The following is a 230686-nucleotide window of genomic DNA, read 5'->3' as shown; positions in this document are numbered from 1 at the left end:
CGCCGGGCCGTCCGGGTGGACCTCCTTGGCCGTGGACCGCTCGACCGCGTACTTGACGTCCTTCGACGTGATCGGGGTGCCGTCCTCGTACTTCAGGCCCGAGCGCAGCTTGTAGGTCCAGGTCTTGGCGTTGTCGCTGGCCTTGCCCAGGCCGTCGGCCAGGTCGCCGACCAGCTCGTTGCTGGCGTCACCCGGAGCGACCTTGAACATCGTCAGCGAACGGCCCCAGTTCCGGATCATGTCCCACTGACTGCCGTAATAGGTGTCCCCCGGGTCCACCGAGTCCGGGGCGCTCTCGTCGGCGTACTTGATCGTGCCGCCCTTTTTGTCCGACGCGTTGAACACCTTGTTCATGGCTGCGTTGAACTCAGCCTTGCTCGACGAGCCGCTGTTGCTCGTCGACCCGCCGCTCCCGCCACAGGCGGTCAGCGCGAGGGCGAGCGCCGACAACGCGGCGATCACCGTCTTCCTTCTGGCGTTCATCGTTCTCCGATCCACCCCTTCGTGTCAGGAGTCAGGTCCAGCCGGCGCATCCGTCGCGCGCTAGCGGGCTCGTGGGTCGAGGGCGTCACGCAGACCGTCCCCGAAAAGGTTGAAGGCCAGCACGGTGATGAAGATCGCCAGACCTGGCCAGAGCATGAAGTGCGGCAATGTGTAGAAGGCGACCGCGTCGGACAGCATGCCGCCCCAGGTCGCGGTCGGCGGCCGGACGCCGACGCCGAGGAACGACAGCGCAGCCTCGAACAAGATGTTCGTCGGGATCAGCAGCGTCGCGTAGACCAGGATCGGACCGAGCAGATTCGGCAGGATCTCGACGAACAGGACGTAGGGCCGCCGGGCACCGAGGCTGCGGGCGGCGTCGACGTACTCGCGTTCCCGCAGTGACAATGTCTGGCCACGGATGATCCGGCCGATATAGGGCCAGTTGAAGAAGCCGACGATGAAAATCAGCAGGCTCACCCGGAGCGTGTTGCCCTGCAGCCCGAACGCGTTGTCGGGCATCACACCGGCCAGTGCGATCGCGAAGACCAGCAGCGGGAAGGCCAGGAACATGTCCATCAACCGGCTGATGACCGCGTCGACCCAGCCGCCGAAGAAGCCGGCGACAATACCCATCGTGGTGCCGATCACGACCGACAGCAGCGTCGCGAGGAAGGCGATCAGCAGCGAGATCCGGGAGCCGTAGACGACCCGGCTGAAGATGTCCCGGCCGTTGACCGGCTCCACGCCCAGCAGGTGGTCCCAGCTCATGCCGCCGAACGTGCCGAGCGGGGCCAGCGTGCCGCCCTTGGTGTCGATCAGATCCTGGTGGAACTCGTTCGGCGGATCACCGAACCACTTCACGATCAGCGGCGCGAAGATCGCCATCAGGATCAGCAGGCAGACCACCACCAGGCCGGCCATCGCGACCTTGTCGCGCTTCAGGCGAATCCAGGAGATCTGCCACAGCGACCGGCCCTCGATCTTGCCGACACCTTCGAGTACGGCCTCCGGCTGCGTCGCCGACGACCCCGGCTCGACCTCGAGTGGCGTGCTCACGCGATGAGTTCCCCTGCCTGGTTCGGATGAACCGGAACGAAATCCGGAATGGCTGCCGCCTTAACCTGCCGCCATTACAGCCCGGAGTCAAACGCGGAAAGTGCTGCGTTGCCCGATCGTGATCGTCAGGAAATCGTCCCGTATCGTGGACTTTCCGCAGTAAACCACGGCGTCGCACCCAGGGTCGCCAGGACCTCGCGAACCGTTACTGCCATGGCATTTTTGTGTCACCGGGCGGCAGCCCGAAGGTCACCGTCGAAGGCCGGAAAGATAAAGGAACGACAACGGGTCGAGAGCCGTCGCGAGGTTCTCCACGCCCTTGCCGGCGACCACCGTGACGCGGCCCTGCCAGCTCGGGATCACCGGCGCGTCCTGCGCGATCACTCCTTGTAGTTGCCCGATCAGATCGTCGCGCTTCAGCCCGTTCTGCTCGGTGCGTTCCTGCTGCAGCAACTTCGTGGCCGCCGCCGACCGGTAGCCGTTCTGCAACGGAACGTCGGCGACGAACGGCGCCAGGTAGTCGTCCGCGTCCGGGTACTCCGGGGTCCACCCGGTCTGGTACAGGTCGTACGCCCCGGCCTTCGTCGCCTGCTGGTACTGCGGCCACTCCGCACCGCGCAACGTCACCCGGAACAACCCCGACGCCTCGAGCTGCCGCTTCAGCTCGAGCACCTCGGCCTTCGCGCCGACGCCGTACCGCGACGGCGTCCAGCCGACGGTCAGCGGCACCGGCGCCGCGATGTTCGCCTCTCTCAGGATCGTCGCGGCGGCCGCCTTGTTCGGCTGCTTGTACTGCGTCTTGAACGCGTCGGCCTGCCCGCCGTACCCGGGCGGCACCACCGAGTACAGCGGCGACACGCGGTCGCCGTACGCCTTCTTCGCGATCGCCTGGCGGTCGATCAGCTGCGCGACCGCCCGCCGGACCGCCGGCTTGCGGGCCAGCAGCGACTTCATCTGGAACGCGTACAGCCGGATCTCCGCCGAGCCCTTGTCGGCAATCTGCACCTGGTCGGACTTGCGCAGCTTGTCCAGCAGGCCGGGGCCGAAACCGTGGAACGCGAGGTCCGTTTTCCCGGTGGTCACCGCCTGGTACAGCGCGTTCGAGTCCTTCAGCAGGCTGATCGTGACGCCGTCGTTCTGCGCCGCCCGCGGTCCGCGATAGCCGGCGAACTTCGTCAGCGTGACCTCGGTGCCCGGCTCGTACTTCGACAGCTGGTACGGCCCGCTGCCCATCGCCTTGGTGTCGAGCAGCTTGTTCGCCGGGTAGGTCTCCTCGTCCACGATCGACGCGGCGGTGGTGGTCAGCAGGTACGGCAGGCGGGCGTCCGGAGTGGTCAGGTTGAAGACCGCGGTCAGCTCGTCCGGCGTACTCACCGATTTCACCGAGGAGAACAGCGCGGCCGCTCCCCCGGGCGTCTTCAGCCGGGCGAGCCGGTCGAAGCTGAACTTCACGTCCGACGCCGTCAGCTCGTGCCCGTTCGGGAAGGTCAGGTGCTCCTTCAGGCTGCACGTGTACGTCGTCGGCGAGTCGAACTGGCAGTCCGCGGCGTCCGGCACCGGGGTCGGCTTGTCCGGCAGGATCGTCAGCAGCGTCTGGTACAGGTTCGCCTGGACGGTCCGCGAGCCGACGTCGTACCGGCCCGCCGGGTCCAGGGACGCGATCGTGTCGGTGGTCGCGAGCCGGAGCAGCATCAGCTTCGGCGTCGGCTCCCCCGGGTGCGGGGCGTTGTCGTCCGGCTCACCGCAGGCAGCAAGGGACACCCCGAGGGCACCCACTGCCACGGCCGCCGACACCCGGCGCACCCACTCGCTCACCGTCTCACCTTTCCCCAGCCCGTTACCCGAAACAACGCCCCCGATGGGCTCAAGTGACGTTAGCTGGTCAACGGAGCAGCGCCCGCAAGGATTCCGGAGTCAGCGGCTCCAGCGATTTGACCACGAGCCGGCGCGGCGCGTCCGGGATCGTCACCCACTGCGGTACGGCGACCACGTACATGCCGGCCGCCGTCCCGGCCTGCGTGCCGGTCATCGAGTCCTCGATCACCACGCAGTTCGCCGGGTCCACGCCGAGCCTGGCGGCACCGGTCAGGTACGGCTCCGGGTGCGGCTTGCCCAGCGTCACCTCGTCACCGGCGACGATCACGTCGAACGGGTCCGGCGGCAGGTGGCCGAGGACCGCGTCGATCATGCTCCGGTACGACGCCGACACGAGCGCGCACGGCACCTCTTCCTTGCGCAGCGCCTGCAGCAGCTCCAGGGCGCCCGGCTGGAAGCTGACCTCCCGGCGGAGCGCCTCGACCACCTCCGAGAACATCCGGTCGGCCAGCTCGTCGGCGGTGATCACCCCCTCTGGGATCCGCGCCATCCACACCTGGACGGCGTCCCGCAGGTCGCTCCCGATCAAGGTCATGCAGTCCTCGATCGTCCAGGTCGCGCCGAGCCCGGCCAGCAGCTCGAGCTGCACCTCCGCCCAGACCTTCTCGGAGTCGACCAACGTCCCGTCCATGTCCCACAGCACCGCTTGCAGGGCCGGCAACTACCGCTCCTCTACGTCGTCTCCACGATCAGGTCGCCTCCATTCTCCCTGGTCGGGCACGACACGTTCCGCCTGGGGTGAAACCGGGCACACCGGAGCGGCCGAGCACGTAGGCTGGCAGTCCGATTGGCTACAGAGACGACAGGGGGCCTGCGAGTGGTTGACCTCGCGAACCTGAGGGACCCGGTCGTGATCGCCGCGTTCGAGGGCTGGAACGACGCGGCCGAGGCGGCCACCGGAGCGGTCGACCACCTGATCGACGAGTGGGACGCGGAGCTCGTCACGGCGATCGACCCCGAGGACTACTACGACTACCAGGTGAACCGGCCCCGGGTCAGCATCGACGAGGACGGCGGCCGGCAGCTCACCTGGCCGACCACGCGGATCTACCTGGCTCGTCCGGAGGACACCGGCCGCGACGTGCTGCTGATCCGCGGCGTCGAGCCGAACATGCGCTGGCGGGCGTTCTCCCGAGAGCTGCTGGAGATCGTCGACGAGTCGAATGCGCAGCTCGTCGTCGTGCTCGGCGCCCTGCTCGCGGACTCCCCGCACACCCGGCCGATCCCGGTCTCGGCGACCTCGTCCGACGAGGAGCTGACCGCGTCCTGGAGCCTGGAGCCGTCGACGTACGAGGGCCCGACCGGGATCACCGGCGTGTTCGCCGACCTGTGTACGACGCTCGGCGTCCCGGCGGTGTCGATCTGGTCCGCGATCCCGCACTACATCGCGGGGACGCCGTGCCCGAAGGCGTCACTGGCGCTGCTCAGCAAGATCGAGGAGCTCCTGGACCTGGCCATCCCCGAAGGTGAGCTGCCCGAGCTCGCGCGGGCCTGGCAGCGCGGCGCGGACGAGCTCAGCGAGGAGGACCCCGAGGTCGCGGAGTACGTCCACTCGCTCGAGGAGCAGCGCGACACCGCAGACCTGCCGGAGGCCACCGGCGAGGCGATCGCGGCCGAGTTCGAGCGCTACCTGAAGCGCCGCAACAAGAACCGGCCGGGCGAGTAGATCTACAGTTCCCGGGCCGCGGTGGCGATCACGTCGTCGAGCACGGCCCGGGACGTGGCCAGGTCGGCGATCATCCGGTCGATGCGATCCCGCTCGGCGGTCAGCTCGATGACCAGCTCCGGCGTGGCCCGCTCGTTCGGGCCGCCGTCGGGGTCGCGCATACACGGCAGCAGCTGAGCGATCTTCTTGCTGTGCAGCCCGGCCGCGAACAGCTCCTGGATCAGGATCACCCGGTCGACGGCGCGCTCGGCGTACTCACGCTGTCCGCCCGCCGTGCGCTCCGAGACGAGCAGCCCCTGCGCCTCGTAGTACCGCAGCGACCGCACGCTCACCCCGGTCCGGTCGGCCAGCTCCCCGATCCGCACGGTCACCTCCGGGACTTGAACCTGACACTGATGTCAGACTCTACCGTCCCGGTATGACGCTCTACGACTCCCTTTACGACTACAGCCCGCTCCCCTCCCGGCCCCGCCTGACCTGGCCCGACGGCAAGCGCGTCGCGTTCTACGTCGGCCTCAACATCGAGCACTTCCTCCCCGGCAAGCCGTCCACGAGCATCTGGCCGCTCGACCTCGATCCCGATCCGCTCAACCACGGCTGGCGGGAGTACGGCGCCCGGGTCGGGATCTGGCGCACCATCGACATCCTCGACCGGTACGGCGTCCGCGCGAGCGCCCTGCTCAACTCCGACGTCGCCGAGCACACCCCGCAGATCGTCAAGGCCGGCGTCGAGCGAGACTGGGCCTGGCTCGCCCACGGCCGGACGAACTCGGTCCTCCACACCGGATACGAGGCCGACGAGGAACGGCGCGTCCTCACCGACATCACCGACACCATCGAGACCGCGACCGGCAAGCGCCCCAAAGGCTGGATGGGCCCCGCCCTGACCGAGACGCACAACACGCCACAGCTGCTCTCCGAGCTCGGCTACCAGTACGTCCTCGACTGGACCAACGACGACCAGCCGTACCGCCTCAACGTCCCCGGCATGCTCAGCGTCCCGTACACCGTGGAGCTCAACGACCTCGGCCTGTTCCTCCGCGGCCTCAGCGGCCCGGACTTCCTGCAGATGGTGAAGGACCAGTACGACGTCCTGCGCGACGATTCCGCGGACACCGGGCGGGTGATGGCGCTCGCGCTGCACCCGTTCGTCATCGGGCAGCCGTTCCGGGCGAAGTACCTGGACCTCGCGCTCCGGTACATCGCCGCGCAGCCGGACGTCTGGATGACCACCAGCGACGAGATCGCCGCGCACTACGCGGCGGCGTAACCACCGCGGGGTGTGGACCGTTGTTACCAACGGGTTTATTCTCGACCGGACAACTGGGGGGTGACGGTCCGCCGTCACCGCAAGCACGGGGAGCAACGACATGCGCAGGCGCGACGAGCGGGGCGGTAGCTCGGTCCCGGCGCTGGCCGTGCTCCTGCTCCTCGGCGTGGTCGCCACGGTCGGCATCCTCGGCAACAAGAAGCACGAGACGGTCGACCTCACCACCCTGACCGCCTCGACGACCGCCACGACCATCACCACCGCACCCCTGGACGGCGAGCCGTACGCCGGCACCACCGGCCTGGTCGTGCACCCGCGGACCGAGGCCGCGCTCTACAGCGCCCCGGACCCCGACAACCCCGACGCCTTCGGCAAGATCGGCCCGACCCAGTTCGGGCCGACCTGGCTGCCGGTGGTGGAGCAGACCGATGGCTGGGTCCGCGTCCTGCTCCCCTCCAAGCCGAACCGGTCCACCGGCTGGCTCCGCGACGAGGACCTCGACCGGGCCACCTCGTCGTACCTGATCCGCGTGCACACCAGCTCGCGGACGCTGGAGCTGTTCCTGAACAACAAGAGCCTCGGCAGCTGGAAGGCCGGGGTCGGCGCGCAGCAGACGCCGACGCCGCCCGGCCGGACGTTCCTGCTCGGCTCGATCATCGACCACAAGCGCTCCGCCTCGCCGATCGTGCTGCCGCTGGGTGCGCACAGTCCCACCTTGGACACGTTCGGTGGCGGGCCTGGTACGGTCGCGATCCACGGCTGGCCGAATCCGCGCGTGTTCGGAGCGGCCATCAGCGCCGGCTGCGTCCGGGTGCCGCGGACCGCGCTCGCCCACCTGCAGAAGGTTCCGCTCGGGACGCTCGTCCTGATCGACAGCAAATAGAGGAGATCCGATGCGACGACCATTGAGGAGGCGTCTGACGCCGACCGTGCTGACGGCCGCGGCCGTGGCGGGCGTCGTGACGTTCAGCCTGGTCGCGAGCGCCCCCGTCGGCAACGCGGCAGCCCGCCCCTCCTCGGCGTACGCCGTGAGCGCCGAAGGCCAGGTGCCGATCCCGAAGACGCCGTACGCCGAGTCGCTCGACGGCAAGCGGCACACGACGTCGGCGCTTGAGCTCCCGCAGAACCCGCTGCTCTCGGTCCGGGCCGGTACGGCGACCGCGGGCAACGACTCGGCCTCGGTCGAGCTGTTCGACATCGTCGTCGGCCCGGACATCCTCAGCCAGGTGACGATCCCGGCGGAGCTGAAGAACCAGTGCACGTCGCTGCCGACGACCGGCGCCGACAACCTGCCGATCCCGGACATCGCGCTGCCCGACCTCGGCCTGCCGCTGCCGCAGCTGAGCACCAAGGACCTGCCGGTGAAGAACCTGCCGGACCTGTGCAACCTGCTGCTGAACCCGCCGAAGTCGCTGCTCGGCATCGACTCGCTGAACGTCTGGTGCTCCGGTGACACCGGCGGCGTCGACATCGGCTCGCTGACGCTGCTCGGCCGCACCATCAAGGCGCCGAGCACCAAGCAGGGCGCGTCGCTGCCGTCGAACTCGCTGGCGACCATCAAGGTCAACAGTCAGGGCAAGCACTCCGACGGCGCGTTCACGGTGACGGGCCTGAGCATTGATCTCGGCGGCGGGATCGAGGTCATCACGCTCGCCTCGGCCACCTGCGCCACGCCCGCCGCGAAGCCCAAGCCCACCCCGAAGCCGAGCCCGCCGGTCGAGGCCCCCGCCCAGGTCAACACCCCGCCGGCGGCCCCCGTCCCGACCCCGGTCAAGACCCACCACCCGGTCACCGGCTGACCGCAGCCCCTGGGCTAGAGCTTCACACCCAGCAAGGCATCACAAGCCTGAGCGATGAGGGCGGGGGCCCCATGGTCCTCGCCCTCGCTCTCTGCCCACGCGTCGACAGCTGCCAACGCACCGGCGGTGTCCAAGTCGTTGGTGAGCGCCGCCCGTACGGCGTCAACCGCAGCCGCCCCGTCCGGCCCGGAGCCGCGCCCAATGGCCCCCCGCCACACGTCCAGCCGCGCCTGCGCATCCGTCAGATCCGACGCGGTCCAGAACCAGTCGGTGCGGTAGTGATGCGTCAGCAGCGCCAACCGGATCGCCATCGGATCGGCGCCGGCGGTCCGCTCCTTCGACACCAGCACCAGATTGCCCTTGGACTTCGACATCTTCTCGCCGTCCAGCCCGACCATCGCCTGGTGCACGTACGCCCGCGCGAACGGGTACTCCCGGGTCGCGACCTGCGCCCCGCTCGCGGACATCTCGTGGTGCGGGAAGATCAGGTCCGACCCGCCGCCCTGGACGTCGAACGTCATGCCCAGGTACTTCAGCGCGATCGCCGAACACTCGACGTGCCATCCCGGCCGGCCGCGGCCGAGCGCGGAATCCCACGCCGGCTCCCCCGGCCGCTCGTGTCGCCACAGCAGGCTGTCGAGCGGGTCCCGCTTGCCCTCGCGGTCCGGGTCGCCGCCGCGCTCCGCGAACAGCTCGCGCATCGTCTCGCGGTCGTAGTTCGACACACTGCCGAACGCCGGGTCCGCCTTCACCGCGAAGTACAGGTCGCCGTCGACGGAGTAGACCGCGTCCGCGCGGCGCAGGTCCTCGACCGCGCTCGCGACCAGGTCGATCGACTCGACCACGCCGATGTAGTGCTGCGGCGGGATCACCCGCAGCGCGGTCATGTCGTCGCGGAACAGCTGGATCTCCTGCGCCGCGAGGTCGGTCCACTCGACGCCGGTCGCGGCCGCGCGCTCCAGCAGCGGGTCGTCGACGTCGGTGATGTTCTGCGTGTACGAGACGTCGTACCCGGCGTCGCGCCACAGGCGGTTGATCAGGTCGAACGTGACGTACGTCGCCGCGTGGCCCATGTGCGTCGCGTCGTACGGCGTGATGCCGCACACGTACATCCGGGCCGTCCCGCCGTCGCCCGGCGGGACCTCGACCAGGCCGCGCGACGCGGTGTCGTAGAGGCGTAGCCGCCGGGCCGGGCCCGGTACGACCGGGATGTCTGGTTTCGTCCACGCCTGCATGTGTCGGAGCTTATGCCAGTCCGATTTTCAATGACGCGACACGGTTCCATTCCGTGGTCCGGACGGCGACGTGCACCCCGGCGGCCGCTAATCTCGCCGAACGATGAGTGCAGACTTCAGTCCCGAACTCCAGGCGTACGGCGGCTGGATCGCCGCCGCCGCGATCCAGCAGCAGGACCTGTTCAACGACGTGGTCGGACCGGACTCGCTGGAGGCCGACCTGGACGCGCGCACGCTCAGCAGCGAGCGCGGCGTACTGGGCGGGATCTCCCTGCTCGGGAGCTTCTCCGAGCTCGACCGGACCTGGCTGTGGGGCTGGGCGAACCCGGGGTTCGGCCCGGACGCGCCCGCGGTCGCGCCGACGCTCGCGATCCGCGAGTTCGGCGAGCGGCACGGGATCGCCGAGTTCACCACCGACAGCCCGGACCTCGGCGGATTCGAGCAGCCCGCACAGGCGGCGATCACGCTGGCGATCGCCGCCGGGTCGGTGCTCGGCGGCCGCGGAGTCTGGTCGACGGCGATCAACGAGGGGCGCGGGCACGTGTACCTGCACGTCGCCGACGAGCAACTGCCGCGGGCAGACTTCGACGCGATCGCCACGCCGCGGCTGCTGATGACCGCGGTCAGCGTCTTCCCCGCCGACCACCGCCAGGTCGTCCGCGGCTACCTGCAGCACTTCGGCCTGCGGTACGACGAGAGCGCCGAGGCGATCCGCGGTACGGCGCCGGACGGCGGGCCGGTCGTGGTCGAGTTCGACGACCTCGGCCGGATCGGCAACATCAGCGTGCAGCCGCGGTCCTAGAAGGCCGGCCAGGGGATCGCGGGCCAGTCCTCGCTCGGGTACGGGAAGGTTCCGGTCTTGAGCAGGGTCGAGCAGCGTTCCCTGGTCGCGGTCAGCTCGACGGCGGTGACGAGCTCGCACAGTTGCTGGCCGAGACCGCCGGCCAGCTGATCCGCCAGCCGCCGGACGTCGTCCAGCAGGTCCGCCGGGATCGGCTCACCGGCCCAGCCCCAAAGGACCGTACGGAGCTTGTCGTCGGCGTTGAACGTGACGCCGTGGTCCACGCCGAACACGCGCCCGTCGCCCGGGTTCAGCACGTGGCCGCCCTTGCGGTCGGCATTGTTGACCAGGGCATCGAACACCGCCATCCGCCGCAACGCGTCGGTGTCGGCGTGCACGAGAGTGACCGGGTTGTGGCGGCCGTCGAGCGCGTCCAGGACACCCACCCAGCCGTCGGGGACGCGGCCCTGCGGCACGATGTCGACCAGCTCGGTCTCCCCCGCGCCGAGCTCGGCCTCGTCGATCCACAGCTGGACCATGCCTTCGCCGAGCGGCCCGTCGCGCAGCAGCGTCGGCGGCACGATCGACCAGCCGAGCGCCTCGGACACGACGTACGCCGCGAACTCGCGCTGGGCGAGCGTGCCGTCCGGGAAGTCCCACAGCGGCCGCTCCCCCTCGACCGGCTTGTAGACCACCGTTGCGGTGTCGCCGGCCAGGCTGACCGAGCCCTGGTAGGTGCCGTTCGAGGCCGCGACCAGGCGGCCGTGCAACGACAGCTCCCCGAGGGCGAGCAGCTCCGGGTCGGCGCTCATCGTGGCGTCATTCCGGCAGGTGCCTGCGGTAGCCGTTGGCCCGCGGGCAGATGTGACCGTCGGCGTCGATCGGCCGCCCGCAGAACGGGCAGCTCGGCCGCCCGGACGCGACCAGCGCGACCGCCCGGCGGGCGAACGCCCGGGCCTGCTCCTCGGTGATCCGGACGATGAACACCTCGGCGTCCTCGGACTCCATCGCCGCGGCCACCGGGTCCGTCTCCTCCAGGTCCGCCTGGTCGCCCGTGACGACCGCGAAGACCTCGATCACGACCCGCTCGGCGTCGGCCTCCCAGGCCAGCGTCATGGTGCCGGCCCGGAACTCCTCCTCGATCGGCTGCTCGAGCGGCGCGGTGTCGTCGACCGCGGTCTGCGTGACCGGGTCGCGGTCGAACCGCCGCGCGACCTCGTCCAGCATCACGTCCAGCCGCTCGGCGAGGGCCATCACCTGTTCCTTCTCGCACGCCACCGAGGTGAGCCGGTGCCCGGCCCGGGCCTGCAGGAAGAACGTCCTCGCACCGGGTTCGCCCACGGTGCCGGCGACGAACCGCTCGGGGTCGTCGTAGGAGTGCACAACTCGCGCCATACCCAGACCCTATTACCGTCCACCGACCACGGCGTCCGAGGACTGCTTCTTGGGCTTGCCTTTCGCTGACGGCTTAGGAACCAGCGAGGCCAGTTCGCTGCCGGAGTCGTTCAGCCGGACCAGGAACGGGCGGGTCTTGGTGTAGGTGATGATCGTCGTCGACGCGGTGTCCACGACGATCCGCTGGAACGTGTCCAGGTGCTGACCGAGCGCGTCCGCGACGATCGCCTTGATCACGTCGCCGTGCGAGACCGCGACCCAGATCGCGTTGTCACCGTGGCTTTTCGCCAGCTCCGCGTCGTGCCCGCGGACGGCGTCGACCGCACGCTGCTGCATCGCCCGCATCGACTCACCGCCCGGGAACGTGACCGCGGACGGGTGCTGCTGCACGACCGCCCACAGCGGGTCCTTCGCCAGCGTCGCGATCTGCTGTCCGGTCCAGTCGCCGTACCCGCACTCGGTCAGCCGGCGATCCGTTGCCGGACGCAACCCGTCGTGCTGCTTCGCGATCGCGGCCGCGGTCTGCTTGCAGCGCTCGAGCGGGGAGGTGACGATCGCGGCCAGAGGCAGCTCGGCGAGCCGCTGCGCGACCGCCGCGGCCTGCTGGACGCCGGTGTCGTCCAGCTTCACGCCGGGCGTCCGGCCCGCCAGCGTGCCGGACGTGTTCGCGGAGCTACGACCGTGGCGAACCAGGATCACGGTGGGCATGGAGTGCACGTTATCCCGTCCGCGCAAGTCCTGATGCGGTGCCCGATGCCATGATGGTGACGTGATCGTGGATTGCGGGGTGTACGCGGCGGGCGAGCGGCAGGCCCTGCCCAAGGACCCCGAGACCGTTGCTCACGCCATCGAAGACAGCGCCGGCAGCTTCGGGTGGATCGGGCTGCACGAGCCGTCGGACGCGGAGATGGCGCGGGTGCAGCGGCTGTTCGGTCTGCACGATCTCGCGGTCGAGGACGCGCTGCAGCTCCACCAGCGCCCGAAGGTCGAGCGGTTCGGTGACACGCTCCTCGTCGTCCTGCGGACGCTCTGGTACGTCGACGAGGGCGACGCCGTCGAGACCGGGCAGGTGACCGCCTTCGTCGGACCGCGGTACGTCGTGACCGTGCGGCACGGGAAAGGCGGCGAACTGGCCACCACCCGGCACGAGCTCGAGGAGCGGGCCTCGATGCTCGGGCACGGCCCGGCCGCGGTGCTCTGGGCGGTCTCGGACGCGATCGTCGACGACTACGAGCGGGTTGCCGAGCAGGTCGAGATCGACGTCGACGAGATCGAGAGCTCGGTGTTCTCCCCCGAGCGCACCAGCGACGCGGAGCGGATCTACCGGCTGAAGCGCGAGGTGCTCGAGATGCGCCGCGCGATCGACCCGCTGCGGGAGCCGATGGAGCAGTTCGCGCACGGCGGCGGCGGGCTCGGCCCGAAGGCCGGCCCGTTCTTCCGCGACGTCGCCGACCACCTCAGCCGGGTCTCCGACCAGGCCGAGGCGATCGACACCCTGCTCACGTCCGCCCTCAACGCGCATCTGGCGCGCGTCTCGGTCCAGCAGAACGACGACATGCGCAAGATCTCCGCCTGGGTCGCCATCGCCGCCGTACCGACGATGCTGGCCGGCATCTACGGCATGAACTTCGACAACATGCCCGAACTCCGCTGGCACTTCGGCTACTACGCCGTCCTCCTCCTGATGGCCCTCGTCTGCTTCACCATGTACCGCTTCTTCCGCAAGGTCGGCTGGCTCTAGGTCCTGTCTGGATTACCAGACAGGGCCTAGGTCGCGGTGATCGTGCTGGTGGCCAGGAGGATGATCAGGACGATGCCGAGGAGGACGCGGTAGAAGGCGAAGACCGAGATCGAGTGTTTCGCGACGAAGCGGAGCAGCCAGGCAACCGACGCGTAGGCGACGACGAAGCTGACGATCGTGCCGACGATCAGCGGGACGGCGCCGACGTCGCCGCTGAGGGCGTCCTTCAGCTCGTAGATGCCCGCGCCGACCAGGGCGGGAATGCCGAGCAGGAAGGAGACCCGCGTGGCAGCGACCCGGTCGAGGCCGCGGAACAGGCCGGCCGAGATCGTCGCCCCGGAGCGGGACACGCCGGGGACCAGCGCGAGGCACTGGACGACACCCATCACGATCGCGTCGACCATCGTGATCCGGGTGAGTGGTCTCGACTTGGAGCCGAGCCGCTCGGCCGCGACCATCACGACCGACCAGCCGATCAGTGCGCCGGCCACCCACCAGAGGCTGCGCAGCGGTCCCGAGATCACGTCCCGCGCCAGGAAGCCGACGATCACGATCGGCGTCGAACCGACGATCACGTACCAGCCCATCCGGTGGTCGAACTCGCCGCGGTGTTCGGGCTTGACCAGGCCGCGGACCCAGGCGACGGCGATCCGCCGGATGTCCTGCAGGAAGTAGAGCACCACGGCCGCGATCGCGCCGATCTGGATCACCGCGGTGAAGCCGGTGATCGACGGGTCGTCGATCTTCAGCCCGAGCATCTTCGCGACGATGGTCAGGTGCCCGGTGCTGGAGACCGGCAGAAATTCGGTCAGCCCCTCGACGATGCCGAGGATGATGGAGTCCCAGATCGTCATCAGTGGCCGGCTCCGGACAGTTCCAGCGCCTCCGCGGCGGTCCGCAGGTCGGCGATCCGCTGCTCGACGGTCGGCGCGAACGGCGTCAGCGACACGGTCGTCGCGCCCGCCTCGGCGTACGCCGTCAGCTTCTCGGCGATCCGCTCCTTGCCGCCGAGCAGCGAGATCGAGTCCAGGAAGCCGAACGGTACGGCGGCCATCGCCTCGCGGTGCTTCTTGGCCAGGTACAGGTCCTGGATCTCCTTCGCCTCGTCGGCGTACCCCATCCGCACCGCGAGCGCGTTGTAGAAGTTCTTCTCCCGGCTGCCCATGCCGCCGACGTACAGCGCGGCGTACCCGCGGACCGGGTCGGCCGCGGCCTGGATGTCGTCCCCGGTCATCAGCGGGGTGGTGACCACGACGTCGAACCCGTCGAGGTCCTCCTGACGATTCTGACGGGCGGCACGGCCCGTCCTGATGTGCGCCAACTGCTCTCCAAGGAAGCCTGGGTCGTTGAGGATCCCGAGCCAGCCGTCGGCGATCTCGCCGGCCAGCTCGAGGTTCTTCGGGCCGACCGCGGCCAGGTACACCGGCACGTGGTCGCGGATCGGCCGCACGGTCAGTTTCAGCGCCTTGCCCGGCCCGTCGGGCAGCGGCAGGGTGAAGTACTTCCCCCCGTACACCACCGTCTCGCGCCGCAGGGCCGCGTTCACGATGTCAACGTACTCACGGGTCCTGAGCAGAGGCTGAGAAAACCGGACGCCGTGCCAGCCCTCCGACACCTGCGGCCCGGACACGCCGAGGCCGAGCCGGAACCGGCCGTTCGACAGCCGGTCGAGGGTGGCCGCGGTCATCGCGGTCATCGCCGGCGTCCGGGCCGGGATCTGGAACACGGCCGCGCCGATGTCGATCGTGGTGGTCTGGGCGGCGATCCAGCTGAGCAGCGTGGCGGCGTCCGAGCCGTATGCCTCCGCGGCCCAGGTGACCGAGAATCCGAGTGCCTCGGCCTCCTTCACCAGCCTCAGGTGGTCCAGATGGTCGTCGCCGCCGTAGACGAAGCCGATGTTCAGTCCGAGTCGCATGACTGGCGAGCCTAGCGAGCCGTTGTCGGTGGCTCGCAATAGGCTCGGTGCATGCAGCAGCGCTATCTCGGTCACAGTGGCTTGGCGGTGAGCAGGCTCGGCCTGGGCACCATGTCGTGGGGCCGGGACACCGACGAGCACGAGGCGCGCGAGCAGCTCGCCGCGTTCGTGTCCGCGGGCGGCACGCTGATCGACACCGCGGCGGCCTACGGCGACGGCGACAGCGAGCTGCTGATCGGGTCGCTGCTCGGCGACGTGGTGGACCGCGACGACCTGGTGATCGCGACCAAGGCCGGGTTCAGCGTCCGCCGGGGCGAGCGGATCACCGACACCTCCCGGGGCGCGCTGCTGCGCGATCTCGAGGGCTCGCTGCGGCGGATGAAGGTCGACCACATCGACCTCTGGCAGCTGCACACCTGGTCCGACGACGTGCCGCTGGAGGAGACGCTGTCGGCGCTCGACCACGCCGTCAGCTCGGGCAAGGTGCGGTATGTCGGCGTGTCGAACTACGCCGGCTGGAAGTCGGCCCGCGCGGTCACCTGGCAGCAGGCCTGGCCGGGGCGCGCGGTTCCGGTCAGCAACCAGGTCGAGTACTCGCTGCTCGCCCGGGACGCCGAGGTGGACGCCCTGCGCGCCGCCGCCGGCCTCGGGATCGGGGTCCTCGCCTGGTCCCCGCTCGGCCGCGGTGTGCTGACCGGGAAGTACCGCACGGGCATCCCGGCGGACTCCCGCGCGGCCTCTCAACATCTGTCCAGATTCGTCGACCCCTATCTCGACGCCCGGGCTTCGGGCATCGTGGAAGCGGTCGCACGAGCCGCCGACGGGCTCGGCTGGACCCCGCTCGAGGTGGCGCTCACCTGGGTGCGGGACCGGCCGGGGGTGTCGGCGGCGATCGTCGGGGCCCGGACAGCGTTGCAACTGAAGTCGGTTCTGGGTGTGGAGGAGCTCACATTGCCGCCCGCCATCGTCGCGGCACTGGAGGATGTTTCCTGAGGGCGTAGTACTGGAGGTGCGGATGGCCGAATACGAACTGCAGCAGTTCGAGGTGTCCAGGACGGAGTCCCGCGGTGCGGTGCGCAAGCTGCTCACCGAGCACGCGGAGTACGGCGGGTGGGAGCTGGCCAGGCTCCGGCGCTACCCGGACGGATCGCGGCGCGTCTGGTTGCGCCGCCGCATCATCCGCGTGATGCGGACCCTCTGACCGGCCCGGAAAGTCCGGGCCGTTCTCGCGGCGCAATATCTCTGCCCCAGAGGTATTCTGGACGGCGTGAGCGAACTCCTGGCCGAGGAACTGATCGCCGCGATCGGGCTCGTCCGCCGGCGGCTGCGCCGTTCCGCGGGACGCCCGTTCCCGTTGTCCGCGCTCACCGATTCGCAGGCCGAGCTGGTCCGCACCGTGCGCCGCAATCCGGGCATCTCGGTCGCCGAGGCCGCCGCCGAGCTCGGCCTGGTCGCGAACACGGTGTCGACCCTCGTCGGGCGGCTCACCGAGCGCGGCCTGCTGCAGCGCACGCCCGACGCGTCCGATCGGCGCGTCGCCCGGTTGACGCTCACCGAGCCGGCCCGTGAACAGGTCGAGGCCTGGCGCGACCGCCGTACGGCGCTGGTGTCCGGTGTGCTCGACGACCTGACGCCGGACGAGCGCGACGCGCTGGTCGCCGCGCTGCCGGTGCTGACCGGGCTCGCGGAGCGCCTGCATCCCGAGGAGCAGCTCAGGAAGGAGCGCGTATGAGTGCGGAACCCGCGGTGTCGGTGGCGGGTCTGAGTCACCGGTTCGGTGACCAGCTCGCGGTCGACGGCCTCGACCTGACCGTCTCCCCCGGCGAATGCTTCGGCCTGCTCGGTCCCAACGGCGCCGGCAAGACGACGACGCTGCGGGTGCTGAACACGCTCTACCCGCCGCAGTCCGGCACGGTCCGGGTCTTCGGCCTCGACGTCCGCACCGACGCCATGCGGGTCCGGCGGATGCTTCGGGTACGTCCCGCAGCAGCTGTCCATCGAGGGTGCGCTCACCGGCCGCGAGAACGTCTCGTGGTTCGCGCGCCTGTTCGACGTACCGCGGCGGGAGCGGGCCGCGCGGGTGGCCGAGGTCCTGCAGATCGTCGACCTGACCGATGCCGCCGACCGGCTCGCGTCGACGTACTCCGGCGGGATGGTGCGCCGGCTCGAGCTCGCGCAGGCGCTGGTGAACCGGCCCGCGCTGCTCGTGCTGGACGAGCCGACGGTCGGGCTCGACCCGGTGGCCAGGGATTCGGTGTGGGCGCGGGTGCAGGAGATGCAGGAGCGGTACGGGATGACCGTGCTGCTGACCACGCACTACATGGAGGAGGCGGACATCCTCTGCGACCGGGTCGCCCTGCTGCACCTCGGCCGGCTCCGCGCGGTCGGTACGCCGGAAGAGCTGAAGGCCGCGCTCGGTCCCGGCGCGAGCTTGGAGGACGTGTTCCGGCACCACACCGGGGAAAGCCTGGAGGGTCAGGCGAAGGGAGGTCTGCGCGATGTCCGTGGCACCCGCCGCACCGCCCAGCGCCTGGGTTGATTCGCGCCCGCGCGCGGCGCTCCGGCTGTTCTCCCGGATCGGGACGTTCTGCCTGGTCGAGCTGCAGAAGCTGCGGCACGACCGGACCGAGCTGATCACCCGCGCGATCCAGCCGGTCCTGTGGCTGGTCATCTTCGGCCAGACCTTCAGCCGGATCCGGGCGATCCCGACCGGCGACGTCCCGTACCTCGACTACCTCGCGCCCGGCATCATCGCGCAGTCGGCGCTGTTCGTCGCGATCTTCTACGGGATCCAGATCATCTGGGAGCGCGACGCCGGGATCCTCACCAAGCTCCTGGTCACGCCGTCGCCGCGCTCGGCGCTGGTCGCCGGGAAGGCGTTCGCGGCCGGGGTCCGGACGATCTCCCAGGCGATCGTCGTCCTCGTCGTCGCCGCGCTGCTCGGCGTCAGCCTCACCTGGAACCCGTTGAAGCTGCTCGCGATGCTCGCGGTCGTCGTGCTCGGGGCGGCGTTCTTCTCCTGCCTGTCGATGACGATCGCCGGCCTGGTGCTGCGCCGCGACCGGCTGATGGGCATCGGCCAGGCGATCACGATGCCGCTGTTCTTCGCGTCCAACGCCCTCTATCCGGTCGCCATCATGCCCGGCTGGCTCCGCGCGCTCTCGCACGCCAATCCGCTCACGTACGAGGTCAGCGCCCTCCGCGGCCTGCTGATCGGCCAGCCCACCAACTACCTGCTCGACTTCACCGTCCTCATCGCCGCGGCCATCGCCGGCATCTGCGCGGCCTCGGCGCTGCTCGGACGGCTCGCGCGTTAGAGATCGAAGTCGTCCATCCGCTCCAGGTACTCAGGCCGCTCGGCCGGCGTGGTGATCTCGGGCAGGCGTCGCAGTCTGGCACCGAACCAGGACCAGCAGGGCGACGGCCGCGGTGACGAGCCCGGACCCGATCAGCGCGAGCTCGGCACCGACCGCGCCGATGATCGGCCCGCCGGCGAGCATCCCGGCCGCGCTGCCGGCGCTCACGACGACGCTCTGCCCGGACAGCAACGCGCGCCGCTCGGCACCGACGGACGTGCGCGTGATGAGGACGGAGATCGCGGCGATTCCGATCACCACGGTCACCCCCGACAACGCGCCCATCACGGCGACCACCGGCGGCGTCGTCCACACGCCCATCCCGACCCAGCACAGCCCGCTCCAGGCCCAGGCCAGCGACGCGGTCGCCGTCGGCCTGGTACGCCGGACCACCGCCAGCGACACCGCGGTGCCGACGAGCGACCCCACGCCGTACCCGGTCATGCCCGCGGCCAGGTAGACGCCGGGCTGCCCGCGTTCCTCACCGACGACCGACAGCCCGAGCGTGAACGCGAACCACGTGACGCATCCCGTGCCGCGGACGACCCATCCGTAGGCGACCTCGGTGCGCCCGCGCAGACTGCCGCGGATCGACGGCGTCACCAGACCTGCTGGAGCCCGCTCGGACCGGACGGCGCACGCCAGGAGTCCGGCGCCTGCGACGCTTGCGGCTTCGATCCACAGCAATCCGTTCGTCAAGCCGGTGGAGATCGCGAGCGCTCCGACGGTCGGGCCGATCAGCATCCCGAACCGCCGTAGCCCGTCCTGCCAGGTCAGCAACTGGACCGCCCGGCCATCGCCCCACCGGTCACCGGTGTCGGCGAGCAGCGCCGAGCGGCCCGGGTTCGACAAAGCGTCGCCGCACCCGAGCAGCAGCCCGCTCAGGATCAGCCACTCCGGCGACAAGATGCCCAATCCGGCGGCCGCGGGAACCGATGCCAGCGCAATCGCGGACACAAGCGCCACGACCGCGAGCCGCGGGCCGGAATCGACCCACTGCCGCGCCCTCCTTGCCCACCACGGCGACAGCACCACCGGTACGCCGGCCGCGCCCGCGACCAGTCCGGTCGCCGCGACGGACCCGGTCTCACGCAGGATCACCAACGGCAGCGCGACCTGGGCAATCCGGAACGCGAAGTCCGCAGTACCACTTCCGGCCAGCAGGACCAATGCCTCGGATCGCGCCTTCACGCCTTGCATTCTTGGCGTTCCGGCGGCACCCAGGTAGCCGGCGGATCTTGCCCGCTTGCCATAGGCTCAGCCTATGGCCTCATTACCTTCGGTTGAGGACCTCCGGCTGGTCCAGGCCGTCACCCGCACCGGCGCCGTGGGGACCGCCGCACGCGAGCTGCGCATCTCGCAGCCGTCCGCCTCCCAGCGGCTCGCCCGGCTCGAACGGCTCTGCGGCACCAAGCTCTTCGAGCGCGACACCCGCGGCGCCCGCCCCACGCGGGCCGGGGCCGAGCTCAGCCGCCGCGCCGACCACATCCTCGGCCACCTCGAGGAGGTGTACGACGCCACCCGCGCGGCCGCGGTCACCGAGCGGCTCGTGATCGGCACCTTCGCCAGCCTCGCGCCGATCCTGTTCCCGGTCCTCGACGCCGACCTCCCCGACCTGGAGATCCAGCAGCAGGTCGACCACGGTCACTTCCTGGTCGAGCGCGTCGCCGAGGGCACCATGGACGCCGCGTTCATCGCCATCGCCGACCAGATGACGCTGCCGCGCGGCACTGTGTCCCGCCGCGTCGGCCGCGACGAACTCGTCCTGTTCGTCCCGCCCGGCGCCCGCCCACCCGGCCGGGGCCGCCGACCGTTGAAGGACCGCCAGATCGCGTTCTCGACGTACGACCGGGGCGCCGAGGACATCCACTCCCGGCTTGCGGCGCTGGGCGCGATCCCGCGCCGCGGCGTCACCCTCAGCACCACGGTCGCCATGGCCCGTCGCAGCTCCCACCTGGCCCTGGTCCCCCGCAGCGCCCTCGCCACCGAACTCCGCGCCGGCGAGCACCTCACCCCCGCGCCGTTCCATTACCGCCTCACCCTCTCGGTCGTCACCACTCCCTCGCCTCCGCAACCTCTGATGAAGCACCCTCCCCCAGCTCCGCGCCACGCTGAACCTGTCGTGAACGCCCGGGTGTCATCACTGCGCAGGACGATCTGACCGGTACTGGTCAGCGGCGTTGACCGCGCGCCGCCCGCGGCGGTGGGGTGAAGAGCATGGCGACCGTCGACGACGTCCGACGACAGTTCCGGAACCCGCCGCCCGAGGCGCGGCCGATGATGCGCTGGTGGTGGTTCGGTCCGTCCGTCGAGCGAGACGAGATCGACCGCGAGCTGGAAGCCATGGCCGCGGCGGGGCTCGGCGGCGCCGAGGTCGCGTTCGTCTACCCGATGGGGCCGGTGACCGCGCCGTTCGGATCGCCGGAGTTCCTCGAGCTCGTCGGGCACGCGGCCCGGACGGCACGCCGCCTCGGCCTGCGGTTCGACGTGACGCTCGGGAGCGGATGGTCGTACGGGGGCCCGCACATCGGCCCCTCGTTGGCTGCGCGGCACCTGCACTGGGACCGCCGCGAGATCGGCGCCGCGGCGTACGACGTACCGATCGTGGATGCCTGGCCCGGTGACGAGTTCGTGGCCGCGTACGTCGGTGACGGGCCGGCGGGCGCGCCGTCGTCGTACGTCGAGGTTCCGGTGCGGGACGGGATCATCCGCGTACCGGCAGGCGGTCAGCCGCGCGAGGTGCTGATCGCGACATCCCGTGTGACCGGCCAGAACGTGAAGCGGGCCGCAGCGGGCGCCGAAGGGCTGACGCTCGACCACTACTCGGCGGCCGCGGCCGAGGAGCACATCCGGCGGGTGGCGGAGCCGCTGGTGCAGGCCGCGACGCCGGAGCTGCTCGGGTCCGTGTTCTGCGACAGCCTCGAGGTGTACGGCGGCGACTGGACGCCGGCGATGCTCGACGAGTTCGCGAAGCGGCGCGGGTACGACCTGCGGCCGCGGCTGTACGAACTGCTCGTCGGCACCGACGGCGCGCGGCAGCTACGGATCGACTTCGGGCGGACCCTGTCGGAGCTGTACGAGGACAACTTCCTGAAGGTCTTCCAGCGCTGGGCGGCCGGGCACGGCGTACCGTTCCGGATCCAGAGCTACGGCGAACCGCCGGCGACGATGAGCAGCTATCGCCACGCGGACCTGTTCGAGGGCGAAGGCTGGGGCTGGACCCGCCTTCCGGAGACCCGCTGGGCGTCGTCGGCCGCGAACATCCACGGCCGGCCGGTGGTGTCCGCCGAGGTCTGGACGTGGGTCCACTCGCCGTCGTTCCGCGCCACGCCGCTGGATCTGCAGGGCGAGGCCCACGAGCATTTCCTCTCCGGCGTCAACCAGCTGATCGGCCACGGATGGCCGTACTCGCCGTCCGGCGGACCGGGGCTCGGCTGGATCTTCTACGCCGCGGGCGCACTCGACGACCGGAACCCTTGGTGGCCGACGGCAACTGCCTTGTTCGGTTCCCTGCACCGCCTCTCCTGGGTGCTCCAGCAGGGCGTACCGGTCCGGCCGGTGAAGATCTACGTCCCGACGTACGACGCGTACGCCGCACGCGCCGGGCACGCCGAGCCGCTCAACCTGTACCGCGTCGTGCGGCAGCTGATCCCCGAGAGCGTTCCCCGGATCATCCGCGAGGCCGGGCTCGACTTCGACCTGATCGACGACGACGCGCTGGCCGTGCTGGATCCGTCCGACGCGCCGCTTGTCGTCGTACCCGAAGGAACCACGACCCCACCGGAGACCAGCCGGTGGCTCGCCGCCGTCGAGGCGTCCGGCGGACAGGTCGTCACCGACATCAGCACGCTCGCCGGTCACCTTCCCCCGCCCCCGATCCAGCCGCAGCAGGACATCGGCATCGTCCACCGCCGCCTGGCCGACGGCGACCTCTACTTCGTCGCCAACACCGGCACTCAGCCCCGCACCCTCACCTTCCCGCACCCGATGGAACGCTGGAGCCCGCTCTCCGGCAAGGTGACCGTCACCCGCACGACGACCCTCGCTCCGTACGAGGCGGCTGTCCTGACGCCGGCCGGGCTCGAGGACGACGTACCGGAGCAGCGTGAGCGCCTCGACGGCGCAGTGCAGGGCGACTGGTCGGTGGCCTTCGATGGTGAAAGACGTCCGGTTTCGCTCCCGCACCGGTGGGAGGACGACCCGGCGTTGGCGACGTACTCAGGCTCGGCCACCTATCGCACCGAGCTCGAACTCCCGGACACCACCGACCACCTCCTCCTCGACTTCGGCCCGGGCGAGCCGGTCGCACCGGGCAGCGAGCCCTACCTCCCGGCCAACTCCTATCGCGCCCTCGTCACCCCGCCCATCGGCGTCGCCGCCGACATCTGGCTCAACGACGTCCACTGCGGTTCGCTCTGGGCCCCGCCGTACGAGGTCGACCTCACCGACGCCGTGCGCCCCGGCACGAACGACCTGCGCATCGACGTACACAACACGGCAGCCAACGCACTCTCGGCGGACCGCCACCTTCTGCAGGCGGCCGCCGACGTGACAGCCGAGTTCGGCCGCCGCTTCGATCTGCAACACATCGAGCACGCAGCGGACTTCTTGGACTCAGGTCTTCTCAACCGGCCGGTGGTCGTACGACGCTCGAAGGAGGACCAGAGCGAACGAAGGTGAGTGAGATGTCAACGGTGCGGAACTGGGTCGTGGACATCGAGATCGACGAGCAGGGCGACGAACGGGTGACGCGGGCCGAGGCGCGGCTGCACACCCATCAGGAGGAGCAGTTCTCGGCACGCGGAACGGCGTACCGGCACCCGCACGACCGGGAGGTGCCGCGGATCGGCGACCAACTGGCGGCGGCGCGGGCGCTGTCCGAACTCTCGCACCAGCTCGTGCTGGCGGCAGCCGAGAACATCGAGCAGGTGACCCACCGGCCGAGTCACCTGCAGGGGTGATGCCTCAGGCCTGATCGAGGAAGCGGTCGAGGACCCGCGAGCCGAACTCCAGCGCGGACGTCGGCACCCGCTCGTCGATGCCGTGGAACATGCCCATGAAGTCCAGGTCCGGCGGCAGCTGCAGCGGCACGAACCCGAAGCAGCGCACGCCCAGCCGGCTCCACGACTTGGCGTCGGTGCCGCCCGACATCAGCAGCGGCGCGAACCGGCTCTGCGCGTCCTCGGCCTGGATGCACGCCTTCATCGCCTCGACCAGACCGCCGCTGAACTCGGTCTCCAGCGCGATGTCGGTGACGACGGTCTCGCGCTGCACCTTGTCGCCGAGCAGCTCGTCGATGGTGGCGTAGAACTCGTCCTCGTACCCGGGCAGGAACCGCCCGTCGATGTGCGCCTCGGCGTCGCCCGGGATCACGTTCACCTTGTAGCCGGCGTTCAGCATCGTCGGGTTCGCGGTGTTGCGGATCGTGGCGCCGAACATCCGGCTGAAGCTGCCCAGCTTGGCCAGCGTCGCGGTCATGTCGTCCGGGTCGAGCTCGACCTGGAGCACATCCTCCAGCGTCTTCAGGAACTCGCGGACGGTCGGCGTCACGCGCAGCGGCCACTCGTGGGAGCCGATCCGGGTGACCGCCTCGACCAGGTTGGTGACCGCGTTGTCGGTGTTCACCATCGACCCGTGGCCGGCCGTGCCGCGGGCCTTGAGCCGCATCCAGTTCATGCCCTTCTCGGCGGTCTCGATCAGGTACAGCCGCAGGTCGTCCTTGACCGTGATCGAGAAGCCGCCCACCTCGCCGATGCCCTCGGTGCAGTCCGCGACCGTGTCCGGGTGGTTGTTGATCAGCCACTGGGCGCCGTACACCCCGCCGGCCTCTTCGTCGGCCGTGAACACCAGCCGGACCGGCCGCCGCGGCTTCACGCCGGCCCGCTGCCGCGCCCGCACGACGGAGAGCACCATCGCGTCGAAGTCCTTCATGTCGACCGCGCCGCGGCCCCACACGCACCCGTCGAAGATCTCCCCGGCGAACGGGTCGACCTTCCAGTCCTTCGGGTCCGCCGGCACGACGTCGAGGTGCCCGTGCACGAGCAGCGGGTCCGCACTCTGGTCCTCGCCGTCCCAGTGCGCGACCAGCGTCGCGCGGCCCGGCTCCGACTCGTAGATCGTCGACTCGATCCCGACCTCGTCCAGCTTGGCCGCGACGTACTCCGCCGCCACGCGCTCGCCGTTGCTCTTGCCGTTGCCGTAGTTCGTGGTGTCGATCCGGATCAGCTCGCTGCAGAGCTCCACCACCTCGGCGTCGGCGGCGTACGACGTACGGTCACTGGAGGTCGTCATGGGGCCCATCCTCCCCCACGGCTGGTTCGTGAGCAGAGTCAGGTCAGAGTGATGGTGTCGCCGGTGATCGTGATCTGTTTCGGGGGCAGCGGGCGGGGCGCCGGCCCGGCGACGACGGCCCCGGTCGCGACGGCGTACTTGCTGCCGTGGCAGTCGCAGTTGATGGTGCCGCCGGAGACGCTCGCGACGGGACAGCTCTGATGGGTGCAGATCGAGCTGAACGCCTTGAACGTGCCCTTGACCGGCTGCGTCACCACGACCTGGTTCGGCGCGAAGATCTTGCCGCCGCCGACCGGGATGTCGGCGATCTTGCCGAGGACGGTATTGGCCGGCGCGGGCGCCGGGGTCGCCGTGGGTTCGCCGTACTTCTGGCACCCGGTGAGGCCCGCGAGCCCGGCGGCGGCTCCGGCCAGGATCGTACGGCGGCTTGGTGCGTCCACATCTGCTCCCTTCAGCGGATGATGCCGAACGTGGTGAAGAACCACAGCGAGGACGTCAGCCACAGGCCGACGAGTCCCGTGAAGACCGCGCCACCGGCGACGGGCAGCAGCCAGCGCGGTGCGTCGTTGCGGGTGAGCGACAGCATCTTCACGACGAAGGCGCCGTAGAAGAAGCAGCCGAGCAGCGAGTGGATCAGTACCCGTGGCGCGCCGTACTGGAAGCCCAACGCGTAAAGGCAATGGGCGACGACCGGCAGGGTGAAGGCGACGGCGGCCCGGCCGGACCAGCGGTGCAGCGGTGCGAGGCCGGGTCGGCCGCGGTACAGGGCGATCGCCGACAGGATCTGGACGAGGCCCAGCACCGCGGCGACTGTTGCCAGCCAGGTCTTCACCGACCGGAAGCTCGAGAAGCCGGCGATGTCGATCGCGACACCGGTCGGGTCGTGCAGGCGGCCGTAGACGCCCAGCGCGACGGCCACCGCGGCGCCGGCCGCGAACGGTACGACGACTGTGCTCGCCTTGGGGCCTGTGGTCGTGGTCATCTCAGAACGTCTCGTCGCCGGTGATCGTCAGGGCTGTGACGGACACGCCGTCGACCGTCGCTGTGCGGTTGGCCGGGTCGAGTGGCGGGGCGGCTGCCGGCGTACCGTCGTCGTCGACGCCGACCTGCTGGCCGTTGGGGAGGACGATCCAGCCGATCGTTCTTGTGCTGTTGCGGGCTCGGTACAGGCCCGCCGGCGGACCGGCCGTGGGGATCGTGAAGCGCAGCGTGCGGCCGTTCAGCGTGAACGTTCCGGTCGCGGCTGTTGGGCTCAGGGTGGCGGTCAGGTGGTCGCCGGTGCGCGACCGGAGGACGGCTCGGTCGTTCGCGACGGTTCCGGTCAGCCAGGCTTCCAGGGTGCGGCCGTCGCAGACGTAGCTGACGGCGTGGGTGCCTTTGACGGCTAGGGCTACGGCTTCGCGGGTCGGGGTGCGTCCGGCGTACACGACTGTGCGTGCGGCGGGTGGTTTCGTGGTTGCCGGTGCTTTGGTGGTTGCCGGTGCTTGTGTGGTCGGCGGGGCGGTCGTCTGCGGTGGGCTCGTGCTCGTCGGGCTGATGGTTTGGGTGCCGGTTTGAGCGCTCGTCGGGGTGCTCGTCTGGGTGCTGTTCACGACGAGCAGGACGACCAGCCCCGCGGCGGTCGCCGCCAGTGTCACCAGTGGACTTCGCTGCCCCATCTCACCCCCAACCCCGACACGAGGATCCCGCCGGCGCGGCGGCCCGGTCAACGGCTGGGACGAGTACGTTGGATCCATGAAGGGCGATCGGGTCGAGATCGTCGTCGACACGGGCAACGGCGTCTCGTCGTACGAGATCACGGCCACCAAGGCCGGCCGCCGCGTCGAGGTCACCACGAATCGCAGCGTCACCGAGGTCGTCGAGGTGACCCGCTCCGGCACGCCGATCCGCACCGCCCGCTTCCTGTCCGCCCGCGTGATCGCCCTGGTCGAGCACCCGGCCGGCGAGCCCTCCCCCGACGGTTCCCGCACCGCCGGCTGAGGCGCCCCGGCCAGGGCTCAGAGGACCTTGAGTCCGTACATCTCGCCGAGCGGGTCCGAGATCAGCTCGATCCGGGCGCCGTCGGGGTCGCGGAAGTAGATCGACGTACCGCTCTCCTCCAGGTACTCCACGCCCGCCTCGTCCAGGTTCTGCTTCAGCCGCTCCCACAGCGCCGGCTCGACCGAGATCGCCAGGTGGTGCAGTCCGCCGAGCACCTCGGCGTACGGCCCGAGGTCCAGCCCGGGGAAGTCGAAGAACGCCAGCAGGTTCCCGTTGCCGATGTCGAAGAAGAAGTGCGTCGACCCCTCGTAGTCCCGGTTGCCGACCATCTCGGTCAGCGGGAACCCGAGCACGTCCTGGTAGAACCGCACCGTCCGCTCGACGTCCGCACTCAGCAGTGCCGTGTGATGCAGGCCGCGCGCCGTCGACGTCCCACCGGGCTTCAGGTACGCCGACCTGATCCGGTCCCGCTCGGCCTCGATCGTGGACAGGTCGATCTCGGTCATCCACTCCCCCTCAGATCCGGAAGAACAAGTTCAGGTACCGATCGGCGACGGCCCGGTCGCCCCGGATCGTACCGGCGTTGCTGCGACCGAACGCGGTCAGGACGAAACTGCCCGGATCGAACTCGATCACCGCCGGCAGATCATCGATGTCGCCGGCCGCGTAGTCCATACCGTCCGGGCCGACCGTCACGCGCGTGTCGCCCGCGTTCGGGCCGCTGGTGATCCGGATGCCGAGCTCGCACGGATCCTTCGCCCCGGTGGTGTACTTCCACAGCACGAACATGAACGGGACCAGCAGGTCGGCGGCCTCGCCGGACAGCCCGTGCGCGCGGCCGGTGCCCTGCCGGATGTCCCAGGAGTGGACGCCGTAGTCCATCAACTGGAACGCCGGGTAGAAGAACGCCGGCAGCGGACCCATGTAGAAGTGCTGCACCGTGAACCCGCCCCAGTCGTCCGGCCCGAGCGCGTCGAACATCCCCATCATCTTGTCGAAGTCGGTCCGCAACCGCTCCACCAACTCGTCCTGTGGCACACTGCGCAGCGCGAGCGCCTGCTTGTCCACCCGCTCGGCCATCCCCGGCAGCCCGTACGCCGCAGGCACCTCGGCGTGCGACCGGGCCGCGTCGAACGCCACGAAGTACGACTCGGTCGTGTCCGCGAGATGCGCCACCACGTCCCGCACTTCCCAGTGCCCGGCCCCGGTCGGCGCCTCCCAGACCCCGTCCCGCTCGGCCATCCCGAAGAACAGCTCCGCCTCCTGCCGCACCACCCGGAGCATCGTCTCCTTACCCGCGTACGCCATGCCGTTCCACTCGTCCACGGCGTCCTCACCTCCACCCCAGAGGCCACTGTTTGAATTTCAAACTACGCCCCCGACACGCCACCGTCACCACCCCGGAGCCCCGATGTGAATTCCACCCCTGGAGTTTGCTACTGTTCTCCGGTCGGCACCGCCCAGGCGGTACGATCACTCGTCCGGGTGGCGGAATAGGCAGACGCGCTAGCTTGAGGTGCTAGTGCCCGTTTTAGGGCGTGGGGGTTCAAGTCCCCCCTCGGACACGCAACTTATCCACACGGTCCCCCAAGGGGTCGACCTCCACATCGACACTCTGTTCGACGTGGTGATACGTCAGCGTCAGCCGGAATGATGCGTAGAGCTCACTCAGCTCATCGGGATCAGCTCTGTCCAAGGCGGTCGCGATGTCTCCAAGCTGATCGACATACGCCTCGATGTCCCCACGGCTCAGCCCTCTCGCTTCGGGCGCGGCGGCAAGCGCGGCTTCGGCCGCTCGCTTCTCCGCGACCGCCGAGTTGTACTGCTCACGCAACTCGACGGGATCCCAGCCGGCATCCAACGCCTTATGCAACTTCTCCATAACGGTCTCAGCCGCCGCGACCCGATCCCGCAATCGTTCCGTTTGCTCGCGCGCCAGGTCAGCCGAGTCGTCGGCCTCCAGAAGTGTGGAGATCGTCGCGCTCCGATGGACCGGGTCGAACAAGCTGCCGATCCATCGATTGATGCGCGGAGTAAGCGCATCCTCTCGAAGGTAGATCTGCGGAGGATGCGCGATTGCCATCGCTGACCCTGGCACCAACGTGCGAGCGTTACACCGGTAGTAGATCGTGTCCTGCCGACGAGCCGCCCCCTCCATCCTCCTGGCGCACAGCCCGCACTTGATGCGCCCGCGGAACATGTACTGACGCTTCTTCGACACACGCCGCCGGTCGACCCCAGACCAACTCGCCTTACCGCCCGACTTTCGCCTACGTTGCGCGAGCTGCACGGCGGTAAACATCTCGACCGAGACGATCGCCGGATGAGCAGGCTGTCGCGAGCGAACGATCTTCGCCTGCGGCGACCGACGAAACTTCACGACATATCCAGCCGCGACATCCTCAGGATCGAGCAGCTCCTCGACCTTCTGCCACCGGCCGTAGACCGCGTAGCCGGTGTACCGCGGGTTGTCCAGGATCGCCACGATCGTCGAATGCTGCCAACCGTCCATCTTCCGATGACGGTTCTGCCTCGGCGAGTGCGCCGACGGACACGGCACACCCTCGCGGTTCAGGCACTCCGCGATCGCCTTCTTGCCCCATCCCTCCAAGTAGAGCTCGAATACCCGCCGAACTACGGCCGCGGCGAACTCATCGACTACCAGCACCTTCAGCCGGAGACCCTCCTGAGCTTTCCGCGGATGTGGATGCGGTCCGCCGTCCGCGACCACATACCCATACGGCGCACGCCCACCTTGGTACCGCCCGTCGATCAGCACTTGCGCAGCCATCGCGGCCCGAACCCGCCGCTGCACATGCTGCCGCTCCGACTTCGACAACCCACCCGTGATCGTCATCGCCATGTCGTGCACCGTGTTCTCCGGATCGAACCGCCCACCCAGACTCGGTATCCACAGGGACACGCCATACCGATCGAATTTCGGCCAAGCCAGACTGAACTGGTTGCTGAACCAGCACCGAGTCGCCTCCCCCACCACCAACCCATCCCAGCCGCGCCCCGGATCCTTCAAGGCCCGCAAAACCTCGCTCGCCTGCTCCCGCCGCTCCCAAGGCAACGACCGCGACTGACCGATGTCGAAGAACTCCTCGACAACCTCACCCCCAAGCGGTCCCACAAACCGCTCCGCCTCCCCAAGTTGCCAGGCCTTCGACGTCGCCGGATCCTGATTGTCCTCCGTCGAACACCGGCCATAGAACGCCAACCGCCCGATCCCGCCTCCACCCGCAGGCTGATCCGCCAACGCCTCCATCCCGAGCAGGTCATCCAAGGTCGCCCACTCATCAGCCCCACTCACGATGCATCCTCCTCCGCTCGGGACCCGTCACTCGACTCTCGCCGCGATCGTGCCAGCCGAACGATCATCCGCCGAAGCACACGAGCGGCCTGTGGATAAAGCACCGGCATCCGATCAGGCATACCCACGTTGATCGACGCATCTCGCGGCTCCTCCTGACCATCCACCGTGACCACTCAACGCCGGCAACAGCGAAGAACCCTGCAAGTGACAACTGTTGCGCAATGCTGCGAGTCCTCGCGCAGTCCCGCCGCTCTGGACGGTCACCGACATCGACCTTCCAACTGGACGACCACGATGAATCAGGCCGGTCCCACCAAGATGTCGATGATCTCGGTGGTGGCAACCCGGCCCACAGCAAGAAGGACTCGACATCGAAGGACTGCTCGACGGAACCACTGCCACGGTCGTCGCGATCGACGCCGCCGTCCCCGCCGCGTTCCTGCTCGGCCTGAATCGGCCCGAGCTCGTGGACCGGCTCGTCCTGATCGAGTCGACCCTCGGCCGGCTCCCCGGTGCCGAGGACTTCTTCGCGGCCGGACCGCCGTGGTGGTTCGGCTTCCACGCCGTCCCCAGCCTCGCCGAGACCGTCCTGGCCGGACATGAGGCCGAGTACGTCGACTGGTTCTACGACCAGGGCACGCGCAACAGCGGCGTACGCCCGGACATCCGGGCCGCGATCGCCGCGGCCTACTCGAGACCCGGCGCGCTGCGGTCCGCGCTCGGCTTCTACCGCGCGCTCCCCCGGACCGCCGAGCAGCTCCGCGACGCGGTCCGGCACCCGGCGCCTCGCCGTACCCACAACCGCCATCGGCGCCGCACCAGTAGGCCGCGCTCTCGAGCAGCAACTCCGCCCGATCGTCGACGACCTCACCGCACACCTCATCCCCGACTGCGGTCACATCGTCCCCCTGGACCGGCCGCACGAACTGCTCGCCGCAATCCCCTGGCCGGCCGCCGCGCCCATTTCCGAGGACGGCTGGTCACTCGCCTCAGCGGACGATGCCTGATTCCCAGGCCCAGACGGCGATCTCGGTTCGGTTGCGGGCCTGGATCTTGCGCTGGATCGAGGCCAGGTGTGACTTCACCGTCGACAGCGAGATCAGAAGTTCGTCGGTGATCTCGGCGTTCGTCCGGCCGCGGGCGACCGTCCGCGTCACTTGGAGCTCGCGTTCGGTCAGCGGTGGTGCGGCTCGGCGTGTCGTGCCGCTCGGCGAGCTGAAGTGCTGCAGGAGCCGGGCCGTGATCGACGGCGACACCAGGGAATCCCCGTTCGCAGCGGCATGCACGGCTTCGACCAGCAGCCGGGGACCGGCGTCCTTCAGCAGGAAGCCACAGGCGCCGGCCTGCAGGGCCTCGTGCACGAGTTCGTCGAGATCGAAGGTCGTGACCACCAGCACGCGCAGCGGGTCGGCCACCTCCGGTCCGGCGAGCAATCGGGTCGCGCTGAGGCCGTCCAGCTGCGGCATCCGGATGTCCATCAGCGTGACGTCAGGCCGCAGTTCCCGAGCCAGCGCGACCGCCTGCTTGCCGTCCTCAGCCTCGCCGACAACCTCCATGTCGGCCTCGCGCTCCAGGATGAGCCGGAAGCCGGTACGCACCAGTGCCTGGTCGTCCGCGAGCAAGATCCGCAAAGTCCGCGACGTCACGATGCCGTTCCCTTCTCCGGTCCCGCCGCCACCCCACCAGGTAGCGGGAGTTCGGCGAGGACGCGCCACCCGCGCTCGCCGTCGTCGTCTGCACCCGCTGTCAGCCTGCCGTCCAGCGCACCGATCCGTTCCTCCATGCCGATCAGTCCGTAACCGCCGGCGGCGCGCCGGGCACGTCCTGGCCGAAGACCGTCGTTCCTGACCTCGACGCGGAGCAGGGGCTTGCCCTGCCCGATCGTGGGCTCCACCGCGACCGTGACCGTTCTCGCGTCGGGCGCGTGCTTGCGGACGTTCGTCAACGACTCCAGGACGACGCGGTGCACGGTCGACACCGTCTCCGGCGCGACTGTGAGGTCCTCCAGGCTCGGCGCCAGCCGCAGGTCCACGTTCGCGTGACCTTCAACGGCCGACTCCACAGCCGCGACCAGATCACCGGAGGTGAGTGGCATGGCCGGCTCTGGGCTCCGAAGCATCGTCACCAGGCGCCGTACGGCGGCCAGTGCCTCGGCGCCGGCGCCCTCGATCTCACGCAGCAACTCCTGTTCGGGGCCCTCGGCAAGTACCACCTGGGCTGCCTGGGTCCGGACCACCACCCCCGTGATGTGGTGTGCGACCAGGTCGTGCAGCTCCCTCGCGAGCGCGAGCCGCTCCCGGTTCCGCGCCGCCGCCAGCGCGACCTCGCGCCGCGCGTCGGCGTCCCGCAGCATCAGCCCGATCGCGACGCTGCAACCCCAGACGATGGTCCAGAACACCGCAAGGGTGAGCGTGGTCGAATCCGTCCCGTAGCGGAGCATCGGCGCGGTCACGATCGCCAGTCCGCCGACGATCGCGACCGCGACCGCCGGCAACGGCCGCAGCCGATGGCAACCGGCTCCGATCAGCAGTGCCAGCGCGAGGGTCTCGGCGTCACCTCCGAACGGCGCGGCCGGCTTCGCGAAGAAGCCGACCGCGCTGCAGATCAGCGAAAGCGCGAACGCGGCCGCGACGAGCTCCACGATCGCTCCCGGATACCGGCGCCGCAGCAGCACCAGCGCGCTGATCACCACCCCGGACCCGAAGAACACGAGACCGCCCGGAGTGACCTGGTCGTGCAGGACCAGTCGGCGTACCGCTTCGTCACCGTTGAAGCCTGCCAGGGCCACCACCTCGAGGACGACCAGGATGCGGCCCAAGGTCCGGTTGGTACTTCGGATCACTGGGTACGTCGCCCTTCCTCGTCCTGCGGAACGACCATCATCGCGGCCCACGCCTCACGAACCGATCATCGGGGTGTTGCATCCGCGGAACAGTGGTAGTCGCGCTCCGGCAGCCGGCCGGTCAGGAGGAAGGCTGTCGCGGCCGTGTTCGCGCACTGGTTCTTGTTGAACAGGTAGGCGCCGTGGCCGCCCTGATCGGCCGTCACCATCCTGGCCCGGTCGCCGAACGCCCGCCGCAGCTGCTTGGCGCCGGCCAGCGGCGTCGCGGGGTCGCGGAGGTTCTGCACCATCAGCACGTTCGACGGGCCGTCGTCGCCGACCTTCACAGGCTCCTCGCTCGGCTTCGGCCAATAGGCGCACGGATTGATGTTCGCTCCGGCCGCACCGAACAGCGGATGCCGGATCCGGTCGATAACCACGTTCCGCTGGTACGACTTCAGCGATGTCGGCCAGTCCGAGTCGTTGCAGATCATGTAGTACCGCGCGGAAATGAGGTTGTCCGCACCGGCCGCGATCGCCTTGGCGGTCTCACTGGCGGGCAGCGGCGGGGGTGGCTGGTTCGCCTCGAGCGCCTTGACGACCCCGGCGAGGGTGGGCAGCTGCGTCGCGGCGTACGAGTAGCCGAACGTGATCAGCCGGAGCAGCGCCCCGTCCCACATGACATCCGGGCCCTTGACCGGCGTCCTGTCCAGGCGCGCGGCCAACTGCAGGTACCTCGCCTTCACCTGTGCGGCGGTCCGGCCGAGGCCGTACTCGCGATAGTTGGCGGCGACGTACTTCGCGAAGTCGGGGAAGCGGTCGTCCACGCCCTGCGACCACAGCCGCTGGCTCTCGTAGTCCCAGCCGGCCGGACCCAGGTTGCTGTCCAGGACCACCCGGTCGGTACGCTTCGGAAACATCGTGGCGTAGACGGCGCCGAGGTAGGTGCCCCAGGACGCCCCGAGGAACGACGCCTTCTCCTCGCCTAGCGCGGTCCGGATGCTGTCCAGGTCGCGCGCGGTGTTCTTGGCGCTGACGTACGGCAGCATCCAGGCGGTGTCCGAGGCCGCGCACTGCTCAGCGATCTGCTGGGACTGCTCGGCCCGCTTCGCGACGTCGGCCGCGTTCCGCGCGTACGGCGGGATGTTGCCGAAGAACTGCTGTTCCTCGGTCAGGTCACACCTCACCGGCGTACTCCGGCCCATCCCCCGCGGGTCGAAGCCGATGAGGTCGTAGCTGTCCAGCACAGCCTGCGGCATCTTCGCTGTCACCAGGAGCGCCAGGTAGCCGAGCCCCGGGCTCGGACCGCCCGGGTTGGTCAGCAAGATGCCCCGGCGCTTCTCCGGCTTCTTGCTGGGGAGCCGCGAGACCGCGATGTCGATCGTGCGGCCCTCGGGCTTCTGGTAGTCCAGCGGGACCTTCAACGTCCCGCACTGCATTCCCTCCGGCAACGGCAGTCCGTCGCCGACGTCCTTGTCGCACTCGCCCCACTCGATGTCCTGCTTGGGCGTGGCAGTGTCCGCAGCGGTCACCGTCCTCGCCTGCGAAACCCCCGAAACCGTCGCTGTTGCCACTAAGGCAACCGCGACGGCGATGGTCACGACCTTTCGCATCCTGACTTTCCCTCCAGCCGGCACACGTTTCTGACGGCAGTCACTCTGCCGATCAGCACCGTCCGTCCACATCAAGCGCGCGACTGGTTCGCACCCCGGCCGAAAGTACTAGGCCACTTTCCGTGCCTGGCTCCGGAACTGTGCCGGCGACGAGCCGACCACGCGGCGGAACGCGGTGCTGAACGCGCTCTCGGACAGGTAGCCCGTGGCCCGTCCGATCTCGGAGATCGACAAGGTGTCGCGGGCGAGAGCGTCGCGCGCGAGGCTCATGCGCCACTGGATCAGGTACTCCAAGGGCGGAACGCCGACGTGGCTCTTGAAGGCCTGGGCGAACGCCGAACGCGACATGCGGCTGATCTCGGCAAGCTCCTTGAGACTCCAGGAGTGGGCCATGTCCGCGTGCACGGCGCGCAGCGCCGCACCGATACCGTCCTCGTTCAAGGCGCCCAGCCAGCCGGTCGGCCGGTCCGTCTGCCCGGCGTGGGCACGCAGCATGTGGACGAGCAGGATTTGTGCGAGGTGGTTCTGCACCAGCGGGCCGCCGGCGGCGGTGATCCCGACCTCGGTGGCCAGGAGATCGATCAGCTGCCCGAGCCGCCTGCCGTGCGGGTCGGACTCGCGGACGAGCACGAGCGGCGGCAGGAGATCGGTCAGGAGGGCCGCGTTGCTGTCGTCGAACGCGATGTGCCCGACACACAGGTACAGGTCGTCCTCGGACTCCGGGCCGATCCGCACGAACCCGTCTTCGGCACCCGCCCACATCGTCGCCGCAGGACGCGGGCTCGCGTCGAGCGTGCTGGCGAGCACGTACGGCGGAGGGTTGCCCAGCATGAACGTGTCACCTTCCTGCAGGAGCACAGGTTCGTGTCCTTCGAGGATCAGCCAGCACGTGCCGCGCACGAGGCCGCCGATCCGCACGTGCAAGAACGGGTCGAAACGCAATGCCCACTCCCCCACGGCTCGGAGGTTGGGCCCGATCACTGTGCGGGGCCTGAGAAGACCGATCGCGTCAGCCACTGGATCCCGAAAGCCGAGCACCAGCCACCCCTCCTGGACGATACATAAAGAACTCCGGACTGTGCGTTATGGATCGTACTCGACTCGTCCAGCACTATCGATGTCGAACGATCTATCGATAGTGACGGAGAGACTCATATGGGACAGCTGGAAGGCAAGACGGCTGTGGTCACCGGAGGAAGCAGCGGCATCGGTCTGGCCACCGCCGTACGCCTCGCGGACGAGGGCGCGTACGTGTTCGTCACCGGACGGCGCGAGGCCGAACTGGAAGCCGCGGTCACAACCATCGGACCAGACAGGACCACCGCGGTCGCCGGCGACATCTCGAAACTGGAGGACCTGGACCGGCTCTATGCCGCGGTCCGGACGCGAGGCAACGGTTTGGACGTGCTCGTGGCGAACGCGGCAGTCGGCGCGTTCGTGACGCTGGAACAGACCACCGAGGAACACTTCGACCAGACCTTCGACATCAACGTCCGAGGCACACTGTTCACTGCGCAGAAGGCGTTGCCGCTGCTCAACGACGGAGCCTCGATCGTCCTGATCGGTTCGACCGCCGCCGATCGCGGAGTCGAAGCGTTCGGCGCGTACGCCGCGTCGAAGGCAGCCGTCCGGTCCTTCGCGCGGACCTGGTCGAGCGAACTCAAGGACCGCGGCATCCGAGTCAACGTCGTCTCGCCGGCCTGGATCGAGACTCCCGGGGGCACGGCCGCTTTCGGCGACGAAGAGACCGCCCGGGCCGTGAAGGACAATGTCGCCGCGACGGTAGCGAGAGGCCGCATGGGCCGACCTGAAGAGGCCGCCGCAGTCGTGGCCTTCCTGGCCTCGGAAGAGAGCAGCTACATCGTCGGCGCGAACCTCTACGTCGACGGAGGGGCGAACCAGATCTGAGCGGCAAGATCTGGCCGCGGTGGGGCCCAGTCGCGAACGATTGACTCAGTGAGCGAAATCCACTACGAGTCGAAGTGGCGGCTCCACGTGGAGCCCGCGCACGGGCGGCAGATGATCAAGAGCATTCTGCCGTCGGAGGTTCCGGTCCGACTGACCGATCTCAGAGGTGCTTTACGGGCCGTCGACCGCCAGGAGCGTTCCTCGTGCTCAACGGGTGTTTCGAACTCGCCGTCGCCGACGAGCTCATCGAGCGCAATCCGGACAATCGAAGAGACCGCGGCCCGGCAGGCGCGACGTGATGTATTTCCCTGCCCTCCTCACTGGTCCGAGTCATAGGAGCCGACCCGATACGTGGTCGGGCCGTGCAGCAGGGGGCAAGATGACTGACTCGCGGGCACAGGGGAATCCGGCGCCACACTCGGCTGGGCCGGCGCTGCGGCGCAAGCAGGTGTGGATCCCGCTGGCTGTCGGCGCGGTGATCGTGTTGGGATCGACGTTCTTGGGCGGCGACGTACCAACAGTCGTTTACGTCGCCGCCGGGGTCGGCCTGATCGTGTTGGGTCTGCTGCGACTGCTCGGCTCGATCGACGAGCGATCACGCCACAGCAGGGACCTGTGGCTGGCTACTGCGGTATGGCTCAGCGGATTTGTGTTGATCGGCATCTGGCTGGTGGCCAAGGTCGATGGTCTTGGGGTCATCGGATCGGTCGTCGGGTACGTCGCCTTCGGGCACCTGCTGCTCGCGGCCCGCGCCAGTACCCGCGGCGCACCCTGGCGAGGCGCCGTCATCCTTGCGATCTGTATGGGGGGATTCGTCGCCGGGCTCTTGTTGATATCTTCGACGGATCCCGGCGCGTGGTGGCCCTGGGTTCCGCTGGTCCTCCTGAGCGGCTCGGTCCTGGCCGCACCGGTAGGCGTGTCCCTGTTGTCCGCAGACTTCCTCCGCCGGCCAGGTGTCATGGCTCGCCGCACCCGAAACATCCGGACCTTCACCGTGCTCGGTGGTCTGATTGTCGTCATTCTGACAGCTGTCCTGCTGCGGCAGCTCGCACAGGTCTATTGGCCCGTGCTGGTAATCGGTGTTGCCGGGTTCTTCCTGCTCGGCCTGATCGCGGCAAGAACGCAGGCCGATACCGTGCTGATCGCCTTGATGTTGTTGGTCCTGGCGGCCATCGCAGCGCATCCGAGCCCCGTCGCGCCCGCGCCGGGCGCCGGCCGGATTATCGTCGCTCTGGGCGACTCATACATGTCCGGAGAGGGTGCTGGTTCGTTCTTCAGCGGCACGGATGGCGCCGGCGCAAACGAGTGTCGCCGGGCTCCTACCGCCTATCCCTTCGTCTTTGCCAAGGATCTCGGCGCCAAGGACTATCCGGGCGGCGTAGTCTCGTTCGCCTGCTCGGGTGCCCGGGCCGCGCATCTCAACCTCCCTGCGGCCAAGGGGGTTCCGCAGTATCCAGGCGAGCCGGTGGGCGGCTCCGCCGGCCAGACCCAATTCCAGCAACTCGAGGACTTGCTTGGCCGGCGCGGCGCGGATGTCGATCTCATCCTGCTCGACATCGGCGGCAACGACTCTGGCTTCGCCACCATCGGGACGACGTGCATGGCCCCCGGACACTGCGACGAGTTGGAGAAGCTCTGGACCGGAAACCTCGGCAACGTCCGCCGCGCGATCCGGACCACCTATGCCTCGCTCAAGTCGATCCTCGAACAGCGCGGCCTCCGGATCCCGGTCCTGGTCGTGCCCTACCCTGACCCGATCGCGCCGCGGAGGTGCCCGGATATCGCATTGGCTCAGACCGAGATCGATTTCCTGCACCGGTTCATCACCCAGCTCGACACTGTGATCAAGGGCGAGACCGATGCGGCCAAGTTCCTCTACATGGACTCGATGCAGACCGCGTTCGTCGCGAACAAGCTGCGGCTGTGCGACGGTGGACCGAAGACTGGAGTGAACTTCCTCAGCGCGCAGTCGATCAACGGCTCAGTCGAGGCACAGGTGTATCCCAAGAACTGGGTGCACAACAGTCTCCATCCGAATGAGGAGGGCACAATCAGATGGCGGCCACCCTCTCAGCATGGCTGACCGCGCATCCGCCGCACGACCAAACCTACGTCGACGCACCGACAGTCGGTCCGCCGGAGGCCACCCCACCCTGCGGTCTGGCTGAGCTCGACGTGCAGACAACCGGCAGGCGATGCGACAGCGAGGCACAGCGCTGGGCGCTCGGCAAGATCAAGAACGGATTGCTACCAAGCGTGCCCGTCATCACAATCCTCGCCGCCGGCGCGTGGCTCCTCTGGATCGCCGAACTCGGCAGGTACCGCAACGGCACCGGGATCCTGCGCCGCGTTCATGACCGCCTCCGTCGATTGCTAGGAAGCTCCGCGAAGCGGGAACCGGGCACTGCGCCGTCGGGCTGATCCGGCACTCACACAACCGGCGTTACACCGAGCCTACTCAGCTCCGCCGAGGTGTCAGTCGTGAAGCAGTGGACGTTCGGTGGGGATCGTCACAGGAGGCGTTTCAGACAGCTGGGCAGGGCGGATCTCGCTGAAACATCCCGAGGACAGGGCCACCTTGTCGCCGTCCGGGAAGATGACTTCGGCAGTGGAACCAGGTGGCACGTCGACGGTGATCTCGAAGGCGCCGTCCTCGATCTGCCACGCGACCTCGATGGTGCCTTGAGGACTTTCGTAGGTGCCTCGGGCCCACGGGATTTCCGGATGCGGGACCGGTTCAACCACGAACGACTCCCACGCGACAGAGCCCTCGGCCTGACGCAGGCCGAGGACGTGCGTGTGCAGGAAGTGCACGACGGCGCCCTTGCTGTAGTGATTCAGCGACGCGTGCGGGTATCCGTCGTCGTCGATCCCGTCCCATTCCTCCCAGATCGTGGTCGCGCCACGATCCAGCATCGCGAGCCACGACGGGGGCGTGCGCTGGAAGAGCAGGTCGTACGCGACATCGGCGTACCCGTTGTCCGCGAGCACCGGGAGCAGCTCCCCCGTCGACAAGAAGCCGGTCCCGAGATGATTGCCCGCGGCCCGGATCAGTTCGACGAGCCGGCGCAGCGCCGCCTCGCGCAGCTCCTCCGCCACCAGGCCGAACGACAATGCGCGTACGTAGCCTGCCTGGGTGTCGCCGGACGTCCGGCCTGACTCGTCGAGGAACTCCGTACGCCACGCCGCCCGTACCTGATCCGCAAGCTCGGCGTATCGGGCGGCATCGGCCGATCGGCCCAAGATCTCACCGATCCGCGCGAGCGCGGCGCTCGATCGGTAGAGGTAGGCCGTAGCGACCTCGCCCTTGTCGGACTCCTGCCACGCCGCCCACCCGGCCGGATCGCTCAACGGCGGATTGATCCACGGTTCGGCCCATTCGCCCCAGTGATAGGTACCGTCCCAGATGAACTGCTCGTGCGGCAACGGTACGGCGGAACGCTCGACGCGCGACGGGTGCCGGTGCGTGCGCGCGGCGTCGGCCGACCACTCCACCCAACGCACCATCGCGTCCCAGTTCTCGGCCAGTACCTGCTGGTCGCCGTACGTCGCGTACAGCTCTAGAGGGACGTAGACGATCGCATCTCCCCATCCGGCCGAGCCGGTGGACTTCGCCAGGCGCTCTTCGAGGTTGAGCTTGGTACGCCGGCCGTCCGGTGAGAAGTTCGCGATCCGTCCATCGGACAGCTGGTCGTCCCGGACCGATCGCAACCACTTCCGGCTGAACCCGTGAACGTCGTACAGCCGTGCCGCGGCCGGCGCGAAGACCTGGTAGTCGCCGGTCCACCCGAGCCGCTCCCGGGTCGGACAGTCCGTGGGTACATCGACCGCGTTCCCGCGGAAGCTCCACACCGCCACGTCGTGAAGACGGTTGAGGTCGGCGTTACCGCATTCGAAGGTCGCGGTCGGCGTGAGGTCGGAGTGCACCACGTGCATGGTCACGCTTGCGGGGTCGAGCGCCGCACCGTCGCGGCGGATGCGTGCGTACTGGAATCCATGGACAGTGTGGCGCGGCTCAAAAACCTCGCGTCGCCCGGCGGACACGACCTCATCGCGTTGCACGAACACGATCGGTGGGCTTCCGGTCAGGAACGAGTCGAGATGAGCGAGGTCCAAGTCGCCGTCGGCGTCGACGAACTCGCCGTGGTCGATGACCGTACGGCTGCCGGCCGGTCCGAGGTCGTCGAGCGAGATCCAGCCCGCCGCGTTCTGCCCGAAGTCCGCGACCCAGCTTCCAGGCTCGACCTGCCGCAACGAGACGGGCGGCCGGGACTCGATCCGGCGGACCGGGGGCGCGGGCGACCAGTCGATGTCGGGGGCAACTACCTGTTCGACCCACACCGGGTGCGGTACGTCGGGCAGCGCCCCGAAGTCGACCGCTTGCCCCTCCATGAGGTCGGCGCGCGTGATCTTCGATCGGGTGCTGGTCCAGGTGCCGTCCGTGTGAACCACCTGCCGCGTCCCGTCGGCGTAGCAAAGATGGAGCTCCGCGCGAGCAGCCGTCGTCGTGCCCCATCCGGACGGCAGGCGGAAGCCGCCGGTCTTGCCGCGGAACCAGCCGTCCGACAGCAGAATCTCGAGCTCGTTGGCGCCTCGGTGAAGCGAAGCCGTGACGTCGATCGCCTGCGCGTACACCGTGCGGTCATACGACGTGGATCCCGGCGTCAGCTCGGCGGTACCGGCCCGCCGGCCGTTCACGAACGCCTCGTAGACACCGAGCGCGGTGGCGTAGAGCCGCGCGGACTTCACGTCACTCGGGAGCTCGAAGCGCGTCGACATCAGGTAGGCGGGGCGGTTGCCGTAGCCCTCGTCAGCACCTTCGACCGGGGAGATCCATCGAGCGGTCCAGTCGTCGGTGAGAAGGCCGGCCTCGAACGCGCTCGGCTCGGACCAGTCCGAGTAGCCGTGATCGTCCTGCACCCGGACACGCCAGCTCACTCGCTGGCAGCTTCGGAGCGCTGCCCACGGCCACGGGATGAACAGGTGGTCCGCCGACTGCTGAGTGACCCGTGCGAGCGGCGTGTCGTCAACGGTCGCTTCAAGTTCGTACGCCGACTGTCCCGTGGCTGTCCGCGGGAGCCGCCACGAAAGCCTCGGAGACGGGCCTGACACGGCGAACTGGTCGCCACCGCTGTCGATCCGGAGCCGATCCGGAGCTCCACTCATGTGTTCCTCGCTCTGTTGGCAGGCATGCCGCAGAGACTCGGCCGGAGACGACCGAGTCGCGCGTTGGGCTGTATGGATGTCAGCGCGAACGCTGACGTGCAGACTCTCTCCGTGGCGTCCGCCGCGGAATACGCGCCGTACTGGCACGGATGATCAACTCGTGAGGCAGGATGGTCGACTGCGCTGCCGGCTCGCCGTTGACCTGCAGCATGAGTTGCGCGACAACCTGCCGACCGTACTCGGCGTCCTCGACCCTGACGGTTGTGAGGGGCGGCAGGAAGTGGTCCGACCCCGGCGCATCGTCGTAGCCCGCGACACTGACATCTTCCGGAACCCGGCGTCCGGACTCGGTGAGTGCGTGCACAACTCCGAGGGCCATCTCGTCGTTGGCCGCGAAAACCGCAGTCACCGAAGGATCCTCGGCGAGCTGCCGACCTGCCCCGTACCCGGAACCGGCGGTCCAGTCACCCGCCAACGGCTCAGGCACCTCCGCACCAGCCCGCCGTAACGCATCCTGCCAGCCGACGAGGCGGCGCTGGCTCGAGATCCAGTTGAGCGGACCTGCCACGTGGTGGACCGTCGCATGCCCGAGCGACAGCAGGTGGTCCACCACGTCTCCTGCCGCCTGCGCCGCGTCGGCGTGGACAGCAGGACCGTCGTACTCGGGAACCTCACTGGTGGCCACCAGGGGCAGGGTGGTGTCTAGTGCTCGCAAGGTCTTCGCAGCGGACAGCCACGGGGCCATGAAGATCACGCCGTCGCATCCGGCCCGGGCCAGGCGATCGATGCCGGCCTGAACAGTGGCTCTATCGAAGCTGGCGAACGTGGCGACGCTCACGCCGAGGCCAAGTTCCGCGGCGGCCTGTTCGACGCCGATCATGATCGAGATGGCGCCCAGCCCCATCTGCCGGTCGGTCAGCTGATGGGTCAGCAGGCCGACGCTGTGCCCGCGCCCGGTGGACAACGCTCGCGCGATCGGGTCCGGACGGTAGCCGAGGGCCTTGATCACACGCCGCACGCGGGCGGCCGTCCGCGCGTTCACGTTCTCGCCGCCGCGGGCGACCCGGGAGGCGGTCTGGCGCGAGACCCCTGCCGCGCGGGCCACATCGGTCAGTGTGGCCCGCACCACGGGACCCCGGTTTTCTGACGGCACCTCGTTCAACTCTTCCCCGCCTTTCTCCCGACCACAGCAGCCTACTTGACCGCGCCGCTGCTGATTCCTTGCACGACTTGCCGCTGGGCGAGTACGTAGAACACCACTACCGGCAGCACCGAGATCGCGGTCGTGGCCAACAGGATGTTCTGCACGGGCGTCTCGGCCGACACGAAATTCATCAAACCTCGTTGCACCGGCATCAACGTGTCGTCGTCGAACAACACCAGGGCCAGCAGGTACTCGTTCCATACCGACAGCCCTTGAATCACCGCGACGGCAACCAGGCCAGGGCGCGCCAGCGGCAGAATCACCCGCGCAAAGGTGTTGAAAGCCGAGCTGCCATCGATGGCAGCCGCTTCCTCGAGGTCCTTCGGCAGGTTCGCGAAGAATCCACGCATGATCAACGAAGAGATCGGAATCCCCGCGGAAATCAGAATCAGCACGTAGCCGAGCCGGCTGTTCGTCAGCCCGAGATTGACCATCAGCTTGTACTGCGCGATGAACGACGCCGGCGCGGGAATGATCATCACCGCCAGCAGCCCGAACGTGACCGCGGACTTGCCCCGGAACTCGATCCGGGCCAGTACATATCCCGCCATGCTGGACACGAGCAGGATGCCGGCCACCGCTGACACCGTGTAGATCACGCTGTTCGGCAAATAGGTGCCGAGATCGCCGTCCGTCCACGCCGTCACGTAGTTCGACCACTGCGGCTTCGCCGGCAACAGATCCTTACCGCGGTAGAGCTCGCTGCTCGTCTGCAACGAACCGACCAACAGCCAGACCATCGGGAACAGCGCCCCTATCGCGGCCACCACCAGCAGACCGTACAAGGCACCTCGACCAGCCAGAACTCTCATTTCCGCCTCCGGGACAGCCAGAGATGCAGCATCGCGAGGAGGACCAGCGCGCCACCGAAGATCACCGACATCGCCGCCGCCGACCCGAAGCGTTGATTGGTGAACGCTTCCTGATAGATGCGCAGCGTCGGCACCATTGTGTGATGGCCCGGTCCACCGTTGGTCAGCACCTGCACGGTGCCGAAACACCTGCAGGGCTCCAAGCAGCGTCAGCAGCGACACGATCGCCGTCACGGGTAACAGTTCAGGCCACGTGACATACCTGAACTTCGCCCATCCCCGGGCGCCGTCCAAGCTGGCCGCCTCGTACAACTCCACCGGCACGTCCTGAAGTCCGGCCAGGTACAGAATGAACCCGAACCCCCAGTGGTACCAGAGGAACACAGCCGCCACCGTAGGCAATGCGGTCCCGGGATCCTCCAGCCAGTTGTGCTGCAGCCCGGACAGACCCACCGCCCCGAGCAGGCGATTCAGGATCCCCGCGTTCGGGGCGAGCAACCACGAGAACATCATGCCGATGACCACGACGGAGAACACGCCGGGCAGGTAGAACGCCGTACGGAAGAACGCCTTGCCACGACGGACCCGATTCACTGCGATCGCCATCCCCAACGACAGTGCGTTGCCGACGACGAACCCGACCAGGCCGAAGATCAGCACATTGCGCATGGACGACCAGAAGATCATGTCGTGCAGGACGAACCGGTAGTTGGACAGCCCAACGAATGGCGCGGACGTGCTGACGCCGTCCCACTGCTGGAGGCTCATCACGAGCGCCTGCACGAACGGCACGAGTGTGAAGACCGCGAGTAGCAGCACCGCCGGTAGCAGGAACGCGTACGCCATCAGCTCCCGCCGGCGGGCGAGCGGACTGCGGCGGCCGGTTCTCGGGCGGGCTCGAGCGAGCTCGACTCCTTCGAGCGGACGGACGGTCACTTGACCCTCTTCTGCGCCGTCTCCATCTCGCCGAGCACCTGGTCGACCGTCTTCTCCTTCAGCACCAGGCCCTGCACGCCGCTGACCAACGCCGTGCGGACGTCAGCGACAAGCGGCGACGGGACGATCTCGATCGCGTCGACTAGCGATGCGAAGCCGGCGACCTGCGGCGGCAGATCCGTCGCCTTCACCTTTGGGTTCGCCGGGATCAAACCGACCTCGTCGGCGAACACCTTCGCCTGCTCGGGCTCGGTCAGCCACTGCACGAACTTCACCGCGGCGTCGACGTTCTTTCCCTTCGGGTTGATGCACGCGCCCTTGCCGACGCCGCCGTAGACCCGCGGCTTATGCGTCCCGTCGGTCGCCTTCGGAACACCCATCGAGACGTACTCCGTGAAGTCCGGAGCAGTCGCCCGCGCCACCCCGATCGCGACCGACGCGTCGAAGATGACCGGCGTGTCCTGGACGTTGAAGAACCCCTTCTCCACCGTCGGGTTGTCGCCGTCACCACCCGGCAGCGTCTTGTTCACGATGACCCCGGCGTCCCTCAACTCGGCAAGCAGTTGCAGCCCCTTGCGCCAGCCGTCTGCCGTCCAGCTCGCCTTCCCCGCGAGCGTCGCATCGATCTCGGCATCGCTCAGCCAATTGGACACGTGGCTGAACAGGAAGCGGTCCGCCAGGGACGACGCCATCAAGAACGCACCGTTGCCGGACTTGGCGGAGATCTTCTTCAACTGCTCGATCCACGCGTCCGTCGTGGCCGGCGGAGTCCTCGGATCGACCCCGGCCGACTCCAGCGTCTTGGTGTTCAGCAGCAGCCCCATGGTCTGGATCTCCCAATGCGCCGAATAGATCCCGGGCGCCAGTCCGCTTGCTGTTCCCGCCTTCACCGTGGTCAGGTCCAGCGCGATCGGAGCGAAGTTGTCCTTCCACTCCCCGGTCAGCTTGGGCTGCAGGTTCATCGCCCAGCCGGCCTTGTAGTACGGAACCATCTCGGACAACGTCAGCGTCGAGTAGATGTCCGGCATGTCGCCCGACTGCGATTTCGCCTGCAGCTTCGCCGGGAAATTCGACGGTCCGGGACTGTCGATCGTGACCTTCACACCGGTCTGCTTCTGATACGTCTCGACCAACTTGTCCAGCGCCTTCGCCTGGCCGCGAGACTGGTTCATGAACGTCAGCGAGGTCGAGCCACCACCTGCACTCTTGGTGGAGTCCTTCCCACACCCGGCCAACGCCGATCCGGAGAACGCAGCGCCGGCGGACACGGCAGCCAGCCCGAGCAATCGGCGGCGCGTCAGTCGATTTCCTACGCCTGGTTTGGGCATTGTCGTCCCTTTCTCGCCGTACGCCATGAACACAGTTCCCGGCCGCGGCCCCCGAACCCGCACGGAAACACGCTGCGCAAAACCACCTCCACGGACGCCTGATCGCCGTTGGCAGCCTTGCTGATACCGGTAACATCTTGTTACCGGTATCAATCCCTGTCAACACCGCACATTGACCGGATCCGGACGCTGGCGAGCCTCCCTTCAGTCGGCCGGCACGCGCCCGGGGCGGTGGCGGTCACACGAACACCCGGGGGTCCAACTCTTCGGCGAGGCCTTGGCGAGGGCGGTGAGTGCTGCCTTGGCCATGCTGTAGGTGGCGGGGGCGCCTGCGGGCATTCAGGCGACGGTGGAGGAGATGTTGACCTCGCTCCGCGGCGTTCGATGAGGCTGTGCAGTCGACATCGAGGAAGTCTTCCGTTCGAGCAGGCAGCCGAGGCCCACCGGCGGGGCGAGGAGGGGCCATACCCGCCGCAAGCTGGTCCTCCGCGTTGCCGCCTGGTTCGACAGGCGGGCCGGGTAGTTGGCCAGCTCTGTTCGGGACCGGACGGCGAGTTTGCGATAGACACGCGTCAGGTTGGCTTCGACGGTTTCACAGACAAGAAGAGCTGGTCCGCGGTCTCCTGGTTCGATGCGCCCGACGCCACCTCCATGCCATACCGGATATCAACCGGGTAGAGGTCTTCAATGAACTGCTCGGTGTTGATGAAAGAGTACGCCTCCGCAGCCGCCGCGATCGGCGCCGAGCTTGGAACCGGCTTCCAGAAGACGGCCTTGCATTTCTTGTTCGCGCTAGATTTCTCACCCGCGTCGATGGCGTCCAGACTGACCTCAGACGCTCTCTTGGTCTTGCGTCGGAACAGCTTCTTCACCCGCACTCGCTGGCGGCTCGCTACTGCGGCGTAGAACTCGCGGTTCTCCTCTTCGGAGAGGAACTTGAAGAAGTCGCGGGCCATCAGGCCGTAGCTCGACGTCGACGCCTCGTCGTAGTCGAGTTCGAGGGCAAAGAGGCCGGTGTAGCTGTTGCAACACTTCGTCAGCAGACCGGCGAGCCGATCAAGGCCTGAGGCCGATCAGTCAGTTCTCGCCACGCGCGCGAGCACCGCCGCGATTGTGGCGTCGAGGGTGAACTCGAACTCGGCGTGACTGTCGAAGCGGGCGAGATGCTGGGCCGATTCGGCGACCGCAGGGAAGGTCGAGCGTTCCAAAGCCCGACGTCGCTCGCTGATGCCTTCGGTGTCGCTGACGCCGAACGTCGCTCCGGCGTGCACCTCGCGGAGGACGGCGCCGACAACGGTGGCGACCAGCAGGCGAAGCAGGTGGACGGATTGCTCCGGTGACGCTCCGGCCCCGCGCAGGACGGACAGGACCGCTTCGATCGGGGCGAGGGCAGGCATCGACAGCAGTTGGCGGGTGAGCACAAGGGTTGCGGCCTGCGGATGGGCCAACGCACTGTCGCGGAACGCCTGTGCGATGGCGCGCAGGTCGGTCGCGGCCGAGCCGGTGAGCTCGGGGACCCGCATCTCGTCGAGGATGCGCTCGGCGACCGCGTCGAGCAACGCATCCTTGCCGTCGACGTGGTTGTAGAGACTCTTCGCGTCGACACCGAGCTTTCGGCCGACGGCCCGCATGGTCACCGACGCGACTCCGTCGACATCGATGACCGCGATCGCCGCGTCGACGATTGCGGCCCGCGACAACTGCTCCGCGCCTTTCGGCGGCCGGCCGCGACGGACCGGCCGGCTGGGCGTGCTGTCGCGGCTGATCGGGCTCATGCGGTTCATCATGCCGCACACTTGCCGAAACCCACAACGTGGATTAATGTCGGCAGTAGAAACCCACGCTGTGGATAAGGTTGCTGGAAGGAGGGTGTGGGCCATGTTGTTTCCATGGACTGCCACCGAGGTGGCCGACCTGCCGACCACCGGGACCCGGGTCGACACCCTGACCGACCTCTCCGCGGCGCCCGGTGGTCCGGGCGCCCGGCTCAGCAAGGGTCGTGAAGAGGCCGCCGCGTTCCGTCGTGAGTTCCCCGGCACCGGGACCCCCGACGACGTCGTGACCTGCGACCTGGTGACGTTGCCCTACCCGACCCGCTTCGGCCTGTTCCGCGCCTCCCGTGCCATCGCACCGTTCTTGTCGATCACGAACCGGATGCTCGTGATCCGCTGGCGCGACAGCGACGGGCGCCGGCGGGTGTTGCTGTTCGAGCCGAGCGACGTCGAGTTCGGCCGCTACACGCCGTACTTCGACGACTTGGTGCAGCGAACGCCGGGCTTCGTGACACGCGTCATGCTGACCGAGCACGGCACCGTTCTGGGGCACCTGGCCAGGCTGGGCATCACACCTGAGCAGGTCGATTACATCCTGTTCGACCACCTGCACACACAGGATCTGCGGCGCTGGATCGGTACGACGGCGTACCAGAACGACCTGCACGGGCAGCCGGCCGCGACGTTCCCCAACGCCAAGGTGATCGTCCAGCGTGACGAACTGGCCGGCATGGCCGACCTGCACCCGTTGCAGAAGCCGTGGTACCAGCCGGACACCTACCGAGATGTCCCCGCCGAGGCGTTCCTGCCGATCGAGGGTTCTGTCGTTCTGGGCCCGGGCGTCGCTGTGATCAAGACGCCCGGTCATGTGTTCGGCAACCAGAGCCTGGTGCTGAACACCTCGACAGGCATCTGGGTCAGCAGCGAGAACGTCATCGCCGCAGAGGCGCTGACCCCAGAACACTCACGCCTGCCAGGCCTCGCCAAGTGGGCGGGCGCGTGGCAGCAGGAGGTCGTACTGAACGCCAACACGATCGAGACCACCGCCGATCAGTACAACTCGGTGATCCTGGAGAAGACGCTGGCCGACCGCAGTCAGGCCGACTCCCGGTTCCTGCAGTTCTTCCCGTCCAGCGAGCTCACCGGAGCCTGGACGAACCCCGGTACCAGGCCGACGTTCTCGCACGGCCACATCACTCACCACTGCTGACGAGGTCATCATGAGCCGATTCACCCTGCCCGCCGAGGACATCCTCCGGGCCCGCGAGAAGCTGGTACTCGACCACTTCCGCGACGAGGTCGCCCAGAACTGGGACGCGACGCTGTCGACCTTCCCGCATCCGCACTACGAGCTGATCGCGCAGATGACCGTGCACGACGGTGACGGCGAGGTTCGCGAGTACTACCACGACACCCGGATCGCGTTCCCCGACCAGGACCACGAGGTCATCGCGCTGCGCCATACCGTCGACGCGGTGGTCGTCGAGTTCTGGCTGCTGGGCACCCACCTCGGCCCGCTGGTCAAGATCCCGCCGACCGGCTCCACGCACCGCACCCGGATGACGGCGTACTTCATCTTCGACGAGAACGAACGCCTCGTCACCGAACGGATCTACTTCGACCAGCTGACCATCCTCAAGCAACTGCTCAGCGGGATCGACAAGCTGTCACCCGGCGGCCTGCTCACGCTCGGCCGTGCCGTCGTCGGCCTGCTCGCCATGACCGGTGCCGAACCCGATCCACGACTGCTCGACACCACCCCACCAGATCTCGGCGAAGGAGAACGACCATGCGCGCACTGATCGGCGGCCTCGGCCCCGACTGGAAGCTGCAGGACAAGGAGCTCCCGGCAATGCAGCTCGGCGCCGTTCGTGTCCGGATCGCCGCGGCCGCACTCAACCGGGCCGATCTGTACATGCTGGAAGGCACCTACAGCCCAGCCTCGAAGACCACCGACGTCTACGGCGCCGGTATGGAATTCGCAGGGACGGTCGAGATATCCAGCCCGGAGGCGCCCCACCTGCCGGCCGGCACCCGCGTCATGGGCGTGACACTCGGCGCCTTCGCCGACTACACCCTCTGCCACCCTGGCACCCTCCTGCGCATCCCGGACGACGTCTCCTTCGAGGAAGCAGCCGGCCTGCCGGTCGGACTCGCCACCGAACACGACGCGCTGGTCACCCAGGCGGGGTTCACGGCGGGCCACAGCGTTCTCATCACCGGCGGTACGACGGGAGTCGGGTTGCTCGGCATCCAACTCGCCAAGGCCCTCGGAGCGAGTCTCGTCATCGCAACCACGACCAGCGAGGGCAAACGCGCCGTACTGAAGGACGCCGGCGCTGACGTCACCGCCAACACCGCCACCGAGGACCTCGCGAAGACAGTGCTCGAAGCAACCGCGGGACGAGGCGTCGACATCACCCTCGACCACGTCGGGGGCGACCTGTTCGCTTTGTTGCCAGCCGCAACGAGTGTCGGAGGCACCATCGTCAGCATCGGGCGGCTGGCCGGCGCCACCGCAGCGGTCGATCTCGACAAGGTGGCCTTCCGCCGGCAGCGACTGATCGGAACGACGTTCAGCGTTCGTACCGCCGACGAAATTGCGGCCGTGTGCCGCGCGCTCGTACCCGAGGTCCTGGGGGCAGTCGAGGACGGCCGCATCGAGGGGCGCGTCGATCGGGTGTATGCCGCCGAGGACTTCGTCGCCGCCGCCGACCGCCTCCGCGCGAACGAGGCGCTCGGCAAGATCGTTCTTCGCTTCGCAGACCCGGACGCCGCACCCGGGCCGGCACCGCGGATCGCCAACTTCTTCGGCAGCATCGCCCAGCTCGGGTACGTCGTACGCGATGTCGAGGCGGCCATGCGGCACTGGATCGGCCTCGGTGTCGGGCCGTGGTTCTTCACCAAGGGAGTCCGGCTCGAGGACTTCAGCTACCGCGGCCGGCCGGCCTCCCCGGTCATCGACGTCGCCGTGGCCAACAGCGGTGATATCCAGCTCGAACTCATCCAGCAGGTCAACGACGAACCGTCCATGTACGTGGACTTCCTCGAAGCCGGTCACGAGGGACTGCAACACGTCGCCTACTGGACCACGAAGTACGACGACCTGCACGCGCGTGCGCTCGACGCCGGATTCACCGTCGGCCAGGAAGGATCCCTCGGCGGCCCACAGGGGAGGTTCTGCTACCTCGACACCGGCGATCAGCCCGGCACTGTCGTCGAGATCTCCGACGTCAGCGGCCCCAAGGCCGCACTGTTCGGGTATGTGAAGAAGGCAGCCTCCACCTGGGACGGCTCGCAACCCATCGTCGTCGTCGACCCCGCGATGCTGGCCGCGGCGAAGGACAACTGACATGCGAGTCCACCACCTCAACTGCGGGACGATGCGGCCGCCTGGCACGCCGGACGGCCTGATCTGCCACGTCCTCCTCCTCGAGACCGCCACTGGACTTGCCCTCGTGGACTCCGGATTCGGGCTCGCGGACGCCTTCGCTCCGGCCCGCCGCTTCGGTCCCGCACGGCACTTCGTCCGGCCGGTCTTCGATCCGGGAGAAACTGCGGTCCGCCAACTCCAATGGCTGGGCTTCGACCCGTACGACGTACGTCATGTCGTGCTGACCCATTTCGACGCCGACCATGCCGGCGGTCTTTCCGACTTCCCGTGGGCGCAGGTTCACTTGACCGCCGCGGAAGCCTTCGCGACCGGACGTCCCCGGACTCCGACCGAGAGAGGGCGTTACCGGCCGGCGCAACGGGAGCATCGGCCCCACTTGGTCGAACACACACCGGATCAGGCCGAGTCCTGGCGAGGCTTCCCCGGGGCCAAGGAACTCACCGCCATCTCGCCCGGCGTCGTACTGATCAACCTGCCAGGCCACACCCGCGGTCACGCCGCGATTGCCGTCGACGCAGGCGATCGATGGATCCTGCACGCCGGCGTCGCCTTCTACCACCGCGGACAGATCGACGGCACGGGCACGGCACCGCGCGCACTGACCACCATGGAACGCCTCCTCGCCCACGACTGGCGCAAAGTCCAGGGCAATCACCGACGACTCACCGATCTCTGGACCGCCGACGATCCAGGTCTCCTGCTGGTAAACGCCCATGACCCAGCTCTACTACCCAAGGAAGTCTCATGAAACTCACCGTCCTCGGCGCCACCGGGCAAACCGGACTCCTACTCGTCGAGCAAGCTCTCAGCGAAGGCCATCAGGTCACCGCCCTCGTCCGGCGCAAAGGCAACCTGCCCGACCACCCCAACCTGACCATCCGCCTCGGCGAACTCAACGACAGCGAAACCATGACCGATGCGATCACCGGCTCCGAAGCGGTCATCTCCTGCCTCGGCCCGGCACCGGGACGGTCCTCATCCCTCAAGAAGCACAGCCTGATGCGGACCGCCGTACCAGCCATCCTCGCGAGCATGACCGCTGCCGGTGTCTCCCGCCTGATCCTGCTGTCGGCGCTCGGCGTCGGCAACTCCGCGCGGATAACCAGCCCGGTTGCTCGCTTCGCCTACAAGACCGTCGCCAAGACCGCGTACGACGACAAGCAGGTCTCCGAGCGGTCGCTCACCACGTCCAACCTCGACTGGACCCTCGTCTACCCAGGCGTCCTCACCAACGCCCGAACCAAGAAGTCGGCCGTCGTCCGCGACCTCAGCACCATCACCAAGATCCCCGGCCTCCCCAAGGTCACCCGCAGCGCAGTAGCCGCAACCCTCCTCGACGTCGCCGCCAGCCCCGCATGGATCCACAAGACCGCCGTGATCACCAGCTAGGAAGCGAGCCCCCGGCCCTCAGTCTGTTGCCGGTGCTGGTGCTGGAGCAACGGCGGGAGGCGTTGCGGGGTTCGGTTGCGTCATCGACGGCGGAACCCTTCATGGGCCGGTACGGCGCCATTCAGCACCTGGTGTATCCGCACCGTGTCGAGCTGGCCTTCGGCGCTCTTGATAGCCCCGTCAAGGGTTCGGCCCGATCCAGATTTGCTCGTAGCGGTGCCGGCACCGGTCGTGCGCGGGGTGGTCCGGTGCTGACGACTCCACGGCCATCAGGGCGAGCAGTTCTCAGCATCTCGGGCCGGCCGACGTTGCGGCGTACGTACTGCAGTACGGCGTACACCGCGCCCTATTCCTAACTATCGGCCTGGAACGAGTCCCGCGTGCGCAGAATCGGCATTTTCGAGGACCGCGGCCAGCAGTGCGCTCGTGCTGGGGAGGTGGTGGACGCTGGTCAGACTGAGGTCGAGCTGCTTCGCGATCTCTCGCAACTAGCCGGCGCGGTACCGAACTCGCCCTGTACGCCATCGTCGGGCTGGGTCGACTGCAGCCGCCACCGTCCCTCTCCTGGCCGAGCTGGTCAGCGGCCAATTCGTTCCTCGACGCAACATCCATCAACCGATCATCGCGGACGCTGGTAACGCGCTGGCCGGGCCGGCTGGCGGGTCAGTGCCTCAGATGGGCCTTTGATGCTCGAGCGAGGCGGGTGGCGATGGGGCCGATGATGTCGTGGAGCTCTGCCGGTTCTTCGATGTCGAAGTCGAAGCCGAGCAGTGCGACCCAGACCGCCAGCTGTTCGAGGGACGGCGAGCCGACGATCAACCGGCAGGTGCGGTCGTCGATCGGCTCCACCACAGCCGCGGTCGGCGGGACCACCTCCTGCACGTTCGCCGCCGGAGCGTGCAGGAGGAAGCGGCCGTGAACGCGGTAGACCGACGTCGAAATGCTGGTCGACGTCAGTCGCGCGACATCCTCGTCGGACAGTTCGCGGGGCGTGAAGCGCGGTCCGGTCGGGACACGCGGAGACATCCGGTCGACGCGGAAGGTGCGCCAGTCGTCGCGATCGACGTCCCACGCAACGAGATACCAGCGGCGGCCGGTGTGGACGAGCCGGTGCGGCTCGGTGGTGCGGATGGTTGACGTGGCCGCCTGGTCCCGATAGTCGAAGCGCAGCCGCTGATGGTCCCGGCAGACCGCAGCGATCGCGGTCAGTACCTCCGGGTCGACGGTGGGCGCGCCACCCGCCAGCGGAACGGTCATCTGCTGCAGGGCGCGCACCCGGTGCCGAAGTCGCGACGGCAGAACCTGCTCGAGCTTGGCCAGCGCCCGCAGCGACGTGTCCGCGATGCCCGCCACGGTGCCCCCGGCGGCAGTGCGCAGACCGACCGCGATCGCCACGGCCTCATCGTCGTCCAACAACAGCGGCGGCAGTTGCGCACCCGCACCCAGCCGGTAGCCGCCGGCAACACCGAGCGTCGCGTTCACCGGATAGCCGAGGCCGCGGAGCTTGTCGACGTCGCGGCGCACCGTCCGCACTGTCACGCCGAGCCGCTCCGCGAGCTGTTCGCCGGTCCAGTCTCGCTGCGACTGCAGCAGCGCCAGCAGCTTGAGCAGTCTTCCGGAGGTCTCCAGCATGACCTGAATTCTGTCACCGAAAGAGGACCGAAGCTGTCCTGTTTCGATTCTAGAGTCAAGACATGGACATCACCACGGACATCCGCCCCTTCCGCATCGACATCCCCCAGGCCGACATCGACGACCTGCGCGCCCGGCTCACCCGAGCCCGCTGGGCCGACGACCTGCCCGGCGCCGGCTGGGAGCGCGGCGTGCCGGCGTCGTACCTGAAGCAACTCGCGGACTACTGGGCGACGTCGTACGACTGGCGCAAGCACGAGGCCGAACTCAACAGCCACCCGCAGTTCACCACCACCATCGACGGCGAAGACATCCACTTCCTCCATGTCCGCTCGGCCGTCGAGAACGCGACTCCCCTGCTGCTCGTCCACGGCTGGCCGGGCTCGGTCGTCGAGTTCATCGACCTGATCGGCCCGCTGACCGACCCGGTTGCCCACGGCGGCAACGAGGCCGACGCCTTCCACCTGGTCATCCCCTCGCACCCCGGCCACGGCTTCTCCGGACCGATCTCCCACACCGGCTGGACCGACACACGCACCGCCGCCGCCTTCGCCGAACTGATGAAGCGCCTCGGCTACGACCGGTACGCCGCCCAGGGTGGCGACGTCGGCGCGTTCATCCTCCCCGCCCTCGGGCGACTCGCCGCGGACAGAATGATCGGCATCCACCTCAACGCCCATGTCACATTCCCCACCGGCGATCCCGCAGACATGGCCGCGCTCACCGAGTCCGAGCGCGTACGGCTCGCCGCGTTCAAGGACTTTCAGGACGACAAGTCCGGCTACATGCAGGTCCAGGGCACCCGGCCGCTCACGGTGTCGTACGGGTTGATGGACTCCCCGATCGCCCAACTGGCCTGGATCACGGAGAAGTTCAAGGACTGGACCGACCCAACGGCCGAACTCCCCGACGACGCGGTCGATCGCGACCGGCTGCTGACCAACATCAGCATCTACTGGTTCACCGGTACGGCGCTCTCCTCGGCCAACTCCTACTACGAACGGTTCCACGACGCGGCCGCCTGGGCCCCGAAGGAGCCCTCGACGGTACCGACGGCCGTCGCGGTCTTCACCACCGATGTGGCGATCCGCCGCTTCGCCGAGAAGACCGACACCATCGTGCGCTGGACCGAGTTCGACCGCGGCGGTCACTTCGCCGCCATGGAAGCCCCCGACCTGCTCCTCGGCGACCTCCGCGCCTTCATCCGCTCGCTGACGTAGTCGACGAGCAGCCGTCGCCGACGGCGTCAGCTGAGGGGTACGACCCGGCGCCAGCCGTCGAAGACAAGCGTGGGTGTCATGCCGACGGACAGGTAGAGGTCCAGGGCCGGGGTCGGGTTGTTGGTGTCTACATGGAGGATCGTGCCGGTCCGCCCGGCCGCCGTATCCCCTGCGAACGCGTCACGCAGCAGGAACTTCGCCAGTCCCCTCCCCCGGAACCCTTCGACGACGCCGAGCATGCCGACGCAGCCGCAGTTCTCGGCCTCGACGAACTCGTCACTGCAAACGCGCACAGCCACCGCCCGCCCGTCGACCTCGAGCACCGTCATCTGGGACCAGGCAAACGTTGAACTCGCCTCGAGTGCCTCGATCCACTCGCTGTGCGGGCGAGGCACGAAGCCGAACTGGCCGCGGAAGCTGTCGATGATGACCTCGTGAGCTGTCCAGCGTGCGGCGTCGTCGAACGCCCCGCGGCGTACCACGACGCCCGTGGGTCGGTTCGGGGTAGCGACCGGTCCGGTGTGGTCGAGCCTCATCCGGTGGTACGTCGTACCGGCGGTGAAGTCGTGGTCGACCAGCAGAGCGCCCAGCGAGGCATCGGCGCGGTAGGCCCACACATCGACAGTGATCTCGGTGTGGCCGCGCTCGCGTCCCATCTCCCGGGCGCGGCGCATCGTCTGTCCGAGTAGCCGGGCGGCGACCGTGGGCTCCTGCGATACCGTCTCGATCTCGACCGTCTGACGGTCGCCCTTGCCGAACGCTGTCCCGTACCCCACCGGCAGGCCGTCCGCAGCGAGCACGAGCCAGCCGTCGGTCACGCGGTCGAAGCCGGGCTCCACAAGGCCGTCGGCGACTTCGTCCAGCACGCAGTCGGCGAATCCGACGATCGCAGTGTTGTAGGCCGAGAGCAAGCCGAAGATCGACTCCGCATCACCAGGCTCAGGAGGACGAACGGTGTAACCGTCAGGCAGTACGACGGCGGTCTTCATGACTCACCCGCAGCCACACGGGGTCGATCGGTGAGTGCGGCTGGCGGTCGGTCGTTGCGGGTTGCTACGTTGCGGCCGTGACCATGTGGGCCGCGAGGCTGGCGTGAAGGCTGTTGTTTACGACCGGTACGGCATGCCTGGCGTGCTGCGGGTCGAGGACGTCCCGATGCCCTCGGCCGGCCCCGGTCAGGTGCGAGTCAGGATCGTCGCGACCTCCGTCAACCTGAGCGACTGGGAGTGCCTGCGCGGATCGCCTGCCTACGCGCGGGTGGGCGGGTTGCGGATCCCGGCTCGCCGTATTCTCGGATCGGACATCGCCGGCGTGGTGGACGACATAGGCGATGGAGTGACGCGCTTTCGGCCCGGCGACGAGGTGTACGGCGACAACCGCGGGCTCAAGGGCGGCTTCGCGGAGTACGGGATAGCACCCGAGTACGCGCTCTCCCACAAACCTGCTCAGCTCACCTTCGCGGAGGCCTCGACCATCCCGCAGGCGGGAGCGATCGCGCTGCAGGGCACCAAGGGGGCCGCAGCAGGTCGTCGGATACTGATCAACGGCGCCGGAGGCGGGTCGGGGGCATTCGCGATTCAGCTCGCCAAACGACTCGGCGCGCACGTCACCGGTGTCGACAACGGCGCCAAGCTCGACTTCATGCGGTCGGTCGGCGCCGACGACGTGATCGACTACCGCCACCACGACTTCACCAGGACGTCCGATCCGTACGACCTCATCCTGGACCTGGTCGCGCACCGGTCGGTGTTCGCTTACCGGCGTGCCCTGGCGCGTGGCGGGAAGTACCGGTGCGTTGGTGGGTCGGCGCCGACCCTGTTGCGCGTCCTCACCGCCGGATGGCTGGTCGGCCACCTCACCGGCCGCGCCATCGGCGTCCTCGCCGTCAAAGAGGGGCCGGCTCATTTCCAGCCACTCGCCGAACTCTGCGCGACGCGACAGGTGACCATCCACATCGACCGCACTTTCAGGCTCGACGAGGTCCCCACCGCGCTCGCCCGCGTGGGCCAGGGCCGCGCCCTCGGCAAAGTGGTCATCAGCCTCGCCTGACAACCACAACCTCACTTCGCCGTCCGGCCTACAGCCGACCAGACCAGTTCACTAGTCACCTCAGTGGATCAGCCACCGCGGGGTGCGAAGCCGCTGCACTGCCGTCGAGCTCGAAGCGTGTGGTTAAGGTCCGTGTTCGTCCTCGGACACCAACGCTAAAGCCACGCAGAGCGGGGCTCATGGCGACTTCAGCTGATCTCGTCTCGTGGTTGTAACTCACTTGCAGACCGAGCGCTTCGTACAACGCTCGCATGTCGCTAGCGTCGGTCTGATCGAGGGCCGCCGTCATGTCGCCCAGCTCCTCGACCATCTTGCGGATGTCCTCGGCCGATACCCGCTCCGGCACCTTCAACGCGCCGAGCTCGGCCTCCGCGGACCGCTTCTCGGCCGCCGGCGCGTTGTGGCGGGGCCGACAACACCGCCGCCAAGCGGGTCCTCCACTGGTACCCGTCGTTGCGTCGGTGTTTCGAGGCGGAGCTGGCTGCGGACGGATCTGTCGAGTAGCCGAGGATGCCACGCCGGGTCGGCACAACCTGTGGGTAGTCCGCCCCACGGTTGTGCCGACCCGGCGGTCTAGAGGGATGCCGCCGAAGGCTGCGTGGACGCGGTCAGGTCCGCGAGAACTCCGCGATAGGCCTTCTCGAAGCCGGCGATGCCGTTGTCCTCGAGCACGCGTCCCACGGCGGTCATGTCGATTCCGAGAGCCGCCAGTCGCTCCATGATCTCAGCGGCCTCCGGCACGCCGTTGTCGACGGTACGAGCGATCGTGCCGTGATCCTCGAAGGCCTCGATGGTTGCCTCGGGCAAAGTCGTGACGGTCTCCGGGCCGATGAGTTGCTCGACATAGCGGGTGTCGCGATCCGCCGGGTTCTTGGTGGACGTCGAGGCCCACAGCGGCCGCTGGACATCCGCGCCCAGGACGGCGAGCCGGTGCCAGCGTCTGGTGGAGAACCGCTCGGTGAACATCCGGTAGGCGAGCCTGGCCTGCGCGACCGCCGCCTGGCCGCGCAAGGCGAGCGCCTCGTCGGTACCTAGCGCCTCGAGTCGCTGGTCGACTTCGACGTCCACCCGGCTGACGAAAAACGAGGCGACGCTGCTGACAGTCGAGGGATCACCGCCGTTCGCGCTGAACTTCTCCAACCCGGACAGGTACGCCTCAATGATCTCGGCGTACCTGGACAGGGAGAACAGCAGCGTGACATTGATGCTGGCGCCCTCGGCAGTCAACGTTTCGACGGCGGACACGCCTTCCGCAGTTGCGGGAATCTTGACGAGCAGATTGGGCTGGGCCAGGCGATCGTGCAACCACCGCACGGCGGCGATCGTGCCGGGCGCATCGTGGGCCACCTCGGGAGACACCTCCACAGAGACGAACCCGTCAGCGCAGTCACCCGCGTCGAAGACCGGTCGCAGGATGGTGAGGGCCTGGTCGGTGTCGGAGATCACCAACTCCCAGTAGGCCTCCTCCACCGACTTGCCGGCCGCCGTCAGCGCGGCGAACTGTTCGTCGTAGTCGTGGGAGCCGGTGATACTCCGAGCGAAGATCGTCGGGTTCGCGGTGACACCCCGGATCCCGTTGTCGACCATTCGTGCCAGGGTTCCGTCACGCAGGGCGGCGCGGGTGAGGTTGTCCAGCCAGGGACTCTGCCCGCAGTAGCTGTAGAGATGTTCCAGCTTGGTCATGGCGTTCTCGATCTTCCCCGGCCAACGCCGGAGTCGTAGTCGTCTATTTTTCCATGTCGTGGAGCAGGTCGTCCCAGTCGATGCGGGCGCGGCCTGCCGCGCCGTCGCCCACGACGAACCGGCTGGGGTCTCCAGCTGCTCGAGGTCCAGAAGCGAGCCACGCCGCCATACCGTTGGTGGTACGGCGCTCGATCTCGTCGAGATACGCCCGGCGCTCGTCGACGATCCGCAGCCGCTGCGCCGGTGAGCCGGCCTTTTGCAGAGCGGAGAAGCTGGCCCGCCAGGCCAGGCAGAGCGCTTCGTCGCTGAGGGCGTCAGGCGCACTGTGAGGCCTCATGTCCGAGTCTGGTCCGGTCCTCGTCATCGGCAGTACCGCAGGCTCCGCGGCTCGGTCGGCGCGGTCCGGGTGGTGAGGTTTCGGTGACGCGGCGTCGAGATGGCCTTGTTCGGTGAGCCAGCGCACGCACTGGATCGCATACGGCGATCCGCCCACGACGATAACCGCCAGCAATACCGCGGTGGGGGCGCCCAGCAAGGTGCCCAGGCCAATGAACGAAAGCGTGCCCGCGGCGCTGAGGGCTGCGCTGCGGCCGATGATGCGTCGTCGCTCCAACGTAGGCCTGGGCGGTTCGTCCGGGTTCGCCAAGACGACCATGGCCACCACTCCACCCATGAGGGCAGCGAGGGCAACCAGCAGCGCGACGTTCGAGAGTGACCAAGTGAACGCCATGACGGCTCCCGCGACGCCCAGCACACTACTGAAAACCAGCCAGAGGACTCGATAGGCTTTCATGGCGCTTTCGCCTGCGTCGTAGCGCTGGTTCGGAGGACGACTGGTTGGTCCACGACAACCTCCTTGTTTCGTGCAGTCCCAACCTTGCATCCGACGACGAACAACTTGTACGGTGCCGACCGGCGAACTGCGGTCGTTCTCATCGCCGACGTCCGGCAACCAGGGGCTCCCGCACGAGGGCACGATGCCTCCTGTCAGGAACGCGCCTCGGCGCGGTGAGGGAACTCACTCCCGGGCCAGTCGAGCAGTCGTGCACCGAGCCCCGTTCCGCGGCGCGACGCCCGAGCTCCCGGACGATCGCCAGCTCGTGTTCACGAGGCTGTGGTACTCGACCAGCAGTTCCAGCGGTGCCTGGGAGTCTCCGGCGGCCGCCTGCACGATCGCCGTCAACCACGCTTCGTCCGCGCTGCTCGCGGCGGAACCCGGCCACGGCGGCCCACCGGATCCGCTCATTGCACTCCCCCGAGCCCGGCCGCACACAGGTACTGAGCCATGCGCATTCTTGCCGGACGTCGGCCATCAGGACGATCGCAGGTTCGCCGATCACCGCACTACCTGTCGCAGCGCTGGAACGGCACAGTCGAAATCGCAGGTACCGGACAGCTGAATCGGAGCGGCGACGATGACGAAGGCAATCGCAGTGAACAATCGGCGTCGTCGACCGGTTCTCGTCGGGATCGACGGGTCGGTGTCGGCGCAGGGCGCGCTGTCCTGGGCCGCTGCCGAGGCGGCGTCGCGACACTGCCCTCTGCACATCGTGCACGCCTTCAGCTGGCCGGTGATCGGCAACGCCCTGGAGATGGGCTTCACCGTGGACACGAACCTCGGCCTCCGGTCGGCCGCCGAGTGGGTCCTCGCCGAGGCGGCGGCGCGGGCACGCGAACTGGCCCCTGATATCAAGGTCACGACTGCCCTGATCGCCGGTCCCGCCACGTCGACGCTGCTCAGCGAAGCGCAGGATGCCGATCTGGTGGTCGTCGGAGGCCGGGGTGTCGGTGGCTTCCGCGGACTGCTCGTTGGGTCGGTGAGCGCCACCATCGCAGCCCACGCCCCGTGCCCGGTGGTCGTCGTTCACCCGCATGCACACGGTACGGCGTTCTCCGCCTCACCGACCGGGCAGATCGTGGTCGGCGTCGACGGCTCGGAGCTCTCGGCCGCGGCACTCCGCTTCGCCTTCCAGCAGGCGGTGCGCCGGCGGATCGGCGTCACCGCCGTACACGCCGCGAGGCCGGCTCGACGCGACGCGGCACTCTGCGTTCCCCCCGAGATCGTCGACCAGGTCGAGCGGCAACTGTTCGCCGAAGCGATGCAGAGCAAACGCGTTCTCGTCCCGGGCATCGACGTACGCACGAAGCTCATGCACGGGCACCCCGCACAGGCACTGATCGACGCATCGGCCGCCGCGGAAATGGTCGTGGTCGGGTCGCGCGGCCGCGGTGGCTTCGCCGGCATGTTGCTGGGTTCGGTCAGCCAGGCCGTGCTGCAACACGCCACCTGCCCCGTCGCTGTCGTCCGGCCGTACAGCCCGCCGTCGGTCGTCGCGCCTTCCCCTGGGCGTCTTCGGCTGGCGGCGGCCACGGCTCGCGACGGAAGCTCGGACCTGAAGGAGCTCTCGTGACACCGACACCACAGGGCCTTCCGGAAAGCCTCGGTCTGCACAGCCAGCTGCTCGATCTGGACCCGTCCGAGACCCAGGAGTGGCTGGAATCGCTCGACCAGGTGGTCGACCACGCCGGGCAGAACAGGGCCCGGTACCTGCTGCTCAGCATCCTGCAACGCGCGCGTGACCGGCGCGTGGGCGTCGCGAATCTGCGCGGTACCGACTACATCAACACGATCGCTCCCGCTGCCGAGCCCGAGTTCCCGGGCGACGAACACATCGAGCGGCGAATCCGGGCCTACAACCGCTGGAACGCCGCCGTCATGGTCCATCGTGCGCAGCGACCCGGCGTCGGCGTCGGCGGGCACATCTCCACCTACGCGTCCGCGGCGGCGCTGTTCGAGGTCGGGTTCAACCACTTCTTCCACGGCTCCGAAGCACCTGGAGGCAGCGACCAGATCTACTTCCAGGGACACGCCTCTCCCGGCATCTATGCGCGAGCGTTCCTGGAAGGCCGGCTCAGCGGTGACCAGCTCGACGGGTTCCGACAGGAACTGTCCCACGGCGGTCTCGGCGGCGGATTGCCTTCGTACCCGCATCCGCGGCTGATGCCGGACTTCTGGGAGTTCCCGACCGTGTCGATGGGACTCGGGCCGATCAACGCGATCTACCAGGCCCGCTTCAACCGCTACTTGTACAACCGCGGCCTCAAGGACACCAGTCGGCAGCGCGTCTGGGCGTTCCTCGGCGACGGCGAGATGGACGAACCCGAGGCCCTCGGCGCCATCGGGGTCGCCGCCCGCGAGGAGCTCGACAACCTCACGTTCGTCGTCAACTGCAACCTGCAGCGCCTCGACGGCCCCGTGCGGGGCAACGGCAAGATCATCCAGGAACTGGAGTCGTACTTCCGCGGCGCCGGCTGGAACGTCATCAAGGTGATCTGGGGCCGCGAGTGGGATCCGCTGCTGGCCAACGACACCGACGGCGCGCTTCTCAACCTGATGAACACCACGCCGGACGGGGACTTCCAGACCTATAAGGCCGAGTCCGGCGCGTTCGTCCGGGAGCACTTCTTCGGCCGCGACCCCCGCACCGCCGCCATGGTCGAGCATCTGTCCGACAACGAGATCTGGAATCTCAAACGCGGCGGGCACGACTACCGCAAGCTGTACGCCGCATACCGGGCCGCAACCGAACACACCGGGCAGCCGACGGTGATCCTGGCCAAAACCATCAAGGGCTGGACACTGGGGTCCCACTTCGAGGGCCGCAACTCCACCCATCAGATGAAGAAGCTGACTCTCGAAGATCTCAAGGCCTTCCGGGACCGGTTGTTCCTCGACATTCCCGACTCGGCGCTGGATGCGGTCAAGCCACCGTATTACCGACCGCCGCAGAACTCGCCGGAGCTCGAGTATCTGCACGAGCGGCGCCGCGCACTGGGCGGTTACCTACCGGCCCGCAGAGTCAGCAGTACGCCGCTTGCGCTGCCCGCCGAGGCGGCTTACGCGGTCGCGCGCCGTGGCTCGGGACGGCAAGCGGTCGCGACCACGATGGCGTTCGTCCGTCTGCTCAAGGACCTGATGAAAGACCCTCAGATGGGTCACCGGTTCGTGCCGATCATCCCCGACGAGGCCCGAACGTTCGGGCTGGACTCCCTGTTCCCGTCCAAGAAGATCTACTCACCGCACGGACAGACCTACCTGTCGGTCGACCGCGACCAGATGCTCAGCTACCAGGAGGACATCCACGGCGTCCTCCTGCACGAGGGCATCACCGAGGCCGGTTGCGCCGCGTCCTGGACCGCGGCCGGCACGTCGTACGCGACCCACGGCGAGCCGATGATCCCGCTCTACATCTTCTATTCGATGTTCGGGTTCCAGCGCACCGGCGACCAACTCTGGGCCGCGGCCGATCAGATGACCCGCGGGTTCCTCCTCGGGGCCACCGCCGGCCGCACTACTCTCAACGGCGAAGGTCTTCAGCACCAGGACGGCCACTCGTTGCTACTGGCATCGACCAACCCCGCCTGTGTCGCCTACGACGCCGCCTATGCCTTCGAACTCGGCCACATCACCGCCGACGCGCTGCGGCGGATGTACGGCGTACCACGGCCGGGCGAGGACCAGAACGTGTTCTACTACCTCACCCTGTACAACGAACCGATCCCGCAACCGGCCGAGCCCGATCACGTCGACGTCGACGGGATCCTCGCCGGTATGCACCGCTACTCCCCCGCCCCGGACGGCGACGGGCCGAAGGCGCAGATCCTTGCCTCCGGCATCGCCGTGCCCTGGGCGCTGGAAGCGCAACGCCTCCTGCACGACGATTGGCGGGTGCAGGCCGACGTCTGGTCGGTGACGTCCTGGACGCAACTACGTCGAGACGCTCTGGCCGTCGAGGACTGGAATCTGTCACATCCTGACCAGGCTCCCCGCATTCCGTACGTCACGGAGCGGCTCGGCGAGACTGTCGGCCCCGTGCTGGCGGTCTCGGACTGGATGCGCGCGGTTCCTGACCAGATCGCCTCGTTCGTTCTCAGCCCGTGGGCGTCGCTCGGCACCGACGGATTCGGCCACTCCGACACCCGAGCAGCGCTCCGCCGCCACTTCGAGATCGACGCGCAGGCGATCGTCGTACGGACGCTGCAGCAACTGGCCGACTGCGGAGAAGTGGACGAGTCGGTCCCAGGGTCGGCCAGAACGACCTACCTGACCGCGCAGGAGTAGGCGGTCACGGAACACCCAGCAGCACAGCGGCGCTACGAAGGAGCAGATCATGAGCACTGAAGGGCACACCGCCCACACACCAAGCCGGGAGACACTGTCCGATCCGGCCTACCAGGCCTTCGTGGTCCTGCGAACCGGCGTCGCCGTCGCCCTGATCCCCCGGTACGGCGCGTTGCTCGTCGCAGCCTGGCTCGCGGGCATCATCCTGAATCTGCTGACGCTCTCGGGCTTCTACGACGTCGCCCTGCGCGACTTCGGCCTCCTGGTCGCCGCCGTTGCGCTCGCTCGCCTCGCCGCCAAATACGCGCCGGTCTCAACGGAGAAGAAGAAGTGATCGTCCTGTACGTACTGCTCACAGCCGTGGCTGTCGGCCTGATCGCCGCGGCGTCGTGTGTCCGCGTGGTCAAGCAGTTCGAACGTGGCGTCGTGTATCGGTTCGGCCGGGTGCGTGCCGAGGTCCGCCCGCCCGGTCTCGCCTTGCTGGTGCCGATCGCCGACCGGCTGCAGAAGGTCAACATGCAGATCATCACGATGCCGGTCCCCGCGCAGGACGGCATCACCCGCGACAACGTGACGGTTCGAGTCGACGCTGTCGTCTACTTCAACGTAGTCGATCCGGTACGCGCGGCCGTCGACGTCGAGGACTACATCTCGGCTATCGGCCAGGTTGCACAGACGTCGCTGCGCTCGATCATCGGCAAGAGCGAACTGGACGACCTGCTGTCCAACCGGGAGCGCCTCAACCAGGGCATGGAACTGATGATCGACAGCCCGGCACTGGACTGGGGCGTGCACATCGAACGAGTAGAAATCAAGGACGTCGCGCTGCCGGAGACGATGAAGCGATCCATGTCCCGCCAGGCCGAGGCCGAACGCGAGCGCCGGGCCCGCATCATCACCGCGGACGGCGAGTTGCAGGCCTCGGAGAAGCTGGGCCAAGCCGCCGAGGTGATGACTGAGCATCCGGCGGCACTGCAACTCCGTCTGCTCCAGACCGTCGTCGAGGTCGCCGCGGAGAAGAACTCCACGCTGGTGCTGCCCTTCCCCGTCGAACTGCTCCGGTTTCTCGAGAGATCCACACCGGCCGAGAGCCCTCAGCCCGCTACTGCCGAGGATTCCGCGAACGCGGTCACCTCGTCCGAGCTGCCGAACGGTCGCGAGATCGCGCAGTCATCACCGGACGCGGAGCCTGGCTCCTCAGGACGGCTGCAGTCGACCGGTCGCAGCGCGCCGTTGCCGGGGATCGGCAACGGTGCGACCGCCGGTGCAGTTATGTCGTAACGCGATATACTTGAGTCAGTGCTGGGCTCTCCCGGTGAACCACTGAGGACGTGATCACATGCCGTCTGACGCGATGCGCGACGCCCACGCCGCTGAGCCGTTGACGAAGGCGGATTTCGAGGCGCTGGCCCGCTTCCGTTTCGGCCTCCGCCGGTACCTGCGCTTCAGCGAGCAGGCCGTTCGCACGCACGGACTGACCCCGCAGCAGTATCAGTTACTGCTGGCCTTGAAGGGGTTCCCCGGCCGCGAATGGGCCACGATGAGCGAACTGGCCGATCGCCTGCAATTGCGCCATCACAGCGTCGGCGAACTGGTGACCCGGGCCCAGGCACAGAACCTCGTGACCAGGGCATCACACCCGACGGACGCCAGGGTGGTCCGGGTGCAGTTGACGCGGCACGGCGAGCGGGCGTTGGCCCAGCTGAGCGCACTCCACCGTGACGAGCTTCGACGCATGGGCACCGCCCTCGCCGTACCGGACTGGAGTGAGCCCGCCGACGACGTCGGCACGGCCCGCCACACGGTGCGGGTTCGCAGAATCTACGACCAGGCCGACGCCGGCGACGGCACCCGGGTCCTGGTGGATCGGGTGTGGCCGCGCGGGATCCGGAAGGAAGCAGCCGCTGTCGACGAGTGGGCCAGGGACGTTGCACCGTCCACCGAGCTCCGGAAGTGGTACGGGCACGTGCCGGAGAAGTTCGCGCAGTTCGAGGCGCGCTACCGCGATGAGCTGGCTACCCAGGCCGGCCGAGCCGCGCTGGAGCACCTGCGCACCCTGGCAGAACGCGATGACCTGACCTTGGTGACGGCGACCAGGGACGTGGACCACAGCCAGGCGACGGTTCTGGCCCGACTGCTGAATGAGCCGCGTTGACCTTTCCGAGAGCTGGGCAGCTCGCCGGACTACTCCCCGGGTCGTTTCCTGATCTGCAGGCCTGGCCGACGGCGATGGACGGTCAGGTACGACAGGCCCTCGCCGCCGGCGATGAGGCTGCGGGTCGAACCGCGGGGCAGCCAGACGACATTGCCGTCAGCAAGCATCTGCTCTCCGTCGGGCGTACTGGCGATGCCGCCACCGGCGACGACGACGAGTACGACGTCGAGGTCCGGCTCGGTATGGGTGTCCACGCGATGACCGGCAGGTAGGTGGATGAGATTCGCGTCGAGCTGGCGTCCTGGCTCGGCAAGAGCCCATCGGGCACCGGACGGCACGGACGAATCGCCGACGAGTTGATGCACGTCGGCGAGGACCTGGAGCCGCGGCTGCTCTGCCGGTACGCCGGTGGCGTCGACAGAGCGAGCCCCAGGGCGGTCAGGCATCTGCGGCGACCCGGCCGATGCGGACCCGCCACTCCTCCGGACCGGCTTGCAGATAGTCCCAGCTGAAGCGACCGGAGAATCTCGACTCGAACTCCCGGCGCAGCGGCTTGGGGTCGTGGCTGTTGACCAGGACGAAGGACTCGCCGGGCGCCAGCCGCGCGTAGCGGGCGAAGACCCGCGGATGGCGTCCACCGCGCGCGATCTGCCGGACATCGATGACCGCCTGCGGATCTGCGACAACGAGCGATGGATCGACGTCGGCAAGCTCAGCAATGGCGGGCAACACCGACTCTTCGATCCGCAGGTAGAGATCCAGTGCTCCGGCGATCATCGTGGCGATCCGGAACGCTTCGCTCGGACTGGCGACAGCCAGGTCGTTGATCTGCTGGTTGAGCACCGCGCTGCCGACGCGAAGGGCGTCCGCCAGTTGTCGCGTCTCGGCAACCCTCGACGCCGGGGCATACAGGTCGCGATCGGTGCCGGCCAGATAGCCGCGCAGCTCGTGACGACAGAAGTCGACCAGCTCCGCGGTCAGCCGCGGCTCCGAGTCCGTCGTCAGCTCGGCCAGCCGTTGTCGCAATTGCTGGTGGGCCTCCCGCACCGCTGCCCGGGCGATGACCGCCGGACCCGTCTCGGTCGCCTGGATGAAGATCTCCGCAGCCGGCATGGTGCCACTCTCCTCGACATCGCTGTTTTCAATAATTATTACATGTGCTATTTGTATTAATTACAAGCCTCTGTGAGGGAGTTCGCTGTGACCTACGTGATCGCGCTGCCGTGTGTAGACCTCAAGGACCGCGCCTGCGTCGAGGAGTGCCCGGTCGACTGCATCTACGAAGGTGGGCGATCGCTGTACATCCATCCCGAGGAGTGCGTCGACTGCGGCGCCTGCGAACCGGTGTGCCCGGTCGAGGCGATCTTCTATGAAGACGATCTGCCCGAGCAGTGGAAGGAGTACCAGACCGCCAACGCGGGATTCTTCGATGATCTCGGCTCTCCCGGCGGCGCCTCGAAGCTGGGCGTGATCGCACACGACCACCCCCTCGTTGCGGCGCTTCCGCCGCAGGAGCAGGCAAGCTGACCTCCATGACCAGGACTGACCAGGCGTCCGGCGACCAGCCGCGCCGACAGGCATTGCTCGAAGCCCTCCGAAGCTCTGGGGCACCGTTGGGTGTCACCGAACTCGCTGAACGGCTCGGCATCCACCCCAATACGGTCCGGTTCCACCTTGACGCGCTCGTAGCGGAGGGACTGGTCGACCGCCGGCTCGAGGAGCCGACCGGTCGGGGCCGGCCCCGCACCGTGCACACACCACATCCAGGAATGGACCGCGGAGGTCGGCGTCAGTACCAGTTGCTGGCCAAGATCCTGCTCGGTCAGCTGTCCACAGCACCCGATGCCGGCGCCGCGGCTGAGACCGCCGGCCGCAACTGGGGTGGCTATCTCGTCGAGCAGATCCCCCCGCCCCGTCAGCCTGACATCGCCGAGGCCACCCAGCGACTGAACGCGATGATGACCGACCTGGGATTCGCTCCGGAACCCGACGGCGAGCCGGCCGGGCGCATCAGACTGCGGCACTGCCCCTTCCTGGAACTCGCGGAGGAGTACTCCACCACGTTGTGTCCGCTGCATCTGGGACTGATGCGAGGCGCACTTGCCGAGATCCACGCACCGATCGAGGCGACACGATTGGAACCGTTCGCCGAGCCCGACGCCTGCATCGTGCACCTCTCCCCCAGCCGCCGACCGAACGTGGGTACCCGCCCGCATCAACGCGAGCAGAGGAGCACCTGATGTACCTGACCAGGGTCGGCACCACGCCCCCAGTGCCGGGCGCGCATCCCCGCAGGTCCGACGATCGAAGTCCCGGTCGGCGCCGAGACCTCTGACAAGATCGCCAGGTACCGACCGGATCCTGGCCGGTCGGCACGCACCCCGCTCGAGCGTGCATCTGTACTACCGTCGGTCTCGAAGCAGGCAAGGTACTCACACTGGCGGCACTCGGAACCTACCTCCTCGCGGTGTGATCCGCCGCTAGACCACGACGTGTGCGGCCAAGGGAACCGACACGTCCGCGAGCTGGTCCGGATCGACCCGGTGCCGGCCGCGGATCAGTTCCTCGACAGGCCCGATCCCGTCGTCCCACAAGTTGACCTGCATCCCTGCCACGACCCGGTCGCCGGCCAGCCAGAACGCGTGAAATGCGTGCCCGGCGATATCGCCGCGGGTGACGAGGCGGTCGTACCCGTCCGGCCCGAGCCAGCCGGTGAACTCCATCCCGACGTCGTACTGGTCGGTGAAGAAGTACGGAAGCTTGTCGTACGCGACCCGCTGGCCAAGCATTGCCCGGGCCGCGACGGGTGCACCGTGCAACGCATTGGCCCAGTGTTCGCTCCGAATGTGCCCGCCATAGAAGGGACGATACGAGTTCGCGACATCGCCCACGGCGTAGATGTCGGAGTCCTGGGTGCACAGCATCTCGTCGACGACGATTCCGTTGTCGCAGCTCAGCCCAGCCCGCTCCGCAAGCTCGGTGTTCGGCACCGCGCCAATCCCCACGATGACCGCATCGGCCCCGAACTCACTGCCGTCCTGGGTCCGGACTCCACGTACGTGGCCCGTTCCCCACAGCTCGGTGACACCCTGACTCAGCCGCAGATCGACACCGTGGCGCAGGTGCAGCCCAGCGAAAAACGCGCCCATCTCACGTCCGAGGGCCGCGCGCAGCGGTTCCCGCTGCGGATCGATCACGGTCACATCACAGCCGGACTCACGGGCCGCAGCGGCCGTCTCCAGGCCGATCCAGCCGCCGCCCACGACGACGATGCGGCCACCGGTGCGGATCGTCTCACGCAACCGGTCGGAATCCTCGACCCGGCGCAGGTAGTGCACCCCCTCGAGATCGGCGCCCGGCACCTGAAGGCGGCGGGGAGACGAGCCTGTTGCCAACAACAACTTCGCGTAGCCGATCCGCTCGCCGGTATCGAGCTCCACCTGGCGGTTGGGGCGGTTCAGTGAAGTCACGCGCCGGCCGAGCAGCAGTTCCACCGAATGTTCGGCGTACCAGGACTCCTCGTGGACAAAGATCTTCGCTCGCTCATCGGTGCCCAGCAGATAGCCCTTCGACAGCGGCGGCCGCTCGTACGGCAGGTCGGTCTCGTCACCGATCAGGACGATCCGTCCGGTGAAACCCTGCTCCCGCAGCGCCTGAGCCGCTGTCGCTCCGGCCAGGCTCGCCCCGACGATGACGTAGGTGGGTTCGTTGCTCATGATGACCTTTCCACTCCCGCTAGGAGCTGTGCCGTGCCGGGGCGTACCTGACCGCGAGGCGGGCCAGCGCGAGCATGGCCCTCCATCTCTCTAAAGATGAGATGTTTTGACTTTAGAAGCGAACGAGGTTTTCGTCAACGAGAGTTAGCTTTAGAGTCGGTGTGTGGACGACAAAGCGGCCCGGATCTCAGCTGTCGCAACGTTGGACGAGCCAACGCGGCGGCGCCTGTACGACCACGTCGTACGCCAGACTGCCGCGGTGACTCGGGACGAAGCGGCGACCGCGCTCGAGCTGCCCCGCGCCACCGCGGCGTTCCATCTCGACCGGCTCGCCGCCGAGGGCTTGCTCGATGTGGTGTACGAGCGCCGGACCGGCCGATCGGGCCCGGGTGCGGGCCGGCCGTCGAAGCTCTACTGTCGATCGGAGCGGCAGGTCGAGGTGTCCCTGCCCGAGCATCGCTACCGCCTCGCGGGAGACCTGCTGGCGGCGGCTATCCAGGACGCCGAGACCAGCGGAGAACCCCCGCGAACTGCCCTTGAGCGGCGCGCCCGGCTACTCGGCAACGAACTCGCCGCCGGTGCCCCGAGTCCCACCCGCGCGGAAGCTGACTCCGACGCCGTGATGCGCATCCTCGAAGAGCAAGGCTTCGAGCCTCGCGTCGAGGGCAACGCGATCGTGCCTGGCAACCGCCCCTTCCAGACGCTCGCCCAGGACCACACCGACCTGGTCTGCCAGATGAACCTCTGCCTGCTCGACGGGCTCCTGGAAGGGCTCAACGCCAGGCAGTTGCGGGCCGAGCTCAAGCCCGGACCAGGCCACAGCTGTGTACGCATCGAGCCGACTTCCGAGTGGCTCACGTCGCGTCTTCTTCCTCGGCCTTGCTGTCGGTGGTCTCGTCGAGATGCCCTACGCCACCACCGTCCTCACCTGCATTCAGAAGGTTGTCGTTGCCGGCCCGGTTGTCCGGGTACTCCGCCAGCGCGACCAGCGGATGATGCTTGTCGAACGCCGGGCTGTCGGAGCGGATGCGTGGCAGCTTCTCGAAGTTGTGGCGGGGTGGCGGGCAACTGGTCGCCCACTCCAGCGAGCGGCCCCAGCCCCATGGGTCGTCGACGCCGACCGGCGGTGTCTTGCGCGATTTGTGGATGTTGTAGAGGAACGGCAGGGTCGAGGCGCCGAGGATGAAGGCGCCGACGCTGGACACCTGGTTGAGGGTGGTGAAGCCCTCGTTGGCGCCGTACGACGCGTAGCGCCGCGGCATGCCCTCGACGCCCAGCCAGTGCTGCACCAGGAACGTGGTGTGGAAACCCACGAACAGCAGCCAGAAGTGCAGCTTGCCCAACCGCTCGTCCAACATCCGCCCGGTGAACTTCGGCCACCAGAAATAGAACCCGGCGAACATCGCGAACACCACCGTGCCGAACACGACGTAGTGGAAGTGCGCAACGACGAAATAGGTGTCGGTGACCTGGAAGTCCAATGTCGGTGAGGCCAGAATGACGCCGGTCAGGCCACCGAAGAGGAACGTGGTCATGAACCCGAGCGACCACAGCATCGGCGTCTCGAACGAGACCGAGCCGCCCCAGATCGTGCCGATCCAGTTGAAGAACTTCACACCGGTCGGGACCGCGATCAAAAACGACATGAACGAGAAGAACGGCAGGCTGACCGCACCAGTGGCGAACATGTGGTGCGCCCACACTGCCATCGACAACGCGGCGATGGCCAGCGTGGCACCGACCAGACCGAGGTAGCCGAACACGGATTTGCGGCTGAAGACCGGCAGGATCTCGGTCACGATGCCGAAGAACGGCAGCGCGATGATGTACACCTCTGGATGCCCGAAGAACCAGAACAGGTGTTGCCAAAGGATCGGTCCACCGTTCGCGGCATCGAACACATGGGCGCCTAGGGCCCGATCCGCCTCCAGCATCAGCAGCGCGCCGGCCAGGATCGGGAACGCGACGAGCACCATCATCGACGTGATGAATGTGTTCCAGGTGAAGATCGGCATCCGGAACATCGTCATGCCGGGTGCGCGCATGGTGATGATCGTGGTGATGAAGTTGACCGCACCGAGGATCGTGCCCAGGCCCGCTATCCACAGGCCCATGATCCACAGGTCCCCGCCGATGCCCGGCGAACGGACCGCGTTCGACAGCGGCGCGTAGCCGGTCCAGCCGAAGCTCGCCGCGCCGCCCGGGGTGAAGAAGCCGCTGAATGCGATGAGTCCGCCGAACAGGAACAGCCAGTAGCTGAACATGTTCAGCCGTGGGAACGCGACGTCCGGGGCGCCGATCTGGATCGGCATGATCACGTTGGCGAAGCCGACGAACAGCGGCGTCACGAACAGCAGCAGCATGATCGTGCCGTGCATGGTGAAGAGCTGGTTGTAGACCTCTTCGTTCACGATCTGCAGGCCCGGCTTGGCCAGCTCGGCGCGAATGATCAATGCCATCACGCCGCCGATCAGGAAGAACGCGAACGACGTGACCAGGTACATGTGCCCGATCACCTTGTGATCGGTGGTCGTGAGGATCCTCACCAATGCACGGCCCAGCGGACGGCGAGGTAATGCCGCGCCTTCGCCAGACCCCTCCCTGGCCGTCACTGACCAGGGACGGTCCTGGTGGGCACCGACATGTGTCAACTGCTCCTGGATCGGGTCGCCGTCACCGGTCTGCGTGGTTCCCACCGGCCGGCTCACCAGTTCGCCGGCGGGTCGCTGGCGGGAAACGAGTCCTCGCCCCACACCTCGACGATGTCGCGCGGCGGCCCCGACGGCGAGGTCGGTCGGACCGTACCTGTACGCCGGGCCCGCAGGACGGGATACGCCGATCCCTCGGACAGTTGGCATCGTGGGCAGAGGCTGACCGCCGGGACGGCACGCAGCACGTCCTCCGGGATCACGCGCCCACAGCGTTGGCAATTCCCGAAGCGGCCGATCGCGAGCCGGAAGAGCGCGGCGTCGACATCTGCCAGGGCGGCTCTGGCCGCTCTCATCAGCGTCGCCGTCACCTCACTCAGGGCATCGTCGGAGACTGCCAGCGCGTCGTACGCAAGGTGAGTCACCTGATCGAGACGAAATCGCCGCTGCTGCTCCAGCTCGTGGCGATACCACTGCAGGTCGACGGGGGCCGCCTCATACGGTGCCCCTGTTGGTCTCACCTGATCCAGGTCGGTCATCGAAACCTCCTTGTCGGCACGGATCGCGGAGCCGCGATACCCGCGTCTCCATGTCCGGACGGTTCCAACGATGCCGACTCGCCCGTGGGCGGAACATGTACCCGATCGGCGAACGCCGCGCTCGATCGTTGCCGTGTATCGGCAATCTCAAGGACCGGGCTACTGGGGCACTCCTGCGCGACACGCATGACCTTGGTTTCTATCGCAGTACGACATAGTTTCTGAGTAGAGCCTTGGTCGTGACGGTGCCTCGGACGGAGTGCGGCTAGCGAGAGAGCTGGGTCTCCCTCGGTGCACCGTCCGGCAGGGTTCGATGAATCCAGCCGTGCGCGCTAGCCAGGCGGTGGCCAAGGCTCGTGCTGCGACCTGTCGGTGGTCGATCGGCTAACGGGGACGCGGGATTGTTTGGCCAATGCTTCCTCTTTGAGCCGGTACTCGCGTGCGGCAACTCGGATCGTCGTGATGACAACCGTCACCCCGAGCAGCCGGCGCCGCGCAACCTGGCTTCGGCGACCGCCTATTCGAGCGCCTGCTGAGCGGTCTCACTTCCGTCGATACCGACAACGATCTTGTCCAGGTCATTCCTCCTCAGAAGATGTTCGTGCGCGGTCCGCGTTCTTCTTGGCCGAGGCACGCTCCTGCGCCCGGTACGCGAGCCCGATACCTCCGGCGAAGATCACGGGCACTGCCACCGCGACGACGATCAGCAGTGCCAGCTCGAGGGCACCGAACGACATCGTGTTCATGCTTGCTCCTCCATTTCCGATACATATGATGTAGCGTAATTGCTAGCACTTCCATTCCCGGCAGACTGGACCCCATGCCCCAGACCACGAGCAATCGCGGCCGGCCCCGGCTCGAGTCGACGGACGAGCGCATCTTCCAGGCGGCGCGCGAACTGCTCCGCCTGAAGGGACCGGCCGCGGTGAACATCGATTCCGTCGCGGCCCGCTCCGGTGTCGCCCGGACGACGATCTACCGCCGTTACCGCAGCCGGGACGAGATGCTGCACGCGATCCTGGAGCACCTCATCGACCCGGGGCCTCTGGCGCCCGATCTTCCAGTCGACGAGAAGTTGCGATGGGTCATGGACCAGGTCAGCGACATCCTGGAGAACCGGCTCGGACCGGGCGCGACCGCCGCGATCATCGCCGACAGCGACCCCGAGTTCACGACGGCCGTCAGGTCACGACTGGCCGGCCGATTGAGCTCGCTCGCCGACCTGATGAACGTCGACATCAAGGCTAGACGCCTGCAGCCGACGACCGATCCCGACACGGTCCTCGGCGTTCTCGTCGGCGCCTACCTCGCAGAGGTCCTCAGATTCGGCTCGCCGCGCAAAGGCTGGATGGACCGCGCCGTAGCCCTTCTGGCTCCAGCGGTCGTCAACAACTGAGCCACGGGGCCTGCCACTCAAGAACGCCTGGCCGCGCCAGACCTCCGGCTTGTCCCGGTACGCTCGCGCAGCGACGCGGACCATCAGGAACACCACGGTCGCGCCGAGGAGCAGCACGAGGATTGCTTCACAGTCCAGCCCGAGGGTGCAGGCAGCCATCGAGATCGAGCCGGCGGTATGTCCGTCGACCAGCAGATCCAACGGCTCGTCGTCAGCCGACACCCCGAAACTCGCCAGGCCTCGGTGTAGCGGTTCGTCTGCAGCGCGTTCATCGGGTTGCCATGGCCGAGGAAAGCAACGAGCCTCCTGGTCTGATCCACGGTCATCTCCCGATTCGAGTCCAGCTCGATCTGACGCCGGTCGCAGCCGATCGGGAATAAGTTCCCGAAGCTTTTCGCTACAGCCTATGTATCGAAAAGCTTCGGAGCGAGGGCGCCCCGGGGCACGGATGCCTTCCCGCGAGTGGGATGGCCGGACCGCAACGGATCGTGGAGGACCTCATGGTTGACAGTTCGACTCAGCAGCGCGGCTCTATCGGCAGCGTGACCCAGCTCGGCATTCCCGACGAGGTGGACGTGGCAATCGTCGGCTCGGGCGGGGCCGGGCTGATGGCGGCCCTCACTGCCGCGAAAGAGGGGGCTCGAGTCATCGTTGTGGAGTCCCGGGAACTCGTCGGTGGCGCCACCGGTATTTCGGCCGGCGCGGCGTGGATCCCCAACCATGGCTTCTCCACCGCGGACCTCAAGGTGACCGACGACCTGGACCAGGCCCGGCGCTACATCTACGGCGAGGGCCGAGACAAGATTCTTGATCACGACCTGGTGGAGCAGTTCCTGCACACCGGCCCTGAGGTCGCCCGGTTCATCGAAGAGCACACCTCCTTCGGGTGGATCCCGACGATCTGGCCGGACTACCGTTCCGACATCGACGGCGCTTCCGTCGGGCGGGCACTCTTTCCCGGCCCCTACTCCCCCGCCGGACTCGGCGACGCCGCGAAGTACGTACGACCGGCCCTGACGACGGGCATGGCGAAGAACCCGCTCCCCTTCTGGTTATTGGGTGGCATCGGCATCAAGGACGTCTGGCTCGCCGGCCCGGCGTTGGTAGGAGCCTTGCTCGAGGCCGGCCTGCGTCATGGAGTCGACGTACGCGTCGAGGCGCCCGCGGTCCGGCTCATCACGGACGGACCGGCCGTGCAGGGCGTCGTGATCCGGTCCGACGGTGTCGAGCACCCAGTGCGCGCCACCAGGGGCGTCATCCTGGCCAGCGGCGGGTTCGAGAGTTCGCCCGATGTCACCACGACCTACCTCGGCGCGCCCCTCGGCGTACAAGTTTCTCCCGAAGGCCACGACGGCATCGCGGTGCAACTGGCTCAGGAAGTGGGCGCCGATCTGACCGGCGTGGAGGACGCGTGGTGGATGCCCGGCGTCCAGCTGCCCGGTGAGGAACTGGAGGGTCGCCCGCTCAGTCGAGTGTTCCTGGGTGAGCGTGCGCTGCCGCACAGCATCATGGTCAACAGCAAGGGTGAGCGCTTCGCGAACGAAGCCCTTCCGTACGACCAACTCGGCAAGATCATGCGCGAGGTCGACAGCGAGACCGGGACCATGCCGAACGCCACCGCCTGGCTGATCTTCGACCAGACCTACTGGACGAAATTCGGGATCTTCGGCGTCCCACCTGGCGGAGACGTGCCCGACTATCTCTACCGGGCCGATACCCTCTCGGAACTCGCGGCCGAGATCGGCGTCGACGAGGTGGGGCTGCTTCGCACGGTCGACCGCTTCAATCCCGAGGCCGCTCACGCTCGGGACCCGCAGTTCAACCGCGGCGACACGGTGTTCGACCGCTACTTCGGCGCCTTCTATCCCAGGCTGGGTAAGTATTCGCCGGACGTACGGTTCCCCGCCGCCACCGCGAAGGTACGGACGCGCATCGCCGCGGCGATCGGGCCGATCGTCAGCAAGCTCGCCGGCCGAGTGGCGAAGAAGGACGATCCCGACCGCGTGCGTTCGATCCTGGTGGGGCCGCTGGCGAGGATCATCCGGCCCGTGCTGAACAGCCCGAAATCGAGCGTGCTGGGCCCGGTGGACACCGCGCCGTACTACGCGCTCGAAGTCGAGGCCAGCGCGCTCGGCACCGTAGGCGGTCCGAAGACGGACGCACTCGGGCGCGCGCTGGACACGGATGGAAGGGTCATTCCTGGCCTGTATGCCGCCGGCAACGCAGGCGGCGCACCCACGAAGGGCTTTTACGGAGGCGCCGGAGGCACCATCTCACTGGGCCTCGTCTTCGGCCACCTCGCCGGGCGAGATGCCGCTCGTCGACCGCACGTCGAGCTTGCCAAGGGGGTCTGACGAAATGATTGATCTACTACCGCCGCAAGTATCCGCAGGCGATCTCGACGCCGGCACACCGACGCCGTCGCAGAAGACGGTGCTGGTGCCGCAGGAACGCGCGTCCCGGGACATCGTCGAAGTTTGGGGCGTCGACTCGTTTCCAGCCAGCGATCCGCCGGCGAACTGGTGAGCGTCGGCCGGTCATCGGCGCGGCTCGTCGATAACCGGCCGGCCAAGCGGGCTGACGAGGTTCTTGGTGTGGCGGCTGTTGCCGGAGTCCAGGCCAGGGTTCCGACGATTGTCAGCTCGCGACGCTGCCAGTCGTCGTACCTCACCGTGGGCTGCTGCAGCGGATAGCCGAGCGACGTACCGCAGCAGCAACTCGCTCGAGGTGAGCGACGTGCCGTCGAACTCGGGGATGTGCCCGTCACGATCGAGGCCGTAGTTGCACGTGTCGATGACCGTCGTCCCCGCCGGCGGCGCGGCGGGGACGTCGGGAAACGCCGCGACCGGCACCGTGACCACGACGATGTCACCGGCCGCCGCGGCTTCCTCGCGCGTCGCCGCGGACACCCGCGGCCCCAACTCCGCGACCGTGTCCGCGACCGTCTCGGGACCGCGCGAGTTGCTGAGCACGACCTGGCGGCCGGCCTCGACGGCAAGCCGCGCGATGGCTCCGGTTGCCATGAGGTCCCTGGCCTCAGATGGCGGGGACGTCGGTCGACGGGAAGTAGTGACCGTTGTCCAGATCGACAAGCAGGCCGGGCTGAGCGGGTTCCCAGCCGAGGGTCCGTCGGGTGATGGCGTTGGACGCCGGGTAGTTCTGCGTGATGACGTTCGTGAGGAACCCGAAGTAGCCCGGCAGCATCAGTTCGTCCAGGGGTACGCTCACGACGGGCAGGCTCAGGCGGCTGCCGATGGCCTCGGCGATCTCGCGGACCGGAATGCCCCCGTCCTCCACAGCGTGCCAGTACTTGCCGGCCGGGCCTTTCTCCAGCGCCAGACGGAACAAGGAGGCGAGGTCGCGGACGTGTACGGCGTTCCACAGGTTCGTGCCGTCTCCGGGGTAGCCGGCGAAGCCCTTGTCCTTCGCGAGCGCGATCAGTGTGGGCAGGAAGCCGGCACGATCAGTCGTGTCGTGCGCGATATTGGCAATCCGCACGATCGACGACCGCACTCCCCGCTCGGCGAGCCCGATGACGGCGGTTTCCACGACGTTGCGCGCCCGCAGGGTGCCCTTGTGCTCATCGCCGACAGGAAGGGCTGGGTCGTCCTCGGTGGCCGGCCGGCCCAACAACTGCCCGGGCGAGCCGATGCTCCCCGCCGCGACCAGCGGCTTCCCGGTTCCCGCGAGCGCCTCGCCGTACGCGAGCATGATCGGGAGCTCCGCGGCGGCCACCGCGTCGATCCCGCCGGACGGAAGCAGGTCTTGCCGGTGCGCGACGTGGATGACGCCGTCGGAATCCGCCGCCGCCGCCTTGAGCCCGTCGAGGTCCTGGAGGTCGCCGCGGCGCACCTTCGCGCCAAGCGCGGACAGCACCCTGGCGGCCGTGTCCGACCGGGCCAGGCCGGTGACCTGGTGCCCGGCGGCGACGAGCTCGGGGATGATGTGCGAACCGGAATGGCCGGTCCCGCCAGTGACGAAGACGTGCACGTTTGCTCCTTGTCAGTGATGCGGCGTGAGTGATGTGGCGGTGCGGAGTGCGCTCAGCCGGGGAAGTCGACGCTCAGGGCGACGTCGAAGGTCCCCGCGCCGTTGCGGGCCAGGCCCATCAGCAGTGGCCCGACCCCTTCCAGCCAGCGAGCCATCTCGAGGCCGCCGACATCGAGGGGACGCAGTCCGAGGCTCTCGATGAACGCCGACACGCTCGCCTTGGCCTGCAGGTCATCTCCGGCGAAGAGCACGTCCAGCGGACGATCCTTGACCAAGACGTGGCCGAAGACCGTGTTGAACGCCTTCACGACGTGCGCGCTCGCCGGGGCCGCCTTGGCGATCTCTTGCGCACCGGACGTGCCATCAGGGACGACCAGCGCGGTGGCATCGGCGTTGAAGGTGTTGGAGATGTCGATGATGACCTTGCCGGCCAGGGCATCCCCGTAGTGGGCGACGACCGGCACCGCGCTGGTGTACGGCACGGCCAGGACGACGATGTCGCCGGCGGGTACGGTGCCGAATGTGCCCACCGTGGCCTCGACGCCGAGTTCGGCAGCCAGGCCCTTGGCGTTGGCCGGGTCGCGGCCGATGAGTTCGATCGAGTGGCCGCCCGTGACCGCGCGTGCGGCGATGGCGTGGGCCATGCCACCCACTCCGATGAAACTGATGCTGCTCATGGTGAGTGCTCTCTTCCTTCAATGGTCGTGTCTTCGGTGGTCACAGCCGACCGGTACGCGCGATCACCTGGCCTGCGAAGTCGAGCAACTGGTCAAGACTGGTGAACATTGCGAAGGCATCGAAGTACGCCTCATCAACACCCGAGTCGGCGTACCGCTTCAGCTGGTCCGCGACCGAGTCGACGGACGCGCCCGGCTCGAGGTTGATCCGCATGGCCGTCTTCAGTGCGTCGGGATCGCGGCCGGCGTCCTCCGCCGCTCGACGCGCGATCGACCACAGGCGGCCGGCACCCTCGTCCTGACTGCTGACCGACGCGGCGGGCGCCGGCCCTTCGCCCCCGAGCTAGCCGAGGTCCTCGAGGCCGCGGACGAAAGCGCTCACGGCGGAGGCGTCACCAACGGAGGGCCCGACAAGGGGAATCATGAAACCGAGTTGCATTGCGATGCGCCTCCGCAGGCGAAGTTTTTCGCCACTGTTGATTTCCGACGTCTGCGAGTTGGTGGCGGTCCATCAACCGTCAGAGCGCACGGCGCTCTGTTCACCGAATTCTCAGCCCGGGAGGTCAGCCCGTGAATTCGTTGACACCCAGGGCGAAATTCCCGTGGCCGACGCCATTGCCCGCCAGGCCTACCGTGAGCACACCCGCTCCTTCCAGCCAGTGCGCCATTTTCAGGCCGCCGACGTCCAACGGGCGCAGTCCGAGGCTCTCGATGAACGCCGCCACGTCCTCCTTGGCCTGCGGGTTGTCGCCGGCGAAGAAAACGTCAGGCCGGCCCTCCTCCAGGACGCTACGGAAGATGGTGTTGAAGGCCTTGAACACCATGGCACTTGCCGGAGCGATCTTGGCGACCTCCTCCGCGATCGAGGTCGGCTCACTGTGGGCCAGTCCGTCGAACGTGGCGTTGAAGGGGTTGCTGATGTCGACGATGATCTTGCCCGCGAGGGCGTCTCCATACTCGGCGACGGCCGAAACAACACCGGCGTACAGCACGGCGTGATGACGATGTCCCCGGCCGGGACGGCACCCCACTTACCTGCCGTGGTGCCGCCGCCCAGAACCTTGGCCAGGGCATCGGCCTTGGACTGATCGCGCGCCATGATTTCGACGGTGTTGCCGCCCGCCAGCGCGCGAGTGCCGATGGTACGGGCCATGTTCCCCGCACCGATGACCGTGATGCTGCTCATGAGCTGCACTCTCTTCCTTGCTCAGGGCGCCTGTTCTCCAGGCGCCGCTCGGACTCGTTCGTGTGTGGTTCAGATGGCGGTGGTGCCGCCGTCGGCGACCAGTTCCAGGCCGTTGACGTAGCTGGAGTCGTCGGAGGCAAGGAAGAGGGCGATGCTGGCGATCTCCTCGGGACGACCCATCGTTCCGCGGGGGATGAGGGACTCGAATGCGGCCCTTGTTGCCTCGTCGAACAGCTCTTCCTGCTTGGCCGTGCCGACCTGGCCGGGAGTCAGGACGTTCACGCGGATCTTGCGGTCCCGCAGCTCGTTGAGCCAGACGCGGGCCCAGGCCTGCTGGACGGCTTTGCTTCCCGCGTAGAGACTCCAGCCCGGGAACGCGCCAAGAGACGCGTTGGAACCGGTCATGAAGATCGAGCCGTGGTCGTTGACCAACGGCAGCGCCTTCTGCACGGTGAACAGGGTGCCGCGCGCGTTGAGCGAGAAGGAGCGTTCGAACTGTTCCTCGGTGATTTCGCCGAGTACGGCGGGTTCACCCACCCCGGCGCTGGCCCACAGCACGTCGATCGAGCCCTTCTCCCGCTGCACGGTGTCGAACAAGCGGTCCAGGTCGTCCAGATCGGCGGCGTCACCCTGGACGGCGGTGACGTTGCGGCCGATCAGCTTCACGGCGTCGTCCAGCGCTTCCTGCCGCCGGGCCTGGATGAAGACATACGCTCCTTCCTCGACGAACAGCTTGGCCCCGGCCAATGCCAAGCCGGTGGATCCACCGGTGACCACCGCGACCTTGCCATCGAGCTTTCCCACGGTCACTCCTCTGAATTGATGAATTTCCGAAACGGAAACGGAGAGGCCCAATTCTTGACGTGCTCATCTTGACGCCGGACCCCTGCTATCAAATACCGCTCCCGAATTCTTGTACCGATTTCTCCCCGCCCTTGAACAATGCCACTGGCCTGAGCGAGTGTCCAAGACCTGTTTCGGTCGTGGTGATACCCTCGAGGCATTGCCGGACCGGGAGGCCCCATGGATTTGGACCTGCGGAAGCTGCGCTACTTCGTCGCCGTCGCCGAGCGGCTTCACTTCGGCCGCGCCGCCGACGAGCTGCACATCGCGCAGCCCGCGCTCAGCCGGCAGATCCGCGCGCTGGAACAGGATCTCGGCGCGTCCCTGTTCACCAGGGACAGCCACGGCGTCACGCTGACCGACGCGGGCCGACAGTTGCTGGACGACGCCGGTCCGCTGCTCGCGTCCGCGCACGCGGTCCGGCGCCGGGTGTCCGTCGCAGGACGCGGCGGCCAGCGGCTGGTGGTCGGCTTTCGGGCCGGCATCCCGGTCATCCCGGCGGCGCGGGTGTTCGAGGCCCAGCATCCGGACGTAGTCGTGGACGTGCAACGAATGGAGTGGGACGACCAGGCCCCGATGCTGCTCGACGGCCGCGTCGACGTCGGCTATGTGCGGCTGCCCATCGAGGAGGCCGGCCTGCGCCTGACGCCGCTCTACACCGAACCCCTCATGGTGGCGCTGCCCACCGATCACCGACTGGCCGGCAAGGATGAGGTCACCGAGGCCGACCTGGCCGGCGAGCCGCTGATCTGGCATGCCGACGCGAGCACGCAGCCCACCAGGCGCCCGCACCCCGACTCCGGGCTCCGGGTGCGCGGGGTGGAGGAGAAGCTTGAGCACGTCGCGGCCGGCCGTGGCATCTCGTTCGTGGGGCGTTCGGAGACCGTGTTCTTCTCACGCCCGGACATCAGCTACGTGCTCGTCGCGGACCTGGCGCCCGACCAGGTATTCGTCGCGATGGCGGCGTCGCGCACCTCGCCGCTGGCCGCCAACTTCTTCGCCGCGGCTCAGGCCACCGCTGAGATCACCGCAGAATGCGGGAACTATGAAATGTGGCAGCTTGCGAACGACACCGCTTCAAAGCGCGGTTGAGCAGCTGGCTGACAACAGCCGGATCCCCACCTCCAGTACCCGCATGCCCGGTGATCCGGCCTGATGCAACATTCTGGCTTGGCTTGTTGACCGCGTCTCAGCCGGGCACTGGTCGCACGCGGTGACGTGATCGAGCCGGCGCTGCCCATGTAGAACGACGTCGGCCGAGAAGGATCGGTGACCAGTTGGAGATGCATCGTTGCCAGCGCCCACTGAGCGTCGCGCCCATCGGTCTGATCGACTTGTAGCGCAACCTCTTCGATGCACCTCTTAGCATCTGAGCCAGTGTAAGAGGACGGCGATCGATGAGAACTCACACACGCCTCCCAGTCGGCCCCCCCCCCCCCCGACGAGGTCTTCCACCTCGTCGCCCTCACCATCGTCGTCTCGATCCTGGCCCACTCCTCCACCGACATCGTCGTAGCCCGCACGTTCGAACACGCTGACCTCACTCCCAGCAAGACCTAGCGCACCCCACGGAATCCCCGCCGGCAGGCCGGCGACGTCGGCTGCCGTAGGTGTCTTGTATGACCCCGGCGCCGCACGTAAATTCGGAAGCGATCCGTTGGCCGCGGCCGGCATACGTTGTTCCGCAGGGGTCACGGACAGGCGCTGGGGGAAGACGCTCTGAGAGCGCCAAGACGCTCGCGCTGCGGGCATCGCTGCTTCGTCATGCCGTCAGTTGAGTCGCAAACCACTTGCTCCTGAGACGAAATGACAGATTCGCAGGAAGCGGGGTTGCGCCGCACACCGGCAGGCGACGCGTGGGGGTTCTTGTTGGGGGTGAGTGCGATGGAGGATCGCACGCGTTCGGTGTTGCCGATGAGTCGGCGCATGTTCATCAAGGCAGTGGGTGGCACCGCGGTTGGGTTCGCGCTGTACACCTACCTGCCCGGGGGTGGGATCCGGGCCATGGCCCAGATCCCGGGAGGCACGTTAAGTCCGGCTGACGTGCCGAAGTACCGGAGCGCACTGCTGATACCGCCAGTGATGCCGCGCGCCGGCACGCTGACCTCACCAGGCGGCAAGCCGGTGGATTACTACGAGATCTCGATGAGGCAGATCTCCCAGCAGATACTGCCGGCGCCGTTGCCGAGCACGATCGTTTGGGGGTACGGCGCGGTCAAGGCCGCGAGCAGTCGTGGCCTGCTGATCCATCACGCGCCGTCGCTGACGATCGAGGCGAGCGTGAACCGGCCGGTGCGGGTGAAGTGGATCAACGACCTCGTCGACGCTGCCGGCAACTTCCTGCCGCATCTGTTGCCGGTCGATCCGACGCTGCATTGGGCGAACCCGCCGGGCGGTGTCGCGGACAGGGACAGCCGGCCGGACTTCACCGGTCAGCCGACGCCAGGCAGGTACACAGGCCCGGTTCCGACTGTGACGCATGTGCACGGTGCGGTCGGGGTGGCCGACGACAGCGACGGGTACGCCGAGGCGTGGTACCTGCCCGCCGCGGCCGACGTCGGGGGCTTCGCGAAGACCGGTACCTGGTACGAATTCTTCGCCGGCAAGGCGAAGTCCAGCTACGGAGTCACCTGGGGCCCGGGCTTCGCGACCTTCCAGTACCCGAACCTGAACCGAGCCTCGACGATTTGGTACCACGACCACACGCTCGGCATGACGAGACTGAACGTGTACGCCGGACCGGCGGGGTTCTTCATCCTTCGCGGCGGTCCGGCCGGCGACAAGACGGTGCTGGACAGCCGGACCGGTACGGTCGCGGTGCTCCCGGGGCCGGCGCCGATCGAGGGCGACAAGTTCCCGTCCAACAAGACCTACTACGAGATCCCGATCGCGATCCAGGATCGCGCGTTCAACACCGACGGTTCGCTGTTCTATCCAGACACTCGCAGGTTCTTCGACGAGCTGGTCGACCCGTACATCCCCGACGGTCCCTTCTCACCGATCTGGAACCCCGAGTTCTTCGGCAACATGATCATGGTCAACGGCAACACCTGGCCGTTCCAGACCGTCGAGAAGCGGCGCTACCGGTTCAGGTTCCTCAACGGCTGTCAGTCGCGGTTCCTGATCCTCGACTTCAGCCAGATTCCTGGTGTCGAGGTGTGGGCGATCGGCAACGAGGGCGGCTTCCTGGCCGCGCCGGTGAACCTGACCGCTACCAACAACAACCAACTGCTGATGGCATTGGCCGAGCGTGCCGACCTGATCGTCGACTTCACCAACGTTCCGGCCGGCAACTACATGCTCGGCAACGTAGGGCCCGACGAGCCGTACGGCGGCGGTCTCTCCGGCGCCGACTTCGAGCCCGCCGATCCGGACTCGACCGGGCAGGTTCTGCAGTTCCGCGTCGTGCCGGCGGCCGCACCTGACCCCACCACGCCGCCGCGGTTCCTGCGGCTACCGTCCATCACACGTCTGCCGACGGCCACCGTCACGCGGCAACTGGCGCTGATCGAGGAGGCCGACGTCGGCCTGAACGAGGCCGAGGAGGAGGTCGAAGGACCCGTCGAGGCACTACTCGGGATCGTCCAGAGCGGCTTCACGGTGAAGAAGCTGTGGATGGATGACGTGACCGAGAACCCGGCCCTCGGCGCCACCGAGATCTGGGAGATCTACAACACCACCGCCGACGCACACCCCATGCACATCCACGAAGTCGCCTTCGAGGTCGTGAACCGCCAAGACATCCTGTCCGACGACGACACCGGCGCCGTCCAGATCGCTCCAGGATCCGTACCACTCCCGCCGGAATCCTGGGAGACCGGCGTGAAGGACACCGTCACCGCCCTGCCCGGCCAGGTCACCAGGCTGCGGCTCCGATTCACCACACCCGGACAGTTCGTGTGGCACTGCCACATCGTCGAGCACGAAGACAACGAGATGATGCGCCCCTACCGCATCGGCCCGCCACAACCCGGCCAGCCCGACTGACCGCGCCGCGCCCAACGACCGTGCGGCGCGGTCGTTGGGCAAGCGGCAGGGACCGGTTTCGGATTTCAGGACATGTCGAGGTCGCGTCTTTCGAATCTGGTGCTTGCGGCAACTGTCAGAGCTGCGGCGATGGCGGCCGGCACGACGAGCGGCGGTGCTTGGATGCAACAGTCGGGCGAATCGACTCCGACATCTACTGCGCCGCTCTGTCGACTCCGGCGACGGCGCGGTCGATGCTCTCGGCCTCCACCTGGCGCAACAGGTCTCGATCACACGCCTCGACACTGGAAATCAGATCTTTTCAACTGGAGCAACCTCGCGGTCCTCTGCTTCAAGGACACCGATGCGTAGCCCCATCTGTGGACAAGCGCCGTACGCCGGTGCACGCTGTAGTCAGGTCGAGGTCATGGCTCTGGCGGGAGGGGATGGAGCGATGAGCACGGACAATTCCGGTCGGTCGTTCGCCGAATACCTCAAGGACGCGCCGCCGGCACAGGATGCGTCGGCGAAGATCGTCCTGACCGGCGAAGTACGGCGATCGACGGACGACAGCAAGTTCGTCTTCAGGTCCCCGGAGTCGGGGACCGCCGAGCTGGACGTCGAAGCAGTCCTCGAGTTCGAGCCGCTGGACGGCGGCCTGACCCGGATCACCCTGGACGCCACGCGGCTGCGCGACGCCGCCGCACGCCGGGCGCGTACGTCCGGCGCGGTGCCCTTCGTGATGGCGACTCCGCACCGCGCGTCGGCGGCTTCGATCCGGGCCCAACTCCGGAAGGCCGAGCTGAGCGCCGCGATCCTCGACGTGGAGACGGCGTTCATCAAGGACGTGTGGGGAGACGGCGACACGGATGAGTTCTTCGACGCGCCGATCGACCAAACGCTCCCCTTCTGAGCCGAGCTGCGGGCCGGCCGCGGCGGTTCGATGATTCTCGTCAGCTCGGCGCCCGGCGACGGCCATGCCGAAGAGGTCCTGGCCAAGCTCGCCGAGCAGGGCGCGCCGTGCCGTCTCCTCGACCTGTCGTCGTTTCCGCAGCACCTCGCGCTGACCGCCCGCTATCCCCGGAACCGCAATCCGCGGTTCGAGCTGCGGTTTCCGGACGGCGCGATCGTCGATCTCGCGGAGGTCCGCGCTGTCTGGTGGCGACGTCCGCAGCCGTACCGGATCGCTGCCGAGATCACCGACGCCGCCATGCGCCACTTCGCCGCGAGTGAAACCGCGACCGCGGCGGCCGGCATCTGGCAGGCCACCACCTGCCTGTGGGTCAACCATCCGGTCAACGACGCTGCGGCCGCTCACAAACCCTGGCAACTGGCCACCGCGCGATCCGCGGGACTCACCATCCCCGACACCTTGATCACGAACGACCCCGAAGAGGCTCGCTCGTTCTGGGACGCTCACTCGGGAAACGTCGTGTACAAGCCGTTCCGCCAGACTCGTACCGCCTGGCGCGAAACCCGGATGCTCCTGCCCGAGGACGTCTCGGGCATCGAAGCCGTTCACCTGGCCCCGGTCCTCTTCCAGGAGTTGATCGAAGGCGTCGCCGACTTGCGCGTCACGGTGATCGGCGACGAACTGTTCGCGGCAGCCGCTGTGCTGGACGAGGCGGGCTACGCCGTCGACATCCGCTTCAACCCAGGAATCGGTTACCAGCCGCACACACTGCCCGACGAGGTGGTCATCGCGATCTTCCGCCTCATGCGGGCGCTCGGCCTGGAGTACGGCGCCATCGACCTACGACTCACTGCGGGTGGCCAGTACGTGTTCTTCGAGGTCAACCCAGCGGGCCAGTTCCTCTACGTCGAACGCTCCTCCGGCCAGCCCATCACCGCAGCCCTGATCGCCCACCTCCTCAGCGGCAAACCAACCCGAGTCGGTCCGTAACGTCCCCGCCTGATCACTCCGGATGCTTGTCGGCAGCTGTGCACAGCGGGCAAATGAGCGGCGGCGATGATGCGCGGAGTAAGCGCATCCTCTCGAAGGTAGATCTGCGGATGATGCGCGACTGCCATCGCAGACCCTGGCACCAACGTGCGAGCGTTACACCGGTAGCAGATCGTGTCCTGCCGACGAGCCGCCCCTGCAACCCGAAGACCGGCGAGAACACCCCGCGACCGAGCTACAGAAAGTCTCACCTCATAGCCAGTATGACCGAGGTGCTCCGCATGCTGGCGCGGGCCGAGCAAGCGATCCGTTAACTGTCGTCAGCCAAGTCGAGAGTCTAGACGCGTACCTCGACCTTGGCGACGTACTCGTGGCCGTGGACAGCGGCGGAATCGTCGGCCACCTGCCACTGGCGACAACAACCGACGCATCGACGCTCGAACTGAAGAGCAGGGCGTCATCGGCAGCCGCCGCGACACCAGCATCGGTCGGGCGCAGGTCGAGGCGGCGATCGAAGCAGCCAAGCACACGGAGCGGATTGTCGTCAGCAGCGGGCGGCCTCGATGCCTTCCGGGGTGTCCGGCAACTCGTGCAACCGCCGGCGCGGACATCGACAACCTACAGTTCTACCAGCGAAGGGGATTCCGGATCCTGAACGTCGAGCGCGGCGCGTTCGACGCCGCGAACGGATACCCCGAAATGATGCATGTCGACGGCATCCCGCTCCGCGACCGCGTCTGGCTCGGCCAGGAGCCACCACAGCCATCGCGCCGCTGATCTTGCGCACACCTGGTCGCATGGGACCGCGCGGCCGGCAGAGACGATAGAAGATGTGTCGCGAACCGACCAAGTTGATTCACCGCTCGACTTCAGAGCAGCAGCATTCTGGCGATAACTGCCACGACGATGCCTCCGTGAGTCACTTGACCCGAGGGCGGGAGGACTTTGTCGGGAATGCTTTCGCAGCCTGCTCCTTCATCTGTCCATGATCATCGCGGGGCCTCAGCCACGAGCTTGGATTCCTCAGTAACAGCCGTGCTGTCTCGCGCCGCGGCGCCCCGGCCGGCACCATTGTTGACCACATCGGGCCGCGGCAGTGTCTCAAAGCAGCAAACGACTAAGGCTGGAAACGCTGGCGAGTACTCTGATGCGCTGCAGGTCTGCCCCAGGTCGGTGCTGTTGTGTGATTGGGTCAAGATAGGTGGTTGTCATCGGGTCGATCACGCCGCCTCGGCAACCCCGAACCCGGACAACTGGCGCGCAGGAAGAATTTCCCAGCTGTTGACAGCCGCGTATCTCAGGATCACCCTCAAAATACCGCGGCACGAGGGGGGAGCCAAATGCCGGGTCGAGAGGCGTTCGCAGTACCCGGCGATGCGCCGGATGAGGTGAAGGACCGTGCAGAGCGACCTGCCCGCGCGCCGGCTTCCGATCCACGGCTCAACGTTCCAAGTCCTGATCTGCCGCCACGTCGAGGCATACCAAGGCACCGGCTGGTCGCGATCGGTGACTCGTTGACGCACGGTTTCCAGAGCGGGGCTGTATTCAACACCGATATCTCCTACCCGGCGATCATTGCGTATGAGCTCGGCTGGCTCGACAGGTACCGCTATCCGCGCTACCTGGGGTACGGAGGCCTCCCGCTGAACATGGAGCTCCTCCTGAGGCAGCTCGAGACCAAGTTCGGCTCGACATTCAGCCCGTGGGAAATCGCTCTTGCGCTGTTCGCCGCCAGAGGATTCATGGACCGTGTCGAAGATTACTGGGAGCGTGGACCTGGCGGCCGGCCGCCGATGACCAGCGCCTATAACCACGCGCTCGCTGTCTACGGCTGGGACCTGCGCGATGCATTGAGCCAGACGTTCGAGACTTGCGCAGCGCGGATCACAACACCGAAGGACGACCTGATCAACCAGATCGTCCAGAACAACAACGACCGGGCCGCCATGTCGGTCTATCCGCACTGGTCGGACGAGACGAAGGCGATGTCGCTGTTCGACGCTGCTGCCGAACTCGGGGCAGAGCCCGACGCCTCGAGCGAATGTGGTATCGAGACCCTTATCGTGTTCCTCGGCGCGAACAATGCACTGAAATGCGTGACGCAACTGCAGGTCAGGTGGAGCGGCGAGAATTATCAAGACCTGAGGGAGAAGGAAGAATATACGGTGTGGCGGCCGGACCACTTCCGCCATGAGCTCGCCGAGATTGTTGCCGCGATCAAGACAATCAAGGCGCGGCACGTGATTCTTTGCGCAGTACCTCACGTCACAATTCCGCCTATCACTCGAGGAATAGGGCGGAAGGTCGCGGAAAAGTCACCATACTTCCCGTACTACACCCGACCGTGGATCAAGGAGTCCGAGTTCGATCCGCACGAGGACAAGAACATCACTGGGCAGGAAGCATTCGCTGTCGACATGGCTATCGACCTCTACAACGAGGCCATCGAGCGGGCGGTACTGGATGCACGGCAAGGCGTGGACGGTACCGCGCGGGACTGGTACCTGCTTGACACCGCCGGCCTCCTCGATCGGATGGCGGCCCGCCGGTACATCGAGGACGCGAACGCGCGCCCGCCGTGGTGGACGCCTTACCCGCTGCCTCCGCAGCTCAAGTCATTGGCACCACCAATCGACTCCCGATTCCTCACTGGCCATGGCCAGGGTGGCCGGGCGTCGGGCGGACTGTTCTCGCTAGACGGAGTACACCCGACAACGGTCTGCTACGGCATCCTCGCCCAAGAGACGATCAACATCATGCGCCTCGCCGGCGTTCAGTTCGCCAGCCCAACCGGTCATGCGCGCCCTGACCCGGTCACCGTCGACTTCGACCGCCTCCTGCTCCTCGACAGCTTGGTCCAGCGCCCACCCCAAACCATCACGCCCACCCTCGATGTCCTCCGCTGGGGCGACGAGAAGCTTGACTGGGTTAAACGCACCCTGACCCACGCCCTGTGACCAATCCACCAGTACGACGCAGCGAGGGAACCGAATGGGTGGCTTATATGCGCTGATCATCGGCGTGAGCGCGTACCCGCACCTGGACGGCGGGACCGCACCCGCCCGCAGAACGTACCGCATGGGCCAGTTGAGCGCCGCCGCGTTGACCGCACACCGCATCGCCGACTGGCTCGAGGAAGCCGACGGGCGCCTGGCCGCTCCGTACCGCGGCTGTCGGCTCCTGCTCTCGCCGAGCCCTGGGGAGCTCGACGTACTCACCCGGCAGCGGGACCACCTTCCTGCGACCCTCGAGCAAATGCGGGCGCAGGCGCTGCTATGGCGCGAGGAGGTATGCAGCGACCCTGACAACGTCGCGTTCTTCTACTTCGCCGGCCACGGCGTCCAGCGCACGCGTCGGGATGCGGTGCTGCTGATGGAGGACTTCGCCGACAGCGAGCTCGGGAATCCACTCGCCAAGGCCGTCGATCTGCAGAACCTCTTCCGCGGAATGGCTCCGACAGCAGCTCGGCCCGACATGGCTATGAACCAGTTGTGGTTTGTGGACGCGTGCCGTGGTTTTCCGAGTGAGTTCGACAACTTCGAGATCCTGACTGCGCAGGAGATCTTTGCCATCGAGCTCTCGGACGTCGATCTCCGCAATGCGCCGCTGTACTACGGTGCGCTGCCGGGAACCAATGCCTACTCGATCAGCCAGCAGAGCACGATCATGGGACGCGCCCTGCTGGAATGCCTGCAGGGCGGGGCTGGCGAGAAGCGAGCCGGTTCGCGCGAATGGTGGGTGACGACCGGCACGTTGCTGCGCGGACTTCAACAATTGGTCGAGGAAGAAGGAACGCAGGAGATCTGGGACGGCGGGCAAATGCCACGACCGAACACCCGGATCGCGCGCGTCGACGGAACGCCGGAGGTCCGGGTACGGATGGAGCTCTCGCCAGCACGAGCCGCGAACAGGATCTCGCTGGCGGTGCATCGCACGATGGACGGGGCGGCGATGGCAGTGCCGTCCCCGCTTCACCCCAACCCCTTCGAGGGCCGCTGGCCGGCCGGTATGTACCGCCTGACCTGCCAGCCGTCGAACGCCGCCATCCCCGATGAAGAGTGGGCCGTAGTCCCGCCCTTGTTCCCATGGAAGGGTGAGCTGTCGTGACCGCCGTACGGTTCGAGGTCGGTCACCGAAATCAAGTCGTTCCGATCGACGTCTACACCGACGACCTCACGCTTGTCGGACATGTTCTCAGCTCGGAAGATTCGATGGACTTGAGCACCGGCTCATACCTCGCGATCGCGCGAGACGAAGCAGGTCGTGAGGTGCACGCCAGGTTCGAGGTGCTTTCAGACGCGAAGGTCCAGGTTGTGGGCCTGCAACCACCGTCACCGAGAGACTCGCACCCGGCCCGGGCGGCAGTCGTGTTGGCGGCAGTCGTTCTGGCCATTGCTGCGGTGGTACGCCGCATCAGCAAACCGCAGATCACTCGCTGCGCAAACGCCGTCGTTCTCCGCACCTGGAGGCTGCGCTCAGAATGTGTACGAGCCCCGGCAAAGGCTTGGCGCTTCCTCACGGTCGAACTCGGCAAGAACGGCGATGGTCGCCCAGAGCTTGACGTCCGTCTCCTGAACGTGGAGGCCGACAATCTGCTCCGCTCGCTCGATGCCGGCGAATTCGGACGCGCCGAGGTCCTCTCGACCTCACAAGCGCTCTCTGCCGAAGACCTGCTCGGCGGCAAACGCACAGATCCGATCGCGGCGGCAGCAGGAGGGTATGCCCTGCTGCGGATGAGCCAACTAGATCGGCTGCACGACTGGACGCAGAACCTGCTTGACTGGTTTCCCTGGCTATCCGACGGTGCGGTGATTCACGCGGAACTTCTTGCCCGGCGCGGTCAACATGCGGACGCGATGGCAGAACTCTGCGAACTTCCAGCACGAGGTCTTCCGGTCTTCAGCACAGGTGTGTCCCTGGCAGCAGACCGACTCCGGCTGTACACCGGTGTCTGGCCGAACGACACCCGTCTCGTCGCTGCACTGACGTACTTGAGCAGATTTGCAGTTGCCGTCGACTTCACCCGGCCCGTCACCACCTACACCTGCAGAGATCCGGATACACCCGTCCCCCCGGGTTCACGACGCCCGCTGTCCATACCCAGCCGGCCGGCGACGGGCCGCACCATCGCAGGATTCAAGGACACGTTGAGGAGATTGGCAACAATGGACCGAGCCAAGATGATCTTTGCCGCAGTCGTCACCGCCATCTTCATCGCGGGCGCCATCCTGCTCATCACCAGAGCGGATTCCTCCAACCCAGACCAGTGGGCGCGGTTGGTCTATGTCTTCGGGGCCTTCGAGGCCATCGCCTTTACCGCGGTCGGATGGGTCTTCGGCGCAGAGGTCAACCGCCAGCGCGCAGACAGCGCCGAGAAACGCGCAGACCAAGCAACGCAAGAGAAGGACACAGAGGCGGAGAAGGGCCGCACGCTGGCCGGGATGGTGATCGGCAGGGGCTCTACAGGGCAACCCGGACGCCCGCGCTTGGAGGCTCAGGGCGGTGACACACCAAGTGTGGCATCCGACCCAGCGGTCGACTATGCCCGGACCGCCTACAACATCAACATCTGACCCCGCGCTGTGCATTGTCGGAGCTCTTGCGAACCGTGGTGGCGCCAGCCGGTGAATGGAGAAGAGACGAACTGTCACGACTGAGCAAAGTGGCGCGGCGCCATGGGCAGAACTACCGCCAGATGCAGACGACGCCAGGGCGGGCGGTGCCGGCCCAGGCGAACTGCATGGCAGTGACGACATCAGGACCGCCCTGATTGGCGCGGGACGTTCACGGTCAAGCTCGTCCACTCGCCGGTCCGGTGCCAGGACCTTACCAGCTTCCAGCCTGCAGGTCAGCAGGGTCACCTCGAGACCGGCGGTTGCGTTGCTGGCCAGGTCATACACGAGACTGGTCACGCCGCCGGTATGGCACGAACAGTCACGGGAGGACCGCGACGCGTTCATCACAATAAGGTGGAACAACATTCCGCCCGGCAAGAGCAGCCAGTTCAATCAGCACATCAGCGATGGCGACGACATCGGCCCATACGACTTCGACTCCGTCATGCGCGACGGCGCAACGGCGTTCGGAAAACTGGACACGACTGGCAACCCAACAACCACGATCGTTCCGAAGACGGCGTTACCGGCGGGTCTCTCGCTTGGGCAACGCAACCACCTGAGCATCGGTGACCGTGGGACGGTCGCCTGGATGTGCGGCAACGTGTACCCACGCGCCCGGAACTCATGGTGCGGCCGGTTCCGCGGCCCACCCCGAGACCAACCTTCTGTACTACTCGCCGGCCAAGCGCCGCTGGTATATCACTGCGGGCACGAACACATGGACCTTCCGCGACATCGGCAGCACCGCCAATTTCGGTGACATCGCTGATGGACGACCGCTCTGGGCTGGTGATTTTGCCGGAAACGGGAAGGCCGACATCATGTTCTACTCGCCCAGCGACGACAACTGGTGGCTCGGTTCGATAAGCGAGGTGGCGAGCGAGAACGCCGAGTGCGCGCAGCTGCGCAGCCAGATCTTTACCAGCCGCAGGGATATCGCAACCCTCCAGGCAACCAAGTCTGGCCTCGACCCTAAGAGCCCTGTCGACCTGGCGGAGACCCGAGAGGTCAACCAGCAGATCACTGCGCTAAACCAGCACATATCCGCAACGAACGCGAGGATGGCGACCCTGTCGTCCGCTCACGCCGGACCCGGAGGAAAGCAGTTGGTATGGACCTTCGTCGGGAAACGCGTGGGCTGGGCACGGGATCAACGACGGGCGCCCATTCTGGATCGGTGACTTCACCGAGGCCGGCAGAGCCGACGTGCTGTTCCACTTTCACGGCGGCCTTAACTGGGTGCGCGGTAGCATTGCCGGCGGCAACCTAAGATGGACACTGGCGGCCACCTGGTGATTTAGGCTCCACCTTGCGTGGACCAGGCATCCGCATCCGCACGAGCTTAATTAAGCACGTTGTCCCTCAGCGGCCCATCGTAACGTCTGCCCGAGCGACCAATCCGCCCGCATACTGCGTGGACGCGGAAGGCATCCGACCGTTGGCGCATGTCTGACCATCCTGGTCCTGGCGGCAGCGGCTTGGCCTTGATGTCCGACCACATTGACAGATGGCTCGACGTGGCCATCGTGCTCTGCATTCGCGGCGTGCTCCATCCACCGCAAGCGCGCTACCGAGCACAAGCCGCGACCTGGTCCACCCATCAACGAAGACCCGAGGTCGACGAGTACGGGAGAAGGCCTGGGACGACCTAGCCGCCTGGACCAACCAAAGGACGGTCCGAGCCTTCGCCGACTGCCGTGAGCGCAAGTGAGGCGCTCAACTGTTGGCCTTCAGGTGGTGTTGGGTGTGCAGTTTAGCGAGCCAGGCGGCGAAGGCGCCGAGGTCTCCGACGTTCGTTTGAGGAATGTGGAGTTTGGTCCCGCGCGTGGAGGAGATCGTCAGGTACGGGGCGGCGAGGCCGTTGGTGGGGGTAACGAGCGTGGCACCCTCGAACTCGGACCACCGGATCTGACGCCACCAAGCGAAGCGAATGCCGGCAGCGTTGACGGTCGCCCGCGGGTGGCCGAGGAGGAACAAGACGGCGAGCGCGACACAACCGGCGAGGAGCGCGGCGAGGAGCCCCACTCGGATGGTGAACCAGGTCCCGCGAGTATCGAGGTCCCGGACGACCGAGACGATCGGGATGCCGGCTAGCGTCAGCACGACGACCAGCCCGCCGAAGGCCAGCGCGCGCCGGACCGCGAAGACCACTCGGCCGGAACGGTGCAACTCCGCGTCCCAGACGCTGATGTCCTGATTCCCCATCACCATGATTCGATCCCTCCAGGCGCAACTGTAATCGCACGTGCCCGGATCCCAGACGAGGACCGCCGCGACGAATCACCGCCGCCACCGTCCTCCGATGCCGTCGACGCTCACCACCGTGTACCGCTAGGTGTGATGGGGGCGGCGGGTCCAGTAGACGGTTTACTACGGCGGGACGGGTGCTTGTACTCCGCGGATCTCGTGAGGGATTCCGCTTCGGTGCCGGAGCGCGGTGGCGATGGCGCCGGCGATGAAGCCCAGCCCACTGCTCCTACCCTCCTGCCTCTCGGTTGGGCTGCTGGTTTTCAGGCGGGGGGATTGTCGGGTTGAGGAGGAGTAGGCCTTTGGGGAGCGTGTCGGCCCAGGCGGCCAGTTCGGGGGTGACTTGGACGGGTAGGGCTGTGGCGAAGGGCTGGCCGTGGGGGTCGGAGGTGCCGGTGCCGAAGACTTCCAGTCGCCACTCCTGGAAGTGGGCACGGAGGACGTCGCGGACCTCGTCCAGTTGGGCGCGGGTGAAGCGGCTTCGGACTACGCAGAGCTGACCTGGGAGGCTTGCGGACAGCCTGCGGGCGACCGCTTCGACGTCGGTGGCGGCTACGACGAGGACTTCCTGGTCTTCCGAGGGGCGGAAGACCGCCCGATGGACCATCGCCCCGGACGATTCCAGGTCGCGGATGTCCAGGTCCAGATCCGAGACCGCGCTATGTGGCCAGCCCTCGTACCAGCTCACATTGTGTGGCCAGCCCTCGGGAGGTGGCGGGCATGGTGGGTGGGTCTTGTCCGCACGTGGCTGTGGAGGAGGGCTTTCCGGAGTCTGTGTCTCGACCTCGATGCTCTCGTCACCGAGCCGTACCTGCTCACCGGGGCGGGGGCATGCCACCTCCCGACCACGGTGATGTGGCCCGGGACCTGATTCGGACCGAACTCGGAGGGGACGGCCGCTGCGTCGGCACAGATCAGGCGGATCGACAGACAAAACTTCCGACCGGGCGGTTTGATCGTCAGATCGTGGACGCGTTGCAGGTCCAGCCAGTCGCCGTCCGGGCCGGACACGCGAGATGGTCGGCCATCGCCGTACCGCGGCATGTTGTCGGCCGCCACCACCGCGACGCCGCGCTCGAGCCCCAGAGCATCCAGGACGCCCTCCAACGCGGCGACGGCATGGCCGCCCGCGAAGCGGCGACCGTCCACATCGACCGGACCCTCGAAGGCATGCGCTCCGGCATCCTCCGCCGCGTGGCCGGCTAGCCGCGGCCTGACGAAACCTCGTCTGGCATGGCAAGAGGTAGTCACTCCACTCGCGGCGGCGGGCGAGTGTGACCTGCCCAGTCGTGTCGCTCAAGGCTTTGCGGTTGTGAGCGTGTCAGCGGGCCGGATGCGGCCGTCATGGACTTCGACGGATTGGTCGGCGGTGGTTAGGTGGGTGTGGTCGTGGGTGACGAGGACGGTGGCGGTGGACTGTTCGTGGGTCAGGCGGGCGATCAGGTCGATGACTGCTGCGCCTCGTTCGTGGTCGAGGGCGCTGGTCGGCTCGTCGACCAGGAGGACTGTGGGGTTGTTCATCAGGGCGCGGGCGATGTTGATGCGCTGGCGTTGGCCTCCGGACAGTTGGTGCGGGCGGCGTCCGCCGTACCGGGCCATGCCCACGGCGTCGAGCAGCTCCATCGCGCGGGCGCGAGCCTTGGACGGTTGGCGGCCGTCGATCTGGGCCATGACCTGGAGTTGCTCGGCGGCGGTGAGTGAGGGCAGCAGGTTGGGCTGCTGGAAGACGATGCCGATGGACTTGCGGCGCAGGTTGGTGAGTTCTGCGCGGCTGAGTCGGGTGGTCGGCGTGCCGTCGATGGTGACCGTACCGGAGTCGGGCCTGATCAGCGTCGCCGCTACCGCCAGCAGACTGGACTTGCCCGAGCCGGACGGGCCGATCACCGCGGTGAGGCAGCCTCTCGGAACCTCCAGCCCGACATTGTCGAGCGCCGTCAGACGCGTGTCGCCGTCTGGGTACGTGAGAGTGATGTCGGTCAGGATCAGGCTCATCGGACGCCTCCCAAAGCGGTCAGGGGGTCGACGGAGGTGATGCGGCGGATAGCAAGCGCGGCCCCGAGCGCGCCGAGCAGGACCAGCACGACGGCCGGCAGGAGAATGCTGGCCGGAGTGAGCAGGAAAGGTACGGCGGAACCCGACACGAGCGCGCCGACAACGGCCGCAATGCTGGTTCCGATCAGCGTGCCGCCGACCAGGAGAACCACAGCTTGACCCAACGCGTCCTTGAGTAGGGTCGCCGTGGAGGCGCCGAGTGCCTTGAGTACGGCGACGTCGCCGCTGCGCTGAATTGTCCACACGGTAAAGAAGGCACCGATGACGAGCGCCGAGATCGCGACGAGAAACCCGCGCATGAGCTGCAGCGAGCCGTTCTCGGAGGTGTAGGAGCCGATCGCGGACAGTGAGTCCTTGGTCGACACTGTTCTGGTACCTGCCGCTTGATCTCCGGCCGCGAGATCGACTGCAGAGGTGGTGGTGAGAGCAATCACAGTGGCCGCGGGCCGAACATCGGATCGCGGCGCGATCTTCTGCCACGTGTCCAGAGAGATCCAGATGACAGGCGTGTGGCTGAACGAAGCATCCCCCTGCACCGCGGAGACCTCCAGCTCCTGTCCAGCCAGCGACAGCGTGCCACCGGGAACCAGGCCGAGGTCCTCGGCAGCCGCTGCGGAGAGCACGACAGACCTCCCGTCGACCTTGCCGCCGTCAGGCGCGAGACGGGAGCCAGGCTGGACGCCGAACGCGGAGACTCCGATGCTCTTGTCACCGGCAGTGGCCTTGGTGGTGATGATCCCCAGCGGCTCGGACCTCGCCACTCCAGGTACCTTCGACCACTCCAGCCACTGTTTTTCCGTGACGGTCGAGTTGGAGTACGACAGCTTCTGCCCACCGCTCGGTGCTTGGAAAGCGATCTTGTCGGCCGGCAGACCTGTGATCGCGGAGATGTTCTGCTGCCCCAGACCGGCGGTCAGGCCCGACAGCAGGCCGACCAGCAGTGTGATCAGAACTATGACTGTAGCCATCAGGGCGAACCGCCCCTTGGCGAATCTCAGATCTCTCCAGGCAACGAACACGGCGGCCTTCCAGCGATAGAAGATGTGATGTCTTCCAGCCTCGCCGCCGGCCGACGCCTACGCATCTGGCACGGGACAGCACTCTCCGGGCCGAAACGCAGGGCGCCGCCTGTAACTTTCGATGGATGTCCCAACGTGTCCGGCTCCGTAGTCTGGAGACATTGTGAGGACTTCTGCCCTGACCCCAACCAGCCGAACTCTGATGTGGTGCCTGCACCTGCTGATCATCGGTCTGCTCGCGCTTGCCGCCACCCGCGCCGTGATCGACAGCCGACCCAACGCCGGCTGGATCGTTGCCTTGGCCGCCGGATGCGGGCTGGCGTACGCCGTCGGGCCGCTGCTGCCCCGCGTCCGCGTCTCGAAGACTGCGGCTGCGTGGTGGCTGGCGGTTGTCGGGCTGGTGTGGCTGGCGCTGCTGGCCCTGTCCCCTGACGGCGTGTGGGTCGCCTTCCCGTTGTACTTCCTCCAACTGCACCTGCTGCCTCGCAGGGCTGGTTTGGTCGCCGTACTCGTCACCGCAGCTGCGGCCATTTCCGGTTTCGCTGCCCACCAGCACTCATTCAGCCCGGCTGTCGCGATCGGACCGGCGCTTGGCGCTGCTGTAGCCGTGGCGGTCGTACGGGGCTACCAGGCCTTGTACCGCGAGAGCGAAGAACGTAGGCGTCTGATCGATGACCTGACTGCCACCCGGGCTGACCTAGCCACCGCTCAGCACAACGCAGGAATGCTGGCCGAGCGCGAACGCCTTGCGCGCGAGATCCACGACACTCTCGCGCAGGGCCTGTCGAGTATCCACCTCCTGCTGAGCGCCGCGGAACGTGCGCTACCTGATCGTCCCGAGGTCGCCGGCCCGCAGGTGGCCCAAGCCCGCCAGACCGCAGGGGACAATCTCGCCGAGGCCCGCCGCTTCGTGGCTGCACTCACACCGCCCGCGCTCGAGCGGAACTCGCTCGCCGGAGCGCTCGAGCGGCTGTGCACCGCGACTTCCGCTCAGCTTCGGCTGACCGCGCGGTGGAGCAGCAGTGGCGAGCCGGTGCCGCTGTCGACCGAGCAGGAGGTAGCGCTGCTACGCATCGCTCAGTCCGCCCTCGCCAACACGGTCCAACACGCAGAAGCCACAACAGTCGACGTCGCACTCGACTACCTCGGCGACCGCGTCGCAGTCCGGATCGCCGACAACGGCGTGGGCTTCGACCCAATTCGTCGGATCGCCCCTTCTGATACCGGCGGCTTCGGGATTGCCGCCATGCGTGCCCGGATGGAGGAACTCGGCGGGAGTCTGCACGTCGGATCCAGCCCACAGCGTGGCACCACGCTGGTGGCCGAGTTGCCACTCGCCGTCCCTGCCAAGACCGAGGCTCCTGCGTGACCGACACCCCGATCCGCGTCCTCCTCGCCGACGACCACCCGATCGTCCGGGCCGGGCTGCGCGCCGTACTCGACACCGAAGCCGGCCTCGCGGTCGTCGCCGAGGCCGCTACCGCCGAGGACGCCGTCGCCCGCTGCGCCGAAGGTGGCATCGACGTGGTCCTGATGGACCTGCAGTTCGGCACACGCATGAGCGGCGCCGAGGCAACGGCTCTGATCACAGCCCATCCTGCCGCCCCGCGCGTACTCGTGGTGACGACCTACGGCTCCGACGCGGACGTCCTCCCCGCGATCGAAGCCGGTGCCACCGGCTACCTGCTCAAGGACGCCGCACCAGACGAACTCGCAACCGCCGTACGAACCGCCGCCGCCGGCCGTACCAGCCTCGCCCCAGCCATCGCCGACCGGCTGATGAACAGACTCCGTACGCCGATCACGGCGCTCACCCGGCGCGAAACCGAGGTCCTCGCTCTGGTAGCCGAAGGCCTCTCCAACCGGGCGATCGCCGACCGCCTCCACCTCACCGAAGGCACCGTCAAATCGCACCTGGCCCGCATCTACACCAAGCTCGACGTCGACTCCCGCACAGCCGCCCTGGCCACCGCCACTCAGCTAGGCCTCATCCGCCGCTAATCCCGGCGTCGACCTGGAGAACCTCTACTCGCGAAGGAACAGCAGGTAGTCGGCGAGGCGGTCGGCGAGGCCGGGTGGGACCTCGGCGAAGACGCTGAGCTCGTCAACAGACACATACGGTCCACGGATCTCGCGCACCTGCACCACGCGCTCGGCCATCTCCGCAGTCATCCCGGACAGCCGCAGGAGCACATCAGCGGGAACGTAGTTGACGTCGATCAACCCGCCATCATCGAAGTTGCACTGCGCGTCGGGCCGTCCAATTCCCAGCTCACGCGCCAGGACCGGATCCTCGGTGGCGATCTTGCGGGCTTTGCGCCGCAGCTCACGACGATCCTCGGCCATTTCGATCGCAGCATCCAACGCCGTCCCCTGGATCGGCGGGTGCGTGCCGAAGACCGAAGCGCGAAAGGCGAGTGCGTGCACCGTGCCCACGAGCCAGGCGACAACGAAGAACACGAAGCCGACGTCGTCCGGCAGGACAAAGAACAGGACGACCGACGCGGTGTACAGGACTGCGGCGATCACGAAATGCCGAGACCGCGCCCGCTGCGCGGCCCACAGGAACGTCACAGGAGTGGCAAGACCGAAGGTGACCAGAGGCGAGACCGCCCACAGCCAGCTGATCACCTGCGTCCGCGTGTCCAACCGCCGGGCGGGAACCGGCCCCGATCCAGGTTGTGCCTCACCGTACGGATCATTCACGTCGACTCCTTGGTGTGCCGGCCAACGTCAGCACAGGTTCCGACCTGGCCGAAACAGCCTTCATCAACTCGATGCTGCGCCCGGCAGCGAAGTTGCGCACGGGGGCAAGTGCGACCGAGCAACACCTATTCCGGTTGCGCCGCGTGCCCGTTGAGGCACTTCATCAACGGCAGCCAAACTGCGATCTCCGGGAACGCGTCCAAGCGGGTGTCCGAAAGGGGGACGTCATGAGCACCATCCGTAAACCGATCCGAATCGCCCTCGCCGTCCTGGCCGTCGCCGCCCTCCCGGCAGGCGCGGTCGCTGTGCCGAGCTTCGCCGGGACCGCCGCGGGCGCGGGCGCATGCCGGGTCCAGCGTCTGCCGCAGCCGACACTGCCCGGTGAGAGTGTGGTGACCGGCGGCGATCCATCAGGCCGGTACCTGATCGGCGCGCGATGGATCACGCCGGAGGAGTCGGCCCCACTGCTGTGGATCGACCGGCGGCTGCACGAGTTGCAGACCCCGTACGAGCACGTGCTGATCAAAGACGTGAACACGTCGGGAACGCTGGTCGGATCCGAGTGGGGCGATGGACAGTCGAGGGCTTGGCGGTACCAGGACGGGCGGTTCACCACCCTGGCGGGCCTGCGCCTCGGCCACCGGACCGACGCAGTGGCGGTCAACGCCCGCGGTGACATCCTGGGAGTCTCCCAGGATCCCTCCACCTTCGAGGCGCACGTGGTGGTCTGGCCGGCTGGGCACCCGGACACGCCGCACGAACTCGCCACGCCGCCCGGCGCAAGCACCAGGGACCTGTACGCGGTGGACATCGACGACGACGGGACCGTGATCGGAGGCTCGCACTCCCCGACGACAGTGGGCTACATCTGGCCCCGCGGGGGTCCGGCCCGGGTACTTCGCGGTCCAGGCGGTGAGCCATACCTGTACACCTGGAAGATCCGCCGCGGATGGATCGCCGGCGGGCTGATCAGCCCTGCCGGCGAGATGCCGGCCGCCTGGCGGATCCACGCACGAGCGGCCAACGTGCCCGGCGTCGTCGGTCGCGCGGCGGCGGTCAACCGGCACGGCGACCTGGCCGTGTCCGGGTCCGGTCTGCCCGCCGCCATCGCCCACCGCGGCGGACGAATCGTCCCGCTGCCAGGCGTCGCCGGAGGCGAAAGCGGCGCGGCGGTCACGCTCAGCGACCACGGCGTAGCGGCTGGCTGGCTCATCGACGGCCAGCAGACGCATCCTGTGTTCTGGCTGGGCTGCTGACTCCATCAGCTCACAGCCAAGTCACGGAAAGGGGTGACCCGACGGCCCGGCGTACAGGCTTGGTCGTCGGGTCTTTCGCGGGCCTGCTGCCGCAGGTCCACCTGGCCTCCGAGCCGGTCGACCTCGTCAGCTGTCCTACACGTCGATCGGATTTTGAAACAGCGCTTTCTCTTCCGTAAACAGCCTGCCGCTGTTAGCTTCAGCGACACAGTTGAGAAAGCGCTTTTTCAGTGCTTCATCCCGCTCGATGGAGGTTCGATGACGATCGACATAGCACGACGTAGCGCTCCACCGCGTCGCCGACGGATGATCGGCGGCGTACTCGCCGCTGCCGGCGTGGTGGCGGCTCTCCTGGTGGGGGCCGGTTCCGCAGGCGCGGCAGAAGAGGCAGCGAGCTTCGACGGCTGGAACCAGTCGCTGTCCGGCTCTCCCGACCTGACCTTCAGCGCCGCACTCGGCACCGGCGTGTACGACGGGCTGGCCTCGCTGCGGATCGACAACGCCACTCCGAAGGCCCCAAACGTGTACGGCCAGATCAACCAGTCGGTCACCGTCCAACCATCGACGGTCTACACCTTCAGTGCCTGGGTGAAGGCCTCCAACTTGTCGGCGGCCGCGGGCGCGTTCGTCCCACTCGACAACGCGTGGACCCAGCGGCAGATCTTCCCTGGCGGCACCTACGACTGGCAGAAGCTGACCTGGCAGTACACGATCCCGGCCGGTCAGACGTCGTACACGTTCCGGGTGATCTCGCAGGACGTCGGCACCGTCTGGCTGGATGACGTGTCGATGACCGCGGCAGGCTCCTCGACCAACCTGCTCACCAACGCGGGCTTCGAGACGGGCTCGGCGACGACGACCTCCATCGGCGTCTCGAACTCAAGTCTCGTCTTCACCCAAGGCAATGTGCAGGTGGCGCTGTCTTCGAACCTCACCAGCGTCGACTGGTCGGCGACCACGCAGGACGGTCAGCTCGCAGGCCGGGGCACACAGAGCCTGACCAGCGGTACCGGAACCCTGAGCCTGAACAGCCTGCAACCGGGGTACTACGACCTCTCCTTGTCGGGGACCGGTCCGGACGGGCCGGTGATCCGGACGACATCGCTGGCCGTTCTCCGCACCGGGCAGGCACGGCCCCGGCTGGCGGATCACCCCTTCGGCATCGGCCATCACATCGGGCAGACGAACGCGACACAGCTCGGCGATGCCGTCGGCCCGATGGGCGTGCAGAACCTCCGGTTCGACCTCAACTGGACCAACATCGAGAAGACCGCCGGCGTGTACACGTTCCCGGCCGTGTACGAGACCCAGGTCGCGAAGCTGCTCGCGATCGGCGTCCGCCCGCTGATCATCCTCGACTACCGCAACCCGTTGTACGACAACAACAAGACGCCCAGTACTCCCGAGGGCATCGCTGCCTTCGCAGCCTTCGCCGGCGCAGCGGCCGCGCACTATGGTGCTGCCGCGGACTACGAGGTCTACAACGAGTACAACCTCAGCTTCAACGACGGCGCCTGCGGACGTACGGCGGACTGCTACCTGCAACTGCTCGAGCCCACCTCCGACGCGATCCACGCGGCGGCGCCCGGCGCCAAGGTCGTCGGCCCGGTACTCGCCGAGATCGACACCGCCTGGCTCACCCGCTTCTTCGACCTCGGCGGACTCAACTACATCGACGCGCTCAGCCTCCACACCTATGACTGGCCGTCGGCTCCGGAAGGACAGACCGAGGCCGAGATCGCCGCGCTCCGCTCGTTGCTGAGCCAGTACCCGGGCGGCGCCGCCAAGCCACTGTGGTGGACCGAGCACGGCTGGCCGACCCCGTCCGGCGGCAACAGCGAGCGCCAGCAGGCCGACTACATCTCGCGCGGCTTCGTACTCCTCAACGCCGCGGGTGTCGCCAAGTCGTTCGTGTACGACATGGTCGCCACCGCACCGCCCACGGACACGCTCGCGAACTACGGAATCCTGCGGCAGCCCGTGTCGGGTGTTCCCGCATTCGCCCCGAAGCCGGCGTACGTCGCCTACGCGACACTCAACCGCGAGATCTCGGGATTGCAGTACTCCAACCGCGAGACCGTCGGTGGCGGGGTCCGCTCCTACATCTACTCCGCGAGCGGCGCCAGGACCCGGGTCGTGTGGGCCACCACGCCGACGAGTGTGGCGGTGACGTCCACGGGCCCGTTCACCTACGTCGACACGTTCGGAGCAGCTCATCAGGCCGATGGTTCGACGACGCCTGTTCAGCTGGATCTGGACGGCGACCCGGTGTACCTCGAGGGAACGACGATCACCGGCATCTCGGTGGTCACCTCACCCGGCGCGACCCTCAGCGTGCCGACGTACGCGGCACCAGGCGACGACGTACCGGCGAGTGTCAACCTCGACGCCGCCAGCGCCACCAGCTGGGCAGGCGACATCACCCTGACGACCGATGCCGGTACCTCGACCAGCCTGTCCGTGCCGGCCGGTCAGGCGACGACAGGCGAGGTGACGCTGCCCGCATTCACCACCTTGGGGACCAAGCCGGTCACCGTCGCTGCCACCCGTGACGGCCAACTGGTCGCCGTATTGCGCGGCTCGACGAGCGTCATCGACAACCCAGCCCTCACGCTGACGCCAGTCACCGGCCCCGACGGGTCGACCACGCCTCGGCTGCAGATCGCCAACCTCGCCGGCCGTCGGCCCGTCCCTGTCGACAAGCTGGACTGGACGATCGGCGGGACCTCGGGAACCAAGACCGTTGGCAAGGACGTGGCGCCCGGCGGCGCCCTGACGGTCAATCTGAACTCAGGCAGGCTCCCGCTGTGGAAGCCCCTGACGTACCAGATCACGGCCACCGTGGACGGCGGCACCACCCGGAAGATCTCGGGCACGACGGCCTTCGCGCCGGTCTACCGCACCAGCGACCGCGACGTACCGAAAATCGACCTGACCAGCAACGGGAACTGGGTCACCAACGGCGGCTCCGTCTCCGGGCCTACCGACCTCGGCGGCAACGCCTGGCTGTCGTACGACAAGCAAGGCGTCACGCTGCACGCCGGCATCACGGACAACCAGCAGACCGCAGGTGATTCCGCGGCGAACCTGTGGCGTGGAGACTCGGTCCAGATGGCGTTCTCCCCCGGCCTGCCAGGCCAGTCGGCCGCCAGGACCGAGTTCGGCGCCGCTCTCCTCGCGACAGGCCCCGCTCTGTACCGCTTCTCCGGTACCGCCGGCCCAGTGCCGGGCGGCAGCGCCCAGATCACCCGGGACGAAGCACACGGAGTCACCAACTACTCGGTGACTCTGCCGTGGAGCGACCTGGGCGTCGATCCGAACGCCCGGAACTTCTCCTTCTCGTTCCTCGTCAACGATGCCGACGGCGGGGCCCGCAAGGGCTACCTGGAATGGGGCTCGGGCATCGGCCAGACGAAGAACCCGGCGCAGTATCTTCCTGTTCAACCCATGGAAAGGTCCTGATATCAACAACGACTCGTCCGCCCGCGGCATCCAGCCGCGGGCGTCCGTCCTGGTCCTGCCGGGCGGCGGCTACCAGAAGCATGCCGCCCACGAGGCCGAGGCCTACGCCGGCTGGCTGTCGAACCTCGGGTTCGATGCCGTCGTACTGCGGTACGCCGTCGGGCCGAACGCCTGGCCGAAGGCACTCGAGGAGGCTCGCGAGACACTGGCCTGGATGCGCGAGCGAGCCGGCGAGCACACGCCGGTCGGCGTGATCGGCTCCTCGGCAGGCGGCCACCTCGCGGCCGCCCTCTCGACCGCGACCTGCCCTGACATCGCGCCGGCACGGACCAGGCCGGACTTCTGCATCCTCGCCTATCCCCTGATCAGCTTCGAGGTCGAGGCGCATCCCGGCTCGACGGCGAACGTGCTCGGAGACAACCCGAGCGACGAGGATCGGCGTCGGGTGTCGGTCGACCGGTACGTGGACGCCGCGGTTCCGCCGACCTTCCTCTGGACGACGGCCGACGACGCATCAGTCAGCCCGCGGCACGCAATGCGGTACGCCGAAGCGCTGACCGCTGCCGGCGTACCGATGGAGCTGCACGTCTTTCCACACGGAATCCACGGCCTCGGGCTGGCCACCGACGACCCGGTTGTGGGCGTCTGGACCACCTTGTGCGAGCGGTGGCTGACCGGTCTTACCCGGACCTGAGGACGCAGACAGCATGGCCGTGGAAGGATCTGACGTATGACGGGGACCCGGAAAGCCGTGACGCTGAGCGATGTCGCACAGCTGGCCGGTGTGTCACTGTCCATCGCCTCGAAGGCGCTGCGCGGTGGCGGCCGGATGACACCGGCCACGCGGCAGCGCGTGGTCGACGCGGCGGCGACGCTGAAGTTCCGCCCGAACACGCTCGCGCAGTCGTTCGCACAAGGCCGCAGCCTGGTGATCGGCGTCGTCGTCGAGCACTCGAGCGACCTGTTCACGATGCCCGTCGTCATGGGCGTGACCAGCACGCTCGGCAACCTCGACCTCGCCGTGCTCGTGTACGACGCGAGCGAGGGCCCCGAACGGCGTACGGACGTGGTCGCGAAGCTGCGGGCGCGGATGGTCGACGGAATCCTCGTGGTCGGCGACGGCACCAAGCACCCGGTACCGTCGATCACCGGTGAGGTCGACGTCCCCGTGGTCTACGCCTTCTGCGAGAGTGAGAGCGCGCGGGACACGTCCTTCATGCCGGACGGCTTCGGAGCCGGACGCATGGTCGCCGAGCATCTGATCGGCCTTGGCAGGCGCAAGATCGCCCACATCACGTCCGGCAACGACACCTCGGCAGCCAGCCGGTCCGCCGGACTGGTCGCCGGGCTGGCCGATGCGGGACTCTCCCTGGCTCTGACCTCGCCGCTGGTCGGTGACTGGAGCCAGGCCTGGGGTATGACGGCAGCGCGCGAGATCTTGCGGCGCCGCGAGGACGTCGATGCGGTCTTCTGCGGAAACGACCAGCTTGCGGTCGGCGCCCAGCGGGTCTTCCGCAGCGAAGGTGTCCGCGTGCCGGAGGACATCGCGATCGTCGGTTACGACAACCTCAATCGGCTGGTCGAGTCCGCACCCCTGATCACCACCGTCGATCCGGAGCTGTACCGCCTCGGCGGCACCGCCGCGCGGTACTTGGTGGAGTCGGGCGCCGAGCGCGAGCCGGGCGTCCAGCATCTGCCCTGCACACTGATCCCCGGCTGGAGCACTCAACCAGATGGCGCCAGGCCGGCTGCCTCCTTCGCCGACGACGCGCCCTGATCTCACCCGAGATCCCAGGCGGTAGGCGTAGCTTCCAGGATGCGGTCGAGTTCGGCTTCCAGTTGTGCCGGTGCCACGGCCAGCGCCACGTGACGGTGGAGGCCCGCTGGGTCGGGCACGAAAGTCGAGTGGCCGGTCGGGTCGACAAGCAACCTGCCCGGTTCGCTCAGTTCGTAGTATCGGCCCACGCCCTCCAGCGCCAGGTGCACGGTGAGCAGATCCCAGCTCTCTCTGCTGCCGCCAGGTCCGCAGTATCGGCTGTAGGCCTCGCCGATCACGTCGTCGTCCCGGGTAGAGATCGATGTGCCCGTCAGGACGCGGGCACCGACCTCCCACCCCAGGAACTCGATCGGCGTGGGCCATCCCTCGATCACCGCCCGAGCGCTGTGCGGCTTCTCCGCGATGTTGAACTGCCGCCCCTCAGGGAAAGTCCCGGCCATCGCGACCAACCGGCCGACCTTGGACTCGATCAGCTGCCGGCCAGTCAACGCTGAGATCCCGTCCGGGCCGGAGTCGAGCAAACCCTCGAGGTTGCAGAAGAAGCCGAGCGACACGACGGTGACCGCCTTGTCGGGGGCTGCCGCCAGCACCCGACGATGCGTGGTGACAGCGGCTTCGGGCGCGGTCGTCGTGGTTCCGTAGCGGTCGGCCAGGTACTTCGCGTAGTCCTTCTCGAAGACCGAGTCGTCGAGCGGTTCGAGGATGCCGACCGGCACGTCGCGGCCGTACCACGCGTTGACGGCCCGCGCGGCCTGATACCCGTACCTGCTCGGTGTGTTGATCCCGATCGACAGGATCTCGGCCAGGCCCCGATCGGCGTAGTGATGAGCGACAGCCAGCGCGCCGACGTCGTCCACATCGCTGTACAGGTCGGTCTCGATGACGAGCTTCGTCATGACCCGAACACCTCGGCCAGCCAGTCGAGTTGGACAAGCTGCTGATAGGCTTGCCCGCCCTCATGGTCGTTGTACTGGTAGACCTCGATGTCTTTCTGGCCGCCGCCGTAGTGGTTGTACGCCGCGAACACTGTCGACGGCGGGCAGACTTGATCCATCAACGCGACCGAGAACAGCGCGGGTGTGGTGGCGAGCCGGCCTAGGTTGACACCGGCCGCGGCGATCGCGATGCCACCGCCCTGGCTGCCACCCGTGACGACGATCCTGTCCGGGTCGACCAGCGGCGACGTCCGCGCAGCCTCCAGGGCTCGTACGGCGTCGACGTAGACACGCCGGTAGTAATAGGTCTCCGGATCGGTGATGCCGGCGGTCATGAAGCCCGGCACGTGGTTCCGGCCGGCATGCGGGCTGTCGTCCGGCGTGTGCCCGGGAGCGCTGTGGTGGTAGCCCTGACCGCGGGTATCCATCACCAAGCCCGCGTAGCCGGCCTGCGCCCACAGCGTCGTAGTGTGCGCGAGGCCGCGGCCGGTGCCGTAACCGTGGTACTGGACGACGGTCGGCAACCGACCGCCTGCCCCCGCTGGGACGTGCAGCCATGCCTTGATCTCGCTGCCGCCGAAGCCGGCGTAGCTGACGTCGTACGTGTCGATGACCGCGAGCTTGTTGTCCACCTCGGTGAACGTGGCCGCGAGGTCGTCCGTCCGGGTCTTCTCGAGGGTGCGGCGCCAGAAGTTCTCGAAGTCGTCGGGGACCGTGAGGTCGGGCTGGTAGTCGCGCAGCTCGGCGAGCGGCAGGTCGAACATCGCCATCACGACCACCCCGGCAATCCGAGCTCGTCCACCCGCACGGACCGGCCGGACGTGATCGATTCGTTCGCCGCCAGGCCCACGGCGATCGAGCGCAGCCCGTCCCTGTAGTCCGCCCGGCGTCGCAACGGATCGTCCGCGGGTGTCGCGAACACGTCGTGCAGCAGCAGTTCGTCGCCACCGCCGTGTCCCCCGGTGTCCTCCGGCAGTTCGACCAGTTCGGCCGCTTCCCAGTGAGGCTGCACCAACAGCCGCTGACCACGTGGACGGAGATCGTGGTCGGCGGTGTCGTCGGCGACGGACGACGCGTCGAGGATCAAGCGGCCCTCACCGTCGCGCAGTACAGCGGACCTCTCGACGACCTCCAGCTCTGCCCGGCCCTCGGTCGCGTTGATCGTGACGCGATAGCCCTCCCAGGGGCTGTGTGCGTTGAGCGAGTACGTCAGCATCGCGCCGCCGTCGTACTCGACGAGGACGGCCAGGTTGTCCTCGATGGTGATCCCCGGGCCGAACGGATCGCGGTCCCGCTGATAGCCGTCGTACTGCTCCGCCTCGAGGTAGAGGCGGCGCAGCCGGTCGTCGCCGCGGAGGTCGAGCGCGAACGGATCGTCGCTCGCCGGATCCACCGTGCCTCGGGGAGGCCGCTGCGGCCGGCCTCTGCCGGCCGCGTTCCGCTCGCCGTAGAAGGCCAACCTGCCGCGGGCACTCACCCAGGCCGGGCTGTCCTCGAGCCACCAGTTGACCAGGTCGAAGTGGTGGGACGACTTGTGCACGAGCAGTCCGCCGCTGTTCGTCTTCACCCGGTGCCAACGACGGAAATAGTCGGCGCCGTGCATCGTGTCGAGCGCCCACTCGAAGTGGACGCTCGTCACAGCTCCGATCCGCCCGGACCGCAGCACCTCCTTCAGTGCCGAGTTCCGCTGTGAATACCGGTAGTTGAAGGTGAGGACGAGCGATCGCCCGGTCTCCTCGATGGCGTCGACGATCGCGCGCGCGCCGTCCACGCTCGTCGTCAGCGGCTTCTCCACGATCACGTCGGCGCCCGCCCGGAGCGCTCGCTGAACGATGTCGGCGTGCGTCTGGTCCGGTGTCGTGACGATCACTGTGTCCACCGAACAGTCCTTGATCGCATGCTCGAGCTCGTCGGGCGAATAGTTAGGGACGCCACTGATCTTCTCGTCGTAGAACCGCACCCGCGCCGGGTTGGGTTCTACCCAGGCGACCAGGGCCGTCGTGCCGGCGTACGGGCCGACGAGCGCGTCGACGTACATCTCGGCCCGGGCGCCGGTGCCGACTACCGCGTACCTGCTCACGATCTTCTCCTCTAGGGGTACATGCTGTCTGCGAAGGGCATGCCCGACCGGTCCCTGAACCAGTCGACATGGAAGTGTTCGTCACCGATCCGCCACCGGGTCGGGGTGACATTGGTCAGCCAGTCGAGGGGCTCGGCTCCCCCGCCGGCTCCACCGTCGAGGGCAGTGGCCAGGATCGGACGGAGTGCCTGTTCGACCCGGCCGTCCAGCACCCGCGGGTCGAGCGAGAGGAAGAGCGCGGTTCCCGAGGCGGCGATGAGTTCGGCAAGCGCTCGCGTCTCGTGCCAGGGCGTCGCCGGCGTGACCGCGACACAGTCCGCATCCACGACGAAGAACTCGTGATGTTGCGGGAGCCGGAAGGCCAGTGCGTTGATTCCCATCCGCCGGGTGCGTTCCCACGCCCGGCCAGACGTGTCGTCACCGACCCGCTGTACGTCGACGAGCCCAGCGGCGAGGTGCCCGACTGTGTTGCAGCCGATCAGGACAGCGTCGCCGGCGCCGCGCCTGATCGCTCGGTAGACGTCGAGCAGGATCTCGGCGTTCGTTCTGTCCCGCCGGGCGAACGACCACCCGGGATCGGTGATCTCCACGCCCATGTCCCGTCCCCACCGATCGAACATGTCGAAGGTAGAGAAGTCGTGCTTGATCAGGTCGAATCCCCAGCCGCGCAGCCGCCAGGCATCCGCCTCGACGCGCGCCGGCGTCTCGGGCAACGAAGGGTCCAGGACCCAGCCGCCGCGACGCCGTGCACGAGTCTCCGGGACCTCGACGCGCGACAGGAGCGGGCGGAACCAGATGCCCGGTCGCGCTCCGGTCGCCCGGATCTTCTCCGCCAGGCCAGGCATGTCGTCGAACGTTCCCGGGATCCCTTCCCAGGGGCCACCGGGTTCGGTTCCCCCTGGGCTCCAGCCGGCGTCGACCACAGCGAACGGCCGGACAGGATGGTCGCCGGCCAGGTTCGAGATGGTGTCGGCATCCCGCAGTACGGCCTGTGCGTCGAAGTCCTGGCCATAGGCGTAGTACCAGTTGTTGGCGCCGACAACCGGAGCATGTGCGCGGGGCTCCCCGCCGAGCTCCCGGACGAGTGCTCCGGCGGTGGTGAACGGCGGCTGCGCGCTGTCGACCTCGACGATCGTTGCCGCATGCAACCTCCGGCCGCCGAGCCGAGTCGCGCCGCCTCCGTTGCGAAGATCCAGCCAGCACGTGACGCCGGCCGAATCGACGATCCACGAACACATCGCGGCCGCGCCGACGCGCACCCCGGCGCCGCGAGTACGGCCCGTGCCTGAGTCGTGGGCCAGCCAGTACCAGGGAAGCACCCGGTTCGCGCAGATCGGTTGCCACGCCAGTTCGCCGTACGAACGTTCCCAGGCATCGCCGAGCACCCTGACGTCGTCGAGCGGATGTCTCCACCCGACCGCAATCCACCCAGGTGCGTCGCCGTCGCTCGTCACGAACACCCGCAGCGCGCCGTCGTCGTCGCGGTCGACCTCGACGAGTGTGCCGTGGCCGGTCCAGGTCGACCCCGAACGAGACAGCATCCGCACGTGGCGACCGCTGAGGTCCGCGGCCGTTACGTGAGTCGGATCGTCGATGATCATCCCTTGATCGCACCTGCCTGACCGGCGCTGCGCAGGAAGTGGCGCTGGAAGACGAGGAAGAGCGCCACCGGCACGATCACCGCGATGAACATCGACGCCATCAGCACGCTCGCCTCGGTCTTGTCCGCCAACTGCGCCAGCGCCACCGACAACGGGCGGACCGGCTCGGCCTGCAGTACCAGCAGCGGCCACAGGAAGTCCTTCCACGACGCCACCACCATGAACAACGACACGACCGCGATCACCGGTCGCGACATCGGCAGCACGATGCTGACGAAGGTGCGGACCGGGCCGGCGCCGTCGACCTTGGCCGCCTCGAAGACCTCGGCCGGCAAGGTCTGGAAGAACCGGATCACGATGAGCATGTAGAACGCGTGCGCGCCGAACGGCAGCCAGGCCGCGAGGTAGTTGTTGAGCAGGTTCGCGCCGACCAGCGGAACGTCCAGGATCGTCAGGTACAGCGGGATCAGCGAGATCACACCGGGCACGAACAAGGTCGCCAGTACGGCGGCGTTCAGCACCTTCGCGTACCGGGGCCGCAGGATCGCGATCGTGTAGGCGCCGGTCAGCGAGACGAACAGACCCGCGCCGACCGATCCGAGCACGACCCACAGGGTGTGTACCAGGTACCGGCCGATCCCGACGGCGCTCCAGGCATTCGACACGTTGTGCCACTGGATGCCGTGCGTCCACCAGCCGAACGGGTCGGCGATGATGTCCTGGGTCGTCGACACGGCCCACTTCGCGAGGATGAACACCGGCCCGGCCCCGGCCAGGACCAGCGCGATCATCGCGACCACACTCAGCACGCCGAGTGGGAACCGGACCCGCAACGACCGGCGCTCGAGACCGGAGATACCTGTGCGCGACTCGTTGTCGCTCATGCTGCTTCCCATCGCCGGCTGAGTCGGAAGTAGAGGAGCGAGATGACGGCCAGCGACAGTGCCAGCAGCACGCTCAAGGCGCTCGCCCCGCCGAAGTCGCCGTTGACGAAGGCGTAGCGGTAGATCAGCATCAGCAACGTCACCGTGCTGTTGTTCGGACCGCCGCCGGTCATCAGGAACGGCTCGGTGAACACCTGGAGCGTCCCGATCAGCTGGAGCAGCAGCATCAGCACCATCACGCCCCGGATCTGCGGCAACGTGATGTGCCAGGTCCGGCGCGCGATACTCGCACCGTCCAGCTCGGCGGCGTCGTACAGATCGGGGTTCACCGACATCAGCGCGGCGACGTAGATGACCGCGGACGAGCCGAACCCTGCCCAGGTCGCCTGGAGCACGATGCTCGGCATCGCACTCGCTGCGCTCTGCAGCCATGGCTCCGGACCGAACCCGAACCAGCCGAGGACCGTGTTGAACAGGCCGTTGCCGTCCGGCTGGAACAGCTGCTTCCACAGCAGGACCGAGACAACCGGCGGTATCACCGCAGGCAGATAAGCCAGCACGGTGGCCAAACCGCGGGTACGCCGCAGCTCGGCGATGTGCAGCGCCAGCAGGATCGGCAGCGGGAACCCGATCACAGCGGACAGGATCGCGAACCACAAGCTGTTGCGGGCCGCCGTGACGAGCAGCGGATCCTGCAGCACCCGGTGGAAGTTGTCGAGCCCGACCCACAGCGCGGGGGTGACCAGATTGGTCTTCTGGAACGCCAGCAGCAGCCCGCGGGCGATCGGTCCCCAGGAGAAGTACCCGAAGATCACGATCGTCGGGGCCGCGAAGAGCAGCGTGCTCAGGCCTCCGCGACGTACCCAGGTGGCGAACCGGCGCCGCGGTTCGCGCCCGCCGGCGGGCTCCCCGGCCCGTCCACGGCGAGCGTGGACGGCGGGGAGTCGATGAGATGCGGAGCCGTCATCAGCGCGCGGCGATCAGGTTCTGGGCCTGGGTGTTCGCGTCGGAGAGCAGCTTGCCGACGTCCGCGTCCTTCTTCGTCAGGACCGCCTGCACGGTCGAGTCCAGCAGCGCGTAGATCTGCTGCGCCTGGTTCTTCGGTTCCGGGACGAGCGGGAGCGTGTTGATGCTGCCCAGGTACGTCGTGAAGTGCTGGCGCGGCACATCGACGTACGGCTTGACGTACTCCAGGTACTTCTCGGTCGTCGCCGCGTCGAACAGCGGTACCCCGGGGTAGCCGACCGGGAAGCCCTGGGCCTTGCGGGCCTTCGCGTCCGCGATCGCCGCCTGCTGGTCGATCTGGCTGTCCAGGTACATGAACCGGATCCATTTCACCGCGGCGGCGGCCTCCGCCGGCTTCGCGTCCGGGCGCACCACCGAGATGTTGCCGCCGGCAAGAGTGCCGATGCCGTCGGAGTCCTGTGGCAGCGGACCGATGCCGATGTCCTGCGGCTTCATCTTCCAGTTGACGACCAGCGAGTTGTACCGGTCACCGGCCAGGATCGCCTGACCGGCGCTTCCGGCCGCCACCAGCCGCTGCACGTCGTCCGCGGTGAGCAGGAAGTTCGCGCCGAAGGTGTTGTCGTCCCACCGGACGCTGCGGACGAAGTCGAGGGCCTGCTTCACCGGCTCGGAGTCCACCTGAGACTTCGTGCCGTCGGCGTCCTCGATCTGACCGCCCATCGAGTACGACATGGCGGTCAGCATCCAGCCACCGAAGTTCTTCGTGGTCGGCACCACCCAGCCCGCCTTGCCGGTGGCCGCCGCGATCGCCTTCGCGTTCGCCCGCACCTCGTCCCACGTCGTCGGCGGCTTGTCCGGGTCGAGGCCCGCCTTGGTGTACAGGGCCCGGTTGTAGATCAGGCCGACGGTGTACGAGCCCACCGGTACGCCGTAGATCTTGTCGTCCCGCGTAACGCCCTTCAACGTCACCGGGTTGATCCGGGACACCACCGGATCGGAGTGCACCAGGTCGGTGATGTCCATGATCTGCTGCCGCGCGGCCAGGCTCTGGATCTCGGTCAGCGGCACGCGCAAGGTCGTCGGCATGGTGCCACCGGCCAGCATCGCCTGGTAGGTGTCGGGCGCCCAGGTGGTCTCGACGGTCTTGAGCTTGATGTCCGGGTTGGCCTTCTCGAACTGCGCGACCTTGGCGTCGAACGCCTTGAGGAGCTCAGCCTGATCGGCCGGCGGCTTCTCGCCGACCGTGATCGTCACCGGACCGCCGGCAGCACTGCCCGCGGAGGACTCGTTCGAGTTCGACGAGCACGCGGCGAGCATGCCGATCGCGGCGCCGGCAGCCAGAACGGCCGCGACACCTCTCGGGGATCGCTTCATCTCCTACTCCTTCGTTGCGCCTGACGGCAGGGGAACAAGCGAGACGACCGTATTAACATCATGTTAACGTGTCAATAGCACGTCGATCGATCCCGCCGACGCGGAGAACCTGCGACACGTTAGGGTTTGTCACGTCAACTGCCCGAGGAGTACGACATGAGGTGTCCCGATGGCCGGTGAGGGCGGCGCGCCCCTGTACGAACGGATCAAGGCCGAACTGCGGGCCGCGATCGGCCGCGGCGAGTACGAGCCCGGCAGCCCGTTCGTGACCCAGCGCGAGCTGTGCGAGCGGTACGGCGTCAGCACGACGACCGCGGTGAAGGCCCTCAACGACCTCGTGGCCGAAGGTCTCCTCATCCGCCGGCAGGGCCGCGGCACATTCGTCGCCGAGCCGGCGGCGCGGCAGATCCGGTCCACTTCCGGGAACTCGATCGCCTGCATCGTCCACGGGCTCAATGCGGCCCACGTGTCGAACGTGGTCAGCGGCGTCGAGTCCGTCTGCGCGGAACTGGGGTACCGGATGTACCTGTCCGACACCGCTCGTCAGGACGTTGCGGCGTCACCGCAGCGCGAGGCGCAGGCCCTGCGCGAGGCGCTCGATTCAGGTGTCGCCGGCATCGTGCTCTATCCGGTCGAAGGGCACCACAACACCGATCTGCTCACCGAGGTACAGCGGCACGAGATCCCGATCGTCCTCGTCGACCGTTACCGCCCTGAGCTGCCCACGGACGCCGTCATCGTCGACAACTTCAGCATCGGCTACCAGCTCACCCAGCACCTCGTCGCCGCGGGTCATGAACGCATCCTGACCCTCTGGAGCGAGACCGACGTGACCAGCGTACGCGACCGCCTCACCGGACACGTCCAGGCTCTCCGCGACAGCGGGCTGACCGTGCGGCCCGAGTTCACCTCGCTGCGCCCGTACCAGCAGTTGCCCCAGGAGCAGCGCCTCGCCATGCTGAAGCCGGTGCTCGAGGGCGACGAGCCACCCACCGCCGTACTCTGCGCCAACGGGTACGTCGTCGCGGCCGCGGCCAAGGATCTCGTTGCTCTTGGCAAGGACGTGCCGACCGACATCGCGCTGGCCGGCATGGACGACGCCGGGCCCTTCGACCTCCTTCCGCTCACCACGGTGTCGGCGCACCTGCCGTCCCACGAGCTCGGCGTCGAGTCGATGCGCCTGCTGTCCGGCCGGATCGACGGGACCTCCGCGTCGCTGCCGCCGCGGCAGATCACGCTGTCGACATCGATCCACACCCACGACTCCGGCTCGGGGTACCTGCGCGCCGTCAGCAGCGAGAGCGCCTGACCTCGGACGATCACGCCGGTTCGTCCTGGGCAGCCGGCCACGCCCAGCTCAGGGCGACCGCTGCCCTACTGATCTCGTAGGCGACGAGAGATCATTAGGCCGGCAGAACACGATCGAGTCCGTTCGGCAGCGGGTGACATGACCAGGCAACTCTCCAGGACCAAGCGCTGGGCAACCGCCTACTGGGGCTGCGCCGTCGCACACGGACTAGGGCATCTGCTGGATCACCAGGGACTGCGTACCGTCACCAAGGCCGCTCTGATGCCAATGTTGGCAACCTGGTGCCGCGCGAGCGGTTGCCCACGTCTGCTGGTCGCTGCACTCCTCGCCTCGGCCGCCGGTGACACTCTCCTCGAGCAGAACCTGATCCTGCCGGGCATGGCAATGTACGGTGCCGGACACGCCTGCTACGTCACGCTCTTCCTCCGGGGCCGCAACCACTCATCGTGGCAGGCCGTCGCCGCGTACGGCGGACTCAGCACCGGCATCGTGATGCTCCTCTGGCCCGGCCTAGGTCGGCTGCGAGCACCCGTCGCCGCCTACTCGCTGATGCTCACGGCGACCGCGGTGACATCCAGCTGGTACGGCCGCCGCGCAGGTGTCGGCGGGGCTCTCTTCCTCGTCTCCGACGCCCTGATCGGAACCCGCCTGGCCGGGCACGACTTCCCGACCCGCGCTCCCCTGGTCGGCCTGACCTACACCGTCGCCCAGTACCAACTCGCCGCCGGCATCGTCACCCACGCGTCCAGCACCCCACCTTCGGCGCCACAGAACCAGGTTTCCCTGTCCCAGTCGCAGGGCACCTGACAGTGCCTCCACCCGGGACGGTTGAGCCTGCGGCGTCCTGGAGTGGAGGTCCAACAGGGTTCGAGTTCAAGTGAGAAGGCTGAGACCGAGCACCTGGTGGCCGAGCAGGGTCGCGGCCAGGAAGACCAAGCTGGTGAACACGAGAGTTTCGAACCAGTCGATGCGTGCCGGTTTTCGCGCCGGCAGGACGATCGGGGTGTAGTACAGGATCGACACCGCGGTCACCGCGACCGAGAAGACCAATCCGGCCAACGGCGCCCACCGGAAGCCGGCGAACAACGCGCCGATCGTCAGCGCGGCAGCGGCGTACAGCGTGAGGTTGGTGCGCACGAAGGCTCGCCAGGAGTCGTGCCGCGACGTCCCGGTTTTCAGTGCGGCCCTGTACAGCTCGTAGGCCAACGAGAGTGTGAAGGCCGCGGCGAGAACCCACGCCGCGTGCTCGGCAAGATCCATCACACCATCATAGGTTGCCTGGCTACATATACGCCATTAGCATGTCCAGGCATGACCGATTCTCAGGTTCGCGAGCTGGTGGCGATCGGGCTGCCCGGCTACCGCGTCCGACGCGTCGTGCCGCTCGGCGCGGGACTGGACAACGTCGCCTACGAGGTGAACAGCGAGCTCGTGGTTCGGATCGCCCGGGAGCCTGGTGCGGTACGGCGAGAGGCGGCGCTGCTCGATCTGCTCGGCGAGGTGAGCACGCTCCCTGCGCCGGAACCGGTCTTCGTCCTGCCCGAGCACGACTGCATCGCCTATCCAAAGCTCCCGGGTACGCCGCTCATCGACCTTCCGCCGGACCGCCGGTCGGCCTGGGCTGCAGCTGTCGGCGCGCAGCTCGGAGGCTTCCTTTCCGCCCTGCACGCATCTGATCCAAACTTATGGACCGACATCGCAGACGTCGACGACGAACCGTTGGCCAACTGGCGTGACGAAGCGGCGGAGCTGTACGCAGACGTCGCAGAACGGCTGGCGCCCGGCCAGCACCGCGGCATCGAGGACTTCCTGCGCGCGCCGCTGCCTGACCCGGCTCAGACGCTGGTCTTCTCCCACAACGACCTCGGCATCGAGCACGTTCTCGTTGCCGAGAGCACCGGCTCGGTCTCCGGCATCATCGACTGGTCCGACGCTGCCATCTGTGACCCGGCTCGCGACCTCGGTCTGATCCTGCGCGACCTTGGCACCACCGGGTTCGAGGCCGCCCTCGAACGGTACCCGGCCGGTGACGATCTCCGGGACCGTGCCTGGTTCTATGCGCGCTGTTCCCTGCTCGAGGATCTCCAGTTCGGGCAGGAGCCCGGGCGCGAGACCTACCGCGACAAGTCGTTGGCCGCCCTGGGCGAGCTGTTCGCCTCGGACTGACGTCCGCAGCAGGCGACGCAAGTGTCGCGATACAGCGTCGAGACTGTCGCTCCTGCGCGGATTCGTCGACGCGGCGGCACTTCTACGGTCAGGTCATGATCAACCTCGCATCGGATCCGCGGACGGCAGCCAAACTGGGCCGCCCGCTGTGGCAGCTCGCCGCGCTGTCCCTACTTGCGGCGCCCCGCGTCGTGCTGCACGACCTCGACCTGATCCCGAACACAGCAGTTGCAGGTCTGCTCGTCTTTGTTCCTGGTGCCATCTGGATCGCGGCCACGCTGCGCTCGCGCGCTCGATCGCCGTTGCTGACGCTGCTCGTCATCGGCACGTGCTACGGCGTCATCCTCGCGCTCGGGCACAATCTGGCCTGGAACGAGGCGTTCGACGGCGCAGGCCCGAGTCTCGGCGGCAACCTGGAGGGAACCCTGTCATCGGGAGCCGAGGAGGTCGTGCTGCGTGCGGCGGCGAGCATCAGCAGTCTGTTCACCGGCGCGGGAACCGGGTTGGTATGCGGCCTCGTAGCCGTACTCGTACAGGCTCTTCGCCGACGGTCCGCCGATCGCGGGTAGAAGGCTGTTCAGCCGTTCACGAGCCCGCAGCGGTGCGCGAGCACGATCAGCTGAGCGCGGTCGCGGGATTGAAGTTTGGTCAGAAGCCGGCTGACGTAGGTACGGGCGGTTTCCGGACTGATGAACAGCGCGCGGCCGATCTCCTCGTTCGAGCAGCCGCGGCCGATCTCGGTCAGGACCTCGCGTTCGCGGTCGGTCAAGGCTTCGACCCTCGGGTCAGGTTTCGCCGGACCGGCCGACCGGGCCAATCGTTGCATCAACTGATGTGCGATCGCAGGCGCCAGGACCGCGTCGCCTCGAGCGGCGACGCGGATCGCCTGTCGCAGGTCCTCAGGCTCGACATCCTTGAGCAGATAGCCTGTCGCGCCGGCCCGCACCGCTTCGATCACCTCGTCGTGGTCGTCGAACGTGGTCAGGACCAGCACCGGAGTGCACGCGAGCGCGGGGTCCGCACGGATGGCGAGAATCGCTTCGATGCCTGACATCACCGGCATCCTCAGGTCCATGAGGTAGACGTCCGGGCGGAGTTGCCGCCCCAAGTCCAGGGCTTGCCGGCCGTCGCAGGCTTCTCCGACAACTCGCATGGTGTCGCCGCGGTCGATCAGTGCGCGCAGGCCTACTCGCACCAGCGCCTGGTCATCGACCAGCAGTACGCGAATCATCCGAACCCCCTGCCGGAAGGCTCGCGCTGACCCGCCAGCCGTTGTCGACGCTGATCTCGAGCACACCGGATACGCCCTGGACTCGTTCCCGCATTCCTTCCAGGCCGTTGCCGTACGGCGGAACGGCAGCCGACCCGGACCACGACGTGCCGTCGTCGATCACGTCGACAGTGAGGTTTCCCCGGCCGTCGGAGCCGATGTCGACGCGAAGACACGAGGCGTCCGAGTGCTTGAGCGAATTCGTGACCGCCTCCTGCACCAGCCGATACACGACATGCTGAACCTCCGGCTCGGCTCGCAGTCCGTGGTCCATCCGTACGTCGACGTCGACGCCGGCCAGCCTCGGGCTCTGGAGAACGGCCGGAAGGTCGTCCAATGTGGGTACCGACGGCTGATCTCCCGGTGATCTGAGCAACGAGACCGTCGACCGAAGGTGAGCCATCGCCTCGATCACAGCAGTTCGCGCTCGATTCAGCGGATCCTCTCCGGCGACGGAGGTAACGCCGTACTTGTCCCTGGCGGCGCCCAGAAACAACGCGGCGACCGAGAGCGCATGCCCGAGGGAATCGTGCAGATCACGAGCAAGCCCCAACCGCTGTCTGCGAGCGTTGGCTTCAGCCTGCAGAGTGCTCTCGCGCGCTGTCAGTTCAGCGACAGTGCGGCCGCGTTCCGCGAGCTCGCGGCGAGCCCGCACGCCGTCTCCCAAGGCGATGACCGCCGCAATCAGAGCGGCGTGCGACACCAACTCGTAGCCGAGCACGAACGCGATCGACTGTCCGCTCGCGAGCCGGTAACAGGTCGAGGCCAGCAACGCGACGGCTCCGGTCACTACGGCCGCAAACGTACGGCGAGCTTCGGCGGCGGAGTACAAGGCAGCAGCGATCGGCACGGCGACGCCGATCGCGGGGAAGCCGGCGGCGTAGTAGGTGAAGAAGCCGATCGCAGTCATGGCCAGCACCAGGGCCGGCGTCTGCCTGCGCAGCATCATCAACGCGCCCAGGCCCGCGGCCCACAGATAGGGCAGCGGATCGACCGGCCGCGAACTGGCCTGATCCGCCGCGACCGCCACCGAAACCGACCCTGCCACCGCAACCAGGAGCAGCACATCCACACCCCGCGGCGAGACCTGGCCCGCCCGCAGGATCATCCGTCGCTCCACCTGGCCGAGAATAGCCGCCCTACATGTAGCTACACAACCTATGCGGTTGGCGATGGCAAGTCGATCACATGAAACACCCCGGGCTTCTCTGGGAGCCGACACGCCGCTGTGCAGCGGCCGGGCTGCGATGGGACGAGGCGGTCGCCTGCAGCAGACCTGACTGTGTGCCCATTCTTGCCAAATCCCGGCGTTGGTGGCGAGAACGGGCAATTCGTTTACATCTGTTCGCGGTGCTGGTCAGATTCGGTCACTCCAGACCACTGAGAGGACACCATGCGTACTTCCGCCCGTCGGCTGCTCGTGCCGGGCGCCGCGTTTCTCCTGGTCGTCGGTCTTGCCACTCCGACGACGGCCGGCGCCGAACCTCCCCCACCGCTCTCCACCGCCGGCGTCGCGGCCGCGGCAGGGAAGACACCTCTCGACCTGACGCTCATCACCGGCGACAAGGTCACGGTCGCGCCCGGTCCCGGCCGTGCTGTGTCGGTGCAGGCCGTCGAACGCGCTCCGCGCTCGACGGGACCGGTACGGGTCAGCGTCGAGAACGGCGACACGTTCGTCTACCCCGGCGCCGCGATGCCGTACCTGGCAACCGGACAGCTCGACAAGCAGCTGTTCAACGTCAGCGAGCTGGTGGCCCAGGGGTACGACAACGCCAGGAGCAAGGATCTCCCGCTGGTCGTCACCGGCTCGCCCGGAGTGGCCGCCAAGTCCGCACGCCGCTCGGCGCTGCCGGGCACGACCACCACGCTCGACCTGCCGTCGGTCGACGGCGCCGCCGTCAAGGCCGAGAAGGCGGAAGCGGCCGCGCTCTGGTCGGCGCTAACCGGGCAGAGCAGCCTGCGGGCGAAGGCGAGCAGCGCCGCGGCGCCCTCGTTCGCGGCGGGGATCGGCAAGGTCTGGCTCGACAGCAAGGCGCGGGCGATGCTCGCGGACACCACCACACAGATCGGCGCGCCCGCGGCGTGGGCGGCGGGACTGACCGGCACGGGCGTGCGGGTCGCGGTGCTGGACTCCGGTGTGGACCTGGGGCACCCGGACCTGGCACCGCGGATCGTGGCGACCAAGAGCTTCGTGGCCGGTGAGGACGTCGTCGACCGCAACGGTCACGGCACGCACACCGCGTCGACTGTCGCCGGCACCGGCGCGGCCTCGGACGGCAACGAGCGTGGCGTCGCACCGGGCGCGGATCTGATCGTGGGCAAGGTGCTCGGCGACAGCGGCTCCGGCCCGATCTCCGGCATCATCGCCGGGATGGAGTGGGCGACGCGAACCGAGCACGCCAAGGTGATCAACATGAGCCTGGGGACGGCGGCCTGGCACACCCAGGACGATCCGCTGAGCCAGGCCGTGAACCAGCTGAGCGCCGAGACCGGTGCCCTGTTCGTGATCGCCGCCGGCAACTCGGGGAGCAGCCCGTACAGCGTCAGCTCACCGGGTACGGCGGCCGCCGCCCTGACCGTCGGCGCGGTGGACGGTTCGGACCAGCTGGCCGACTTCTCCAGCGTCGGCCCGCGGCTGATGGACGACGGCCTCAAGCCCGACCTGACCGCACCCGGCGTCGACGTGCTGGCCGCGCGGTCGCAGTACACGAACGACGGCGGCGAGGGCTACTACCGGACGGACAGCGGTACGTCGATGGCAGCTCCGCACGTCGCCGGCGCGGCCGTCCTGCTCGCCGCGCAGCACCCGGACTGGACCGGGCAGCAGCTCAAGGACGCGCTGATGAGCACCAGCAAGCTGACGCCCGCGTACACGCCGTACCAGGCGGGGACCGGGCGCGTCGACGTTGCGGCGGCCTCGCTGCACGGCCAGCTCCTCGCCACCGGATCGGTCGACGCCGGGCTCGTCCAGTGGTCGCCGAAGCCAGCCCGGACGCCGGTCGAGCGGCAGATCAGCTACCGCAACACCACGGACAAGCCGCTCACGGTGCGGCTGTCCACCGACCGCGCCGGGATCTTCCGCCTCGCGGCGACCCAGGTGACAGTGCCGGCGAAGGGCACCGCCGCGGTCGGTTTCACGGCGGACCCGAACGGCCTGGCTCCAGGCCAGTACTCCGCCCAGGTCATCGCGACCTCCTCGACCGGCACCGTGCACACGGCCGTCGGGCTGGCCGTCGAACCCAAGAAGTACAACCTCACCGTCCACCTGAAGGACCAGACCGGCAAGGCGGTCAGCGGTGAGGTCGAGGTCACCGGCGCGGACGGGAAATCCACCGTGCTGTGGGCAACGGACGGCAAGCTCACCAGCCGCTGGGCGCCCGGCTCGTACACGATCGTCTCGACCCTGGACGTGCCCGGCAGCAACGGCCCGCACTCGCTCGGCCTGGCCTTCCTGACCGCCCCCGAGGTCGACCTGACCGCAGACCGGACCGTGGTCCTGGACGCGTCGCAGAGCTGTCCGATCAAGGTCGACACGCCCAAGCCGACGACCGTCACCACGAGCAGGTTCGACCTCTTCCGGTCCTTCACCTCGGCGCAACCGACTCCGGACGACAGGGCCGCGCTGCACGAGATCTTCATGCCGCCGCCGGACTACGACAGCTTCTGGGCGCTGCCGACGAAGAACAAGGTCAGCACCGGCAGCTTCGTGCTGACCACGCGGTTCCGGGCCGAGCAGACGCCGCTGACGATCAGCTACGACGGCCGCAGCCTCGACGACTCGCTGCTCATCCAGCCCGGCTCCCCGGCGTTCCAGGCCGGCACGACGCGTGTCCAGGCCGTCTTCGCCGGCACCGGCACGCCCGCTGAGTACGCCGCTCTGGACGCGCGCGGCAAGGCCGTCGTCGTCCGCAACAGCATCGACGTACCGCCCGCGGACCGGGCCGCCGCGGCGCACGCCGCCGGCGCGGCCATGCTGCTCGTGGTCAACGACGGCATCGGCCGCTACAACGACTGGTACGGCGGGGCCGACGGCCGGACCCTCGGCCCGATCCCGACGGCGTCGCTCATCCTCGACGACGGCGAGGCGCTGATCAAGAGGCTCACCACGAGCCGGACCGAGCTGACCGTCACGGCGAACCCGGTGCCGTCGTACCTGTACGACCTGGTCGACTACCACCAGGGCAAGGTCCCGGACGACCCGTCCGCGGCCACGGACCCCGGCAGCCTCGCCCGGATCGAGAACGACTTCGCTCCCCCGAACGGGCAGCAGGTCCTGGAGAGCCGCGAGGACAGCCCTGCGTACGAGTACTTCCCGGCCGCCTTCCCGTACGCCGTGTTCGGGTCGATCCGGGCCCCGCGGTTCCCGGCGAAGCCCGCGGTGGGACACCGGACGGACTGGGTGTCGGCGGGCGCGAAGTGGCAGCAGTACGCCTCGATCAACGGCTGGGCGACGTTCACCGACATCACGAGCTACCAGCCGGGCAGCGTGCAGAGCCAGCGCTGGTTCGGTCCGATCGTGCGGCCGCGGATGCTCGAGTTCGAGCTCCCGCACCGGGTCGGCAACGCGATGGGCGGCATGATCGCCGGGTTCGGTGACGGCGGGTCCGCGCACAGCGGCGATTCGCTGATGACACGCAGCTTCGCGCTGTACCAGGGCGAGGAGAAGCTGGTCGGGAACGGCCCGCGGCCGGACTTCGGCGTGGGCGACCTGGCACCGGAGAAGCGGCCGTACCGGTTGGTGGCCGACACCGTCGGGAACGCCGAGCTGACGCCGTACTCGACGAGCACGCACACCGAGTGGACCTTCACGTCCGGGGAGGCGGAGAACCAGCCGCTGCCGCTGGCCCAGCTCGACTACGGCGTGGACGTCGACGCGGCAGGGCGGGCGAAGCGGAACTCGGTCTTCGCCGTCAAGCCGGTGGTGCTGGGCAGCAGCGCCCGGCAGGACGCGGTGGTCTCGGTCGGGCTGGAGGTCTCGTACGACGACGGGGCGACGTGGCAACGGCTGCAACTGAAGGAGAGCAAGGGCAGCTGGCAGACGCGGCTGCAGGCGCCACCGCAGGCCGGGCAGGTGTCGCTGCGGGTCTTGGCCAAGCAACGCAACGGGGGTGGCATCAGCCAGACGATCGTCCGCGCCTTCGGGCTCAGGTAATGCGGGCGGGCGGCCGGCGGACGCCGGCCGCCCGCACTTCCTCTACTAGGGGACGGCCAACCTGCCGACCTGGGTGCACAAGTTAACGGGTTGCAGCGCGTCTGCGTCAGCCGAGGCGCAGGCGGGTCAGGGTGCCCTCGTCGCCTGATGTCGACCAGATGCTGTCGTATGCGATCAGCATGCTGCCCGCGGTGATCTGCTGGCCATCTGGCGCGACCTCTTCGACAGCCTGGCCGCTCGACGGATCCAGCCGGGTGATGGCGCCGTTGCCGGCGCGCAGCCAAACAGCGTCCGGCGTGGCGACCAGATCGCCGTCCACACCGGCGCCGAGGCTCGGGTACTTCGCCTTGGCAACCAGCTCCCGCGACATCCGGACCAGGCCGTCGCCGGTGTCGACCCAGATGTCGGACCCGCTCACGGCTGCGAGCCGCGGAGCCGGCAACGTCGTACGCCCGATCACGGAACTGTTGGTGGCATCCAAAGCGATCACCACGTTCTCTGTCGACGAGGTCACTACGACCAGATCCCCCGCAGCAGCCACCTGGAGACCGCGGACGCCAAGCGGGTACTTCGTCACTCGCCCGGTCTCGTGGTCGACAAGACTCACGCCGGATCCGCTCAGCACCCACAGACCGCGTGCGGTCGACGGCAGCGCCAGTTGGTCGAACACCTTGCCCACCGAGACCCGCCGTACGATCCGTCTGCTCGCTGGATCGATCTTGACGACATCCGTTCCTTTGTCGGTCGTCGCGCACGCCCACACGAACGTCTGGTCGGTCCCGATGCCCTGGCAGTAGTCGTTCGGGTCCGAGTTCGTGTCGACCTTGAGCTCGCCGCTGACCCGATTGGTTGCCGGATCGACGCGAACGACGCGACCGTCGTCCGTCTTCACCCACAGCGCTCCACCCGCCGCGGTCAGCCCGTCCGCGTTCTCGATCGCGATCACGGCCTGAAGACGCGCGGAGTATCCGGCCGTACGCGCAGGACTGACCGAGACGGTGGCTGGTCCGGAAGGTTCCGGATCCGCCCCGCCCGAACACCCACCGACGAACAAGAGGAGCCCCCACCCCAGCGAGGACACCCGAAGAGCAGCGCCCATGGGACCAGCATGGACCTCGAGGCCAGGCCTGGACAGGAAATGGCTCAGCGAGTCACCCCCGAGGATCGGCTGTCGCGCGTCCCTCGGCTCGGTGCGAGACTGGGCCCAGAACCAGTTGGGAGTGACTTGATGGACGCTCGCGGGTTGAACGAATCGCACGCCGTCCCGACGCCTTCGCTGGAGATCGCGTACGACGCCGCGGGGCCGGCGGACGGTCCGACCGTTGTCCTCCTCCATGGCTTCCCCTATGACGTGCGCTGCTACGACCAGGTGGCCACGGTTCTCGCCCAAGCCGGAATGCGCGTCGTGGCGCCGTACCTTCGGGGATTCGGTAGGACCCGCTATCGCAATTCGGACATCATGCGCTCCGGCCAGCAGGGGGCGCTCGGCCAGGATCTGCTTGATCTACTCGATGCACTCGAGGTCGAACGCGCCGTGGTCGGAGGGTTCGACTGGGGTGGCCGAGCGGCATGCATCGCAGCAGCGGTAGCGCCCGCGCGGGTATCGGGTTTGGTGACGGTCGGCGGCTACAACATCCAGAACATCGCCGGATCCGGCGAGCCCGCCCCGCCCGAAGCCGAGAGCGCTGCCTGGTACACCCACTACTTCCTCACCGAGCGAGGACGCGCCGGGCTCGAACGCTACACCGACGAACTGTGCGGACTGTTGTGGCGACAGTGGTCACCCACGTGGCCAGGCTGTGACGCCTCCTTCGCGACCAGCGCGCCGAGCCTGCACAATCCCGATTTCGTCGCCACCGTCATCCACTCCTACCAACACCGCCGCGGCGCCGCCCCCGGCGACCCACGCTACGACAACCTCGAGAAACTTCTGGCGACGACGCCGGCCATCACCGTGCCGACCATCTCGCTCGACGCCCTCGCTGACGGCCTCGGCGCCGACGACTCACGGGCGGACGAGCCACTGTTCACCGGCGGCTTCGACCGGCGCGAGTTACCCGGCGTCGGCCACAACCCTCCCCAGGAGGACCCGGCGACAATCGCCCAAGCAGTGCTGGACGTCGCCACAGCCCACTGAAGCGCCATCGACGCCGCGGCCGGCACCCCGGAATACGGCAAGGGCACTGACCGGCGACTGACTGTGGACCTCGGCCGGCCCGGCGACGCCGCCGGCGGCAGATCCGTGGCGTGGCGCAAATGTCGAAGTGGGCTTCGCGGGCTACGACGTTCGGTCTGAACGCAATCTCCAGCTGATCGAAGGACGGCCATGAACACTGTTACTCCGTTTCGTATCGAGGTCCCGCAGGTTGAGCTGGATGACCTTCGGCATCGGCTCGATCGGACGCGGTTCACCGAGGAGTTGCCGGATTCCGGGTGGGACTACGGCGTACCGGTGGCCGCTGTCCGCGAACTCGTCGCGCATTGGCGCACGGCGTACGACTGGCGCGCTTGGGAGGCCAGGCTCAACGAGTATCCGCAGTTCACGACGACGATCGACGGGCAGCGGATCCATTTCCTGCATGTGCATTCACCGGAGCCGGACGCGAAGCCGCTGATCCTCACCCACGGCTGGCCCGGTTCGATCGCGGAATTCCTCGACGTGATCGGGCCATTGACGGATCCGCGTGCGCACGGGGGCGATCCGGCGTCGGCATTCCATCTGGTGGTTGCGTCGCTGCCGGGGTGCGGGTTCTCCGGCCCGACGACCGAGCGTGGGTGGGGACCGCGTCGGATCGCGTCAGCCTGGACCGAGTTGATGGCGCGGCTCGGGTATGAGCGCTACTGCGTGGCCGGCAACGACTGGGGAACCTTCGTCTCGCTGGAGCTCGGCAGAATCGCACCGGACCGAGTCGTGGGCGTCCATGTGACACAGATCTTCACCGGTCCGGCCGGTGAGCCCGGTGAGCTGGACAACCTCACCGACGACGAGCAGGCCGCGCTGGACAACGAGCTGCGATTCGAGCGGACCATGAGTGCGTACGGCGTACTCCAGGCCCAGCAACCACAATCGCTCGCGCACGCGCTGGCGGATTCACCGGCGGGTTTGCTCGGCTGGCACTGCCTGATCTACCGGGGCGGCCTGGATCCCGACTTCATTCTGACCAACGTGATGATCCATTGGCTCACCGGCACCGTCGCCTCGGCGATGCGCATCTACTACGAGTTCGCCCGTCAAGACGGTCCCACCGCGCCGACGACCGTACCGGTCGCCCTTGCCCAGTTCAGCGAGGACACTATGCCGGTACACCGCTTCGTTCATCGCGACCACAAGAACCTCGTGTCGTGGAACGTCTTCGACCGACCCGGGCACTTCGCCGCGACCCAGTCGCCGGATCTGCTGATCGCCGATATCCAGAGCTTCTTCAAGCAGCTGCACTGCCGCTGAGCGGTTCAATCAACCAACCGGGCTTGCGGAGCCGGCACGGTTCTGGTGAACGGATCCTCAACCTCCGTTGCCGCGGCCGGTCTCAGCGGGGTGGGCGGAGTACTGCGAAGGGGTCGGTGACGGTCAGTTCGCGGGCCGCGAACTTGTAGACGGTCGCCGGACGGCCGCCGCTCTGGCCGGGGCTGGCTCGGCGGTCGGTCGGGTCGATCACGTGCCGGCGGGTCAGGACGCGGGTGAGGTTGGTGGCGCCGAGCTCGTAGCCGAGTGCGGCGCCGAACAGATCACGGAGCTCCGCGATGGTGAACTCCAGCGGAGCCAGCGCGAAACCGATGTTCGTGTACGACAGTTTCGCGCGTAGCCGCGCGACCGCGGCCTCGATGAAGTAGTGATGATCGAACGCAGTCCGCGGCAGCTCGTCCACGGGGTGCCACTGTGTGTCGGACGGAAGCATCGGCTGTACGTCGGACGGAACCAGGCCCAGATACGCCGTCGCCAGCACGCGGGCCCGCGGATCACGATCGATCGCGCTGTGCGTGGCCAGCTGCTCGAGGTGCGCGACGTCGCGAACATCGACCTTCGTCGCAAGGTGCCCGGTGATGGCCTCCCGGAGCCGCTCCGTGGGCTCGACCCCGCCGCCGGGAAGCGCCCAGCGGCCGCGGTACGGGCTCTGTGCGCGTTTCCACAGCAGTACGCACAGCCTGCCCTCGCGAACGGACAGGACCACGGCGAGTACCTCGTGCGGGTAGCTGGGGAAGTTAACCGGATCACCCTTCTTGGCTGTGGGCACGAGGCCGATGGTAGCGTGCCAGTTAGTTATCGCCTATGAAGCGAAAACATCATGGAGGGTGCGACAGATGGAAACGCAGACGGTCCGGAGCGCGGTGCTGACCGCATTGGCCGAAGACCAGGCGGCAGACGATGTCACCACCCGGTGGAGCGTCCCGGAGACGCTGGAGGCCGAGGCGACGATGATCGCCAAGCAGTCCGGTCGCGTGGCCGGCATGACCGCCGTACAGGAGGTGTATGCCGCAGTCGATCCCACCGTGAAGGTGCGGACGGCTGTTGCCGACGGTGATCCGGTGGTCCCGGGGCAGCCGCTGGCGTGGATCAGCGGCGCTGCGCGGTCGATCATCACCGGCGAGCGGGTCGCGCTGAACTTCGCCCAGCGGATGTCAGGCATCGCAACCCTCACGTCGGCCTTCGTAGCCGCGATCGGAGCGCGTCCGGTCGCGCTCCTCGACACCCGAAAGACAGCACCCGGCCTCCGGGCGATGGACAAGTACGCCGTGAGTTGCGGCGGCGGGACCAACCACCGGCTCGACCTGTCGGCCATGGTGCTGCTCAAGGAGAACCACCTCGCCGCGGCCGGCGGCGTCCTCCCGGCCGTTCGCCGGGTCCGGGACGGCATGGCCGCCGAAGACAACGGCATGGCCATCGAGGTCGAGGTCACCACTGCGGACGAGGCCCGCGAAGCGCTGGACTGCCGGGTCGAGTGGATCCTGCTGGACAACATGACGATCGAGCAGATGGCCCTGATCGTCGAGTGGCGCAACACCTCCGGATCCCCCACCCGGCTCGAGGCCTCCGGCAACATCACCTTGGACACCATTGCGGATGTCGCCGACACCGGCGTCGATGCCATCTCGGTCGGCGCCCTGACCCACTCCCCTGCCGCACTCGATATCAGTCTGCTGGTGGCCGGCAACGACGGATGAACCAGGCATTGTCATGCCCAGTTATCGCTTATCAAGCGAAAACCTCCCGAAAGAAGGACCTGTTGTGACGACGGCAATCAGCTGGCAGGAAGAGGTACGGCACCTCGCCCAGGAGCGGGATGCGGTGATCCTCGCCCACAACTACCAGGAACCGGCGATCCAGGACGTGGCGGACCACGTCGGCGACTCACTCGCACTGTCGCGCATCGCGGCCAGTACCGACGCGTCCACGATCGTGTTCTGCGGCGTGCATTTCATGGCCGAAACCGCCAAGCTCCTCAGCCCGGACAAGACCGTGCTGATCCCGACGGCCCAGGCGGGCTGCTCGCTGGCGGACACCATCGACGCCGACCAGCTCCGGGCCTGGAAGGCCGAGCACCCCGACGCCGTGGTTGTCGCCTATGTCAACACCAGCGCGGCGGTGAAGGCCGAGGCGGACGTCTGCTGTACGTCGTCCAACGCGGTCGAGGTGGTGAACTCGATTCCGGCGGACCGGCCGATCCTGTTCCTGCCCGATCAGTTCCTCGGCGCGCACGTCCGGCGACAGACGGGCCGGGACAACATCGAGGTGTGGATGGGTGAGTGTCATGTGCACGCCGGCATCAGCGCCGCCGACCTGCGCGCTCAGGTAGCCGCCGATCCCGCAGCCGAGGTCCTCGTACACCCCGAGTGCGGCTGCGCGTCGTCGGCCGTCTGGCTCGCCGGCGTCGGTGATCTTCCGGCCGAGCGGACCCACATCCTGTCCACCGCCGGCATGCTGGACACCGCTCGCGGCCTGACCGCCAAGACGGCTCTGGTCGCGACCGAGATCGGCATGCTCCATCAGCTGCGCAAGGTCAACCAGCGGACGACGTTCCTGCCGGTGAACCCGAAGGCCTCGTGCCGCTTCATGAAGATGATCACCCCGGAGCTGCTGGTGCGGTGCCTGCGGGAGGGACGCGACGAGATCCAGCTACCGCCTGAGGTCGTCGAGCGGGCCCGGCGCTCGGTCGAGCGGATGGTTGCCATCGGCAAGCCTGCGGGCGCTCGATGAAGCGCGTGGCCGATGTCGTCGTCATCGGCTCCGGCGTGGCGGGCCTGTCAACCGCACTCGGCCTCGCGGCGACCCGCGAAGTACTCCTGCTCAGCGCCGGCGACGGCAGCACGCCCTGGGCGCAGGGTGGCATCTCGGCCGCGTACGGCGCGGACGATCCGCTCGACCACTTGTACGACACCGAGGTCGCGGGTGCGGGATTCTGCGATCCGCGCAACGTCCGTGCGCTGGTCGAGGAGGGACCGCAGCGTCTGGCAGAGCTCATCGCCCAGGGGGCCCGCTTCGACCGCAACAGCGACGGTTCGCTGTCGAGGACCCTGGAGGGCGGCCACGGTCGTCCCCGGATCGTGCACGCAGGCGGTGACGCCACCGGCGCCGAGGTTCATCGGGCGCTCCTCAGTGCCCTGCAGCGAAGCAGCGTTCGGACGGTGACCGGGCGTACCGTCGGTCTGCTGCAGTCGGAGTACGGCAGCGTGGTCGGCGTGCTCGTCGAGACGGGCACCGAGGTCCGGCAGATCGAGGCGCGCGCCGTCGTACTGGCCACCGGCGGTATCGGCAACGCGTACCTGGCCAGCACCAATCCCGCGACGGTGCGCGGTGACGGGATCGCCTTGGCGCTGCGAGCCGGCGCGTCGCTGGTGGACATGGAGTTCGTCCAGTTCCACCCGACCGCGCTCCACACCGGTGAGACCAGCGGTCAGTTGCCCCTGGTCACCGAGGCCGTCCGAGGCGAGGGCGCCGTACTGCGCGACGTCCACGGCCGCCGGATCATGGCCGGACGGCATCCGCGAGCCGACCTGGCGCCGCGAGACGTCGTCGCTCGGGCGATCGAGGCGACGATGCGCCGCGACGGATCGGACCATGTCTGGCTGGATGCGACAGCTGTCGCGCCCGACGTCCTCCGGAGGCGGTTCCCGACCGTACTGGCCTCGTGCGCACGCATCGGCGTCGACCTGTTGACCGAGCAGATACCGGTCGCGCCGGCCGAACACTTCCTGTGCGGCGGCGTTCGGACCGATCGGAACGGCGCAACCGACGTACCCGGCCTGTACGCGGTCGGCGAGGTCGCCGCGACCGGCGTCCACGGGGCCAACCGGCTCGCCTCGAACAGCCTGCTGGAAGGGCTCGTCTTCGGGCGGCGCGTCGCAACGGCCCTGACCCTCGACCTCCCCGCCAAGGACGTCGGCCGCGCCCGTGAGCTCCTGCTCGGCGAGGATCGGCAACCGGAGCGGATCCGCGCGATCCTCAGCAGGTACGCCGGCATCCGTCGCGACGGAGCCGGTCTGAACGCCGCCGCGGACGAGCTCGACTCCATGGGCACCGGACCGCTCGCGACGGTGGCGCGGGCTGTCGTCGTCGCGGCGACCGCACGCCAGGACAGCCGCGGCTGTCACTGGCGTTCCGACCATCCGCACGCCGACGAACGATGGGACGAGCACATCGTCGTACGCCTCGACCACGAAGGCCGCCCGACCACGCTCAGCTCAGCCGTGGAGGCTGCGGTAGCGCTCGGCCGCCCCCGGGTGGAGCTTCAACGGGCTGGTACCGATGAGTGAGTTCGGATCAAGGTAGTGCGCGCCGACCGCAGCGGCCGGCACGAGCCCTGACGCATGCCTGACGAGCACGTCGACGATCTTCGACGCGACCGCACGGGGCACTTCAGGCCGGCAGATCAGCAGGTTCGGTACGCCGATCGTGCTGACCTGCTCGGCACCGCTGTAGGTGCCGGCCGGGATCTGCGCCCGCTGGTAGACCACGCCGTACGCCGTGCGCAGCGTGGACAGCCAGCGATCGAGCGGCAGCAGGCGGATGGGCACCTGAGCGGAAAGATCCGACAGCCGCCGGGTCGGTACCCCGCCGGACCAGAACATCGCGTCGATCCGTCCGGCGGCAAGCGCGTCAGCGGCGTCCGACAGATGGAGGTTGGCGACCACGGGGGCACGCTCGGCGTGCATGCCGGCCGCGATCAGGAGCCGGTTCGTGGTCAGCGCGGCACCGGCGCCTGGTGGCCCGGCAGAAATCGGCTTGCCGACCAGGTCAGGCAACTTGCGGACGGGTCCGGCCGCACGGACCACGCACTGCAAATAGTTCTCGTACACCCTGCCGAGAGCGACAACCTCGCGCGACTGCGCCGTGGCATCAGCGAGGCATATGGCCAAGTCTGCTTGTTTGAGACGCAGGAGCTCGAGGTTCTGCAGGCTGCCCTCCGTCGACCGCACCTCGACGGCCCGGGCGACCTTTGCAGCCGTCAGCTGGGTGGCGAGGAGTTGTGCGAACTCCAGGTAGAACCCGCCGCGCTCACCGCCGGCCACGACCAGCCGGTCCACGATGGGGTGGTCAGAGCTGCAACCACCGACGAGCGACGCCAGTCCGGCAGCCAGCAGAACCCGCCGGGACAAGCGCAGCATGTGCTGCCCAGTGCCTGCTTCGTCGCTCATGTCGCCGTCCGCAGGTCGACGTGAACCGCCAGGCCGTGTGGCGTCACCGCCTCGATCGTGAGCGTGCCGCCGGCGGCGCTCACCAACTGGTCGACGATCGCCAGGCCGAGGCCGCTGCCTCGCGGCGACTGGTGCTGATCGGCGCGCCAGAACCGCTGCAATGCCAACTCGCGTTGCTCCTGGGGAAGCCCTGGCCCGTCGTCGACGACACTCAGCCGGACGCCGTCCGCGCCCGACTTCTCGATCCGGACGGTCACCCGCGCTCCGTGGCCGGCGTACTTGATCGCGTTGTCGACGAGGGCGCCGACGATCTGTCGCAGGTCGGTTTCGCTGACCGCCACAGGCGGTACAGCGGCGAGCTCGGCTGCCAGGTCGACACCGTTCTCGGCAGCGAGCAGCCGCCACGCTCCCACTTCACCGGGCAGCACCTCGGACACCACCGACTGACCGGCCACGGCATCCGGGCGCCGGCTCTCGGCCTCGGCAAGCCTGAGCAGATCGTTGAGCAGCGCTTCGAGCCGATCAAGGTCCTGCTGGATGCCGGCGAACCGCGGGCTGGACGGATCGCGGAGCTCCGAGGCCAGAGCGTCGAGCCGGAGGCGGACGGCCGCCAGCGGGTTCCGCAGCTGGTGCGACGAATCGGCCACCATCCGGCGCTGCATCTCCAGGGAGCGTGTGACCGTGGCTGCCATGTCCGCGAACGATCGGGTCAGATGGCGTAGCTCGGGCGGGCCGGACAGCATGACAGCCGGGCCCGTCGTCGGCGTTTCGGCAAGGCCGACGACGGCCTCCTCGAGCCGGCGGACCGGGCGGACCACCCAGCGGGTGAGGAGGATCGCGAGCTCGAGGAGGAGCAGCTCGGCGGCGATCGCCCCGGTCACGATCAGCGCCCAGTCGCGACGGACGCCGGAGATCGCCCGGCCGGCATCGACGCGCAGCACGACTGCGCCGGCCAACTCATGGGGAGTGCCGACGGGACGGGCCAGCAGATGCCGTCGCTCGCTCCAGGGCCGCACCGGGTCGAGGGTCGTCTGCGCGAGGTTCCGCGACGCGGAGGCCAGGGTCTCTCGCACACCCGGATCGTTGAGATCCAGCGAGCCCGTGGACATCAGAGGGTGTCCGCTAGGGCCCACCAGCAGCAGGTCTTCGCCGTACACCTCGGTGATCCGGGACGCCTCGGCCTGCACGGTGGCCAGGTCGCCGGCGTCCCGCACCTCCCTGGCCAGTGCGGCGAGCCGGTCAAGCGTTGCGACGCGGCTGAGCAACAGCGCCTGCGTGCGAGCCTGAGAGGTGGTCGCGAGGAGCGGCAGCACCAACCCGGCCACTGCGACGAGGGAGAAGATCGTCAGCACGATCAGAACTCGCGTTCTCATGCGCCGAGCCGGTATCCGAATCCGCGGATGGTGGTGATCAGGCCGGGACTGCCGAGTTTGACGCGTAGCTGGGCAAGATGGACGTCGAGCGCCCGCGAGCTCGCCAGGAAGGCGTCGCCCCACAGCTCGTCGAGGATCACCTCGCGGCTCACCGCGGCACCAACTCGGCGCGCCAGCGCCCCGAGCAGGTCGAACTCCTTCGGAGTGAGCGCGATCTCCCGCTCGCCGACCCTGACGCGTCGAGCGGTCAGGTCGATGACGACGTCACCCACCTCGACCACGCCGGCCGGCAGTGAGCTCCGGGCGCGACGGGTGACCACCACATCGATCCGGGCCAGCAGCTCGCCCAACCGCACAGGCTTCACCAGATAGTCGTCCGCCCCGAGCCGCAGGCCGCGCACCACCGACCGCTCGTCACCGCGCGCGGTGACGACCACCAGCGGCACCTCGCTGACCTGGCGCAGCTTTCGCAGCACGTCCAGCCCGTCTCCGTCGGGCAGGCCGAGGTCCAGCAACACGACATCGGCCGAGCTGTGCCGAAGCAGTACGTCGGCACCCCTGGAGACCCGATCCGGTTGGTGACCATGCGCGCCGAGGACGTCGACCAGCGCCTCACCGACGCTGTCGTCGTCCTCGGCGATCAGTATCCGCACGACGTCAATGTCGTGACAACGGCCGCACTGCGCAACCCCGGGCGCCGAATCCTTACGTGGCCTTGAGAACCACCTCTGGACCGGGTGCCGGTCGACACGCGCACGTCTGTTGTCGATACGCGCAGGATCGTGGGGGACCTCGTGGACGCGACAGTGCCGGGCCGTGTTCCTTGACACGGAGGACTCAGTTCTTCCTTCGTCGCCCCGTGGAGGCCGTCATGCCGTCTCGTATTCTTCAACGCCCGCGTAAGGCCGGTTGGTTGGCGGTGGCGATGAGCAGTGTCCTCGCCCTCCTCGGAAGTTTGCTGGTCGTCATCGCGTCGACGCCGGCTGCTGCCTCGACGGTGTTGGGCGAAGCACAGGCACGGGACGTCGCCGCCAGGACAGGACGCCAGGTCGAAGTCGGCACCCTGACCACCGAGACAGGGCAGGTGTTCGCCAATCCGGACGGTTCGTACACCCGGCACGAGTCGGCGTTGCCGGTCCGGGTCCGCGGGTCGTCCGGGTGGGTGCCGGTGGACATGACGTTGCGAGCCGGAGCGGACGGAACGGTGGCGCCGGTCGCCGGCCCGCTCGATCTGGCGTTCTCCGGGGGCGGCGAGACGCCTCTGGTGCGGCTTCGCCGGGACGGCCGTGAGCTGGCTGTCGGCTGGCCGGGCAAACTCCCCCAGCCGGTGCTGTCCGGCGACACCGCGACGTACCAGGAGGTCTTTCCCGGTGTCGACCTCGTCCTCACTGCGTCGACTGCCGGTCTGTCCCAGATCCTGGTGGTCAAGAACGCGGCGGCCGCGGCGAACCCGGCGCTCGGATCGTTGCCGTATCGCCTGACCGCCAAGGGTTTGACGGTGCATGCCACGGCGGCCGGCCTGACCGCGACGGGTCCGGCCGGCGAGGTCGTGTTCAGCGGACCCGCGCCGTACATGTGGGATTCCTCCGGTCACGGGTCCGCCGTACAGCCCGGTGGCCGGGTCACGAAAGTTGGCGCCCGGGTGGCCGGGGATCAGCTGTCACTGGTGCCGGATCGGGCGTTGCTGACCGCCAAGACCACCCGGTTCCCGGTCTACATCGACCCGTCGTGGTCCGGCATCAAGCAGGCCTGGACCCAGGTGTGGAGCAACTACCCGACCACGTCGTTCTACAACGGCGCGAACCTCGGCACTTCGGAGAAGGTCGCCCGGGTGGGCTACGACAGCACGGACAACAAGCGCACCCGCTCGTTCTTCCAGTTCGACACCAGCGGCGTGAAGTACAAGCACATCCTCAAGGCCACGCTGCAGACCTCCGCGAACTGGTCGTGGTCCTGCACGGTGCGCGAGGTGCAGGTCTGGGCGACCAACCCGATCTCCTCGGCGACGACCTGGAAGAACCAGCCGACCTGGGCGTACCAGATGGAGAAGAAGAGCTTCGCGAAGGGCTTCTCGTCGTCCAGTTGCCCGGCCGGCGGGGTGGAGTTCAACGTGACCAGCCAGGTCACCAACGCCGCGGCCAACGGCTGGTCCAACGTCACGCAGGGACTTCGGGCGTCGACGTGGGCGGAGAGCCACAACGATTCGTACTCGTGGAAGAAGTTCGCCAACAACCCGAGCATCACCATCGACTACAACACGATTCCCGACAACCCGGCCAACCTCACCACCGAAGGCTCGGCGTCGTGCGTGACGGGCGCCGATCGGCTGGTCGTGTCCACGGTGACGCCGACGCTTCGAGCGACTCTCCAGGACGCTGACAACTCGGTCCAAGCGCACTTCGAGTGGTGGACGGTCGACGGTTCGGCCCCTGTCGGGGAGTACGTCTCGCCGACCGTCGCGGGCGCAACGCCGACGGTCGTGGCGACCACTGTTCCGTCGGGCGCCTTCGGCAACGGTGCGGTCGGCAAGTGGCGGGTACGGGCCGAGGACGGCATCGACGTCAGCGCGTGGAGTCCGTGGTGTGAGTTCGCGGTGGACGCCACGGTTCCTGAGGCGCCGACGGCGGCGTCGTCGGGGTTCCCGGACAACGGGGCCGGCGACGCGGTGATGGGGACGAGCCTGCCGGTGACGTTCGGCGCGAACGGCGAGTCCGATGTCGTCAGGTACGAGTACGCCCTGAACGGGACCTCGACCGCGCTGAACCTGACCGCGACGCCGCCGGCGCCGGGTGGCGAGGCGACGGTCTCGGTCGTGCCGGATCGGTACGTGAACTGGGTGCACGTCCGCTCGGTCGATGCCGGGGGCAACCGTTCCGCGGTGGTGACGGCGGTGTTCTACGCGGGCCCGGCGCCCGGCCCGGTCGCGGACTGGGGGCTGGACGAGACCGGTGACGGCACGGTGGCGGTCGACTCCGCGCCGGGAGGGCACAGCGCCTCCCTGGGTGGCGGCGCGTCCTGGGGCGACGGCAGGCAAGGCGGTGCCCTGACGCTCAACGGCACCACGGGGTACGCGGCGACGAGCGGGGCGGTGGTCAACACGCTGGACTCGTTGTCCGTATCGGGCTGGGTGCGGCTGACCGACACGTCGCGCAACGCGGTGATCGCCACCCAGGTCGGGAACCAGGCCGGAGCCTTCACGTTGTACTACTCGAGCTCGTACCGGCGGTGGATCTTCAACCGCACCTCGGCCGACGTCGCCTCGCCGACGTACATCCGGGCGATCTCCACGACGGTGCCCGCGGCGGACGGCAGGTGGGTCCACCTGACCGGTGTGTACGACGCGCCGAACGCCCAGATCCGGCTTTACGTGAACGGTGTCCTCGAGGCCACCACGGCGTACACCACGCCGTGGAGCGCGGCCGGCTCGTTCCAGATCGGGCGGTCGAAGGTCAACGGCGTCTACGGCGAGTACTGGCCGGGTGACGTGGACCAACTGCAGGTCTACAACCGGGTGCTGCTGCCGGGCGAGATCCAGCAGGTGGCCCGGCGCGACGGTCAGTGGCTGATGGACGAGAGCTCCGGCACGACGGCCGGGGACACCGGCGGGGCGCATCCGGCCAGTTGGTCGGCCGGCGGTGTGACACGCGTGGCCGGCAAGACCGGCAACGCGGTGCAGCTGAACGGCACCACCGGTGTGCTGACGGCGTCAGGACCGGCGGTCCGCACCGACGGCAGCTTCACGGTCGCCGCCTGGGTGAAGCCGACCGCGGTCGGCAAGAACGAAGTCGTGATCAGTCAGGACGGCTCGCAGGTGAGCGGTTTCAGCCTCGGATACGCCTGGGACGACATGTACGGCGGTTACCGCTGGTCGATGGCGATGCCGGTCGCGGACTCGGCGGTGGCGGAGGTGCACACGGCGGTCGGCCCGTTCGACGAGCCGGTGGCCGGCGGGTGGACACACGTCGCGGGGGTGTACGACGCGAAGGCTCAGACGCTGCGGCTGTACGTCGGCGGCCAGTTCGTGGCCGAGACGTATCACCGCAGCGCGTGGAACGCGACCGGGGCGGCCCGCTTCGGAGCGGGGTGGACGTCGGCGGCCGGCCTCGGTGGCTTCTTCACCGGCGCGATCGACGACGTTCAGATGTATGCCGGCGTGCTCTCGGATCAGCAGATCGCCGACCTGTACTTGCCGTCCCAGCAGTGACCCGCCCGACCGTGGGCACAGTTCCGCCCCGCCCCATGAAAGGAGTGGCGCCATGCTGGTGCCGTTCACCGGAATAGTCACGGCCGTCGCGCTCGCGGCCACCTGCCTGGTCGACATACACGCCGCGCAGGCCGATGTCGGTACGTCGAATGCGTGGCGGCCCGCGGCGCAGACCGAGTTCTCGGTGCCTGGGCACGATTCCGCGCCGAGGTCGCGTCCGGCCGATCCGAAGGCAGCGTCCGTGCTGCACCAACCTCCACAGGTCAGTCGACCGGAGGCGGGTGAGGCGGACGTGTCGCTCCCCCGCGACGGCACCACGACGCAGGCCGGCCGGTTGCCGGTTCGGGTCGGCGCAGGGCGGATTCAGGGCGCTGCGTCGACGCCCGTGAACCGGGTCCGCGTTCAGGTCCACGACCGTTCGGCCGCCGAAAAGGTGGGCGCTTCGGGGATGCTCTTCAGCGTCGGTCGCACCGACCGGGTTGCGAGCAGCGGCCAGGTGAAGGTCGAGGTGGACTACTCGGCGTTCCGTTCGGCGTACGGCGGTGACTGGGCAAGCCGGCTGCGGCTCGTACGGCTGCCGGCGTGTGCGCTGACCACACCGGACAAGGCCGGGTGCTCGGACGAGCAGGTGCTGAAGTCCAGTCTCACCGGCGACAACCGGATCGCCACCGAGGTCGCCGCGTCGAGTGAGTCGACAGTGCTGGCGTTGACGTCGGCGCCGGCGGGCAGCGCGGGTAGCTACAAGCCGACCGCGTTGTCGGCGTCGGCGTCGTGGAACGCGGGCGGCTCGTCGGGTGCGTTCTCGTGGGGTTACTCGATGGACAGCCCCGACAGTTTCGGCGGCCCGGAACCGGACCTGGATCTCGGCTATTCGTCGGGTGACATCGACGGCCGGGTCGCGTCGACGAACAACCAGTCGTCGTGGGTCGGAGAAGGCTGGGGCCTGGACGAGGGGTTCGTCGAGCGGCGGTACACATCGTGCTCGGATGAGATTTCGACGACACCGAAGCCGCAGGACCTGTGCTGGGAGACCGACAACGCGTATCTCGTGCTGGGTGGGACCGCGTCCGAACTGGTCCGTGACGACGCGACCGGTACCTGGAAGCTGCGGGACGACGACGGCTCGCGGCTGGAGCGGTTGACCGGTGGAGCGAACGGCGACAACGACGGCGAGCACTGGCGGCTGACGTCGCTGGACGGGACGCAGTACTACTTCGGGCTGAACCGGCTGCCGGGGTGGGCCACAGGTAACGAGGAGACCGGTTCGGTCTGGACGGCGCCGGTGTTCGGCAACGACACGGGCGAGCCGTGCCACGGGGCGTCGTTCGCGGCGTCGTACTGCACGCAGGCGTGGCGCTGGAACCTGGACTACGTGGTCGACCCGAACGGCAACGCGATGTCGTACTTCTACGGCAGCGAGACGAACTACTACGGCCGGAACCTCACCGCGACCGCGGGCACCCAGTACGTGCGCGGCGGGTACCTGAAGCGGATCGACTACGGCCAGCGGTCCACGTCGATGTACTCGGCGCCGGCTCCGATGCGGGTGTCGTTCACGGTGGACGAGCGCTGCGCGGCGGGTGCGACCTGCGGCACCGGCGACATCACGTCGGCCAATGCCGCGAACTGGCCGGACGTGCCGTACGACCAGAACTGTTCGGCGGGTAAGTCGTGCACGGGGTTGTATTCGCCGACGTTCTGGACGCGCAAGCGGTTGGCGACGGTGACGACCCAGCTCTGGGTGTCCGGGACGACCTACCGGGACGCGACGTCGTGGGCGTTGGGCTACGAGTTCCGTGACCCCGGTGACGGAACATCGCCCGCGTTGTGGCTGGCGTCGATCACCGCGACCGGCAAGGTCGGCGGGACCGCATCGCTTCCTTCGGTGTCGTTCCAGGGTGTGCAGCTGGCAAACCGGGTGGACGCCGCGGAGGGGATTCCGCCGATGTACAAGTGGCGGCTGACCGACGTGTACGACGAGGCCGGCGGACACACCCACGTGAACTACTCGGCGCCGGAATGTACGGCGGGTTCGTTGCCGGCTCCGGACCAGAACACCAAGCGATGCTTCCCGCAGTACTGGCAGGCCGACGGGTCGGAGTCGTTGACGCAGGACTGGTTCCACAAGTACGTGCCGGTCACGGTGCTGGAGGACGACCAGTCCGGCGTGGCCGGGATCGAGCGCACCGACTACGAGTACGTCGGCGGCGGCGCGTGGCACTACGACGACAACGAGTTGACGCCGCTGAAGTACCGCACCTGGGGACAGTGGCGCGGCTACGGCCGGGTGCGCGAGCTCCACGGCAACCCCGGCGAGACCCGCTCCCAGGAAGAAAGCCTGTACCTGCGCGGCATGGACGGCGACAAGCTCCCGAACGGCGGCACCCGGTCGGTGACAATCACCGACTCCCTCGGCGGCACGATCACCGATCATCCCGCGCTGGCCGGGTTCGAACGCGAGTCGCTCACCTACACCGAGGCAGGCGGCAGCGTACTGGAGGGCGCGATCACCGATCCGTTGATCTCCTCCCCCACTGCCACCCAGGTGACCCGCAACGGCACGCTCAAGGCCTACATGGTCAACGAGGTCGCCGAACGGTCCCGCGAGGCGCTGTCGTCCGGAGGATGGCGCAACACCGAGACCCGCACCACCTACGACTCCTACGGACTCGAGGTCGAGGAGAACGACCTCGGCGACACCGCCAAGACCGGCGACGAGGAATGCACCCGCACCACGTACGCCCGCAACACCGCGTCGTACCTGATCGACTTCGAGGCCCGCGAGCAGACCGTGTCCGTGGCCTGCACCGTGACACCGTCCTACCCGGCCGACGCGGAGTCGGATGACCTGACCTACTACGACGGATCCACCACTCTGGGTGCGGCGCCGACCAAGGGCAACGAGACCCTCAGCAAGGAACTCGCCTCCTACTCGGGCACCACGCCGGTCTACACCCAGGAAGGACGCACGGTCTACGACACCTACGGCCGGCCGATCGAGACGTACGACCAGCTGGACCGCAAGTCGTCGGCCACTTATACCCCGGCCAGTGGCGCGGCCGTCACCGATATCACCGTCACCAACCCGGCCGGGTATGTGACCACGACGACCGTCGAGCCGGCGTTCGGTGAGTCGGTCGCCGAGGTCGACCAGAACGGGCGGCGTACCGACACCACGCGGGACCCGCTCGGCCGGATCACCGCGGTCTGGCTGCCGGACCGGTCGAAGGCGGCCGGGAAGACCCCGAACACCAAGTACTCCTACCTGATCCGCCAGGACGCGCCGTCGGTGATCACCACCGAGGAGGTTCGCGACGACGGCACGTACGAGGCCAGCTACGACCTGTACGACGGGCAGTTGCGCGAACGGCAGACGCAGGATCCCGCAGCTGACGGCGGCCGGGTCGTGACCGACAAGTTCTACGACTCACGCGGGCTCGAGGTGAAGTCCAACGGCTCGTACTGGAACAGCGGCACCGCCGGTACGACGTTGCTGACCGGAGTGACCGATGCGGCCGTACCCGGCCAGGACGTGACCGTCTACGACGGCGCGGAACGCGAAACGGTGGAGATCTTCCGCTCGCACGGGTTCGAGAAATGGCGCACCACCACCACGTACGGCGGAGACCGGATCAGCGTGGACCCGCCGGACGGCGATACGGCCACCACGTCCATCACCGATGCCGACGACGCGGTGGTCGAGCTGCGCCAGTACACCGGCGGCTCGCCGACCGGTTCGTACGACGCCACGACGTACACCTACAACAACCGCGGCGACGTGGTGGGCACGACCGACCCGGCGGGCAACACCTGGGACACCACCTATGACCTGCGCGGCCGGGTCACGCAACGCGAAGACCCCGACACCGGGACGAGCAGTTTCACCTACGACAACGCCGGCCAGATCCTCACCAGCACCGACGCGCGCGGCACCACCCTCGCTTATACGTACGACGGCCTGGGACGCCGTACCGGCATGTACGACGGGTCCACGTCGGGCACCAAGCGCGCTCAGTGGACCTACGACACACTCGCCTCGGGCACCAGTGTCAAGGGCATGCTCGCGACCTCGACCCGCTTCGTGAACGGCAACGCCTACACCAAGTCGGTCGACGCCTACGACATCCGGTACCGGCCGCTGACCAGCACGGTCACGATTCCCGCGTCCGAGGGCGCGTTGGCCGGGTCGTACAAGGCCAACACCGGCTACACCGCCACCGGGCTGCCGTCACTGGTGTCGTACCCGGCAGCGGGTGGGCTCGCGGCGGAGACGCTGCGGTACGGCTACGACGCGGCCGGCCGGTTGCAGACGGCGGGCAGTGGTCTCGGCACGATGCTGACCGCGGCGACCTACACGCCGTACGACGAGGTCGCCCAGTCGACCCTGTCCGCATCGGCCGGCAAGCAGGTGGTCCACACCGCGTTCTACGACGATGCGACCCGGAACCTGGATCGCGTCCTGGTCGACCGCTCCACTGCCCCCGAACACCTGGCGGACGTGAAGTACACCTACGACCCGGCCGGCAACATCACCAAGATCGCCGACACACCGCAAGACGGCGTAAGTGATGTCCAGTGCTTCAGCTACGACTACCTGCGCCGACTCACCGAGGCGTGGACCCCTGCCGCCGACTGCGCCACCCAGCCCGGCGCCGGCGCACTTGCCGGGCCCGCGCCGTACTGGCAGGGCTGGAGCTACGACAAGACCGGCAACCGGCTCAGCGAGACCAACCACGACCCGGTCACCGGTGCCGCCACCACATCCAATTACACCTACTCCGCCGCCGGAGGGCCCCGGCCGCACGCGCTGGGCGGCGTCGCCACCGGTACTCGGAACGACACCTTCACCTACGATGCCGCGGGCAACACCACCGCCCGCAACGTCGCCGGGAAGGCCCAGACCCTCACCTGGGACGCGGAAGGCAGTCTGGCCACCCTCACCGAGAACGGCAAGGTGACCAGCTACCTGTACGACGCCGACGGTGAGCGGCTCATCGCCCGCGACACCGACGGCACCACCCTGTACCTCGACAACACCGAACTCCACCTCAGCCCCACCGGGACGGTGACACCCACTCGCTACTACGACCTCGGCAGCACCAGCGCCGTCCGCAACAAGTCGGGTCTGACCTTCACCGTTGCCGACCACAACGGCACCAACACCCTTTCGGTCAACGCCACCGACCTCAGCCAGGAGCAGCGCCGCTTCACCCCGTTCGGCGTCGACCGCGGCACCAAACCCGCGACCTGGCCCGACGAACACGGCTACGTCGACGGCGTCGACGACCCCACCGGACTCACCCATCTCGGCGCTCGCGAGTACGACTCCGCCCGCGGACGCTTCATCTCCACCGACCCGGTCGCCGACTTCGACAACCCGCAACAGCTCAACGGCTACGCGTACGCCGACAACACCCCGATCACGGCCAGCGACGCCGACGGCCAATGGCGCGTCCTGCCCGGCGGCCACTACTGCGACGGCTGCGGCGGCTACAACCACGCGCCCAAGAAAAAGAAGAAGGCCAAGAAGCACAAGAAGGCCACCAAGAGTGCCGCCTCCCGCCACTACTGCGATGGCTGCGACTACCAGCGCTACCTCGCGAAGAAGAAGAAGGAGAAGATCGCGGCGGCCAAGCGGGCCGCCAAGAAGGCCGCGGCCAAGAAGGCGCGTGAGAAAGCGGCCAAGCTCAAGAAGAAGAAGGCCAAGAAGGCTGCCAAGAAGCCCAAGAAGAAGGAACACCGCAAGGCGAAACACCGGCCCAAGAAGGCCGGGAACTCCATCCTCGGCGGCGAGGCCTGGGCGCAGGTGAAGGTGGCCGGCGCCGGCTTCGCGGTCTGCCGGTTCATCCGGGGCACCCCGGCGAACACCTGCGCCGTCCTCGGCTCGGCGCTCGCGAAGGGTGAGTCCGACGGTGGCCAGTGGCATGCCGTCAAGTGGTACGTCTACGCCCGTGGAACCTGGACCCTCTACCGGGTCGGCGAGATCTGGAAGAAGGGCGGCGTCACCCCGCGGGGGCAACTCGGCAAGGTCAAGGGCGAGTTCAAAGCCGATGGAAGGGCCTTCAGGCGAGGCCTCGGCCTGTGGCTCCTCTACGACATGCTCGGCGGGGACACCCGCTCTCCACATCGCAACGACAAGCCCAAGCAGAAGACGAAGTGCGTGGTCTCGTGGAAGGCCTGGGGCCACAACATCTTCAGTATCTGCTGAGCACGGACACGAGTTCCGCACCGCCTTGTCCAGGGATTCTTCTTAAGGCGACGTAAGGATGCGGGAGTGGGGGTTGTGGGCCTCCTGTGAATTGAGGATCGTTTGCGGAAGATCTTCAATTCGCAGGAGGCCCCTTATGATAACGAGCACTAAATGACTGTCGCTGTCGATTCGGTTGGGGCCGGCCCGAGCGCAGAGGAATTGGCTGCTTTCGAGCAGGAAAGGCCGGCGCGGAGGCTGAGTCCGGTCCTGGACCGCGCTATCTCGGCGGCCTGCGCATTGATCAGTGTCGGCGTTCTGGTGCAGGTATTCTTTCCGATTCCCGCCGGGACGCAGTTCTACCTGATGCTGTTTCTTGCCGCGGTGTTGCCGGGTGCGCTGCTGTGCTACCGCGGTTGGCGTGTGCCGGCGTTCCTGAACCCGTTCCGCGGAGATCAGCGCCGCGACGACCCGCCGGCGACGGACTGGATTCTGGCGTCGGTTGCACTGGTGGTCTCGCTGTATCCGCTGCTGGACTTCGACGCGTTCCTGGAGCGGCGGCAGGCTCCCACCCAGCTCGATCTGCTGGCGGGGTCGTTGCTGCTGGTGCTGGCGCTGGAGGCCTGCCGGCGTACGACGGGCTGGGTTCTGCCGGTGGTGAGCCTGTTGTTCATCGGATACGCCTATTACGGCGGCTATTTGCCGTACACGTGGTCCTTGGCGCATCAGGGTTTCGACTTCTCGGCGATCGTGGCGCAGTTGTTCATGGGTACGGCGGGCTTTTACGGGACGCCGTTGGCAGTGGCGGCGAGTTACATCGTCCTGTTCACGATCTATGGCGCTGTGCTGGACGCCTCGGGTGCGGGGAAGTTCTTCATCGACGTGTCGTTCGCGGCGTTCAAACGCAGCCGCACGGCGCCTGGGCGGACCGTCACACTGGCGGGTTTCTTGCTGGGCACGGTGTCGGGTTCCGGTACGGCGACGGCGGTGTCGCTGGGTACGGTCGCCTGGCCGATCCTGCGCCGCGCCGGATATCCGCCCGAGCCGGCGGGAGGCATGCTGGCAGCGGCCGGCATCGGGGCGATCCTGTCTCCGCCCACGCTCGGCGCGGCGGCGTTCATCATCGCCGAGTATCTCCAGGTCAGCTATCTCGTGGTCCTCGGCTACGCGACGGTCCCGACCGTTCTGTATTACCTCGGCATCTTGCTGGCGATCGAGATGGACGCCCGGCGGCACGGCACGGACGCGGCCGAGCCGTCGACCCGGTCGGCACGCCGGCTGCTGCTGCGGTTCGGATACCACTTCGTGTCGCTGTTCCTGATCATCGGCTTCATGGCGATGGACATTCCGCCGTTCAAAGCCGTCGTCTACGCGACGTTGCTGCAGATCGGGCTGTCGTTCCTGGACCGTGAGCACCGGTTGACGCCACGCCGGCTCGGCCTGGCGCTCGCGCAGGGCACCCGCTCGGTCCTACCCGTCGTGGCGACCTGCGCCGTAGCCGGCATCATCGTCGCCGTCGTCACCCAGACCGGGCTCGGCCTGAACCTGGCCGAGATCATCGTGTCCGCGGCCTCCGCGATCTCCGAGAACCACACCGTGGTGCTGATCATGACCGTCACGCTGTCAGCGTTCGCGGTCATGGTCCTCGGGTTGGCGGTGCCCGTCACCGCATCGTTCATCATCGCCGCTGTGGTGATCGCGCCCGCCCTGTTCCAGCTCGGCGTGGCCCCGGCCGAGGCGTACATGTTCATCTTCTACTACGCCGTCCTGTCGGAGGTCTCGCCGCCCACCGCTCTGGCTGCCGTCGCGACCGCCGCGATCACCGGCGGGCGGGCGATCCCGACGATGTGGCAGGCGTGGAAGTACACGCTGCCTGCGTTCCTGGTGCCCTTCGCCTTCGTGCTGACGCCGAACGGGGCCAACCTGCTGGGCCTCGAGGGTCTGGGAGGTGCGGCGTGGACGCTGGTGGTCTCGGCACTCGCCGTCGCGGCACTGGCGGTGGTCACCGGCGGATGGATCGCCGTCCGGACCGGCTGGCTGGAGCGTGTCCTCTGCTTTCCTGCCGCGTTGCTGTTGCTGTATCTCGCACCCACCACGATCGGCGTCGGCCTGGGGCTCCTCGGGATCGCCGTCGTCATCAACCTCGCACGGCGTCAACGCCTGCGGAACACCACGGAAGGGCCGTTACCCACATGAGAATCCGTTCTTTGTCCACTCTGGTGGTCGCACTCGCGTTGACGGTCTCGATGGCCGCCTGCGGCGGGCAACGCAAGCCCGAGCCCGGTGACGGCGCGGGAGGTGGTCGCCTCACCATCGCCACCGGCAACACCACCGGCGTGTACTACCAGCTCGGCGGTGCCCTGGCCTCACTGATCTCGGACAACCTCGACGGTTACCGCGCCACCGCCAGCGAGACCGGCGCCTCCGTGCAGAACATCCAAGGACTGACCGCCGGGAACTACGACATCGCCTTCTCCCTGGCCGACACCGCCGCCGACGCGGTCGAGGGCAAGAGCAGCTTCACCGCGCCGCAGGACGTCGTCGCGCTGAGCAGGCTGTACTCGAACTACACCCAGGTCGTCGTGCGGGCGGCGTCCGGCATCACGAAGATGGCCGATCTGAAGGGCAAGCGGATCTCCACCGGCTCGCCGAACTCCGGCACCGAGGTGATCGCGCGGCGCCTGCTCACCGCCGCCGGCGTCGACCCGGTCAAGGACGTCACGGCCCAGCGGCTCGGCCTGCCCGAGTCGGTGGACGCGATGAAGAGCGGACAGATCGACGCCTTGGTCTGGTCCGGCGGACTGCCCACCAGCGGCATCACCGACCTCACCACGTCGATGGGCGCCAAGGTGCGCTTCATCCCTCTCGACGACGTGCTGCCCGCCCTGCAGAAGGAGCACGGCAAGGTGTACGCCGCGGGCGTGATCCCGGCCGCGGCGTACAAGCAGCCGACCGACACCCAGACGATCATCGTGCCGAACCTGCTGCTCGTGCGTAAGGACATGCCCGACGCCCTGGCCGAGAAACTCACCAGCCTGCTCCTCCAGAACAAAGAAGCCCTCGTCCAGGTCAATCCCGCGGCCAAGGGAATAGACCTCAAGAACGCCGCAATGACCGACCCGGTGCCGTTGCACCCGGCCGCGAAGAAGGCCATCGACGCACTGGACTGAGTGCCCACCGTCGATTGACGAGCCGTTAGAAGTAACCGCCCAAGGCTCTATGCGCCGGACAAGTGAGGCCCCTATGTCAACCGCGATCTGCAGGCGTGGTACCCCGGGTTCGTCCTGTTCGATCGACTCGTGGTCGACGGACGACGTCAGACCGCCGGAACGGGTCGAGTACTGGATGAGCGTCATCAGTGCGGCAACCCGCTACCGGGTGGATCCGACTTGTTCGCCAGGGACCTTCCGGGGCCGGCTGCTTCGCATCGGCACGGTCGCCTACACGCTCGGCCGGGCGTCGGCCGACTGTGCGCAAGGACATCGGACCGCCGCCATGGCGTCCGAGGATCCGCACGACATCCGCACCCTCATGCTGACGATCCGCGGTCAACTGCTGGTCAGCCAAGATGACCAGCAGTTTCGCGTCGGCCCAGGTGCGGCGTTCCTGGCGTCGTCGACTTCGCCGTTCGAGGCGAAGCTCGACCACGCCGACATCGCGCTGCTGACGATCCCCGGGGCGGAGCTGGACAACCGCCTGCGCCCCGGGGCGCGCCGGTCGGCAGCCCGGATTCTGGACACCAACCGCGGCCTGGGCCGGGTCCTCGTCGGCATGCTGGGTGAACTGTTCGCTCAGCGGGCACATCTGTCAGCAGCCGAATTCGACGCGGTCTGCGATCGGCTGGTCGACCTGCTGTGCATGCTCGCCGTCGGTGACGACCGACCGGACACCGAGGGCGGCCTGGGTGAGGTCGAGGCGATGATCAGACGCTACGTGCGAGAGCACGCCACCGATCCGGACCTGACCGGCGCCACGGTGGCACGTGCCCTGGGCTGGTCGCTGCGGCAGGTTCAGCTGGCCATGCAACAGGCAGGTACGACGCCCCGGGAACTGATCCGGGAAGAACGACTCGCGCTGGTGCACGAACGCCTGCGCAGCCCTGTTCACATCGTCATCGGCGAGCTCGCCCACAGCTGCGGCTTCTCCTCCAACAGCGTCCTGAGTGCCGCATTCCGTCAGCGCTACGGCATGAGCCCCCGGGAATTCAGAGCGCAATACCTGCGAGACGCCTGCAACACGACCGCGGGGAACGGCGCCGGGAAGCCCATCAAGCTCTCCAGCGGGTCCGGCTCGCGCGACTTGCAGCCACTCAGGTAGGCACGATGGTGGCGCAGCCGACCTGCCGAGCTATCCGCTGCGGGTGATGCCGCCGGAGGGGGCGGCGACGAGGATGGTTCGGGGCTGGCTGAGGAGCGGTCGCCCGGCACGGAAGGGGGAACGGGTATGGCCATCGGACCGGTGCAGTTGATCGTTCTCGGGTTCAACCACCCGAACTTTCACGGAGAGGTCATCGACGAACTCGAACGGTTGCGCGCCAGCGACACCATCAAGGTGATCGACGCGCTGGCCGTCCACAAGGACGCAGCAGGCGAGATCGAGGTCGCCCATCTGAGCAACCTCACCCTGGACGAAGCTGTCGAGCTGGGCACGAAGATCGGCGCCCTGATCGGCCTCGGCATCGAAGGTGAGGAAGGCATGGAGGAGGGCGCCGAGCTGGGGGCCGAGGCCGCCGCCGACGGGATGCAGGTCTTCGACGGCGAGGAATGGGACGTTCTCGAGGACATCCCGAACGACTCTGCCGCCGCACTGCTGCTGATCGAGCACCACTGGGCCGTCCCGCTGCGCGACGCGGTCGCACGAGCCGGCGGCTTCCGGCTGGCCGACGGATTCATCAGCCCACTCGACCTGGTCGGCATCGGCTTGCTCGACGCCGCCGAAGCCAAGGAACTGCACGAGATGGAGAAGGCCGCGTCGGCCAAGTGACACCGCCGCCCCGAACACGACCTTGGAGGTGACCATGTTCGGCTCCCGCAGGGTGGCCCGACGGACAGCCCGCCGCACAGCGCGCCGCGTCGACCGCCGCCGATAACAACTGAACCAGCTGGCCCGCCGCCCAATGACGCGGGCTGAAATCCTCCTGCACGCCTCCACCAGAAGTTGGTACGGCGGCGAGGCAGTCCCGCCTGTCCTCAGCTGAGTCCCAGGTCCACCCAGACGGCTCCGAGAGCTCACCAGGTCTCGGAGCCATTTCCTTCCCCGCTCGGTTTACCGGCGGGGTTTCGGCCTGTTGGTTGGGGTGGCGGTCAGGGGGTCTTCGGGCCAGGGGTGGCGGGGGTAGCGGGCTCGGAGGTCTGCCCGGACCTGGGGGTAGCCCTGCTTCCAGAAGGAGGTGAGGTCGCTGGTGATCGCGACCGGGCGTCGTGCGGGAGACAGTAGGTGCAGGACGACCGGGACGCGGCCGTCGGCGACGAGCGGTGTGGTGGTCCAGCCGAAGACTTCCTGCAGCTTCACGGCGAGGACCGGCGGCTCGGCGCCGTCGTACTCGAGGCGGACGTGTGAGCCTGATGGGACCTGGAGCCGTTCCGGGGCGAGTTCGTCGAACCGGGCTGCTGCCGGCCAGGGCAGTAGTCGCCGGAGCGCCGAGGTCACGTCGATCTGGGCAAGATTGCGGACCGTGGCGAGCTCGGTACCCAGCCATTCGTCGAGATCGGCCAGCAAAGCTTCGTCGTCGACCGCGGGCCACGGAGCTCCGAGGTGGGCGTGGCAGAACGCGAGCCGCTGCCGCAAGGCGAGAGCGGCGTCCGACCAACGCAGTACGGACAGACCGCTGCGCCGGATACCGTCGCGGACGGCCGCCTGCACGAGCAGTGGGTCGGGCTTTGCCAGCGGTACGTCGTTGAGCACGATCGCGCCGAGCGTCTCGACGCGCCGCGTGACGATCCGGCCGTCGTCCCAGCGGATCTGGTCGGTGGTCGAGACCAGTTCGCCGGCGATGTCTCGCGCGGTCTGCTCGTCGATCGGCGCCGCGGAACGGATCCTGGCGTCGGCGCGCCCCGGCGCCCGGTCGGCCACCGCGATCGCCAGCCAGGGTGTGCTCCGCAACGGCGACTGCGGATCGAGCGCCGCACCCGTACCGCCGGACATCTGGTACGTCGCCGAGCCGGCTCCCCGGACCCGCGCGATCCGGTCCGGATACGCCAGCCCCACCACAACCCCCACCGCAAGGTCGTCCGGCACTGCCTCCGTTGGACCACCCGATGAGTCCCGGCCGAGGCGCCGTGTTTCCTCTCGCCAGCGGGTCGTGGCTCCGCGATCGTCGCCGCGGCGGAGTGCTCGCCAGCGGGCCGGTAGATCGTCGCCGAAGTCGCGGCCGGAGTCGTCCGAGAGCATCGCGACGATCTCCCGCGCCCGGTCGGAGCCGATGCGCGGCGTACCGTCGATCAGCGCACGCGCCAACCGGGGATGCGCCCCGACCGCCGCCATTCGCCGTCCCCGTTCGGTGATCCGGCCGCTGTCGTCGACAGCGTCGAGGCGGCGCAGCAGTTCGGTGGCCGCGGTCATCGCCACGGCCGGCGGCGCCTCGAGCAAGGTCAGACCGTCGCCGGCAGGCGCACCCCAGGCCGCGAGGTCGAGAGCGAAGGCGGCCAGATCGGCGGTCGCGATCTCCGGCGCCGGATGATCGTCGAGATGCGTGTGGTCGACGGCGGACCAGCATCGATAGACCCGGCCAGGACCCTCCCGCCCGGAGCGACCCGCTCGCTGGTCGGCCGACGATCTCGACACCCGGCGGGTGACCAACGCACCGAGGCCCCGGGACTGATCGGTCCGCGGCTCCCGGGCAAGACCCGAGTCGACCACAACCCTGATCCCGGGCACGGTCAGCGAACTCTCCGCGACCGACGTCGTGACCACGATCCGGCGAGTGGCGGTCGGGGCCAGCGCGCGGTCCTGTTCGGCCCTGGACTGGCGACCGAACAACGGCAGGACGTTCCGGCCGGCCAACCGGCGCGTCACCCCGTTGATCTCGGCCTCCCCCGGGACGAACACGAGGATGTCGCCGTCGTTCTCGGTCCACGCACGCTCGACGACGGCCGCGACGTGATCCAGCAGGCGCGGATCGACCCGCCCGCCAGGAAGCAGCGGCACGGGAAGCGGTGGCGGCGCCCACTCGACAGCCACGTCGTACAGCGCGGCGGACGCGGCGATCACAGGCGCCGGAACGTCAGTGCCCAGTGCGCGACTCAGCCTGACCGTGTCCGGCGTGGCGGAGGTCGCAACGATCGCCAGGTCCTCCCGGAGGTTCGCCCGGATGTCGACGCCGAACGCCAGCAGCAGGTCGGCATCGAGGTGCCGCTCGTGGCACTCGTCGATCACGATCGCCGCGACACCCGGAAGCTCCGGGTTCTGCTGCAGACGCCGTACGAGGAGCCCCGTCGTCACCACCTCGACACGTAGTCCACGTGGTTCTTGGCCGCCGCTGCGCTCGCCGCGCATCGCGTAGCCGATCCGTTGCCCGAGCGGCTCGCCGACCAGCGTCGCCAGCCGGGCCGCCGCCGCGCGGGTCGCCAACCTTCGCGGCTCGGCCACGATGATCTTCCCGCCCAGGGCGTCACCCAACGCCAGCGGCAGCAGCGAGGTCTTACCCGATCCGGGCGGCGCGACCAGGACCGCCGTACCGCGCGAACGCACTGCGTCGACCGTGGCAGGCAGAACCGCCCGGACCGGCAGATCAGCCCCCGGCACCGACGATTCAGGCAGCAACACGCCCCGACGCTATCGGACCACTACCGCAGGCCGGGCCACGGCGTCAGAGGCTCGGCTTTCCCGGCTGGTAGAGCCAGGTCTGGAAGAACGTGTCGAGGTCGCGGTGGGTCAGTCGCTCGACGAACCGGATGAAGGTCTGCGTCGAGACGTTGCCGTGCCGGTACGTCGTCGGCCACTGCCGGAGCACCTGGAAGAACGCGCGGTCGCCGATCTTCAGGCGCAGCGCCTGCAACGTCATCGCGCCGCGGTTGTAGACCAGGTCGTCGAAGATCTGGTCCCGCCCGGGGTCGGCCACCTTACCGGACCAGTCCTTCTCGTTCGCGTAGGTCTCCGCGAAGCTCTGCTGCACCGGGACGCCGTTGAACTTCTCCTGGTAGAGCCACTCCGAGTAGGTGGCGAAGCCTTCGTTCAGCCAGATGTCCGACCAGTGCACCGGCGTGAGGCTGTCGCCGAACCACTGGTGGCCGAGCTCGTGGGCGAGCAGGTCACCACTGACCTTGCTCGTGCGCTGGTCGTACACCGGACGGCTCTGCGTCTCCAGGGCGTAGTGCACGCCGACGTCGGCGAGGATGCCGCCGGTCGAGTCGAACGGGTAGCGCCCGTACATCGACGACTCCCACTGGACGATCTGCGCCGTGGTCCGGTTGAACACCTGGCCCTGACCGGGTTTCGTGTCGATCGACTGGCCGATCGCGGTGATGTTCGGCCGGCCGTCGGCCGTCACCGAGCGAGTGACGTTGTACTTCCCGATCGCCACCATCGCCAGCTCGCTGGCCATCGGCTGCTTCATCTGCCACCGAAAGGTGGTCCGGCCGTTGTGCTTGGTCGTCGGTCCGGGTTCGCCGTTGGCGAGCACGGTGAGTCCGGTCGGCACGGTGACGGTCTGGGTGTACGTCGCCTTGTCGCCGGTCGTGTCGTTCACCGGGTAGTACGTCGCCGCGCCGATCGGCTGGTTGAGCGCGACCGCGCCGTCCTTGGTGGCCACCCAGCCGGAGAGGCCCAACGCCGGGTCGTCGATCTTCTGCGGGACGCCTGCGTAGGTCACGGAGACAAGAAACGTGCTCCCCCGCCACAGACCGTGCCGTGGAGTGATCACCAGCTCCTGCGCACCGCTGCGGGTGAATGCCGCGTCGCGCCCGTTGACGGAGAGCTTGCTGATCTTCAGCGGCCCCTGGAAATCCAGGTTGAACCGGGAGAGATTCTGCGTGGCTCTGGCAACGATCGTCGTGGTCGCGCTGATTGCCTTGGTTCTGGGATCGAATGTCAGCCTGATGTCGTAATGACCGACGTCGTAGCCGCCGTTTCCCATGTCAGGGAAGTACGGATCCCCGGCGCCCGGCGCGCCGGGCGAGAACAGCGGCGCTCGTACGGGGGCCGCATTCGCAGTCAGGCTCGGTGCCGCCACTAGTCCGAGAGACAACGCACAGATCATCACCAGGTAACCGCGGCGACGGTCGAAACGTCCCACAATTCCTCCAGGTCTGTCAGGGTTTGAGGGCCCGCGTGGCGAAGTAGCCGGGCAGCCAGCCTGCGGTGGCGTCGGAATGGTGCGGCGCCTCGTCGAACCCGGTGATCACGAAGCCGGCGGCGAGCTGCCCGCCGAGCTGCTCGGCCATTGTGTGGCTGTACTCCAGCGGCGCGTCGGCTCCCCACAGCCGCTCGCGCTCCTCGGCCGGGACGTGGGTCAGGTCGCTGTACGGAAGGCGGTGGCGCACGACCAGCTCGCCGCGGGTGTCCATGGCCTCGTTGTCGAACAGGTACACGTCCGGGTTGAGGAAGCCGCACAGCAGCGCGCCGCCCGGCCGCAGCACCCGGAAGCACTCGCGCCACACGGGTGCGAGCTCGGGCACGAACAGGTTCGAGACCGGGTTGAAGACCAGGTCGAACGACGAGTCGCCGAACTCCGACAGGTCGCGCATGTCACCCAGCACCGTGCGCAGCTCCAGGCCCTCGCGCTCCGCGACCAGCTGATCCCGGGCGAGCTGCCGCGGCGAGTTGTCGAAGACCGTGACGTGCGCGCCGGCCGCGGCGAGGATCGGGCCTTGCTGCCCGCCGCCCGAAGCCAGACAAAGTAGGTCCACGTCGGACAGGTCGGCGGGGAACCACGCCCGGTCGGCCGGCCGGTAGCCGATGAGCACGACCGACCAGTCACCGGCGCGTGCCCGTGCGACGGTCTCGGGAGTGACTGGTCTCGACCACTCGTTGCCACTCTCGACCTGAAGGTCCCACGCCACGCGGTTGTGCGCTACCGGATCGACGCTCACGGGCCTACGGTACGCCCCGGACGATCGCCGCCGGGACCGATTTCGGTGGTGCAGCTGATATGTCAGGACTTTGCCGGTCCGAACGCCTTTGACAGTTGAGAAATCAGGGACTTTGGTGAAGATTTGGTCAGGCGCACCGACAGGCCGCACCCGAGTGCCAAGTGACTTCCGTCTCCCCTAGGATGACAAGAGGTTCCTTTCCCGACATGAAGGCTGCGCCAATGGCCCCATCAGACGACTCGGAATACAATCCGGGTTTCGACACTTCCCAGCCGACCATCGCCCGCGTCTACGACGCTCTCCTCGGTGGCAAGGACAACTTCGCCGCCGACCGCGAGGGCGCCGCGCTGTACTTGAAGTACGTGCCGGACGCCGGACGCTGCGCGATCGAGAACCGTGAGGCCCTGGTCAGGGGCGTGCACTACCTCGTGCGGACGGCGGGGATCGACCAGTTCCTCGACATCGGCAGCGGTCTGCCGACGCAGAAGAACACCCACCAGGCGGCGCAGGAGATCAACCCTGACGCCCGGGCTGCGTACGTCGACAACGACCCGATCGTGCTCGCACACGGCCGCGCCCTGCTGGCGACCAACAACAGCACGATCGTCGTCACCGCCGACCTGCGTGAGCCGCAGTCGATCCTCGACAACGAGGAGATCAAGGCCCACCTGGACTTCTCGCGTCCGATCGCGCTGATGGTCGTCGGCCTGCACATGCACTTCCACGACGACGAGAAGCCGGACGAATGGGTCCGCACGCTGATGGACGCGCTCGTCCCGGGCAGCTACCTGTTCATCACCGACTTCGTGGACACCGGCGAGCCGCTGCAGAAGTCGATGGAGCGGGCCGGCCTCGAGAGCCTCGGCAACGGCTGGATCCGGACCCCGGAGCGCATCGAGCAGCACTTCCTCGGGTTGCCGCTGGTCCCGCCCGGCGTGGACTTCCTGGCGCGCTGGCACCCGGAGGACCCGGACGCCGACGTCCCGGCCGCCGACGAGCTCGCGGCGTACCAACGCATCCTGATGGCAGGCATCGCGAAGAAGGTCTGACCGGCACGAGGCGCGCATCCCGACGGGCTGCGCGCCTCTGCCCCGCCGCAGCTGAGTCGAGCTCAGGGCGACGGGAAGCAGGCGGCGACGGCCAGTTGGTCGACGAAGTCGTTCATGTCGTGGCCGGAGTGGCCCTTGACCCACTGGAACGCGACATCTCCGCGCTCGGTGACCAGCCCGACCAGCGGCTCCCACAGGTCTCTGTTGGCGACCGGCTTCTTCGCCGACGTGAGCCAGCCTCGCTCGAGCCAACCGGCGTGCCATCGGTCGCGGAAGCAGTTCACGACGTACGTCGAGTCCGAGACGACGAGCAGCGGACCGTCGTTGGCGCGCACGGCCTCCAGGGCGGCGCGGATCTCCATCCGCTGGTTCGTGGAGGCGGCCTCGTGACCGGCCGCGAACTCGGTCTTCGACAACGCCCAGGCCCACCCGCCGGGTCCAGGGTTGCGCGAGCACGCGCCGTCGGTGAACACGGTGCGTGCGCCGAGGGGAACTGTCATGTCAGCCGGACGCGGCCGGCGAGTGCGAACTGAAGGCATCGGCACCAGATGCTACCCGCCGAGCGTGATCTCGATCGTGTGGTCTCCCTGAAGGGACGCCGGTACGCCGGACCGCGGGCTGCCGTCGAGCTCGAACCCGCGGATGACGGTGCCCGTCCCGCGGAGCGTCACCGTCAGGCCGGCGTCGCGGTACCGCAGGCCGCTCAGCGTGACATCACCCCAACCAGCCGGGAGGGACGGCGCGAAGGTGAGGCCGCGGTCGTCGAACCTCATCCCGAACAGCCCGGTGTGCATCATGTCGATGTACGCGGTCGCCGACCAGGTCTGGTCCGGTTCCGAATCCCAGCGGCGCTTCAGTACGCCGGTCGCGCCCTGGTAGCCGCCCTCGACGGCGCCGGTGTTCCCGTCGTAGATCTCCCAGAAGCCGCCGCTGTTCCTGACGAGTTCCGCGAGCAGCCTGGTCTCCGTCGCGAACCCCTCCACCTCGCCGTGCGCAGCCAACCCCTTCGCCCAGAGCCCTTGAACGAGCGGCCAGACGATCGCGTTGTGCCGTCCGGGCTCCGCGCCGGAGTATCTGTCCCAGTGCGGATACGTGTCGGGCATTCCCCACGGCATCCGCTGCGCATTCGAGATCAGCGCACTGGCTTGCGCGTCGTCGGCGATCCCGAAGAGCAGCGCAAACGCGAGCCCCGTGCCTTCCTGATAGACGCCTGGCGTGCCATCGGCCGTGAGCTCGTAGTTGTAGCTTCCGGTCCGCGGATTCCAGAAGTGTTCGTTGATGGCTTCCTTGATCGCCGCCGCCTTGGACCGGTGGCCGTCGGCCGGCCGGCCGAGTGCGTCCGCCATCGCGGCCGCCCGCGTGTACGCCGCGTAGTACAGCGCGTTGGTGCTGAGGTACATCCCCGAGACGACATCCGGGTACGACGTACTCTCGCTCCCCCGCGACTCGCTCCCGTCGGCCGTCGGCAGGGGGAAACCGGAGACGCCGTCGTTGAAGAACGACGGGCCGGTGAACAGGCCGCAGCGCGCATCGGCGCCGAAGACCGTCGCTTGCTCGCGAAGCGCGAGCGTGTTCGTGACGACCTCGTACGCACTCTGCAGGAAGTCCCGGTCCCCGGTCACCAGATAGTGGTGCCAGGCGCCGACGGTCCACACCACCTGATCCCACTGCTGGCTGTCCTGCTGCACCCTGAGGTTGCCCTCGGCATCCTTCTCGACCACCGCCCACAGCGTGTTCGCGGCCAACGCCGGCGCCAGCAGGCTCGTCGCGTTCCAGCTGTTGATCGTCGCGTCCCGGGTCCACGGCTGCTCGTAGCCGCCGCCGGCGCGGACCATGCCGACCGCTGGATTCATCAACCCGCTGCTGGCGTAGATCTCGCCGAACGGAACGGTGTTGGTGCCCAGCAGGTTCTCGAGCGCCGCGTCGTAGGTCGCCCCGTACAGCGCCTGGCTCTCCGGATCCGCGAACAGCAGCGTCGGCCGTGGGTCTGTCGTGGTCATCCGCTCATTCCATCAGACCGCCGACCTCGCGGTGCGGCTCCGGTCCGAGGGTTGAACGGCGGGTACCGGGTGCTTGTCAGAGCCCGGTCAAGGGAGGCGCACGATGAGCATTGGGTTCGGGATCTTTCTGATGGCCGCCGGCGCGATCATCGCGTTCGGCCTGCGCGACCGTAGTGACGCGGTCGACCTACCTGCCCTCGGGGTGATCTTGATGCTGGCCGGCGCTGCCGGCATCTGGCTGTCCTACGTGATCACCAACAAGCGCCGCCGCGTCGCGACGCAGGCCCTGGACGAGTCGGTCGAGGAGGAGTACCGCACGGTCCAGTCCGGACGGATCCGCGCGTACGTCGTCCGCAAACCCAAGCCCGCACCGGCGACGGACAGCCCGACTGCCCGCAGTATCGACCTCGACCCCGCCGCCAGCGGCCTCCCCACCACGCCCGCCGCCGAAGAACCTGCCGACGTCGCGGCGCCCATCACCGCGCGCCGCCGACGGCTCCTCGGCGCACCCCGAAGGCGCTGACCCAGCACAGGTCCCGAGGTCGGGTCTAGGCGTAGTGCGGCGACTCGGCGAAGTCGCCGGCGTCGATCAGCTCCTGGGCGACCTCGCGGACCGTCCGCCCGGTGTCCAGCGAGTTCTGCTTGAGCGCCTCGAACGCCTCGTAGCCGTCCATCCTTGCGCGCTCCATCAGGATGCCGGTCGCCCGCCCGACCAGGTCGCGTACGTCGGGCGTCACGACCAGGCCGGCCTCGGGACGGGCCGCCGCGATCGCCATCGCCGCATGAGTGCCCAGGACGTGCGCGAAGGCGACATCGTCGTCATCGAAACCGTCCGGGACCTCACTGAACAGACTCAGCGTCACCGACGCCTTCCGACCGGCCGGCACCGGTACGTGAGCAGCGCTGCGGATGCCCGCCGCGAGCGCGCGATCGGTCCACAGATGCGACCAGCGCCGCTCGATCAGCACGTCCGCGACGATCTGCTCCCGATCTGTCCGGATCGCGCTGATCAGCGGCCCCTCCCCCAGCTCGATCTGCGCCTGGCACAGCCCGACCAGCCTGGGGTCGGTCAGCGCGACGATCTCGACGCTCGTCCGCTCGTGGACCAGCACCACCGAGGCGTACGTGCAACCGACGGCCTGGACGGCGAACCGTACGACCGCATCGACGGCCTGGTCGACGCCGGGGACAACAAGCAGCTCGGTCGGCCGCCGATGCTCAGCCATGGCTTCACCTCGAACAGTGCCGAAACGGCGACCCCTCGCGTCAGCGAACAGACCGAGGCGTCGCGCAGCGGGCGAGAGTCCCGCTCGCTGGGTCCAGTACCCGCGGAACAGCACGCCAAACCATCCGCGTTCGAGGAACTCGTAGATGATTGCGACTCCGACGCCAGTCGACCCCTCCCTGGAAGGGACCCCGTGACGATGACCGCTGACGTTCAGCAGCTCCAGCTCGAAGAAGCCCCGTTCGCCGTCTGGCCCGCGCGGTGGATTCTGACGGCAGACAGCGGCGACGTCGTCGGATTCCGGCTGCGGGTCGAGTGCTCGGAGGCGGCTGAGATCGTTGTCCACGTCTCGGCGGACGAACGGTACGAACTGTGGCTCGACGGCGACCTCGTCGGCCGCGGACCGTCGCGGGGCGCCATCGGCCACTGGTCGTTCGAGAGCTACCGGCTGCAGTTGCCGCCCGGCGCCCACTGGCTCGCCGCTCGCGTGTGGAGCCTCGGCGACGACGCGCCCCTCGCGCAGCTGAGCCTCGGCGACGGCCCCACCTTCCTCCTCGCGGCCGAGACTGTGCACGGCCGGCTGCCCCAGCTCGACACCGGTACGGCGACCTGGCAAGCGGCGGCCCTGCCAGGACACGGCCGCCGGCCGAAGGGCGACGGGTACGGCTGCGGAGCCAGGCACGTCAGCGACGGCCGCACGTACCCATGGGGCTGGCAGACCGGCACGGACGACCTCAAGTGGTCAGCTGCCACCGAAGGACGGACGACAAACGGCCTGCGACTGCTGGTGCCGTCCCGCCTGCCCGCACCGGCACAGCGGTGGACCGAGGGCGCCCGCATTCGCCATGTCGCGGCCCACCCCGCGGGCGAGCCGACGCACGACCGCGTCGTACAGCCGGCGGACAACCTCGACGACGAGGCCCGCGACTGGCAGCGGCTGCTCGACGGTGCGGCGTTGACACTGCCGCCCGGGACCTGCCGCCGCGTGCTCATCGATCTCGACCAGTACGTCTGCGCGTACCCGGTCCTCGATCTCGACGGCGGCCGCGATGCCGAGGTGCGGCTGCACTGGCAGGAGTCCCTCTACGAGACGGAGGCCGGAGCAGGTAAGGGACATCGCGATGTCGTCGCGGGCAAGCTGTTCGGCCGTCCCGGTCTTGAAGCGGACGGCATCGGTGACAGCTTCGTCGCCGGCGGCGGTCACGAGCGACACCGCACGCTGTGGTGGCAGTCCGGCCGCTATGTCGAGGTCCTCGTCACCACCGCGGCCGAACCGCTGACGATCACCGGGCTGCGGTTCCGTGAGACCCACTATCCGTACGAAGACCGCAGCCGCTTCACCGCGAGCGATCCACGGCTGGCGCAGGTCGGCGTACTCGCGTTCCGGACGCTGCAGGCCTGCAGCCACGAGACGACCATGGACTGCCCCTATTACGAGCAGCTTCAGTACGCCGGCGACACCCGGCTGCAATGCCTGATCGCCTACGCCACCACCGGCGACGACGCCCTCGCCCGGCAGGCATTGCGCGCGTTCGCCTACAGCCAGGACGGCAACGGGTTGGTCGCGTCCCGGACGCCGTCCCGCCGGTCCTCCCCGATCCCGCCGTTCACACTGTGGTGGGTCGCGATGGTGCACGACTTCGCGGTGTGGCGCGGCGATCTGGCGTTCGTCACCGAGTTGATGCCCGCCGTACGTGCGGCCGTCGAGGTTCATCAGCAGTCGGTCGACGACCGCGGGATCTTCCACGCCCTGCACGGCTGGAACTTCACCGACTGGGCGCCGGGATGGGACGCCGGTAGCCCGCCCGGGATCGTCCAGGACGGGGAGCAACATCCTGACTGGCCAGGTCCCGGGCGCGGGGTGTCGGCGGTGCTGCACCTCCAGCTGGCGCTGGTCGCACGGCAGGTCGCCGAGCTGGAGTCCTGGGTCGGCGAGCCCGACGCATCCGCTCGGTACGTACGACTGGCCGACCAACTCCTCGAAGCCGCCGACGACGCGTTCTACGACGCCGATCGCGGGCTGTACGCCGACGACCTCGGCCACACCGCCTTCAGCGAACACGCGCAAGCGCTGGCCCTGCTCGCAGGCGCGAAGTACGGCGAGCCGGCCGTGCGGACGATGCTCCTGGAACCGCCCGTACCGCTGGCGCGGACGACGGTGTACTTCGATCATTACCTGTTCGAAGCACTGCACGCGATCGGGCGCACCGACGTGCTGCTCGCCCGGCTCGACCTGTGGTTCGGGCTGCTGGACCAGGGCCTGCGCACGGTCGTCGAACACCCCGAACCGACCCGCAGCGACTGCCACGCGTGGGGCGCCCATCCGCTGTACCACTACGTCGCGACACTGCTCGGCGTCCGGCCGACGGCCCCCGGGATGACGGCCGTCACCATCGCCCCGCAACTCGGCGGCCTCGAGTGGGCCCAGGCCTCCGTCCCCACACCACACGGCCCCCTGGAGGTCCGAGCCGAAGCCGGCAAACCACCCGAAATCACCGCGCCCCCACAGATCACCGTGACAGTGGCAGCAACACGCTGATCAGACCGCATCACCGCACCTGCCGCCGCCGCTCACGTATGCCGATCGAGGCGGCGTGTCTCGCCTTCCGTCCGCTCGGGCTGCAGGTCTGTCAGGCGGCTCAGCACGTTCTCGTCGTAGAGGAGGATGTTCAGGTCCTTCGAGGTCAGTTCGGCGCCTTCGGAGGTCTTCGCGCGGACGTCGTCGAGGAGGTCGTCGCAACCCCAGGAACGCAGCGGATGGATCCGGCTGGTCAGGGTGTGGATTGCGTGCACCGCAGGATCGGCGACCATCTCCGGCACCGGACGACCCGACAACCTCCCGACCTGGCCGCGAAGGACACGCGACACTTCGTCCGAGCGGGCCAGGATCGGTGGGATGGACGTCTGCTCAGGTGTGAGCAGCAGGCGGCGACGGAACCGTCGGTCCACTGTCTCGGATCCTGTCACGCAGGCGAGCGGGATACTCAGGAGGAGCCCGACCGCCATCGGCCAGTACCAGAGCGGCAGGACCGAAGCACACAGGGCGCCGACCATCGCCGCCCCCGCGGCCGTATGTCCGCCGAACACGCGCGCCGCTTCCCGGACCGGCAGTGCAGCGCAGTCGCGGCGCTGCGGTTTCCAGCCGGAGTCTCTGCCCAGCAGGATCGTGATGACGAAGGCCGCCTGGCTGAGCGCCATCGCCGGCCAGAGCAGGATCGACAGCACCCACTCGACCACGGCGCTCGCCGCGATGCGGATGGCTCCGCCGTGCGCCGTACGGACGCTGCTCGTCGCCAGCGCGGCGATCAGCCCGAGAAGACGCGGCACGAACAGCATCGTCACGACACACGCGACGCTGAACCATTCGGCGGACCAGCCGAGGGAGCAGTCGGACAGCGCTCCGCCCCAGCACGATCGCTCCGGCGAGTGCATCGAGGTGACGAGCAGACCCGCGCTGAACACCAGCGACAGCGGACCTGAGATCTGTCCGCAGATGCCGATGATGAGATGGAGCCGGCTGACCGGCGTGAGACCGGCCGCGGCCAGCAGGTTGAGATGCTGCAGGTTTCCCTGGCACCAGCGTCGTTGCCTGATCAGGTGATCGACCAGGTTCGGCGGCGACTCCTCGTACGCGCCGGAAACGTCGGGCGCGAGCCAGACCTCCCAGCCGGCCCGTTTGAGCAGCGCCGCCTCGATGAAGTCGTGGCTCAGGTAGTGGCCGCGGAAAGGAGCCCGCTTGTGCATGGCCGGGAGCCCGCAGTGCTGTGTGAAGGCCTCCACGCGGATGATCGCGTTGTGTCCCCAGTAGTTGCCGTTCCCCAACTGCCATGCCGCTTGCCCGTTCAGGTCGAGCCTGCCGTACAGCGAACCGGCGAAGTGAGCGCACCGGCTGAACAGCGTTCTCCCGTTCACAAACGCGGCGGCCGTCTGGACGAGACCCGCACGAGGATTCGACTCCATACAGCGCACCAGCCGTACGGCGGTCCGGCCGTCCAGCACGCTGTCGGCGTCGAGTGTGATCATGTACTGGTACTTGCTCCCCCACCGCTCGCAGAAGTCGGCGATGTTGCCGGTCTTCCGGGCCGTGTTCAACGGCCTGCGGCGATAGAAGATCCGGCCGTTGCCACCCGTCCGGGCGCACACTGTCTGCCACGCCGCCTGCTCCTGGAGCCAGAGCGTCGGATCGGTCGTGTCGCTCAGCACGAAGAAGTCGAACGAACTCGACAGACCGGTTGCCCGGAGGCTCTCGTACATCGCCTGCACGTTGGCGAAGACAACCTCGGGGTCCTCGTTGTAGATCGGGATCAGGATCGCCGTACGGCCGCTGATCTGTTCACTGTCCGACTGCGGGCCCGGGACGCTCAGCGCGCCCAGTGACCCCAGGAAGCCTGCCATCGCCGCCCAGAAGGACAGTGCGAGGTTCGCGGTCAACGGGACGAAGAGCACCACGAGTAGCGTCCCGATGAGCCAATGGACGCCGAGTCCCGCCAGCACGAGACCCAGAGAGATCGCAGTGGCCGCCGCGGTCAGGCCGGCGGCGATCAGGATCGCCGCGCGGGGACCGGACGGCCCCGTCACGGCGCACCCCGGCCGGCGTCAGGCCGTCCGGCGTCGGGCCGTCCGGTGGACAAGGTGGCCAGCGGACGGTCCGCGGCCCAGATCGGCGTCAGGTCCGCGGTCGGCAGCGTCACTCTTGCCTCCGTCGGCGTCGGGATCGGGACGTTCGCGACGATGGCCGGACGGAAATCGGCCGGCAGCGGCCCGGCGGACAGGACGACGTTCGGCCAGCGAGCGGGTCCGGAGCACAGGAAGAAGGCGGCTCGAGCCGCGATGTGCACCGGGAGCGCGGTGTCGAGTCGTCCCTGCATCGCCGACGTGAACCACGCGTCGACGGCGGTCTGCAGCCGGTCGATCCGGACCCTGCTCCAGGGGTTGCCGTCGGCAACCACAACGGCGAGCTCCTGGTGGACGACCGGATCGGTGACACCGTAGCCGCGGAGAAACCCCGAGACCGCGGAAACCGGCAGGCCGGGCAGCGCGCCGGCGACGGGCGGATCGACTGTCGTGGACGTTCGGAGGTCTTCGGACACCCTGCGTCTCCCCCTGCGGTGGGCGGCGGTGAAACACAGGAGATTCTTCGGCGCGGTCCTGACCGGAACAAGGAATCAACCCGGCGGACTCCATGCCAAAAGAAGCAACGCGCCACGCTGCCCGCTAGGCGGCTTCGTCGGTCATCCGATCGAGTGTGGCGACGATCGCCTCCGGATCGGTGAGCCAGCCCCTCGACACCGACTGTCCGGGTGCGAACGAACCGAAGCCGTCGCGGGCGAAGAGCGGATCACCGGTCAGCGCGGCGGCCTCGCGGATCATCAGCCAGTGCTGGATGCGCTCGGGATTCGACTCCGCGGCGCGGACGAACGCCTCGTACTCCCGCTCGGCCCGGCGCCGCGACGCCGGCCGGTTCATCCGGGTCAGATAGTCGAACTGGTAGATCGACATCACGCCCATCACGATCTGCCAGCGGAACAGGAGCTCGATCGGCCGGCCGTGCTTGCGGGTGAAGTGGATGTAGTTCCGCAGCCACTCCCGGCCCTCGTTGTGCAGGTCCCGCCGATGCGAGCTCTTCACCACGAACTCGGTCAGGCCCCGCGCCTTGCAGCCGGCCTTGTGCAGGCGGTACCCGAAGTCGATGTCCTCCTCGCCCCATCCCACGAAGCCCTCGTCGAACCCTGCCACCCGCCGGGCGGCCGTCGCCGTCACACCGGCGTGGTTCGACACGAAGCAGTTCCAGGACGTCATCCACTCCCCCGAATCGACCGCCGCGACGGCCCGGCGATGCGCCGCGAGTGTGCTGGGCGACAGGTCCTCGCCGCTGACCTCGTTCGACAGCATGGTCGCTCCGAGGACCATCACCTCACGATCCTCACTCGCGACGACCGCGTGGTGCGCGGAGACGAAGGCCGGCGAGGTCAGGCAGTCGTCGTCCAGGAACACCACGTACTCCGCGGCGGCCGCGGCGAGCCCGACGTTGCGGGCTCCCGCGCGCCCCCTGTTCACACCGTCGGCCTCGACCCGCAGGGCGGACCAGGCGGCCGGTTCGTAGCGGCGCATCGTCTGCAGAACCTCGGCCGTTGCGTCACTGGAGCCGTCGTCCACGACGACGACCTCGTAGTCAGGACAGTTCTCCTGCGCCGCCAGGGCTCGCAGTGTCGGCTCCAGCAAGGCCGCCTTGTTGTACGTGGGAATGACTACGCTGATCGACGGGGTCACGAATGAGTACCTTCCGCGAGTAGACGGCGCCGTCCCGCGTCGCGAGCTCACACCCTCCGCAGGCCGGCGCCGAGGGTTGTCCGGCCGACGGTCGCACTCGGTCGTTCGACGAGCTCGTCCGCCAACCGGCTGAACACGCCACCGAAGCCGGCTGCCCAGGACGGCATCACCTTCGGCGCGCAATGGAACATGCCGACCAGCTGGCCGGGGTACTCGGCGAACAGCACCCGCAGCCCGAACCGCTCCTCGGTCCGCTCCAGGCTGACCGGGACATGGTCCAGCCGGAGACCGGAGAACTCGACCGGCTCGTCCAGACAGACGATGTGGCTGAAGACCACGTCGTCGATCCGCCGGGCGCCGTCCGGTCCGCCGAGCCGCGCCGCCGCGGGCGGCAGCAGGTGCAGGGGCAGGCCGTTCGCGGCCGCGAAGTCGATCTCGGCCTGGGCAGCGGCGATCAGGTCCGTCATCGGCTGGTCCGCACGCACCGAGGCCCGCAGCAGCACCAGGTGCTCGAAGAATCCGACCGTGTCCGCCACCTCCGGCCGGTCACGCCCGTCGAACACCGAGGCGACTGCCGGCTCGCGCACCCCGGTCCGTGCCCAGATCAGCGCGAAGAACATCGCCAGAGTGACCGCGAACAAGCCGGCGGACACGTCCGCCGCGAGACGCTGCAGACCGGAAACCTGCCGCTCCCCGAGGACACAGTCCGGCTCCGGTCCAGTTTCAGCTGCCGCCTCGGACACCTGCCGAAGGGCCGGTACCTGAACGTGCTGCAGGCGCTCGGTCCAGGCGTGCCGCAACTCGGCCAGTCGCGCACCCGACATGCGGTCGCGCTGCCATTCGGCCCAGGCGGCGTACTGCCATCCGGACGGCGGCAGCGCCGCGCCGCTGTAGAGCATGGCCAGCTCGTCCGCGATGACGGTCGCCGATCGACGGTCCATCGCGAGATGGTGGATGTTCAGGCAGAGGATGTGATCGGTCGGCGACAGCCGCCACAACCGGATCCGCAGCGGACCTTCGCCGATGTCGATCCTGGATCCGGTCTCCGCCTCCAGCGCCGCGAGCACCTCCTGCTCACCAGCACCGGAGCACACGGTCTCGGGAGCCAGTCCTGCGGACGCCGGCGGCTTGATGACCTGCAGCAACTGGTTGTCCCGCATCAGGAACGCCGTGCGCAACGACTCGTGCCGTTCGATCAGCGCGTCGACCGCGGCCGACAGCGCGCCGATGTCGAGCGGGCCGCGCAGGCGCCACGTCATCGGTTCGTTGAGCGCTCCCGCGGAGCCCCGGTAGCGGTCCATCAACCACAGCAGCCGCTGCCCGATCGACGCCGCGAACTCCCGGGTCTCTGCCACAGCTCACGATCGTAGGTGCCACGCTCGGGCCGGCCGAGGACGTGAGTTGTACGGCGACAGCTCACGTTGCCGTGTACGCCGCTGCCTGGATCGCGTAGAGCTCCGCATACCGTCCCGGATCGCGCATCAACGCGGAATGGGAGCCACACTGCACGACCCGCCCCCGGTCGAGGACGACGATCCGGTCGGCGCCGGTCACCGTCGAGAAGCGGTGCGACACGATCACCACGATGGCTCCGGCCCGTCCGGCCAGCGCGCGGGCCCGCGCGATGTAGGCCTCGAACACCGCGTGCTCGCTGGGGGCGTCCAGCGACGCGGTCGGCTCGTCCAGGACGAACAGCAGTGGGGCTGGCCGCATCGACGCCCGCGCGAGTGCGGTCTTCTGCCATTGGCCTTCGGAGAGGTCGACACCTCCGAGTTCCCGCCCGAGCTGGGTCTCGATCCCGCTCGGCAACCGGTCCACGAGGCCCGTCGCGTCGGCATGCCGGACGGCATCGTCGATCCGGCCGGGAACGGCGATGTTCGGCAGGTCGCCGAGGCCGATCGTCTCGGCGAACCTGGTCCGGAAGCGACCGAAGTCCTGGAATGCGGCACTCGTCCGGGATCGCCAGGCGGCCGTGTCGACGTCGGCCAGGTCCAGGGCGTCCAGCCGGACCGCACCCGACGTCGGCTGATAGAGCTTGAGCAGCAGCTTCACCAGTGTCGACTTCCCGGACCCGCGCTCACCGACGACCGCGATCACCGATCCGGCAGGCAGCCGCAGGGACACATCCTGCAGGGCCGGACGCTCGGTCCCGGGGTACGTGAAGCCGACGTGCTCGATCGAGATGCCGTCCAGCAGCGCCTCGGGCGGGCGCTGCCGGCCGCGGGCGTTGGATCGCTCGGCCTCGGTGTAGTCCCGCAGCCACAAGAACGGTTCGATCAACCGGCCGGCCCCGGCCGCCTCCGCGGTCCGGTACACCGTGTTCTGCAGGGCCTGTCGCATGTTGGCGACGACCGTGATGGCGAGAACGATGTCGCCGACCGTTCCCGAACCCTGGAGCGCGCCGGTCGCCACCAGTCCCAGACCGGCGCTGAATCCGAGAGTGAAGATCAGCCAGCCCGTCAGCTTCCACACCGCCAGCCGGCAGCGCGCGCGGAACTGCGTCGACTCGACGTCGGCCCACGCCGCTGCCTGCCGGCGAGCGCACTCGGGGCCGGCCCCGGCGGTCCGGATCTCCTTGCTCGTCGCGGCGTCCGCGGCCAGGTCGAACAGATGCCGCTGCAGCCGGAACGACTCGGCGGTTTCGGTCTCGGCCGCGATCACCGCGCGCTGGCCGCGCTGCTCGAACCACAACGGCACGTAGGCGAATCCGAGCAACAGCAGCAGCCACGGGTTCACGACGCCGAGCAGCACCAGCAACACCGCGAGCCGCGCCATGTTGAAGATCGAGTCGACGGCGACCCAGACACCGAACGCCAGGTCCCAGGCTCGCCCGCGGACCACCGTGATCCGGTCGAGGAACTCCGTCTGCTCCAGATGGTCGAGGGTCTCCAGGCCGGCGATGTCGCGGTCGATCCCGGGCTGCAGCTCGAGGAGGCCGAGCCGCTCCACGAGCCCGAAGTGCAGCACGATGTCGACCTGGTCCACATACGCCATCAGCCCGCAGACGAGCGCGGCGACGAACGCTGCCCGGATCGCCGACCGGGCGTCCGCGGCCACCGCGGCGTCGACGACCTCGCGCAGCGCGAGTGCCGAGGCAGCGACCAGTCCGACCGAGACCACCTTCACCGCCAGCAACCACAGCGTCTGCGCCGGGAACCGGCGTACCGACAGCCGCAACAGCTCCGCCCAGAGTTCGACGTAGCGCCTCATATCAGCTCGCCCTCTTCGATCCGGTCGTCGTGTCCCTGCCGGAACCGCTCGGCCTGGAGCGAGAACATCCGTGCGTACGACCCGCCGAGTCGCATCAGTTCGGCGTGGGTGCCGCTCTCGCTGATCCGGCCGTCCTCCAGGAGGACGATCCGGTGCGCGCGGCGTACCGTCGACAAGCGGTGCGAGATCAGTACGACGCTGGTGTCGTGCAGGGCGCTCGTCAGCTGCTGGAACACCTCGGTCTCGGTGCCGACGTCGAGGTGAGCCGTCGGCTCGTCCAGTACGACGATCTTCGCGCCCATCCGGACCGCGTACAGCGCCCTGGCGAGCGCGACCTGCTGCCACTGACCACCGGACAGGTCGACGCCGCCGCTCCGGGACCGGGACAGCGGCGTCTGCCAGCCGTCCGGGAGGTCGGCGACGACGGCGTCGAGGCCGGCCTCGCGAGCGACAGCGTCGAGTACGCCGGGGTCCACCGCCGCTCCGGGCCGACCGAGCGTGACGTTGTCCGCCGCGGGCAGTTGGTAGCGGACGAAGTCCTGGAAGACCACCGAGATCCGCCGACGCCACTCGGGCCCGAGATCCGCGAGCTCGGTGCCGTCGGCACAGATCGAACCGGCGGTCGGGCGGTAGAGACCGGCGAGCAGCTTGATCAGCGTCGACTTGCCGGCGCCGTTCATCCCCACGACCGCCAGCAGCTCTCCTGGCCGGATCTCGAGGTCGAGCCCGTCGAGGACCTGCCGCGCGGTGCGCGGATACGCGAAGGAGACACGATCGAACCGTACGAGCGGCGGGCTGCCGGTCTCGATCGCAGCCGGCGGCGCCGACTTCCGGGACTCGAGGCTGTCCCGGCTCAGCAGATCGCTGAGTTGGTCCAGCGCCGCGAGACACGCGGTGGCTCCGATGAGCTCGCGCGCGTCGTCGTTGCCGAGGATCTGGAAGAGGGACCAACCGGCCGCCAGTACGGCGGTCGTCACCGCGACCGACGTGGTTCCGCTCGCAGCGGAGCTCGCCACCATCGTGTAGACCACGCCCAACGGCACCACGACGACCAAGGTCTGTGGCAGCAGCCGCGCGACGAATCCGTTGCCCAGGCCCCACACCGGCTCGAAGGTGCCGCGGACATGGTGCAGCATCCGATCGACCGCCCAGTCGCCGAAGCCGAACACCCTGGCGTCCTTGCCTTCACTGGGCGAGGTGATCGCTGCTTCCCACGCGTCGCCGTGCAGCGCTTGGCCGAGGCCGCGCTGGGCCTGCCGGTACCACCGCAGCGCGTGCCGGTGCAGGAAGAAGCGAAACGTGAACGCCGACAGCACGAGCAGCGGGACGGGCCACCAGGCGTAGCGCGTCAGGACCACGCACGAGCCGGCCAGGCCGATCCCGGAGGCCAGCAGCCGCAGTTGCGCGAGCGCTCCGTCGGCCGGCGTACGTTGCGTCCAGTTGTCCGGATCCGCCTTCGCTTCGCGAATCAGGGTCTGCGCTCGAGGTCCTTCGAGCGCGCCGATCGTCGGCGCCGCCGTGATCAGCTCGGACAGCGACCGCCGGTGTGCGCCGTCGATGCGCATACGGGCGAGGTGGTACAGCGGCTCTCGCGCCGCCTCGGCGGCGTTGCCCAGCACCAGAACGACCGCGAACAGGGTCAGCGGAGCGTAGAGGATCGCCAGGTCCGCGGTCCCGTCTCCCTGCTGCACCCGGGAGACCAGCCAGGCCACCGCCGTCGCGGTCAGCGCGGGCACCAGGCTGCCGACCACGGATACCAGTACGACCGCCAGCAGCAGGGCGACGCCCGTCGCTCGGAACGACTTCAGCAACGCGATGCGTTCAGCGACCAGGCGCGCCACGATGCCGTTCATCTCCAGCTCCCGCAGGTTGGTTGCCGTCCGGATCGACGCTATACGGTGGCACGACGGTCCGAAAGCCGAGCAAATACAGGGTGTTCCGAGCTTCACGAGACGATGGGAGCCACCATGCCGACAGTTTCGGCGCGCCGGTTCGTCCTGGTGACCGGCGGTTCGCTGGGTGACGTGCTGCCCTACATCGGCCTCGCGAGTCACTTGCGGTCGTTGGGTCAGGACGTGCTGCTGGTGGCCGGGGCGCAGGTCGCGCTGCTGGCCCGCGGAGAGCGGATCCCCTTCCAGGCCCTGGAATCGGCGCCGGGCGACGGCGCCGACAGCGGGTTCGACGAGAGCGGCGGCTGGCGGGCCTTCCTCCGGCTGACCGACACCTGGGTGCTCGGGTCGCTCGGCAACACCATCGCGCAGCTGGACGAGACGATCCGCTCCGACGACGTCGTCGTGGCGCATCCGATCCAGATCGCGGCCGCGCTGGTGGCACAAAATCGCGGTGTCCCCTGGTTCACCGTGAGCCCGGCGGCATGGCTGTTCCCGAACGCGGAGCGAATGCCGCTGTACCAGCCGTTCAAGACCCTCGGGCCGGTTCTCAACCGGTTGGCCTGGAAGGACTTCGGGCGCCGGCTCGACGCGCGCTTCCTCGGTCGCATCCGGAGTGCCTGCGAAGCGGCGGGCATCGCGGGACCGACCGGCTCGTTTCTCGACCTGTGCTGCTCGCCGGGGCGAGCGCTCGTCCTCACTTCTCCGCTGCTCCTCGACTCCCGCCGGCTACCGGCCCACGTCACGGTGACCGGGTTCGCGCACTGGGACGTGACGCGGCTCTGGCGCAACCGGTCCGGATTCGAGCGGTACCTCGACGAGGGCGACGACGTGCTGGCATTCCGGGCACCGCCGCATCAGTCGACCCCAGGTTTTCAGGAGGCAGCGGCGGCGGTCTGCCGGTCCCTGGGGGTGCGCGGCGTCTACATCGACTTCCGTGCCGAGCGATCCGGTGTCGACGGTCCACTGTTCGTCGACCGCTACATCCCCCTGTCGGTGCTGGCTCCGCGATCACTGGCCGGCGTCCACTACGGCGGCCTCGGCACCAGCACGGTCTTCGCGGCGAACGGACGTCCGGCCGTGATCATGCCGTCGACCGTCGACCAGTTCGAGAATGCCGACGTACTGGCGGCGCTGGGCGCCGGCGTCAGGCTCGACTGGCGCCGCTGGACGCCGGCCCGTCTGCTCAGCTGCGTGGAACGCGCAGTTGAACAACGCGATGCCGGCAGGTCCCTCGGTGCACAGCTCACCCGGGAGCGTGGGTTCGACGTCGCGACGTCGGTGCTCCGCGCCGAGGGCCGGCCGGACGACCGAGCGAGACCGGAAGGCTCTCCAGCCCACGCAGGGTGAAGGTCGGCGCCCACACCGGCTGACCTGCGAGGCTGAGCTCCGGGAAGCGCCGCAGGACAGCCACGAGGATGTACTCGGCCTCGGAGCGCGCGAGTCCCGCTCCGAGGCAGTAGTGATGCCCGCCTCCGAACGAGAGCACCCGCCGCGCGGGCCGGCGGCTGAGCACCAGCCGATCCGGCTCGGCGAACGCCTCCGGGTCGCGGTGTGCGGCCGCGACCATCGCCATGATCCCGGTGCCGGCCGGAAGGCTGTGGCCGCGGAGCTCGATCGGGCGGTGTGTCACCCGGGCGATCGACTGGATGGGGCTGTCGTACCGGAGCAGCTCGTCGACCGCTGCCGGGACCTCGGTCGCCGGCGCGCGGCGCAGCGCGGTCAGCTGATCCGGATTCCGCAGCAGGGCGAGCAGGCTGTTGGCGATCAGGTTCACCGTGTTGTGGTAGCCGTTGACCAGTAGGAACACGGCGTTCGCCACGAGCTCGCCGAGGTCGAGAGGCGCGCCGGCGACGTCGGCCCGCACCAGTCGGCTGACGATGTCCTCGCCCGGCGTACGGCGGCGTCGTACCACCAGGCGGCCCATGTAGCTCGCGAACTCGCGCTCGGCATCTTGGGCGGCGTCGCGCTGCGCGTCGGTGACGCTGGAGCCCGGATCCCCGTTGCGGACCAGTGCTCGGCTCCATCGCACCACGCCCGCGTGGTCCTCCTCAGGGATCCCGAACGACCCGCAGATGGCTGCGAGCGGCACCGGGAGCGCCAGCTGAGTCACCGCGTCGACCGTCTGGCCGGAGCGTTCGGCGGCCTTCGCCAGCATGTCCGACACCAGGTGAGCGACGGTCGGCCGCAGCACCATCGGTGCGTCCCTCCCGAACGCCTGGCCCAGTGCGCCGCGGACTCTGCCGTGCATCGGCGGATCCAGCATGCTCACCGGGCGCGGGGCGTCGTTGCCCGCGATCCCCTGGATGCCGGACACCGCGCCGTAGCCGTCGAGCCCGCCGTGCGGCGGCGCGGTGCCGGCCCTCCGATCGCTCAGGATCCCCGCCACGTCGTCGTACCTGGTCAGCACGACGGTGCCGTCGGCGAGGCGCAGGACCGGCTCGCGGCGCCGCAGCTCCGCCAGGTACGGGTACGGGTCGGCCCGGTACGCCGCGGTCGCGGTCGCCGCGCCGAAAGCGTCGAGCTGTCCGCGCGCCGTCATCAGCGGGCCTGGAGCTCCTCGACGACGAGATCGGAGATGTCGCCGAGGGTCTTGATCTGCTGGGCCCGTTCCTGCTCGATCGGATCGAGGTCGAACCGGTCCTCGAGCGCGAAGGCGAGCTCGAGCAACGCCAGCGAGTGGAACGCCAGGTCCTCGACCAGCCGCGAGTCGTCGGTCGCCGTGACGTCGTCGGCCGGCGCGAGCTCGAGCGCGATCGCCCGGACCTCGGCGCGGATCTCGTCGACCGGCCGGCCGGACACCATGGTCGGATTCGCTTCAGTCATCGCTGTCTCCTGTCGATAGTTGCCTCGGGCGACGAGCGGCCGGATCACCGGCCGGCTGCCGCGCCCCGAACATCTGCCACAGCCGCGCCCGTTGCGGCTTGCCACTGGTCGTGCGCGGGATGCGGCCGCGCGGCGCGTCCACGGTGACCACCTCGGCGCCTTCGGCGGACCGCCGGAGAACCCGGTCAGCGGCCCACAGCCACTCCGGACGGGCCCGCTCGATGACGGCGACCGCCGTACTGCGACCCTCGCGCACCCCGAGCGCGGTGGCGAAGCGCTGCGGTGGCACTCCCTCCGCGGCGATCGCGGCCTCGAGGTCCTCGGCGAAGACCGTCCGCGCGCGGACCTTCAGGCTGTCGCCGAGGCGGCCGATGACGAACAGCTCGCCGTCCAGCAGGAAGCCCGCGTCGCCCGTGCGCACCTTTCCTTCGGCGAATGCTGTCAGTGAGCCGGTCGCAGGGTCGGGGTCGCAGAGATAGCCGTTGCCGACCGACGTTCCGGACACGGCGATCTCTCCCACCGTTCCCGCGGCAAGCGTCCGCCCGTCGGAGTCCTCGACGTCGACCACCACACCTGCCATCGGTGTGCCGCAGCCGATCAGCGTCAGGCCGGAGGTCTCAGCGGTCCCGACCCGCAGGCCGGTGCTCAGACTCGACGGCACGAACGTCAGCGCCCGGAGCCGCCGGCCTCGTCGCAATCCGGTGACGGCGAGCGTTGCCTCGGCGAGTCCGTACGCCGGCAGCAGAGCGCTCGCGTCCAGTCCGTGCGGCCCGAGCAGCTCGGTGAAGCGCCGTACGGCGTCGGGATCGATGCGCTCGGCACCGATGATCACCGATCGCACCTGGGTGAAGTCGAGACCGGCCAGGTCGCCGGGCCGTACCCGTGCCGCGACATGCGCGAGTCCGAAGCTCGGCATCGCCGTATGGCGCGCCGCCTGATCGCCGCCGCGATCGAAACACCGCAGGAAGCGCAGCGGATCGCGAACGAATTGCCGCGGAGACATCAGCCAGACGTCGGAGCCGTCCACCACCGGGGTGATCAGGCAACCGGTCAGGCCCATGTCGTGGTACGTCGGGAGCCAGGACGCGGTGGCCTGCGAGCCGTCCATCCCCAGCCAGTCCCTGATCGCCGCGACGTTCGCGGCGAGAGCGGCGGAGCTGATGCCGATCGCGCGACTGCGTCCGCTCGATCCCGACGTGAACTGCACCAGCGCGGGACCGGGCACGCCGTCCACCGGAGCCGCGGGCGACGAGTCGGTGAACGTGCCGAGATCCTCGACGGCCGCGACACCGGCTCGGCGCGCAAGATCGCGGATGACACGCTCGTACGGCGTCTCGACCAGGACGATCGCCGGCTCGGCCGCACGGAACGACGCCTCGACCTGCTGGGCGTACAGCTCGCGGTCGCCGAACGCCGTCGGCGGCGGCAACGGAGAGACGGTCGCGCCGCAGTACATCGCGCCGAACAGAGCTGCGACGAAACCCGGCCCGCCGTCGGCGACGACCGCGACCACATTGCCGGGCACGATCCCCGACCGCACCAGCGCCGCGGACACCCCGCGAACCCCGGCGGCGAGCCGCTGGTAGCTCCAGAACTCCCAAGCATCCTGCGCGCCGGCGAAATGGACGCCCCGGCCGCGACTCGGGTCGTCGAGCCAGGACAGCAGGCGACGGCGGGCGGTGTCAGCGCGACTCAACCTGCACCCCAGCGTCGGCGCGTTCCGGCTCGGGCCAGAGCCGCCACAGCCGCTCCGGCACCAGACAACTCAGCATGGGCAGGGTTCCGAGCTGCGATCCGTACGCGAGGATGGCCTGTGCCTTCCGGCCGGTGGCGGTGTCGGGCCGGAGTTCGTTGCCCTGCGCGCATTCCTTGGCGCCCGAGCTCTTCGCGGTGGCCCGGACCTGATCAACGGCCAGAGTCGGGAACTGGACGCGGTACGGCAGCTCTTCGTAGGCGAGCGAGACGATCCCGGCGAACTCACGCGCAACTCGGCTCCAGACGCGGGCCACTTGCACGTGGTCCGGATGGAGCAGTCCGACCGGCCCGAGGACCACGTCCGGGCGACAGCTCTCGATCGTCTCCCGCAACCGGGCGGCGATCGCGTCGTCGCTGCTGCGAACGCGGTACTGGCGGTCGAGGAACTCCAGATGCAACGGCGTGGCGCCGAGCAGGCCGAGCGCGAGCGCGTCCTCCTGCCGGCGCCGCGTCATCATCTCCGCCCCGTTCGCCGCACCCGTCGCGGCGTCGTAATGTCCGCGCGCTTCCGGGCCCGGCACGCCGGCGAACACCGTCACGACCGTGGCGCCGGGATGCTGGCCGAGGTACTCGCCGGTGGACAGCACGGCGTCGTCCAGATGCGGCGAGACGACCAGAACGGAGCTCATGCCAGTCCACCCGACAGGTCCGCGGCCGGCGCGTACGCCGATCGGCTCGCGCCGAGGTAGCGCTGCCGCAGAGTCTGCTCGGCCTCGTCGTACTGCGTCCGGAACAGACCGCGTCGCTGAAGCTCCGGCACCAGCAGGTCGCAGATGTCGTCGACACCCGACGTCGGCGGGCAGGGATACAGGTTGAACCCGTCCACCCCCGCGATGTCGAGGTACTCCTCCATCCGGTCCGCCACCTGTTCCGGCGTACCGAACAGGCTGAGGCGGTCGTGCGCGTGCGGCCGCCGCGGCGTCGCGATGAAGTCCCGGACGTCGCCCACGGTCCAGTCGCGGTCCGGCGACGCGCCGGCCAGGAACCCGGTCACGGAGCGGCCGTCCTCCGGCATGATGTCGGTGATCGGCGTCCGGTCGTCGTACGCAGCGAGGTCGACGCCGACCCATCCGCACCACTTCGCCAACAGGCCACCAGGGCTGGTCAGCTCCGTGAACTCGGCCGCCCGCGCCTCCGCTTCGGCCTTCGTGCGACCGAGCAGGACCGGGAACCCCTGCAGCACCTTGATGGCCCGCGGGTCACGGCCGAACTGCTCGGCGCGCCGGCGGAGTTCGCGCACCTTCTCGGCGCCGCGGCGGGCGCTGCTGAGGGTGACGAAAACGACCTCCGCGTGCCGCGCCGCGAACGTGGTCCCACGATCCGACGAGCCGGCCTGATACAGCACCGGCGTCCGCTGCGGCGACGGCTCGCACTGATGGACGGCGTCCACGGTGAACCACTGGCCTTTGTGCTGCACCGGCCGCACCAGGTCCGGATCCGTGAAGACGTCGGCGGCCACGTCGTGCCGCAGCGCACCGTCGGCCCAGCTGTCCTCCCAGAGTGCACGCACCACCTCGAGGTACTCGTCGGCACGGTCGTAGCGCTCGTCGTGCGGGATGTACTCGCCGAGCCCGGTCGCCTTCGCCAGCCGCAGGTCCGACGTGACGATGTTCCAGCCAACCCGGCCGCCGGTCAGGTGGTCCAACGACGAGAACACCCGGGCGCACTGGTACGGCGCGTGGTACGACACCGAGTACGTGACCGCGAAACCGAGGTGCTCGGTGACAGCTGCCATTGCCGGGAGCAACAACGTGGGGTCGATCGCGGGCACCTGGTGGGCATGGCGGACCGAGGCCGCCGCCGACCCGCCGTACACGTCGTACACACCGTGGATGTCCGCCAGGAACAGTGCGTCGATACACGCCGCCTCGAGCCGCTGTGCGAGTGACGTCCAGTAGGACAGCGACCGGTAACCCGTCCGGGTCGCGTCGTCCGGGTGCCGCCACAGACCCTCGAACAGCGGCGACGGCACTCCCTGGCTCAGGACATTCAGATGCATGTGAACGGCCTCCTCAGGCTGCGCGTACCGACAGGGGCACGCTCTCGAAGGCGCGGATGTTGCCCGCACTCGTGAACCGTCGAACCGGATCGCCCGCCGGTTCGATGACGGCGAACCGGCTGAGCAGACGCTGGAAGACCACGCGACCCTCCTCACGCGCCAGTGGCGCGCCCAGGCAGAAGTGGCTGCCGCTGCCGAACGCGAGCTGTGGATTCGGGGAGCGGCCGATGTCCAGCCGATCCGGCTCGGAGTACACCCGCTCGTCGTGGTTGGCAGAGCCGAGCAGGAGCACCAGCACCCTGCCCGCCCGGATGACCTGACCGCCGACCTCGATCGGCTCCAGCACCATCCGGCCGGCGCCCTGCACCGGCGCGTCGTAGCGCAGGAACTCCTCGACCGCCGACGGCGCCAGCCCGGGCTCCGCACGGAGCCTGGCGAGCTGGTCACGGTGCTCCAGCAACGCGGCGCATCCGGTACTGATCATGTTCCGCGTCGTCTCGAAGCCCGCGAAGAACAGGAAGACCGCGTTGTCGACGATCTCGTCGCGGGTCAGCCCGGTGCCGTCGTCGCCGGCGGCCGCGACCATCCGGCTGAGCAGGTCGTCGCCGGCGGCCCGCCGGCGGTCGTCGAGCATCGCACCGACGTACTCCCGCAGCCACACGACCGAGTCGTGCACCGCGGGCCGATCCGCCTCCGCGACGTGGGTGTTCCAGCCGCGCGCCAGATCCGCCGCACGCGGCCGCACCAGATTGCGGTCGCTCGCCGGGACCCCCATCAGCTCGCAGATCACCGTGATCGGCAGCGGGTACGCGAGGTCCTTCGCCACGTCGAGCGTTCCGGTGTCCGCGGCCGGATCGAGGAGCTCGTCGACGAGCTCGCCCAGCCGGGCGGACAGCCCGCGGACCAGCGCCGGGGTGAAGGCCTTGCTCATCAGCCCCCGGAGCTTGGCGTGTTCGGGCGGGTCGCGAACGATGCTGATGGCACCGAAGAACTCGGTCGCGGGTCCGTCGCCCACCGCGAATCGCCGGTATTCGGGCGGATACCCGTGCCCGAGCCGCCGGTCGCGCAGCAACGCCGACACCTCGGCATGCCGCGTGACGCCCCACTGCCCGGGACCGAAGCGGCACAGCGGGCCGGCGTTCCGCAGTTCCCGGTAGGCGGGATACGGATCGACCAGGACATCGGGAGCGTCGTGATCGAACCGGGGAGGCAGCGGGTCGATCGTCACAGAATCCTCCGGGGCGCGACTGGGCACAGGTCATCAGCGTCTGCGGCCGTCGACGGGAGTGCAACCCAGGCAATACCGTGACGACGGTCCGCAGACCGGTGCGAAGGAGTGTCGATGGACGAGGCGGAGTACGACGCGTTGAGCCGGCTACCGGGCGCCTTGGAGCGGCACGGCTTCGCGTCGTTCCTGGCTGCTTTTCCACCGCATGCGACCCGGCGCGATCGCTGGGCGCGCGAGGCGGACCGGCTCGACGGATCGTTGCGTAGCCTCGTGGATCTCCTGCTGCTGCAGCGTTGTGTCAGCCGAAGCGCGCTTCCGAGTGAGGTGGTTGCCGCGCTCCCAGTCCTGGTTGCGGCGGACGTCGCGCAGCTCGACGGCACGCATGTATCGCTGCCACGCCTGTCGCTCTTTCGCCCGCATGGCGTGTGGTTGCTCGCAGAGCCTCCGGGGCCGACGCAGGTGGACACCTACTTCGGCCCCGACTCGTTGGCGCTGGCGATGCATGCGTCGTACGGCACGGGTCGTTCCTGCCTCGACCTCTGCGCCGGTCCCGGCTTCCAAGGCCTGACCGCGGCCGCGTCCTGCGCAACGGTCACGCTGGTGGAGCTCATGCCGCGCGCGGCCGCGATCGCCGTACTGAATGCCGCTCTGAACGGCGCGATCGCGAAGGTGGACGTCCGTGTCGGAGACCTGTACGACGCCGTGAACGGCGAGCGGTACGACCATGTCGTGGCGAACGTGCCGTTCATGCCGGTTCCGCCGGGTCACTCGTTCCCGGTCGCGGGCGCGGGCGGGCCGGACGGATTCGCCATCGCGCGTAGGGTGCTCGGCGGTCTTCCGGAGCACCTGGAGCCCGGTGGCAGCGCGTTCCTGGCGACGATGCTGCTCCGCGACGAGGACGGCGACCTGTTGCTGCGCGACGAGCTCGCCGCCTGGGCCGCGCAGGCAGGCTACGACGTCACCGTGCTGGCCACCTCGGCGATTCCGGCGACGCCGGCCTCACCGCTGGTCCGTGGGACCGCGGAGGCGATGGCTTCGGGACGCGCGGACCTGATCGAGCAGTTCACCGGCGAGATCACGGACCACTACGCGACGCTGGGGGCTCGGACCGCTACCTGGGCCTTCCTCCGCGTCGGCGAAGGCGACCGCGGACTGAGCATCGTCGACCTGGGCAGCACCGGCCGGCTCGCACCGTGGGTCTCGATGGTCTGACGGTCACGCCAGCCGGGCCCGCAGCGCCGCCTTGTGGACCTTCCCGATCGATGTGTAGGGCAACGACTCGACGGAGACCACCGCGTCCGGGAGCTTGTACGTCGCCAGGCCGCGATCGCCGAGGAAGCTCCGCAGATCCGACAGGCTGGGCGCATCGCCGGTCGCCGCGACGACGAACACGCACGTCCGCTCCCCCAGGACCGGGTCGGGCTGCGCGACGACGGCTGCCTCGTGCACCCGCGGGTGGGCGGCCAGGTGTTCCTCGACCTCGGCCGCGGAGATCTTCTCGCCGCCGCGGTTGACCACGTCCTTGATCCGCCCCTCGACGACCAGGTTTCCGTCGGGCCGCAGGGTCACCAGGTCACCGGTACGGAAGAAGCCGTCGGCCGTGAAGGTCTTCGCGTTGTGCTCCTCCGCGCGGTAGTACCCGTTGATCGTGTACGGGCCGCGCGTCAGCAACTCGCCGACCTCACCGTGCGGCACGGGCTGGTCGTGCTCGTCGACAACACGGATCTCGTCGTCGTCCGAGAGCGGATGCCCTTCGGTGCGGTGCCGTTGCTCGGCCGGAGCCTCCGGCCGGGTGAACGAGAGCAGACCTTCGGCCATCCCGAACCACCGGGTCAAACGGCAGCCCAGCACACGCTCGGCTTCCGCCGCGAGCTCGGGCTCCAACCGCGCTCCACCGACCTCGATCGTCAGCCTCGACAGGTCGGCGCCGAAGGCGGGCGCGGTCTTCATCCACAGCGGCAGGAAGGCCGGCATCAAGGTCGTCAGCGTGACCTGCTCCCGCGCGATCAACGGGAACACCTCGTCCGGGCTCGGACTCGCCGCCAGAACGGCGGTGCCGCCGGCCCGGATCGCTCCGAGCACTCCAGGACAGCCGAGCGCGGCGTTGTGTGCCGCGGGCAGTGCGGCCAGATAGACGCCGCTGTCGTCGAAATGCATCGCAGCGGCTGTCGCACGCAACTGGTACGCGTAGTCGTTGTGCGTCCGCGGGATCAGCTTCGGCAACTGCGTCGTACCTCCGGACAGCAGCAGCAGCGCGACGTCGTCCGGGTCGGGTGGCGGCACCTGCGCCGGTTCGGCGCGCGTCTCGTCGAGGGCGACGAACTCCCCCGGGTCACCGGCCACCAGCACGCGCTCCAAGGCCGGCGCCGTCGGCCGGATCTCGCGAGCGAGCTCGCGATGGTCGAATCCGGCCACCACGTCAGGCACCACGAGCAGCTTCGCCTCGGTGTGGGCACAGAGGTAGGCCAGCTCGACCCGCCGGTGCGCGGGCAGCGCGAGCACGGGCAGCACGCCGAGCCGGAACAGCGCCAGGCAGAGCGCAACGAAATCCGGCGTGTTCGGCAGCTGCACCACAGCTCGGTCCCCGGCGCGCAGACCGAGCGCACGAAGCCCACCGGCCAGCTCGTCCGCCCACCGGTCCAGCTGTCCATAACTGACCTGGCGCTGCAGCGTTGCCAGCGCAGTGCGTCCGGCAGCCTCGCGAGCCGGCTCCCGGCCCAGGTCGGCCAGCGTCTCACCGCTCCAGTACCCACCCCGGCGGTACGCCGCGGCCCGGTCGGCCGGCCACGGTGCGGCGCCGGTCAGCACGATCGTCTCGCTCGCTGCATCAGGGCCCCGCCTTCGTCGTCGGAAGCTAGTTGCCTTGCGCAAACATCCAGCGATGTCCCTCGACGTCCTCGACCCGATAGGTCCGGCCGTAGGGATTGTCGGACGGCTCCCCGAGAATGGTCGCGCCCGCCTCCTGCGCCTGGCGGTAGTGCGCGTCGACGTCGTCCACTCGCACATACACGCCGTCGATGACGTACGGGACGCTCAGCCAGGACCGGGCCGCCTCGCAGTGCTCGCCGTGGTGCCGCGGGCTCTCGTAGTCGGGGGTCGGCGTCGCCAGCATGATCATGCCGTCGCCGGCGGCCATCTCGCCGTGCATCACCGCGCCGTTGTCGTCGAGCATCCGGGTCAGTTCCCGGAAGCCGAACGCCTTCGCCAGCCAGTCCATCGCGGCCGCAGCGTCCTCGTACGCCAGCATCGGGATCACGGCCGGCCGGGTTCCCTGGTCACTTGACATGCCGCGGCTACCTCCACGTCGTCGGTCGGATCGCTCGTCCCGAACACCCTAGGGTCGCACCGGCACAGCCGCAATCAAGCGCGCAGCGCGCGATCAACGTCGCGCCTACGCCGGCGTCCGAAGGTTTCGTAGGCTCTCGCCCCGTCAGCGTCTCGCCGAACGGTCGTACCGGGCATGGAGGGTCGATGGACGCAGGATCGTCAACCGCCGGAGCCGCGGCCCCCGGCACCCGTGCCCGCGCGATGCAGGTCCGGCTCTGGCTCGCGTGCCTCGCGACCCAGGAACTGTTGTCCAGCTACCTGGGCCTGCAGCTCGGCCTGTACGACGCCCTGCACGCCGCGCCCGGGACGTACGACGACCTCGCCGCACGGGCCGGCATCGCGCCCAGGTACGCCCGCGAATGGCTCGAACAGCAGGCGGTCGCGGGAATCCTGGAGGTCGACGACGTGACGCGCCCGCCGGCCGAGCGGGTCTTCAGCCTGCCGGCCGAGCATGCCCGGGTGCTGACCGCCTCGGACGATCCGTTGTCCTTGGCATCGATGGCGGTGCTGCCGCTCGGCGGCATCGCGAACGCGCTACCGGCTCTGCTCGACGCGTTCCGGACCGGCGGCGGGGTTCCCGACGCGCGGTTCGGCGCGGACTGGCGACGCGGTCACTCGGGTGCCAACCGCGCGCTGTTCACCCATCAACTGGCCGGATGGATCCGGCGGGCCTTGCCCGCTGTGCACGCCGCGCTCCGCGCTCCCGGCGCGCGGATCGCGGACGTCGGCTGCGGCGCGGGCTGGGCGAGCATCGCGCTCGCCAAGGCGTATCCCCGGGCTTTGGTCCACGGCTTCGACCTGGACGCCGACTCGGTGGCGGACGCCCGGCAGAACGCCTGCGAGGCCGGGGTCTCCGACCGGGTCGAGTTCACCGTGCACGACGCTACGCAGCCGCTACCAGGCGGGCCGTTCGACCTGGTCTGCCTGCTGGACATGCTCCACGAGATGCCCCGGCCGGTGGAGGTCCTGTGTGCCTGCCGGGCGAGCCGGGCCGCCGGCGGCGCCGCGATCGTGCTGGACGCCAAGGTCGGCCTCGAGTTCTCCGCGCCGGCCGACGAGGTCGAGCGCTTCCAGTACGCGACCAGCGTCCTGCACTGTCTGCCCGCCGCGATGGCCAGTACGCCGACGACCGGCACCGGAACCGTGCTGCGGCCCGAACAGGTTCGCGCGTTCGCACGGGACGCCGGCTTCGGCGATGCGCGGATCCTGCCCGTGCAGGAGCGCTTCCACCGGATGTATCACCTCGTCGACAGCACAGATCGGACCTGACATGCCCGCAACCGACGGCCGCTACACGCTCGGCGTGAACATCGGCTTCCACGACGCGTCCGCCGCTGTTCTTCGTGACGGTGCGCTCGTCACGCTCGTCGAGCAGGAGAAGGTCGGCAGACGCAAGCACGCGCTGGGCCAGACCCCCGCCGACGCGGTCACCGAATGCCTCCGGTCCGCGGGTATCTCGGCCGACTCCCTGGCCGGTGTGGCGATCGGCTGGGACATCAGCCGGACCAAGCTCGCCGAGCACCGCCGGTTCGGTCCGGCCGGCCTGCGCAGACTCTTGTTCCCCGACGCGCCGCCGGCCGAGATGCCGCCCGTCAGCTGGATACCGCATCACCTGGCCCATGCGGCCAGCGCGTACTACTCCTGCGGCGAGGACGACGTCGCCATCGTGGTCATCGACGGCGCCGGCGAGACCCAGTGCACCTCGATCGCGCACGGGCGGGACGGCCGCATCGAGATCCTCCGGGAACTGCCGATCCACCAGTCGCTCGGCTTCTTCTACGCCTCCGCCTCGAAGTGGGCGGGACTCGGCGAGTGGGGTGCGGGCAAGCTGATGGGACTCTCGGCGTACGGCCGGCCCAGCCACGACGTCCCGCTGCGGCCGGCACCGGACGGCTACGCACTGCTGGTGCCGGGCGTCGATCACACGCCGGATCCCAACGTGTTCGCGCTCAGCTTCACGCCGGAGTACGAGAACGCCGTACGGTCCGCGTTCAGCTGCCACTACCCGTACGCCGAACGGACCGGCGAGGAGGCGATGTCCTACGCGGACTTCGCGGCGAGCGTCCAGCTGGCCGTCGAGGAGTCGGTGCTCTCCCTGGCCGCCGAGGCCCGTCGGCTGACCGGCGCCCGGACGCTGGTCCTCGCCGGCGGCGTCGGGATGAACTGCACGATGATCGGGCGGCTGTCCCGCAGCGGCCTCTACGACCGGGTGTACGTACCGCCGGTGCCGACGGACGTCGGTGTGTCGCTCGGCGCGGCACTCGTCGAGGCAGCCGGCCAGAACTCCTTCCAGCCGGTGCGCATGGACCACGCCTACTGGTCGACGGAGCTCGACGACGTGGCCGCCGCGGTCTCGAAGGCCGGGCTGGTGTCCCGGTCGCTGCCCGGGACCGACCTGGCCGCGACCGTCGCGGAAGCCCTGGCCGCGGGCCGTGTGGTCGCTTGGGCACGCGGCCGCGGTGAGGTCGGTCAGCGGGCGCTCGGGACGCGCAGCCTGCTCGCCGATCCCCGGGACCGCCGCATCTGGGAGCGGCTGAACATCGTCAAAGGCCGCGAGATGTGGCGGCCGATCGCTCCGAGTGTGCTCGCCGAACATGTCGGCGACCTGTTCGTGGACACGGTCGGCGACGGCGCCGACTTCATGCTCGAAGCCGGCACCGTCCGCCCCGACGTACGGGCGCGGATGCCGGCCACCACCCACGTGGACGGGTCCGCCCGGCCGCAGCGCGTCTCCCGCACGACGAACCCGGTCTACTGGGAGCTCATCGACCAGTTCCGGCGCCGGACCGGTCTGCCTGCCGTGGCGAACACCTCGCTGAACCTGGCCGGCGAACCGATCGTGCACTCGAGCCAGGACGCCGTCTCGACCTTCGTCCGCGCCCCGGGCATCGACCTGCTCGTCCTGGACGATCTCGTCGTGACGCGCAGCGAGACGGACCTCGAGCGCACGGTGGAGCTCAGCTCAGCAGCGCACTGATCGGCGTGTACGGCGCGCTGGCGGCCGCCGACGTGATGCGGACGTAGTCCGCGAGGAACCCTCGGACCCAGTCCGGATCACACCGCTCCGGGCGGTGGAACAGCATCGCCCGGAGACCGTCGGCACACGGCAGCACCGAGAGTTCGAGGTCGAAGCGGCCGCCGACGTGCGGGACGAGCCCTTCGAGCTGGACGGCGTCGTGCCGGCTGGCCTGCTGGATCGGCTCCGGCATCATCTGGAAGACGACGCTGTCGGTCCTGGCCGCGCGGGCGGCGCCGGTGCCGGGCACAAGCTGGTACGGCAACTCCTGGAACCGCAGCGCGTCCCGCACCGTGCTCCGGGTCTTGCGAACGATGTCCGCCAGGCTGGGCTCGACGGGCAGCCGGACGCGCAGCATCGCCATGGTGGCGAGCAGTCCGACCGTGAACCGCGTCTCGGGCCGCGAACGGTTGGCCAGCATCGTGGCCACCGCCAGGTCATGCCCGCCACACCGGCGATGCAGCGCGGCGAAGTACGTCGCGAGCACCACCGCGAACAGGGTGGTGCGTTGCGCGTTGGCCACTGCCTCCAGCGCGTCGACCACCTCACCCGGAACGACGGCCTCGACCATCTCCGACCGGCCGGACGCCGTGCGTGGACCACCGTGCACCGGCAGGTCCGGAGTACGGAGGCCGGACAATTGCCGCTGCCAGTAGGCCCGATGCCGGTCGAGCGCAGAGCCGGTGAGCAGCTCGTCCTGCCAGTCGGTGAAGTCGCGGTACTGCCAGTCGACCCGCGGCAGATCGGGCGGGGCGTCCTCCAGCAGAGCACCGAGCTCGCGGAAGAGGACCCCGCACGACCACGAGTCGGCGACCAGATGATGGAGGTTGAGGCAGAGCAGGTGATCGGCCGCGCCGAAGTGCCAGACGGTCGCGCGCAGCGGACCCTTCTGCGGGTCGATCGGCGTCCGAAGCTCTGCATCCAGGAGCTGTTCGACGAGCTCGTCACTCCAGCCCGCGGAGCACCACTCGTGCCGGACGACCACGCGGGCCGGAGCATGAACGACCTGACGCAGCCTCGAGCCGCGCCCGTCGAACGTCGTCCGGAGCGATTCGTGCCGCGCCACGAGGCGGTCGAGCGCGGCTTCCAGACGTCCTTCGCCGGCCTCACCGCGGATCCGGCAGACCAGTGGGCAGTTGATGCTGCTCTCGCTCTGGTAGTGGTCGAGGAACCACAGCAACCGTTGCCCCGTCGAGGCGGGCGCGACCCCGGTCACGACGGCGTACCGGTCACCGCGTCGATCGCGGCCAGCGTGGCGGCGTCGAGTGTGACGCCGGACGCGCTCACGGATTCCTCCAGCTGCTCCGGCCGGCTGGCGCCGACGATCGTGGCACTGACGACCGGATCACGCAGCGCCCAGGCCAGAGCCAGCTGGGTCATCGACAATCCGGCGGCAGCTGCCACCTCCCGCAACTGGTCGGCCTTCTTGATGTTCTCGGCACCTGCGTAGCTACCCATCGATCCCCGCGTCGCGCGGCCCGCCGCACGCGATCCCTCCGGCGGCGCTTCTCCTGCGCGGTACTTCCCGGTGAGGACGCCCTGCGCCAGCGGCGAGTAGACGATGTTCCCGATCCCGAACCGCTCGCAGGCGCCGAAGACGGTTTCCTCCGGCGCGCGGTGCAGGATCGAGTACTCCGGCTGGCTGGACGCGAATCTCGTCACGCCGGGAAGCTCGAAGGCGGCCGTGATCTGCTCCGGCGTCCACTCGCTGAAGCCGGCGTACCGGATCTTGCCTGCGGCAACCAATTCCGTCAGCGCCGTCATCGTCTCCTCGAGCGGCGTGCGGGTGTCGTAGCGATGACACTGATAGAGATCGATGTGGTCGACACCGAAGCGGCGCAGCGACTCGTCGCACTGCTTGCGGACCTGCGCGGCCGACAGTCCCAGCTCGCCGCGTCCCATCGGGAAGTACACCTTGGTCGCCAGCAGATAGCTGTCCCGCGGGAAGTCGCCCAGAACCTCACCCAGCAAGGACTCCGCGGCGCCTCTGCCGTACACGTTCGCACAGTCGAACAACGAGATCCCCAGCTCGTACGCCCGCCGGACACAGTCGGCCGCGGTCTCCCGATCGACCCGGTCGCCGTACGTCAGCCACGACCCGAGAGCGATCTCCGACGTGACAAGGTCGCTCTCGCCCACCTTCCGCTGTTCCATCCCGGTGCCCTTCTGCTCACGTTGGCCGCCCGCCGCAATGCGGATACGGTTCGAAAACTGCAGACCTGGTGCAACGCGTGGAATCCACTGAACCGCACGTACCTTTCGTGAGGAAGGGCAACTGTGATGCACATCGGAACTCTCGTCGAAGAACTGCGGCTCGCGGGCGTCGTGCTGTGGGAGGAGTCCGGCGCGGTGCGCTACCGGGCACCGCGCGGCGTCCTGACCGGCGACCGCCTCGCCACCCTGCGGACCCGGCGGGACGAGGTCCTCGACTACCTCCGTCAGGACACCGCGGCGATCCGTCCGAGCCCCGAGCAGCGGCACGAGCGGTTCCCGCTCAGCGACGTCCAGTCCGCCTACCTGCTCGGCCGCCGCGACGCCTTCGACTACGGCGGTGTCGGCTGCCACGGGTACGGCGAGCTCGAGTTCACCGATCTCGACGCCGGCCGGCTGCAGGCCGCCTGGAACGCGGTCATCGCTCGGCACGACATGTTGCGCGCGATCATCAGCGCGGACGGCTACCAGCGCGTGCTGGAGCAGGTGCCCGAGTTCGAGGTGCCGGTGCTCGATTTGCGCACCGGCGCCGCGCCGTCGGAGTTCCTCGAGGTCCGTGCCGCGATGGATCACCGCGTTTACTCCCCCGACAGCTGGCCGATGTTCGATCTGCGCGTCACCAGGCTCGCCGGGCGCGACGTCGTCCACCTGTCGCTCGACTTCCTGGTGTGTGACTTCGTGTCGATCCGTGTGGTCCTGGGCGAGCTGCTCCGGCGCTACGACGACCCCGGCGCGGTCTTTCCCGAACTCGAGATCAGCTACCGCGACTACCTCGTCGCCGAGCGCGAGAGTCGCAGCGGCAGCCGCCACGCCCGCGATCGCGACTACTGGCTGGGCCGGCTGGACTCGTTGCCTGCAGCACCTGTCCTTCCGGTGGTCGACGAGTCCCGTGCGGCCCCACCGAGATTCCGCCGCTGGGCGACGACGCTGACGAAGTCCGAGTGGGCCGCGTTGCGTGAGCAGGCGGCCCGCTTCGGACTGACGCCGTCCTCCGCCGTGCTGACGGCGTACGCCGAGGTCATCGCCGCGTGGAGCGCACAGCCCGCGTTCACGCTGGACATCACCGTCCTCAACAGGCTGCCCGTGCATCCTCAGGTCGACCAGTTGGTGGGCGACTTCACCTCGGTAAGCCTCCTCGCTGTCGACGCCGACCGTCGGCTCCCGCTGCGGGAGCGGGCGCGGGCGCTGCAGGCACAGCTCTGGCAGGACCTGGACCACGGGAGCTTCACCGGTATCGAGGTCGTCCGCGAGCTGGCCCGGACCCCGGGCAGGCCCAAAGCCTTGTTCCCGGTGGTTTTCACCAGCGCGATCGGCATGGTCGCGGGCGACGCTCCGGCCGACGGATCCGGCGCGCGGCCCAGCTACGGCATCAGCCAGACGCCGCAGGTCTGGATCGACTGTCAGAACATCGAACGCGACGGGCAGGTCGACACCAACTGGGACGTTCGCGACGGCGTCTTCCCCGACGGGGTGGTCGACGCGATGTTCGCTGCGTTCGCCGGCCTGCTCCGCGAGATGGCGGCGACCGAGGCGATCTGGGAGGCTCCGGACCCGGTCCCGCTGCCCGCCGATCAGCGAGCGCGCCGGGAGGAGTGCAACGGGACCGATGCCGCCGTACCTGAAGACCTGCTGCATGCGCCGGTGATGGTTCAGGCCGAGCGCACACCGGATCGGGTCGCGGTGGAATGTGCGCAGCTCGGCCGGCTCACGTACGGCGACTTGGCCGGGCGGGCCCGCGGGGTGGCCGGCTGGCTCGTCGCGGCCGGCTGTACGGAAGGCGACCTGGTCCTCGTCACCGCAGACAAAGGCGCGCCGCAGGTGATCGCCGTCCTCGGCGCGCTACTGGCCGGCGCGGCGTACGTCCCGGTCGACACCAGCCAGCCTCCGGCGCGCCGGGACCAGATCATCGCCGACGCCCGGCCCGCCGCGGTGCTGACCACCTCCGCCCATCTGGATGTTTCGTGGCCGTCAGGAACCGCCGTCCTTGCCGTCGACACCATCGAACCCGCGGACGCACCCGACCTGCCGCGCCTTGCGACGGGGCCGGACGATCTCGCCTACGTCATCTACACCTCCGGCTCCACCGGGACGCCGAAGGGTGTCATGATCAGCCACCGGGGCGCTCGTAACACCGTGGCCGACATCAACGACCGCTTCGACGTCGGCGAGGACGACGCGGTGCTCGGCCTGGCGAGCCTCGGGTTCGACCTGTCGGTGTACGACATCTTCGGACCGCTGTCCGTCGGCGGTCGGCTGGTCCTGCCCGAGCACGACCGCCGCGGTGACCCGTCGCACTGGGCGGCGTTGATCGCCAATCGCGGCGTGACCGTCTGGAACTCGGTGCCGGCGCAGATGCAGATGCTGTCCGACTACCTGGCCTCGGCTCCCGGGGCGGAGCTGCCGACTCTCCGGGTCGCGCTGCTCTCCGGGGACTGGATCCCGGTGAACCTTCCGGACGCGATCCGCGAGCGGGTCCCGGGCGTCGAGCTGATCAGCCTCGGGGGCGCGACGGAGGCGTCGATCTGGTCGATCTGGCATCCGATCAAGGAGGTCCCGTCCGGCGCCCGGAGCATCCCGTACGGCGTTCCGCTGACCAACCAGCGCTTCCACGTGCTCGACGCGGCGTTCCGCGACTGTCCGGACTGGGTCCGCGGCGAGCTGTTCATCGGCGGAGTCGGCCTCGCACTCGGCTACCACGGCGACCAGACCCGGACGGCCGAGCGGTTCGTCGAGCATCCGGTGAGCGGCGAGCGACTCTACCGGACCGGTGACCTCGGCCGCTACCTTCCCGACGGGACCATCGAGTTCCTCGGGCGTGCCGACTCCCAGGTCAAGATCCGCGGGCACCGCATCGAGCTCGGCGAGGTCGACAGCGCTCTGCAGAGCTGCCCGGGGGTCGCAGCGTCCGCGGTGATCGTGGACGGGGCCGATCCACTGCAGCGGCATCTCGTCGGCTTCGTCCAGCCGGCGACGCTGGCAGCGCAGGCGCAACCCGCACCGGCGTCGCTGGTCCCGGCGGCCAGGGATGCCGGCAACGATCTGCTGGTCGGCCTCGAACCCGAGACCTATCTGACGTATCTGCGGGAGCTCGACGAGGTCGCGCTGCTCGCGATGGTCCGCACCCTGCGATCGGCGGACCTGTTCACCGACGGCGCCGCGCACGACCTCGACACCATCCTCACCCGCGCCGAGGTCGCGCCGGCCCACCGTCGCCTGGTCCGCCGGTGGCTGCGCGCCCTGGTCACGACCGGGCACCTGGAGCACCTGGCCGACGGCCGGTATCGGCTGCTGCGCGATGCCGACGACGAGCTCGTCTCGACGGCCTGGAAACGGATCGAGGAACTCCGCGAGGCGGCCGGCGACGACACCGAGCTCGTCGACTACTTCCACACCAGCGCGACCCACTTGGCCGAACTCGTCCGCGCCGACGCCGATCCGCTGCAGCTCCTCTTCCCCAAGGGCAGCCTCGAGGTGTCCGAGGACTTGTACGCCGACGCGCTCTTCAACCGCTGGGCGAACCGGGTCGCGGCGGCCGCCGTACGGGAGCTGGTCTCGGCGATGCCTGCCGATGCGGTGCCGAGGGTGCTCGAGGTCGGAGCCGGCGGCGGCGGTACGACCGCGGCCGTGCTGGCCGGCTTCGCCGACGGTGAGGTGGACTACCTCGTCACCGATCTCTCGCCGTATTTCCTGAGCAGTGCGCGGGAGCGATTCGGGCATCTGTCGTCGGTGCGGTATGCGCGCTACGACCTCGACGAGGACTTCCGCGCCCAGGGCCTGCGGCCGAACAGCTTCGACATCATCGTCGCCGGCGATGTCCTGCACGCCACCGCGGACGTCGGCCGGACACTCGGTCGCCTGCACGAACTGCTCGCACCGGGTGGGTGGATCTGCTTCCTGGAGATGACCCGGGATCACTACCAGATCATGACGTCGCTGGAGCTGCTGACCCGGCTCGACGACACCGGCGACTTCGCGGACGAGCGACGGGGGACCGACGACGTGTTCCTGAGCCGCGGCGCCTGGCAGCGCCAGCTCGAGAGGCAGTTCGCCGATGTCGTGCACTGCCTGCCGGAGCCGGACGACGACCTGCTCGGCGAGCTCGGGATGACGGTGTTCCTCGCCCGCTTCAAGAGCGACCGGGCCCGGCTCGACGCCGACGCGGTTCGTGACCACGTCGCCGGGCGGCTGCCGTCGTACATGGTCCCGGCCGGCATCGAGGTCGTCGACCAGTTGCCGCTCACCGGCAACGGCAAGGTCGATCTGGCGACGCTGGGCACATGGGTCCGGCTGCCGGAAGGTCAGGCACCCGAGGCGGCCGGCCAGGAGCCGGCCAACGAGCTCGAGCAGGCGGTCGCCACCACCTGGGCGGAGATCCTGGAGCTGCCGGTCGTCGGACGCGATCAGAGCTTCTTCGCGTTGGGTGGAGACTCGCTGCTCGCGGCGAAGCTGGCCGGACGGCTGATCGAAGCTGTTCCGGCGGCCGGTGCCGTGTTCTTCGATCAGATGCTGCGCTGCATCCTCGATGCGCCGACCGTGGCCCAGCAGGCCGAGTTCCTCGCCGGCCACGAGGAGCCGGGCGCCGCCGTCGCCGACGACGCGCCGCCGATGAAGCATCGCCTGGTCCCGTTGCGGAACGAGACCGCGGCAGACGGCCACATCGTGGTGCTGGTGCCGCCGGTTCCCGGCGTGCCGGTCTGGGGCCCACTGCTCGCGCAGCTGCCCGACGGGCTGCAGCCGGTGGCGGCTTTCGATACGTCGTACGACGGGCATTCGGAGGCTGAGCTCGAGGCGATGATCGGCGAGTACGCCCAGCTGCTCGCCGAACGCCAGGGGCCGGCGACCATCGTGGGCGTCGGCGCCGGTGGCCGTCTCGCGCTGGAGCTGTCCTTGCGCTGTGCCGAGCAAGGCCAGGACGTGCGCCGGCTGGTCGTCGTCGCCGGTACGACGCCGCCGGACCAGGTCAGCGATCCGGTGCTGATCGAGGACCTGTGCCTGCGCGAGCTCGGCCTCGATCCTGCGCTCGCGGTCCTGCCCGGCGAGCACGAGGCGGCTGACGGGTCGTTGCCGGACGCGCAGGTGTTGGCGCACTGCGTCGACGGTTACGGGCGTCTGGTCAACGCCTTCGCCGAGCGGCCCTGGCCGGTGTACGCCGGTGACGTCACCCTCATCGTTCCGGATGGCGAACCGGCTTCCGATCCGGCGACGGAGTGGGAACGTGCGTGCCTCGGAGACTTCGCAGTTCGCCGGCTCGACCAGGCGAGTCCGTGGAGCCCGGAAGTCGTTGCGGCGCTGGCGAACGAGGTGAGTCGTTCGTGACGGTCGAGACCCGGCAGCCTTCGCTGGTCGACACGATCCTCCGGCTGCAAGAACTCGCCGACTACATCGTCCCCTTCGGCATCCGAGCCGTCAGCGAACTCCACCTCGCCGACCACCTCACCAACGGACCCCGCACCATCACCGACCTCGCCACCGCCACCAACACCCACGCCCCCTCCCTCTACCGAGTCCTCAGAGCCCTCGCCTGCAAAGGAATCTTCACCGAAACCCAACCCCACACCTTCGCCCTCACCCCACTCGCCGACCTCCTCCGCACCGACCACCCCCTCTCCCTCGCCGACGCCTACCCGTTCGTCATCGGCGACCTGCGGGCCTGGGCCGAGTTCGGCCACACGCTCCGCACCGGGGAGTCGGCGTTCGAGGACGTCCACGGAACCGGGTACTACGACTACCTCGCGCAGAACCCGCTCGAGAGCGAGAGAGTGGATCGCTCGGTCCGCGCACAGAACCGGTACGTGCTGCGGGACGTCCTGCACGCCTACCCGTGGTCGGAGCTGGGCACCGTGGTGGACGTCGGCGGCGGTGACGGCACGTTCCTCGCCGGCCTGCTCGCCCGCCATACCGGCCTCACCGGCACTCTCGTCGACCTGCCCCACGTCGTCGCCAACGCACCAGCGGTCCTCGACAAGGCCGGCGTCACCGACCGCTGCACCATCCTGCCCGGCAGCTTCTTCGACCCACTCCCCGCCGACGCCGACGCCTACATCCTCAAGACCATCCTGCACGACTGGAATGACGCGGCAGCCCGCACCGTTCTCCGGCGGGTCCGCGCCGCGATGCGCCCGGACAGCCGGCTCATCCTGCTGGAGGCGCAACTGCCGGAGGGCGACGAGTTCCACATCGGAAAGCTTCTCGATCTGCACTCGCTCGTTTTGGTCGCCGGTCCGGACCGCAGCCGCGAGGACCTCGCCACACTCCTGTCGCAGGCCGGTCTCCTGCTGTCCGGGAGCGTCACAACCCAGACACTGACCATCTTCGAAGCAACGCGGGACTAAGGACGGTGCGCGACAGATGACGACCACCCGGCAGCCTTCTCTCATCGACACGATCTTCCGGCTGCAAGAACTCGCCGACTACATCGTCCCCTTCGGCATCCGAGCCGTCAGCGAACTCCACCTCGCCGACCACCTCACCAACGGACCCCGCACCATCACCGACCTCGCCACCGCCACCAACACCCACGCCCCCTCCCTCTACCGAGTCCTCAGAGCCCTCGCCTGCAAAGGAATCTTCACCGAAACCCAACCCCACACCTTCGCCCTCACCCCACTCGCCGACCTCCTCCGCACCGACCACCCCCTCTCGCTGGCCGACGCCTACCCGCTGATGGCCGCGAACTTCCACGGGTGGGCGGAGTTCAGGCACACCCTGCGGACCGGCGAGTCGGCCTTCGAGCATGTCCATGGCATGGGGTACTACGAGTACCTCGCGACCCATCCCGACGACAGCACGCGGTACGACGGGATCCAGGCCGCGGGCACCCGCCTGGAGCTCCGCGCGATGCTGCGCGCCCTCGACTGGCCGCGCTTCGGCTCGGTGGTCGATGTCGGCGGTGGTGACGGCGCCTTCCTCGCCGGCCTGCTCGCCCGCCACACGAGCATCACCGGGACACTCCTCGACCTCCCGCACGTTGTCGCCAACGCGCCAGCAGTTCTCGACAGAGCCGGCGTCACCGACCGGTGCACCATCCTGCCCGGCAGCTTCTTCGACCCACTCCCCGCCGACGCCGACGCCTACATCCTGAAGCGGGTGCTCTACGACTGGTCCGACGATCGAGCCGCACCGCTGCTGACCGGACTCCGCACCGCGATGCGCCCGGACAGCAGCCTGATCCTGATGGATCCGGTGATCGAGGAAGGCGACGCCTTCGATGTCGGGAAGATCTACGACCTGCTGAGCCTGGCGATGCTGGCCGGCAAGGCGCGGACCGAGCGCGAGGTGGGCGAGCTGCTGGCTGTGCACGGCTTCGAGGTGGTCCAGGTGGTGCCGACCGCGATGTTCCCGATCATCGAAGCGCGCCCGGCGCGCGGGTGACCGCGGGCTCGCCGAGTGCGCGCACCACGTCCGCGATCACCGCTGTCCGCCGCGCCACCAGGTAGAAGTGGTCGCCGGAGAACACCCGCAGCTCGAACCCGCCGGTCGAGTGCCGGCGCCAGTCACCGGCCTCGGCGACACTCACCTCCGGGTCCGCATCGCCGACCAGGGCCGTGATCGGGGTCGCGATCGGTGGCCGCCGCACCGGCGCGTACGAGTCGATCAGGCGATAGTCGGCGCGCACCCCGGGAAGTGCGAAGGCGCGAATCGCGTCGCTGTCGAGGGAGTCGTCCGTCGTCCCGCCGAGCCGGCGTACGTCTGCCCACAGTGCGTCGTCGTCCTCGACGTCGACCGTCTCCGATCTGTGGTGCTCCGGCGGCTGCCGGCCGGACAGAACCACCCTGACCGGCTCCACGCCGTGCTGACGCTCCAGCCGGCTGACGACCTCGAAGGCGATCGCCGCGCCCATGCTGTGGCCGAAGATCGCCAACGGAAGGCGGCGGTCCGCGAGCAGCACCGCGGTCAGGGTCCGCACCATCGTGGGCATGTCCGGGACTGGCGGTTCGGTCATCCGGTCGAGCCGGCCGGGGTACTGCACCGCGGCCAGCTCCACCGTCGGCGGCAGCAGATCGATCCACGGCCGGTAGAACGCGGCGTTCCCGCCCGCGTGCGGCAGGCAGACGAGCCGTACCCGGGCGTCGGGCCGCGGACGGTAGCACCGCAGCCAGCCGTCCGCGGAGGCGCGCACCGGGCTCATCGCCGACCGGCCGGGGTCGCGTCCGGTCGCGCCGATCGCAAGGCGTCCAGGTCATCGGCGAGCAGGAACGACGGGTCGTCCGCCCTGACGAGCTCCGGTGGGCCCAGAACCTTCGTGATGTCCTGCCACAGCTCGCAGAGCGCGAGATGGGACTGCTCGTGCGCGCTGCCGGATCGCCCGGCCTCGACGGCGTCGACGAGCTCGGTCAGTGCGCGGGCGACGCCGGCCGGCCACACGTCCTCGAAGGCAGCACGGAAACCGGGCGCCTCGGCCGGGCCGAGGGTCAGCGAACTCGGCAGGTCCAGATGCGCGTCGCCGCCGGCGCCGGACGCGAAATGCGACGCGGCGTTGTCCGCACCGACCGTGCGGGGGAAGTCCGGCCGGGCACTCCAGATCGTCGGTCCGTGGCTCGTGAGCAGACTCAGGTTCCCGCCCTCGACGCCGATCGTGATCCGGTGCATCAGGTGCGCGTAGTTGTCCGGGTCCTCCGGGTCCATCTGGTTCTGCACGCGTAGGGTGATCGGCACGCCCGCGAGGACGCCGTCGAGACTGCGGAACGGGACGTCCAGCCGGGTCAGGCCGAACACTTCGGCGCCGTCCGCCGGCTGGACGAATCCCCACGGCCGCAGGCCCCCGAGTGCGTGTCCGAGGATGTCGAGCAGTGAGTAGGCGAGCTGGAAACCGCACGCGGCGTCCACGTAGCGCACCTGCTGGGTCCGTAACAGCTGCCTGGCCGCGGCGATGAACCGGCGTACCGGTTCGACGTGCACGTAGAAGGAGTTGAGCCGGTGAACGACGCCGTACCGCCGCGCCTGCCGCACGCACGCGGCCAGCTCGTCTCGGTGCAACGGATGCTCCTGCAGGACGTGGAGGCCGCGTTCCATCAAGGACAGTGCGAGATCGGTGCCCTGACCGCCGAGCAAACCACCGCGGATGACGACGCAGGCGATGTCGACATCTCCTGGGATGTCGTCGATCCGGGTGAACAGCGGTACGCCGTAATGGCGTGCCACAGCGCGCGATCGCGGGCTGCCGCCGGCAAAGACACCCGCCAGCTCGACCGGATTGCCTGGCTGCCGGAACGCCTGCAGGTACACCTGGCCGAACCGGGTACCGCACACGATCGCACGCATGGGCTACAACTCCTCTTCGTCGAGGCGGGCGGGGCCGTCGAGGTACTCGACCGCGGTCACGGCATCGGCGGTCCGCAGCAGCGTCAACACGGCATCGGGGTCCATGACGTCCGCCGCTTGATGCAGGCCGGGAGGTACGTCACCGGACTCCACGGCACGGGTCGTCAGTGCGGCGACGGCACCTGTCAGCTCGGTGGCGCCTGTCCCACGCACCATGACCGACGCGGCACTGCCATCGGGTGCAACGGCCTCGACCAGCACGACGTGGTACGGCGAACGGCCGAACAGGTCCAGCTCCGCAGCAGCACGCAACTCCGCCGCCGCAGCCCCGGGGTCCGATCTGCTCAGCGCCGCTGTGCGGCCGAGCGCGTCCCGCAGGTGCTTGCCGGCCAACACGTTCCCCCAGGTCGCCTCGCTGAGTCTTACGTGTACGGCGAAGCTCTCGAGCTCGGTACTGAGGTACGGCCGCACGGTGACCCGCTCGGGAAAGAACGGCAACTCGACCTCGGCCTGCTCGGCCAACCCGAGAACCCGGGTGCCGCCACGCCACTGGGCGAAGGCCATGCCGAAGTCGTCGCTGCCGCGGAGGTAGTCGGTGGCGCCGGACACCGTGAACCGGTCCCGCCCGCCGATGTAGCCCGACACCACGCCGCCCGCGAGCGGCAACCGTCGAGCGAGCAAGCGCGGCAGCAGTCCGGTGAGGCCGGGTTGCAGACCCGCGGCCAGGACCGCGGCCACACCTCTGCGGGCCGGGTCGAGCCGGTCGAGCCCCCTCAGTAGGTCGCCACCGGCCGCCGGGTCGACGTACCCCGTCTCCGCCTCGACCGCGGCGCGGGCCACGCGATCGCCCAGATCGACCGCGGGTCCGGCGCAGTTGAGAACGACGGTGCACCCGTCACAGAACCGTCGGAGGGCGGCGGAATCGGTCACGTCGACCGCGACGACCTCCACCCCCGGACCGAGCTCGCGGGCGAGCGCGGCGCCGCGGCGCGGATCCCGGACACCGAGCCGCAACCGGTCCGTGCCCCAGCTCCGGAGCTGCCGGGACGCGGCGGTGCCTACGCCACCTGTCGCGCCGACGATGCCGATCACAACTCGCCCTCGTCGATCTCGCCCGGCAGATTCGCGCTCACGGTTGCTGCCAGCTCCGCCAGGGTCGGTGCACCGAAGACCTCGCGCAACGACAGCTCGACCCCGAGGCGGCGCTGGACTCCGGCCACCAGCCGGATCGCCAGCTGGCTGTCCCCGCCGAGGGTGAAGAAGCTCTGCCGCCGGTCGACCACCGCAACGTTCAGCAGGTCTCGCCAGAGCTCGGCGAGCAGCTCCTCGACACCGGGCTCGGGCGGCTCGTCCTTCTCGGCCCCCGACGTACTCCCGCCGTCGAGGCCGGCGAGATCAGCGACCGCCCGCCGGTCGACCTTGCCGTTGCCGGACAGCGGGATCCCGTCCAGCACGGTGACGGCGTCGGGGACCATGTACGCCGGCAACCGGCCGGTCACGAACTCCAGCAGGTCCTCGAGATCCGGCACGGTACCGGGCGCCGGGACGACCGCCGCAAGGAGCCGCTGGCCGGCCGTTTCGTCCTGCACGAACGCGACCGCCCGGGCAACGTCCGGATGGCCGAGCAGCGCCGCCTCGACCTCGCCGAGCTCGATCCGGTAGCCGCGGATCTTGACCTGGAAGTCGGTGCGGCCGAGGAACTCGAGCGTGCCGTCCGGCCAGTACCGGCCGAGGTCTCCTGTCCGGTACCAGCGCTGCCCGTCCACAGCCAGGAACCGCTCGGCCGTCAGCGCCGGATCCCCGCGGTAGCCCTGTGCGACCGATGCGCCGCCGATCCACAACTCCCCCGCGACCCAGTCCGGGCAGTCGTGCCCGCGACGATCCACCACCCGGAAGGCCTGGTTCCGCAGCGGGACGCCGTAGGGGACGGAACGCCACGTACTGGGGACCGACTCGATCTCGAACCAGTTGGACCAGATACCGGCCTCCGTGGCGCCGCCGAGAGCGATCAGCCGGCAGCCCGGGTGGCGTTCCCGCAACCGCTCGGCCAGGTCGAGTCCTACCCAGTCGCCGGAGACCATTGCCACACGCAACGGTCCGGTGGCGGCGCCGAGCCCGGCGGCGACCAGATACATGTCCAGCAACGCCGGTACGGAGTTCCAGACGGTGACGCCCCGGGTGGCCACGAGCCGCACCCAGTGGGCGGCCTCGCGGCGGTCGTCATGATCGACGAGTACGACGCTGCCGCCGACGGACAGCAGCCCGAAGACGTCGTACACCGACAGGTCGAAGTCCAGCGACGACACCGCGAGGACACGATCCCCGGAGGTGACCCGGCACCGTTCGTTGACGTCGTCAATGGTGTTCAACGCGCCGCGATGCGTCATCTCGACGCCCTTGGGCACGCCGGTCGAACCTGAGGTGTAGATGATGTACGCGAGCGCGTCGGGATCGACCGGCTCCGGCTCCGGCAACGGATCGGCTCGCAGTGCTTCGGTCAGGTCGATCGCCCGCAGGACGTCCGGCATCCGCTGCTCGTCGTCGGTCAGCACGAAGCGCGCGCCCGCGGCCGCGTAGATCCTTCGCATCCGCTCGTCCGGCTGATCGACGGCGACAGGCACGTAACATCCGCCCGCCGCCAGGACGCCGATCACCGCGACGATCTGCCCCGGGCCGCGCGGCAGCGTGATGCCGACGGGTTCTCCGGGCCGGAGCCCCTGCTCCCGCAGGTGTCCGGCAACGCGAAGGGCTTGCTCGGCCAGCGCTCCGTAGCTCAAACGCTCGCGGACGTCCCAGAGCACCGCGTCGTTGTCCGGCGCCGCGGCGGCCTGCTCGAAGAAGTCGTGGATCAGAGTCCGGTCGGGCAACGGGCCTTCCGTCGCGTTGACGCGCTCCCGGATCTCGCGTTGAGCAGCCGGCAGCAGCTCGGGCGGCGCTGCCTCCCAGTCCGCATCGGTCAGCCACTCGAGCAGCCGGCCGTACGCGGCGAACATGTCGTCCAGCATCCCCGCCGGAAACAGGTCGTCCACCGCGTCCCAGTTGACGACGAGCCCGCCGTCCCGCTCCATCACCTGGTTGTCGAGCCACACCTGCGGTGTCTGCGAGACGCCCCAGCACAACGTCCCGAACGGGAACTCGCCACTGTCCATACCGCTCGCCACACCGAGTGCGCTGGTGAACACGACCGGCATCGTGACAGCGGGCACATCGAGTTCCCGCGCCAGCCGGCGCAGTACCCAGATCGCCGAGACGTCGCGGTGCTCGAGGTCGGTCCACAACTGCTGCTGGAACCGGCGGACCAGCTCGATCAGACGATCGTTGCCCCGGGCGTCGTGCTCGATCAGCAGCAGCGACGTGAAGTCGCCGAGGACGTGCTCGATCCCGGGATGCACCGGGGGCCGGTTGAACAGGGTGAGATTCAGCGTCAGTCGGTCCTGCCCGCTCCAGGTGGCCAGCACCTCGGCGTACGCCGTCGCCAGTACGGCGGCCGGGGTGACATCGTGCCGTTTCGCCTGGGCCGTCAGCCGGTGCCAGGCCGCCGCCTCGATCCGCAGTTCGCGGCGTACGAAGTGCGGCTCGGTGAGCGTCGCCGGGTCCGCCGCCAGCGGCAGCGCCGGGGCCGGCGGCAGCTCGGACACCCGATCCAGCCAGTACCGCTGAGCCGTCTCGCGCTCCTGGGGGTCGCGGTCGCTGTGTACGACGTAGTCCCGGAACGAGAGCTCCAGCGGGCGAAGGCCGGCCGACGGGTCGTCGTACAGCGCGGACAGCTCCGCGAAGAAGGTCACGATGCTCAACGCGTCGAGGGCGATGTAGTCGAAGCTGAAGGCCAGCCGGGTCCGCGAGCCGCCGTACTCGACGGCCCTGATCTCGAACAGCGGCCAGCGGCTGACGTCGGGGATCCGATGGGCCAGCCCGTCGCGCAGGGCCTTGAGCTCCTCGATTCCGGGCGCGTCGGTCCTGGTGACCTGCACGACGTAGCGCGGGACCGACGGCAGTACGCGTTGCGTGCCGGACTCGTCGACCACCGCGCGCAGCATGTCGTGGCGCTCGACCAGACGGTTCACAGCCGCTTCGAGACGCGGCAGGTCGACGTCGTGGCCGTCGAACTCCCAGTACCAGTGGGAGCCGACCCCGCCGAGGGCGAAACCGTCCGCGCGGCCGATCCAGTAGGCGCGCTGAACATCGGTCAACGGGAACGGCTCGTGACGTTCGGCCGGTGCCGGGCGGAGGGCAGGTGCGGAATCAGGCGCCGTGCCGATCGTCAGGCCGGCCGCGAAGTCCTTCAGAACCGGCGCGTTGAACAGCCGTGAATGATCCGCGCCGCGCACACCGGCGTCACGGAGCCGGGCGACGAGGCGGGTCGCGACCAGGCTGTCCCCGCCCAGCGCGAAGAAGCTCTGGTCCCGCCCGACCGCCGGCAGTCCCAGCAGCTCGGTCCATGCCTCGGCGACCAGTTCCTCCGCCGCACCGGCCGGGGCCTGGTACTCCCCCGCGTCCGTCGGCGCGGCCAGCCGCTCGGCGATCGCCCGGCGGTCGACTTTGCCGTTCGCCGACAGCGGCCAGGCGGCGACGTACTCGATCTGCTCCGGAACCATGTATCCCGGCAGCAGGCCGCCGACGTACTCGCGCAGCCCGTCCGCGTCCGGAGCGCTGCCGGCCGCGGGGACGACCGCGACGGCCAGGCGCCGTACTCCGGATCCGACGACCAGCGCGAGGGTGTCGGCCACCGACGGATGGCTGCGGAAGGCCGCCTCGACCTCGCCGGGCTCGATGCGGTGGCCGCGGATCTTCACCTGCAGGTCGATCCGGCCGAGGAACTCGATCGTGCCGTCCGGCCGGTAGCGCGCCCGGTCGTTCGTCCGGTACCAGCGGGTCCCGTCGCGGTCCACGAACTGGCGGGCGGTCCGCTCCGGATCCTGGCGGTACCCGTCCGCGACCGACGCGCCGCCGATCCACAACTCACCCGGCACCCAGTCGGGCCGGTCCCGTCCCACGCCGTCGACCACACGGCACAACTGGCCACGCAAGGGCCGTCCGTACGGAATCGAGCGCCAGTCCGGCGGTACGGTCGTGACCTCGCACACCGTCGAGTGGATGGCCGTCTCCGTCGTGCCGCCCAACGCGACGAGCTTCGCGCCGGGACTGTGCTCCGCGAGACGCGCGGGAAGATCCAGCCCGACCCAGTCGCCGCCGAGCAAGGCCAGTCTCAGGCCGAGCGACCGGCCGCCGGCTGCGGTCAGCAACATCTCGAGCAGCACCGGAACCGACTGCCAGATGGTGACTCCGAGCCCGGTGACGAGCTCGACCCAGCGATCCGCGTCGCGGCGTACGCCGTCGTCCAGCAGCACCAGCGAGCCGCCGGCTCCGAGCAGGCCGAAGATGTCGTACACCGAGAGGTCGAAGTCCAGCGCGGAGACCGCGAGCGCCCGGTCGTCCGGGCCGACAGCGAAGCGTTCGTTGACCGCGTCGATGGTGTTCGCTGCCGCCCGGTGCGAGACCATCACACCCTTGGGGTCCCCGGTGGATCCCGAGGTGAACAGCGTGTAGGCGATCGTCTCCGGGTCGACGACGACCGGCTCGGTCAGTCGCCCGGCGCCGGCCGTCGTTGCCACCGGGACCGCGGTCGTCTTCGGCGGCAACTGTGCGGTGTCGGTTTCGGTGTCGGTTCCGGTGACGACCAAGCGCGCACCGGCGATTCGGGCGATCCGGTCCCGCCGGGCCGAGGGTTGGTCGACGCCGACGGGCACGTAGCTACCGCCGGCCGCGAGCACGCCCAGCACGGCGATCACCTGCTCAGGCCCACGAGGGACCTGCACCATCACGGGCTCGGCCCGGCCGACGTCGTACGACGCCAGCCGCCCGGCGAGGTGCAGCGCGCGCTCGGCCAACTCGCCGTACGACAGGCTCGATTCGTTGCCCCAGAGCAGAGCGGGCTTGTCCGGGTGCTTGCTTGCGTAGGCGAAGACCCGGTGGTGCAGCGTCCGCGGGAGCATCGGCGAACCCGAGTCGTTCGCGACCCGTCGTACCTCTCGCTGGGCCGGCGGAAGCAGATCGTCACCAGTGCTCGTCCACCGGGACTCAGCCGTGACCAGCCCGTCGATGATCGAGCTGAGCGCGGCCCACATGTCGTCGACCAGGCCGGCCGGGAACAGTTCCTCGACGACGTCCCAGTTGAGGTACAGGCCGCCCTCGCGCTCGGTGACCTGGAAGTCGAGCCACACCTGCGGCGTCTGCGACATCGTCCACCCGGGATCACCCAGGGTCTTCCGGACGTCGGTGCTGAACAGCTCGCCGAGCCCGATCGCGCTGGTGAACACGACCGGGGCGCCCGCACCGGCCGGCCCGCGGGTGCGGATCAGGTCACGCAGTACGTCGACGCCGGAGTAGTCGGCTTGCCGGACATCGGCGTGCAACTGCTCCTGGATCCGCTGGGCACGGTGCGCGAAGGTGGCACGGTCGGAGGTGTCCACCTCGAGCAGGATCAGGTTGGTGAAGTCCCCGACCAGGAGCGGTACGTCGCTGTGCACCGGCCGGCGGTCGTACAACGGCAGGTTCAGCGCGAATCGCGGGGTTGCGCTCCAGGCGCCGAGCACCTCGGTCAAGGCCGTCAGAAAGACGACCGGAAGCGTGACGCCGTGCCGTCGGGCATGCTCGGCGAGCGTGCTCCACTGCTCGTCGCTCAGCCAGGTGAACCGCCGCGTCACCCGATGCTCCGTCACCTGGCCGGGATCGCGGACCAGCGGCAGGTCGGGACCCGCGGGGAGATCGGCCAGTCGTTCGCGCCAGTAGTTCGCCGCTTGTTCGCGCGCACTCTCCCGGCTCGCTCTCGCCGCGGAGAGGTACTCGGGATAGTTCAGTTCGATCGGCGGGAGCGCCGCATCGGGTGCGGCGTACAGCGACGCGAGCTCCGCCAGCAGGATCCGGAAGCTGTGGGCGTCCGCGACGAGCATCTCGATCTGGACGTGGACCCGGGTCGCCCCGGTCGGCAAGAGCGAGAGTTGCACATCGAAGACCTCGCCACGCTCGACGGCGAGACGCCGGTGCGACAGGGCGTCCCGCAGCTCGGCCAGTGCGCCCTCGGCTGCTTCGGCAGCGACACCGCGAAGATCGTGCACGGACACACCGGGCCAGGCGCTCTCCGGGCGGATCTCCTGGCGACCGTCCGGCCGGAAGACGCAGCGCAGCATTCCGTGTCGTGCGGTGAGTTCGCGGACGGCACGTTCCAGCCGCTCCGGGTCCACGTCCGCACCGTCGAGCTCGGCATAGAAGTGGGCTCCGACGCCACCGAGCGGCTGACCGTCCGCGCGACCGACCCAGTAGGCGTGCTGCATGTCGGCCAGCTCGAACGGCTCCTCTTCCTTGCCGGCGGCAACCAGCACCGCCTCGTCCTGGGAGAGCCGCGACGACACGAGCTCCCACCACTCCCGGAGCGTGCGCTTCTCGATCAGCTCGGCGAACGTCACCCGGGCACCGGCCTGGTGCCACTGCCCCGCCAGCACCATCACGCTGATCGAGTCGAGTCCGAGCCCCAGCAGGTCCGCGTCGTCGGCGACGGCGGACGCGGGCTCCCGCAGACAGTGCGCGACATCGGCACGCATCCGCTCCAGATCGAGCACCAGGTCGCCGATCTGTTCGATCATGCCCCACTCCAGTCGGTCGTTGAATCGGCTCAGGCCGGCCGCAGGCTCACGGGTAGCCGCGTATAGGAACGGAAGTTGAACTGTGCGGTCCGCTCGGGCTCCCCCGCCGGCCCGATCGACGCACATCGCCGGGCGAGCTCCGCGAAGACCGCGGTCGCGTTCGACCGGGCGTGCGCGGCGCCGAAGCAGTAGAAGCTGCCGCCGCCGAAACTGACGTGCGGATTGGGGCGCCGGCGCACATCCAGCCGCGCAGGCTCGGCGAAGACTCGTTCGTCACGGTTCGCGCAGCCGAGCATCAGCGCGAGCGTCCGCCCCGCCCGGATCACCTGGCCGCCGATCTCGATCGGCGCCTGGACCGAGCGCAGCGTCACCTGGATCGGCGGGTCGTAGCGCAGGAACTCCTCGACGGCGAGATGCGCGTCGTGCGGCGCCGCCCGGAGGACGGCGTACTGGTCGGGGAAGTCCGCGAGCGCGGCGATGCCGGTCGCGATCAGGTTGGCCGTGGTCTCGAGACCGGCGTACAGCAGGGCCAGGACGGTGTCGACGCAGCGCCGCCGTACGTCGTTGCCGGTGGCCACGGCGGCCAGGCGCGACAGTACGTCGTCGCGCGGGCTTCGGTCCCGGGCCGCCAACTCTGCGGACACCACCTCGCGCAACTGCCGGACGGCGACGTTCGCCTCGTCCACCGATCGGGTCGCGGTCGGGCTGATGTCACCGAAGTTCACCAGGCTCGACACCCAGCCGGCGACGGCGCTGCGCACCGCTGACGGCAGGCCGAGCACGTCGCAGAACACGTCCAGCACCAGTGGGCGTGCCAGCTCGGTAACCACTTCGGCGCTGCCGGCTTCGAGGACGGGTTCGAGTGCCGCGGCGGCGGCCGCCTGGATCTCCTCGATCCGCCGACGACTCGACGCCGCACTGAATTCGTGGGCGAGCGTCTCGCGCACACCCGGATCACTCCGGCCGATGTCCATCTGCTGGAAGAAGTCGGCCACCGGTCCGGACCCGACCGCGTCCTGGAAGAAGGCCTGCGGCAGGAAGAACTTCACCAGCTCCGGATGCCGCAGCAGTCGCGACACCTCGGCGTGCCGGGTGACTCCCCACGCCCCCGGCACGAAGCGGCACAGCGGTCCGTACTCCCGCAGCCCGACGTACTGCGAGTACACGTCGTGCAGAAGGTCAGGATCCGCGGTGTCGAACCTCGGCGGCAAGCCGGTCCGGGTGTCGGCCATTGCTCGAATATGCCCGCATCAGCCCCACCGGCCAACGCAACCAAGCCCGGTCGGAGCCTCGGTCAGGCCGGCTTCGCGGTGAGTGGGACGGAGCGGAAGGATCGGATGCTTGGGTGTGGGCGCCGGATTGGCGGGCCGGTCAGTTCGATACGGCTGAACCTGTGGATCAGCCGGTCCAGCACCAGGCTTGCCTCCAGGCGTGCCAGCGGTGCGCCGAGGCAGTAGTGATGGCCGCCGCCGAAGGCGACGTGCGGATTGGGGTGCCGTCCGACGTCCAGCTGGTCCGGGTCGGGAAAGACCTGCTCGTCGCGGTTCGCCGAGCCGAGCAGCAGGACCGCGACTCTCCCCGGCCGGATCTTCGTGCCGTCCGCGACGAAAGGCTCCCGGACGAGTCGCATCGACATCTGCACCGGCGAGTCGAACCGGAGCAGCTCCTCGACCGCAGTCGGGATCAGCGACGGATCGCGGCGGAGCCGCTCGAACTGGTCGGGCCGCGTCAGCAGCGCGACGGTCCCGTTCGCGATCAGGCTGGTCGTCGTCTCGAACCCGGCGAAGAACAAGAAGATCGCGTTGTCCACGGTGTCCTGGCGGCTGAAGCCGTCGGCTTCGGTCGCCAGCATCCGCGACAACAGGTCACCGGCCGTACCTTGCCCGAGCCGCGCACCGACATACTCGCGCAGCCACACCACCGCGCGATCGGCCGCCCGGCGCTGCTCATCCGTGAGCGTCAGTTCGCCGAACGCCGTCGCCAGATCGACCATCCGCGGCCGCACCAGCTCGACGTCCTCGGCAGGAACGCCCAGCAACGAGCAGATCACCAGCACCGGCAGCGGCGTGGCCAGGCCGGGGACGAGGTCGAAGCCGGAGTCGTCGAGCAGTGGCGCCAGCAGTTCGTCCACCGTCGCGGCCACCTGCGCGCGAAGTCCGGCCACCGACCCCGGCGAGAACGCGTGCCGCATGCCCTGCCGCAGCCGGGTGTGATCGGGAGGATCCCGGTCGATCAGGATCCGGCCGAAGAAGTCCCCGGCCGGGCCGTCGCCGAGTTTGACCCGGTGGGCCGCCGCCGGGAACTCGCTGCCGAGCCGGCCGTCCCGCAGCAGCCGCTGCACGTCGTCGTACCGCGTGAAGATCCATTGCCCGGGCCCGCCGGGCAGGACACGGCCGGCGGCCCGCAGCCGGGCGTAGGTCTGATACGGATCCGCCACGAACTCCGGGTCACCCGAGTCGAAGCTGACCTTCACCGCAACGCAGTCCCTGGGTCCGCGCCGACGAGAACAGCCCCCAGGGCACCGAAGACGTCGGGCCCGGCCGCGAAGTGCTGGGTGATCGTGTGACCGTCCCGCAGCCGCCGTTGCAGCGGCGAGCGGTCGTACAAGGACGTGCCGCCGCCCAGCGCGTACGCGGCGTCCAGTACGGCGGTCGCCGACTCGACCACGTGCGGTCCCGCCGACCGCAGCGCTGCCCGGTCGCGCAGACCCAGCGGTACGCCGGCCAACGCCGACTCCCACACGCACGAGGCCTGTTCGGACAGCAGAGCCCGCGCGGATCGCAGCCGGACCTCCGCTTCGCCGAGCCGTTGCACGAACCCCGGCGACTTGCCCAGCGGGTGCGGGCTGAACGCCGGACGCTTGCCCGCGAGTGCCAGCGCGATCGTGTCGTCCAGCGCCGCCGCGGCGTTGCCGACGGCAACCGCCGCGACGAAGAGCCCGCCGAGATCGCGCGCGGGGATCCGCAGGATCGGCTCGTCGCCCGGCGGCGTGGACGCGAAGTGGCAGGTGTACGCGTCATCGCACTCCGCACGGTTGACCCGTACGTCGTGGCTGGCCGTCCCGCGCAATCCCATCGTGCTCCACGTGTCGACGATCTCGAGCTGCTCCGCGGCGAGCAGCGCGAGCCGGAGGACCGGCAGATCGTCCGGGTCGAGGACCGGGGAACCGTCCTTGACCTCCAGGCATTGCACGAAGAACCACGTCGCTTGCGGTGCTCCGGAGACGAACGGCCATTGCCCGTTGATCTGCCAGCCGTCGGCGATCCGCGTGGCGCGGCCCTTCGGAGCGACGGCACCCGCCGCGAGAAGGTCCGGAGACCCGCTGAACACCCGGTCGACCGTGGCGGCCGGGAAGTGCCGCAGGATCAGCTGCGCCTGTGCGTGCTGAGCGACGGTCCAGCCGACGGACGCATCCGCGGTGGACACCAGCTCGACGACCTGCAGCACCGTGGGAAGGGGTTCGTCGCCACCGCCGTGCCGGCCCGGCGACAGCATCCGCAATGCTCCGGTCCGGCGGAGGTCGTCGAGAATCTCCGCGGAAACGTGACGTTCGTTCTCGACGTCGTCCGCCCGGGCTGCGATCTGCGGCAGCAGGTCGGTCACTCGTACCAGGGTCGCAGGCATCCGCGTCACCGTTCCCGTCCATCGGCCGCGCGGTCACCGGGACTGTCGGTCGCAGGTCCCAGCAAGCCGAGACCGCGCAGTCCGTCCCACACCCGCGGCGTGAGCAGCCCGACGTCCCGCAGCGACGTGACCACCTTTGCGAACACCGCTTGGCGATAGCGGGCCATCACCGGATCGGTCCGCGCGTACTCGACGCCGGCCTGCGGATCGATCCCGAGGTGCTCCCAGATCTCGACGAGCAGGAAGCGCCGCGCCATCAGGGCGGCGGACTCGAGCACGAAGTCCTCCCGGTCGGCCAGTTCTGCCGCGGACATCTCCAGGTACGCCGGTTCCAGGGCGAGGATGCCGAAGGCGACGTGCCGGGCCTCGTCGCGCGCCACCTTGCGGCAGATGTCGCGCAGCAGTGGGTCGTGGAAGCTCTGCTGCCCGAGGCGGAAGGCCGCCATCGCGAGCGCCTCGATCATGATGTGCATCCCGAGCTGGGTGATGTCCCAGCGGCCGTCCCGCAGCGTGTCTCCCAGCAGCGACTCCAGCGGCGCGGAGATGGCATAGAAGTGCGGCATCTTGACCGACGCGTACCGCGCGAACACCTCGACGTGCCGCGCCTCGTCGACGGCCTGGGTGGCGGCCACCGACTTGGCCTCGATCCCCGGGACGACCTCGACGAGCCGGCCGGCCGCGACCATCGCGCCCTGTTCCCCGTGCAGGAACTGGCTCACCATCCAGTTCTGGAACTCCCAGCGGAAGCGGTCGGCCGCATCAGGGCCCAGAGCCGCGAGCGGACCGCCGGCCTCGTTGAGCGAGACGAACCGGGCGTCGAACGGCAGCCGGTCGCCGTACGGAACGTCGATCGACCAGTCGATATCGGTCTGCGCGCTCCACTGCCCGTCCTTGCTGCGCTCGTACAGACCGGCGAGACGGCGGTTGCCGACGTCGTAGCTCCACCGGAACTCGGCCGCGATGGACGCCGGAACAGTCAGCGAAGCGGTCCGGTCGGACGGCGTCATCGGACCTCCTTGCCTGGCGAGGACTGGTCCGTTCATCCTGCGTGTCCGCCGTCGGCAAGGGAAGCGCGGCGGCTGACCGCGGGCGCCGTACAACTGCCGGTTCCGAGCGGTTGAACGGGACCTCTCAGTCCCCCGCGGCCGTCGTACGGCTCCAGCTGAGCCAGCCGTCGACCATGGGCTCGCGGATCGTGCGGCGCTGGCCGAAGACGAGAACGAACGCGGCCTCCCGCAGCGCCAGGCCTGCCGGATCCGACTGTTGCAGGGCACGCCCGCCGTTCGCCGCGACGGCGGCACCTGCTCGGGCGGCCGCGAAGTTCGACGCCGCCGCCCTGGCGGCCGCGAGGTCCTCCGGGCCGGATTCGTCCAGCCGCCGGCGCACCGCGTCGAGCTCGTCGTCGTCACCGGCGACGCCGAGCATCCGCCCGCAGCGATCGGCCAGGCCCAGCGCCAGCGATCCGTTGATCCGCAACGATCCCGCGTCCCCGGCGAGGATCTCGCCGAGCGGCGTGGCGTCCAGCATGTCCGCCGCCGGAATCCGGTGCCCGTCGAACCGCAGCTCGACGGTCTTCGTTGCCTGCAGCACCCAGAGGTCGGTGTCCGCGGCCGACAGCGACGCGCTCGGCCCGGCCGCGGTCAGCAGGCGTACGACGTTGTCGTCGGCGTCCCGGGCGGCCACGACGAGACCGTCGACGAGCGTCCAGCCGGAGACCCAGGGCGAGGTGCCGGTCACGACGTACTCGTCGCCGTCACGCTCGACCCGGAGCATCGGGGGGCCGGGCAACTGTCCGGCGAAGGCGATGCCGCCGCGGAATCTCCCGGAGGCGACGTCCGCCCGCCAGGAGGCCTTGGCGCCCGGCCCTTGGCGCCCCACGGCGACGCGGGTCATCGCCAGGTGCTGCAGCCAGACCAGCGTGGTCGCCAGGCATCCCGAGGCCAGCCGCTCGATGACCCCGAGGAGCGTCGGGTAGTCGACGTCCGGATCGCCGCCGTCCTCGGCGTCCATGCCGACGCCGTACAGGCCGAGCGCGGCCAGCGCCTCGAAGTTCTCGGCGGGGATCGTGCCGGTGCGGTCGACGGCCGCCCGGTTCGCGGTCAGGACCCCGTCCCGCACGCCCTCGACCGCCTTCAGCACGTCCTGCGCGTGATCCGAAGTGTTCATCACGCCAGTCTCCCGCGCCCGGCGTGTGCGCGGGTAAACTCGCGGATCGTCGAGTGTCGGAGTTTTCCGGTCTCGTCGCGCGGTAGCTCACGCGTGAACCACCACATCCGCGGCACCTTGAAGCCGGCGATCAATCCCGCGCAGTGCTCCCGCAGTACGGCGGGCAAGCGCTCGTGGTCAGGCTCCTCGGTCATCACCAGCGCCGCCGCGACCTGGCCGAACTCCGCGTCGGGCCGGGCGAACACCGCAGCGTCGACGACCGCCGGGTGCCTCAGCAGTGCCGCGACGACTTCGGCCGGATAGATGTTGACCCCGCCGGACACGATCGTGTCGTCCTCCCGGCCGTCCAGGTACAGGTACCCCTCGTCGTCCAGGTGCCCCAGTTCGCCGAAGGTGTAGACGCCGGGACGCAGATGCGCGGCCCGCGTCTTGGACGGATCGTTGTGGTACTCGAAGCCGGCGCGCGTGGCCCGCTCGACGAAGACCCGGCCCCGCGTGCCCGGAGGAAGTGCCCTCCCGGCGGAGTCGACGATCGTGACGGTGGTCCGCGGCAACGGCCGGCCGACGCTGCCCGGATGCCGTTCCCACTGCTGCGCGTCGATCATCGCCACGATGCCGCCTTCGGTGGCTCCGTAGTACTCGACGAGCACCGGCCCCCACCAGGCCAGCATCGCCGTCTTCGTCTCGACATCACAGGCGCCGCCGCCGTGCCACACCGTCTCGAGGCTGCCGGTGTCACCGGCCCGGCCGGTCGACGCGCGGTATCGCAACAGGCGGACCAATTGGGTCGGAACCAGATGGCAGTGATCGATCGACTCCGCGCCGACGACGTCCAGGAACTCGCCGGGCTCGAACCGATCCACCACGCGCGTCCGGTTACCGAGGAGCAGGGACATGAGCGCGAAGTACAAAGGGGCCGAGTGGTACCACGGGCAGACGAGGAGGCCGCGGCGTCCGCTGGGGATCCCCACCACGTGCCGCGCTCCCCGGAGCGTCGCGCGGACGCTGTCGATCGGAGCCCCGGGCGTGAACAGGTGGCTGATCACACCGCGGGGCCTGCCCGTGGTCCCCGACGTGTACAGCATCAGGCCGCCGCAGCTCTGTGCGTCAGGCTCCCCCGCGTCCGCGTCGCGGAGATCCTGTTCGATGCACAAGTGACGGACTCCGCGGCCAGTCACTGCCTCGGCCGTCACCTCCCGGCGTTCCGGGTCCGACACGACGACCTCGCAGCCGGCGTCCGACACGATGTGGGCGATCTCGGTCGCGGCGAGCCGGCAGTTCACCGGCACCAGGACCAGGCCGCTGTGCAGGCAGGCGAGCAAGATCTCCAGGCACTCGATCCGGTTGCCGCTGACGACAGCGACACGGTGCGCGGGCCGGAGACCGGCCGCGCGAAGGGCCCGCACCCAGCGGTTGACCCGCGCATCGAGCTCGGCCCACGTCAACGTACGACGCTGATCCGCGATCGCCTCGTCCGCGCCGGAACCGCGAACCAGGTTGCTCAGCAGTGCGACCACCGGGTCACGCCAAGAGATCAGGGGCGGCGGCAACGATCTCGGCGTACATCGGCCGGAAGTTGAACCGTCCCATCGCCGGGGTTCCCATCAACTCGGCCACTCCCCGCGCGCTCTCGAGGCTCACCGGCCTCGCGCCGCCGGCCGCCTCCGCCAGCAGCTGGATCTGACAGCACTTGTCCATCAGGACGAACCACCAGGCGGCCTCGCCGACCGACCGCCCGACGGTCAGCAGTCCGTGGTTCTGCAGGATCACGGCCTTCCCGTCGGCCAGCGTGCCGGCGATCCGCTTGCCCTCGGCGCGATCCAGGACCACCCCGGGGAACTCCTCGTGCACGGCGTGGTCCTCGAAGAACGCACAGGCGTCCTGCGTGATCGGGTCGAGTCCGCGGCCGACCGCCGCCCAGGCCCGTCCGTACGTCGAATGCGTGTGCACGGCCGAGACCACGTCCGGCCGCGCCGCGTGGATCTGCGAGTGGATCGCGTACCCGGCCGGATTGACCCGCCCGTTGCCCTCGACAACGTTTCCGTCATGGTCGACGAGCAGCAGGTCGCGCACCCGGACCGACGAGAACGGCTGGCCGAAGGCGTTGATCCAGAACCGGTCGGGGTGTTCGGGATCGCGGGCGGTGACATGCCCGCCGGCCCCTTCGTCGAGACCGCGGCGCGCCAGGATCCTCACCGTCGCCGCCAGTTGCCCCTTGCGCCGCTGACGTTCCGCGGCGATCGGGGACGGCGTTCTCGTTGCGTCCATGGCGTACGCTCCCTCGCCCGTCGGGCCGGCATCCGTTGCGGATGTGGCGATCAACCCTGTCTGCCGTCGCACGCTAGCCGCGGCGCGACGGACGTGGCTACGGTCACCAAGTGGACATCGCGTGCAGGTCGGACGAGGAGAGCTTCCGCCGCGAGCTGCGCGGCTGGCTGCGGGACAACCGCGCGTACGCCCCCGCCCTCGGCGACCGGGCCAAGCCTGCCCTGCAGGCGTGGAGCCGGCGACTGTTCGACGGCGGGTACGTCGGTCTCACCTGGCCGGTGGAGCACGGCGGCCACGGGTTCGGCGTCCAGCACGAGCTGATCCTCGCCGAAGAGTGTGACCGGGCCGCGGTTCCGGAGCCCCCCAACGTGGTCGGCCTGCACATGGCCGGACCGACACTGATCGGCCACGGATCGAGCGCCCAGCAACGGCAGCACCTGCTGCCGATCCTGCACGGCGGCCAGATGTTCTGTCTCGGCTTCTCCGAGTCCGAGGCCGGATCCGACCTGAGCTCGGTGCGGACGCGGGCCGTGCGGAGCGACGGCGGCTACCGGATCTCCGGCACCAAGCTCTGGTCGTCGTACGCCGACCTCGCGGACTACTGCCTCGTCCTCGCCCGGACCGATCCGGACGCCGAGCAGCACCGGGCCCTGTCCCTGCTGCTCGTCGACATGACAGCCCCGGGCGTCGAGGTGACGCCGATCCGCCAGATCAACGGCGACGAAGGCTTCTGCCAGATCAGGTTCGACGCCGTCGAGGTCGGCGACGCCGGACTGGTCGGGGCCGCGGGAGCGGGCTGGCCGGTGGCGATGAGCACGCTCGCGCACGAGCGAATCACCCTCGCCGTCACGCTCGTCTCGCGGCTGGGTGTGCAACTGGACCGGCTGATCGCCACGATGAAGGAGCGCGGCGAGGCGACGACCCCGTCGTTGCGCCGCCGCCTGGCGCAGTTGTGTGTCGACCAGCGAGCCCTGGAGGCCACCGCTGCTCGCACGCTGACCACGATCCGGGCCACCGGCCGCCCGGGCGACGAGAGCCGGATCCTCAAGCTCCAGTGGTCGCGAACCCACCAGGACCTCACCGCACTCGCGGTCGATGTCCTGGGCATCGATGCACTCGATCTCGGGCACCAGTCCGTCGCCGGCTGGACCTCGAAGCTGCTGCGCAGCCGTGGCAGCACGATCGAGGGTGGAACCACCGAGATCCTGCAGTCCGTCATCGCCGAACAGGTGGCCGGTCTGCCCAAGACAAGGTAGCCGATCACCAGACAGGAGCGGACCGTGACACTGACGACGGACGACAGTCTGACGATCCAACTGACCGCGCGCGAAGTCCTGGCCCGAAGCTATCCGCCGGACCGCGTCGCCGCGCTCGCCGACGGCCCTCGCACGTCTGATCCCCAGGCGTGGTCCGAACTGGAGGCGCTGGGCTGGTTCGACCCTGACCTGCCGCCGACGGCACAGGTCCTGCTGGCCGAGGAGTGCGGCTATCACCTGACGCCGCAGCCCTGGTGGAGCACGATGTGTGTCGCTGCCCTCGGACGGCTGCGACCTGGGCCGGCCGGTGTCGCACTGCGGCTGGCCGACGGCCTCCCGGCCATCGCCGCGCCGGACGTGATCGCGACTCCGGGCGAGCCGTGGGTCCTGTCGGGCGCCGTCGACCGGGTCCCGGACGTCGATGCTGTCGCCTCTGTCCTGGTCGAGGCCTCGTCGCCGACAGGCCCGATGCTCTTCTGCGTGGACCTGTCCGGCCGTGGTGTCGTCAAGCGCAGTCGGCCGTCTCTCGATCCGCTGCGACCCGTCGGAGAGATCGTGTTCACCGCAGCACCCGCGGAGCGACTGTACAGCGGTGTCGGCACCGCGGCGGCGACCGCGGCAGTGCGGTCGCGCGGTCTCCTGCTGCTGGCCGCGGAAGCCGTGGGCGTGGCCCAGCGGGCGTACGACATCGCTCGCGAACACGCCTGCACCCGGCAGCAGTTCGGGCGGCCGATCGGCAGCTACCAGGCGGTCGCGTTCCGGATCGCCGACATGTACGTCGACCTCGAGCTCGCGCGGTCGCTGACCAGGGCCGCGGCGGCGGACGGTGCGCCGATCGGCGTCAGCTGCGCGCTGGTCGCGGCCCGGCGGGCGGCGATCGGCGCCTGCGAACAGACGATCCAGGTGCTCGGCGGGATCGGGATGACCTGGGAGCATCCCGTCCACCGCTGGTACCGGCGGGCCCTGTGGATCCAGGCGTTCGGCGGATCATCGGACCTGCACTACGAGCGCGTGGCCCAGCACGCGCTGGGCTGAGCATGCTCCGGCCACCGCTGTCCGGCCTGCGCGTCCTCGAACTCGGCGAAGGCGTCGTCGGGCCGTACGCCGGCCGCCTGATGTCGATGCTCGGGGCAACCGTCGTCAAACTCGAGCCCGCCGCCCTCGACGTCGCCCGGACGACCAGGATCGACGCCGCCGACACGGCCGACCCGAGCCCGCTGTTCGTCCACCTCAACACCGGCAAACGGCTGGTCCGGCGGACACCTGCAGCCGTCGGGCACGGCTTGGCCTGGGCCGACCTGGTCCTCGCCGACGAGCCCGGGCCGGACGAGCCCTCGTCCTCGGGTGGACCCGTCTGGCTGCAGGTCAGTCCGTTCCCGCATCCCGACGACGAACTGCTGGTGCAGGCCGCCTCCGGGCTGCTCGCGGAAAGCGTCGACGACGAAGGCGTTCCGCTCCGGTTTCCCGGCTGGCAGAGTCAATACCTTGCCGGTGCGTACGCCGCTGTCCTGGCCGGCGCCGCACTGCTCGGTGGGCAGCGGACGGCACGGCTGCCCTGGCGGGATGTCGCCTCCTTCGCCTTCGAGTCCCAGGCTGCGGCCGCGCTGTACACCATGACGTCACCGAATCGGTCCGCGTCCGAAGCGACCGCGAACGCCGGTCACCTGGCATCGAGCTTCCCGTCGGGCGTCTTCCGGTGCGCGGACGGGTACGTCGTCCCCGGTACCGTCCGGCCGGTCGACTGGAGCCGGCAGTGCACGGTGTACGGACGCGAGGACCTGACCTACGACGAGCGATTCGTATGGGCCAATCGCTGGGCGAACCGTGCGGCGCTACGCGCGGAGATCAGCGGTTGGTACCGGTCCCGGACCAAGCAGGAGATCTTCGCGGCCGGGCTGGACGTCGAATGGGTGGTAGGGACGGTGATGACATGTTCGGACGCCTTGGAGGATCCGCACCTGGCCGCCCGCGGATTCCTGCAGCCGGTTGCCGGGGGCAACGGTGCGCTGGCCCCGGCGCGTCCCTGGCGCTCCGGCCGCGAGGCCGCGGCCGGAGCGATGAGTCTCCGCCGACCCGGCGCGGACAGCGACTGGTTCCTGACCCAGCCAGTACGCCGGAACCGGCCGGAGACCGCCGCGACGCCGCTGCCACTCGCCGGCCGGCGGGTGCTGGAGCTGACGCTGGCGTGGTCCGGCCCGCTGACCGGAAGCATTCTCGGCGCTCTCGGCGCGGACGTGGTCCGGGTCGAGGTGGGCCGGCGGCCGGACGGCTGGCGGAGCCGGCGCCGCCTCGGTGACCTCGGCGTCGACCTGCCCGCCGGAGCCGATCCGGACACCTGCACCTGGGACGCGTCCGCGCAGTTCAACAGCGTGAACCGGAACAAGCGCGCGATCTCCCTGGACCTTGACGAGGCCGAGGGAGCCGTCCTCTTCGAGCGCCTGGCCGAACGCGCCGACGCGCTGGTGATCAACGTGTCCGCGGACGTCCTGGACAAACGCGGCCTGACGCCCGCGGTCCGCGGGCTGGTGGATCGCGGACTCGTCGTGCTGATGATGCCGGCGCTCGGCCAGACCGGACCGCACGCCGCGATGCCCGGCTACGGCAGCGTCATCGAGGCGATGGGCGGATTCGCCGCACGGTACGGTCCCCCGGCCGACGGCGCCGCGGTGAGTACGACGTACTTCCCCGACGCCGTCGCCGGAATCCATGGCGCGGCAGCGATCCTGTTCGCCTGGCTCGGTCGTGCCGCCGACGGCGCGGGCGACTGGATCGACCTGGCGCAGCACGAGACGCTGTGGATGCAACTCGGCGAAGGGCTGGTGTACCGCAGTCGCGACGGACGTGAGCCGGCCCGCCTGGGCAACTCCGAGCCAGGCCCCGGCGCCGGCGGGATCCTCCCCGTTCTCGACGGTTACACCGCCTATCGCGGACCGACGGCGACCGACTGCGACGTCGTGACAGCTCTCGACGTCCACTCGGCGGTCGCCGCTCTCCAGCAGGCAGGTCTGGAAGCCGAGGCCGTCAGGTCGATCGCCGGCCTGTGGGCGAGCGGGGAGCTGACACGGACCGGTCGTACGCATTACGTTCCGCACGCCGTCGCGGGTCGCCGCGCGTACCTCACGTTGCCCGGAACGATCGGAGCCCACCGACTGGTCAGCCGCCGGCCCGCGCCGCGGTTCGACGAGCACACCGACGAGGTGCTGCGCGACTGGATCGGCCTGGACAGCGCGTCGATCGAGCGGTACCGGGCGGCCAAGGTCATCGGGACGACGCCGAAACAGCCCCGGCGCCGCCGCGGACGCTAGATCTTCTCCAGCGCGGCGACCAGCTGCGCGCAGGAATCCTCGCACCAGGAGTCGAGCAGCCCGTCGATCCGCGGCATCTCCTCCTCGATGACCGACAGCCCCGGCACCGGAACCCTGGCGCCCATGGCGACCAGCAGCGGTGCGAGATAGCGCTCGACCGCGAACCGGTGCCGACGGTCGGCGGCAGTCATCACCGGGACGGCGACGGTCTGCCCGAGACCGTCCCGCGGGACCAGGTCGAGCAAGACCTTCAGCATCCCGCTGAAGGTCTCCAGGTACGTCGGCGAACCGATGAACAGCAGACCCGGCCGCATCACGTCGGCGATCGCGGCCTGGACCTCTTCCTGCTGGCCGTCGAACGCGATCGGACTGAGCTTGCGGAGCTCGATCAGGCGGGCAGGTTCGACGTCGACGCCGGCCTCCCGCAACTGGTCGCAGGTCCGCCGGGCGAGCAGCTCGGTCACCGTCTGGGTCCGGGAACGCTGCCGTGGACTCCCGACCAGGACGGTGCACGGCACCACGGCGCCGAGGCGGCGCGTCGCGGCCTGGGGCGTCAGTTCGCGGACTCGAGCTCGCGTTCCGGCAGACATACGTCACATCCTCTGCAGCACAGTCGCAGCACCCATTGCGCCTCCACAGCACAACGTCACCAGAGCCAACTCGCCGTCGATCCGTTGCAGTTCGCGGACGGCGTGGACGAGCAGCCGGCCGCCGGTCGCCCCGAGTGGATGGCCGAGAGCAATGGCGCCTCCGTCGACGTTCACCGTGTCCGGGGAACGCCCGTACTTCCGGCACCAGGCCAGCGGGACACTCGCGAACGCCTCGTTGACCTCGACCACATCCAGGTCCGCGACGCCGGCGCCGGCTCGCGCCAGGCACGGCCCGGTCGCGACCAACGGACCGGACAGCAGCTGGTCGGGCGGAGACCCGCGGAACTCCTGCGCCCGGATCCGGGCGACCGGACGCAGGCCGAGCTCCCGCGCCTTGCGGTACGACGTCCACAGCGTGGCCGAGGCTCCGTCCGACACCTGCGAACTGGTCGCCGCCGTGTGCCGCCCGCCGCGCATGACCGGTGGCAGCCCCGCGAGCACGTCGAGCGAGGTCGCCCGCACTCCCTCGTCCGTCTCCAGGCCGGCGATCGGGACGATCTCCGCACCGAAGCGTCCCTGTGCGGCCGCGTTCGCCGCACGGGTCTGTGACAGGACGGCGTACTCGTCGAGATCCCGGCGCGTGAGTCCGACCGCATCCGCGACTCGCTCTGCGCCGCCGAACTGCACCCCGTGCGGGTCGTCCCACGGATAGTCCGGCAGCTTAACCGAGTCGACACCGCCCGGAATGTTGCTACCGGCGGGAGCCCTGCTCATCGATTCGACGCCGCAGGCAATCACCGTGTCCACGGCTCCGGACCCGATCAGCGCGGCCGCGAAGTGCGCCGCTTGTTGCCCAGAGCCACAACTGGCGTCGACCGTCGTGCATCCGGGTGCGTAGTCCCAGCCGGTGGCCAGCCAGGCGTTCCGGGTCACGTTCAGCCCTTGCTCGGCCACCTGGGTCACACAGCCCCCGACGACCTGGTCGATCATCGACGGCGGTACCTCGGTCCGCTCGAGGAGCGCCTCGAGCACACAGCGCAGCAACGCGACCGGCTTCAGCGCCGAGAGCGTTCCGCCGCGCTTGCCGAACGGGGTCCGCACACCGTCGATGAGCACCGGCGTGCCGGCGCCGATCATCCGCACCCTCCGGCGGTGTCGTCCCCGAAGCCTCGCACCGGCACCTGGTCAGGCACGTGCGGATCGGGCTTGGCGGTGGCCAGCCACGCGTCGACGAAGTCGTCCACGCGGTCCAGGCCCCAGAAGCGATGCTGCCCGGTGCGGAAGTACGGGATGCCGAAGATGTCGTCGTGGTAGGCCCTGACGAGCGCCTCGACCGCGTCCCGCCGCACCTCGGCCGATTCCGGCGCCGCGACGACCTCCTCGTCGTCGATGCCGAGCCCGGCGCAGATCCGGCGTACCACCGGTCGCTCGCAGATGTTCTCGCCGCGCTCCCACCGGGCCGCCATCACCGCGTCGAAGAACTCTTCACCCCGGCCTTGCCGCCGGCAGACCCACCAGGCCAGATGCGGCAACTCCCACCAGGGGTCGACGTCGATCGGCCACCGCATCGTCAGCCCGAGCTTGCGCGCCTGGCCCCGCGTGTCACGCAGGATGTAGAGGTGCTTGGCCTTGCTCATGTCGGCGTAGTGGAACTCCGCGCCGCGGGCCGCGAGCTCGTCCCTGGTGCGCTGGTCCGGATTCCAGTACGGGACCAGCTCGAGGCGCGAGAACGCGTCCGGCACCCGCCGGCGCAGCTTGATCGACGCCATCCAGGTGTAGGGGCTGCGAAAGGAGAAGTGCATCCGCGGACCTGGCCGCGTCATCGGTCCGCCCTCGTCAGGCGGTGCAGGGTGTCCGCGTCGAGGGTCGCCAGCTGACCGGCCTCGGATCCGCGACTGACGGCGTACCCGTGCACGATGGACGCCTGGGCCACGGGCGTGCCGCCGACCTCACAGGTCATCCGCCCGTCGTACGCCTTGTCCTTCCAGACATCCGTCACCGCGAAGCGCGAGGCGATCACGTCGCCCATACACGCCTGTCCGACCAGCGTCACGCGTGCCCGCGACACCACCGGGATCCACCCGCGGGTCTCGAGCAGCTCCGGGATCGCGAGGCCGACGCCGGCGAGGTAGCGGTCGACCAGCTCCTCGAGATGAGCGACGTACGCCGAGTGCTGCACGCGACTCGAGTACTGGCAGTGGAAGTAGCGCGCGGTCCAGTCGTGCCGGAACGCGTCTGCGTCCACGGTCGTCGTCGCCGGCGGCAGCCCCGGTACGACGTCGACAGCGGCCGCCAGGTCTCCAGGTGGCCGCTGCCCCTCGCCTGTCTCGTCCACGAGGCCGACCCGGACCCGCCCTTTCAGAACCGTCTCGGGGCCGGTCTTCCGCTCCGTCGTCAGGCGCACCCTGAAGTCGCCCGCACCACGGCTTTCCACCTGGGCTTCGACGGTGTCGTCGATGGTCAGCACCGACGGCAGCAATACCGAGCTGTCCAGCACGGACAAGGCCAGGCCGTGCGACTCGTACAGCTCTTGCGGTCCACGGCCCCGATCGCGGAACCAGGTCAGCACGGCTTCCTCGGCGATCGACACGAACTGCTTGAAGCCGATCCAGGTACGAATGTTCGCGCTGCCGTAGCGCGGCCGGAAGGTGTCGGCGGACACCGTCTCGTCTACCAGCATCCGGAAGCTCCTCTCTGGTAGCTGGCCCGATCCGCGAGGTCCGGCGGAAGGGCCTTTCGGCAGTGCCCGGCCACCCGCTCCGGATCGGTCAGGTGAAGATAGTGGTCGCGGTCCGGCTCGATGACCAGGCTCGAGTTGGGCAGTGCGGCGGCCAGCGCGGCGCATTCGGCGGAGCGGGTGCGTTCGTTGCCGCCGACCACCACCGAGACCGGGACCGAGACGGCGCCGAGGTCGAGAGTCCCGCTGCGCAGGTACTCGTCGAAGACCGCGACGAAACCGTCGATCCCTACCCTGGCCAGCGTTCTGCTGATCACCAGTTCGAGATCGTCGGCACCGATGCGGGAGCGGGAGCGTACCGAGACCCCCGCGCGGATCTGCCGCTCGAACGCCCGCCGCGCGGCGTCCCAGGTCTGCCAGGTGGCCCGTTGCTTCGTACCGTAGAAGAACGGCGACAGCAGCACCGCGGCCGGGATCCCCGGGCGCTGGTCCCTGACGAGGAAGTCGAGAACGGCATTCGCCGAGAAGGAGTGCGCGAGCACCAGATCCGGCGGACGATCGAGCCGCGCCAGCGTCCTGGCGACCCAGTCTCCCGGCGCGGCGTCCCATCGCCACTGGTACGAGTTCCCGGCGCGCCACGGCATGTCGGCGCCGACGCAGCCCCAGCCCGCTCCCAGTGCGCGAGCGACCGGCCGCCAGCTTCCATGGGTGTCCTCGAGTCCGTGCAGAACAAGGAGGGTCCGCTCCGCCGGTGGACTCAGCCGGTGCACTGCCGGCGATCCCGCGGTCATCGGCGCGGCTCCCTGCGGACGGTGAACATCCGGTACCCCGTGTCCGGGCCGCCGTCGAGCACCTGCACCGACGCCGCCGTACCCGACGCAACGGCCTGGGTCGCGACGACGGCCTGCACAACGCCACGCGCGCCGTACGTCGCCCCCAGCTGCCGGTCGAGATCGAGACCGCCCTGACCCGCCGCGAGCACGACATCCGCCTGCTCGACGCGCGGCCGCCTGGCGGTGGTGACCGGACCTATCACGTAATCGCCCTCCAGTTGCTCGAGTACGACGCAGGCGGCGCCGTCGAAGAGCTGATCCGCGAAGACGGCCTCCGTCACCTCGTCACGGGGCTCGACGCCGACCACGATCGCGCGCCGGCAGCGGCCCGCGCGGAGCAGCCGGGCGGCGATCGCCAGCGCGTCGGAGCCGGAGGTATCGCCGGAGCAGACCATCAGGTTCGGTCCTGCGAAGCCGAACCGGATCGCCACGCTGCTCGCGATGACGTTGCTCGACACGTTCGGCGCGTCGAGAGGACTCACCTCGCGCACTCGCCCGGCGTACGCCTGCCGGGTGACCGCACAGACCGTGGCCAGATTGCCGAGGTTCGAGCTGACGACGACCGCCGTACCGCTGTCGACGGGCTCGTCACGGCGCCGCGGACCGCTCCCGGGCTCGAGGCCGAGGGCCCGATGCACCGCGCAGAGCGCGAGAACCGTCGCAGGCTCCTTGGCCAGCAATCCCTTCCGGCCAAGGAGCTCGCGCGCATCCTCGGGCTCGCAGGACGGCTCCGGCACCCAGCCCAGCAGCGCGGTCCCCGGGCGCAGGCCCGGGACGTGCAGGCTCCGCCCGGTGACGGCGATCACGAGGCGATCCGTTCCAGCAGCGTCACCGCGTTCACGCCGCCGAACCCGAAGGCGTTGACCTGGACGAGGTTCACCGTCGCGTCTCGCAAGGGCGACCTAACCAGCCTTGTCCCCGTGGCCTCGGCGATCGGACGGACCAGACCCGCGATCGCCGGCACGTCGCCGGTCAGGGTCCGCGCGGCCAGGTCGAGACTGACCAGGGCGGCCGCGCCGGACGTATGACCGACCGCGCCCTTCCCCGCCGTGACCAAGGGCCCGGCGTCCGCCGTCCCGAACACCTCGGCGATCGCGCCGAGTTCCACCGGGTCGTTCAGTGCCGTTCCGGTGCCATGGGCAACGATCAGGTCGACGTCGGCGGCGGCCCGTCCACCGCGGCGATGGGCGTCCCGCATCGCGCGAACGATCCCGTCCTCGGACGGCGCGGTCTCGTGGAAGGCGTCGCACGACAGGCCGGTAGCCAGCAGCCTGCCCACGACCGGGCCCGTCCAGTCGTCCGCGACCACCAGGGCCGCGGCGGCGCCGTCGCCCAGCAGCACGCCGGTCCGGTCGCTGTCGAACGGTCGCACCCTGGCCGTCCGCGTCTGGCTGACCCGGCCGATCATGGCCAGCATCGATGCCGCGAGCACGTCGACTCCGGCAGCGACCACGGCCGCGGCCTCACCGCTGTCGACCATGTCCTGCGCGATCGCCAGCGCGTGCCCGGACGCGCTGCACGCGTTGGAGATCGTCGTCACCGGCCACAGGTCCGGCAGCTTCGCGGTGACGTCCTTCCCGAAGTCGAGGCAACCGGCGTCGACCGCACCCTCTCCCACCGCCCAGCGCTCGATCGGCCGGACTTCCCGCAGCCCGGTCCCGATCACGACCGGACGCGGCCCCTCGCTGTGCTCGACCATCGGGGCGAGGCACTGAAGGAGCAGCTCCGTCGCCGAGGGGGCCGGAGTCCCGGTGATCTGATAGCCGGCCCCGACATTCACCAGGTCCGCGTCGATCCCGTCGAGTGGTCGCGCGCCGACCGCGCCGGCCATCATGCGGCGGAAGGTGGATTCGCCGTCACCGAGACAGGTGCGGACGACGATCTGCGCTAGGAGTGCCACGACGGACCTCGCAGTACGGCGCAACCGACAGCGCCCTCGTCGCTGGATGCCAGCAACAGCCCGTACCGCCGGAACGCCGTCTCGGCGGTCGGTGCGCCCAGCACCCGGGCGAGCGCGATCATGTCCGTGGCCGGGTCGGCCAACTCGTTGCCGCCGTCGAGCGGAGCACGGTCGAGATTCTCGATGCCGGGACCGGCCAGCCAGGCGGACGAAGCGAACGACGCCAGCTCGCCGGCGGACAGACCCACGACGCAGGCGACTTCCTCGGGCGCCACGCCGGCATCGGACAAGGCCTCCGTCGCGCAGCGAGCCAGCGCCTCCATCCGTGGCGCGGAGGACGGGGCGAAGCCGATCGTCACCCCGACCACCTGCGGCCGGTCGTGCGTCTCCTGATCGGTCGCGCGCACCACGAACAGCGCGCCGCCTTCGGCCAGACAACCGCGCACGTCCTCCCGCCCTCCGGCGACCCAGGCGCCGACCGGCGTCAGCTCGTCGACCACTCCGACGACGAGCAGGTCGCTCTGACCGGTGTCGAACAGGCTTGTCGCGTAGCGCAGTACCGAGAGGAAGGCCATCGATCCGCCGCCGATCGTGGCGTTGACCCCGGTGAGGCCGAACCAGATCGCGGCCTGGCCGGCGGCCCCGTTCATCACCGTGTTCGGAAACAGCCCCGGGTTGACCAGGTGCGGCGGGTCCTGGGTGAAGGTCGCGACCGAGTAGTCGACGGACGACTGGATGCTGCCGATCGCGGTCCCGAGCACCACGCCGACCCGCGACCGGTCGACCGCCTCGAGATCGATCCCCGCGTCCGTCAGCGCATCGCGCGCGGCGAGGATCGTCAGCGCCGTCCGCCGATCGAAGAAGCTGGTGCCCTTACGGCCGAGCTGACGCTTCACGTCGAGCTCGACGGGCGCATAGGCCGTCGTCGCCGGGAACGGCGCCTCCTCCCAGCGCGCGGCCAGCTCCGCGGCCGACAGGCTCGCCCGGCGCACCGCATCGGCGTCCGCTCCGACGGTCCCGACTCCCAGGATCTCCAGTGAACTCATAGTGCCTCCGCCAGGACGACGATCGCGTTGTTGCCGCCGAACGCGAAGCTGTCGTTCTGCGCCATCCGGATCCGGTGCGGCCGCGCATAGTTCGGCACCGGGTCGATGTCGGCCAGCTCCGGGTCCGGCGTCCGCCAGTTGATGGTCGGCGGCAGGAAGCCCTCCGCGATCGCGAGCGCACAGGCCATCGCACCGAACGCACTCGCCGCGCCCATCGTGTGCCCGAGCATCGACTTGATCGAGCTGACCGGCGGCACCCGGCCGTCGAAGACGTCCCGCAGGGCCGCGACCTCGGTCCGGTCGTTCGCCGGTGTGCCGGTCCCGTGGGTGCAGACGTACTCGATCTCCTCGGCCCGGATCCCTGCCCGCCGGTGCGCGAGGCGCATGCACCGGGCGATGCTCTCCGCGTTCGGCGCGACCATGTGGTTCGCGTCGCAGTTCAGCCCGTAGCCGAGGATCTCGGCGTACACCCGCGCCCCGCGGGCCTCGGCACTCGCCGCGGACTCGAGCAGCAGCATCGCTCCGCCCTCGGCGGTGACGATGCCCGACCGGTCCCGGTCGAACGGTGCGCACGCCTGTTCGGCCACGGCGCCCAGGCGGACGAAACCCGCATGCGCCCAGCGGCACACCGAGTCGGCCCCGCCGGCCAGCATGAACTCGGCCCGGCCGCCGGCCACCGCGTCGAAGGCGTAACCGAGCGCGTAGTTGCCGGCCGCGCAGGCGGTCGCGATCGTGACCGACTCGCCGTACAGCCCGAACTCCTCGCTGACCGCGGCGCTCAGCCTGGCGGCGGGAAGCTTGCGCACCGCCTCCCGCGGCATCCGCTCGTGACCGGCCCTGGCGACGCGCTCGCCGATCTCGTCGACGACCCGGGACTCACCGCTGGTCGTTCCGATGACGACGCCGCTGCGACGCTCGGTCAGCACCTGCTCGTCGAGCCCGCCGTCCTCGACGGCCAGCCGGGCCGCGGCCGCCGCCAGCAGGCTGGAGCGACCCCACCGGTCCAGGTCGAGGTTGCGGATCAGGCCGTCCGGCGCGAAGTCCTTGACCTCGCCGCCGAGGCGGCGCGGGAAGCCCGACAGGTCGAAGCTGGAGATGGTCGACACGCCGGAGCGCCCGGAGCGCAGCCCCTCGGTGAAGGCCGACACTCCGGTGCCGATGTTGGACACCGGTCCGATGCCGGTGATGAAGACCCGTCGCATGGCGCGTCCCGACTACTCGGACCATCCGGCGTAGCCGGCCGTGACGGCGTACACGGCGTCGAGGTTCTCCATCTTCTCGAGCTCGGACTGCGGGATCTCGATGCGGTACTTCTTCTCGATCCGGGCCAGCATCTCGATCGCCCGCAGGGAGTCGGCCTCGTACTCCTCGATGAAGCTGCCGTCGCCGGTGAGCTCGTCGGGTTCGACCTCGAGCACATCGGCCACGAGCTCGCGCAGGTCTTCGTAATGGGTGGTGGACACGTCGGTCATGCTCGCTTCTCCTTTGTCGGTGGTGACGCGACTTCGCCTGGCGCCGCGGAGGCGGCAGGCAGTTCGGCAGGTCTTCGCCCGACGGCCAGGAGCGACTCGACCTCGGCGACCCGGACGCCGTCGACCTCGGTCGTCGCGGAGGCCATCGCGGACTGCTGTCCGCAGTGCTCCAGCCGCACGCGATGCCGGACGACGTCGCCGGCGAACACCGGCCCGAGCAGCCGGAAGCCTCGGACCGTCGCCAGCATCGGCACCTGCTCGTGTTGGTACGCCGTGCTCGCCATCCACAGCAGCGCGGCCGCTTGACCCATCGACTCGAGCAGGAGCGTCGGCGGGTACCGGAGCCGGCCGTCGTCCGCGCCCGCGGCGAAGCAGGGTTCGTCGGCGCGAACCGTGTGCGCCGCCACCAGGCAACGCCCGGGGGTCAGGGACTCGACGCGGTCCACCAGCAGCATGCCGGCGCCGTGCGGCAGCAACTGCGGCAACACCGCCGGCGCCGTCGAGCGGACGGCCCTCATGGCTGCGGCTCCAGTGTCACGTACGCCGTCCCGACGACGGTGCCGTCACGGCTGAACGTCGACCAGACATCGACCGAGTTCCGGGCGGGACCGGCCTGAGCGTCTCGGACCGTCCGGACCTCGAGCGTCTCCCCCGGATGGACCGGCGCCACGAGACGCAGCGCGCGGATCTGCGTGACGGCCCAGACGGCCGGCGCATGGTCCACGAGGTCGAGAGCGAGACGGCAGCACAACTCGGCGAGGAAGACGCCCGGGAAGATCGGATGCTCGGGAAAGTGGCTGTCCTGGTAGGCGCCCCCGGCCGGAATCTCCACCAGCCGGACGACCGCATCGTTCGCGTACGCCGGGTCGGACATCGGCATCTCGGTGAGCGGCGACGCGTGCCCGAGTCGTGGACTCCGAGCTGCGGTGGTCGTCACAGGACCATCCCTCCGTCGACTTGGATCACCTGTGCAGTGATGTATCCGGCGCGGGACGACAACAGGAAGGCGATCAACTCGCTGACGTCGTCGACGCCGCCGAATCTGGCCAGCGGGATCGACGTCAGGGCTCGCTCCCGCTGCCGCTCCGACAGCCCGGCGGTCATGTCGGTCTCGATGAAACCCGGGGCCACCGCGTTGACGCGCACGCCGTACGGCGCGACCTCCTTCGCGAGGGCCTTGGTCAGGCCGATGATCCCGGCCTTCGCGGCCGAGTAGTTCGTCTGGCCTTTGTTCCCGTACACACCGGCCGTCGACGACACGTTGACGACCGACCCGCTCCGGCGTTTGAGCATGCGGTACGTCGTCGACCGGCAGACGTTCCAGGTCCCGGTCAGATTGGTGTCGATGACCTCGGACCAGCGCTCGGGCGACATCGTGACCGCCAGTCCGTCACGAGTGATCCCGGCGTTGTTGACGACGCCCTCGATCGGGCCGAGCCGGCGCTCCGCCTCCGCAACGAACTCGTCGGTGTCGGCCAGCCGGGAAACGTCGCAAGCCGCCAGCGCCGACCGCGCGCCCAGCGCGTCGAGCTCGGCGCCGAGATCGCCCGCCGCGCGACTGTTGCTCGCATAGCAGCCGCTCACCGCGACACCGCGGCGCGCGAGGTCAAGTGCGACTGCGCGGCCGATTCCACGACTGATGCCCGTGACCAGCACGTGGGCCGGCAGCCGGAGATTGCCGATTTCCATGGTGGGACCTTTCGTCGGGCAGCTCGTCGACGCGGTTCCGGGCGCGCTCCTCGACGACCGTCGCCAGCAGGGACCATTCGTTGGACACCGTTCTGGCCAGCTTCGCGAGCACGAAGTCGCAGTGCGGCTCCAGACCGTCCAACGCCTGGTCCCAGCCGTCCACCCCCGAGGCCCGCCCGCGCAGCCAGTGCAGCAGGTGGCGGCCCGAGTCGGTGAAGCGCACCGACGGGTCGTTGCACAGCGTCTCGAGCAGACGGCCGCGTTCGCAGCCGTCGATGACCGTGGGCGTCGGCTCCTCCTCGCGGACGAGATCGGGCGCGTCCAGATCCGGCTCGCCGGGCAACGACGCCCGAAACGACCGCGGCACCGGATGTGCGCCCTGCCGAAGCCGCTCCTTGACGTCCCGTGCGGTGCCGACCGAGATGCCGGCCTTGGCCGCCACCTCACGCAGCGTCGCGTCCGGGTCCGCCTTGAACAGTTCGCTGGCCCGCAGGCGCCGTACGCCGCTGTCGGTCGGGCGGATCTTCCCGTCCCGCCCGATCCGGGGCTCGGCGCCGGCGTCGTCGACCCGCAGCCGGCGGCGCAGCTGCGCGATCGTCGACGCGGACAGACCGCACACCGACGCCAGCCGGCGATCCGACCACTGCGGATACGCACTGAAGATCCGGGCCGCCGCGGCGCGCCGGTCGGCCAGCGACAACGGCAGACCGTGACTGTTGTTGGCCTCGACCGCCAGGACGAAGGCGGCCTGCTCGCTGCCCTGGAACATCAGGGCGCTGATCGTGGTGTCGCCGCGCAGCCGCGCGGCCTCGACGCGATGGGCGCCGTCGATGACTCGTCGCGTCTCCTCGTGCACGACGATCGGCGGCAGACAGCCGCCGATCTCGGCGAGGAACCGGACGTGGTCGGCGTCGACGCCGCGCAACCGCGGCGAGTCGGCGACCGAGATTTCCTGCAGGGGGAGCTCTCGCGGGACGAGCTGAGCTGGTGCCAGGTTCGGTACTTCCGGGCCTGTGGGCGGTGTCCCGTGATACTCCTGTCCATATTCAACCATGTATCCCCCTGTAAACGAGCGGATAATGTCTATGTTTGGACGCGCAATGAACCCCTCCGGAGAATAGGCAGAACGCGTTCAACCGCTGGGTACCCGCAGTTGAACATCGCCCAGCCTGCCGATCGGCAACTACGCAGCGCAACGAATCTGCAGGTTGTTGCAATCCGCCACGCCACGACCGCGAAGCGTCCAGATCACCGCTAGACTTGGGATCGCGGCGACCTGTCGCCCGTGATCGGACAGCAGCCCCGCTGCGGCAATTTCGCCGGCAGCGGGGCGGATTGATGCACCCGAAACGCTCGTAATTGAGAGCTGCATTAATTAGCTGCGAGCATCATCCGGAGCTCTCGTATTCCGTTCATGAAATTCGACTCGAGACGCACCGGATCGGCCTCCAGCCGCACCTGCGGCAACCACTGGCGAAATGCGCCGAAGAGCGCGATCGCCTCGGCGCGGGCGACGTGCCAGCCGAGACAGAAGTGCGGCCCGACGCCGAAGGCGAGATGCGGGTTGGGCGACCGCCGCGGATCGAATCGCTCCGGCTGCGTGAACACGGTCTCGTCCCGGTTCGCCGAGACGTAGTACAGCACCACCTTGTCGCCGGCCCGTAGGCGCTGGGTGCCGAGCACCGTGTCGCTGGTCACGGTCCGGCGGAACTGCATGATCGGCGTCGACCAGCGCAGCAGCTCGTCCACGAACGTCGGCAGCAGCTGCTCGTCGGCGGCGAGCTCCGCGGCCAGGCCCGGCTCGGTCGCCACCAATTCGAGTCCGGCGGAGATCAGGTGCCGCGTGGTCTCGTTGCCGGCCACGATCAGCAGCAGCCACAGGTGGCTGAACTCGAGCTCCGTCAGCCGGCGCCCGTCGGCCTCCGACACGACCAGCTTGCTGACCAGATCGTCACACGGTGTCCGCAGCCGGTCCGCGCGGATCCCGGCCGCGTACCCGAAGGCGTCCGCGATGGCCTGCCGGAACACGCGGACGTCACCGCCGCCGAACGCCGGATCGTCGAATCCGACCAGCGCGTTGCTCCACTGCATGAACAGCGTGCGGTCACTGTGCGGGATGCCGAGCAGGTCGGCCAGCACCAGCAGCGGCAGATCCGCCGCGACGTCGCCGATCGCCTCGAAACGGCCCGCCTCTACGGCACGCCGTACGACGGCCTGTGCGTGGCCGTCGATGGACTCCTTCATGGCCCGGACCGCCTGGCTGTCGAGCACCTGCGTCACGCGCTGCCGGTAGGTGCGATGCTCCGGCGCGTCCATCCCGACCAGCATGCGGCGCATCCGTTCGAGGTCGGACCGCGACTGCGGCTCGGGCAGGAACGGACCGCGTTCGGCCGACGAGAACAGGTCGGGCTGTCGCGAGACCATGTCGACCAACGCGTGCGAGGTCACGGCCCAGAACCCGGGCCCGCGGGTCGCCCGCTCCAGACCGCCGGAGCGGCGGATGACCACGGGCTCCTCGATCCAGGCCACCGGCGCCTCCCGGCGCAGTCTCGCGAACAGGGCCCACGGCGGACCGTTCACGTAGGTCCGCGGATCCGCCAGTGCGTCGTACGCCGGTGGCTCCTGTCGTGGGAGAGTCATCCGGCACTCACCTCCAGGGCGACGTCGTGGGCTGCGGAACCGAGCAGGCCGCGCGCTCTGAGGATCGGCATCACGCCCTCCGCGAACCAATAGATCTCTTCGAGGTGCGGCTGACCCGAGAGGATGAACTCGTTCACCCCGCAGCGGTGGTACTCCTCGATGCGGTCGGCGACCTCGGCGTGGGAACCGACGAGCGTGAGGCCCGAGCCCTGTCTGGTCAGGCCGTGGCCCGCCCACACGTTCGGGTAGACCTCCAAGTTGCGCAGGTCGCCGTTGTGCAGCGCGAGATTGCGGCGCTGGCCGTGGGAGTCGCTGCCGGCGAGACGCTGCTGGGTCCGCTCGACGAGAGCAGGGTCGACGGTCTCCATGATTCGTCGTGTCTCGGTCCAGGCGTCCTCGAACCGGTCCCGGGTGATGACGTGGAACCGGGTTCCGAACGAGATCGGCCGGTCCGCGCCGTACGCCGCGACCTGGTCCACGACGGCTCGATGATCTTCCGGCCGCTCGGCCCAGGACAGCAGTACGTCGGCGTAGCGCAGCGCCAGACGGTGCGCACTCGGAGACGAACCGCCGACGTAGATCCTCGGCAGCGGATCGGGCGGACGCACCACGGTGGCTCCCACGGCGTTCACGTACCGTCCGCGAACGTCGACCTTGCCGGTCCACGCTCCGGTCATCACGTGCAGCGCCTCGTCGGCCCGGTCGTACCGCTCGTCGTGCCGCAGATGGTCGCCGTACCGGCGTTGCTCTTCGAGGTCACCGCCGGCGACCACGTTCAGCAGCAGCC

Annotated in this window: 196 protein-coding genes, 1 tRNA gene and 5 pseudogenes (2 of these 202 only partly in view); 84 read left to right on the top strand and 118 right to left on the bottom strand. The window is 68.8% G+C overall.

Annotated features, from left to right (window positions below; translation table 11 throughout):
• The 4 genes from AB0I12_RS05480 to AB0I12_RS05465 form a co-directional block, all read right to left on the bottom strand.
• Positions 1–483, bottom strand: partial view of an ABC transporter substrate-binding protein gene (locus AB0I12_RS05480; protein ID WP_359924904.1) — the beginning only. It extends 1269 nt beyond the left edge of the window; the window shows 483 of its 1752 coding nt (coding positions 1–483); its start codon is at positions 481–483; its stop codon lies beyond the left edge, outside the window.
• A gap of 60 nt (positions 484–543) precedes the next feature.
• On the bottom strand, positions 544–1539 hold the full coding sequence (locus AB0I12_RS05475) for an ABC transporter permease (protein ID WP_359924901.1): 996 nt from the start codon (positions 1537–1539) through the stop codon (positions 544–546).
• 249 nt (positions 1540–1788) lie between these two features.
• The gene (locus AB0I12_RS05470; protein WP_359924898.1) at positions 1789–3354 is read right to left on the bottom strand and encodes an ABC transporter substrate-binding protein; all 1566 of its coding nucleotides are present in this window, start codon (positions 3352–3354) and stop codon (positions 1789–1791) included.
• 67 nt (positions 3355–3421) lie between these two features.
• On the bottom strand, positions 3422–4075 hold the full coding sequence (locus AB0I12_RS05465; RefSeq protein ID WP_359924896.1) for an HAD family phosphatase: 654 nt from the start codon (positions 4073–4075) through the stop codon (positions 3422–3424).
• 156 nt (positions 4076–4231) lie between these two features.
• Here AB0I12_RS05465 and AB0I12_RS05460 point away from each other — a divergent pair, with 156 nt between their 5' ends.
• The gene (locus AB0I12_RS05460) at positions 4232–5080 is read left to right on the top strand and encodes a PAC2 family protein (RefSeq protein ID WP_359924893.1); all 849 of its coding nucleotides are present in this window, start codon (positions 4232–4234) and stop codon (positions 5078–5080) included.
• Between the two features lie 2 nt (positions 5081–5082).
• On the opposite strand, the gene AB0I12_RS05455 is transcribed toward AB0I12_RS05460, so the two are convergent.
• Entirely contained in the window at positions 5083–5451 is a 369-nt protein-coding gene (locus AB0I12_RS05455; protein WP_359924890.1) for a MerR family transcriptional regulator, read from the bottom strand.
• A gap of 47 nt (positions 5452–5498) precedes the next feature.
• Here AB0I12_RS05455 and AB0I12_RS05450 point away from each other — a divergent pair, with 47 nt between their 5' ends.
• The 3 genes from AB0I12_RS05450 to AB0I12_RS05440 all read left to right on the top strand — a co-directional run bounded on the left by AB0I12_RS05450 (position 5499) and on the right by AB0I12_RS05440 (position 8149).
• A complete protein-coding gene (locus AB0I12_RS05450; RefSeq protein WP_359924887.1) occupies positions 5499–6350 on the top strand; it encodes a polysaccharide deacetylase family protein in 852 nt (283 codons plus the stop codon).
• A 100-nt stretch (positions 6351–6450) separates the two neighbouring features.
• Entirely contained in the window at positions 6451–7233 is a 783-nt protein-coding gene (locus AB0I12_RS05445) for a L,D-transpeptidase (RefSeq protein ID WP_359924884.1), read from the top strand.
• A 10-nt stretch (positions 7234–7243) separates the two neighbouring features.
• Positions 7244–8149: a hypothetical protein gene (locus AB0I12_RS05440; protein WP_359924882.1), complete on the top strand. Its 906-nt coding sequence runs from the start codon at positions 7244–7246 to the stop codon at positions 8147–8149.
• A 14-nt stretch (positions 8150–8163) separates the two neighbouring features.
• On the opposite strand, the gene mshC is transcribed toward AB0I12_RS05440, so the two are convergent.
• Positions 8164–9384, bottom strand: a complete 1221-nt coding sequence (gene mshC, locus AB0I12_RS05435; RefSeq protein WP_359924880.1) for a cysteine--1-D-myo-inosityl 2-amino-2-deoxy-alpha-D-glucopyranoside ligase — start codon at positions 9382–9384, stop codon at positions 8164–8166.
• A 103-nt stretch (positions 9385–9487) separates the two neighbouring features.
• Here mshC and AB0I12_RS05430 point away from each other — a divergent pair, with 103 nt between their 5' ends.
• A complete protein-coding gene (locus AB0I12_RS05430; protein WP_359924878.1) occupies positions 9488–10186 on the top strand; it encodes a DUF6882 domain-containing protein in 699 nt (232 codons plus the stop codon).
• On the opposite strand, the gene AB0I12_RS05425 is transcribed toward AB0I12_RS05430, so the two are convergent.
• Genes AB0I12_RS05425 through AB0I12_RS05415 form a run of 3 tightly spaced genes read right to left on the bottom strand, consistent with a single transcriptional unit; the run spans position 10183 to position 12268 of the window.
• The gene (locus AB0I12_RS05425) at positions 10183–10977 is read right to left on the bottom strand and encodes an SCO1664 family protein (RefSeq protein WP_359924875.1); all 795 of its coding nucleotides are present in this window, start codon (positions 10975–10977) and stop codon (positions 10183–10185) included. The genes AB0I12_RS05430 and AB0I12_RS05425 overlap by 4 nt on opposite strands.
• 7 nt (positions 10978–10984) lie before the next feature.
• The gene (locus AB0I12_RS05420) at positions 10985–11560 is read right to left on the bottom strand and encodes a DUF3090 domain-containing protein (RefSeq protein ID WP_355692398.1); all 576 of its coding nucleotides are present in this window, start codon (positions 11558–11560) and stop codon (positions 10985–10987) included.
• Positions 11561–11572: 12 nt separating this feature from the next.
• Complete coding sequence (locus AB0I12_RS05415) at positions 11573–12268, bottom strand: histidine phosphatase family protein (RefSeq protein ID WP_359924872.1); 696 nt, start codon at positions 12266–12268, stop codon at positions 11573–11575.
• A 61-nt stretch (positions 12269–12329) separates the two neighbouring features.
• Between AB0I12_RS05415 and AB0I12_RS05410 the strand changes: the two genes are divergently transcribed.
• The gene (locus AB0I12_RS05410; protein ID WP_359924869.1) at positions 12330–13301 is read left to right on the top strand and encodes a magnesium and cobalt transport protein CorA; all 972 of its coding nucleotides are present in this window, start codon (positions 12330–12332) and stop codon (positions 13299–13301) included.
• 26 nt (positions 13302–13327) lie between these two features.
• On the opposite strand, the gene AB0I12_RS05405 is transcribed toward AB0I12_RS05410, so the two are convergent.
• On the bottom strand, positions 13328–14155 hold the full coding sequence (locus tag AB0I12_RS05405; protein ID WP_359924866.1) for an undecaprenyl-diphosphate phosphatase: 828 nt from the start codon (positions 14153–14155) through the stop codon (positions 13328–13330).
• Positions 14155–15216, bottom strand: a complete 1062-nt coding sequence (locus AB0I12_RS05400) for an LLM class F420-dependent oxidoreductase (protein ID WP_359924863.1) — start codon at positions 15214–15216, stop codon at positions 14155–14157. The genes AB0I12_RS05405 and AB0I12_RS05400 overlap by 1 nt, the downstream gene beginning before the upstream one ends.
• 51 nt (positions 15217–15267) lie before the next feature.
• Between AB0I12_RS05400 and AB0I12_RS05395 the strand changes: the two genes are divergently transcribed.
• The 6 genes and pseudogenes from AB0I12_RS05395 (at position 15268) to AB0I12_RS05370 (ending at position 18533) form a co-directional block, all read left to right on the top strand.
• Positions 15268–16209 carry an aldo/keto reductase gene (locus AB0I12_RS05395; RefSeq protein ID WP_355480620.1) on the top strand — a complete coding sequence of 314 codons (942 nt, stop codon included), beginning with the start codon at positions 15268–15270 and terminating at the stop codon, positions 16207–16209.
• Positions 16210–16231: 22 nt separating this feature from the next.
• Positions 16232–16417, top strand: a complete 186-nt coding sequence (locus tag AB0I12_RS05390) for a DUF5703 family protein (RefSeq protein ID WP_130385444.1) — start codon at positions 16232–16234, stop codon at positions 16415–16417.
• Positions 16418–16483: 66 nt separating this feature from the next.
• Positions 16484–16948, top strand: a complete 465-nt coding sequence (locus AB0I12_RS05385) for a MarR family transcriptional regulator (RefSeq protein WP_359924859.1) — start codon at positions 16484–16486, stop codon at positions 16946–16948.
• Positions 16945–17115, top strand: a pseudogene (locus AB0I12_RS05380) (ATP-binding cassette domain-containing protein); the annotation flags it as partial. The gene AB0I12_RS05385 and the pseudogene AB0I12_RS05380, both read left to right, overlap by 4 nt.
• 91 nt (positions 17116–17206) lie before the next feature.
• Complete coding sequence (locus tag AB0I12_RS05375; RefSeq protein ID WP_359925131.1) at positions 17207–17755, top strand: ATP-binding cassette domain-containing protein; 549 nt, start codon at positions 17207–17209, stop codon at positions 17753–17755.
• A complete protein-coding gene (locus AB0I12_RS05370) occupies positions 17715–18533 on the top strand; it encodes an ABC transporter permease (RefSeq protein WP_359924856.1) in 819 nt (272 codons plus the stop codon). The genes AB0I12_RS05375 and AB0I12_RS05370 overlap by 41 nt, the downstream gene beginning before the upstream one ends.
• A 30-nt stretch (positions 18534–18563) precedes the next feature.
• On the opposite strand, the gene AB0I12_RS05365 is transcribed toward AB0I12_RS05370, so the two are convergent.
• Positions 18564–19763 carry an MFS transporter gene (locus AB0I12_RS05365; RefSeq protein WP_359924853.1) on the bottom strand — a complete coding sequence of 400 codons (1200 nt, stop codon included), beginning with the start codon at positions 19761–19763 and terminating at the stop codon, positions 18564–18566.
• 73 nt (positions 19764–19836) lie between these two features.
• Between AB0I12_RS05365 and AB0I12_RS05360 the strand changes: the two genes are divergently transcribed.
• Genes AB0I12_RS05360 through AB0I12_RS05350 form a run of 3 tightly spaced genes read left to right on the top strand, consistent with a single transcriptional unit; the run spans position 19837 to position 23533 of the window.
• Positions 19837–20733 (top strand): LysR family transcriptional regulator, encoded by an 897-nt coding sequence (locus AB0I12_RS05360; protein WP_359924852.1) that lies wholly within the window; start codon positions 19837–19839, stop codon positions 20731–20733.
• Positions 20734–20789: 56 nt separating this feature from the next.
• A complete protein-coding gene (locus AB0I12_RS05355) occupies positions 20790–23252 on the top strand; it encodes a glycosyl hydrolase (protein WP_359924849.1) in 2463 nt (820 codons plus the stop codon).
• Positions 23253–23257: 5 nt separating this feature from the next.
• Complete coding sequence (locus tag AB0I12_RS05350) at positions 23258–23533, top strand: DUF1876 domain-containing protein (protein ID WP_359924846.1); 276 nt, start codon at positions 23258–23260, stop codon at positions 23531–23533.
• A gap of 4 nt (positions 23534–23537) precedes the next feature.
• On the opposite strand, the gene AB0I12_RS05345 is transcribed toward AB0I12_RS05350, so the two are convergent.
• The 4 genes from AB0I12_RS05345 to AB0I12_RS05330 are packed head-to-tail and all read right to left on the bottom strand — an operon-like array spanning position 23538 to position 26521.
• The gene (locus AB0I12_RS05345; RefSeq protein ID WP_359924843.1) at positions 23538–24863 is read right to left on the bottom strand and encodes a M20/M25/M40 family metallo-hydrolase; all 1326 of its coding nucleotides are present in this window, start codon (positions 24861–24863) and stop codon (positions 23538–23540) included.
• Between the two features lie 38 nt (positions 24864–24901).
• Positions 24902–25303 (bottom strand): Rieske (2Fe-2S) protein, encoded by a 402-nt coding sequence (locus tag AB0I12_RS05340; RefSeq protein WP_359924840.1) that lies wholly within the window; start codon positions 25301–25303, stop codon positions 24902–24904.
• Positions 25304–25314: 11 nt separating this feature from the next.
• Complete coding sequence (locus AB0I12_RS05335) at positions 25315–25845, bottom strand: DUF6529 family protein (RefSeq protein ID WP_359924838.1); 531 nt, start codon at positions 25843–25845, stop codon at positions 25315–25317.
• Between the two features lies 1 nt (position 25846).
• On the bottom strand, positions 25847–26521 hold the full coding sequence (locus AB0I12_RS05330; RefSeq protein ID WP_359924835.1) for a hypothetical protein: 675 nt from the start codon (positions 26519–26521) through the stop codon (positions 25847–25849).
• Positions 26522–26597: 76 nt separating this feature from the next.
• Between AB0I12_RS05330 and AB0I12_RS05325 the strand changes: the two genes are divergently transcribed.
• Positions 26598–26843 (top strand): hypothetical protein, encoded by a 246-nt coding sequence (locus AB0I12_RS05325; RefSeq protein WP_359924834.1) that lies wholly within the window; start codon positions 26598–26600, stop codon positions 26841–26843.
• A 17-nt stretch (positions 26844–26860) separates the two neighbouring features.
• Here the strand turns inward: AB0I12_RS05325 and AB0I12_RS05320 are convergent, their stop codons facing one another.
• Both AB0I12_RS05320 and AB0I12_RS05315 read right to left on the bottom strand, forming a co-directional pair.
• A complete protein-coding gene (locus tag AB0I12_RS05320; protein WP_359924831.1) occupies positions 26861–27349 on the bottom strand; it encodes a VOC family protein in 489 nt (162 codons plus the stop codon).
• 10 nt (positions 27350–27359) lie between these two features.
• Positions 27360–28169 carry a maleylpyruvate isomerase family mycothiol-dependent enzyme gene (locus tag AB0I12_RS05315; RefSeq protein ID WP_359924828.1) on the bottom strand — a complete coding sequence of 270 codons (810 nt, stop codon included), beginning with the start codon at positions 28167–28169 and terminating at the stop codon, positions 27360–27362.
• A gap of 153 nt (positions 28170–28322) precedes the next feature.
• On the opposite strand from AB0I12_RS05315, the gene AB0I12_RS05310 reads away from it, so the two are divergent.
• Positions 28323–28408, top strand: a tRNA-Leu gene (locus AB0I12_RS05310).
• On the opposite strand, the gene AB0I12_RS05305 is transcribed toward AB0I12_RS05310, so the two are convergent.
• The 5 genes from AB0I12_RS05305 to AB0I12_RS05285 all read right to left on the bottom strand — a co-directional run bounded on the left by AB0I12_RS05305 (position 28390) and on the right by AB0I12_RS05285 (position 35613).
• Positions 28390–30159, bottom strand: a complete 1770-nt coding sequence (locus AB0I12_RS05305) for a recombinase family protein (protein WP_359924826.1) — start codon at positions 30157–30159, stop codon at positions 28390–28392. The genes AB0I12_RS05310 and AB0I12_RS05305 overlap by 19 nt on opposite strands.
• A gap of 992 nt (positions 30160–31151) precedes the next feature.
• The gene (locus tag AB0I12_RS05300) at positions 31152–31808 is read right to left on the bottom strand and encodes a response regulator transcription factor (RefSeq protein WP_359924824.1); all 657 of its coding nucleotides are present in this window, start codon (positions 31806–31808) and stop codon (positions 31152–31154) included.
• Complete coding sequence (locus AB0I12_RS05295; protein WP_359924821.1) at positions 31805–32980, bottom strand: histidine kinase; 1176 nt, start codon at positions 32978–32980, stop codon at positions 31805–31807. The genes AB0I12_RS05300 and AB0I12_RS05295 overlap by 4 nt, the downstream gene beginning before the upstream one ends.
• Before the next feature lie 89 nt (positions 32981–33069).
• Positions 33070–34515, bottom strand: coding sequence for an alpha/beta hydrolase (locus tag AB0I12_RS05290; protein ID WP_359924818.1), 1446 nt, complete (start codon positions 34513–34515; stop codon positions 33070–33072).
• Between the two features lie 189 nt (positions 34516–34704).
• Positions 34705–35613, bottom strand: coding sequence for an AraC family transcriptional regulator (locus AB0I12_RS05285; protein ID WP_359924816.1), 909 nt, complete (start codon positions 35611–35613; stop codon positions 34705–34707).
• A 138-nt stretch (positions 35614–35751) separates the two neighbouring features.
• Between AB0I12_RS05285 and AB0I12_RS05280 the strand changes: the two genes are divergently transcribed.
• The 3 genes from AB0I12_RS05280 to AB0I12_RS05270 all read left to right on the top strand — a co-directional run bounded on the left by AB0I12_RS05280 (position 35752) and on the right by AB0I12_RS05270 (position 38925).
• Positions 35752–36504: an SDR family oxidoreductase gene (locus AB0I12_RS05280; RefSeq protein WP_359924814.1), complete on the top strand. Its 753-nt coding sequence runs from the start codon at positions 35752–35754 to the stop codon at positions 36502–36504.
• A gap of 379 nt (positions 36505–36883) precedes the next feature.
• Positions 36884–38587: a GDSL-type esterase/lipase family protein gene (locus tag AB0I12_RS05275; RefSeq protein ID WP_359924811.1), complete on the top strand. Its 1704-nt coding sequence runs from the start codon at positions 36884–36886 to the stop codon at positions 38585–38587.
• Complete coding sequence (locus AB0I12_RS05270; protein WP_359924808.1) at positions 38560–38925, top strand: hypothetical protein; 366 nt, start codon at positions 38560–38562, stop codon at positions 38923–38925. Before AB0I12_RS05275 ends, AB0I12_RS05270 begins: the two co-directional genes overlap by 28 nt.
• A gap of 54 nt (positions 38926–38979) precedes the next feature.
• Here AB0I12_RS05270 and AB0I12_RS05265 read toward each other — a convergent pair whose 3' ends face one another.
• The 6 genes from AB0I12_RS05265 to AB0I12_RS05240 all read right to left on the bottom strand — a co-directional run bounded on the left by AB0I12_RS05265 (position 38980) and on the right by AB0I12_RS05240 (position 47725).
• Positions 38980–41442: a family 78 glycoside hydrolase catalytic domain gene (locus tag AB0I12_RS05265; RefSeq protein ID WP_359924805.1), complete on the bottom strand. Its 2463-nt coding sequence runs from the start codon at positions 41440–41442 to the stop codon at positions 38980–38982.
• A gap of 307 nt (positions 41443–41749) precedes the next feature.
• On the bottom strand, positions 41750–42823 hold the full coding sequence (locus tag AB0I12_RS05260) for a substrate-binding domain-containing protein (RefSeq protein ID WP_359925128.1): 1074 nt from the start codon (positions 42821–42823) through the stop codon (positions 41750–41752).
• A 41-nt stretch (positions 42824–42864) separates the two neighbouring features.
• Entirely contained in the window at positions 42865–44622 is a 1758-nt protein-coding gene (locus AB0I12_RS05255) for an ABC transporter permease subunit (protein ID WP_359924804.1), read from the bottom strand.
• Positions 44619–45794 carry an extracellular solute-binding protein gene (locus tag AB0I12_RS05250; protein ID WP_359924802.1) on the bottom strand — a complete coding sequence of 392 codons (1176 nt, stop codon included), beginning with the start codon at positions 45792–45794 and terminating at the stop codon, positions 44619–44621. The genes AB0I12_RS05255 and AB0I12_RS05250 overlap by 4 nt, the downstream gene beginning before the upstream one ends.
• A gap of 728 nt (positions 45795–46522) precedes the next feature.
• Complete coding sequence (locus AB0I12_RS05245; protein ID WP_359924799.1) at positions 46523–46906, bottom strand: hypothetical protein; 384 nt, start codon at positions 46904–46906, stop codon at positions 46523–46525.
• Positions 46907–47023: 117 nt separating this feature from the next.
• Positions 47024–47725 carry a TetR/AcrR family transcriptional regulator C-terminal domain-containing protein gene (locus AB0I12_RS05240; RefSeq protein ID WP_359924797.1) on the bottom strand — a complete coding sequence of 234 codons (702 nt, stop codon included), beginning with the start codon at positions 47723–47725 and terminating at the stop codon, positions 47024–47026.
• 103 nt (positions 47726–47828) lie between these two features.
• Here AB0I12_RS05240 and AB0I12_RS05235 point away from each other — a divergent pair, with 103 nt between their 5' ends.
• The 5 genes from AB0I12_RS05235 to AB0I12_RS05215 are packed head-to-tail and all read left to right on the top strand — an operon-like array spanning position 47829 to position 52505.
• Entirely contained in the window at positions 47829–48932 is a 1104-nt protein-coding gene (locus tag AB0I12_RS05235; RefSeq protein ID WP_359924794.1) for a hypothetical protein, read from the top strand.
• 10 nt (positions 48933–48942) lie between these two features.
• Entirely contained in the window at positions 48943–49524 is a 582-nt protein-coding gene (locus AB0I12_RS05230; protein ID WP_359924791.1) for an ester cyclase, read from the top strand.
• Positions 49512–51074, top strand: coding sequence for a zinc-binding dehydrogenase (locus AB0I12_RS05225; RefSeq protein WP_359924789.1), 1563 nt, complete (start codon positions 49512–49514; stop codon positions 51072–51074). Before AB0I12_RS05230 ends, AB0I12_RS05225 begins: the two co-directional genes overlap by 13 nt.
• A 1-nt stretch (position 51075) precedes the next feature.
• A complete protein-coding gene (locus AB0I12_RS05220) occupies positions 51076–51864 on the top strand; it encodes an MBL fold metallo-hydrolase (protein WP_359924786.1) in 789 nt (262 codons plus the stop codon).
• Positions 51861–52505, top strand: coding sequence for an NAD(P)-binding oxidoreductase (locus tag AB0I12_RS05215; RefSeq protein ID WP_359924784.1), 645 nt, complete (start codon positions 51861–51863; stop codon positions 52503–52505). The genes AB0I12_RS05220 and AB0I12_RS05215 overlap by 4 nt, the downstream gene beginning before the upstream one ends.
• A gap of 663 nt (positions 52506–53168) precedes the next feature.
• Here the strand turns inward: AB0I12_RS05215 and AB0I12_RS05210 are convergent.
• The gene (locus tag AB0I12_RS05210; RefSeq protein WP_359924781.1) at positions 53169–54137 is read right to left on the bottom strand and encodes a YafY family protein; all 969 of its coding nucleotides are present in this window, start codon (positions 54135–54137) and stop codon (positions 53169–53171) included.
• A gap of 62 nt (positions 54138–54199) precedes the next feature.
• Between AB0I12_RS05210 and AB0I12_RS05205 the strand changes: the two genes are divergently transcribed.
• A complete protein-coding gene (locus AB0I12_RS05205; RefSeq protein ID WP_359924779.1) occupies positions 54200–55357 on the top strand; it encodes an epoxide hydrolase family protein in 1158 nt (385 codons plus the stop codon).
• Between the two features lie 26 nt (positions 55358–55383).
• Here the strand turns inward: AB0I12_RS05205 and AB0I12_RS05200 are convergent, their stop codons facing one another.
• Positions 55384–56346 carry a GNAT family N-acetyltransferase gene (locus tag AB0I12_RS05200; protein WP_359924776.1) on the bottom strand — a complete coding sequence of 321 codons (963 nt, stop codon included), beginning with the start codon at positions 56344–56346 and terminating at the stop codon, positions 55384–55386.
• Positions 56347–56380: 34 nt separating this feature from the next.
• Here AB0I12_RS05200 and AB0I12_RS05195 point away from each other — a divergent pair, with 34 nt between their 5' ends.
• Entirely contained in the window at positions 56381–57406 is a 1026-nt protein-coding gene (locus AB0I12_RS05195; RefSeq protein ID WP_359924773.1) for an NAD(P)-dependent alcohol dehydrogenase, read from the top strand.
• 55 nt (positions 57407–57461) lie between these two features.
• Here the strand turns inward: AB0I12_RS05195 and AB0I12_RS05190 are convergent, their stop codons facing one another.
• From AB0I12_RS05190 to AB0I12_RS05175, 4 genes are all read right to left on the bottom strand, one after another.
• Positions 57462–57758 carry a hypothetical protein gene (locus AB0I12_RS05190; RefSeq protein WP_359924771.1) on the bottom strand — a complete coding sequence of 99 codons (297 nt, stop codon included), beginning with the start codon at positions 57756–57758 and terminating at the stop codon, positions 57462–57464.
• A 221-nt stretch (positions 57759–57979) separates the two neighbouring features.
• On the bottom strand, positions 57980–59089 hold the full coding sequence (gene tal, locus AB0I12_RS05185; protein ID WP_359924768.1) for a transaldolase: 1110 nt from the start codon (positions 59087–59089) through the stop codon (positions 57980–57982).
• Positions 59090–59132: 43 nt separating this feature from the next.
• Positions 59133–60041: a hypothetical protein gene (locus AB0I12_RS05180; protein WP_359924765.1), complete on the bottom strand. Its 909-nt coding sequence runs from the start codon at positions 60039–60041 to the stop codon at positions 59133–59135.
• A 66-nt stretch (positions 60042–60107) separates the two neighbouring features.
• Positions 60108–60335: a hypothetical protein gene (locus tag AB0I12_RS05175; RefSeq protein ID WP_359924763.1), complete on the bottom strand. Its 228-nt coding sequence runs from the start codon at positions 60333–60335 to the stop codon at positions 60108–60110.
• A gap of 169 nt (positions 60336–60504) precedes the next feature.
• On the opposite strand from AB0I12_RS05175, the gene AB0I12_RS05170 reads away from it, so the two are divergent.
• The 5 genes from AB0I12_RS05170 to AB0I12_RS05150 are packed head-to-tail and all read left to right on the top strand — an operon-like array spanning position 60505 to position 66366.
• Positions 60505–61500, top strand: coding sequence for a universal stress protein (locus AB0I12_RS05170; protein ID WP_359924761.1), 996 nt, complete (start codon positions 60505–60507; stop codon positions 61498–61500).
• A complete protein-coding gene (aceE, locus tag AB0I12_RS05165; protein ID WP_359924758.1) occupies positions 61497–64211 on the top strand; it encodes a pyruvate dehydrogenase (acetyl-transferring), homodimeric type in 2715 nt (904 codons plus the stop codon). Before AB0I12_RS05170 ends, aceE begins: the two co-directional genes overlap by 4 nt.
• A gap of 49 nt (positions 64212–64260) precedes the next feature.
• Positions 64261–64545 (top strand): hypothetical protein, encoded by a 285-nt coding sequence (locus tag AB0I12_RS05160; protein ID WP_359924755.1) that lies wholly within the window; start codon positions 64261–64263, stop codon positions 64543–64545.
• On the top strand, positions 64542–65492 hold the full coding sequence (locus AB0I12_RS05155; protein ID WP_359924753.1) for a slipin family protein: 951 nt from the start codon (positions 64542–64544) through the stop codon (positions 65490–65492). The genes AB0I12_RS05160 and AB0I12_RS05155 overlap by 4 nt, the downstream gene beginning before the upstream one ends.
• Positions 65493–65550: 58 nt before the next feature.
• Positions 65551–66366, top strand: coding sequence for a DUF488 family protein (locus tag AB0I12_RS05150; RefSeq protein ID WP_359924751.1), 816 nt, complete (start codon positions 65551–65553; stop codon positions 66364–66366).
• Positions 66367–66395: 29 nt separating this feature from the next.
• Here the strand turns inward: AB0I12_RS05150 and AB0I12_RS05145 are convergent, their stop codons facing one another.
• Positions 66396–66812, bottom strand: coding sequence for a hypothetical protein (locus tag AB0I12_RS05145; protein ID WP_359924748.1), 417 nt, complete (start codon positions 66810–66812; stop codon positions 66396–66398).
• The gene (locus AB0I12_RS05140; protein WP_359924746.1) at positions 66805–67479 is read right to left on the bottom strand and encodes a DUF2249 domain-containing protein; all 675 of its coding nucleotides are present in this window, start codon (positions 67477–67479) and stop codon (positions 66805–66807) included. The genes AB0I12_RS05145 and AB0I12_RS05140 overlap by 8 nt, the downstream gene beginning before the upstream one ends.
• A gap of 87 nt (positions 67480–67566) precedes the next feature.
• On the opposite strand from AB0I12_RS05140, the gene fdxA reads away from it, so the two are divergent.
• The 3 genes and pseudogenes from fdxA (at position 67567) to AB0I12_RS05125 (ending at position 68606) form a co-directional block, all read left to right on the top strand.
• Positions 67567–67893, top strand: a complete 327-nt coding sequence (fdxA, locus tag AB0I12_RS05135) for a ferredoxin (protein ID WP_359924744.1) — start codon at positions 67567–67569, stop codon at positions 67891–67893.
• A gap of 5 nt (positions 67894–67898) precedes the next feature.
• Positions 67899–68063: pseudogene (locus AB0I12_RS05130) on the top strand (helix-turn-helix domain-containing protein); the annotation flags it as partial.
• 102 nt (positions 68064–68165) lie between these two features.
• Positions 68166–68606, top strand: a complete 441-nt coding sequence (locus AB0I12_RS05125) for a hypothetical protein (protein ID WP_359925149.1) — start codon at positions 68166–68168, stop codon at positions 68604–68606.
• Between the two features lie 240 nt (positions 68607–68846).
• On the opposite strand, the gene AB0I12_RS05120 is transcribed toward AB0I12_RS05125, so the two are convergent.
• Positions 68847–70082: an FAD-dependent oxidoreductase gene (locus tag AB0I12_RS05120; RefSeq protein ID WP_359924741.1), complete on the bottom strand. Its 1236-nt coding sequence runs from the start codon at positions 70080–70082 to the stop codon at positions 68847–68849.
• Between the two features lie 163 nt (positions 70083–70245).
• Here AB0I12_RS05120 and AB0I12_RS05115 point away from each other — a divergent pair.
• Positions 70246–70380 (top strand): annotated as a pseudogene (locus AB0I12_RS05115) (transcriptional regulator); the annotation flags it as partial.
• Positions 70381–70635: 255 nt separating this feature from the next.
• Here AB0I12_RS05115 and AB0I12_RS05110 read toward each other — a convergent pair.
• The 4 genes from AB0I12_RS05110 to AB0I12_RS05095 all read right to left on the bottom strand — a co-directional run bounded on the left by AB0I12_RS05110 (position 70636) and on the right by AB0I12_RS05095 (position 74015).
• The gene (locus AB0I12_RS05110) at positions 70636–70902 is read right to left on the bottom strand and encodes a hypothetical protein (protein WP_359925146.1); all 267 of its coding nucleotides are present in this window, start codon (positions 70900–70902) and stop codon (positions 70636–70638) included.
• A gap of 34 nt (positions 70903–70936) precedes the next feature.
• The gene (gene ctaD, locus AB0I12_RS05105; protein WP_359924738.1) at positions 70937–72628 is read right to left on the bottom strand and encodes a cytochrome c oxidase subunit I; all 1692 of its coding nucleotides are present in this window, start codon (positions 72626–72628) and stop codon (positions 70937–70939) included.
• Between the two features lie 158 nt (positions 72629–72786).
• Positions 72787–73269, bottom strand: coding sequence for a hypothetical protein (locus tag AB0I12_RS05100; protein ID WP_359924736.1), 483 nt, complete (start codon positions 73267–73269; stop codon positions 72787–72789).
• A 578-nt stretch (positions 73270–73847) separates the two neighbouring features.
• Positions 73848–74015 carry a hypothetical protein gene (locus AB0I12_RS05095; protein ID WP_359924734.1) on the bottom strand — a complete coding sequence of 56 codons (168 nt, stop codon included), beginning with the start codon at positions 74013–74015 and terminating at the stop codon, positions 73848–73850.
• A 74-nt stretch (positions 74016–74089) separates the two neighbouring features.
• On the opposite strand from AB0I12_RS05095, the gene AB0I12_RS05090 reads away from it, so the two are divergent.
• The 3 genes from AB0I12_RS05090 (at position 74090) to AB0I12_RS05080 (ending at position 77191) form a co-directional block, all read left to right on the top strand.
• On the top strand, positions 74090–74665 hold the full coding sequence (locus AB0I12_RS05090; RefSeq protein ID WP_359924731.1) for a helix-turn-helix domain-containing protein: 576 nt from the start codon (positions 74090–74092) through the stop codon (positions 74663–74665).
• Between the two features lie 500 nt (positions 74666–75165).
• Entirely contained in the window at positions 75166–77019 is a 1854-nt protein-coding gene (locus AB0I12_RS05085; protein WP_359924729.1) for an FAD-dependent oxidoreductase, read from the top strand.
• Positions 77020–77023: 4 nt separating this feature from the next.
• Positions 77024–77191, top strand: coding sequence for a hypothetical protein (locus tag AB0I12_RS05080; RefSeq protein ID WP_359924726.1), 168 nt, complete (start codon positions 77024–77026; stop codon positions 77189–77191).
• Positions 77192–77202: 11 nt separating this feature from the next.
• On the opposite strand, the gene AB0I12_RS05075 is transcribed toward AB0I12_RS05080, so the two are convergent.
• The 7 genes and pseudogenes from AB0I12_RS05075 to AB0I12_RS05045 form a co-directional block, all read right to left on the bottom strand.
• Positions 77203–77688, bottom strand: coding sequence for an NAD(P)-binding domain-containing protein (locus AB0I12_RS05075; RefSeq protein WP_359924724.1), 486 nt, complete (start codon positions 77686–77688; stop codon positions 77203–77205).
• A 13-nt stretch (positions 77689–77701) separates the two neighbouring features.
• Positions 77702–78655: an SDR family oxidoreductase gene (locus tag AB0I12_RS05070; protein ID WP_359924721.1), complete on the bottom strand. Its 954-nt coding sequence runs from the start codon at positions 78653–78655 to the stop codon at positions 77702–77704.
• Between the two features lie 53 nt (positions 78656–78708).
• A complete protein-coding gene (locus tag AB0I12_RS05065) occupies positions 78709–79332 on the bottom strand; it encodes an NAD(P)-binding domain-containing protein (protein WP_359924718.1) in 624 nt (207 codons plus the stop codon).
• A 40-nt stretch (positions 79333–79372) separates the two neighbouring features.
• Positions 79373–79546 carry a hypothetical protein gene (locus AB0I12_RS05060; RefSeq protein WP_359924715.1) on the bottom strand — a complete coding sequence of 58 codons (174 nt, stop codon included), beginning with the start codon at positions 79544–79546 and terminating at the stop codon, positions 79373–79375.
• Positions 79547–79895: 349 nt separating this feature from the next.
• Entirely contained in the window at positions 79896–80324 is a 429-nt protein-coding gene (locus tag AB0I12_RS05055) for a hypothetical protein (protein ID WP_359925143.1), read from the bottom strand.
• Positions 80325–80386: 62 nt separating this feature from the next.
• Positions 80387–80485: pseudogene (locus AB0I12_RS05050) on the bottom strand (NADP oxidoreductase); the annotation flags it as partial.
• 102 nt (positions 80486–80587) lie between these two features.
• Entirely contained in the window at positions 80588–81373 is a 786-nt protein-coding gene (locus AB0I12_RS05045; protein ID WP_359924713.1) for an SDR family oxidoreductase, read from the bottom strand.
• Between the two features lie 168 nt (positions 81374–81541).
• Between AB0I12_RS05045 and AB0I12_RS05040 the strand changes: the two genes are divergently transcribed.
• The 9 genes and pseudogenes from AB0I12_RS05040 to AB0I12_RS05000 all read left to right on the top strand — a co-directional run bounded on the left by AB0I12_RS05040 (position 81542) and on the right by AB0I12_RS05000 (position 94029).
• Positions 81542–82453, top strand: a complete 912-nt coding sequence (locus tag AB0I12_RS05040; protein WP_359924710.1) for a LysR substrate-binding domain-containing protein — start codon at positions 81542–81544, stop codon at positions 82451–82453.
• Positions 82454–83275: 822 nt separating this feature from the next.
• Complete coding sequence (locus AB0I12_RS05035; RefSeq protein ID WP_359924708.1) at positions 83276–85348, top strand: multicopper oxidase; 2073 nt, start codon at positions 83276–83278, stop codon at positions 85346–85348.
• A gap of 433 nt (positions 85349–85781) precedes the next feature.
• The gene (locus AB0I12_RS05030) at positions 85782–86240 is read left to right on the top strand and encodes a hypothetical protein (RefSeq protein WP_359924705.1); all 459 of its coding nucleotides are present in this window, start codon (positions 85782–85784) and stop codon (positions 86238–86240) included.
• A 30-nt stretch (positions 86241–86270) separates the two neighbouring features.
• Positions 86271–87230 (top strand): MvdC/MvdD family ATP grasp protein, encoded by a 960-nt coding sequence (locus AB0I12_RS05025; protein WP_359924703.1) that lies wholly within the window; start codon positions 86271–86273, stop codon positions 87228–87230.
• Between the two features lie 1514 nt (positions 87231–88744).
• Positions 88745–90187, top strand: a complete 1443-nt coding sequence (locus tag AB0I12_RS05020; protein ID WP_359924701.1) for a hypothetical protein — start codon at positions 88745–88747, stop codon at positions 90185–90187.
• Positions 90188–90221: 34 nt separating this feature from the next.
• Positions 90222–91337 (top strand): caspase family protein, encoded by a 1116-nt coding sequence (locus AB0I12_RS05015; protein WP_359924699.1) that lies wholly within the window; start codon positions 90222–90224, stop codon positions 91335–91337.
• On the top strand, positions 91334–92803 hold the full coding sequence (locus tag AB0I12_RS05010; RefSeq protein ID WP_359924696.1) for a hypothetical protein: 1470 nt from the start codon (positions 91334–91336) through the stop codon (positions 92801–92803). The genes AB0I12_RS05015 and AB0I12_RS05010 overlap by 4 nt, the downstream gene beginning before the upstream one ends.
• Before the next feature lie 55 nt (positions 92804–92858).
• A pseudogene (locus AB0I12_RS05005) lies at positions 92859–93368 on the top strand (M12 family metallopeptidase); the annotation flags it as partial.
• 46 nt (positions 93369–93414) lie between these two features.
• On the top strand, positions 93415–94029 hold the full coding sequence (locus AB0I12_RS05000) for a hypothetical protein (RefSeq protein WP_359925140.1): 615 nt from the start codon (positions 93415–93417) through the stop codon (positions 94027–94029).
• Positions 94030–94564: 535 nt separating this feature from the next.
• Here AB0I12_RS05000 and AB0I12_RS04995 read toward each other — a convergent pair.
• Both AB0I12_RS04995 and AB0I12_RS04990 read right to left on the bottom strand, forming a co-directional pair.
• On the bottom strand, positions 94565–95059 hold the full coding sequence (locus AB0I12_RS04995) for a hypothetical protein (RefSeq protein WP_359924694.1): 495 nt from the start codon (positions 95057–95059) through the stop codon (positions 94565–94567).
• Positions 95060–95324: 265 nt separating this feature from the next.
• Positions 95325–95783, bottom strand: a complete 459-nt coding sequence (locus tag AB0I12_RS04990) for a hypothetical protein (protein ID WP_359924691.1) — start codon at positions 95781–95783, stop codon at positions 95325–95327.
• A 278-nt stretch (positions 95784–96061) separates the two neighbouring features.
• Here AB0I12_RS04990 and AB0I12_RS04985 point away from each other — a divergent pair, with 278 nt between their 5' ends.
• A complete protein-coding gene (locus AB0I12_RS04985; RefSeq protein ID WP_359924688.1) occupies positions 96062–96301 on the top strand; it encodes a hypothetical protein in 240 nt (79 codons plus the stop codon).
• A 90-nt stretch (positions 96302–96391) separates the two neighbouring features.
• Here AB0I12_RS04985 and AB0I12_RS04980 read toward each other — a convergent pair whose 3' ends face one another.
• Together AB0I12_RS04980 and AB0I12_RS04975 are read right to left on the bottom strand one after the other, a co-directional pair.
• Positions 96392–97087, bottom strand: coding sequence for an ABC transporter ATP-binding protein (locus tag AB0I12_RS04980; protein WP_359924685.1), 696 nt, complete (start codon positions 97085–97087; stop codon positions 96392–96394).
• Positions 97084–98166, bottom strand: a complete 1083-nt coding sequence (locus AB0I12_RS04975; RefSeq protein ID WP_359924683.1) for an ABC transporter permease — start codon at positions 98164–98166, stop codon at positions 97084–97086. The genes AB0I12_RS04980 and AB0I12_RS04975 overlap by 4 nt, the downstream gene beginning before the upstream one ends.
• Positions 98167–98329: 163 nt before the next feature.
• Between AB0I12_RS04975 and AB0I12_RS04970 the strand changes: the two genes are divergently transcribed.
• A complete protein-coding gene (locus AB0I12_RS04970; RefSeq protein WP_359924681.1) occupies positions 98330–99535 on the top strand; it encodes a sensor histidine kinase in 1206 nt (401 codons plus the stop codon).
• On the top strand, positions 99532–100167 hold the full coding sequence (locus AB0I12_RS04965; RefSeq protein WP_359924679.1) for a response regulator transcription factor: 636 nt from the start codon (positions 99532–99534) through the stop codon (positions 100165–100167). Before AB0I12_RS04970 ends, AB0I12_RS04965 begins: the two co-directional genes overlap by 4 nt.
• 24 nt (positions 100168–100191) lie before the next feature.
• On the opposite strand, the gene AB0I12_RS04960 is transcribed toward AB0I12_RS04965, so the two are convergent.
• Complete coding sequence (locus AB0I12_RS04960) at positions 100192–100872, bottom strand: helix-hairpin-helix domain-containing protein (RefSeq protein ID WP_359924676.1); 681 nt, start codon at positions 100870–100872, stop codon at positions 100192–100194.
• 227 nt (positions 100873–101099) lie between these two features.
• Here AB0I12_RS04960 and AB0I12_RS04955 point away from each other — a divergent pair, with 227 nt between their 5' ends.
• The 4 genes from AB0I12_RS04955 to AB0I12_RS04940 all read left to right on the top strand — a co-directional run bounded on the left by AB0I12_RS04955 (position 101100) and on the right by AB0I12_RS04940 (position 107367).
• The gene (locus AB0I12_RS04955; protein WP_359924674.1) at positions 101100–102128 is read left to right on the top strand and encodes a hypothetical protein; all 1029 of its coding nucleotides are present in this window, start codon (positions 101100–101102) and stop codon (positions 102126–102128) included.
• Positions 102129–102386: 258 nt separating this feature from the next.
• On the top strand, positions 102387–105590 hold the full coding sequence (locus AB0I12_RS04950; protein ID WP_359924671.1) for a carbohydrate binding domain-containing protein: 3204 nt from the start codon (positions 102387–102389) through the stop codon (positions 105588–105590).
• A complete protein-coding gene (locus AB0I12_RS04945) occupies positions 105484–106284 on the top strand; it encodes an alpha/beta hydrolase (RefSeq protein WP_359924669.1) in 801 nt (266 codons plus the stop codon). Before AB0I12_RS04950 ends, AB0I12_RS04945 begins: the two co-directional genes overlap by 107 nt.
• A 36-nt stretch (positions 106285–106320) precedes the next feature.
• Complete coding sequence (locus AB0I12_RS04940; protein ID WP_359924666.1) at positions 106321–107367, top strand: LacI family DNA-binding transcriptional regulator; 1047 nt, start codon at positions 106321–106323, stop codon at positions 107365–107367.
• 2 nt (positions 107368–107369) lie between these two features.
• Here the strand turns inward: AB0I12_RS04940 and AB0I12_RS04935 are convergent, their stop codons facing one another.
• The 7 genes from AB0I12_RS04935 to AB0I12_RS04905 form a co-directional block, all read right to left on the bottom strand.
• Positions 107370–108263, bottom strand: coding sequence for a nucleoside hydrolase (locus AB0I12_RS04935; RefSeq protein ID WP_359924664.1), 894 nt, complete (start codon positions 108261–108263; stop codon positions 107370–107372).
• Positions 108260–109072: an acetylxylan esterase gene (locus AB0I12_RS04930; RefSeq protein WP_359924662.1), complete on the bottom strand. Its 813-nt coding sequence runs from the start codon at positions 109070–109072 to the stop codon at positions 108260–108262. Before AB0I12_RS04930 ends, AB0I12_RS04935 begins: the two co-directional genes overlap by 4 nt.
• Positions 109072–110382 (bottom strand): Gfo/Idh/MocA family oxidoreductase, encoded by a 1311-nt coding sequence (locus AB0I12_RS04925; protein ID WP_359924659.1) that lies wholly within the window; start codon positions 110380–110382, stop codon positions 109072–109074. Before AB0I12_RS04925 ends, AB0I12_RS04930 begins: the two co-directional genes overlap by 1 nt.
• Positions 110383–110393: 11 nt before the next feature.
• A complete protein-coding gene (locus AB0I12_RS04920) occupies positions 110394–111983 on the bottom strand; it encodes a hypothetical protein (protein WP_359924656.1) in 1590 nt (529 codons plus the stop codon).
• Positions 111980–112867 carry a carbohydrate ABC transporter permease gene (locus AB0I12_RS04915; RefSeq protein ID WP_359924653.1) on the bottom strand — a complete coding sequence of 296 codons (888 nt, stop codon included), beginning with the start codon at positions 112865–112867 and terminating at the stop codon, positions 111980–111982. Before AB0I12_RS04915 ends, AB0I12_RS04920 begins: the two co-directional genes overlap by 4 nt.
• Positions 112864–113682 carry a sugar ABC transporter permease gene (locus AB0I12_RS04910; RefSeq protein WP_359924650.1) on the bottom strand — a complete coding sequence of 273 codons (819 nt, stop codon included), beginning with the start codon at positions 113680–113682 and terminating at the stop codon, positions 112864–112866. Before AB0I12_RS04910 ends, AB0I12_RS04915 begins: the two co-directional genes overlap by 4 nt.
• Before the next feature lie 151 nt (positions 113683–113833).
• Positions 113834–115207: an extracellular solute-binding protein gene (locus AB0I12_RS04905; RefSeq protein ID WP_359924647.1), complete on the bottom strand. Its 1374-nt coding sequence runs from the start codon at positions 115205–115207 to the stop codon at positions 113834–113836.
• 169 nt (positions 115208–115376) lie between these two features.
• On the opposite strand from AB0I12_RS04905, the gene AB0I12_RS04900 reads away from it, so the two are divergent.
• Both AB0I12_RS04900 and AB0I12_RS04895 read left to right on the top strand, forming a co-directional pair.
• Entirely contained in the window at positions 115377–116516 is a 1140-nt protein-coding gene (locus AB0I12_RS04900; protein ID WP_359924645.1) for a GntR family transcriptional regulator, read from the top strand.
• Positions 116517–116654: 138 nt separating this feature from the next.
• Positions 116655–117323, top strand: coding sequence for a lysoplasmalogenase (locus AB0I12_RS04895; RefSeq protein ID WP_359924642.1), 669 nt, complete (start codon positions 116655–116657; stop codon positions 117321–117323).
• A 66-nt stretch (positions 117324–117389) separates the two neighbouring features.
• Here AB0I12_RS04895 and AB0I12_RS04890 read toward each other — a convergent pair whose 3' ends face one another.
• Positions 117390–117776: a hypothetical protein gene (locus AB0I12_RS04890; protein ID WP_359924640.1), complete on the bottom strand. Its 387-nt coding sequence runs from the start codon at positions 117774–117776 to the stop codon at positions 117390–117392.
• A gap of 51 nt (positions 117777–117827) precedes the next feature.
• Here AB0I12_RS04890 and AB0I12_RS04885 point away from each other — a divergent pair, with 51 nt between their 5' ends.
• Both AB0I12_RS04885 and AB0I12_RS04880 read left to right on the top strand, forming a co-directional pair.
• Positions 117828–118682, top strand: coding sequence for an aminoglycoside phosphotransferase family protein (locus AB0I12_RS04885; RefSeq protein WP_359924637.1), 855 nt, complete (start codon positions 117828–117830; stop codon positions 118680–118682).
• 95 nt (positions 118683–118777) lie between these two features.
• Positions 118778–119251, top strand: coding sequence for a hypothetical protein (locus AB0I12_RS04880; protein ID WP_359924635.1), 474 nt, complete (start codon positions 118778–118780; stop codon positions 119249–119251).
• Positions 119252–119259: 8 nt separating this feature from the next.
• Here the strand turns inward: AB0I12_RS04880 and AB0I12_RS04875 are convergent, their stop codons facing one another.
• Positions 119260–119913, bottom strand: coding sequence for a response regulator transcription factor (locus AB0I12_RS04875; protein WP_359924632.1), 654 nt, complete (start codon positions 119911–119913; stop codon positions 119260–119262).
• The gene (locus AB0I12_RS04870) at positions 119888–120982 is read right to left on the bottom strand and encodes a histidine kinase (RefSeq protein WP_359924630.1); all 1095 of its coding nucleotides are present in this window, start codon (positions 120980–120982) and stop codon (positions 119888–119890) included. Before AB0I12_RS04870 ends, AB0I12_RS04875 begins: the two co-directional genes overlap by 26 nt.
• 363 nt (positions 120983–121345) lie before the next feature.
• Here AB0I12_RS04870 and AB0I12_RS04865 point away from each other — a divergent pair, with 363 nt between their 5' ends.
• The gene (locus tag AB0I12_RS04865; RefSeq protein ID WP_359924628.1) at positions 121346–125104 is read left to right on the top strand and encodes a S8 family serine peptidase; all 3759 of its coding nucleotides are present in this window, start codon (positions 121346–121348) and stop codon (positions 125102–125104) included.
• Positions 125105–125210: 106 nt separating this feature from the next.
• Here AB0I12_RS04865 and AB0I12_RS04860 read toward each other — a convergent pair whose 3' ends face one another.
• Entirely contained in the window at positions 125211–126050 is an 840-nt protein-coding gene (locus AB0I12_RS04860; RefSeq protein ID WP_359924625.1) for a hypothetical protein, read from the bottom strand.
• Between the two features lie 297 nt (positions 126051–126347).
• Here AB0I12_RS04860 and AB0I12_RS04855 point away from each other — a divergent pair, with 297 nt between their 5' ends.
• Positions 126348–127241: an alpha/beta hydrolase gene (locus AB0I12_RS04855; protein ID WP_359924623.1), complete on the top strand. Its 894-nt coding sequence runs from the start codon at positions 126348–126350 to the stop codon at positions 127239–127241.
• 189 nt (positions 127242–127430) lie between these two features.
• A complete protein-coding gene (locus tag AB0I12_RS04850; RefSeq protein ID WP_359924620.1) occupies positions 127431–128549 on the top strand; it encodes an epoxide hydrolase family protein in 1119 nt (372 codons plus the stop codon).
• A gap of 82 nt (positions 128550–128631) precedes the next feature.
• Here AB0I12_RS04850 and AB0I12_RS04845 read toward each other — a convergent pair whose 3' ends face one another.
• Entirely contained in the window at positions 128632–129336 is a 705-nt protein-coding gene (locus AB0I12_RS04845; RefSeq protein WP_359924617.1) for an NUDIX domain-containing protein, read from the bottom strand.
• 67 nt (positions 129337–129403) lie between these two features.
• Between AB0I12_RS04845 and nadC the strand changes: the two genes are divergently transcribed.
• The 3 genes from nadC (at position 129404) to nadB (ending at position 132853) form a co-directional block, all read left to right on the top strand.
• Positions 129404–130264, top strand: coding sequence for a carboxylating nicotinate-nucleotide diphosphorylase (nadC, locus tag AB0I12_RS04840; protein WP_359924615.1), 861 nt, complete (start codon positions 129404–129406; stop codon positions 130262–130264).
• Between the two features lie 64 nt (positions 130265–130328).
• Complete coding sequence (gene nadA / locus AB0I12_RS04835) at positions 130329–131297, top strand: quinolinate synthase NadA (protein WP_359924612.1); 969 nt, start codon at positions 130329–130331, stop codon at positions 131295–131297.
• On the top strand, positions 131294–132853 hold the full coding sequence (gene nadB / locus AB0I12_RS04830) for an L-aspartate oxidase (protein ID WP_359924609.1): 1560 nt from the start codon (positions 131294–131296) through the stop codon (positions 132851–132853). The genes nadA and nadB overlap by 4 nt, the downstream gene beginning before the upstream one ends.
• Here nadB and AB0I12_RS04825 read toward each other — a convergent pair.
• Genes AB0I12_RS04825 through AB0I12_RS04815 form a run of 3 tightly spaced genes read right to left on the bottom strand, consistent with a single transcriptional unit; the run spans position 132782 to position 135761 of the window.
• The gene (locus AB0I12_RS04825; protein ID WP_359924606.1) at positions 132782–133735 is read right to left on the bottom strand and encodes a TAXI family TRAP transporter solute-binding subunit; all 954 of its coding nucleotides are present in this window, start codon (positions 133733–133735) and stop codon (positions 132782–132784) included. The two genes, nadB and AB0I12_RS04825, sit on opposite strands and share 72 nt — an antisense overlap.
• Positions 133732–135108, bottom strand: coding sequence for a HAMP domain-containing sensor histidine kinase (locus tag AB0I12_RS04820; RefSeq protein ID WP_359924603.1), 1377 nt, complete (start codon positions 135106–135108; stop codon positions 133732–133734). Before AB0I12_RS04820 ends, AB0I12_RS04825 begins: the two co-directional genes overlap by 4 nt.
• Complete coding sequence (locus tag AB0I12_RS04815; protein WP_359924600.1) at positions 135105–135761, bottom strand: response regulator transcription factor; 657 nt, start codon at positions 135759–135761, stop codon at positions 135105–135107. The genes AB0I12_RS04820 and AB0I12_RS04815 overlap by 4 nt, the downstream gene beginning before the upstream one ends.
• Positions 135762–136033: 272 nt before the next feature.
• Here AB0I12_RS04815 and AB0I12_RS04810 point away from each other — a divergent pair, with 272 nt between their 5' ends.
• The 6 genes from AB0I12_RS04810 to AB0I12_RS04785 all read left to right on the top strand — a co-directional run bounded on the left by AB0I12_RS04810 (position 136034) and on the right by AB0I12_RS04785 (position 150482).
• The gene (locus tag AB0I12_RS04810) at positions 136034–139312 is read left to right on the top strand and encodes a LamG-like jellyroll fold domain-containing protein (protein ID WP_359924597.1); all 3279 of its coding nucleotides are present in this window, start codon (positions 136034–136036) and stop codon (positions 139310–139312) included.
• Positions 139313–139364: 52 nt separating this feature from the next.
• Positions 139365–145520, top strand: a complete 6156-nt coding sequence (locus AB0I12_RS04805) for an RHS repeat-associated core domain-containing protein (RefSeq protein WP_359924595.1) — start codon at positions 139365–139367, stop codon at positions 145518–145520.
• A gap of 153 nt (positions 145521–145673) precedes the next feature.
• Positions 145674–147695, top strand: a complete 2022-nt coding sequence (locus AB0I12_RS04800; RefSeq protein WP_359924592.1) for a TRAP transporter fused permease subunit — start codon at positions 145674–145676, stop codon at positions 147693–147695.
• 11 nt (positions 147696–147706) lie between these two features.
• Positions 147707–148669 carry a TAXI family TRAP transporter solute-binding subunit gene (locus AB0I12_RS04795; protein ID WP_359924590.1) on the top strand — a complete coding sequence of 321 codons (963 nt, stop codon included), beginning with the start codon at positions 147707–147709 and terminating at the stop codon, positions 148667–148669.
• 175 nt (positions 148670–148844) lie between these two features.
• Positions 148845–149816: a helix-turn-helix domain-containing protein gene (locus AB0I12_RS04790; RefSeq protein WP_359924587.1), complete on the top strand. Its 972-nt coding sequence runs from the start codon at positions 148845–148847 to the stop codon at positions 149814–149816.
• Positions 149817–149942: 126 nt separating this feature from the next.
• Positions 149943–150482 carry a hypothetical protein gene (locus AB0I12_RS04785; RefSeq protein ID WP_359924585.1) on the top strand — a complete coding sequence of 180 codons (540 nt, stop codon included), beginning with the start codon at positions 149943–149945 and terminating at the stop codon, positions 150480–150482.
• 282 nt (positions 150483–150764) lie between these two features.
• Here the strand turns inward: AB0I12_RS04785 and hrpB are convergent, their stop codons facing one another.
• The 3 genes from hrpB to AB0I12_RS04770 all read right to left on the bottom strand — a co-directional run bounded on the left by hrpB (position 150765) and on the right by AB0I12_RS04770 (position 155527).
• Positions 150765–153263 (bottom strand): ATP-dependent helicase HrpB, encoded by a 2499-nt coding sequence (hrpB, locus tag AB0I12_RS04780; RefSeq protein WP_359924582.1) that lies wholly within the window; start codon positions 153261–153263, stop codon positions 150765–150767.
• A gap of 43 nt (positions 153264–153306) precedes the next feature.
• The gene (locus AB0I12_RS04775) at positions 153307–154683 is read right to left on the bottom strand and encodes a M1 family metallopeptidase (RefSeq protein WP_359924579.1); all 1377 of its coding nucleotides are present in this window, start codon (positions 154681–154683) and stop codon (positions 153307–153309) included.
• A 64-nt stretch (positions 154684–154747) separates the two neighbouring features.
• A complete protein-coding gene (locus AB0I12_RS04770; RefSeq protein ID WP_359924578.1) occupies positions 154748–155527 on the bottom strand; it encodes a methyltransferase domain-containing protein in 780 nt (259 codons plus the stop codon).
• A gap of 221 nt (positions 155528–155748) precedes the next feature.
• Here AB0I12_RS04770 and AB0I12_RS04765 point away from each other — a divergent pair, with 221 nt between their 5' ends.
• The gene (locus AB0I12_RS04765; protein WP_359924576.1) at positions 155749–156576 is read left to right on the top strand and encodes an SAM-dependent methyltransferase; all 828 of its coding nucleotides are present in this window, start codon (positions 155749–155751) and stop codon (positions 156574–156576) included.
• Positions 156577–156638: 62 nt separating this feature from the next.
• On the opposite strand, the gene AB0I12_RS04760 is transcribed toward AB0I12_RS04765, so the two are convergent.
• Both AB0I12_RS04760 and AB0I12_RS04755 read right to left on the bottom strand, forming a co-directional pair.
• Positions 156639–157076 carry a ribonuclease H gene (locus tag AB0I12_RS04760; protein WP_359924574.1) on the bottom strand — a complete coding sequence of 146 codons (438 nt, stop codon included), beginning with the start codon at positions 157074–157076 and terminating at the stop codon, positions 156639–156641.
• 51 nt (positions 157077–157127) lie between these two features.
• Positions 157128–158576 carry a glycosyl hydrolase family 65 protein gene (locus AB0I12_RS04755; protein WP_359924571.1) on the bottom strand — a complete coding sequence of 483 codons (1449 nt, stop codon included), beginning with the start codon at positions 158574–158576 and terminating at the stop codon, positions 157128–157130.
• A gap of 103 nt (positions 158577–158679) precedes the next feature.
• On the opposite strand from AB0I12_RS04755, the gene AB0I12_RS04750 reads away from it, so the two are divergent.
• A complete protein-coding gene (locus tag AB0I12_RS04750; protein WP_359924568.1) occupies positions 158680–159099 on the top strand; it encodes a DUF6458 family protein in 420 nt (139 codons plus the stop codon).
• 25 nt (positions 159100–159124) lie between these two features.
• Here AB0I12_RS04750 and AB0I12_RS04745 read toward each other — a convergent pair whose 3' ends face one another.
• Entirely contained in the window at positions 159125–159802 is a 678-nt protein-coding gene (locus AB0I12_RS04745) for a GAF and ANTAR domain-containing protein (RefSeq protein ID WP_359924566.1), read from the bottom strand.
• Between the two features lie 198 nt (positions 159803–160000).
• Here AB0I12_RS04745 and AB0I12_RS04740 point away from each other — a divergent pair, with 198 nt between their 5' ends.
• Complete coding sequence (locus AB0I12_RS04740) at positions 160001–162340, top strand: alpha-L-rhamnosidase C-terminal domain-containing protein (RefSeq protein WP_359924563.1); 2340 nt, start codon at positions 160001–160003, stop codon at positions 162338–162340.
• Positions 162341–162372: 32 nt separating this feature from the next.
• On the opposite strand, the gene mdoH is transcribed toward AB0I12_RS04740, so the two are convergent.
• The 6 genes from mdoH to AB0I12_RS04710 form a co-directional block, all read right to left on the bottom strand.
• The gene (gene mdoH / locus AB0I12_RS04735) at positions 162373–164379 is read right to left on the bottom strand and encodes a glucans biosynthesis glucosyltransferase MdoH (RefSeq protein ID WP_359924560.1); all 2007 of its coding nucleotides are present in this window, start codon (positions 164377–164379) and stop codon (positions 162373–162375) included.
• Positions 164376–164891, bottom strand: coding sequence for a hypothetical protein (locus AB0I12_RS04730; protein WP_359924559.1), 516 nt, complete (start codon positions 164889–164891; stop codon positions 164376–164378). The genes mdoH and AB0I12_RS04730 overlap by 4 nt, the downstream gene beginning before the upstream one ends.
• A gap of 124 nt (positions 164892–165015) precedes the next feature.
• The gene (locus AB0I12_RS04725) at positions 165016–166071 is read right to left on the bottom strand and encodes a glycosyltransferase family 2 protein (RefSeq protein ID WP_359924557.1); all 1056 of its coding nucleotides are present in this window, start codon (positions 166069–166071) and stop codon (positions 165016–165018) included.
• Between the two features lie 47 nt (positions 166072–166118).
• The gene (locus AB0I12_RS04720; protein ID WP_359924554.1) at positions 166119–167426 is read right to left on the bottom strand and encodes a condensation domain-containing protein; all 1308 of its coding nucleotides are present in this window, start codon (positions 167424–167426) and stop codon (positions 166119–166121) included.
• 61 nt (positions 167427–167487) lie between these two features.
• The gene (locus AB0I12_RS04715; RefSeq protein ID WP_359924551.1) at positions 167488–169281 is read right to left on the bottom strand and encodes an ABC transporter ATP-binding protein; all 1794 of its coding nucleotides are present in this window, start codon (positions 169279–169281) and stop codon (positions 167488–167490) included.
• The gene (locus AB0I12_RS04710) at positions 169278–171134 is read right to left on the bottom strand and encodes an ATP-binding cassette domain-containing protein (protein WP_359924549.1); all 1857 of its coding nucleotides are present in this window, start codon (positions 171132–171134) and stop codon (positions 169278–169280) included. The genes AB0I12_RS04715 and AB0I12_RS04710 overlap by 4 nt, the downstream gene beginning before the upstream one ends.
• Before the next feature lie 114 nt (positions 171135–171248).
• Here AB0I12_RS04710 and AB0I12_RS04705 point away from each other — a divergent pair, with 114 nt between their 5' ends.
• Positions 171249–172520 (top strand): nucleotide disphospho-sugar-binding domain-containing protein, encoded by a 1272-nt coding sequence (locus AB0I12_RS04705; RefSeq protein ID WP_359924546.1) that lies wholly within the window; start codon positions 171249–171251, stop codon positions 172518–172520.
• Here the strand turns inward: AB0I12_RS04705 and AB0I12_RS04700 are convergent.
• From AB0I12_RS04700 to AB0I12_RS04675, 6 genes are read right to left on the bottom strand one after another with little or no spacing between them, the layout of a single operon-like run.
• A complete protein-coding gene (locus AB0I12_RS04700; RefSeq protein WP_359924543.1) occupies positions 172417–173712 on the bottom strand; it encodes a cytochrome P450 in 1296 nt (431 codons plus the stop codon). The genes AB0I12_RS04705 and AB0I12_RS04700 overlap by 104 nt on opposite strands.
• Complete coding sequence (locus AB0I12_RS04695) at positions 173712–173996, bottom strand: phosphopantetheine-binding protein (protein ID WP_359924540.1); 285 nt, start codon at positions 173994–173996, stop codon at positions 173712–173714. Before AB0I12_RS04695 ends, AB0I12_RS04700 begins: the two co-directional genes overlap by 1 nt.
• Complete coding sequence (locus AB0I12_RS04690; RefSeq protein WP_359924538.1) at positions 173989–175692, bottom strand: AMP-binding protein; 1704 nt, start codon at positions 175690–175692, stop codon at positions 173989–173991. The genes AB0I12_RS04695 and AB0I12_RS04690 overlap by 8 nt, the downstream gene beginning before the upstream one ends.
• A complete protein-coding gene (locus tag AB0I12_RS04685; RefSeq protein ID WP_359924535.1) occupies positions 175679–176380 on the bottom strand; it encodes a PIG-L family deacetylase in 702 nt (233 codons plus the stop codon). Before AB0I12_RS04685 ends, AB0I12_RS04690 begins: the two co-directional genes overlap by 14 nt.
• Positions 176377–177750, bottom strand: a complete 1374-nt coding sequence (locus AB0I12_RS04680; RefSeq protein WP_359924532.1) for an NtaA/DmoA family FMN-dependent monooxygenase — start codon at positions 177748–177750, stop codon at positions 176377–176379. Before AB0I12_RS04680 ends, AB0I12_RS04685 begins: the two co-directional genes overlap by 4 nt.
• A gap of 13 nt (positions 177751–177763) precedes the next feature.
• Complete coding sequence (locus AB0I12_RS04675) at positions 177764–178978, bottom strand: cytochrome P450 (protein WP_359924529.1); 1215 nt, start codon at positions 178976–178978, stop codon at positions 177764–177766.
• Positions 178979–179092: 114 nt separating this feature from the next.
• Between AB0I12_RS04675 and AB0I12_RS04670 the strand changes: the two genes are divergently transcribed.
• Positions 179093–180190: a methyltransferase gene (locus tag AB0I12_RS04670; RefSeq protein ID WP_359924526.1), complete on the top strand. Its 1098-nt coding sequence runs from the start codon at positions 179093–179095 to the stop codon at positions 180188–180190.
• Between the two features lie 3 nt (positions 180191–180193).
• Here the strand turns inward: AB0I12_RS04670 and AB0I12_RS04665 are convergent, their stop codons facing one another.
• Positions 180194–181786: an AMP-binding protein gene (locus AB0I12_RS04665; protein WP_359924524.1), complete on the bottom strand. Its 1593-nt coding sequence runs from the start codon at positions 181784–181786 to the stop codon at positions 180194–180196.
• Between the two features lie 46 nt (positions 181787–181832).
• Positions 181833–182264: a VOC family protein gene (locus AB0I12_RS04660; RefSeq protein WP_359924522.1), complete on the bottom strand. Its 432-nt coding sequence runs from the start codon at positions 182262–182264 to the stop codon at positions 181833–181835.
• A 185-nt stretch (positions 182265–182449) separates the two neighbouring features.
• On the opposite strand from AB0I12_RS04660, the gene AB0I12_RS04655 reads away from it, so the two are divergent.
• Both AB0I12_RS04655 and AB0I12_RS04650 read left to right on the top strand, forming a co-directional pair.
• On the top strand, positions 182450–183574 hold the full coding sequence (locus AB0I12_RS04655; RefSeq protein WP_359924519.1) for a class I SAM-dependent methyltransferase: 1125 nt from the start codon (positions 182450–182452) through the stop codon (positions 183572–183574).
• Position 183575: 1 nt separating this feature from the next.
• On the top strand, positions 183576–185282 hold the full coding sequence (locus tag AB0I12_RS04650; protein WP_359924516.1) for a carbamoyltransferase C-terminal domain-containing protein: 1707 nt from the start codon (positions 183576–183578) through the stop codon (positions 185280–185282).
• Here the strand turns inward: AB0I12_RS04650 and AB0I12_RS04645 are convergent.
• Positions 185263–186537, bottom strand: coding sequence for a condensation domain-containing protein (locus tag AB0I12_RS04645; protein ID WP_359924514.1), 1275 nt, complete (start codon positions 186535–186537; stop codon positions 185263–185265). The two genes, AB0I12_RS04650 and AB0I12_RS04645, sit on opposite strands and share 20 nt — an antisense overlap.
• Positions 186534–187475 (bottom strand): aldo/keto reductase, encoded by a 942-nt coding sequence (locus AB0I12_RS04640; RefSeq protein ID WP_359924512.1) that lies wholly within the window; start codon positions 187473–187475, stop codon positions 186534–186536. The genes AB0I12_RS04645 and AB0I12_RS04640 overlap by 4 nt, the downstream gene beginning before the upstream one ends.
• 126 nt (positions 187476–187601) lie before the next feature.
• Between AB0I12_RS04640 and AB0I12_RS04635 the strand changes: the two genes are divergently transcribed.
• From AB0I12_RS04635 to AB0I12_RS04625, 3 genes are read left to right on the top strand one after another with little or no spacing between them, the layout of a single operon-like run.
• A complete protein-coding gene (locus AB0I12_RS04635; RefSeq protein WP_359924511.1) occupies positions 187602–192848 on the top strand; it encodes an amino acid adenylation domain-containing protein in 5247 nt (1748 codons plus the stop codon).
• Positions 192845–193864: a methyltransferase gene (locus AB0I12_RS04630; protein ID WP_359924509.1), complete on the top strand. Its 1020-nt coding sequence runs from the start codon at positions 192845–192847 to the stop codon at positions 193862–193864. Before AB0I12_RS04635 ends, AB0I12_RS04630 begins: the two co-directional genes overlap by 4 nt.
• Positions 193865–193880: 16 nt before the next feature.
• On the top strand, positions 193881–194903 hold the full coding sequence (locus tag AB0I12_RS04625) for a methyltransferase (protein WP_359924506.1): 1023 nt from the start codon (positions 193881–193883) through the stop codon (positions 194901–194903).
• Here the strand turns inward: AB0I12_RS04625 and AB0I12_RS04620 are convergent.
• The 11 genes from AB0I12_RS04620 to AB0I12_RS04570 all read right to left on the bottom strand — a co-directional run bounded on the left by AB0I12_RS04620 (position 194875) and on the right by AB0I12_RS04570 (position 212491).
• Entirely contained in the window at positions 194875–195660 is a 786-nt protein-coding gene (locus tag AB0I12_RS04620) for an alpha/beta fold hydrolase (protein ID WP_359924505.1), read from the bottom strand. The two genes, AB0I12_RS04625 and AB0I12_RS04620, sit on opposite strands and share 29 nt — an antisense overlap.
• The gene (locus AB0I12_RS04615; RefSeq protein ID WP_359924502.1) at positions 195657–196793 is read right to left on the bottom strand and encodes a Gfo/Idh/MocA family oxidoreductase; all 1137 of its coding nucleotides are present in this window, start codon (positions 196791–196793) and stop codon (positions 195657–195659) included. Before AB0I12_RS04615 ends, AB0I12_RS04620 begins: the two co-directional genes overlap by 4 nt.
• Positions 196794–196796: 3 nt before the next feature.
• Positions 196797–197885: a saccharopine dehydrogenase NADP-binding domain-containing protein gene (locus AB0I12_RS04610; RefSeq protein WP_359924501.1), complete on the bottom strand. Its 1089-nt coding sequence runs from the start codon at positions 197883–197885 to the stop codon at positions 196797–196799.
• Positions 197882–204433 (bottom strand): amino acid adenylation domain-containing protein, encoded by a 6552-nt coding sequence (locus AB0I12_RS04605; protein WP_359924498.1) that lies wholly within the window; start codon positions 204431–204433, stop codon positions 197882–197884. The genes AB0I12_RS04610 and AB0I12_RS04605 overlap by 4 nt, the downstream gene beginning before the upstream one ends.
• A 29-nt stretch (positions 204434–204462) precedes the next feature.
• Positions 204463–205665, bottom strand: coding sequence for a cytochrome P450 (locus AB0I12_RS04600; protein WP_359924496.1), 1203 nt, complete (start codon positions 205663–205665; stop codon positions 204463–204465).
• Positions 205666–205727: 62 nt separating this feature from the next.
• Complete coding sequence (locus AB0I12_RS04595) at positions 205728–206906, bottom strand: cytochrome P450 (RefSeq protein ID WP_359924493.1); 1179 nt, start codon at positions 206904–206906, stop codon at positions 205728–205730.
• The gene (locus AB0I12_RS04590) at positions 206903–208057 is read right to left on the bottom strand and encodes an acyl-CoA dehydrogenase family protein (RefSeq protein ID WP_359924490.1); all 1155 of its coding nucleotides are present in this window, start codon (positions 208055–208057) and stop codon (positions 206903–206905) included. Before AB0I12_RS04590 ends, AB0I12_RS04595 begins: the two co-directional genes overlap by 4 nt.
• Positions 208058–208062: 5 nt before the next feature.
• Positions 208063–209064, bottom strand: a complete 1002-nt coding sequence (locus AB0I12_RS04585) for a hypothetical protein (protein ID WP_359924488.1) — start codon at positions 209062–209064, stop codon at positions 208063–208065.
• 124 nt (positions 209065–209188) lie between these two features.
• The gene (locus AB0I12_RS04580; RefSeq protein ID WP_359924486.1) at positions 209189–210223 is read right to left on the bottom strand and encodes an acyl-CoA dehydrogenase family protein; all 1035 of its coding nucleotides are present in this window, start codon (positions 210221–210223) and stop codon (positions 209189–209191) included.
• Complete coding sequence (locus tag AB0I12_RS04575; protein ID WP_359924484.1) at positions 210223–211740, bottom strand: AMP-binding protein; 1518 nt, start codon at positions 211738–211740, stop codon at positions 210223–210225. The genes AB0I12_RS04580 and AB0I12_RS04575 overlap by 1 nt, the downstream gene beginning before the upstream one ends.
• A gap of 4 nt (positions 211741–211744) precedes the next feature.
• Positions 211745–212491, bottom strand: a complete 747-nt coding sequence (locus AB0I12_RS04570; RefSeq protein WP_359924482.1) for a class II aldolase/adducin family protein — start codon at positions 212489–212491, stop codon at positions 211745–211747.
• A gap of 110 nt (positions 212492–212601) precedes the next feature.
• On the opposite strand from AB0I12_RS04570, the gene AB0I12_RS04565 reads away from it, so the two are divergent.
• From AB0I12_RS04565 to AB0I12_RS04555, 3 genes are read left to right on the top strand one after another with little or no spacing between them, the layout of a single operon-like run.
• Positions 212602–213747: an acyl-CoA dehydrogenase family protein gene (locus AB0I12_RS04565; RefSeq protein ID WP_359924479.1), complete on the top strand. Its 1146-nt coding sequence runs from the start codon at positions 212602–212604 to the stop codon at positions 213745–213747.
• 24 nt (positions 213748–213771) lie between these two features.
• Positions 213772–214782, top strand: coding sequence for an acyl-CoA dehydrogenase family protein (locus tag AB0I12_RS04560; RefSeq protein WP_359924477.1), 1011 nt, complete (start codon positions 213772–213774; stop codon positions 214780–214782).
• 2 nt (positions 214783–214784) lie between these two features.
• Complete coding sequence (locus AB0I12_RS04555; RefSeq protein ID WP_359924474.1) at positions 214785–217052, top strand: CoA transferase; 2268 nt, start codon at positions 214785–214787, stop codon at positions 217050–217052.
• On the opposite strand, the gene AB0I12_RS04550 is transcribed toward AB0I12_RS04555, so the two are convergent.
• From AB0I12_RS04550 to AB0I12_RS04475, 16 genes are all read right to left on the bottom strand, one after another.
• Positions 217049–217642, bottom strand: coding sequence for an NAD(P)H-dependent oxidoreductase (locus AB0I12_RS04550; protein WP_359924471.1), 594 nt, complete (start codon positions 217640–217642; stop codon positions 217049–217051). The two genes, AB0I12_RS04555 and AB0I12_RS04550, sit on opposite strands and share 4 nt — an antisense overlap.
• Before the next feature lie 3 nt (positions 217643–217645).
• Entirely contained in the window at positions 217646–218779 is a 1134-nt protein-coding gene (locus AB0I12_RS04545) for an acetyl-CoA C-acyltransferase (RefSeq protein ID WP_359924468.1), read from the bottom strand.
• Complete coding sequence (locus AB0I12_RS04540; protein WP_359924466.1) at positions 218776–219444, bottom strand: DsbA family protein; 669 nt, start codon at positions 219442–219444, stop codon at positions 218776–218778. Before AB0I12_RS04540 ends, AB0I12_RS04545 begins: the two co-directional genes overlap by 4 nt.
• Before the next feature lie 17 nt (positions 219445–219461).
• Positions 219462–220322 (bottom strand): thioesterase family protein, encoded by an 861-nt coding sequence (locus AB0I12_RS04535; protein WP_359924463.1) that lies wholly within the window; start codon positions 220320–220322, stop codon positions 219462–219464.
• Complete coding sequence (locus tag AB0I12_RS04530; RefSeq protein ID WP_359924460.1) at positions 220313–221110, bottom strand: alpha/beta fold hydrolase; 798 nt, start codon at positions 221108–221110, stop codon at positions 220313–220315. The genes AB0I12_RS04535 and AB0I12_RS04530 overlap by 10 nt, the downstream gene beginning before the upstream one ends.
• Positions 221107–221958, bottom strand: a complete 852-nt coding sequence (locus AB0I12_RS04525) for a beta-ketoacyl synthase N-terminal-like domain-containing protein (protein ID WP_359924457.1) — start codon at positions 221956–221958, stop codon at positions 221107–221109. Before AB0I12_RS04525 ends, AB0I12_RS04530 begins: the two co-directional genes overlap by 4 nt.
• A complete protein-coding gene (locus AB0I12_RS04520; RefSeq protein WP_359924454.1) occupies positions 221955–223052 on the bottom strand; it encodes a beta-ketoacyl synthase N-terminal-like domain-containing protein in 1098 nt (365 codons plus the stop codon). Before AB0I12_RS04520 ends, AB0I12_RS04525 begins: the two co-directional genes overlap by 4 nt.
• Positions 223040–224098: a beta-ketoacyl synthase N-terminal-like domain-containing protein gene (locus AB0I12_RS04515; protein WP_359924452.1), complete on the bottom strand. Its 1059-nt coding sequence runs from the start codon at positions 224096–224098 to the stop codon at positions 223040–223042. Before AB0I12_RS04515 ends, AB0I12_RS04520 begins: the two co-directional genes overlap by 13 nt.
• The gene (locus tag AB0I12_RS04510) at positions 224095–225300 is read right to left on the bottom strand and encodes a beta-ketoacyl-[acyl-carrier-protein] synthase family protein (protein ID WP_359924450.1); all 1206 of its coding nucleotides are present in this window, start codon (positions 225298–225300) and stop codon (positions 224095–224097) included. The genes AB0I12_RS04515 and AB0I12_RS04510 overlap by 4 nt, the downstream gene beginning before the upstream one ends.
• Before the next feature lie 12 nt (positions 225301–225312).
• Positions 225313–225570 carry an acyl carrier protein gene (locus AB0I12_RS04505; RefSeq protein ID WP_359924447.1) on the bottom strand — a complete coding sequence of 86 codons (258 nt, stop codon included), beginning with the start codon at positions 225568–225570 and terminating at the stop codon, positions 225313–225315.
• Positions 225567–226088: a hypothetical protein gene (locus AB0I12_RS04500; protein ID WP_359924446.1), complete on the bottom strand. Its 522-nt coding sequence runs from the start codon at positions 226086–226088 to the stop codon at positions 225567–225569. The genes AB0I12_RS04505 and AB0I12_RS04500 overlap by 4 nt, the downstream gene beginning before the upstream one ends.
• A complete protein-coding gene (locus AB0I12_RS04495) occupies positions 226085–226507 on the bottom strand; it encodes a hypothetical protein (protein ID WP_359924443.1) in 423 nt (140 codons plus the stop codon). Before AB0I12_RS04495 ends, AB0I12_RS04500 begins: the two co-directional genes overlap by 4 nt.
• Complete coding sequence (fabG, locus tag AB0I12_RS04490) at positions 226504–227259, bottom strand: 3-oxoacyl-[acyl-carrier-protein] reductase (protein WP_359924442.1); 756 nt, start codon at positions 227257–227259, stop codon at positions 226504–226506. Before fabG ends, AB0I12_RS04495 begins: the two co-directional genes overlap by 4 nt.
• Entirely contained in the window at positions 227177–228313 is a 1137-nt protein-coding gene (locus AB0I12_RS04485) for a ParB/RepB/Spo0J family partition protein (RefSeq protein ID WP_359924439.1), read from the bottom strand. Before AB0I12_RS04485 ends, fabG begins: the two co-directional genes overlap by 83 nt.
• Positions 228314–228630: 317 nt before the next feature.
• Positions 228631–229899 (bottom strand): cytochrome P450, encoded by a 1269-nt coding sequence (locus tag AB0I12_RS04480; protein ID WP_359924437.1) that lies wholly within the window; start codon positions 229897–229899, stop codon positions 228631–228633.
• Positions 229896–230686, bottom strand: the 3' portion of a protein-coding gene (locus tag AB0I12_RS04475; RefSeq protein WP_359924435.1) for an LLM class flavin-dependent oxidoreductase. 340 nt of this gene lie beyond the right edge of the window; the window shows 791 of its 1131 coding nt (coding positions 341–1131); the start codon falls outside the window, past its right edge — the gene reads right to left on this strand; it ends in the stop codon at positions 229896–229898. Before AB0I12_RS04475 ends, AB0I12_RS04480 begins: the two co-directional genes overlap by 4 nt.

The sequence above is a fragment of the Kribbella sp. NPDC050459 genome (assembly GCF_040655315.1).
Lineage (GTDB): Bacteria > Actinomycetota > Actinomycetes > Propionibacteriales > Kribbellaceae > Kribbella.
The sequence above is the reverse complement of the archived record's forward strand: the minus strand, read 5'-3'. Positions and strand labels throughout refer to the sequence as shown.

Bases quoted from the DNA above. Each gene is read 5' to 3' on its own strand.
- AB0I12_RS05450 (WP_359924887.1), top strand. From the start codon at position 5,499: ATGACGCTCTACGACTCCCTTTACGACTACAGCCCGCTCCCCTCCCGG.
- AB0I12_RS05445 (WP_359924884.1), top strand. From the start codon at position 6,451: ATGCGCAGGCGCGACGAGCGGGGCGGTAGCTCGGTCCCGGCGCTGGCC.
- AB0I12_RS05440 (WP_359924882.1), top strand. From the start codon at position 7,244: ATGCGACGACCATTGAGGAGGCGTCTGACGCCGACCGTGCTGACGGCC.
- mshC (WP_359924880.1), bottom strand. From the start codon at position 9,384: ATGCAGGCGTGGACGAAACCAGACATCCCGGTCGTACCGGGCCCGGCC.
- AB0I12_RS05430 (WP_359924878.1), top strand. From the start codon at position 9,488: ATGAGTGCAGACTTCAGTCCCGAACTCCAGGCGTACGGCGGCTGGATC.
- AB0I12_RS05425 (WP_359924875.1), bottom strand. From the start codon at position 10,977: ATGAGCGCCGACCCGGAGCTGCTCGCCCTCGGGGAGCTGTCGTTGCAC.
- AB0I12_RS05420 (WP_355692398.1), bottom strand. From the start codon at position 11,560: ATGGCGCGAGTTGTGCACTCCTACGACGACCCCGAGCGGTTCGTCGCC.
- AB0I12_RS05415 (WP_359924872.1), bottom strand. From the start codon at position 12,268: ATGCCCACCGTGATCCTGGTTCGCCACGGTCGTAGCTCCGCGAACACG.
- AB0I12_RS05405 (WP_359924866.1), bottom strand. From the start codon at position 14,155: ATGACGATCTGGGACTCCATCATCCTCGGCATCGTCGAGGGGCTGACC.
- AB0I12_RS05400 (WP_359924863.1), bottom strand. From the start codon at position 15,216: ATGCGACTCGGACTGAACATCGGCTTCGTCTACGGCGGCGACGACCAT.
- AB0I12_RS05395 (WP_355480620.1), top strand. From the start codon at position 15,268: ATGCAGCAGCGCTATCTCGGTCACAGTGGCTTGGCGGTGAGCAGGCTC.
- AB0I12_RS05390 (WP_130385444.1), top strand. From the start codon at position 16,232: ATGGCCGAATACGAACTGCAGCAGTTCGAGGTGTCCAGGACGGAGTCC.
- AB0I12_RS05370 (WP_359924856.1), top strand. From the start codon at position 17,715: ATGTCCGTGGCACCCGCCGCACCGCCCAGCGCCTGGGTTGATTCGCGC.
- AB0I12_RS05360 (WP_359924852.1), top strand. From the start codon at position 19,837: ATGGCCTCATTACCTTCGGTTGAGGACCTCCGGCTGGTCCAGGCCGTC.
- AB0I12_RS05355 (WP_359924849.1), top strand. From the start codon at position 20,790: ATGGCGACCGTCGACGACGTCCGACGACAGTTCCGGAACCCGCCGCCC.
- AB0I12_RS05350 (WP_359924846.1), top strand. From the start codon at position 23,258: ATGTCAACGGTGCGGAACTGGGTCGTGGACATCGAGATCGACGAGCAG.
- AB0I12_RS05345 (WP_359924843.1), bottom strand. From the start codon at position 24,863: ATGACGACCTCCAGTGACCGTACGTCGTACGCCGCCGACGCCGAGGTG.
- AB0I12_RS05335 (WP_359924838.1), bottom strand. From the start codon at position 25,845: ATGACCACGACCACAGGCCCCAAGGCGAGCACAGTCGTCGTACCGTTC.
- AB0I12_RS05330 (WP_359924835.1), bottom strand. From the start codon at position 26,521: ATGGGGCAGCGAAGTCCACTGGTGACACTGGCGGCGACCGCCGCGGGG.
- AB0I12_RS05325 (WP_359924834.1), top strand. From the start codon at position 26,598: ATGAAGGGCGATCGGGTCGAGATCGTCGTCGACACGGGCAACGGCGTC.
- AB0I12_RS05320 (WP_359924831.1), bottom strand. From the start codon at position 27,349: ATGACCGAGATCGACCTGTCCACGATCGAGGCCGAGCGGGACCGGATC.
- AB0I12_RS05280 (WP_359924814.1), top strand. From the start codon at position 35,752: ATGGGACAGCTGGAAGGCAAGACGGCTGTGGTCACCGGAGGAAGCAGC.
- AB0I12_RS05275 (WP_359924811.1), top strand. From the start codon at position 36,884: ATGACTGACTCGCGGGCACAGGGGAATCCGGCGCCACACTCGGCTGGG.
- AB0I12_RS05270 (WP_359924808.1), top strand. From the start codon at position 38,560: ATGGCGGCCACCCTCTCAGCATGGCTGACCGCGCATCCGCCGCACGAC.
- AB0I12_RS05250 (WP_359924802.1), bottom strand. From the start codon at position 45,794: ATGAACCAGTCTCGCGGCCAGGCGAAGGCGCTGGACAAGTTGGTCGAG.
- AB0I12_RS05245 (WP_359924799.1), bottom strand. From the start codon at position 46,906: ATGGCCCGCGACTTCTTCAAGTTCCTCTCCGAAGAGGAGAACCGCGAG.
- AB0I12_RS05240 (WP_359924797.1), bottom strand. From the start codon at position 47,725: ATGAGCCCGATCAGCCGCGACAGCACGCCCAGCCGGCCGGTCCGTCGC.
- AB0I12_RS05235 (WP_359924794.1), top strand. From the start codon at position 47,829: ATGTTGTTTCCATGGACTGCCACCGAGGTGGCCGACCTGCCGACCACC.
- AB0I12_RS05230 (WP_359924791.1), top strand. From the start codon at position 48,943: ATGAGCCGATTCACCCTGCCCGCCGAGGACATCCTCCGGGCCCGCGAG.
- AB0I12_RS05225 (WP_359924789.1), top strand. From the start codon at position 49,512: ATGCGCGCACTGATCGGCGGCCTCGGCCCCGACTGGAAGCTGCAGGAC.
- AB0I12_RS05220 (WP_359924786.1), top strand. From the start codon at position 51,076: ATGCGAGTCCACCACCTCAACTGCGGGACGATGCGGCCGCCTGGCACG.
- AB0I12_RS05215 (WP_359924784.1), top strand. From the start codon at position 51,861: ATGAAACTCACCGTCCTCGGCGCCACCGGGCAAACCGGACTCCTACTC.
- AB0I12_RS05210 (WP_359924781.1), bottom strand. From the start codon at position 54,137: ATGCTGGAGACCTCCGGAAGACTGCTCAAGCTGCTGGCGCTGCTGCAG.
- AB0I12_RS05205 (WP_359924779.1), top strand. From the start codon at position 54,200: ATGGACATCACCACGGACATCCGCCCCTTCCGCATCGACATCCCCCAG.
- AB0I12_RS05200 (WP_359924776.1), bottom strand. From the start codon at position 56,346: ATGAAGACCGCCGTCGTACTGCCTGACGGTTACACCGTTCGTCCTCCT.
- tal (WP_359924768.1), bottom strand. From the start codon at position 59,089: ATGACCAAGCTGGAACATCTCTACAGCTACTGCGGGCAGAGTCCCTGG.
- AB0I12_RS05175 (WP_359924763.1), bottom strand. From the start codon at position 60,335: ATGAGCGGATCCGGTGGGCCGCCGTGGCCGGGTTCCGCCGCGAGCAGC.
- AB0I12_RS05170 (WP_359924761.1), top strand. From the start codon at position 60,505: ATGACGAAGGCAATCGCAGTGAACAATCGGCGTCGTCGACCGGTTCTC.
- AB0I12_RS05160 (WP_359924755.1), top strand. From the start codon at position 64,261: ATGAGCACTGAAGGGCACACCGCCCACACACCAAGCCGGGAGACACTG.
- AB0I12_RS05150 (WP_359924751.1), top strand. From the start codon at position 65,551: ATGCCGTCTGACGCGATGCGCGACGCCCACGCCGCTGAGCCGTTGACG.
- AB0I12_RS05145 (WP_359924748.1), bottom strand. From the start codon at position 66,812: ATGCCTGACCGCCCTGGGGCTCGCTCTGTCGACGCCACCGGCGTACCG.
- AB0I12_RS05140 (WP_359924746.1), bottom strand. From the start codon at position 67,479: ATGCCGGCTGCGGAGATCTTCATCCAGGCGACCGAGACGGGTCCGGCG.
- AB0I12_RS05120 (WP_359924741.1), bottom strand. From the start codon at position 70,082: ATGAGCAACGAACCCACCTACGTCATCGTCGGGGCGAGCCTGGCCGGA.
- AB0I12_RS05100 (WP_359924736.1), bottom strand. From the start codon at position 73,269: ATGACCGACCTGGATCAGGTGAGACCAACAGGGGCACCGTATGAGGCG.
- AB0I12_RS05095 (WP_359924734.1), bottom strand. From the start codon at position 74,015: ATGAACACGATGTCGTTCGGTGCCCTCGAGCTGGCACTGCTGATCGTC.
- AB0I12_RS05090 (WP_359924731.1), top strand. From the start codon at position 74,090: ATGCCCCAGACCACGAGCAATCGCGGCCGGCCCCGGCTCGAGTCGACG.
- AB0I12_RS05085 (WP_359924729.1), top strand. From the start codon at position 75,166: ATGGTTGACAGTTCGACTCAGCAGCGCGGCTCTATCGGCAGCGTGACC.
- AB0I12_RS05080 (WP_359924726.1), top strand. From the start codon at position 77,024: ATGATTGATCTACTACCGCCGCAAGTATCCGCAGGCGATCTCGACGCC.
- AB0I12_RS05075 (WP_359924724.1), bottom strand. From the start codon at position 77,688: ATGGCAACCGGAGCCATCGCGCGGCTTGCCGTCGAGGCCGGCCGCCAG.
- AB0I12_RS05065 (WP_359924718.1), bottom strand. From the start codon at position 79,332: ATGAGCAGCATCAGTTTCATCGGAGTGGGTGGCATGGCCCACGCCATC.
- AB0I12_RS05060 (WP_359924715.1), bottom strand. From the start codon at position 79,546: ATGCGGATCAACCTCGAGCCGGGCGCGTCCGTCGACTCGGTCGCGGAC.
- AB0I12_RS05040 (WP_359924710.1), top strand. From the start codon at position 81,542: ATGGATTTGGACCTGCGGAAGCTGCGCTACTTCGTCGCCGTCGCCGAG.
- AB0I12_RS05035 (WP_359924708.1), top strand. From the start codon at position 83,276: ATGAGTCGGCGCATGTTCATCAAGGCAGTGGGTGGCACCGCGGTTGGG.
- AB0I12_RS05030 (WP_359924705.1), top strand. From the start codon at position 85,782: ATGAGCACGGACAATTCCGGTCGGTCGTTCGCCGAATACCTCAAGGAC.
- AB0I12_RS05025 (WP_359924703.1), top strand. From the start codon at position 86,271: ATGATTCTCGTCAGCTCGGCGCCCGGCGACGGCCATGCCGAAGAGGTC.
- AB0I12_RS05015 (WP_359924699.1), top strand. From the start codon at position 90,222: ATGGGTGGCTTATATGCGCTGATCATCGGCGTGAGCGCGTACCCGCAC.
- AB0I12_RS04995 (WP_359924694.1), bottom strand. From the start codon at position 95,059: ATGGTGATGGGGAATCAGGACATCAGCGTCTGGGACGCGGAGTTGCAC.
- AB0I12_RS04980 (WP_359924685.1), bottom strand. From the start codon at position 97,087: ATGAGCCTGATCCTGACCGACATCACTCTCACGTACCCAGACGGCGAC.
- AB0I12_RS04955 (WP_359924674.1), top strand. From the start codon at position 101,100: ATGAGCACCATCCGTAAACCGATCCGAATCGCCCTCGCCGTCCTGGCC.
- AB0I12_RS04950 (WP_359924671.1), top strand. From the start codon at position 102,387: ATGACGATCGACATAGCACGACGTAGCGCTCCACCGCGTCGCCGACGG.
- AB0I12_RS04945 (WP_359924669.1), top strand. From the start codon at position 105,484: ATGCCGACGGCGGGGCCCGCAAGGGCTACCTGGAATGGGGCTCGGGCA.
- AB0I12_RS04940 (WP_359924666.1), top strand. From the start codon at position 106,321: ATGACGGGGACCCGGAAAGCCGTGACGCTGAGCGATGTCGCACAGCTG.
- AB0I12_RS04935 (WP_359924664.1), bottom strand. From the start codon at position 108,263: ATGACGAAGCTCGTCATCGAGACCGACCTGTACAGCGATGTGGACGAC.
- AB0I12_RS04930 (WP_359924662.1), bottom strand. From the start codon at position 109,072: ATGGCGATGTTCGACCTGCCGCTCGCCGAGCTGCGCGACTACCAGCCC.
- AB0I12_RS04920 (WP_359924656.1), bottom strand. From the start codon at position 111,983: ATGATCATCGACGATCCGACTCACGTAACGGCCGCGGACCTCAGCGGT.
- AB0I12_RS04915 (WP_359924653.1), bottom strand. From the start codon at position 112,867: ATGAGCGACAACGAGTCGCGCACAGGTATCTCCGGTCTCGAGCGCCGG.
- AB0I12_RS04905 (WP_359924647.1), bottom strand. From the start codon at position 115,207: ATGAAGCGATCCCCGAGAGGTGTCGCGGCCGTTCTGGCTGCCGGCGCC.
- AB0I12_RS04900 (WP_359924645.1), top strand. From the start codon at position 115,377: ATGGCCGGTGAGGGCGGCGCGCCCCTGTACGAACGGATCAAGGCCGAA.
- AB0I12_RS04895 (WP_359924642.1), top strand. From the start codon at position 116,655: ATGACCAGGCAACTCTCCAGGACCAAGCGCTGGGCAACCGCCTACTGG.
- AB0I12_RS04890 (WP_359924640.1), bottom strand. From the start codon at position 117,776: ATGGATCTTGCCGAGCACGCGGCGTGGGTTCTCGCCGCGGCCTTCACA.
- AB0I12_RS04885 (WP_359924637.1), top strand. From the start codon at position 117,828: ATGACCGATTCTCAGGTTCGCGAGCTGGTGGCGATCGGGCTGCCCGGC.
- AB0I12_RS04880 (WP_359924635.1), top strand. From the start codon at position 118,778: ATGATCAACCTCGCATCGGATCCGCGGACGGCAGCCAAACTGGGCCGC.
- AB0I12_RS04875 (WP_359924632.1), bottom strand. From the start codon at position 119,913: ATGATTCGCGTACTGCTGGTCGATGACCAGGCGCTGGTGCGAGTAGGC.
- AB0I12_RS04865 (WP_359924628.1), top strand. From the start codon at position 121,346: ATGCGTACTTCCGCCCGTCGGCTGCTCGTGCCGGGCGCCGCGTTTCTC.
- AB0I12_RS04850 (WP_359924620.1), top strand. From the start codon at position 127,431: ATGAACACTGTTACTCCGTTTCGTATCGAGGTCCCGCAGGTTGAGCTG.
- nadC (WP_359924615.1), top strand. From the start codon at position 129,404: ATGGAAACGCAGACGGTCCGGAGCGCGGTGCTGACCGCATTGGCCGAA.
- nadB (WP_359924609.1), top strand. From the start codon at position 131,294: ATGAAGCGCGTGGCCGATGTCGTCGTCATCGGCTCCGGCGTGGCGGGC.
- AB0I12_RS04825 (WP_359924606.1), bottom strand. From the start codon at position 133,735: ATGAGCGACGAAGCAGGCACTGGGCAGCACATGCTGCGCTTGTCCCGG.
- AB0I12_RS04820 (WP_359924603.1), bottom strand. From the start codon at position 135,108: ATGAGAACGCGAGTTCTGATCGTGCTGACGATCTTCTCCCTCGTCGCA.
- AB0I12_RS04810 (WP_359924597.1), top strand. From the start codon at position 136,034: ATGAGCAGTGTCCTCGCCCTCCTCGGAAGTTTGCTGGTCGTCATCGCG.
- AB0I12_RS04805 (WP_359924595.1), top strand. From the start codon at position 139,365: ATGCTGGTGCCGTTCACCGGAATAGTCACGGCCGTCGCGCTCGCGGCC.
- AB0I12_RS04800 (WP_359924592.1), top strand. From the start codon at position 145,674: ATGACTGTCGCTGTCGATTCGGTTGGGGCCGGCCCGAGCGCAGAGGAA.
- AB0I12_RS04790 (WP_359924587.1), top strand. From the start codon at position 148,845: ATGAGCGTCATCAGTGCGGCAACCCGCTACCGGGTGGATCCGACTTGT.
- AB0I12_RS04785 (WP_359924585.1), top strand. From the start codon at position 149,943: ATGGCCATCGGACCGGTGCAGTTGATCGTTCTCGGGTTCAACCACCCG.
- AB0I12_RS04765 (WP_359924576.1), top strand. From the start codon at position 155,749: ATGGCCCCATCAGACGACTCGGAATACAATCCGGGTTTCGACACTTCC.
- AB0I12_RS04760 (WP_359924574.1), bottom strand. From the start codon at position 157,076: ATGACAGTTCCCCTCGGCGCACGCACCGTGTTCACCGACGGCGCGTGC.
- AB0I12_RS04755 (WP_359924571.1), bottom strand. From the start codon at position 158,576: ATGACCACGACAGACCCACGGCCGACGCTGCTGTTCGCGGATCCGGAG.
- AB0I12_RS04750 (WP_359924568.1), top strand. From the start codon at position 158,680: ATGAGCATTGGGTTCGGGATCTTTCTGATGGCCGCCGGCGCGATCATC.
- AB0I12_RS04745 (WP_359924566.1), bottom strand. From the start codon at position 159,802: ATGGCTGAGCATCGGCGGCCGACCGAGCTGCTTGTTGTCCCCGGCGTC.
- AB0I12_RS04740 (WP_359924563.1), top strand. From the start codon at position 160,001: ATGACCGCTGACGTTCAGCAGCTCCAGCTCGAAGAAGCCCCGTTCGCC.
- AB0I12_RS04715 (WP_359924551.1), bottom strand. From the start codon at position 169,281: ATGAGGCGCTACGTCGAACTCTGGGCGGAGCTGTTGCGGCTGTCGGTA.
- AB0I12_RS04710 (WP_359924549.1), bottom strand. From the start codon at position 171,134: ATGAACGGCATCGTGGCGCGCCTGGTCGCTGAACGCATCGCGTTGCTG.
- AB0I12_RS04705 (WP_359924546.1), top strand. From the start codon at position 171,249: ATGCCGACAGTTTCGGCGCGCCGGTTCGTCCTGGTGACCGGCGGTTCG.
- AB0I12_RS04700 (WP_359924543.1), bottom strand. From the start codon at position 173,712: ATGACGGCGCGCGGACAGCTCGACGCTTTCGGCGCGGCGACCGCGACC.
- AB0I12_RS04695 (WP_359924540.1), bottom strand. From the start codon at position 173,996: ATGACTGAAGCGAATCCGACCATGGTGTCCGGCCGGCCGGTCGACGAG.
- AB0I12_RS04685 (WP_359924535.1), bottom strand. From the start codon at position 176,380: ATGAGCTCCGTTCTGGTCGTCTCGCCGCATCTGGACGACGCCGTGCTG.
- AB0I12_RS04680 (WP_359924532.1), bottom strand. From the start codon at position 177,750: ATGCATCTGAATGTCCTGAGCCAGGGAGTGCCGTCGCCGCTGTTCGAG.
- AB0I12_RS04670 (WP_359924526.1), top strand. From the start codon at position 179,093: ATGGACGAGGCGGAGTACGACGCGTTGAGCCGGCTACCGGGCGCCTTG.
- AB0I12_RS04660 (WP_359924522.1), bottom strand. From the start codon at position 182,264: ATGTCAAGTGACCAGGGAACCCGGCCGGCCGTGATCCCGATGCTGGCG.
- AB0I12_RS04655 (WP_359924519.1), top strand. From the start codon at position 182,450: ATGGACGCAGGATCGTCAACCGCCGGAGCCGCGGCCCCCGGCACCCGT.
- AB0I12_RS04650 (WP_359924516.1), top strand. From the start codon at position 183,576: ATGCCCGCAACCGACGGCCGCTACACGCTCGGCGTGAACATCGGCTTC.
- AB0I12_RS04640 (WP_359924512.1), bottom strand. From the start codon at position 187,475: ATGGAACAGCGGAAGGTGGGCGAGAGCGACCTTGTCACGTCGGAGATC.
- AB0I12_RS04635 (WP_359924511.1), top strand. From the start codon at position 187,602: ATGCACATCGGAACTCTCGTCGAAGAACTGCGGCTCGCGGGCGTCGTG.
- AB0I12_RS04625 (WP_359924506.1), top strand. From the start codon at position 193,881: ATGACGACCACCCGGCAGCCTTCTCTCATCGACACGATCTTCCGGCTG.
- AB0I12_RS04620 (WP_359924505.1), bottom strand. From the start codon at position 195,660: ATGAGCCCGGTGCGCGCCTCCGCGGACGGCTGGCTGCGGTGCTACCGT.
- AB0I12_RS04615 (WP_359924502.1), bottom strand. From the start codon at position 196,793: ATGCGTGCGATCGTGTGCGGTACCCGGTTCGGCCAGGTGTACCTGCAG.
- AB0I12_RS04605 (WP_359924498.1), bottom strand. From the start codon at position 204,433: ATGATCGAACAGATCGGCGACCTGGTGCTCGATCTGGAGCGGATGCGT.
- AB0I12_RS04600 (WP_359924496.1), bottom strand. From the start codon at position 205,665: ATGGCCGACACCCGGACCGGCTTGCCGCCGAGGTTCGACACCGCGGAT.
- AB0I12_RS04590 (WP_359924490.1), bottom strand. From the start codon at position 208,057: ATGCCTGCGACCCTGGTACGAGTGACCGACCTGCTGCCGCAGATCGCA.
- AB0I12_RS04585 (WP_359924488.1), bottom strand. From the start codon at position 209,064: ATGACGCCGTCCGACCGGACCGCTTCGCTGACTGTTCCGGCGTCCATC.
- AB0I12_RS04580 (WP_359924486.1), bottom strand. From the start codon at position 210,223: ATGAACACTTCGGATCACGCGCAGGACGTGCTGAAGGCGGTCGAGGGC.
- AB0I12_RS04570 (WP_359924482.1), bottom strand. From the start codon at position 212,491: ATGGACGCAACGAGAACGCCGTCCCCGATCGCCGCGGAACGTCAGCGG.
- AB0I12_RS04555 (WP_359924474.1), top strand. From the start codon at position 214,785: ATGCTCCGGCCACCGCTGTCCGGCCTGCGCGTCCTCGAACTCGGCGAA.
- AB0I12_RS04550 (WP_359924471.1), bottom strand. From the start codon at position 217,642: ATGTCTGCCGGAACGCGAGCTCGAGTCCGCGAACTGACGCCCCAGGCC.
- AB0I12_RS04545 (WP_359924468.1), bottom strand. From the start codon at position 218,779: ATGATCGGCGCCGGCACGCCGGTGCTCATCGACGGTGTGCGGACCCCG.
- AB0I12_RS04540 (WP_359924466.1), bottom strand. From the start codon at position 219,444: ATGCACTTCTCCTTTCGCAGCCCCTACACCTGGATGGCGTCGATCAAG.
- AB0I12_RS04535 (WP_359924463.1), bottom strand. From the start codon at position 220,322: ATGCTGGTAGACGAGACGGTGTCCGCCGACACCTTCCGGCCGCGCTAC.
- AB0I12_RS04530 (WP_359924460.1), bottom strand. From the start codon at position 221,110: ATGACCGCGGGATCGCCGGCAGTGCACCGGCTGAGTCCACCGGCGGAG.
- AB0I12_RS04515 (WP_359924452.1), bottom strand. From the start codon at position 224,098: ATGAGTTCACTGGAGATCCTGGGAGTCGGGACCGTCGGAGCGGACGCC.
- AB0I12_RS04510 (WP_359924450.1), bottom strand. From the start codon at position 225,300: ATGCGACGGGTCTTCATCACCGGCATCGGACCGGTGTCCAACATCGGC.
- AB0I12_RS04505 (WP_359924447.1), bottom strand. From the start codon at position 225,570: ATGACCGACGTGTCCACCACCCATTACGAAGACCTGCGCGAGCTCGTG.
- AB0I12_RS04500 (WP_359924446.1), bottom strand. From the start codon at position 226,088: ATGAGGGCCGTCCGCTCGACGGCGCCGGCGGTGTTGCCGCAGTTGCTG.
- fabG (WP_359924442.1), bottom strand. From the start codon at position 227,259: ATGGAAATCGGCAATCTCCGGCTGCCGGCCCACGTGCTGGTCACGGGC.
- AB0I12_RS04485 (WP_359924439.1), bottom strand. From the start codon at position 228,313: ATGGTTGAATATGGACAGGAGTATCACGGGACACCGCCCACAGGCCCG.
- AB0I12_RS04480 (WP_359924437.1), bottom strand. From the start codon at position 229,899: ATGACTCTCCCACGACAGGAGCCACCGGCGTACGACGCACTGGCGGAT.